We start from the raw sequence: 224526 nt of genomic DNA, 5'->3' as shown, positions 1-224526 counted from the left end.
CGAACAGGGCGGCGTGGAACAGGTCGCCGTAGAACGCGTCGGCGGCCTCGGTGTCCCGGGTGTACAGCTCGGCCCACGCGAAGCCGCCCGGCACCCGCCGCCCGCCGAACCCGGCCGCGCCGGGTTCCCGCAGCCCGAAGACGGCGCCCTGGGGGTCGGCGGCGAGGGCGGTCAGGGCGGGGTGCGCGCCGAGGTCCGTCGCGGGGTGCGGGGCGGTGACGAGCTGTCCGCCCCGCGCCTCGATCCGCGCGGCCAGCGCCCCCGCGTCGGCGGTGGCGAAGTACACCGTCCACACCGTCGGCATCCGGCCGTCCGTCTTGGGGACCAGCGCGGCCACCGGCTCCCCGCCGAGGCGGGCCAGGACCGCGCCCGAGGGGCCCGCCGGGGCGTCGAAGGCCCACCCGAAGAGACCGCCGTAGAAGCGCCGGCCCGCCGCCACGTCGGGGAGTTGCGCGTCCACCCAGCAGGGGACGCCCTCTGCATCCGCGGATGCCCTGTTTTCGGCCATGTCGTCAACGTAACCGGCTCCCGCGCACCGCGCAGACCAGGCGCATCGGCCCTTTCCCACCCCCGCGACCCATTTGCAGTCGGCCGAATAGCGCTCCTCACCCCCCTCGGTAAGCTGACGGCATGACAGGACAAGTGCGTACCGTCGACGGCCGCGTGGCCGGCCGGCGAGGGCAGGCGACCCGGCAGAAACTGCTCGACTGCCTCAGCGAGATGCTCAGCTCCTCCCCGTACCGCGACGTCAAGGTCATCGATGTCGCCCGCCGGGCGGGCACCTCGCCCGCGACCTTCTACCAGTACTTCCCGGACGTCGAGGGCGCCGTCCTGGAGATCGCCGACCGCATGGCCGCCGACGGCAGCGCGCTGACCGCGCTGGTCGAGGGCCGCTCCTGGGCGGGCAAGGCCGGCTGGCAGACCGCGCAGGAACTGGTCGACGGATTCCTGGAGTTCTGGAAGAAGAACGACGCGATCCTGCGGGTGATCGACCTCGGCGCCGCCGAGGGCGACAAGCGCTTCGCCCGCATCCGCGCGAAGATCCTCAACTCGGTGAACAGCTCCCTGGCGGACTCCGTCGCCGAACTCCAGTCCAAAGGGCGGGTCGACAAGGACCTCAGCCCGGCCGCGATCGCCGGTTCCCTGGTCGCGATGCTCGCGGCGGTGGCCTCGCACCAGAAGGGCGCCTCGGCCTGGGGCGTCAAGCAGGCCGAACTGCGGCCCAGCCTCGCCGTGCTGGTGCACCTCGGCATCACCGGCAGAAAGCCCACGCGGTAGCCCCGCGGGGCCGCGCGGCCCCGTCACCCTCCGCGCCAAGTCCTGTCTGGCAGGCGGCGGTTCACCCGGGTGGACCGCCGCCTGTCGCGTTCCGGCGGGAACACCTCGGCGGTCGTTCCCGTTGCGCCGTATGACGTGCCGCCCGTACCGCAGGAGGAGACCACGATGGCCCTGACCCGCGAAGAGCGCGAACAGTTCCTGGCCGAGCCGCACATCGCCGCCCTCGCGGTGGACGCGGGCGCCGGCCGCGCCCCGCTGACCGTGCCGATCTGGTACCAGTACGCGGCCGGCGACGACACCCTGTGGATCATGACCGGGTCCGCCTCGCGCAAGTACGAGCTGATCAAGGCGGCGGGCCGGTTCTCGCTGCTGGTCGACCGGCTGGAACCGAGCATCCGGTACGTGTCCGTGGAGGGCCCGGTGGTGGAGACCGCCCCCGCCACCCGGGAGCTGCTCCGGGAGGTCTCCGCCCGGTACCTGCCGGCCGAGAAGGTCGACGGCTATGTCGACTTCGCCTGGGAGCACCACGGCGACCAGGTGATCGTCCGGATGCGGCCCGAGCGGTGGGTCTCCTCCGACCTCGGCTCGGTGTGAGCGGGCGCGGTAACCGACAATCGGGGCATGGAACCCGATCTCGACGCCCTGCTGAGGTCGCTGCGGGTCTGGGACCCGGCAACGACCGAGCTGCCGCCGTTCGACCCGGCCGCCGCGCCCGCCGAGCCGCTGGCGCTGTTCACGCGCTGGTTCGGCGAGGTGGTGGCGGCCGGGCAGCGCGAGCCGCACACCGTGACGCTGGCGACGGCGGACGCCGAAGGGCTGCCGGACGCCCGGATCGTGATGCTGCACGGCGCGGACGCGGACGGCTGGTCCTTCGCCGGGCACGCGGGCAGCCGCAAGGGCCGCCAGCTCGCCGCCCGGCCGTACGCGGCCCTCGTCTTCCACTGGCCGGTCCTCGGCCGCCAGGTGCGGGTGCGGGGGCCGGTCGCCGTCGCCCCGCCCGAGGCGGCGCGGGCCGATCTGCGGGCGCGCTCGACGGGGGCGCTGGCCGCCGCGCTCACCGGTCGGCAGAGCGAGCCCCTCGGCTCCCCGGCGGAACTGGCCCGCGCCTCGGCGGCGGCCTGGGACCGCGCCGCCGCCGACCCGGACACCCCGGTACCGACCTGGACGCTGTACCGACTGCGCCCGGACGAGGTGGAGTTCTTCCAGGGCGACCCCCGGCGCCGGCACGTCCGGCTGGTCTACCGACGGTCCGGGGAGGGCGAGTGGGACACGGGGCTGCTGTGGCCGTGAGCGGTCAGAGGGCCGATTCCTCGGCGGTCACCGGGGGCGCGTGACCGGGACGGTCAGGGCGTCGGCTCCGGGTCCGTCGCCAGGCGGGCGTGGAGGTGGACGTCGCGGAACCGGTCCTGGCGGCCCGCCTCGAACATCGCGCCGCGCAGGGTGCCTTCGTAGCCGAAACCGCAGCGCTCGGCGACCCGGCAGGAGGCGTCGTGGCCGAGGGCGTGGCCCAGCTCCACGCGGTGCAGGCGCAGGTCGTCGAAGGCCCAGCGCGTGGCGAGCAGCAGGGCGCGGCGGGCGACGCCCCGGCCGCGGGCCTCGGGCAGCACCCAGTAGCCGACGCGGGCCAGCTTCAGCGGCCGGTTGATCTCGTGGAACCCGATGTGCCCCAAGGTCGTCCCGGTCTCCTCTTCGGTGATCCGGAACGACACGGTCCGGCCCTCCGCCTGCTCCTGGGCCCGGGACCGCAGCGCCTCGCGGACGCCGGCCAGGTCGGTGACCGGCCTCAGCGGCGTGTTCCAGCGCCGGAAGTCCGGGTCGAGCAGCCCGCGCAGCCAGGTTTCGGCGTGGGCGTCGGACTCGGCGTCCCAGGAACACAGGCGCAGCCCGTGGCCGCGCGGTCCGGGACGGTCGGTGGGGAGGGGCTCACTGGTGTGGGACATGACCCTTATTGAAACGCCTGTACGACTCAACGAACCACCAGGTGCCGTACGGACGCCCCCGCCCCGCACACCGGCGCCCGGCGTGACCGATCCGCAATCGATTCCCGTCGTGACCGAGACCCACCGGCGCCGGGCGTGATTACGCTCGCCGCATGGCCGACTCCCCCACGCCCGCCGGCGCGCCCGGCGCCCTGCCCGTGTACGTCGTCGGCGGCGGTCCGGGCGGGCTCTCCGTCGCCTACGCGCTGCGCGCCAAGGGCATCCGCGCCGTCGTCCTGGAACGCTCCGACCGGGTGGGCGCGTCCTGGCGGCGGCACTACGACCGGCTGCGGCTGCACACCACCCGGGGGCTGTCCGCGCTGCCCGGTCTGCCGATGCCGCGCCGCTTCGGCCGCTGGCCGGCCCGGGACGACGTGGTGCGGTACCTGGAGAAGTACGCCGAGCACCACCGCCTGGAGGTGGTCACCGGCGTCGAGGTCTCCCGGATCGAGCGCGCCCCGGACGGCGTCAACTGGCTGCTGCGGGCCTCCGGCGGGCGGGAGCTGACCGGCGCCGCGGTGGTGGTCGCCACCGGCCACAACCACACCCCGCGCATCCCGGACTGGCCCGGCCGGTCCACGTACACCGGCGAGTTCCTGCACGCCTCGGCCTACCGGAACGCCGGGCCGTTCGCCGGCCGGGACGTGCTGGTGGTCGGCGTCGGCAACACCGGCGCGGAGATCGCCGTGGACCTGGTGGAGGGCGGGGCCGCCCGGGTCCGGCTGTCGGTCCGGACGCCCCCGCACATCGTGCGCCGCTCGACGGCCGGGTGGGCCGCCCAGTACACCGGTGTCCTGGTCCGGCGACTGCCGGTCCGGCTGGTCGACAAGCTGGCCCGGCCGGTGGCCCGGCTCAGCGTGCCCGACCTGTCCGCGCACGGGCTGCCCCGGCCCGCCACCGGCCTCTACAGCCGGGTCGGCGAGGGCGCCATACCCGTGCAGGACGCCGGACTGATCGACGCGGTGCGCCGCGGCCGGGTGGAGGTGGTCGCCGCGGTGACCGGGTTCGAGGACGGCAAGGTGCTGCTCGCCGACGGCGGCCGGATCGCCCCGGACGCGGTGATCGCGGCCACCGGGTACCTCCGCGGGCTGGAGGGCCTCGTCGGCCACCTCGGCGTCCTGGACGCACGGGGCCGGCCGGTGGTGCACGGGCCCCGGACCGCGCCGGGCGCGCCCGGCCTGTACTTCACCGGCTTCACCAACCCGATCAGCGGCATGCTCCGCGAACTCGCCCGGGACGCGCCCCGGATCGCCGGGGCCGTCGCCCGCTGGGGCCGGGACCGGCTCTCCCGTCCGGTCGCCTGAACCGGGCCCGGCGGCCGGGTCAGGCGAGGGCCGCCGGCACGGGGGCCGGGCGCCGGCGGATCACCAGGGCCATCAGGGCCGCCGCCGCGCACAGTGCGCCGGAGGCGTACCAGACCACGTCGTAGCTGCCGAAGGTGTCACGGGCCAGGCCGCCGAGGAAGGCGATCAGCGCGGCGCCGACCTGGTGGGAGGCGAGCACCCAGCCGAAGACGATCGCGCTGTCCTCGCCGTAGTGCTCCCGGCACAGGGCGAGGGTGGGCGGGACGGTGGCGACCCAGTCCAGGCCGTAGAAGACGATGAAGAAGATCATCGGCGGGTGCACGGTGGGCGCCAGGAGCAGGGGCAGGAAGAGCAGCGAGACACCGCGCAGGGCGTAGTAGACGGCGAGCAGGCGGCGGGCCTCGAAGCGGTCGGTGAACCAGCCGGAGGCGACCGTGCCGACCACGTCGAACACGCCGATGACGGCGAGCAGCGAGGCGGCGGCCGTGATCGGCATGCCGTGGTCGTGGGCGGCGGGCACGAAGTGGGTCTGGATCAGGCCGTTGGTGGAGGCGCCGCAGATCGCGAAGGTGCCGGCCAGCAGCCAGAACGGACCGGTGCGCGCGGCGGAGAACAGCACGCCCAGGGTGCGCCGGGCGGCCCCGCGCACGGGCGCCGGCTTGGGCACGAACTCCGCGGCGCCGTACGGCTTCAGGCCGAGGTCGGCCGGGTGGTCGTGGAGCAGCAGCCAGACGAACGGGACGACCGCGAGGGCGGCGAGGGCGACGGTGACGGCGGCCGGGCGCCAGTCGTGGTGCGCCACGATCCAGGAGAGCACCGGCAGGAAGATCAGTTGCCCGGAGGCGGAAGCGGCGGTGAGGATGCCGCTGACCAGGCCGCGCCGGGTGGTGAACCAGCGGTTGGTGACGGTGGCGGCGAAGGCCAGGGCCATCGAGCCGGAGCCGAGGCCGACCAGCAGGCCCCAGCAGAGCAGCAGTTGCCAGGCGGCGGTCATCCACACCGTCAGGCCCGAGCCGAGCGCGATCACGGTGAGGGCGGCGGCGACCACGCGCCGGATGCCGAAGCGGTCCATCAGGGCCGCGGCGAACGGCGCGGTGAGCCCGTACAGCGCGAGGTTGACGGAGACCGCGGCGCCGATGGTGCCGCGCGACCAGCCGAACTCCTGGTGCAGCGGGTCGATGAGGAGGCCGGGCACGGAACGGAAGGCGGCGGCGCCGATGATCGTCACGAAGGTGACGGCGGCGACGAACCAGGCGCGGTGCACCGCGCGTCGGCGGGACCGGCCGGGCGCGGGCTGCTGTACGGCGGCTGCGGCGTCGGTTGTCTGGGTCACGTCATGAATCCTCGGCGACCGGGTTCCCGGCGAACGAGTGGCCCGGAGGACATGGTTCGCTAGGATCGGGCCATGACGCCCGACCGGAGACACCGTGTCGTCGTGCTCGCCCTCGACGGCCTGCTCCCCTTCGAACTGGGCATCCCCCAGCGCATCTTCGGCCTCGCCCGCACCCCCGAGCGCCGCCGCCTGTACGAGGTGGTGACCTGCTCGGTCCGGCCGCCCGGCCCGGTTCGCGCGGACGCCGACTTCGACATCCTGGTGCCGCACGGCCCCGAGGCCCTCGCCACCGCCGACACCGTCGTCATCCCCGCCTCCTACGAACTCGGCCCGGTCTACGAACAGGGTGTGCTGACCGAGGAGTTGAAGGCCGCCTTCGCGATGGTCCGGCCCGGCACCCGGCTGGTCGCCATCTGCACCGGCGCCTACGTGCTCGCCGCCGCCGGCCGCCTCGACGGCCGCCCGGCGACCACGCACTGGGCGCACGCCGAGCACTTCCAGCGGCTGTTCCCCCAGGTCGCGCTGGATCCGGACGTGCTCTTCGTGGACGACGGGGACGTGCTGACCTCGGCCGGGGTGGCGGCCGGGATCGACCTGTGCGTGCACCTGGTGCGCCGGGACCACGGCACGGCGGTGGCCAACGACGTGGCCCGGCTGACCGTGGTGCCGCCGCACCGGGACGGCGGGCAGGCGCAGTACATCGCGCGCCCGGTGCCCGATCCGCAGCAGGCGTCGACCAGCCGGGCCCGCGCCTGGGCGCTGGACCGGCTGCACGAGCCGATCCAACTGCGGGACCTGGCCGAGCGGGAGGCGATGTCGGTGCGCACCTTCACCCGGCGGTTCCGCGAGGAGGTCGGCGTCAGCCCCGGGCAGTGGCTGACCCGGCAGCGGGTGGAGCGGGCCCGGCATCTGCTGGAATCCACCGATCTGGGCATCGACCAGGTGGCCCGGGACGCGGGCTTCGGCACCGCCCAGTCGATGCGGCAGCACCTCCAGGCGGCGCTCGGGGTGACACCCACGGCGTACCGGCGGACGTTCCGCGACGGCGGGGCGGGGGCGGGGGCCGGGCGACGCCTCAGCCGTTTCCCGGATCTCTGTCCACAGCCTGTGGACAGAGATTCGACCGGCTGAGGACATCGCCGCCGTGACGCGACCCACGCTCGCCGAGGGCCGCCGGACCGGTCCCTCGCCGTCCCCTCACGGCGAATCGCTGAACCCCAGCGTGAGCGGCCGAACACGGTGCGTCAACAGTCTTTGAGGAGATTGTCCCGGTACATCCGCTTGGTCCGGGACGCGCACGGAGGCACGGACCGGCGCATGCGCCCCTTTCCCGCCGGACGGCCGACCTTCGCCCCCTTCCGCGCCGCCGCCTACACCACCTCGTAGGCGACCCCGCCGAGGACCGTCGTCCGCTCGCGCTCCGGCGGCGGGTCACCGTCCGGGCCGGGGCGGTCCAGTTCGCACCAGACGCGCTTGCCGGCGCCCTCCGGGTGCCAGCCCCAGCGGTCGGCGAGCCCGTCCACCAGGGCGAGGCCGCGCCCGCCCGTCGCGTCGCCGTCCGCGCACCGGGGCACCGGGGCCCGGCCGCTGCTGTCGGTCACCTCCAGCCGGACGGTGGCCGCGCCGGGCAGCGACAGACGCACCACGGCGCAACAGCGGGTGTGCACGACGGCGTTGGTGACCAGTTCGGAGACGAGCAGGACCAGCGTCTCGGCGAGCGACTCGTCGGCCGCTATCCCGGAACCGGCCAGCCGCGCACGGACCCACCTGCGGGCCCGCCCCACCTCGGCGGGGTCCGGCCGGACCTCCAACTGCGCCTGATGCACCTGCACCGCTCACACCATCCGAACCGGCGGACACCTGGGCTCGCGCCGCACGAGGGCCACGATCGTGGACATGGGCTGCTCCTTCGTGGGACAGCATGGTTGACGTACAGTCACGCCAACAAGCGCTTCGGGCATATTCCAGCGCGAAGGACCCCTCGTACGGCATACTGTGCGGCCCCCTCCGGGAAGGGCCGAACAGGCGGACGACGTGCGCCCCTGCGGCCGGGACACGCGCCGCCCCGGGCCCGGCCCGGCACCGGTTCCGCGCGGTGCCGGGGGCCACGCTCCGTGACCTGGGCGGGCGGTCGGCCGCCAAGGTGCCGTCCGGGCGCGGTGGTTACTCCGGCACCGTGAAGTAGGCGGCGAACGCCGGGACGACGTCGGCCTCGCCGACCGTGCCGTCGCCGTCCGCGTCGAGCCGCGCGGCGACCTGCCCGGCGGTCTCCGGCGGCACGCCGAGGGCGGTGAGCGCCCGCTCGGTGTCCTCGACCGTCACGGCACCGTCGTCGTCGGTGTCGGCGACGGCCAGGGCGGCGTGCAGGAAGGGCCGGGCGATCTCGGCGAACCGGTCCGGGTTGTCCCGCAGGCGCTTGAGCGCGCCGGTGACGAACTCCGCACGCGTGATCCGCTGGTCGCCGTCGCGGTCCGCGATGCCGGCCATGCCCTGCCAGAACGCCTCGGCACCGCCGTACAGCGCCTGTCCCCTGTCGGACCGCGCCGCGACGCCGAACTCCGCGAGCAGCGCCTTGGCCGCCCCGCTGAAGTCCAGCTTGTCGATGTATCCGTTGCCGTCCTGGTCGAAGGTGGCGAACCGGGCCGCGATCCTGCGCTCGTACTCGCTGCTGACCATGTCTTTCAGGCCGCCTTACGTCGGGTGGGGTACGTCTCGGACGGAGCGTACGTCGGCGGGGGCGGCCCTGAGGCCGGAAAGCCGCGCCCGTGCCGGTCCCAGGGGCGTTCCGGGACGGCGGTGTGACCCGGCCCGCTCACGCGGACAGCGGGCGGGGCCCGTCCCCGGTCGCCGAGGCCAGGTCGGGATGGCAGTCGAACAGCCGGCGCACCCCCAGCGCGCCGAGCACCCGGTTGACGTGCGAGCCGTCGACCGCGCCCCGGGCCGGCAGGATCAGCCGCAGTCGCCCCTGGCAGGACCGGACCAGGCGGCGCGAGCCGACCAGCACCCCGACGCCGCTGGAGTCGCAGAACAGCACGTCGGACAGGTCGAGGACGATGCTGTGCCGGCCCTCCGCGATCGCGTCGTGCACCCGCTGGCGCAGTACCGGCGACGTGACCAGGTCCAGCTCGCCCGTCACCTGGAGCACGGCCCACGCGCCCCGCTGGTCTCCGGCCACGTTGAACGTCACCACCATGCCCCTCACTCGCCGGGCCGCCCGCGAGAAACGGACGGCATCCCTACGGTTTCCTGGGCGCGCGCCTGCCCACCGGCCATGCCCGCAAACTCCCCGCCGGAAACGGATCGCGGACGCACTTCCCGGGCCGCTCCCTACCATCCGGGGGCCCACGGGGGCGCGCAATGCCACAAAGGGGCGCACGCCGTCATAGGTGCCGACTACATTCGAGGAGACGAGGAGCACGGGCCGGGCAGGGGGTGGGGCCGCATGGCGACGAAGGACACACCGCTGCGCCGGGACCGCAGGACGCAGCAGCGACTGGCCCGGGGCGAGGCCGCCGCCCTCGGCGAGGTGTACGACCGGTACGCCTCGCTGGTGCACGGCCTGGCGTACCGGGTCCTCGGCGACGAGCGGGCCGCGGACACCGTCACCCGCGAGGTCTTCGTCCACGTCTGGGAGCATCCCGACCGGTACGACCCGAACCAGGGCCCGCTGCGCACCTGGATCGCCGCGCTGACCCACCGGCTGGCCGTGCGCGAGCTGCGCGACACCGGCACGGCCGCCCTCGAACGCGGCGGCCCCGGCACCGCGGCCGACCTGGAGCAGCGGGTGCGCCGCGCCTCGGTCGCCGCCCGCGCCGACTACATCGTGCAGTCCATGCCCGCCCCGCTGCGGCTCGCCCTGGAGCGGGCCTACTTCCAGCGCCGCGACTACCGCCGCACCGCCGCCGACCTCGGCATCACCGAGGAGGAGGCGCGCCGCCGCCTGCGCCTGGGCCTCCAGCTCCTGGCCACCGCCCAGGACGCGGCCGACCCCGGCGCACCGCCGGGACAGGGGGGCGCGGCATGAGCGACATGAGCGCCGCGGAGACGCCCGCGCGGGACATACCGCCCCTCGTGCTGGAGCACCGGGTGCTGAGGTCGCTGCTCGGGGCGTGGGCGCTGGCCGCCTGCTCGCCCGAGGAGGCGGCGGCGGTCGACGCGCACCTCGGGGAGTGCGCGGCCTGCGCCGAGGAGGCGCCCCGGCTGCGGGCGGCGGTCGAGCTGCTCCAGCGCCCGGACAGCCTGGACCTGAAACCGTCGCTGCGCACCCGGGTGCTGGCGGACTGCCTCCAGCGGCGCCCGCCGCGCATCCCGGTGCCGGAGTGGGCCGCCCCGTACGACGCGGAGACCGCCCGGCTGGACGCCCTGCTCCAGGACATCGGGGACGCCGAGTGGCACGCGCCGGTGAGGCTGCGGTGGTTCGCGGCCGGGGAGACGGCGAGCCGCCGGACCACCGTCGCCGGGGCCGTCGCCCACCTGCTGGTGGTCGACGGGCTGGTCGCGGTCGCCCTCGGCCTGCCCGACCCGCTCGGTGAGATCCCCGCGGCCGCGCCGGGCCCGGCGAGCCGCACCGAGGCGTACTGGCGGGCCTCGCACCTGCCGCCCACCCGCGCGGTGCGGGCGCCCTGGCGGGCGCAGAGCCACGACCTCGTCCGTACGGCGTCCTTCACGGGCGGCAGCGCGGGCGGACTGCCGGTCTCGTACGGCGACTGGGCGCTGCCGCTGCACGACGCGCTGCTGGACCGGGCGTTCGAGTGCTGGGTGCACGCGGAGGACATCGCCGAGGCGGTGAGCTACCCGTACGATCCGCCGGCGCCGGGCCATCTGCACCGCATGATCGACCTGGCGGCGCGGCTGCTGCCGGAGGTGCTGGCGGCGCGGCGCCGGTCGGCACCGGCGGGGCCGCCGCCCGGTGGGCGCCGGCACCTGGTGGCGGCCGGGGCGCCGGGGCGGAGCCTGAAGCTGGAGATCGAGGGGGCGGGCGGCGGGGAGTGGCTGATCCCGCTGGACTCCCCGGCGGCGGTGGGGTCCGCGGAGCACGAGGTGGCGCACGTGGTGCTGGACGGGGTGGAGTTCTGCCGGCTGGCCGCGGGGCGGGTGCGGCCGGAGGAGGCGGCGGCCGGGCAGACGGGGGACCGGGCCGCGATCAGGGATGTGCTGTGCGCGGCGGCGGGGCTGAGCCGGCTGTGATGTCCGGATGGTCGGGTGCGGGTGGTCCGTGGCTGGTCGCGCAGTTCCCCGCGCCCCTCGAGGTGCGCGCGGTGGACGTCTCTCCAGAGGCGCGACCAGCCCGCGCCCGGGGGCGGACCGCTAGGCGAACACCACCGTCCGCCGCCCGTTGAGCAGAATCCTCCGCTCCGCGTGCCACTTCACCGCCCGCGCCAGCGCCTGGCACTCCACGTCCCGGCCGATCGCCACGAGCTGGTCCGGCGTCACGTCGTGGCCGACGCGCTCGACCTCCTGCTCGATGATCGGCCCCTCGTCCAGGTCGGCCGTCACATAGTGCGCCGTCGCACCGATCAGCTTCACGCCCCGCGCGTGCGCCTGGTGGTACGGCTTCGCGCCCTTGAAGCTCGGCAGGAACGAGTGGTGGATGTTGATGATCCGGCCGCTGAGCCGCTTGCACAGGTCGTCGGAGAGGACCTGCATGTACCGGGCGAGCACCACCAGTTCGACCTCCGCCTCGCGGACGATCTCCAGCAGTTCCGCCTCGGCCTCCGCCTTCGTGTCCTTCGTCACCGGAATGTGGTGGAAGGGGATGTCGTAGGACCCCACCAGCTCGGCGAAGTCGGTGTGATTGGACACCACCGCGGCGATCTCCACCGGCAGCGCCCCGATCCGGGCCCGGAACAGCAGGTCGTTCAGGCAGTGCCCGAACTTGCTGACCATCAGCACGACCCGCATCTTCTCGTCGGCCCGGTGGATCTGCCAGTCCATGTGGAAGGAGTCACCGATCGCGGCGAAGCTGGCCCGCAGCTTGTCCACGGTCACCGGCGCCTCGGCCGAGAAGTGGACCCGCATGAAGAACAGTCCGGTGTCCTGGTCGCCGAACTGCTGGCTGTCCACGATGTTGCAGCCGGTCATGAACAGGTAGCTGGACACGGCGTGCACGATGCCCTGCTTGTCCGGGCAGGACAGGGTCAGGACGTACTGGTCGGCCGGGGCGGCGGCGGGGCTGGACTGCTCGTTCATGCAGCACAGGGTCCCATATCCGGGCCCCCGCGCGGCGGCCCGTCCCGTTACGCGGACCGCGTGAGGATGCTCAGCACCTCCAGGCTGCGCGGCGCGGTGTCCGGGTCCTCGCCGTCGCTGGTGGCCAGCCGGACGTGCGCGTCCCGGGCCGCCCGTACCGCCTCCGGCCAGGCCGCGTGCTCCATGTACGCGGTGACCGGCGCGTCCGGGCCCACCTGGTGCATGATCCGCAGGACGCGCAGCACGGCGGTGTCGACGAGCGCCGCCTCCTGGGAGTCCCGGAAGATGGTGCCGACGTACTTCTCGGCCGACCAGTGGTCCAGCCAGGTGTCCTCGACCAGCCGGTACACCGCGTCGGTGACGTCGCCGTAGCCGTCCACGCCGGCCAGCCAGACGTCCCGCTGGAACGCGGGATCGGAGAGCATGTGCAGCGCCGATCGCACGTTGGTGCGCCAGCGCCACCACGGCATGTCGTTCAGTGGCATGCCGCCCATGGTGGAGGAGCGGCGGCCGCGACGGGAAGAGTTCTCCGAACCTTGCACGGTCACCGATCGTACGTTCCGCCGCGGGCCCGCCCCACCGGCCCCCGTATTTCACCGCCGCGTCACCCGGTGTTGTCCGGGGGTCACTCTCAGGTTGGTCCTGTGACGGAATCGTGCGGACCCATGACCGGCAGGCGACGCACCAGCAGCACCCTCCTCCCCGGCTTCGCGCGGACCGCCGGAAAACGCGCCCTGACCGCGGCGGCGCTGACCGCGTGCGCCTCGCTCGCCGCGGGCTGCGGGGTCGTCCCCGGGGTCACGGGGGGCTCCGGGGACGACACGATCACCGTGATGACCTGGGCACCCGAGGACACCAGCGCCACCAACAAGCCCGGCATGCCCGCCTTCGCGCTGGCCTACGCCCGCTGGATCAATGAGCGCGGCGGCCTCGGCGGACACCGGCTCAAGGTCCTGACCTGCAACGACCACAACGACGGGATCGCCGCCGCGCGCTGCGCCCGCCGTGCCGTGAAGGAGAACGCGGTCGCGGTGGTCGGCTCCTACAGCCAGCACGCCGACTCCTTCTTCCCCGTGCTGGAGGGCGCCGGCATCCCGTACATCGGCGGGTACGGCATCACCACCAAGGAGTTCACCAGCCCGCTGTCCTACCCGGTCAACGGCGGGCAGCCCGCGCTGCTGGCCGGGCTGGGCAGCGCCCTGGCCGAGCACTGCGGGCCGGTCACCCTGGTCCGGCCCGACACCATCGCGGGCGACCAGTTGCCCACGCTGCTGGACGCCGGGCTGAAGGAGGGCGGCCACGCCCCGTCCGGGGACCAGCGGGCCCCGGAGGACGCCACCGAGTACGGCGGGCACGCCGACCGGGCGCTGGACGCGGCGACCGCGGACCCGGCGCGGGCGGGCTGTGTGGTGCCCGTCCTCGGCGACCGCACCGGCACCTTCATGGACTCCTTCCGGCGCGCCCGCGAGGGCCACCCGGCGGTGCGGACCGCGACCGTCCTCGGCAGCGTCGACCAGACCACGGTCAACGCCACCGGCGGGGCGTCCAGCCCGTACGAGGGCTCCTACGTCACCAGTTGGTACCCGGTGGCGACCGACCGGCTGTGGGAGCCGATGAAGAAGGTCGTGCAGGAGAAGGCGTTCGGCGACAACCGCATCGACACCGCCGACGCCGGGGTGCAGACCACCTGGATCGCGTACACCGTCCTCAAGGAGATCGTCGAGTCGCTCGACGACGGGGAGGTGAGCGCCGACGCCGTCACCCGGGCCCTGGACGACGGTCTGAAGGTCTCCACCGGCGGGCTCACCCCGCCCCTGCGCTGGTCCTTCCAGGACAAGCTGGCCTCGGTCGGCCTGCCCCGCCTGGTCAACACCGACGTGACCCTCCAGGTGATCCGGGACGGCAAGCTGGTGTCGGCCAGGAAGGGGTTCCTGGACACCGCCGGGACGCTGCGGGGCGTCCCGGTGTCCTAGGGTCTGCCGGGCCGGCTCAGAGCTGGACGGGCTGGCGCTCGGTCAGGCCGTACTTCTTCGCGATCGGGTTCCACAGCGACGCCGCCTTGGCCTTCTCGCTGCTGGCGGTGCCGCTCGCCCGGGTGGCGGCCTGCACCTCGCCGGTGGTGCGGGCCTGCCCCTTGTGGCAGCCCTTCTTGCCGGCCACCTGGTCGGCCCAGGCCGCGTAGTGGTTGTCGGCCGACGCCGACGCCTGCCACGCCTTGGTCAGGGCCGTGGTCAGCTCGGCGTGGTTCGGAAGCTGGTCCACGGACAACTGCGAGAGCCGGGTGACCAGTTGGGTGCGCTGCCCGGCGGCGTCGCGCAGGTCCTCGGCCGCCTGCGCGAGGTTGTCGCAGGACTTCACGTCGGCCACCGCGTTGATCACCGCGGCACGGCTGCTGCCGCTGTCGGCCAGCAGCTTGTCCAGTTCGACGGCCTGCTGCCGGGCCGGGTCCGCGGTCGGCGACGCGGAGGCCGACGCGTCGGTCGCGGGGGCGGTGGCGGACACCGTCCGGTTGCCGCCGTCCTCCTCCTCGCCCCCGCCGGCCATCAGCGCGCCCGCGCCGACGCCGACCACGACGATGCCGATGCCGACCGCGGCCAGCAGCGGGATACGGGAGCCGGTCCGGCCGCCGCCCCGGCCGCCGCCGTCGTGCCCGGCGCGCCGCCGGCCACCACCGCCGCCGCCCGGTCCCTGCGGCGCGTAGCCGGGCCGGGGGGCGGGCGGTTCCGCCACCACGGGCATCTGCTGGGTGGAGCCCCCCTCGGCGGCCGGGGCGCCGCGGAAGAGGTTGTCGAACTCGGCCGGCGGCTGCCGGTCGGCCTCCCCGGCGGCCGGCGGGACCGGCGGGATGTACTGCGTGGCCTGGGCGTCGGGACCGGTGGCGGGCGGCGGCATCGGCCCGGGCCGCGCCGGACCGGCGGACCGGGCCCGGCCCAGGTACCGCGTGTCCTCGGAGCCCTGCTCGGGCGGCAGCGCCCCGGGGGCCACGGGCGGTATGTACTGCGTCGCCCCTTCGTCGGGGGCGGGGACGGGCGGGATGTACTGGGTGGCGCCCTCGTCGGCCGGGGCGGCGGGCACCGGCGGCAGGTACTGCGTGGCGCCCTCGTACGCGGCCGGGGGCTGCTGGTAGGGGGCCGAGCCCTCCGCGACGGGCGGCAGGAACTGGGTCGCGCCCTCGTCGGCCGGGGGCTGGGGGTACGCGGGCTGCCCGTACGTCTGCGGCGGGGTGCCGTACCCCTGCGGGCCGCCGTGCGTCCCGGCGCCCTCGGGGGGCAGCGGGCCGGGGCCGCGCGCGGGCCAGGCGTCCGGCGCGGGGGCGTCCCAGCCGGAGGCGCCCCGCTGGTCCTCGGGGCCCCACGGCCGGTCCCACGCCTGGCCGCCGGCCGGGGTGGCGGGCGGCACCGGCCGGTGCGGCGGCGGGACGGGCTCACCCACCGAGCCCGGCAGCAGCGGCTCGCCACCGTCCGAGGGCAGCACGATGCCTTCGCGCGCGGGGCGCCGCGAGGGCTCCTCGCCCTGTCCACTCTGCGTCACCGGGACTCCTACGAATGGGGGACCTTCGTCAATCGTCGGCTCACGCTACCGGGTTCCCCGAGCCCGCTGCCACGCCGCACGGGACGCGACCTTCCTCCCTGTGACCGCGGTAACAAGACCGGGCGGCCCAGCGCCCGTTCAGGCGGCGGCCCGCAGTTCGAGCCGCGCCCCGAACTCCCGCACTACCGGCTCCTCCCGGAACGGCTCCAGACGCTGCTGGAAGTCCTCCAGGTACTCGGCGCCCCGGTTGGAGCGCAGGGTGTCCAGGAGTTCCACGGCCTTCAGCCCGGTACTGCACGCCTCCTCGATCTCGCGCCGCTGCACCTGCGCGGTGGCCAGCAGCACATAGCCGATGGCCCGCCGCCGCGTCCGGCTCTCGGGGTGCCCGGCCAGGGACTCCTCCGCGTACCGCGCCGCCGCGTCCGCCTGCCCCAGGTCGCGGTGGCAGTGCGCCAGTTCGTCGGCGAGGTACGCCTCGTCGAAGTGCCCGATCCACACCGGGTCGTCCCCGGAAGAGGCGTCGGCCGACTCCATCGCGGCCACGGCCCGCCCGGCCGCCGCCTGGGCCGTCCGCGCGTCCCCGAGCAGCGCGTGGCCGCGCGCCTCGGCGGCATGGAACATCGCCTCCGCGCGCGGGGTGACGCGCCCGCGTGCGCCCTCCTGCGCCGCCCGCGCCAACTGCGCGATCTCCCGGGGGTTGCCCAACTGGGCGGCCAGGTGGCTCATGGACGCGGCCAGCACGTACCCGCCGTACCCGCGGTCCCCGGCCGCCTGGGCGAGCCGCAGCGCCTGGATGTAGTACCGCTGCGCCAGCCCCGGCTGGCCGGTGTCCACGGCCATGTACCCGGCCAGCTCGGTCAACCGGGCGACGGCGGCGAACAGTTCGCGGCCCACCGCCTCCCGGTAGGAGCCGGCCAGCAGCCCGGAGACGACGCTGTTGAGGTAGTGCACGACGACCGGGCGCACATGCCCGCTGCCGTACTGGTGGTCGAGGTCGACCAGGGCCTGCGTCATCGCCTTGACGGCCGCCACGTCGGACGGGCCCACCCGGGGTCCGGCCGAGCGGGAGACCTGCGCGTCCGGCGCGGAGATCAGCCAGTCCCGGCTGGGCTCGACCAGCGCGGAGGCGGCCACGGTCGAACCGGACAGGAAGTCCCGCCGGCCCACGTCGCTGCGCCACAGCTCGCAGACCTGCTCGATGGCGCCGAGCACCGTCGGGGAGAACTGCAGGCCGACGCCCGAGGCGAGGTTCTTGCCGTTGGCCATGCCGATCTCGTCGATCGTGACCGTACGGCCGAGTTTGCGGCCCAGCGCCTCGGCGATGATCGCCGGGGCCCGGCCCCGCGGCTGCTGTCCGCGCAGCCAGCGGGCCACGGACGTCTTGTCGTACCGCAGGTCGAGACCGTGCTCGGCGCCGCACATGTTGACCCGGCGGGCGAGGCCCGCGTTGGAGCAGCCCGCTTCCTGGATGAGCGCCTGCAACCGTTCGTTCGGCTGCCGCGCGACGAGGGGCCTTGCGGCCATGGCGTACCCCCTGCTTCCTGGCTCGGGTGCCTGCCCGTGCACCGAGTGGACATGTCTTCCGCGGCCGGGAACCCCCCGGCGGTCCGACCGGGCGGCCCGCCGGTCGTTTCCGGCTGTGAAGATCGATGCCCCGACGAGGTGCCGACAATGCGAGACTTGCGAGGATTGCCGGGTACGGCGGTTGCCGTGCCCCACCCGTGGTTACCCAGCCCCGGCCGTGGATCCTCCCGCGCGCCCCCTGACTTGCAACCATGCGCCCCGCCTGGGGATTCGGTGCTCCTCCCGCGCGTCCGAGGGGGCCGTAACCCGGGCCGGGCACGGGAGTTGAGCCCCACGTGGAAGAGACCATCCCGGCAACCGAAGCCGCACACATTCCCCGGCAGCGCGGCGCATCGCTGCTGGAGGCCGCCGTCCGCTGCGCCGAGGAACGCCACTGGGACGTGTTACCCGGCACCTGGCTGGAAGCCGTCGGCGGGGCGCAGCGCTGTTCCTGCGGCGACCCGGCGTGCGCCGCCCCCGGCGCGCACCCGGCGCACGCCGACTGGCCGGCCCGGGCGACCGGCAGCGCGACCGTCGCCCGGAGGCTGTGGCAGCAGCGGCCCGGGGCGTCGGTGCTGCTGCCGACGGGGCGTGCGTTCGACGCGATCGAGGTGCCGGAGACGGCCGGGTTCCTGGCGCTGGCCCGGCTGGAGCGCAGGGGGGCGACGCCGGGGCCGGTGACGCTGGCGCCGGACCGGCGGATGCGGTTCTTCGTCCTGACGGGGGCGGGCGCGAAGGTGCCCGAGCTGCTGCGCGGGCTGGGGTGGCCGCCGCCGGCGCTGGACCTGACCGTCCTCGGGGAGGGGGCGTACGTGGTGGCGCCGCCGACCCGGTTCGGGTCGTGGGGGGCGGTGCAGTGGGTCCGCCGGCCCACGGCGGCGAACCGGTGGCTGCCGGACGCGGCGGAGCTGATCCCGGCGCTCGCCTACGCGTGCGGGCGGGACCGGTAGCGCCGCGCACCGGCGCGCGCCCGCGATGGTCGCCGCGTCCCTGCGGGCGCCGGGTACGGGGCGGGGCCGGCCGGTGCGGCCCGCTCAGGTGTCGCGGAGGCTGTCCAGGAACGGCTCGACGGCCGCCCGCCACGCCTCCGGCTGGTCGTAGTGGACGAGGTGGCCGGCGTCGGCGACCTCCGCATACTGGCCGCGGGGCAGCACCCGGACCATCTCCTGGGCCTCCGCGCGGCCCAGTTGCCCGTCCAGACCGCGGACGACCAGCGTGGGGCACTGGACCTGGGCCAGTTCCTCCCAGTGGGCGTCGTACACCCAGGTCTCGCGGGAGCTGAGCATCTGCTCGGGGTCGAAGACGGGCCGCCAGCCGTCCGGGGACTCGGCCATCACCTCGGCGTAGAACTCGCCGCGGGCCGGGTTGGGGCGCTCCACCCAGGGGTCGTCCTCGCCGAACCACTTGCGCACGTCGGCGAGGGTGGCGAACGGCACCGGCCAGGCCCGGAACCACTCCGTCCACTCGCGCTGCGAGGCGGCGCCCAGCGCGGAGGCCCGCATGTCGCAGATGACCAGGCCGCGCACCAGGTCGGGGCGTTTGGCGGCGAGCTGCCAGGCGGTCAGCGCGCCCATCGCGTGGCCGATCAGCACGGCCGGGGCGAGGCCGAGCTGGTCCAGGGCGGCCTCGGCGTCCTCGACGTAGGACTCGCGGGTGAAGGACGCCTTCGGGGGCTTCTCGCTGCGGCCGTGGCCGCGCTGGTCCAAGGCGATCGCCCGGTGCCGCTCGGAGAGCCAGCGGGCGGTGGCCGCCCAGTGGGAGGCGCGGCCCATCAGGCCGTGCAGTAAGAGCACCCCCGGGGCGGAGGCGTCCCCGGCGGCCGTCCCGGAGGCCGGATCGGTCTTGGGAGGGTCGCCGAACTCCCAGGCCGCGAGGCGTACGCCGCCCGCGCCGGTCACGTCGATGCGCCGCGTCATAGGTTGTGGCACCCCCCAAGCTCCGCTCGGACCGCCCGTTCCCGCTGGTGCCGGCCGGTCCCCGTGTGAACACCTGCTCTGCCTGCCGTGCCTGCCGTGTGTGCTGTCCGGTGTGGAGTCAGTGTCCGCGGCCGTCCGACCGCCGCAGACTATCGAAAGCACATTCGAATTCGTCGGTCTGTCGGACAACAACCCTCATTCGAGTGACAGCCGGCGGGGATTGACCGGCGCCGCCGAGGGGAGATCTCCAGCGGGGGGCGGACCGCTCGGGGAAAGCCGGTCCGAGGGAATGACCCTGAGAGCTCGGGGCTCCGGGTCAGCACAGGGGAGGACAGGCCCCGGCGCCGCATGGTGCCGGGGCACTCTCCGTCTTGGCGGCACATCCTCCCCCCCTCTCCCGCGGGGCGGCCTCGCCGTGGGGCGACCGGCGCCGCGCGTCATATGCCTCGTGCGCCAGCCTGGCACGGGAAACCGGCGGGCGCTGCGATTCGACCGACAGATTTTCGGATTCGGCGGATCATCGGGCGGTCGGTGGCCGGAGTCCGACGATCGGCGTCCGGTGGCCGGTGGGGCGGGGTCCGGTGGCCGGTGAACCGGTGCGGCGGCGCCTCTGCCGCTCGCGTATCGCGTGTCGCGTTCCGTGGCCCGGGGACGCGGCCGGGGTGCGCCGCCGGGCCGGGGTCAGCGCTTGGCGACGAAGACGTGCGAGGCGACGTCCGACTCCAGCTCGGCCGCCTCGCCGCCGCTGCCCACCAGCACCCCGCCCGGGGACTCGGTCACGCTCACCACCGAGCCGGGCTGCACACCCGCCCGGCGCAGCGTGTACATGAGCTGGGCGTCGGTCTGGATGGGCTCGCCGATCCGGCGCACCACGACGGTCTTGCCCTCCAGGCCCGGGTCGAGGTCGGCGAGGGAGACCATGCCCTCGTCCAGGAACGGATCGGCGCCGTCCTTCTCGCCCAGCTCCTCCAGGCCCGGGATCGGGTTGCCGTACGGCGACTCGGTGGGGTGGCGCAGCAGCTCCAGGACGCGGCGCTCCACGGCCTCGCTCATCACGTGCTCCCAGCGGCACGCCTCGGCGTGCACCTGCTCCCACTCCAGGCCGATCACGTCGACCAGGAGACACTCGGCGAGCCGGTGCTTGCGCATCACGCGCGTGGCCAGCTTCCGGCCGTCCTCGGTCAGCTCCAGATGCCGGTCGCTGGCGACGGACACCAGGCCGTCACGCTCCATCCGCGCCACCGTCTGGCTGACCGTCGGGCCGCTCTGGTCGAGCCGCTCGGCGATCCGGGCGCGCATCGGGACCACACCTTCCTCCTCCAGCTCCAGGATGGTGCGGAGGTACATCTCCGTGGTGTCGATCAGTCCGGACATCCGTGCCCCTTGTGAGTCTGCCGGAGCCTCTCCGGCGCGTGCGCTGGCCCTGTCACCAATTCTGACGCATAGCGCTGACAACCGTGCCGTGCCGGGAGAACCACGCCCCCGGGCGGGCCCCGCGGCCCCTCGCGGGAGGCCCGTACGCCGTGTTGACACCGCGCTGGTCCAGACCGCACCGTGAGGCGCGACACCGCCACATCCGAAGGGGCACCGCATGAGCGACCGCAAGCCGGCCGGCCAGTTCCTCGACGCGGCGATCGACCTGCTGCACCGGGTCCGCGAGGAGGAGGCCGGCAGTGTCGAGGCGGCCGGGACGCTGCTCGCCGACACCGTGGAGGAGGGCGGCCGGCTGTTCGCCTTCGGGGCCGGTCACTCCTCGCTGGCCGCCCAGGACGTGGTCTACCGGGCGGGCGGGCTGGCCCTGATGAACCTGCTGGTGGTGCCCGGTGTGGTCGGCGTCGACGTCATGCCGGCCACGCTGGGCTCGGCCCTGGAGCGGGTCGACGGGCTCGCGGGCGCCGTGCTGGACTCCTCACCGCTGCGCGCGGGCGACGCCCTGGTGATCGTCTCCCTGTCCGGGCGCAACGCGCTGCCGGTGGAGATGGCGCTCAACGCCCGCGCCCTCGGCGTGAAGGTCATCGGCGTGACCTCGGTGGCGTACGCGGAGGAGACCCGGTCGCGGCACACCTCGGGGACGTTCCTGAAGGACCACTGCGATGTCGTCCTGGACTCCAAGATCGCGGTCGGGGACGCGGAACTCACCCTGGACACCGTGCCCGCGCCGTTCGCCCCCGCGTCCACGGTGGTCACCACCGCCCTGCTCCAGGCGGTGATGGCCACCACCGCCGCCGCCCTCGCCGACCGCGGCATCGAGCCGCCGCTGCTGCGCTCCGGCAACGTGGACGGCGGCCACGAGTGGAACGGCCGGGTCCTGGAGCGGTACCGGGACCGGATCTTCTACCGGCACTAGGGCCTGTCGTGCCGGGCCCCGCGTCCGCGGCATGATCCGGACGACGGCTAGGACCCCTCGGCCGCTGCCCCGGCCGCCAGCGTCCCCGCCAGGTCCAGGGCGGTCGCGATCCGGACCGCCACGTCCTCCGCGTACATCGCGTCGGCCCGTTCGAAGGAGCTGCGGCCGGACCCGCGCAGGAAGGTCACGACGCCGAGCGTGCGGCCCCGGCTGCGCAGCACCGCGCACAGCGCGTGCACGGTGTCCTCGGGCCACAGCCGCGCCGCCGCCCAGGCCCGGGCCCGCTCGGGCGCCATCGCCCCGGCGCTGGCCCGCACCGACCCGGCGCGCTCGGCGCACTGCACCGCGGGGTGCCCCTCGCCGTACCGGACCGGCAGCCCGGCCGTGCCCGGCGGCAGGCTGGGCCCCGGCGCCCCGGACGGCGTGGCCGCGACCCGGACCAGCCGGACCGGCTCCGTGCCCTCGCCGTCGGCGAGCGGGCCGCCCGCCACCCGGTCGATCAGCGCGTGGTCGGCGAACCCGGCCAGCGCGAAATCCAGGTGGACGGTGGCCGCCTCCGCCGGGTCCTCGCACTCGGCGGCGGCCCGGGCCGCGCGGTGCAACTGGTTGCTGCGGAAGCGCAGCAGCGACGCCTCCTGCTCGGTCTGCTTGGCCTCGGTGACGTCCTGGAACAGCCAGCCGACACCGAGCGGCACCGGCTCCTCCGCCAGCGGGGAGGCCAGCCGCAGGAATCCGCTGCTCCAGCAGCGGCGCCGCTCGCCGTCCTCGGTGCGCACGGTCACCCAGATCTCGGCGGGCGCGGGCGGGGCGCCCTCCGCGAGGACGTGGGTGAGGGCGCTCTCCAGCTCCTCCACGCCCTGCGAGAGCAGTTCCCCGAGCGGCCGGCCCAGTACGGACGTACGGCCGGTGCCCAGCGCCCGCGCGGCGTGCGTGTTGACGACGGCCGGGCGCAGGTCGGCGTCGACCAGGACCACGCCCCAGCCCGCGTCCTCGAACAGGGCCTCGCTCAGCGCGATCGACCGCTCCAGGTCGATCTGCGCGTGCACCTCGCTGAACGCGCAGTACAGGCCCGCCGGTTCGCCGTCGGGGCCGCGGACGGCCGCGGACTGGGTGCGCACCAGCACCCGGCCGCCGTCCTTGGTCAGCAGCGCGAACTCGTGCACCTGCCGGCCGGCCGCCCGCATCGCGGCCATCAGCCGGCCCTCGATCTCCTCGGCGTCGGCCTCGCGCACGGCCCACCCGGCGAAGCCCTGCCGGCCCACGGCCTCGGCCGCCGTCCAGCCGAGGATGCGCTCCGCCTCGCGGTTCCAGTGCGTGACCACGCCGTCCGCGTCGAAGGCGCACAGCGCCGCGTCCATCCCGTCGAGCAGCGCGGCCAGCAGGTCCGCGTCCTCCCGCTCGGGGTGGCCCGGCTCGTCCGGTCCCAGTTCGTCGGTGGCCCCACTACGCCGGGAAGCACTCATCTGAACCCCCCTGCACACCGCGTCCGCCGTTACGGCAACGTCCGTTCCCACACCTGCCTTCATTCAACTCGAACGTGACCCAGCACACATGGGGTTCCCGGAAGTTCGCGGAAATCGTTGTACGCCGGAAATCCGGTTGATCGGGCGCGCGGAGCTTCCTAAGGTTGCGGGTACTTCGGGAAGGAGGTGGTTCGGCAGATGTATGGATACCGGACGGAAGAGGTGGCTGCGGGCTAGCGGCCCGTCACCACATCGAGTGCGGTGCCGGACCAGCGTGTGCGCGATGCACGCAGCCGGCCAATCCCACGCAGTCACCCGACCCGCGAGTCGCCGGTACGTCCGGCCGGCTTCTCCCCTCCGGGGGAGGGACCTGACTCGCGGGTCGTCTGCGTGTACGGGACCGGTCAGCCGCCGATGGAGCCGTAGCCGGGGATCTCGCGCGGGTCGCGGGCGGACGGGCCGGTGTAGCGGGCCGAGGGCCGCACCAGGCGGCCGGTGCGCTTCTGCTCCAGGATGTGCGCGGACCAGCCCGCGGTACGGGCGCAGGTGAACATGGACGTGAACATGTGGGCCGGGACCTCGGCGAAGTCCAGGACGATGGCCGCCCAGAACTCCACGTTGGTGGCCAGCACCCGGTCGGGCCGGCGGGCGTGCAGCTCCGCCAGGGCCGCCTTCTCCAGGGCCTCGGCGATCTCGAAGCGGGGGGCGCCCAGTTCGCGGGCGGTGCGGCGCAGCACGCGGGCGCGGGGGTCCTCCGCGCGGTAGACGCGGTGCCCGAAGCCCATCAGCCGCTCGCCCCGGTCCAGGGCCTTCTTGACGTACGCCTCGGCGTCGCCGGTGCGCTCGATCTCCTCGATCATGCCGAGGACGCGGGAGGGGGCGCCGCCGTGCAGCGGGCCGGACATGGCGCCGACCGCCCCGGAGAGCGCGGCGGCCACGTCGGCGCCGGTGGAGGCGATGACCCGGGCGGTGAACGTGGAGGCGTTCATGCCGTGCTCGGCGGCGGAGGTCCAGTAGGCGTCGACGGCCTTGACGTGCTTGGGGTCGGGCTCACCGCGCCAGCGGATCATGAAGCGTTCGACGACCGACCCGGCCTTGTCGATCTCGCGCTGCGGGACCATGGGCAGTCCCTGGCCGCGGGCGGACTGGGCGACGTAGGACAGGGCCATCACGGCGGCGCGGGCGAGGTCGTCGCGGGCCTGCTCGGCGTCGATGTCCAGCAGCGGCTTGAGGCCCCAGACCGGCGCCAGCATGGCGAGCGCGGACTGCACATCGACCCGGATGTCCCCGGAGTGCACCGGGATCGGGAACGGCTCGGCGGGCGGCAGGCCCGGGTTGAAGGCGCCGTCGACCAGCAGCCCCCAGACGTTGCCGAAGGAGACGTGCCCGACCAGGTCCTCGATGTCGACGCCGCGGTAGCGCAGCGCGCCGCCCTCCTTGTCGGGTTCGGCGATCTCCGTCTCGAACGCGACGACTCCTTCGAGCCCGGGTACGAAGTCGGACATCAGGCGGCTCCTCGTGGTCGTGGTCATGGGCGTCGCCCCTCGCGGCCCTTCGGGGCTGCCCCGTAGGCGGCACGATATCCCCGAGTGCCACCGCCGGGGAGGGGTCGCGGCACTGGGTGCCATCACGTGACGCGGGACACCGTACGCGCGTGCCCGATACGGCAAGATGACCGCGTGACCGACGCAGACGCCGTCCCCTTCGATCTCGCCTCGATGCGCAAGCAGTACCGGGCGGAGGGGCTTTCCGAGTCCGACCTGGCCGCCACCCCCGTGGAGCAGTTCGCCCGCTGGTTCAAGCAGGCGGCGACGGACGGCGGCCTCTTCGAGCCGAACGCCATGGTCGTCTCGACCGCCGACGCCGAGGGCCGGCCCAGCTCCCGTACGGTGCTGCTGAAGCACTTCGACGAGCGGGGCTTCGTCTTCTACACCAACTACGGCTCCCGCAAGGCCCGCGACCTCGCCGCCAACGCGCACGTGTCGCTGCTGTTCCCCTGGCACCCGATGGCCCGCCAGGTGATCGTCACGGGCACGGCGGCCCGCACCGGGCGGGACGAGACGGCGGCGTACTTCCGTACCCGGCCGCACGGCTCGCAGCTCGGGGCGTGGGCCAGCACCCAGTCGTCGGTGGTGGGCTCCCGCGCCGACCTCGACGCCGCCTACGCCGGGCTGGCGGCCCGCTATCCGGAGGGCGAGCAGGTGCCGGTGCCGCCGCACTGGGGCGGGTTCCGGGTGACCCCGCGCACGGTGGAGTTCTGGCAGGGCCGGGAGAACCGGCTGCACGACCGGCTGCGGTACGTCGCCGAGGCCGACGGCGCCTGGCGGGTGGAGCGGCTCAGCCCCTGACCGGCTCGGTCCCTGACCGGCTCAGTCCCTGTCCCCCGGTCCGGCGTCCAGGACCGCGGCCAGCAGCTCCGCCCACTGGGCGACCACCCGCTCGCGGCGCGGGGCGTCGTCGGTGAGGAGGTTGGCCAGGCCCAGGCCGCGGGCCATGTCGAGCAGGCCCTGCACGCTCTCGCGGACGCCGGGCCGGGACTCGTCGGCGCCGAGCAGCTCCACGGCGATGCGGTGGGTCTCCCGGCCGACGCGGGCCTCCAGCTCGGTGACCCGGCCGCGGAGCTGCTCCTCGTTGGAGGCGGCCACCCACAGGTGCAGGGCGGCGCGGAAGAGGGGCCCGGTGTAGAGGTCGACGAGGGCGGCGACCACCGCGCGGCGGTCGGCGGCGCCCTCGGGGAAGAGGGCGCGCAGGGCGCGGGAGCGCTCCTCGGCGACGTACTCGACGGCGGCGGTGAACAGGTCCTCGCGGGTCGGGAAGTGGTGCTGGGCGGCGCCCCGGGAGACCCCGGCGCGCATCGCGACGACGGCGACCGTGGAGCCCGCCCAGCCGTGCTCGGCCAGGCAGGCCACGGCGGCGGCCAGCAGCTTCTGCCGGGTGGCGCGGCTGCGGTCCTGCTTGGGGACGCGCTCGGCGCGCTCGGGTTCGGCGCGCTCGTGTTCGGCGCGGTCGGTCGTGCTCACACCGCCCATTCCGGGTCCCGTCGTTCGAGGAAGGCCGTCATCCCCTCGCGGGCCTGCGGGGAGGCGAACAGCTCGGCCGTGAGCGCGGTCAGGGCGGCCGCGTCCCGGTCGAAGGCCGACAGCACCTTAGCCGTGAGCAGCCGCTTGGTCTCCGCCAGGGCCCGGGGCGCGGCCCGGCGCAGCCCCGCCAGGACGGGCGCGAGGACGGCGTCCACGTCCTCGCCCGCCGCGGTGAGCAGCCCGATACGGGCGGCCTCGGCGGCGTCGAAGCGCTCCCCGGTGAGGCAGTACCGGGCCAGGGCGCGCGGGTCGGCGCGGGGCAGCAGCGGCAGGGAGATCACGGCGGGGGCCACGCCGATGCGGACCTCGGTGAAGGCGTAGCTGGAGGTGGTGGCCCCGGCGGCGATGTCGCAGGCGGCGAGGAGGCCGAGGCCGCCCGCGCGGACATGGCCGGTGACCCGGGCGACGACCGGTTTGGGCAGGGCGACGAGCTGCCGCAGCAGGGCGACCAGCGCGTCCGGGTCCGGCGGGTCGCGCAGGTCGGCGCCGGCACTGAAGACGGTGCCGGTGTGGGTGAGGACGACCGCGCGGACGCCGTCGTCCGCCCCGGCTGCCGCGAGGGCACCGGCCAGTTCGGCCACCAGGGCGGCGGAGAGGGCGTTGCGGTTGCCCGGGGAGTCCAGGGTGAGGGTGGCGACGGCACGCGCGCGCGTGCGGGCGACGAGCGGGCTCACGCGCCCTCCCGGAGCCGGCGGCGCAGGATCTTGCCGGACGCGGCCCTGGGCACCTCGCCGACGAACGCCACCCGCCGGACGCGTTTGTACGGGGCGACGCGCTCGGCGACGTACATCATGACCTCGCCCTCGGAGAGGTCCGGGGCGGTGGGCCGGCGGACGACGTACGCCTTGGGGACCTCGGTGCCGTCCTCGTCGTAGACGCCGATCACGGCGGCGTCGGCGATGCCGGGGTGGGTGAGCAGCAGGGCCTCCAGTTCGGCGGGGGCCACCTGGAAGCCCTTGTACTTGATGAGTTCCTTCACCCGGTCGACGATGAACAGCCAGCCGTCCGCGTCGACATGGCCGACGTCCCCGGTGTGCAGCCAGCCGTCGGCGTCGATCATCGCGGCGGTGGCGTCGGGGCGGTTCAGATAGCCCTTCATCACCTGCGGGCCCCGGATCAGGATCTCGCCGGACTCGCCGGTGCCCAGGTCCCGGCCGGGGTCGTCCAGGGCGACGATCCGCATCTCGGTGCCGGCGATCAGCTTGCCGACGGTACCGGGCGGCGCGGTGGCCATCGCGTCCCGGGGGACGACGTGGGTGCCCGGCGAGAGTTCGGTCATGCCGTACGCCTGGCCGACCGGCGGCAGCCCCAGCTTCCGGGAGCAGGCGGCGGCGAGCCGCGCGTCCAGCGGCGCGGCGGCGCTGACGATCCGCCGCACCGAGGACAGGTCGTACTCGGCGACCAGCGGGTGCTTGGCCAGGGCGAGGACGATCGGCGGGGCGACGTACAGGTCGGTGATGCGGTGCCGCTGGATCGCGGCGAGGAACCGCTCCAGGTCGAACCGGGGCAGCACCACCACGGTGGCGCCCTGCCGCAGCGGGGCGTTCATGAGCGCGGTGAGCCCATAGATGTGGAAAAACGGTAAAACCGCCAGGACTCGGTCACCGGGGTGGGCCGGCATGGCCGGGTGGAGCTGGGCCAGGTTGGTGGCGATCTGCCGGTGGGTGAGCATCACGCCCTTGGGCGTCCCGGTGGTCCCGGAGGAGTACGGCAGGGCGGCCACGTCCGTGGCGGGGTCGATGGCGACGGACGGCTCGGGCGCGGTGGAGGCCAGCATGTCGATCAGGGAGCGGTGGCCGGGCGCGCTGTCGCAGACGAAGATCTCCCGTACGCCGCCCGCGCGGTCGGCGGCCCGCCGCGCGGTCTCCAGCAGCGGCGACACGGTCACGATCCAGCGGGCCGCCGAGTCCGCGAGCTGCCCCGCCAACTCCTGTGCCGTGGCCGCCGGATGCGCCGTGGTCACCGAGGCGCCCGCGCGGGTGGCGGCGTAGAAGGCCAGCGGGAAGGCGACCGTGTTGGGGCTGTGCAGGGCGAGGACATCGCCCTTGCGCACCCCGGCCGCCGCGAGGGCGGCGGCGACGCGCCGGTGGAACCGGTCCACCTGCTCGTACGTGAGGGTGGTGCCGTCGGTGCCGTCGATCAGCGCGGGCGCGTCCCCGAACTCGGCGGCGCGGCCGAGGACGGCCTCGTGGATGGGGAGGTCGACGGGTGGGACGTCCGCGTACTCGCTGTGGAACATGGTTCCTCCGGTACGGCCGCGGCAGGAAGGGCGGCCGGGCTAGTACGACTTGGGCAGGCCCAGGGTCTGGTGGGAGACGTAGTTGAGGATCATCTCCCGGCTCACCGGGGCGATCCGGGACACCCGCGCGGCGGTGATCAGCGAGGCCAGCCCGAACTCGCGGGTCAGGCCGTTGCCGCCGAGGGTGTGCACGGCCTGGTCGACGGCCTTCACACACGCCTCCCCGGCCGCGTACTTGGCCATGTTGGCGGCCTCCCCCGCGCCCGCGTCGTCCCCCGCGTCGTACAGGTGGGCCGCCTTGCGCATCATCAGGCGGGCCAGTTCCAGGTCGATGTGCGCCTGGGCGAGCGGGTGGGCGATGGCCTGGTGGGCGCCGATGGGCGTCTGCCACACGGTGCGTTCACGGGCGTAGCCGACCGCCCTGGCCAGGGCGTAGCGGCCCATGCCGATCGCGAAGGCGGCGGTCATGATCCGCTCGGGGTTGAGGCCGGCGAAGAGCTGGAGCAGACCCGCGTCCTCGTCACCCACCAGCGCGTCGGCCGGGAGCCGGACGTCGTCCAGGGTCAGCTCGAACTGCTTCTCCGCGGCCCGCAGTTCCATGTCGATGCGGCGGCGCTGGAAGCCGGGGGTGTCCCGGGGGACGATGAACAGGCAGGGCTTGAGCCGGCCGGTGCGGGCGTCCTCGGTGCGGCCGACGATCAGGGTGGCGTCGGCCAGGTCGACGCCGCTGATGAACACCTTGCGGCCGGTGAGGATCCAGCCGCCGGTGTCCGGGTCGCGGCGGGCGGTGGTGGTGATGCGGTGGCTGTTGGAACCGGCGTCGGGCTCGGTGATCCCGAACGCCATCAGCCGGGTGCCGTCGGCGAGGCCGGGGAGCCAGCGCTGCTTCTGGGCGTCGGTGCCGAAGCGGGCGATCACCGTGCCGCAGATCGCCGGGGAGACGATGAGCATCAGCAGGGGGCAGCCGGCCGCGCCCAGCTCTTCGAGGACGATGGAGAGTTCGGTGATGCCGCCGCCGCCTCCTCCGTAGGCTTCGGGGAGGTTGACGCCGAGGTAGCCGAGTTTGCCGGCCTCGGACCACAGGGCGGTGGTGTCGGGGTGGCGGCCGTGGCGGGTGCCTAGGGCGGCGACGGCGTCGCGGAGGGTTTGGTGTTCTTCGGGGTCGAGGGCGAGGGGCATGGGGTGGCTCCTTCGGGTGCGGGTTGTGTGTGGTTGCTCGCGCAGTTCCCCGCGCCCCTTTAGGTGGGTTGCACTACCGCCAATAGGGCAGAGACCGTGACCTGTTGGCCCGGCTCCACGTGCAGGGACGTCAGGACTCCCGTCGTCGGGGCCGTGATGCGGTGTTCCATCTTCATGGCCTCCAGCCAGATCAGGGGCTGGCCCGCCTCCACCGGGGTCCCCTCGGTCAGGTTCTCCGCCACGCGGACGACCGTGCCGGGCATGGGGGCGAGGAGGGAGCCGGGGGGCGACTGGGTCGTCGGGTCGGGGAAGCGGGGGAGGGCGGTGAGTCGGGTGGTGCCGACGTGGATCTCGTCGCCGTAGCGGGCGACCTCGTAGCGGCGCCGTACGCCGTCCGTTTCGAGGACGACCAGGTGCGGGTCGGTGCGCAGGACGCGGACGCCGTCCGCCTCCGGGCCCGAGCGGCCCTGCCGGTAGCGGACCTCGTGTTCCTCGCCCGCCATGACGTACCGCTTGACCTGCGGCTGCGACGGTACGTTGCGCCAGGCGCCGAAGCGGGAGCGGCCGGCGGCGTCGGCCAGGGCGGCGGCCAGCGGGGCGAGGGGGTCGGGCGCGGGGGCGGTGAGGGCGGCGAGGTGGCGGTCGTAGAAGGCGGTGTCCATGCGGGCGGACGTGAACTCGGGGTGGCGCAGGGAGCGGACGAGCAGGTCGCGGTTGGTGACCGGGCCGTGGATCGCGGCCCGCTCCAGCGCCCCGGCGAGGGCGCGCAGGGCCTCCGCGCGGGTGGGCGCGTGGGCGACCGCCTTGGCGATCAGCGGGTCGTAGTGGACGCCGATGTCGTCGCCGTCCGTGTACCCGGTGTCCAGGCGGATGCCGTCGGGCACGGCGAGGCGGTGCAGGCGGCCGGTGCGCGGGGCCCAGTCGTGCGCCGGGTCCTCGGCGTAGAGGCGGGCCTCGACGGCGTGGCCACGCGCGCGTGGCGGTCGTCCGTCCAGGGCGTGGCCCTCGGCGACCCGGATCTGGAGGGCGACCAGGTCGATGCCGAACACGGCCTCGGTGACCGGGTGTTCGACCTGAAGGCGGGTGTTCATCTCCAGGAAGTGCGCCCGGCCGCCGGCGACCAGGAACTCGACGGTCCCGGCGCCCACGTAGTCGACGGCGCGGGCGGCGCGGACCGCCTGGGCGCGCAGGTCCTCCTCCAGTTCGGGGCCGAGGCCGGGGGCGGGGGCCTCCTCGATCACCTTCTGGTGGCGGCGCTGGAGGGAGCAGTCGCGGGTGCCGAGCGTCCACACCGTGCCGTGCGCGTCCGCGAGGACCTGCACCTCCACGTGCCGCCCGTGCTCGGCGTACGGCTCGACGAACACCTCGCCGTCCCCGAAGGCGCTCGCCGCCTCCGCGCGGGCGGCCGTCAGCGCCGCGTCGAGGCCAGCGAGGTCCCGGACGATGCGCATACCGCGTCCGCCGCCGCCCGCCGCCGCCTTCACCAGCACCGGCAGATCGGCCTCGGTGACGGTACGCAGGGGCGCGACGCCCATCAGTTCCTTGGCCCGGGTCTTGGACGCCATCGCCTCGATGGCCTCCGGCGGCGGCCCGATCCAGGTCAGCCCGGCGTCGAGGACGGCCCGCGCGAAGCCGGCGTTCTCCGACAGGAAGCCGTACCCGGGGTGCACCGCGTCGGCGCCGGCGGCGACGGCGGCCTTCACGATCAGGTCGCCGCGCAGATACGTGTCGGCGGACGCCGTCCCCGGCAGCCGTACCGCCGCGTCGGCCACGCGCGTGTGCAGGGCGTTCTCGTCGGCGTCCGAGTAGACCGCGACCGTCCGGATCCCGGACGCGCGGCAGGTGCGGAAGACCCGGCAGGCGATCTCGCCCCGGTTCGCCACCAGCACGGAAGTGATCACAGGACTCCTCACATCCGGAAGACGCCGAAGCCACCCCGCGCGCCCTGGTAGGGGGCGGTGTGGATCGCGGACAGGCACAGGCCGAGGACGGTCCGGGTGTCGCGCGGGTCGACGACCCCGTCGTCGTACAGCCGCCCGGACAGGAACATCGGCAGGGACTCGGACTCGATCTGCTGCTCCACCATGGCGCGCAGCGCGGCGTCCGCCTCGTCGTCGTACGGCTGTCCCTTGGCCGCCGCCGACTGGCGGGCGACGATGGACAGCACCCCGGCGAGCTGCTGCGGGCCCATGACGGCGGACTTGGCGCTGGGCCAGGCGAAGAGGAAGCGGGGGTCGTAGGCGCGTCCGCACATGCCGTAGTGGCCGGCGCCGTAGGAGGCGCCGAGGAGGACGGAGAGGTGCGGGACGCGGGAGTTGGCGACCGCGTTGATCATCATGGCGCCGTGTTTGATGATGCCGCCCTGCTCGTACTCCTGGCCGACCATGTAGCCGGTGGTGTTGTGCAGGAACAGCAGCGGGATGTCGCGCTGGTCGGCGAGCTGGATGAACTGGGCGGCCTTCTGCGACTCGGCGGAGAACAGCACGCCCTGGGCGTTGGCGAGGATGCCCAGCGGATAGCCGTGCAGGCGTGCCCAGCCGGTGGTCAGGCTGGTCCCGTACAGCGGCTTGAACTCGTCGAAGTCGGATCCGTCGACGATCCGGGCGATCACCTCGCGCGGGTCGAAGGGCGTCCGCAGGTCCTCGGGGACGATGCCGAGCAGGTCCTCCGGGTCGTACTTCGGCGGCTCGGCCGGGCCCGGATCGGGGTACGCCTTGCGGTGGTCGAGGCGGGCGACGACCCGGCGGGCCTGGCGCAGCGCGTCCGGTTCGTCCACCGCGAAGTGGTCGGCGAGGCCGGAGGTGCGGGCGTGCATCTCGGCGCCGCCGAGGGACTCGTCGTCGCTCTCCTCGCCGGTGGCCATCTTCACCAGCGGCGGGCCGCCGAGGAACACCTTCGCCCGCTCCTTGACCATGATGACGTGGTCGGACATGCCGGGGACGTACGCGCCCCCGGCCGTGGAGTTGCCGAAGACCACGGCGACGGTGGGGATGCCGGCCGCCGACAGCCGGGTGAGGTCGCGGAAGATCGCCCCGCCGGGGATGAAGATCTCCTTCTGGGAGGGCAGGTCGGCGCCGCCCGACTCGACCAGGCTGATACAGGGCAGGCGGTTGGCGAGGGCGATGTCGTTGGCGCGCAGGGCCTTCTTCAGCGACCAGGGATTGCTGGCGCCGCCGCGCACGGTCGGGTCGTTGGCGGTGATCAGGCACTCCACGCCCTCGACCACGCCGATCCCGGTGACCAGGGAGGCGCCGACGGTGTACTCGCTCCCCCAGGCGGCCAGCGGCGACAGTTCCAGGAACGGCGTGTCCGGGTCGAGGAGCAGTTCGACGCGCTCCCGGGCGAGCAGCTTGCCGCGCTCGCGGTGCCGCCGTACGTACTTCTCGCCGCCGCCCGCGAGGGCCTTGGCGTGTTCGGCGTCCAAGTCGGCGAGCCGGGCCAGCATCGCCGCGCGGTTCGCCCGGTGGTCGGGGGCGGCCGGGTCCAGGGCGGAGGACAGGACCGTCACAGGAGTACCTCCGGTATGTCCAGGTGGCGGGCGCGCAGCCATTCGCCGAGCGCCTTGGCCTGCGGGTCGAAACGGGCCTGCGCGGCGACGCCCTCGCCGAGGAGTGAGCCGACGACGAAGTTCAGGGCGCGCAGGCGGGGCAGTACGTGCCGGGTGACGGGCAGGTCGCGGGTCTCGGGCAGCAGCTCCCGGAACCGTTCGACGGTCAGCTCGTGCGCGAGCCACCGCCAGGCGTCCCCGGTACGGGCCCACACCCCGACGTTGGCGTCACCGCCCTTGTCCCCGCTGCGCGCCCCGGCGACCAGCCCGAGGGGCGCCCGGCGCCGGGGACCGGACGGCAGCGGCGACGGGAGCGGGGGTTCGGGTACGTCGGTGAGGGCGGCGGTGTGTGGGGGTGGCGGTACGCCGATCCGGGTGCCGTCGTGGAGGACGGCCACATGGTCGACGGCGCCATGGGGGACATACACAGCCTCGAACACCCCATAGGGGGCGCCCTGTCCGGGTGGTGCGAGCACATGGAAGCCGGGATAGCTGGCGAGGGCGAGTTCGACGGCCGCCCCGCTCAGCGCCCGTCCGACGAGCCGCTGGTCGGGGTCGCGCACCACCAGGCGGAGCAGGGCGCTGGCCGTCTCCTCGGTCGGGGCGTCCGGCCGGTCGGTGCGGACCAGTTCCCAGCGGGCGTCGGCGACCTTGCCGGCCACGGGGGCGAGTTGCTCGCGCACCAGCGCGGCCTTGGCCTCGATGTCCAGCCCGGTGAGCACGAAGACGACCTCGTTGCGGAAGCCGCCGAGCCGGTTCAGGCCGACCTTGAGGGTGGGCGGCGGGGCCTCGCCGCGCACGCCCGCGACACGGACCCGGTCGGGGCCGTCCGGGGTGAGCGTCACCGTGTCCAGCCGGGCGGTGACGTCCGGCCCCGGGTAGCGGGCGCCGCCGGTCTCGTACAGCAGTTGGGCCGTCACCGTCCCGGTGTCCACGAAGCCGCCGGTCCCCTCGTGCTTGGTGATCACGCAGGTGCCGTCGGCATGCAGTTCGGCGAGCGGGAAGCCGGGCCGCCGTACGTCGCCGTCCCGGAAGAAGGCGTAGTTCCCGCCGGTGGCCTGCGCCCCGCACTCCAGGACGTGCCCGGCGACCACCGCGCCCGCGAGCCGGTCGTACTCCGTCGGCGCCCAGCCGAAGTGCGCGGCGGCCGGCCCGGTGACCAGCGCGGCGTCGGTGACCCGCCCGGTGACCACGATGTCCGCGCCGGCCCGCAGGCACGCGGCGATCCCGAAGCCGCCGAGGTAGGCGTGGGCGGCGAGCGTCCCGGGGTGCGCGGCGCCGAGGTCGTCGCCCTCGACGTGCGCGACCCGGACCGGGACGCCGAGCCGCTCGGCCAGGGCGCGCACGGCGTCGGCGAGCCCGGCGGGGTTGAGCCCCCCGGCGTTGGTGACGATCCTGACGCCCCGGTCGTGGGCGAGGCCGAGGCACTCCTCCAGTTGCCGCAGGAAGGTGCGGGCGTACCCGGCGCCGGGGTCCTTCAGCCGGTCGCGGCCGAGGATGAGCATGGTCAGCTCGGCGAGGTAGTCACCGGTGAGCACGTCCAGCGGACCGCCGGTGAGCATCTCACGCAGCGCGTCGAAGCGGTCGCCGTAGAAGCCGGAGGCGTTGCCGATGCGCAGGGGGGTCACCGGGCGTCGCCGCCGGGGGCGCGTCCCGCGCGGTCGCTTCCGGACGCGGTGCCAGCGGCCGGGTCGGTGCCGGGGCCCGCGCCGCCGGTCACGTCAGCGTCGGTGCCAGGGCCCGCGCCGCCGGTCACGTCACCGCCGCTGCCGGGACCCGCGCCGCCGGGCGGGCGGCCCGGTCCCGGTGGTCCCGCGAACGCCTGGGCGATGTCCAGCCAGCGGTCCGCGTCGGCGCCCTCGGCGCGCAGCGCCAGGTCGGCGCGGTGGGCGCGCTGGGTGGTGAGCAGGCAGAAGTCGAGCGCGGGCCCGGTCACCCGCTGGGCCGCGTCCTCGGGGCCGTACGCCCAGGTCGCCCCGCTCGGCGAGACGAGTTCGACGCGGAACTCCTCGGCGGGCGGGGTGATCCCCCGGTTCAGGAAGGCGTAGTCCCGGGTGCGTACCCCGAGCCGGGCCACATGCCGGAGCCGGTCGGTGGCCGACCGGGACACACCGAGCGCGCCGGCCACGTCCAGGCCGTGCGCCCAGGTCTCCATCAGGCGGGCGGTGGCCATGGAGGCGGCGCCCATGGGCGGCCCGTACCAGGGGAAGCGGGCGCCGGGCGGGGCCTGGCGCAGGGCCGAGTCCAGCGCGGCACGGCCCCGCCGCCAGTCGGCCAGCAGATCGGCGGGCGGCAGCGCGGCGCCCGCCTCGGCGCCCTCGTCGACGAAGGTGCCGGGCGCGGCGAGGGCCTTCTCCACCAGGGCGCGGAAGCCGTCCTCGTCGGTCACGGCCAGCAGGGCCGAGCGGTCGGTCCAGGCCAGGTGCGCGATCTGGTGGGCGACGGTCCACCCGGGGGCGGGGGTGGCGAGCGCCCACTGCTCGGGGCTCAGCCGGGCGACCAGCGCGTCGAGTTCCTCGCTCTCCTCACGCAGATCGTCGATCACGGGCGTCGGATCGGACACGGGGCGCTCCCCTCGGGCACGGCGGCGTGCGGGGTGGTGCGGTGCGAGGAGCATGGCAGCGACCGGAGAAACAATCAAGCGTGCTTGCATGAATTGGCCCGGTGAAAAAACCGGCCCGCCCCGGGACCCCGGGCGCGGACCGGCGACCTCCGCCTCCCCTGCCGCCGTTACTCCTTCCGCCCCCGCCCCACCTGCGTACGCACCGCCCCCATGCTGGCCGCGACGACCAGGGCGATGGCGGCGGCCTGGGAGGCGGCCAGGGCCTGGTCGAGGACGAGGAAGCCGGCCAGCGCGGCGATGGCGGGTTCGAGGCTCATCAGGACCGCGAAGGTGGCCGAGGGCAGGCGGCGCAGGGCGAGCAGTTCGAGGGTGTACGGCAGGACGGAGGAGAGCAGCGCGACGGCCGCGCCGAGGCCGAGCGTCACCGGGTCCAGCAGCTTGGTGCCGGACTCGGCGATGCCCAGCGGCAGGAACAGCAGCGCGCCGACCGCCATGGCGAGGGCGAGACCGTCGGCCTGCGGGAAGCGGCGGCCGGTGCGGGCGCTGAAGACGATGTACGCGGCCCACATCCCGCCCGCCGCCAGCGCGAAGGCGGCACCGGCGGGGTCGAGGCCGTCGAACCCGCCGCCGCCCAGGAGGAAGACGCCCGTGAGGGCGAGGGCGGCCCAGACCAGGTTGACGGCGCGGCGGGAGGTGACGACGGAGAGCGTGAGCGGGCCGAGGACCTCCAGGGTGACCGCCGGGCCCATGGCGATGCGGTCGACGGCCTGGTAGAAGAGGCCGTTCATACCGGCCATGGTGACGCCGAAGACGATCACCGTGCCCCAGTCGGCGCGGGAGTGCCCGCGCAGTCGGGGCCGGCAGACCAGCAGCAGCACCGCGGCGGCCACCACCAGGCGCAGGGTGACGATGCCGAGCGCCCCGGCGCGGGGCATCAGGGTCACCGCGAGGGCGCCGCCGAACTGCACGGACAGCCCCCCGGCGAGCACCAGGCCGACCGGCCCCAGGGAGCCCCGGCGGCCGGGGGCGACGCCCGGCACGGAGGCGGGGGCCGCCGCGGGGGCGGCCGGGATCGGGGTGCCGGGGTCGGCGCTGGGGGTGGTCACGGGGGCTCCGGGGACGCTGGACGACCGTACGAGGTTCACTTCACTGTACTGCCAGGTGCACGGTGATGGACTGTGTCAGCCGTACGACCCTGCCATGCAACTGTCCAGGGCGGGGTACGTGGCTGTCAACGCGCGGCCCCGGGGTACCGTCCGCAGCGAGTGACTCCCCCGTTTCCGGAGGTTCGGTGAGACGACTGCTCGTCCGGCTGTGGCGTGCGCTGCGGCCCGTGCAGAGCCGCCTGATGTGGTGCCTGAACGCCAAGTTCGTCGTCGGCGTCACGGGCGTGGTGCGTGACGGTGAGGGACGGGTGCTGCTGCTGAGGCACCGGATGTGGCCGCCCGGCCGCCAGTGGGGGCTGCCGAGCGGCTTCGCGCACAAGGGCGAGGACTTCCGGCGGACCGTGGTCCGCGAGGTCAAGGAGGAGACCGGCCTCGACGTGGCGGTGGGCGACCTGGTCATGCTGAACAGCGGCTTCCGCACCCGCCTGGAGGTGGCCTACGAGGCCCGTCTGACCGGCGGCGAGCTGCGCCTGGACCCGAGGGAGATCCTGGAGGCCCGCTGGTGCCGCCCGGAGGAGCTGCCGGAGGACGTCCAGCCGGTGTGCCGCCCGCTGGTACGGGGCGAGACGGTCCCTTGACAGGGCGGCCGGGACGGAGCGGCGCCAGGCGTCACTCCAGCCCCTCGCCCAGCCCTTCCCCCAACCCCTCCCCCAGCCCCTCCGCCAGCACCTCCGCCACATGCCGCCCCCGCACCCCCGCGAGCTGTTCCATCTGCGTCCGGCAGGAGTAGCCGTCCGCCAGGACCACCGCCCCGGCCGGTGCCTCCCGCAGCGCCGGCAGCAACTGGTCCTCCGCGCAGGCGACCGACACCTCGTAGTGCCCGGCCTCGAAACCGAAGTTGCCGGCCAGCCCGCAGCAGCCGCCGCTCAGCTCCCCGGTGAGGCCCGCGGCGGCGCGCAGTCGCCGGTCGGCCGCGTCGCCGAGGACCGCGTGCTGGTGGCAGTGGGTCTGCCCGGCGACCGGCCGGTCCAGCGCGGGCGGCGTCCAGCCGGGGGCGTAGCGTTCCAGGGTCTCGGCGAAGGTGAGGACGCGGGCGGCGAGGGCGGCGGCGCGGGGGTCGTCGGGGAGCAGTTCGGGCAGGTCGGCGCGGAGCGCGGCGGCGCAGCTCGGCTCCAGCACGACGACCGGGGCATCGGTGTCCAGGACCGGGGCCATCAGGCCAAGGGTGCGCAGCAGGACGGCCCGGGCGTGGTCGAGCTGGCCCGTCGAGACGTACGTCAGCCCGCAGCACACCCGGCCGCGCCGGGCACCGAGCAGCGCGGCGGGCGTGCGGGTACGGCCGTCCCCGAGCGCCCCGCGCGGCAGTTGCAGCGTCGGCGGCAGCACCACCCGCAGCCCGGCCGCCTCCAGGACCCGTACGGCCGCGCGGCCCACGGACGGCGAGAGGTGCTCGGTGAAGGTGTCGGGCCACAGCACGACCATGTCCCCGGAACCCGCGGGCCGGCGCCGCCGCCGCTGCCACCACCGGGTGAACGTCTCCCCCGCCAGCGCGGGCAGCGCCCGCTCGGGGGCGATCCCGGCCGCCCGTTTCGCCAGGGCGGCCAGCGGGCGTACGGAGGCCAGCGCGTTGATCACCGGTACCGCCCGGGTCCGCGAGGCCCAGCGCAGCCAGCGCGGCAGTTGACCCAGGGCGTAGTGCGCGGCGGGGCGGCGGCGCCCGGCGTAGTGGTGGTGGAGGAACTCCGCCTTGTACGTGGCCATGTCGACGCCGACCGGGCAGTCCGAGCGGCAGCCCTTGCAGGACAGGCAGAGGTCGAGGGCGTCGCGGACCTCCGGGGAGCGCCAGCCGTCGGTGATCAGTTCCCCGGCGAGCATCTCGTGCAGCAGCCGGGCCCGGCCGCGCGTGGAGTGCTCCTCCTCGCCGGTGGCCCGGAAGGAGGGGCACATCACGGCCGGGCCCGCCGCCGTGGCCGTACGGCACTTGGCGACGCCGACGCAGCGGCGTACCGCGGCGGAGAAGTCGCCGCCGTCGGCCGGGTAGCCGAAGGCGACGTCGACCGGGCGGCGGGGCAGGACGGCGAAGCGGAGGTTGGTGTCGAGGGGGGCCGGGCGGACCAGCGTCCCCGGGTTGAGCAGGTCGTCCGGGTCCCAGAGGGCCTTGGCGCGTTCGAACAGGGCGACGGTCCCGGCGCCGTACACGCGGGGCAGCAGTTCGGCGCGGGCCTGGCCGTCGCCGTGTTCGCCGGAGAGCGAGCCGCCGTGCGCCGCGACGAGGTCGGCCAGCTCCTCGGAGAAGCGGCGGAACCGGGTGACCCCGGCGCGGGTCAGCAGGTCGAAGTCGATGCGGACGTGGATGCAGCCGTCCCCGAAGTGCCCGTACGGCGTGCCGCGCAGCCCGTGCGCGGCCAGCAGCGCCCGGAAGTCGCGCAGGTACGCGCCGAGCCGGGCCGGCGGCACCGCGCAGTCCTCCCAGCCGGGCCACGCCTCGGAGCCGTCCGGCATCCGCGTGGCCGTACCGGCGGCGTCCTCGCGCACCCGCCACAGGGCCCGCTGCCCGGCCGGGTCGGTCACCACGCACGCGTCCAGCACATCGGCGGCGCGGACCACCGCCTCGGCCCGCGCCCGCGCCTCGGCCGCCGTCCGCCCGCCGGTCTCCACGAACAGCCAGGCCCCGCCGCGCGGCAGCCCGGCCGGTTCCGGCACCAGGTCGGCGGCCATGCCCTCCACGGTCAGCGGCCGGTGCGCCAGCAGTCCGGCCGCCGCCTCGGCCGCGGCGCCCTCGTCGCCGTAGCCGAGCACGGCGAGCGCCCGCGCGGGCGGTGCCTCGACCAGGCGGACGACGGCCTCGGTCAGCACGCCGAGGGTGCCCTCGGAGCCGCAGAAGGACCGGGCGACGTCCGCGCCCTTCTCGGGCAGCAGCGCGTCCAGGGCGTACCCGGAGATCCGGCGCGGCAGGTCGGGGAAGCCGGTGCGCAGGTGCGCGAGGTCCCCGTCCACCAGCTCCCGCAGCCCGCGCGGCGCCCCGGCCCACCCCCGGCCGAGCCGCAGCTTCTCGCCGCGCGCGGTGAGCACCTCCAGCTCCCGGGCGCTGTCGGCGGTCGTCCCCCAGGCCACCGAGTGCGAGCCGCACGCGTTGTTGCCGATCATGCCGCCGAGCGTGCAGCGGCTGTGGGTGGAGGGATCGGGGCCGAAGCGCAGGCCGTGCGGGGCGGCGGCCTCCTGGAGCCGGTCCAGCACCAGCCCCGGCTGCACGACGGCGGTCCGGGCCGCCGGGTCCAGGGCGAGCAGCCGGTTCATGTGCCGGGTGAAGTCCAGCACCACGCCCGTGCCGGTGGCCTGCCCCGCGATCGAGGTGCCGCCGCCGCGCGGCACGACCGGCACGCCGTGCGCCCGGCACACCTCCAGTACGGCGGCCACGTCGTCGGCGTCCCGGGGAGCGACCACCCCGAGCGGGACCCGGCGGTAGTTGGAGGCGTCCATGGTGGTGAGCGCCCGGGAGGTCACGTCGAAGCCGACCTCGCCCCGGACGGCCTTCCGCAGCGCTGCCTCAAGATCGGTCATGCCTCCAGCATGCTCCGGGCGATCCCTCACCGTGTCTCATCGAACGGACACGTTTCCGTCCGGTTTCTCCGAGGGGATACGCTCGCGCTCGTGGCTGAGATCCAGATTCCCGCTGACATCAAGCCCGCCGACGGACGTTTCGGCGCGGGCCCCTCCAAGGTGCGGACGGAAGCGCTGGACGCGCTGGCCGCGACCGGTACGTCCCTGATGGGCACCTCCCACCGCCAGGCCCCGGTGAAGAACCTGGTCGGCAAGGTGCGCGAGGGCCTGCGCGAGCTGTTCCAGCTCCCCGACGGCTACGAGGTGGTCCTCGGCAACGGCGGCTCCACCGCGTTCTGGGACATCGCGACCCACGGCCTGATCGAGAACAGGTCGCAGCACCTCAGCTTCGGCGAGTTCAGCTCGAAGTTCGCCAAGGCCGCCAAGCTCGCCCCCTGGCTGGCCGACCCGGACGTCATCTCCGCCGACCCGGGCACCCACCCGGAGCCGGTCGCCGAGGCGGGCGTGGACGTGTACGCCCTCACCCACAACGAGACCTCGACCGGTGTCGCCATGCCCATCAAGCGGGTGGCCGGCGCCGACGAGGGCGCCCTGGTCCTGGTCGACGCCACCTCCGGCGCGGGCGGCCTCCCGGTCGACGTCGCCGAGACGGACGTCTACTACTTCGCCCCGCAGAAGTCCTTCGCCGCCGACGGCGGCCTGTGGATCGGCCTGTTCTCCCCGGCCGCCATCGAGCGCGCCGAGCGGATCCACGCCTCCGGCCGGCACGTCCCGGAGTTCTTCTCGCTGCCGACCGCGATCGACAACTCCCGCAAGAACCAGACGTACAACACCCCCGCGCTGGCCACGCTGTTCCTGCTCGGCGAGCAGGTGGACTGGCTCAACGGCCAGGGCGGCCTGGACTGGGCGGTCCGCCGCACGGCGACCTCCGCGCGGACGCTGTACGGCTGGGCCGAGGACGTGAAGTTCGCCTCCCCGTTCGTCGCCGACCCGGCCAAGCGCTCAGCGGTCATCGGCACGATCGACTTCACCGACGAGGTGGACGCCGCCGCCGTCGCCAAGGTGCTCCGCGCCAACGGCATCGTCGACACCGAGCCGTACCGCAAGCTGGGCCGCAACCAGCTCCGCGTCGCGATGTTCCCGGCGATCGACCCGTCGGACGTCGAGGCCCTGACGAAGTGCGTCGACTACGTCATCGAGCGCCTGTAGCGGCTCCGCGCCGAGACGACGAAGGGCGCCCGGTTCCCCACCGGGCGCCCTTCGCTCACCCGAGCATCCGCAGAAACGCGGCCCAGCTCTCGCGGGAGACGGTGAGGAGGGGGCCGTCGCCGGGTGCCTTGCTGTCGCGGACGGCTCGGCCGTGGTCAGTGGTGGCGGCTACTTCGACGCATTCGCCTTCCTGAGTGGAGTACGAGGACTTCCGGAAGGGGCCTGTTATTTCAGGCATGGGGGTCTTCCTCCATCGTTCGCAGCTTGCTCTGGATGAGTTCCGCGCTCTCCGCCGGTGACAGCGCTGCCGATTGCAGGAGGTCGAACGTCCGGGCATGGTGCGCGAGGTCGTCCGGGTTCTCCAGGATCGTCGTGCTCATCAGATCGTCCATCGTGACGACTTCGACCACGGCATCGGAGTCGAAACTGAAGGCGGCGAAGGCCGAGGTGCCGGCCGCGAGTGTGCCGGAACTGAACGGCAGGATCTGAAGGGTGACGTTCTTCCGCCGGGCCGCTCGGAGGAGGGCCGTCAATTGCTCGCGGTGGACGGCGGACGACAGCAGGGGGTACGTGATGACCGCCTGCCAGAGAACGACGGTGTATCTGACTCCGCCTTCGGCGATCCTCTCCTGTCGGCGGCTCCGGACCTTCACCAGCTCCGCGATCTGTTCGGAAGACAGTTCGCGGGGTCCCTCGGTGATGATCGTCTCCGCGTAGGCAGGCGTCTGCAGAAGTCCCGGGACCAGAACGGGCTGCCACTGCCTGATGTGACTCGCGTCGTCCTCGAGAGCGATGTGGTCCAGGTAGTCCGGCCGCAGGCGACCCGCGTACTCCAGCCACCATCCGGGCTTCTTCGAGTGCTTGGCCAGGTCCTCCAGCCGGTCCCGCACCTGCGCGTCGGTGACTCCGTAGGCGTCGAGCAGCAGCCGTACCTCGATGACGCGCGGGGTGGCGTGTCCGCTTTCCACGCGGCTGATCCTCGCCTGACTCGAAGCGATCACTTCGGCGGCCTGCGGCTGGTCGAGCTTGGCGGCCTGCCGGTACTGCCTGAGTGCCGTGCCGAGCCGCCTGCTGCGGACCGTCGGCCGTCCCCCTGCGGGCATGTGGACCTCCCCTCTCCGCACGCCACCCTGTCACGCGCTCTGCCCATCTCTGCCCCGCATCACACGATCGAGTGAGACCTCCGCATACATTCCGCAGTCAGTGTTTTGCAGATGTCGAATACGCCCATGCCCGCCTCAGAAATCTTCCGCATCCCCAAGCGCAAGCGGCACGTCGCTGTCGCCCGGCAGCAGGTCCGTCAGGTCCTCACCGGCTGGGGGATCACCGGTGACCACGCCGAGGTCGTCACGCTGCTCGCCAACGAGCTGGTCACCAACGCCGTGACCCACTGCCGCGTCTCCCACGCGCAGGTCCGCGTGATACTGGCCGTCGACGGCACGGAGGTGCTCCTGGAGGTCTCCGACCCCGACCGCGACCGGCTCCCCCGGGTCCACGACTCGGGCCCCGGCGAGGAGGGCGGACGCGGACTCGCCCTCGTGGCGGCGCTGGCCGACTCCTGGGGGTGCCGTCAGGAGGCGTACGCGAAGTGCGTGTGGGCCAGGTGGAAGACCGGCGCGGACTCAGCCCCGGCGGAACAGTTTGCGCAGGCCGAACAGGGCGACCACGGCGACCAGTAGGGCCGCCCCGCCGATCTTCAGCGTGCCGCTGTCCGTGCCGCCGCCCGTGCCGTCGCCAGAGGCCGACGGGCTCCCGCTTCCGGTGGACGGCGTCGCGCCGGGCGCGTCCTCGGCCTTCACCGCGCTGCCCGTGCCCTCCATGCCGAGCAGCAGCTTCCTGCCGTCGACGGTGTAGGTGACGGACTCGCCCTGCCCCAGCGGCACGCTGATCCGGCCCTTGCGCGCGATCTTGCCGTCGTTCCAGTCGTAGTACAGGCCCCCGAGGTAACCGCGTACGGTGAGCTGCCGGCCGTCCGGCGAGAACGCCGCGTCGGTGGCCCACAGGTCGACCGCGGCGGTCGGCTCGAAGACGTTGGTGCCGGAGGCGGAGAGCTGGGCCGGGCCCTCGTAGAGGTGACCGCCCTCCTCGTTCTTGTCGATGATGTAGACGCGGCCGGTCTTCGGGTGGACGACCAGGGACTCGGCGTCGCGCGGCCCGTCCGCGTACTTCACGACGTACTGGGTGGCCTTGACCGTCTGATCCTTCAGTTCGGTCGGCTCGGGCAGCTCGTAGATCCATACGTTCGGCCACTTGCCGCCGAAGTTGTCGCCGATGTCGCCGACGTAGATCCGGTTGTCCGGGCCGATGGAGATCGCCTCCATGTCCCGGGGCGTGCCGACCCCGGAGAGGGTGACGCGGGCGACCGTCTCGCCGGTCTTGCCGTCCACCGCGTACAGGCTGGTGTCCTGGTCGTTGTGGGTCCAGTAGATGCCGGGGTGCAGACGGGAGGCGGCCAGGCCGCTGGACTCGGTGATCCTCGGGTCCCGGATGGTGAACCCCTTGTCCCCGTCGACGGCGTGGGCGGGCGTGGCGACGGCACCCGCGAGGAGGGCCGCGGCGAGAAGGGCGAAGGGTCGGCGCATGGGCCCAAGCCTGCCATCACGTACGGGCGTTCACGGCGGTGGCCGGGTTCACATCGCACCGGGCGCCCGGATCGTCCATGATGAGCGGATGCTCAGGTTCATGCCCGTCGGTGACTCCCAGACGATCGGGAGCGCGGGCGAACACACGTGGCGCTACCGGCTGTGGCGGCACCTGTGCGCGGAGTACGGCGGTCCGTTCACCTTCGTCGGCCCCCGCGAGACGCTCTACGACAAGGCCGCGGACGCGCCCGTCTCCCTCGCCTACGCCGACCCCGACCCCGGCTTCCCCCGCGCCCACCTGGCCGGCTGGGGCGAGGGCTGGCTGCACATGGCCCCGCTGATCGGGGAGGCGGTCCGGGAGCACGACGCGGACGTGCTGCTGGTCGCCCTCGGCCTGATCGACCTCGGCTTCTACACCAACGCCGAGCAGACCGCCGAGAACGTCCACCGCTTCGTCGCCGGGGCCCGCGCGGCCCGCCCCCGCGTCCGCATGGTGCTGCTGCCGGTGATCCCGAACATCAGGGCCCATCAGGACCCGGCCTTCGCCGCCCAGGTCGCCCTCTTCAACGACCTGCTCGCCAAGGCCGTCGCCGACCTGGCCGAACCCCGCTCCCCGCTGCTGCTGGCCTCCGCGCCGCCCACGTACGACCTCCGCGCGGACACCTACGACGGCACCCACCCCGGCGCCTCGGGCGAACACAAGATCGCCGCGGCCTTCGCGGACGCGATGCACCAGGGGTGGGGGCTGGGCGGCCCGTACGGGGGTCACTAGTCCGTCCGTGTCCTGGGCGCCGTGCGTATCGTTGTACCGCGCGGTGGTTTCCGTACGGGGAGCCGCCGGGGAGGAGTGCCACGATGACCGTCGTAGACGACAGGATCGCCATGGCCGACGTCAGCACCGAGAGCCTCGACGCGTGGTTCGAGCGGCTTGAGAAGATGCCCGTCCCCGAAGGATTCAGGGTCGAGATCGTCGGGGGCAGCGTCCACATGACACCGCAGCGGAGCACGCACTGGCACATCATCCGCTGGATCGTCCGGGCCGTCGAAGACAGGTTCGGGATGAACACCGAGGTCGTCTCCGACGTCCGCATCGACTTCCCCGGCCACCAGAACGGCTTCTGCCCGGACGTCGCCAAGCTCCGCGACGGCGCCGAGCCGGACGAGACCGGTCACTGGCGCTACGAGGACGTGGAGTTCGTCGCCGAGGTCATCTCGCAGGGCACCGCCGCCAACGACTACGGCCCGAAGAAGACCGCGTACGCCGTCGCCGAGGTGCCCGTCTACCTGATCGCCGACCCCTACCAGGGCAAGTGCCACGTCTACACCCAGCCGAAGGACGGCGAGTACATCACCGAGACCACCGTCGGCTTCGGCCACGACCTGGACCTCACCGGCACGCCCCTCGGTCTCACCCTGCGCACCGCCGGCTTCCCCCGCGACTGATCACCCCCGCTTGCCTGGAGCGCACTCAAGGTCGTTGTCTTGGGGACCATGGAGTACACGCAGCTCGGACGCACGGGACTCAAGGTCAGCCGGCTCGTCCTCGGGACGATGAACTTCGGTCCGCAGACCGACGAGCCCGACAGTCACGCGATCATGGACGCGGCCCTGGACGCGGGCATCAACTTCTTCGACACCGCCAACGTCTACGGCTGGGGCGAGAACAAGGGCCGCACCGAGGAGATCATCGGCAACTGGTTCGCGCAGGGCGGCGGCCGGCGCGACAAGGTCGTCCTCGCCACCAAGGTGTACGGCAACATGGGCGCCGACGGCGCGGCCTGGCCCAACCACGACAAGCTCTCCGCCGTGAACATCCGGCGGGCGGTCGACGCCAGCCTCAAGCGGCTGCGCACCGACCACATCGACCTCTACCAGTTCCACCACATCGACCGGGACACCTCGTTCGACGAGATCTGGCAGGCGATCGACGTCCTGGTCCAGCAGGGCAAGATCGTGTACGCGGGGTCCTCGAACTTCCCCGGCTACAAGATCGCGCAGGCCAACGAGACCGCCGCCCGGCGCGGCGGCACCATCGGCCTGGTCAGCGAGCAGTGCCTCTACAACCTCGCGGAGCGCCGCGCCGAGATGGAGGTCATCCCGGCCGCCCAGGAGTACGGGCTCGGCGTGATCCCCTGGTCGCCGCTGAACGGCGGGCTGCTCGGCGGGGTCATCAAGAAGGAGGTCAAGGGCGGCCGCCGGGCGACCGGCCGGACCGCCGAGACGCTCGCCGACCCCGCGGGCCGCGCCCGCGTCCAGGCGTACGAGGACCTGCTCGACAAGCACGGGCTGGAGCCCGGCGAGGCCGCGCTGGCCTGGCTGCTCACCCGGCCCGGCGTGACCGGCCCGATCGTCGGCCCGCGCACCGCCGAGCAGCTCACGTCGGCGCTGCGGGCCGTGGAGCTGGAACTCTCCCAGGAGGTGCTGGACGGCCTGGACGAGATCTTCCCCGGCCCGGGGCCGTCCCCGGAGGCGTTCGCCTGGTAGCGGGCGGCGGCAGTCCGGAGAGCGGCGGCGGGCGCGCGGGCTAGCCGACCGCCGCCGCCACCGCCACCACCACGAGCATCAGCACAAGCACACCGGCCATGATCCGGTTCCGGGTTTTCGGGTCCACGGCACCGAGCCTAACCGGCCCGGCCGAGCGGCTCGCGGGCGACCGCCTCGTACCGGGGGCGTTCGCCCGGCACCCCGGAGGCGGGCAGGTTGCTGCGGACCAGGACCAGCTCGTCCACGGTCCAGGTGCGGCTGGTGAACCCGTCGAGCGCCGCCAGGTACGCCCGTACGTCGCACGCCTCCCGGCTCCGGGCGACGGTCAGGTGCGGGACGTACCGGCGGTGCTCCTGCGTCGTCACACCCGCCTTGCGGCCCGCCGCCTCGGCCCGCGCGGCCAGCAGTGCGAGGGGCCGCAGCTCCCCGGCCGCGCCGGTCCACAGCGCCCGCCCGTGCCCGAACTGCCCGCCCCCGCGCAGCGCCAGCCCGAACGGCGGGGTCCGCCGCGCCGCCCGGCCCAGCCGCTCCGCCAGCTCCGGTACGCGGGCGTCGTCGACCTCCCCGTAGAAGGCGAGGGTGAAGTGCCACCCCGCCCGCCCGGTCCATCGCAGCCCCTCCGCCCCCGGCAGCCCCTTCAGCCGCCCCACCTCGGCGGCCAGCGCGTCGACGACGTCCTCGGGCGGCAGCACGGCGGCGAAGAGTCTCATGGGCCCAGTGTGCCCGGGGGGTGTCCTGGTCACCGTGCATATCGTTGTACCGCTCGGCCGTCCGCAGCGAGCGGCGGCCGGGGAGGAACGCCACGATGACCGATCTCGCAGACAGGATCGAGATGGCCGAGGAGAGCGCCGGGCTGACCCTGGACGTCATGTTCGACTGGCCCCAGGGACTGAGCTACGCCGCCCGGGCCAGTTCCTCCTGCTGGTCGCGGGGGACGAAGTGGAGGCGGGGGTGGCCGTGGTGCCAGCCGATGGTGAGGCGGAGGTTGCCGACGCGGGCCAGGATCAGGCCGATGACCGCCGCGGCGAGGGCGGCGACGGTGCCGCCGGCCGCGAAGCCGACCCGGGGGCCGTAGGTGTCGGTGACCCAGCCGACGATCGGGGCGCCGACCGGCGAGCCGCCGAGGAAGACCATCATGTAGAGGGCCATGACCCGGCCCCGCATGGCCGGGTCGGTGGACATCTGGATGCTGGTGTTGGCGGTGACGTTCACCGTCATGCTGAACACCCCGATCGGCACCATGAGCAGCGCGAACAGCCACAGCGTGGGGGCGACGGCGGCGGCGATCTCCAGCGCACCGAAGCCGAGCGCCGCCGCGATCAGCACCCGCAGCCGGGCCGTGCCGCGCCGCGCGGCCAGCAGCGCGCCGGCCAGTGAGCCGACCGCCATCAACGTGTTGAACAGGCTGTACTCGCCCGCGCCCGCGTCGAAGACGTCGTCGGCGAAGGCGGAGAGGAAGACCGGGAAGTTGAAGCCGAAGGTGCCGATGAAGCCGACCAGCACGATCGTCCAGATCAGCTCGGGCCGCCCGGCGACGTACCGCAGGCCCTCCCGCAACTGGCCCTTGCCGCGCGGCGCGCGCCGGACGACGTGGAGGTCCCGGGCGCGCATCAGCAGCAGCCCGGTCAGCGGCGCCACGAAGGACAGGCCGTTGGCGAGGAACGCCCAGCCGGTGCCCACGCCGGTGATCATCACGCCGGCGACGGCGGGGCCGACCAGCCGGGCGGACTGGAAGTTGGCCGAGTTCAGGCTGACCGCGTTCTGCAACTGGTCGGGGCCGACCAGCTCGGAGACGAAGGACTGCCGGGCCGGGTTGTCCATCACGGTGGCCAGGCCCATGGCGAACGCGGCGAGGTAGACGTGCCAGACCTCGACGTGCCCGGTCAGGGTGAGGACGGCGAGGAAGATCGCGGTCAGCGCCATCGCCGACTGGGTGACCAGCAGCGTGGGGCGCTTGCGCAGCCGGTCGACGAGGACGCCGCCGTAGAGGCCGAAGAGCAGCATCGGCAGGAACTGCAGCGCGGTCGTGATGCCGACCGCCGCGGAGGACCCGGTGAGGGAGAGCACCAGCCAGTCCTGGGCGATGCGCTGCATCCAGGTGCCGATGTTGGAGACGACCTGGCCCATGAAGAACAGGCGGTAGTTCCTGACCTTCAGGGAGGCGAACATGGACGTTCCGCGCCGGGGCCCGGAAAGCGTGTCGTGGTGGTCAGGTGCGGGGGCGGAAGCTGCTCCGGGTCCCGTACTCAAAAAGGTCGCCTCCTCGGTGCGCTGCTTACAGGTGTGCGAGTTTCTCCAGTACGGGGGCGGCGGCGCGGATCTTCGCCCACTCGTCCTCGTCGAGCCCCTCCACCAGCGTGGCCAGGAACGCGTTCCGCTTGCGGCGGCTCTCCTCGAGCATGACCACGGCCTGCTCGGTCTGCGTCACGACCTTCTGGCGCCGGTCCTCGGGGTGCGGCTCCAGCCGGACCAGTCCCTTGGCCTCCAGCAGGGCCACGATGCGGGTCATCGACGGCGGCTGCACGTGCTCCTTGCGGGCCAGTTCGCCCGGGGTGGCGCTGCCGCAGTTGGAGAGGGTGCCCAGCACCGACATCTCGGTCGGGCTGAGCGACTCGTCGACCCGCTGGTGCTTGAGCCGACGGGACAACCGCATCACGGCGGATCGGAGGGAGTTCACGGCGGCGGCGTCGTCGCCATGGCTGAGGTCCGGCATGTCTTTAGCCTAACTCATTAGTCTTACGAAGGACCACTGCTGGGGTGTCCGGTTCCCGTGACTCCCGCCACTGCACCCTCGTATCACCCGGACGAGGGGCGCGCACGCGGCACGCGGCACGCCGTCGGGCGGCGGAAACGGACGAGCGTCCGGACGGTGGGTACCGTCCGGACGCTCGCTCGCTCGGCGTGACCGCCTCCTACGGGGTCACGTGAGGCCGAGGGCCGGCATCAGGTAGTAGAAGGCGAACACCGCGGAGACGACGTACATCGCCACCGGCACCTCGCGCCCGCGCCCGGCCGCCAGGCGCAGCAGCGAGAAGGTGATGAAGCCCATGCCGATGCCGTTGGTGATCGAGTACGTGAACGGCATCATCAGCATGGTCACGAAGGCCGGGATGGCGATCGTGAAGTCCGCCCAGTCGATCTTGGTGATCGAGCCGGAGAGGATCAGGAAGCCCACCGCGATCAGCGCCGGGGTGGCCGCCTGGGACGGCACCATGGTGGCGATCGGCGTGAGGAACAGCGCGACGGCGAACAGCGCGCCGGTGACCACGCTGGCGAAGCCGGTACGGGCGCCCTCGCCGACGCCGGCCGTGGACTCTACGAACGCCGTGGTGGCCGAGGAGGAGCTGGCACCGCCGGCGGCGACGGCGACACCGTCGACGAACAGGACCTTGTTGATGCCGGGCATCTGGCCCTCGGCGTCGGTCAGCTTGGCCTCGTCGCTGACGCCCATGATCGTGCCCATCGCGTCGAAGAAGCACGAGAGCAGCACGGTGAAGACGAACAGCACGCCGGTGAGCACACCGACCTTCTCGAACCCGCCGAACAGGCTGACCTGGCCGACCAGCGAGAAGTCGGGGCTGGAGACGGGGTTGCCGGGCCACTTCGGGGTGGTCAGGCCCCAGGACGGTATGTCGGCGACCGCGTTGACGATCACCGCGAGGACCGTCATCACCACGATGGAGATCAGGATCGCGCCGGCCACCTTGCGCACGATCAGCGCCAGGGTGAGCAGCACACCGAGGACGAAGATCAGCACCGGCCAGCCGAGCAGGTGGCCGCCGTTGCCCAACTGGACCGGGACGGTGGTTCCGGCCGCGTCCGGCATCCGGGTGACGAACCCGGAGTCGACCAGGCCGACCAGCATCACGAACAGGCCGATGCCGATGGAGATGGCCTTGCGCAGCCCGAACGGCACGGCGTTCATCACGCGCTCGCGCAGCCCGGTGGCGACCAGGAGCATCACCACGAAACCGGCCAGCACGACCATGCCCATGGCGTCCGGCCAGGACATCCGGGGGGCGAGCTGGAGCGCGACGACCGAGTTCACGCCGAGACCGGCGGCGAGCGCGATCGGCACATTGCCGATGACGCCCATCAGGAGCGTGGTGAACGCGGCGGTCACGGCGGTGGCGGTGACCAGTTGGCCGTTGTCGAGCTGGTGCCCGTACATGTCCTTGGCGCTGCCGAGGATGATCGGGTTCAGCACGATGATGTAGGCCATCGCGAAGAAGGTGGCGAAGCCGCCACGGACCTCACGGGCGAGGGTGCTGCCGCGCTCGGAGATCTTGAAGTAGCGGTCGAGCGCGTTCTGCTGGGGACGGCCCTCGGTGGACATGAAAGACCTCATCACCAGCAGGCTCCCCCACGGCCTTTTGGTGTTTTCTACGAATGAAAGTGGTCAAGGACAAACGCGTTCAGTATGAACATATGAAGGAGATAACGCCATCTCCGCGCGTAGACCCGCGTGGCGCGGGGCGTGTCGGAGGGGCCTCGTAAGCTGTGCGCATGGCGAAGTGGACACCGAAGCACGAGGCGCCGGAGCCCCTGGAGGGCCCCGTGGTCGCCACCATCACCGGCGGCACCGTCATCTGGTTCGTCCTCTTCCTGGCCCAGCTCCCGTTCTACGGCTGGTACGACGACCACGGGCACACCTGGTGGCTGTGGACCTGCCTGGCCGGCGGCGGCCTCGGCCTGATCGGCGTCTGGTACGTCCGCCGGCGCGACGCCGCGATCAAGCGCTCCCGGGCCGGGGACGCGTCGTCGTCGTACGCCGGGGACGCCTCGTAGTACCCCGGGGACGCCTCTGGTACCCCCGGGACGCCGCCTCGTAGTACCAGGGCAGCACATCCCGGCCGGGCCCGTCCTCCGCTGGTCGGATCTTGCCCGTCCTCGCCGGGTGAAGCCGTACGTCCGCCCGTACCGTCGAAGGCATGACGCACATCGACGCGGGCGCCGAGCTCGATCCCGTGCACCCCGTGCCGCTGCCCCCGTCGGCGGCGCGCGGGCTCAGTACCGCCGAGGTCGCCGAACGGGTGGCCCGGGGGCAGGTCAACGACGTGCCGGTGCGCAGCAGCCGGTCGCTGGTCGACATCGTGCGGGCCAATGTCTTCACCCGGTTCAACGCGATCATCGGTGTGCTCTGGGTGATCATGCTGATCGTGGCGCCGATCCAGGACAGCCTGTTCGGGTTCGTGATCCTCGCCAACACCGGGATCGGCATCTTCCAGGAGTGGCGGGCCAAGCAGACCCTGGACTCGCTCGCCCTGATCGGCGAGGTGCGGCCCCGGGTGCGGCGGGACGGGACCGCCACCGAGGTCGGCACCTCCGAGATCGTGCTGGACGACGTGATCGAGTTCGGGCCCGGGGACAAGGCCGTCGTGGACGGGGTGTGCGTCGAGGCGGACGGGCTGGAGATCGACGAGTCGCTGCTCACCGGCGAGGCCGACCCGGTGGTCAAGCGCCCCGGCGACCAGGTGATGTCCGGCAGTTTCGTGGTCGCGGGCGGCGGGGCGTACCGGGCGGTCAAGGTGGGGCGGGAGGCGTACGCCGCGCAGTTGGCCGAGGAGGCGTCCCGGTTCACCCTGGTCCACTCCGAGCTGCGCTCCGGGATCTCCACCATCCTGAAGTACGTCACCTGGATGATGGTGCCGACCGCGATCGGCCTGATCATCAGCCAGTTGGTCGGCGAGGACAACGACCTCAAGGACTCCGTCGCCCGCACCGTCGGCGGCATCGTGCCCATGGTCCCGGAGGGCCTGGTGCTGCTCACCTCGGTCGCCTTCGCGATCGGCGTGATCCGGCTGGGCCGCAAGCAGTGCCTGGTGCAGGAGCTGCCCGCGATCGAGGGCCTGGCCCGCGTCGACACGGTCTGCCTGGACAAGACGGGCACGCTCACCGAGGGCGGCATGGACGTCACCGGGCTGCGCCCGCTGAACGGCGCCGAGGAGGGGTACGTACGGCGGGTGCTCGGCGCGCTGGGCGCGGCCGACCCGCGGCCGAACGCATCCCTGCAGGCGATCATCGACGCGTACCCGGACGACACCGCCGGCACCTGGCGGCGCACGGGCGCGCTGCCCTTCTCCTCCGCCCGCAAGTACAGCGGCGCCTCCTTCGACCAGGGCGACGGCACCTCCGCCACCTGGCTGCTGGGCGCCCCCGACGTGCTGCTGGACGACGAGGACCCCGCCCTGGCCGAAACCGAGCGGCTCAACGAACAGGGCCTGCGGGTACTGCTGCTGGCCCGTGCCGGGCGCGGCCTGGACGACGCGCGGGTGGCCGAGGGCGCCGAACCGGCCGCCCTGGTCGTCCTGGAGCAGAAGCTGCGGCCCGACGCCGCCGAGACGCTGCGCTACTTCGCCCAGCAGGACGTCCGCGCCAAGGTGGTCTCCGGGGACAACGCGGTGTCGGTCGGCGCGGTCGCCGCCAAGCTGGGGCTGAGCGGCGCGACGGTCGACGCGCGGCAACTGCCCGACGAGCGGGAGCCGCTGGGCGAGGCGCTCGACGAGGGCACGGTGTTCGGGCGGGTCACCCCGCAGCAGAAGCGGGAGATGGTCGGCGCCCTGCAGTCGCGCGGGCACACGGTCGCGATGACCGGCGACGGCGTCAACGACGTCCTGGCGCTGAAGGACGCCGACATCGGGGTGGCGATGGGCTCCGGGTCGGAGGCGACCCGGGCGGTGGCGCAGATCGTGCTGCTGAACAACAGCTTCGCCACGCTGCCGTCAGTGGTCGCCGAGGGCCGCCGGGTGATCGGCAACATCACCCGGGTGGCGACCCTGTTCCTGGTCAAGACGGTGTACTCGGTGCTGCTGGCGATCCTGGTGGTGGGCTGGCAGGTGGAGTACCCGTTCCTGCCCCGCCACCTCACCCTGCTGTCCACCCTGACGATCGGCGTCCCGGCCTTCTTCCTCGCCCTCGCCCCCAACACGGAACGGGCGCGGCCGCACTTCGTCCGGCGGGTGATGCGGTACGCGATCCCGGGCGGGGCGGTGGCCGGTGTGGCGACCTTCGTGACGTACCTGGTGGCGCGGCACCACTACAGCGGGCCGGGGGCGCTGGACGCGGAGACCAGCGCGGCGACGCTGACCCTGTTCCTGATCTCGCTGTGGGTCCTGGCGATCATCGCCCGGCCCTACACCTGGTGGCGGATCGGCCTGGTCCTGGCGATGGGCGCCGGGTTCCTGCTGGTCCTCGCGGTGCCCTGGCTGCAGGACTTCTTCGCCCTGAAGCTGGTCGGTACGACGATGCCGTGGGCGGCGGTCGGCATCGCCGCGGTGGCGGCGGCCGCCCTGGAACTCCTGTGGAGGTGGGTCGGCCGCCGCGTACCGGCGTAGGGGGTTACTTCACGTCGACGAAGTCACCGGCGGCGTTGACCGCGCCGGTGGTCGAGTTCCCCGCGAAGGAGAAGCGGTAGTAGCCGTCGGCCGACGCCTTGACGGTGGTCTTCAGCTTGCCCTTGGAGTCCGCCTTGACCGTCTTGACGGTGGTGTAGCTGTCCGCGGACTTCTTGCGGTACTGGAGCTTCACGGACTGGCTGCCGTAGGCCCCGTACTTCAGCGACTCCCAGTTGGCCCGGGTGAGGCTGCCGGTCACCGTGAGGGTCTTGCCCTTCTTGACCGGCTCGGGAGCGGCGTCGGTGGTCAGCTTGGCGGCACGCTGGAACTTGAAGGAGCCGGCCTTCTCCTCCCACACGTAGTCGTCGTCCTTGGCGGTGACCCACGCGTCGACGTACCAGGTGCCCGCGTTGGCGTTCAGCAGGTAGTCGGTCTTCGGGTCGATCTTCACCGAGGCGGAGCAGGTGGAGGTGGTGCTGTTGACCTTGGTGCAGGTCGGCTTGCCGGTCAGCTCGAAGCCGGCGCCCGGGCCCACGAGCGAGAACTCCTCGGCGCTCTTGATGCCCGAGTCGTCCGTGGCGGTGACGCTGACCTTGACGGTCTTCGCACCGGAGGTGCCGAACGCCACCTTGTTGTCGCCGTCCACGACGACCTTGGTGATCTTCGTGTCGCCCTCGCTGACGTCCTTCGGCCGGAAGGTGTCGGCCTGCGCGACCGGCATGGCGAGCGCGGACAGAGCGAGGGCGCCGATGGCGGCGGTCCCGATGAGGCGTGTACGCATGATGATGTCTCCCCCTGAGGTGTGGTTACTTGACGTCGACGAAGTCGCCCGAGGCGTTGACCGCCGAGGTCGTCGTGGTGCCCGCGAAAGCGAAGCGGTAGTAGCCGTCGGCCGACGCCTTGACGGTGGTCTTCAGGTTGCCCTTGGAGTCCGTCTTGATCGTCTTGACGGTGGTGTAGCTGTCCGCGGACTTCTTGCGGTACTGGAGCTTCACGGACTGGCCGCTGTAGCCGTGGTAGGCGAGGTCGTCCCAGTTGGCGCGCGAGAGCTTGCCCGTGACGGTGAGGGTCTTGCCCTTCTTGACCGGCTCGGGAGAGGCGTTGACCGTCAGCTTCGAGGCGCGCTGGACCTTGGCGGTCTTGTACGCCTCCTTGATGACGTAGTCGCCGTCGTTGCCCATCGCGCCGGCCCACACCTTCCAGGTACCGGCCAGGATGTTGGCGTAGACGTTCGTCTTGGGGTCGGCGACGACCGTCACCTTGCAGGTCCCGGTGGTGGCGCCGGTGGCCTTGCAGGTGCCCATCTCGGCCTCGGGCACGATCGCGCCGTCGAGCTTCTCGAAGCTCTTCCCGTGCCACAGGATGGCGTAACCGTCGTAGATGCCGCTCGGGTCGGAGGCCGACACCGTGATGGTGAAGGTCTTCTTCGCGGAGGTGCCGACCACGATGTTCTTGCCGCCGTTGACGGTGACACCCTTGATCTTGGTGTCGCCGACCACCTCGTCGGCGGGCGACGAGACGGCGAACGGCGTGATCTTCCCCCCGGCAGGCTTGCCCTCGGACACCGACGGCGCCAGTGAGGCCAGGCTGGGCCGCGCGTCGGCCTGCGCGGCCGGCACGGCGAGAGCGGACAGGGCGAGGGCGCCGATGGCGGCGGCCCCGATGGCGCGTGTACGCATGCGTTCCCCACGTCAAAGGTGGACCCCGGGCGGTCGTCGCCCCCCAACGGCTCGTGTCACGCCCGGGGTCCAAGTGATCTAGGAGCCTGTTGGCTCGGATGATCAGATCATCGACGCATGCGAATGGTTGTACGGAAATGAAGAAAATGTAGACGCGTCAGTCGAACCACCGGTCGCGGGCCAGTTCCTCCGTGCGGGTGGGGTCCTCCAGGAGGGCGGCGACCTCGAAGCGGCGCGGCCACTGGGCGGCGGACCAGGCCAGGCCCGCGGCGACGCCTTCAAGGGTGGCGGCGTGCAGGACGCCGTCGTCGGTGAGGCGCCAGTCCAGTTCCGTACCGTCGACCACGAGTTCCTCGTGTTCGAGGTACGTCGCGGGGGTGCGCTCGCCCAGCAGGACCCGTACCGCTTCCGGGACGGCGTGTTCCGTGCCCTCGGAGTCGACGCGGCCGGTGACGGACTCGCTCAGCCGCCGGACCTGGAAGAGTTCCGCCAGTTCGGCGGCGCGGGCGGGGCGGACCGGGAGGAGGGGCACACCGGTGGTGAAGGGGAGCAGGTCGGGCGAGTCCACGACCACCGCGTCCGCCGCGTCCACCACCCGCACCTCGCCGTCGACCACCGCGCGCAGCTCGTCCGGCAGGGTCACCCCCTCGGGGTCGAGGCCGGCCAGCGCCCCGTACAGGGCGTGCAGTTGCGCGGCGGTGACGGGGCGGGCGGGGTCGGCGAGGCGGTCCAGGAGTTCGGCGGCGCCGCCCGGTTCGTCCAGCAGCGCGGCGACGGAGGTGCGGACGCCGAGCGCCCGCAGGACCTGTTCGTCGTCGAAGCCGGCGGCGTCGGCGTCGTCGTACAGGCCGCGCAGCAGCGGGTCGCCGCCGGCCGCGCGCAGTCCGGCCGGGCGGCGCCCGCCGAGCACGGGGTGGCCGCGCAGCCACCACGCGGTGTACGGCCGTACGGTCTCGTGGGTGCCGTCGGGCAGCAGCATCCGCACCGGCTCCACCAGCGCGTCGCGCAGCGGCGGCCGGGAGAGCAGGGCGAGCGCCTCGGGCCACTTGTCGTCGTCCACCAGGTCCAGGTCGCGGACGGCGACGAGTTCGGTGGCGACCGGCGGGACGGGGGTGTCGGGGAAGCGGTCGAGGATGTCCTCGCACCACACGTCCACCGCGTCCAGCAGTCCGGCGTCGTCCGGTTCGGCGAAGTCGCCCTCGCGGGGCTCCAGTTCGTCCGGATCGAGCACCACGTCGGTGGCGCGGACCAGGGCGAAGGTGACGAGGACCCCGCAGGCGGCGAGCGGGTCCGGGCCCCACTTGGCGGCCAGTTCGCCGTCCACGGCGGCGAGTTCGCCCTCCCGCATCACCCGGGCGAACGGGCCGCCGGGGAAGACGAGTTCGCCCGCCGGGGAGAGTTCGCCGTCCTCGTCGGGCAGGGCGAGCGCGCCGAGCCAGGGCTCCTCGCCGGGCTCCAGGCCAGCGTCGCGGACCAGGCCGAGGACGGTGTCGGCGAGTTCCTCGGCGTCGAGGCCGTCGTCCTCCCAGTTCGCCGCGCCCCCGTCGTCCAGGGAGGCGGCGACCGCGGCCCTGACCTGCGGGGTGGTCAGCACGGCCCGGGCCGTCGCCGGGAGGGCGCCGAGCTTCTCCAGCAGCGGATGGGCGGCGTCCGGATGGGCGACCTTCAGCCCGAGGCGGGACAGCACCTCCGGGTCGAGGACGGGCGCCTCGGCGGTGGGCAGCAGCACCTGCCGGGGCCCGATCGTCGTCCTGCCGTCGGCCAGCGGCACCGGCAGCCCCGAGAGCCGGTCCGGGTCGACCCCGGCCAGGCTGTCGTACAGCCGCCACCACCAGTCCGGGTCCTTCTCCAGCCCGGCCAGCCGGTCGACCGCCTCGGTCAGCGGCACCCGCGCCACGCCCAGGGTACGCAGCTCCACCCGGCGTTCCAGCCCGGCGGGCAGCACCGTCGGCAGCACCTCCGCCAGCACCCGTACGGTGTCGGCGCCCGCGCCCTCGACCACCTCGGCGTCCCGGGGGCGCAGCGCGGCGGGCAGGTCGGGGTCGTCGTCGCGGGGCTCGGCGGCGGGCGGCAGGAACGCGGTGCGCGGCAGGCGTTCCAGGACGGCCCGGCGCAGGGTGCCGTCCAGTTCGCCCTGGCCCAGCGGGCCGGGCACCAGGCCGATGATCCGGTCGGTGACCGGCCGCCAGTCGGCGAGCAGCCCGGCGTAGGCGTCGGCGGCGCGCTCCACCAGGAAGTCGGTGAGCGGGCCGGGGGCGGCGTGCCGGCGGGTGGAGTCCAGCGGGAACGACGCGATCAGCAGCGCGGGCACGCCGAGCGGTTCGTCGCTGGGCGTGGGCGCGTGCACGACGGGGCTGGTCCGGGGCGGGACGGGGGCGCCCTCGTCGTCCACGGGCACCGCCCAGGTGACCGACCAGTGCGGACGCAGCTTCTCCTCGACCGGCCGGTCGGCGAGGAGCTCGGGGGTGAGCGGGCCGTGCGCGGCGGTGGTGCGCCAGCGGGTCAGGCCCTCGCGGGAGTCCTCTACGACGGTCAGCTCGCCGTCGGTGCGGCGGCGCAGGGTCCGTACGGTGTCGTCGCCGGTCTCGATCACCACCTCCGCCAGGCCGGGCAGGGCGAGCAGCAGGGCGTCGTCCACGGCGTGCAGCAGCCGTTCGGCGAGGTCGGCGGCGGCGGTGTCGCGCAGCGGCAGGATGACGGCCGTGTCGTACGGGTCGGGGGCCCGGCCCTCGGCCGGGAACGGCAGCCGCAGCAGCGGTACGTGGCCGTCCCGGCGGCGGATCTCGTCGCCGAGGCCGGGGCTGTGCCGGGCGGTGTCGGCGGCCAGGTCGCGGGCCTCGGCCAGGGACCAGCGGACGCCGCCGTGCCGGGCGACGACGGCGGGTTCGTCGCTGACGGCGAGGACGGCGGCGAACCCGACGCCGAACCGGCCCACGGCGGGGGTGTCCCGTTTGGCGGAGGCCCGCAGCGTGGACAGCGACTCGACGCCGGCCGCGTCCAGCGGGGCGCCGGTGTTGGCGGCGACGAGCACGCCGTCGCGCAGGGTGAGGCGGAACCGGCCGGGCACGCCGGCCCGGGCGGCGGCGTCAGCGGCGTTCTGCGCGAGCTCCACGACGAGGCGGTCCCGGTAGCCGCCGAGGACGAGGTCCTCCTCGGCGTTGGCGTCCTCCCGGAACCGGGCCGGGCTGGTGGCCCAGGCGTCCAGCACCCCGCGCCGCAGCCTCGCCGTACCGAACGGGTCCGCGCCCTCGGCGGCGGGCCGCACGAACTTGCTCACGTTCATCTCTCCTCATCGGCCCTGAAGCGACGTGGGGTCGAAGGTACCGCGCGGATCACCCACCCATGCGAGCCGACGAGGCCACGGCCCGCCCGACACCGGCCGCCCGGCCCGACGCCCGGCACGGCACCCCGTTGACACCGACCGCCCCACCAGCCCGTCCGGCACCCGATCGCCGCCGGTCACCCGCCTTACCAGCCCGTCCGGCGCTTGAGGACGAGGCCGCAAGGCCGACCCACCAGCCCACCCGGCACCCGGTCAACACCGGCCACCCGCCCCACCAGCCCGCCCGGCACCCGATCGACGCCGGTCACCCGCCTTACCAGCCCGTCCGGCGTTTGAGGACGAGGCCGCAAGGCCGATGACCACCGGACCGCCGGCCGGCACACGCGTCGCTACGAATGCCCGAGTTCCGCCGAGGACGCGTCCTCGGCGACCGGTACCGAACCCGAGTCCGGCGCCGGCCGCAGCGGGAACGGATCCACCCGCGTCTCGTCGATCACCGGCGGAGCCGGCTGCGGCGGCTTCGGCATGACCGCCGCCTCGGAGTGCCCGCCGCACCCGTAGGCGAGGGAGACCACCCGCCCGTCCGCCGGGGAGAACTCGTTGGCGCACACCCCGAACGCCTGCCCGAGCGAGCCGCCGATCCGGACCAGGAACCCGCAGGACACGCACGCGGCGGGCGCCGCCTGGGCCATCGGGGTCTTGGGGCCGAACGCCTCCTCCCAGCGGTCGGCGGCGGTGTGCAGCCCGTACCGGGACAGCACCCGGGCGCGGCGCAGGCCCAGTTCGTCGGCGACGGCCGCGATCGTGCCGCGCGGCGGGGTGACCGGCAGCTCGGCCGGGCGGGCGCCGGTGACCTCGGCGTCCTCGGCCTCGGCGAGCGCGGCCATGTCCTCGGAGACGGCGGAGTTCGGCGGCGGCTCGTCCTCGCCGGACCAGCCCGGCTCCAGCCGCAGGTCGTCCGCGTCGGTGGGCAGCAGGTCGCCGGGGCCCATGTCGCCGGGGCGCAGCCGCTCGCTCCACGGCACCCACTCGGGGGCGAGGACCGCGTCGGGGCCGGGCAGCAGCACCGCCTCGTCGACCGTGACGACCTTGGCGCGGGAGGCGCGGGCGACGGTGACGGCCCAGCGCCAGCCGCGGTAGCCCAGCTCCCTGCACTCGAAGAAGTGCGTGACGACGCGGTCACCCTCGGAGATCAGCCCCACGTGTTCGCCGACCACACCGGGCGCGGCGGCCTCCTCCGCCGCGGCCCGGGCGAGGTCGACGGCCTCGGCGCACAGGCGGTCGGGGGTGCGGCTTCGCGTTGTCGCTGCGCTCACAGGTATCGCTTCTCTCCATACGCCGTCTCACGGGTGCGCCACTTCCGGCGGGAGGGCGGACGGAGCGGAACCGGGGACCGCGTCGACGTCCGCGCCCGACCGCGCTCGGGCGCACCTACGTCATCCATTCTGCGGGATGGCCGTACGGCGCGCGGCCGAGAACGTTCGCCACGGCGCGCTACGCACGCTACCTGTTCAAGTGCGCTGGGCCTACACCGACGGGAGTTTCCCGACCGCCCCGCCCGGGCGCCTCACCCGACCCGATCAGCTCCATCCACGCCACAACGGAGCTATACACGCGGCTCTCGGGGCACTATGACGGGGTGGCAGCCGCACGGACCGAACGGACGGAGTTGAAGGGCGGGGGCCGGGGACGCGGTCCCGGGCGATTCCGCACGGTGGGCCGTGCCCTGCGGCTGCCGGTGACCGGACCGGCCCGGGGCATCCGCCGGGCCACCCACGCGCACGGGGCCGGCGAGTCGGGCCTCGGCAAGCTGATCGAGCTGCACGCGGTGAACGGCGCCGGCGACGTGATGATCACCGTGGCGCTCGCCTCCACCGTGTTCTTCTCGGTGCCGACCGACGAGGCCCGGGGCCGGGTGGCGCTGTACCTGGCCATCACCATGGCGCCGTTCACCCTGCTGGCCCCGGTGATCGGCCCGATCCTGGACCGGGTCCCGCACGGCCGCCGGGCGGCGATGGCGACCGCGATGGCGGCGCGGGCGCTGCTCGCCCTGGTGCTGTCCGGCGCGGTGATCACCGGCAGCATCGAGATGTACCCGGCCGCGCTGGGCGTGCTGGTGGCGTCCAAGGCGTACGGGGTGGTCAGAAGCGCGGTGGTGCCGCGGCTGCTGCCGCCCGCCTTCTCCCTGGTCAAGGCGAACTCCCGGGTCACCCTCGGCGGGCTGCTGGCCACCGGCGCGGCGGCCCCGGTCGGCGCGGGGCTCCAGCAGCTCGGGCCGCGCTGGCCGCTGTACGGCGCCTTCGTGCTTTTCGTGGCCGGAACGTTCCTGTCGTTCACCCTGCCCCACAAGGTCGACTCGGCCAAGGGCGAGGACACCGCGCTGCTCGCCGCCGACGAGGCCCATCTGCACGGCCCGCACCGCAAGCCGGTCAAGCGGCCGGGGCTGCGCACGGTCGGCACGGCGGTCACCCACGCCCTGGCCGCCAACGCCGCCGTCCGCTGCCTGACCGGCTTCCTGATCTTCTTCCTGGCGTTCCTGCTGCGCGAGCATCCGATGACCGGGCAGAGCGCGGCGGTGTCGCTGGGGATAGTGGGCGTGGCGGCCGGGGCGGGCAACGCGCTGGGCACGGCGGTCGGGGCGTGGCTGCGCTCCCGCGCCCCGGAGATCATCATCGTGACGGTGCTGGCGGGGGTGCTGGCCGCGGCGGTCACGGCGGCGGTGTTCTTCGGCGCGGTGCTGGTGGCCGGCCTGGCGGCGGTCGCCGGGTTCGCGCAGGCGCTGGCCAAGCTCTCCCTGGACGCGCTGATCCAGCGGGACGTGCCCGAGCTGGTGCGGACCTCGGCGTTCGCCCGGTCGGAGACGCTGCTCCAGGTCGCCTGGGTGCTCGGCGGCGCGGTCGGCATCGCCATGCCGCTCAACGGCACCCTGGGTCTCGCGGTCGGCGCCGCGATCGTCGCCGCCGGCTGGCTGACGACCGTACGGGGTCTGATCGCCTCGGCCCGGCACGGCGGGGCCCGGGCCCGGGTGGCGTGACGTACGGCACGCCGTACCCAGGTGGGGGGCGGGCCCGGGGGGCCCGATAGCCTACGTGCCATGACCACGTTGCCCCGCGGCGCAGCCGCTGTTGGACACCGCGTCGTGCGACGCCGCCGCGCCGTCGCCGCCGCCGGTGCCGTGTCCGCCGGACTGCTCGTCCTGTCGGCGTGTGACAAGCCGACGCCCATGTCGACGCTGACCGTCGGCAGCGACTCGATCAGCTCCGAGGCCACCTGCGGCGGCGGCGAGGACGAGACGCTGAAGACCGCCGACCTCACCAAGTGCCTCCAGGACAAGGACATCGAGTCCATCACGGTCGACCCGGACGAGACCGTCCGCTTCGGCGTCGACCCGAAGATCGCCGACAAGCGCTGGACGATCCTGATGAACGGTCAGCCGCTCACCGACGACAGCAAGAAGACGTACCGCACGGTCCCCGGCAGCGTGTTCTTCAACGCCCAGTACGGCGCGCAGGGCAACTCCACCCGGGTCGCGGTCGTCGCCGGCAACGGCAAGAAGGGCGGCCAGACCTTCACCGGTGTCTGGGCCTTCGAGCTGAAGAAGGGCGACTGACCACGCCCGCCGTACGGATTCTGGTGGCCACCGCGGTCCCCGTCGAACGGGACGCGGTGGCCCGCGGCCTTCCCGGACCGCTCCGGGAGGTCGCCCTGCCCGGCACGACCCTGCACCGCGCCGGTGACTGGGACCTGGTCGCCGCCGGGGTGGGCCCCGCGCTCGCCGCCGCCGGCGCCGCGACCGCGCTGACCGCCGCCGCCCTCGACGGCCGCCCCTACGGCCTGGTCGTCTCGGCCGGCATCGGCGGCGGCTTCGCCCCCGGCGCGCCCGTCGGCTCGCTCGTCGTCGCCGACGAGATCACCGCCGCCGACCTGGGCGCCGAGACCGCCGACGGCTTCCTGCCCGTCACCGAGCTGGGCTTCGGCACGGTCACCCACCGCCCGCCCGCCGGTCTGGTCCGCCGGGTCGCCGACGCCACCGGGGCCCGCCCCGGGACCGTGCTGACCGGCTCCACCGTCACCGGCACCGCCGGGCGCGCCGAGACGCTGCGCGCCCGCCACCCCCGCGCCCTCGCCGAGGCCATGGAGGGCTTCGGCGTGGCGGAGGCCGCCGCCGCGCACGGGCTGCCCGTGCTGGAGCTGCGCGCGGTCTCCAATCCCGTCGGCCCCCGCGACCGGGCCGCCTGGCGCATCGGCGACGCCCTCGCCGCGCTCACCGACGGCTTCGGGAAGCTCGCGCCCGTCCTCACGAGGTGGAACCCCCATGACCCCGATGACCCCCGAGACCCCCGAGACCCCCATGACCGCTGACACGCCCCTGCGGATCGCCTACTCCCCCTGCCCGAACGACACCTTCGTCTTCGAGGCCCTCGCCCACGGCCGCCTCCCCGGCGCCCCGGCCGTCGACGTGACCTTCGCCGACATCGACCTCACCAACGGCATGGCCGAGCGCGGCGAGCTGGACGTGCTGAAGGTGTCGTACGCGGTGCTGCCGTACGTCCTCGACGAGTACGCCCTGCTGCCCTGCGGGGGCGCGCTCGGCCGGGGCTGCGGGCCGCTGGTGCTGACCCGGGAGGCCGGGGTGGACCTGCGGGGGAAGACGGTCGCGGTGCCGAGCGAGCGGTCGACGGCGTACCTGCTGTTCCGGCTCTGGGCGGCGGACACCGTGCCGGGCGGGGTCGGCGAGATCGTGGTCATGCCGTTCCACGAGATCATGCCGGCCGTGCGGGACGGGAAGGTCGACGCGGGACTCGTCATCCACGAGGCCCGGTTCACGTACCAGAACTACGGGCTGCACAAGCTCGCCGACATGGGCGAGCACTGGGAGGCCACCACCGGGCTGCCGATCCCGCTGGGCGCGATCATCGCCAAGCGGTCGCTGGGCGCCGGGACGCTGACCGGGCTGGCCGATGCGGTCCGCGCCTCGGTCCGCGCCGCCTGGGACGACCCCGAGGTCTCCCGCCCGTACGTGATGGAACACGCCCAGGAGATGGACCCGGCCGTCGCCGACCAGCACATCGGGCTGTACGTCAACGAGTTCACCGCCGACCTCGGCGAGGACGGCTACGCGGCCGTCCGCGGGCTGCTGACCCGCGCGGCGGCCGAGGGACTGCTGCCGCCCCTCGGCCCCGGGGCGCTGGAATTCCCGTAAAAACCCGCGGAACCCGCGAGAAGGGGTCAGACGTCCAACTGGTCGGCGACCGCGCGCAGCAGACCCGCGATTTTCTTGCCGGAGGTCTTCTCGGGGTAACGGCCCTTCTCCAGCATCGGCGTGATGTTTTCCAGGAGGGTCGTCAGGTCCTGGACGATGGAGGCGAGTTCGTCCGGCTTCTTGCGCTGGGCCGCGGCGACCGAGGGGGCCGGGTCGAGCAGCGTCAGGGAGAGCGCCTGGTCACCGCGCTGGCCGGCGACCACGCCGAACTCCACGCGCTGACCGGGCTTCAGTGTCTCGACTCCGGCGGGGAGGACCGAGGAATGGACGAAGACGTCGCCGCCGTCGTCCCGGGAGAGAAAGCCGAAGCCCTTCTCGCTGTTGAACCACTTGACCTTGCCGGTAGGCACGTCTGTCCTCGTCCTCGTACTCGTCGGAAAACTGCTCTTGATAGCACTCGGGCGGGTCGTCGGACCCGCCGGTACCCAGGCTAATGGTCTACGGGCCGGTGACAAGACGTCGCCCGGCTGTTCTCTCGGGCTGGGAACTACCCTGGTGGGGTGCGTGACAAAACCCGAACGAATTCCGCCGCGCCCGGCGAACGGCTGATCCGCGCCGGTGCGATCGTCTTCTTCCTCGGCGCCCTGGCCACCCTGGTCACCGTGGCCCCGCTGCTGCTGGGCACGACACCCTTCCCGACCTTCATGTTCCTGCTGAGCATGCTGATGGGCGTCGGCTTCCTGATCGCCGGCGCGGGGGTGCTGCGGTCGATCGCGGCGGGCCGCCGTCAGGCCCGCGAGGCGCTGTCCTCCCGGTAGTCCGCCAGCCACGCCGGGAACTCCGTCAGATCGGTGAGCACCGTGTCCGCGCCCGCCGCGCGCAGTTCGTCCACGGTGTACGGGCCGGTGGCCACCGCCACCGAGTGGGCGCCGGCGGCGCGGGCGCCGCGGATGTCGCCGAGGTGGTCGCCGACGTAGACCTCCGCGCCGTGCTCGCGCAGCGCGACGGCCTTCTGCTCCGCCCACAGGTCGCCGATCACCGCGTCCGGTTCTATGCCGAGGTGGTCCAGGTGGAGCTTGGCGTTGGGCTCGTACTTGGCGGTCACCACGATCGCCCGGCCGCCGCGGCGGCGTACCGCCTCGATCGCCTCGCGGGCGCCGGTGAGGGCGGGGGTGGCGGCGATGGCGTACTCCGGGTAGAGGGAGCGGTACAGGTCGGCCGTGGCCGACAGGCGCTCCGCCGGGAACCAGTGCGCGAGTTCCTGCTCCAGGGGTGGGCCCAGGCGGGTGACCGCGAGGTCGGCGTCGACGTAGGTGCCGGTGCGCTCCGACAGGGCCAGGTAGCAGGCGCGGATGCCGGGGCGGGAGTCGATCAGGGTCATGTCCAGGTCGAAGCCGACGGTGGGGGCGGCGGGGGTGGTGGTCATGGGGGTCATTGTGCCGGGGGGCGCCTTAGGGGGTGGGGAGTGCAGTGGGTTCGGCGGGTGCGGGTGCGGTGTGGCTGGTCGCGCAGTTCCCCGCGCCCCTAAAAGCAAGGCGTGTCGCTCAGCCCTGTTGGCGGCGGGAGCGCCAGAGCAGGTACAGGGCTGAGGCCAGTGCCGCTGCTTTCAGGACCCAGGGCCAAGTCTCCGTCAGGGCCTCGTTCATGTGGCCCTCGGGGATGGGGGTGCCCCAGCGGGAGTCGGTGCGGCCCCAGAGCCAGATCAGGCCGGCCGTGACGGCGAGGCCGGGGAGGACCAGGACGGCCCACTTGGACTGGGCGGGGGTCAGGCGGCGGGTGAAGTAGGCCAGCAGCCAGCCGAGGGCGAGCGGGAGCAGGTTGCCGAGGACCGCGCCGACCAGGAGGAGGGCGGCGGCGAGGAGCAGGAGCGGGTCGGAGCGGGTGCCGGTCGGCCAGAGGCGCGGCAGGCGGCGGGCGGCGGCCGGTTCGGGGGCGGTCGCTTGCTCGGTGGGCTTCTCGGCGGCCGGGGTCTCCTCCCTCGGCGGCGGGGGCTTGAGGAGTTCCGGGATCTCCACGCCGCCGACGAAGCCGGGGACGGTGTCGCCGCCGGTCCCGCCGCCGAACGGGCCGGGCTCGACACGCCACCAGTCGGGCCGGGGGGCGGCGGCGCCCACATCCGGTGCCGGGGCGAGGTGCGGCTGCGCCGGGGCGGGGGCGGGCTGTTCCGCGGGGCGGGGGGCGGCGCGGAACAGGCCCTTGCGGCGCTCGCGCTCCGGGCGGGCGGTCTTACCGGGCGCGCCGTTCCCCGGCGGGGACGTGCCGTCTTCGCCGTCCGGGCGGGCCGCCCTGTCGCGTTCGCGGTCCGGGCGCGGGGTCCGGCGGCGCGGGGCCGCGGTGGCGCGCTGGACGGGGGGCTTCGCCGTCCCCGGCGCGGCGGCCGGGTCACCGGCGGCCTCGACGACCTCCTCGGGACTGCCGAGCCGGTCCACGATGCGGCGGACGGCGGCGGGCGAGTCGACGACCGTCCTCGACCGGCGCCGGTCGATCTCGTCCCGCAACTCCGCGACCAGCCGCATCCGCGCGGACGACGGCAACTGGCGTTGCTGGGCCACGTCGCCGACGCGGCTCAGATACTCGTAGACGACCTGGTCGCTCTCGATCCCCACGGACCCCTCCGGCGCGGGCGTGTCGGTGATACCCCGTCGGACGACGGTACCGCCTCCGGCCCGCGCGCAGGGGCCCCGGCCGGCGGGGACGACCCGCTACCGTGGGGCGGATGAGCACCGAGGAGAAGTCCGCGGCCCCCCGGTCCCTCGCGGAGGCCCTCCGTGCCAGGGACGACGCCTCCCTGGCCGCCCTCCTGCGCAGCCGCCCCGACCTCATCACGCCGGTCCCCACCGACCTCACCCAGTTGGCCACCCGGGCCGGTACCCGGGCGTCGGTGCTGCGGGCGCTGGAGCACCTGGACCGGTTCGCGCTCCAGACCGCGGAGGCGCTGGCCGTGGCGGCCGATCCGGCGACGTACGGCGAACTGCTCGGGCTGCTCGCCGGCGACGACCCCGACCCGGTGGTCGCCGGGGCGCTGCCGCGCGCCCTGGGGGTGCTGCGGACGCGGGCCCTGGTGTGGGGCGGCGACGACCGGCTGCGGCTGGTGCGCACGGCCCGGGAGCTGCTCGCGCCCTCGCCGCAGCATCCGTCGCCGACCGGGCTCGGGCCGACCGTGCGGGAGGCGACGGCCGGGATGTCGCCGGGGCGGCTCCAGGAGATCCTGGCCGCCGCCGGGCTGCCCTCGACCCATGACCCGGTGTCGGCGGTGGCCGCGCTGACCGGGCTGTTCACCGACCGTACGCGGATGGCGGCGCTGCTCGCCGACGCGCCCGCGGACGCCCGCGAGGTGCTGTCCCGGCTGGTGTGGGGGCCGCCGTACGGGCAGGTCACCCACGACCCGGCGGCCCATCTGCGCTGGCTGCTGGACCGGGGGCTGCTGCTGCCGACCGCGCCCGGCACGGTGGTGCTGCCCCGCGAGGTCGCCCTGCACCTGCGCGCCGGGCGCGCGCACCGCACGCCCGAGCCGGTGGCGCCGCCGGTGACCGCGGCGGCAGCGCACCGCCCCCAGGTGGTGGACGCCACCGCGGCCGGGCAGGCGCTGGCCGCGCTCGCCATGGTCGAGGAGTTGCTGAAGGAGTGGGACGAGGGCGGCCCGGCCGTGTTGCGGGCCGGCGGGCTGAGCGTGCGCGACCTGAAGCGGACGGCGGTCGCCCTGGACGTCTCCGAGCCGGTCGCCGCGTTCTGGGTGGAACTGGCCTACGCCGCCGGGCTGGTGGCCTCCGACGGCGAGGCGGACGAGCGGTACGCGGCGACCCCGGCGTACGACGAGTGGCGGGAGCTGCCCGCCGAGCAGCGGTGGGCGCGGCTCGCCGAGGCGTGGCTGCTGGGGACCCGGACGCCGGGGCTGGTCGGCGGGCGGGACGCCAAGGACCGGACGCTGTCCGCGCTCGGTCCGGGCCTGGACCGCTCGGCGGCCCCGGAGGTACGGCACCGGGTGCTGGCCCTGCTCGCGCGACTGCCCGAAGGCGCGGCCCCCGACACCGAGTCCCTGCTGGCCCGGCTGCGCTGGGAGCGCCCGCTGCGCGGCCCGCGCCGCGACGAGACCGACGACCTACGCACCCGGCTGGCCCACTGGACCCTTCAGGAGGCGGAACTCCTCGGCGTCACCGGCCGGGGCGCCCTGTCCGCGCCGGGGCGGGCGCTGATCGGGGCGGGGCCGGCGGCACCGGAGGAGCCCGCCCCGGAGGACGCCGCCGGGCCCGGCGACAAGCTGCCGGTGCACCGGCACGCGCCGGTCACGCTGCCGGTGCTGTCGCCCGCCGAGCAGGCCGTGGCGACGGCGGCCGCCGCGCGGGTGCTGGGGCCGCTGCTGCCGGAGCCGCTCGATCACGTGCTGCTGCAGGCCGACCTGACGGCGGTGGCGCCGGGGCCGCTGGAGCGGCCGCTGGCGGAGGTGCTGGGCGTGCTCGCGGACGTGGAGTCCAAGGGCGGGGCGACCGTGTACCGGTTCACGCCGGGCTCGGTGCGCCGGGCCCTGGACGCCGGGCGGACCGCCGCCGACCTGCACGCCTTCCTCGCCGCGCACTCCCGGACGCCGGTGCCGCAGCCGTTGACGTACCTGATCGACGACGTGGCGCGGCGGCACGGGCGACTGCGGGTCGGCGCGGCCTCCGCGTACGTGCGCTGCGACGACGACGCGACGCTGGGCGAGATCCTCGCCGACCGGCGGGCCGCCGGACTGGGCCTGCGCCGCCTGGCGCCGACCGTGCTGGCCGCGGGGACCGACCCGGGGACGCTGCTGGACGGGCTGCGCGCGATGGGCTTCGCGCCGGCCGCCGAGTCCGCCCACGGCGATGTGCTGGTCACCCGCGCCGACGCCCGCCGCACCCCGCCGCGCACCGCCCCCGAGCCCGTCCCCGACGGGCCGCCCGCGCCGGACGACGCGCTGCTGGCGGCCGCGATCCGGGCCATCCGGGCCGGTGACCTGGCCGCCACCGCCCCGCGCAAGCCGGGCCCCGGCACCGCCCCGCCGGCCGGGGGCGAGCCGCCGCGCACCGGGGCCGCCGAGACCCTCGCCACCGTGCAGGCCGCCGTGCTGACCGGCGCGTCGCTGTGGATCGGGTACGTGAACGCCGAGGGCGCCGCCACCCAGCGGGTGATCGCCCCGGTCCGGGTCGAGGGCGGCTTCGTCACGGCGTACGACCACACCGCGGACGAGGTGCGCACGTATCCGCTGCACCGGATCACGGGCGTCGCGGAGCTGGCCGACGACGCGGGGTGACGCCCCGGGCGACCGCGGCGGCGGCTCGCGCGTCGTCCCGGGACGGACGCGGCGGAGTACGGGCTGACCGCCGTCGCGGGACCCGGGTGAACAACCTCACTCCGCCCGCACCCCCGTGGCTCACCGCCTCGATCAGGCAGACTGGACGTTTGGCCGAGCCCTCCGGCCGTACGCGAAAGGGTGCCGTCCGTGAATGGTCCGCTGATCGTCCAGTCCGACAAGACACTGCTCCTGGAAGTCGACCACGAGATGGCCGACGCCTGCCGCCGGGCCATCGCGCCCTTCGCCGAGCTGGAGCGGGCGCCGGAGCACATCCACACCTACCGGGTCACCCCGCTCGGCCTGTGGAACGCGCGGGCGGCCGGGCACGACGCCGAGCAGGTGGTGGACGCGCTGGTGGAGTACAGCCGCTACCCGGTGCCGCACGCCCTGCTGGTCGACATCGCCGAGACCATGGACCGCTACGGCCGGCTCACCCTCTCCAAGCACCCGGCGCACGGCCTGGTGCTGACCACCACCGACCGCCCGGTGCTGGAGGAGGTGCTGAAGTCCAAGCGGATCACCCCGCTGGTCGGCGCCCGCATCGACCCCGACACCGTGGCCGTGCACCCCTCCGAGCGCGGCCAGATCAAGCAGACGCTGCTCAAGCTGGGCTGGCCCGCCGAGGACCTCGCCGGGTACGTCGACGGCGAGGCGCACCCGATCGACCTGGCCGAGGACGGGTGGGCGCTGCGCCCGTACCAGAAGCAGGCGGTGGAGAACTTCTGGCACGGCGGGTCCGGGGTGGTCGTGCTGCCCTGCGGCGCGGGCAAGACGCTGGTCGGCGCGGGCGCGATGGCGCAGGCCAGGTCGACCACGCTGATCCTGGTCACCAACACCGTCTCCGCCCGCCAGTGGAAGCACGAGCTGGTCAAGCGGACGAGTCTGACCGAGGACGAGATCGGCGAGTACAGCGGCACCCGCAAGGAGATCCGGCCGGTCACCATCGCCACGTACCAGGTGCTGACCACCCGCCGGAAGGGCGTCTACCCGCACCTGGAGCTGTTCGACTCCCGGGACTGGGGGCTGATCGTCTACGACGAGGTGCACCTGCTGCCCGCGCCGGTCTTCAAGTTCACCGCCGACCTCCAGGCCCGGCGCCGGCTCGGCCTGACCGCGACCCTGGTGCGGGAGGACGGCCGCGAGTCGGACGTGTTCTCCCTGATCGGGCCGAAGCGGTTCGACGCGCCGTGGAAGGAGATCGAGGCGCAGGGCTACATCGCGCCCGCCGACTGCGTGGAGGTACGGGTCAACCTCACCGAGTCGGAGCGGCTGGCGTACGCCACCGCCGAGGCGGAGGAGAAGTACCGCTTCTGCGCCACCACCGCGACCAAGCGGAAGGTGACCGAGGCGATCGTGCGGCGCTTCGCCGGACAGCAGATCCTCGTCATCGGCCAGTACATCGACCAGCTCGACGAACTGGGCGAGCACCTCGGCGCGCCGGTGATCAAGGGCGATACGTCCAACGCGCAGCGGGAGAAGCTGTTCGAGGCGTTCCGGCAGGGCGAGATCAGCGTGCTCGTTGTCTCCAAGGTGGCGAACTTCTCCATCGACCTGCCGGAGGCGACGGTCGCCGTGCAGGTGTCGGGGACGTTCGGCTCCCGGCAGGAGGAGGCGCAGCGGCTCGGCCGGGTGCTGCGGCCCAAGGCGGACGGGCACCAGGCGCACTTCTACTCGGTGGTCGCCCGGGACACCCTCGACCAGGACTTCGCCGCGCACCGGCAGCGGTTCCTGGCGGAGCAGGGGTACGCGTACCGGATCATGGACGCGGACGAGCTGCTGGCGGAGAGCTGACGCGGGGACGGACGACCTGCTGGCGGAGAGCTGACGCGGGGCCGGACGACCTGCCGGCGGAGGGCCGGTCCGGGAATATTCGCTGGCCGGTCCGGCCGCCCCTCCCCTACACTCTCCGCTCTTGCCCGCCTCCCTCGCACGGAGTGCCGCCGACCGGACGGAAACCGGCCGGCCCCCGCAACCGCTGTTCCAGGTCCGCCGGAGGCACCCCCTTGTCCACGCCCGTCCACGACGACCCGCCTGCCGACCCGCTCGCCCGGGAGCGCGCCCACCTCGCCGCGTCCCGTGCCGCGCTGCGCGCGATGCGGGAGGACGTCGAGTCCCTCGACATCTCCGACGTCACCGCGAACTGGGTGAACGCCCAGATCCTGGAGCGGCAGATCGCCGAGCGCGTCAAGGCGCTGGCCGACCTCAGCGACACCCCGCTGTTCTTCGGCCGGCTCGACTACCTGCACGCGCCGGGCGCGGACCGGGCGGAGGGCGCCGAGGGGGAGCGCTTCTACGTCGGGCGGCGGCATGTGCACGACGCGGACGGCGACCCGATGGTCGTCGACTGGCGGGCGCCGGTCTCGCAGCCGTTCTACCGGGCGTCCAAGCAGGACCCGATGGACCTCGCGCTGCGCCGCCGCTTCGGGTACACCGGCGGCGACCTCACCGCGTACGAGGACGAGCACCTCTCCGACCCGGCCGAGGCGGCCACCACCAGCAGGCTGCTCCAGCAGGAGATCGAACGGCCCCGCGTCGGTCCGATGCGCGACATCGTGGCGACCATCCAGCCCGAGCAGGACGAGATCGTCCGCGCCGGGCTGGCCGGTTCGGTGTGCGTGCAGGGCGGCCCCGGCACCGGCAAGACCGCCGTGGGCCTGCACCGGGTCGCCTACCTGCTGTACGCGCACCGCGAGCGGCTGGCCCGGGCCGGCACGCTGGTGATCGGCCCGAACCGGTCCTTCCTGCACTACATCGAGCAGGTCCTGCCGGCCCTGGGCGAGCTGACCGTGCGGCAGGCCACCGTCGACGACCTGGTCGCCCACGTCGAGGTCCGGGGCACGGACGACGCGGTGGCGGCGACCGTCAAGGGCGACGCGCGGATGGCCCGGGTGCTGCGCCGGGCGCTGTACTCGCACGTGACCATGCCCACCGAACCGGTCGTGGTGGTGCGCGGCTCCCGCCGCTGGCGGGTCCCGGCGTACGAGCTGGAGGAGGTCGTACGGGAGCTGCTGGACCGGGGCATCCGGTACGGCGCCGCCCGGGAGGCGCTGCCGCAGCGGATCGCGCACGCCGTGCTGGTGCAGATGGAACGGGCCGGTGAGGCCCCCGACGACCGGGTGCAGAACGCGGTGGCCCGCAACGCGGCGGTCAAGGCGGCCGTCAAGGCGGTCTGGCCGGCCGTCGACCCGGCCAAGCTGGTGCTGAGGCTGCTGACCGACGCCGACTTCCTCGCCGAGCACGCGGCCGGACTGCTCGACGAGGAGGAGCAGAAAGCGATCCTGTGGGCGAAGCCGGTCCGGTCGGTGAAGTCCGCGCGCTGGTCGGCGGCGGACGCGGTGCTGATCGACGAGGCCACCGACCTGATCGAGCGCACCCACTCGCTCGGGCACGTCGTCCTCGACGAGGCGCAGGACCTCTCCCCCATGCAGTACCGGGCGGTGGGCCGGCGCTGCACCACCGGCTCGGTGACCGTCCTCGGCGACCTCGCGCAGGGCACCACGCCCTGGGCGACCCGGAGCTGGGCGGAGGCGCTGGCCCACCTCGGCAAGGAGGACGCGGTGGTCGAGGAGCTGACGGCCGGTTTCCGGGTGCCGACCGACGTCATCGCGTACGCGTCCCGGCTGCTGCCGTCCATCGCGCCGGGGCTGACGCCGGTGGCGTCGATCCGCGAGAACCCGGGGTTCTTCGAGATCCGGGACGCCGCCGGCACCGGGGACGTGGTGGCCGCGTGCCGGGAGCTGCTGGCCCGGGAGGGCTCCCTCGGCCTGATCGCGGCGGACGCGCGGCTTCCGGAGCTGTCCCGGGCGCTGACGGAGGCGGGACTGACGCACCTCTCGCCGGGCGAGGAGACGACCCGGGAGACCCGGCTGACCCTGGTGCCGGCGTCCCTGGCGAAGGGCCTGGAGTACGACTACGTGGTGCTCGACGAGCCCCGCGCGATCGTCGACGGCGAGCCGGACGAACGCACGGGGCTGCGGCGGCTGTACGTCTGCCTGACCCGAGCGGTGTCGGGCCTGATCGTGGCGCATACGGCCCCGCTGCCGGAGCAGTTGGCGTAAGGGCGGGGCGTTGCCCGGCGGCCGGGGTCAGGCGTCCAGCACCCGGCGCCACCGCGCCACCGCGTCCGCCGACACCGGCCCGTCCCACCCCCGGGGGCGGGCCGCGCCGCCGATGTGGAAGGCGTCGATGCCCGCCGCGAGCAGGTCGGGCACGTGGTCCAGGGTGAGCCCGCCGCCGACCAGGAGCTGCTGGCCGTACCCCGGCTCACCGCGCCGCCCCGCCTCCGCGCACAGCACCGGCAGCCCCTCGGTCACGCCGCCGGCCGCCCCGGCCGTGAGGTAGGTGTCCAGGCCGGGCAGGTCGGCGAGCTGCTTGCGCAGGGCGTCGCGGTCGGCGGCCCGGTCGATGGCCCGGTGGAAGGTGAAGCGGCAGCCCTCCAGCACCCCGGCCAGCTTCTCCACGGCGGCCAGGTCGACCTGCCCGTCCGCGTCGAGGAACCCGAGCACGAACTGGTCGACGCCCGCCTCCCGCAGTTCCTCCGCGACCCGCACGAGCCGCTCCACGTCCCCGGCGGCGAACCCGTCCGCCAGCCGCAGCATCACCCGTACGTCGATGTCGACGGCGGCGCGGACGGCGGCGACGGTCGCGACCGGCGGGGTGAGCCCGTCGGCGGCCATGTCGGTGACCAGTTCGAGGCGGTCCGCGCCTCCGGCCCGGGCGGCGACCGCGTCCTCGACGTCGAGGGCGATCACCTCCAGGACTGCACGCTTGCTCATGGGGCCCCATTCGTCGGCGGCTCTACAGGTCTAGTCCAATCCAACCCTACGCCCCGGGCCCGGCGCGAGACCGCTCATGCTCGGCCGAAGATGTTCAGCTCTTGTTCGGCCACTCCGGCCAGCTCGTACGCCGCCCCGTCGACCGGCCGCCCGGCGTAGAGCCGCAGCAGCGTCGGCGCGTCGCCGATGAACCGTCCCGGGGGCCGCTCCCCGGTCGCCCCGCCCAGTTTCAGCGGCTCGTCCACGTCGTCGAGGTCGGCGTGGAGCGGCACGTGCCCGCGGTTCCGGGTGACCTCGGCCAGCAGCGCCAGTGCCTGGGGCAGCCCGGGCCCCGCGTACGCCCCCGGCTCACCGAGGGCGGCGCGCACGTCCCCGGCGTGCACCCACTCGCCGAGCGCGAGCTGATCCAGGGCGCCGTCCGCCCGCGCGATCACCGGTCCGGCCTCGGTCATGCCGCGCTCCAGCTCGTCCAGGACCCGGGCGATCGGCCAGTCGGCGCGCTCGGCGATGTCGCGCTCGTTGGACTCGGGCGAGAAGACGCCCGGTTCCAAGCGGTTCTCCACCACGCGGGTCAACGCGGCCGAGCAGTGCGCCAGCACGTCCCGCACGCTCCACCCCGGACACACCCGCACCGCCCGCGCGAACTCCCCGTCCCCCCGGGCCCGCAGCCACGGCACCAGCGCGTCCCGCTCCACGACCAGCAACCGCCCGGGCAGCTCGGGATCACGTACGTCATGCACATCAGCAGGAGTCGTCATGCGTCCCACGCTAGGGGGCGCGGCGCCCGGCGCGGGAGAATGGCGGCATGGCCGATCTCGAAGCGCTGCGTGTTCGTTTTGTCCGTGCTCTGGAGGGGGTGCGGGCGGGCGGGCCCGATGCGGGGGCGTATGCCGACCATCTGCTGGCGCGGTGGGGGGAGCCGCAGCGGCGGTATCACACCGTCGCGCATCTCGCGGCGGTGCTGGAGCACGTGGACACGCTGGCGGAGTACGCCGCCGATCCGGACGTCGTACGGCTGGCGGCCTGGTTCCACGACGCCGTGTATCTGCCCGAGCGGTCGGAGAACGAGGAGCGGTCGGCGCGGCTGGCCGAGCGGGCGCTCGGGGAGGCCGGGGTGGCGGCGGAGAAGGTCGCCGAGGTGGCGCGGCTGGTGCGGCTCACCGTCTCGCACGACCCGGCCGACGACGACCCGGACGGCCAGGTGCTGTGCGACGCCGACCTGGCGGTGCTGGCGTCGCCGCCGGCCGGGTACGCCGCCTACGCCACCGCCGTCCGGCAGGAGTACCACTTCGTGCCGGACGACGCCTTCCGCGCGGGCCGCGCGGCCGTGCTGCGGCAACTGCTCGGCCTGCCGCGGCTGTTCCGGACGCCGTACGGGCGGCGGGAGTGGGAGGCGACCGCCCGGTACAACCTCCGCGCGGAGCTGGAAATGCTGTCGCCGGACCCCGCCCCGGGGCCGTAACCTGCCCGCCATGCGGAACATGGGCGGGGAACGGGTGGAAGAGGCCGTGGCGTGCGCCGTCGCGGCACTGCGGCAGGTCACGGACCGGGACTGGGCGGAGGTACGGGCGGCCGGCCTGGAGTGGAGCTGCCGGGAGACGGCCGTCCACATCACCGGCGCCTACCTCAGATACGCCGGCCAGCTCGCCGGACGGGCCGACGGGTACCGCCTCCCCATCGCGCTGAGGCTGGACGAGGGCAGCTCCGACGAGGACGTCGTGCGGGTCATCGAGGCGATGGGCGCCCTGCTCGCCGCCACCGTGCGCAGCACGCCCCGCGAGGTCCGCGCCTACCATGTGTTCCCCTTCCACAGCGCCGACCGCGACGGCTTCGCCGCGATGGCCGTCACCGAGGTGCTGCTGCACACGTACGACATCACCCGGGCGCTGGGGGTCCGGTTCGAGCCGTCCGCCGAGCTGTGCACGTACGCGCTGACGCGGATCTTCCCCGCCGTCCGGCCCGCCGCCGACCCCTGGGCGACCCTGCTCTGGGCGACCGGACGCGGCGAGCTGCCCGGCCGGGCCCCGGTGACCGAGTGGACCTGGACCAACAACCCGGTGATCCGGGCCGAGCGGCTCACCCTGGAGGGCGTCACGCCCGCCGCCGCGGCCGACCTGTCCGTGGGCGGCGACGGCGGCTTCGTCTGGGCCGGGGGCGAGCCGTGCGAGGGCACCCGGGAGGCCGCCGGGATGCTGCTCAAGGCGTACGAGGGGGGCGTGCACCGGGCGGAGTGGGGCGTGTTCGCGCTGGTGCGCCGGGAGGACGGGCACGCGGTCGGCGCCATGGGCTTCCACGGCGCGCCGGACGAGCAGGGCAGCGTCGAGGTCGGCTACGACCTGGTCGAGGCGGCCCGCGGCCAGGGGTACGCCACGGAGGCGCTGCGCGCCCTGTCGGCGTGGGCGCTGGACCGCGCGGAGGTCACCCGGGTCTTCGCCGCCGTCGACCCGGACAACACGGCCTCGCAGGCGGTCCTCGAACGGGCCGGTTTCCGCCGGGTCCCGGACGAGGACGGGGAGCGCCTCGGCTACGAACTGCGCGGCTGACGTGCGGGGCCGGTGGTCCGACCGACGGCCCGGGCGGCGGTCCCGCTGATGATGCCCCGGCCGACCGCCCGGCCGGCGGGCCCCCGCCGCCGACCCGTCAACCGACCGGCCCGCTCCCCGGACCCCCGGCCCACCGCTTGGGCCGGCGCAGCCCCGCCGCGTGCAGCAGGCGTACCACCTCGCGGCTGCTGACCTCCCGCGCCCCGGCGCGGACCGCGTCGGCGTACCGGTGTGCGGGGATGTCGTAGTGGTCGCGTTCGAAGGCGCGGCGGGGCACGCCGAGCCGGTCGGCGAAGGCGTGCAGTTCGGCGAAGGAGGCGTCGCTGACCAGGTGGGACCACATGCGGCCGTGGCCGGGCCAGGCCGGCGGGTCGATGTAGACGGTCACGAGGGGCCCCCGCCGGTGGCCGCGCCCAGCGAGCCGACCGGCGCGACCTTCACTCCGGCCGCGGAGCAGACCCAGTGCGGGTCGGGACCCAGTTCCGGTTCGACGTCCAGGGCGTGCGGGTCGCCCGAGCCGCAGACCGGGCAGAGCGGCCAGCGGCCGTACCGCTCCAGCAGCGCGTCCTGCACGTCCTGCGCGACCAGGCCCGCCACGAACGGGGCCCCGTCGGGCCACTGCTCGACCCACCAGCGCCGCCGCACCACGGCGTCCTCGACGAGCGAGACGACGTCCGCCTCGGCGACCTGACCGGCGACCAGGTCGGCGAGGACCAGGGCGCGGGCGGCGTGCAGCGCCTGCTCCAGGGGGCTGATGGGGTCCATGCACCCATTGTGCGCACTCTTGACCCGAGCACCGAACCGAAAATATCTTTCACCAGTGACCGAGGACGTGAAGGAAACTTTCGCCCCGTCGGCGCCGAGCCCCGCGCCCGGCCCCGCGCCCGCCGCGCTCGCCGCCAAGGTGCGCACGCTGGGGCCGTCGATGACGCGGTCCATGCAGCGGGTCGCCGAGGCCGTGGCCGGCGACCCGGCCGGCTGCGCGGCCCTCACGGTCACCGGCCTCGCCGAACTCACCGGCACCAGCGAGGCCACCGTCGTCCGCACCGCCCGGCTGCTCGGCTACCCCGGCTACCGCGACCTGCGGCTGGCCCTGGCCGGGCTCGCCGCCCAGCAGCAGTCCGGCCGGGCGCCCGCCATCACCACCGACATCGCGGTGGACGACCCGCTCGCCGACGTGGTCGCCAAGCTCGCCTACGACGAGCAGCAGACCCTCGCCGACACCGCCGCCGGCCTCGACACCGCCCAGCTCGGCGCGGCGGTCACCGCGCTCGCCGGAGCGCGGCGCATCGACGTGTACGGCATCGGGGCGTCGGGGCTGGTCGCCCAGGACCTCACGCAGAAGCTGCTGCGCATCGGGCTGATCGCGCACGCGCACAGCGACCCGCACCTCGCCGTCACCAACGCGGTGCAACTGCGGGCCGGGGACGTGGCCATCGCCATCACCCACTCCGGGTCGACGGGGGACGTCATCGAACCGCTGCGGGTCGCCTTCGACCGCGGCGCGACGACGGTCGCGGTGACCGGGCGGCCGGACGGGGCGGTGACGCAGTACGCCGACCACGTGCTGACCACGGCCACGTCCCGGGAGAGCGAGCTGCGGCCGGCCGCGATGTCGTCGCGGACCAGCCAATTGCTGGTGGTGGACTGCCTGTTCGTGGGGGTGGCGCAGCGGACGTACGAATCGGCCGCGCCCGCGCTCTCGGCCTCGTACGAGGCGCTGGCCCATCGGCACGGGGCACGGCCGTAGGGGTCGCTCGCGCAGTTCCCCGCGCCCCTCGGGGCGCACCACAGGCACCGAAGCGAAAAGGTTCCCAGCATGGTTTCCACCCCCCGCCCCGGCGATCTCCGTACGCAGCTCGACGGTCTGGCCACCGAAGCCTTCCGGCCCGAACTCGCCGAGATCGACCAACTGGACACGCTCGACATCGCGCGGCTGATGAACCGGGAGGACGCCACGGTGGCCGCCGCCGTGGCGGCGCGGCTGCCGGAGATCGCGCGGGCCGTGGACGCCATCGCGGTACGGATGGGGCACGGGGGACGGCTGATCTACGCCGGGGCCGGGACCGCCGGGCGGCTGGGGGTGCTGGACGCCTCCGAGTGCCCGCCGACGTTCAACACCGCGCCGGGGCAGGTCGTCGGGCTGATCGCGGGCGGACCGGGGGCCGTGGTGACCTCGGTGGAGGGCGCCGAGGACTCCGCCGAGCTGGCCCGCGCCGACCTGGACGCCCTCGGCGTCACCGCCGACGACACGGTGGTCGGCGTCTCCGCCTCCGGCCGCACCCCGTACGCGGTCGGCGCCGTCGAGCACGCGCGGGCGCTGGGCGCGCTGACCGTCGGCCTGGCGGGCAACGCGGGCAGCGCCCTGGCCGCCGCCGCCGACCACGGCATCGAGGTGGTCACCGGGCCCGAACTGCTCACCGGCTCGACCCGGCTGAAGGCGGGCACCGCGCAGAAGCTGGTGCTCAACATGGTCTCGACGATCACGATGATCCGGCTCGGCAAGACGTACGGGAACCTGATGGTCGACGTCCGGGCCTCCAACGAGAAGCTGCGCGCCCGGTCCCGGCGGATCGTCGCCCTGGCCACCGGCGCCGACGACAAGGCGATCGAACGCGCCCTGGACGCCACCGGCGGCGAGGTCAAGCACGCCATCCTGGTGCTCCTCGCCGACGTGGACGGCCCGACGGCCGCCCGCCTTCTGGAGGACTCCGGCGGCAAGCTGCGTGCCGCGCTGGCCGCGGCGGCGGGCTGAGCCGCAGGCTCGGGGGGTGCACCAGGACCCCCGCGCCACCGCCACCGCGATCCTCCCGCTGGTCGGCGGGCCCGCCAACGTCGTCTCCGCCGCCCACTGCGTGACCCGGCTCCGCCTCGGCCTCGCCGACCGCTCCCGGGTGAGGGAGGCCGCGCTGCGGGCGCTGCCCGGGGTGCTCGGGATCGTCGAGGACGGCACGTCGTACCAGATCGTGCTGGGGCCGGGGGTGGTCGGGCGGGTCGCCGAGGAGTTCGACACGCTGCTCGCCCCCGCGGGCGGCGCGGCCGAGCTGGCGGCGCGCGGCGCGGAGCTGCGGGCGGCGAACCGGCGGCGCAACGCCACCCCCCTGAAGACCGGCCTGCGCCGCGTCGCCGACGTGTTCGTGCCGCTGATCCCGGCGCTGATCGGCTGCGGCATCCTCGCGGGCGTCGGCGGACTGCTCGCCAACCTCGGGTGGCTGCCCGGGTTCACGCCCGCGCTGACCGTGCTGTCCTCGGCGTTCATGGCGCTGATCGCGGTGTTCGTCGGGCACAACACCGCCAAGGAGTTCGGCGGCACCCCGGTACTGGGCGGCGCGGTCGCGGCCGTCGTGGTCTACCCCGGGGTGGCGAAGGTGAGCGCGTTCGGGGCGGCGCTCGCGCCGGGCCAGGGCGGGGTGCTCGGCGCGCTGGCGGCGGCGCTGCTGGGCACGTACGTCGAGAAGTGGTGCCGCGCCCGGCTGCCCGGCACCCTCGACGTGCTGCTCACCCCCACGCTGACGGTCCTGGTCCCCGGCCTGGTCACGCTGTACGTGCTGATGTACGCGGCCGGTGCCGCCGCCACCGCGCTCGGCACCGCGGCGAGCTGGCTGCTGGCGACCACCGGCGCGGTGGCCGGGCTGCTGCTCGGCGGCCTGTTCCTGCCGCTGGTGATGCTCGGTCTGCACCAGGCGCTGATCCCGCTGCACGCCACGCTGATCGAGCAGCGGGGCCACACCGTCCTGCTGCCGCTGCTGGCGATGGCGGGCGCGGGCCAGGTGGGCGCGGCGGCGGCGGTGTACGTGCGGCTGCGGCACGACACCTCGCTGCGCACCACGATCCGCTCGGCGCTCCCGGCCGGTCTGCTGGGCATCGGCGAACCCCTCATCTACGGGGTCTCCCTGCCGCTGGGCCGGCCCTTCCTCACCGCCTGCGTGGGCGGCGCGGCGGGCGGCGCGTTCGTCGGGCTGTTCGCGATGCTCGGCACCGAGGTCGGCGCCACCGCGATCGGCCCGTCCGGCTGGGCCCTGTTCCCCCTGCTGGCCGGCGGCTCGGGCCCGGCGGCGACGGCCGCGGTCTACGCGGGCGGCCTGCTCACGGGGTACGTGGCCGGCTTCGCGGCGACCTACTGGTTCGGCCGCCTGGAGCCGGACCGCCCGGCGGCACCGCCGCCGCCGTGAGCCCTAAGTGGCCGCCGGTGCCGTGTGCGACGCTGGAGGGCATGAACCACGCCCAGTCGACCGCCCTCGGCCGCGCCCTGCGTCTCCTCGGCGAGCACGGCGAGGCGCTGACCGCCGACAGCCCGGACGCCAAGCTGCACGAGGTCAGGGCCGACCTGCGCCGCGCCCTGGACCTGCTGGAGGAGAGCGTGACCACGGCGGCGCCCAGCACCCGCTGCCCGGAGCACCCGACCGGCCCGGTGGACAGCTCCGCACCCGACCTGTGCCTGCTGTGCGAGACCCGGCGCCGGGCCGCCCGCCGGGCCGCGTACGACGGGGGCCCCCTGCCGCGCTCCGGGCCCGCCGAGCCGGTGCAGACCCGCTACGGGCTGCGCGGGGACCGTCCGCAGCCCCAGCAGCGCTGGCTGCCCGAGGCGTGGAACGGTCAGGCGTGGCAGTTGTGCGGCACCCCCCGCCGGGACCGGCGGGAGGCGGAGCTGTACCTGGCGGCCCAGCGCCGGGGCCCGCGCCCCGCGCCGGCCTACCGGCTGGTGCACGAGTTCACGGACTACGAGGTGCTACGGGTGTGGGGCACCCCGGCCCGCGCCGACGCCGAGCCGCTGCCGTAGGTCGGGTCCGGGCTCAGGCCGCCGGGGCGAGCAGGGGCAGGGCGGTGTACTCGTACCCCTCCCACAGGCGCCGCGCGGCCTGCTCCGGGTACGGCACCACCGCCGGGTCGGCGTCCAGGACCTGGACGAGCCGCTGCTCGGTGTCGTACGCGGGCCAGCCGGGGTCGCCGGTGCGGGCGAACGCCGTCCAGGACGCCCGGAACCGGGCGGACAGCGCCCGTGCCTCGGGGGACGGTTCCGCGGCGTCGAAGAGCAGCAGGCCGAGGTCGGCGCCGAAGGTGCCGAACAGCAGCGGCAGGTCCAGCGCGTGGCAGGCGCCGAGCGCGCCGCCGGCGCCCGGCGCGGACCAGGTCAGCTCGTAGGCGTGGGCCCGGCCGCCGCCCGCCAGGTGCGCCTCGGCCAGCCGCATCGTCGGCTCGGCGAACAGCCAGTCGGTCTGCACCCGTTCGTACAGCTCGGCGGCGGACGCGCCGGGGTAGGCGGCGCGGTAGGCGGCCGCCCCGTCCGGGCCGGGGCCGAAGATCCGCAGGGCGGAGGCCGCCCGCTCCTCGTCGATCTTCCCCAACTGCCCGGCCAGGGCGAGGAAGAGCCGGAACTCGTGCCGGTTGTGGCCGGCCACCAGGTCCACCCCGGCGGACGCCCCCTCCGCGAGCGCCTGCCAGGGCAGGGCGGGCAGCACCTCGCCGTCGACGACGGGCGAGTACGGGGTGACCGTGGGCGCGACCCGCCCCCACCGGTCGGTGTAGCCGCGCATCTTGGCGGTCAGCGCCTGCCCGGCGGCCACCAGACGGCCGGGCGGCACGGCCGCGAGGTCCTCGGCGGTGGGCTTGCGGCCCGCCTCGGCGGCCAGCGCCCCGGCGATGTCCCGGGCGAGCGCGTCGGAGAAGAAGGTCCCGGGCACGCTCTGCGCGACGGCCCGCCGGAACAGCCCGGCCGCCCTCGGCATCGCCAGCAGCGCCGCGATCGAACCGGCGCCCGCGGACTCGCCGAACACGGTGACCTGCTCCGGGTCGCCGCCGAACCCGGTGATGTTGTCCCGGACCCACTTCAGGGCGGCGACCTGGTCGAGCAGGGCCCGGTTGGCGGGGGTGCCCTCGATCCGGGCGAACCCCTCCATGCCGACGCGGTAGTTGAGGGAGACGACGACCAGGTCGCCGTCGGCGGCTATCCGCCGGGCGTCGTAGCCGGGGTTGCCGCTGTGGCCCATCTTGTAGGCGCCGCCGTATATCCACACCATCACCGGGCGGCGCGCGGCCGGGTCCGGCTCCGGGGTCCAGACGTTGACGGTCAGCCAGTCGTCGGCGCCGGGCCCCTCGGCCGTCGGGGACGGCACGCCCGGGCCCAGGTCCTGCGGGGGCGGCGGCCCGAAGGCGTACGCCTCCCGGGTGCCGTCCCAGCGCCGGGGCGGGCGGGGGGCGGCGAAGCGGGCCGCGCCGACGGGCGGTTCGGCGAAGGGGATGCCGCGGAAGACGGCCAGACCGTCCTCCCGGCGTCCCCGTACCGCACCGGCGGCGGTGCGCACCACGGGCTCCGGGGCCTCGGACCGGGTCATCGATCACTCCTCACTGGTTGCCGCTGGACGTACGCCAGTTGGTGATCTGTCGGACCCTACGCCGTGGTGCGCGAGCGGCTCAGCTCAGGGTCTTCAGCGCCGCCGGGTCGAACGCCGCCAGCTCGTCGAAGCGGCCGGCCAGCACCTTCTTCGCCCACTCGGGGTCCTGGAGCAGGGCGCGGCCCACGGCGACCAGGTCGAACTCCTCGCGCTCCAGCCTGTCCAGCAGGTCGCCGAGGTCGGCGACGGCCGAGCCCTGGCCCTGGAACGCCTTGCCGAACTCGCCGTCCAGGCCCACCGAGCCGACGGTGATGACGGGCTTGCCGGTGAGCTTCTTCGTCCAGCCCGCGAGGTTGAGGTCGGAGCCGTCGAACTCGGGGCGCCAGTAGCGGCGGGTGGAGGCGTGGAAGGCGTCCACCCCGGCCGCGGCGAGCGGGGCGAGGAGGGCGTCCAGCTCCTCCGGGGTCTCGGCGAGGCGGGCGTCGTAGGCGTCCATCTTCCACTGCGAGAAGCGGAAGATCACCGGGAAGGCGGCGGAGACCCGCTCCCGGACGGCCGCGACGATCTCCGCGGCGAACCGGGTACGGGCGACGAGGTCGCCGCCGTAGGCGTCGGTCCGGCGGTTGGTGCCGGCCCACAGGAACTGGTCGACGAGGTAGCCGTGGGCGCCGTGGATCTCCACGCCGTCGAAGCCGATGCGCTCGGCGTCGGCGGCGGCCTGCGCGAACGCGGCGACCACGGCGTCGATGTCCTGCTGGGTCATCGCCTTGCCGGTGGGCTCCGCGGCGCCGATCCGCAGGCCGGAGGGGCCGACGGCCGGGGCCTCGGGGAAGGGCGGCTCGCCCTGGCTGCGGACCATGCCGATGTGCCAGAGCTGCGGCACGATGGTGCCGCCGCCCGCGTGCACGGCCTCGGCGACCTTCGCCCAGCCCGCGAGCTGCTCCTCGCCGTGGAACCGGGGCACGCTGTCGCTCTGCCCGGCGGACGGGTGGCCGACGTAGGTGCCCTCGGTGACGATCAGGCCGACACCGGCGGCGGCGCGGCGCCCGTAGTACGCCACCACGTCCTCGCCGGGCACGCCGCCCGGGGAGAACATGCGGGTCATCGGCGCCATCGCGATGCGGTTGGGGACGGTCAGCCCGTTGATCGCGGTGGGGCGGGAGAGGATCTCGGCCGCGCGGGCGGCGGTGTCGGGGGAGGTGGCGGTCACGTGGGGGACTCCTCGCAGAAGGTGGGGGTACCGGTCGGTATGTGCATACGCATAGACCTTTACGGGGAGTACAACCGGCCTGCCCGCCCCGGTAATCCCGGTCGGCGCCGTGATCCCGGGCGGCGCCGGGAAAACGCCCGAGGGCGGCACCCCCCGGGTTCGCGGGGAGTGCCGCCCTCGGTCGAGGACGTGCGATCGACTCGGAGCCGATCAGAAGTCCATGTCACCGCCCGGCATGCCGCCGCCGGCGGGCGCGGCGGCCTTCTCCGGCTTGTCGGCGATGACGGCCTCGGTGGTGAGGAACAGCGCGGCGATGGAGGCGGCGTTCTGCAGCGCGGAACGGGTCACCTTCGCCGGGTCGATGATGCCCTCGGCGATCATGTCGACGTACTCACCGGTGGCGGCGTTCAGGCCGTGGCCGACCTGGAGGTTGCGGACCTTCTCCACGACGACGCCGCCCTCGAGACCACCGTTGACGGCGATCTGCTTCAGCGGGGCCTCCAGGGCGAGCTTCACGGCGTTGGCGCCGGTCGCCTCGTCACCCTCCAGCTCCAGCTTCTCGAAGACCTGGCTGGCCTGGAGCAGGGCCACGCCACCACCGGCGACGATGCCCTCCTCGACGGCCGCCTTGGCGTTGCGCACGGCGTCCTCGATGCGGTGCTTGCGCTCCTTGAGCTCCACCTCGGTGGCGGCACCGGCCTTGATCACCGCGACGCCGCCCGCGAGCTTGGCCAGGCGCTCCTGGAGCTTCTCGCGGTCGTAGTCCGAGTCGCTGTTCTCGATCTCGGCGCGGATCTGGTTGACGCGGCCGTTGACCTGGTCGGTCGAGCCCGCGCCGTCGACGATGGTGGTCTCGTCCTTGGTGATGACGACCTTGCGGGCGCGGCCCAGGAGGTCCAGGGTCGCGTTCTCCAGCTTGAGGCCGACCTCCTCGGAGATGACCTCGCCGCCGGTGAGGATGGCGATGTCGCCGAGCATGGCCTTGCGGCGGTCGCCGAAGCCCGGGGCCTTAACGGCGACGGACTTGAAGGTGCCGCGGATCTTGTTGACGACCAGGGTCGACAGGGCCTCGCCCTCGACGTCCTCGGCGATGATCAGCAGCGGCTTGCCCGACTGCATGACCTTCTCCAGGAGCGGGAGCAGGTCCTTGACGTTGGAGATCTTGGAGTTGGCGATCAGGATGTACGGGTCGTCGAGGACGGCCTCCATCCGCTCCATGTCGGTGGCGAAGTACGCCGAGATGTAGCCCTTGTCGAAGCGCATACCCTCGGTGAGCTCCAGCTCCAGACCGAAGGTCTGGGACTCCTCGACGGTGATGACGCCTTCCTTGCCGACCTTGTCCATGGCCTCGGCGATCAGCTCGCCGATCTGGGTGTCGGCGGCGGAGATGGAGGCCGTGGAGGCGATCTGCTCCTTGGTCTCGACGTCCTTCGCCTGCTCGAGCAGGGCGGCGGAGACGGCCTCGACGGCCTTCTCGATACCGCGCTTCAGGGCCATCGGGTTGGCGCCGGCGGCGACGTTGCGCAGGCCCTCCTTGACCAGGGCCTGGGCGAGCACGGTCGCCGTGGTCGTACCGTCACCGGCGACGTCGTCCGTCTTCTTGGCGACTTCCTTGACCAGCTCGGCGCCGATCTTCTCGTACGGGTCCTCGAGCTCGATCTCCTTGGCGATGGAGACACCGTCGTTGGTGATCGTGGGCGCGCCCCACTTCTTCTCGAGGACGACGTTGCGGCCCTTGGGGCCGAGCGTCACCTTCACGGCGTCCGCGAGCTGGTTCATGCCGCGCTCGAGGCCGCGCCGCGCCTCCTCGTCGAACGCGATGATCTTGGCCATGTGAAGTGGTCCCTCCAGGACTGGGGGTGATTCCTTCGGACCGCGCCCGCGCCCGCGACGGACGGCTCGCACACCTGTGGTTCCTTGCCCCACCCGGCCTGCGGGCCTCACCGACCCGGTCCTTCGTTGTCACTCTCACCTTCAGAGTGCTAACGCCAATGATTAGCACTCGCCCCTGCCGAGTGCAAGCGGCTACCGCGTTTCGAGCCGGAGCGGACGGGGCCGGGCGAGGGGGCCGGGCATGCCGGAGGGCCCGCACCCCGGCGGGTGCGGGCCCTCGGACAGAAGACCTGCGGTGCGGTCGGTCGCGTGTGTCAGGCAGTGACGCGCACCATGTCGGCCTGCGGGCCCTTCTGGCCCTGCGAGATCTCGAACTCGACCCGCTGGCCTTCTTCAAGGGTGCGGTAACCGTCCATCTGGATCGCGCTGTAGTGGACGAAAACATCCGCACCACCGTCGACCGCGATGAAGCCGTACCCCTTCTCCGCGTTGAACCACTTGACGGTGCCCTGAGCCATGCCTAACTCCCCTATTACTGGCCCTTGCGCAGATCCACACTTCGCGGATCCGGGTCAGATCTCGTCCCCCAACGGTCGGGGACGTGCGCCGGAACGCGTCGACCGCGGCTGAATGTATCTGTCCAACTGCCGTCTGCAACAGGTCAATCGGACGAGAAATCTGGACGCCCGGGGTCCGGAATGTGGCGAGAATTCGCCGTAATTCAGGGCAAGTCGGGCCATGCATAAGGAGCAAAAGCCGCGAAAGGGGCCCGCACTTTGGCTGCATCTAGTCGGGGCGCACGGCAGGAATTCAGGGTTCCCGGCCGACGATCAGCACCGTGTTCCCCAACTCTACCGCGCTCAACCACATTGAATTGCCCCCTCCGCTTCTTCTCGCGGAGGGGGCAATGCGCGGGAACGGCCCGTGACGGTCAGCCGCCGGCGACCGCGGGGATGATGGAAACGCCCGCGCCCTCGGGCGTGGCGGTCTCCAGGCCCTGCTCGAAGCGGACGTCGTCGTCGTTGACGTAGACGTTGACGAACCGGCGCAGCTTGCCCTGGTCGTCCAGGACCCGGGCGGCGATGCCGGTGTGGTTCTTCTCCAGGTCGGCGATGACCTCCCCGAGGGTCGTGCCCTCGGCGCTGACCTCGGCCTTGCCGCCGGTGTAGGTACGCAGGATGGTGGGGATGCGGACAGTGACGCTCACGATGATGAAACCTCCGGAAGGATGTACGTACCTGGGGGCGCGACTACGCCAGGCCGGCCGAACGGAACGACTCCAGGCTCGGCCGGATCGTCGCCGTGAGCCCCGTCCCCGCCACCGCGTCCAGCGTCTTCAGCCCGTCGCCCGTGTTCAGGACGACGGTCGTGAGCGCCGGGTCCAGCACCCCCGCCTCGATGAGCTTGCGGGTGACCCCGACGGTCACCCCGCCGGCCGTCTCCGCGAAGATCCCCTCGGTCCGGGCCAGCAGCTTGATCGCGTCGACGATCTGCCCGTCGGTCACGTCCTCCACCGCCCCGCCGGTGCGGCGCGCGATGTCCAGGACGTAGGGCCCGTCGGCCGGGTTGCCGATCGCGAGGGACTTGGCGATGGTGTCCGGCTTCTGCGGCCGGACCACGTCGTGCCCGGCCTTGTACGCGGTCGACACCGGCGAGCAGCCCTCGGCCTGGGCGCCGAAGATCTTGTACGGCTTGTCCTCGACCAGGCCCAGCTCGATCAGCTCCCGCAGCCCCTTGTCGATCTTCGTGAGCTGGGAGCCGGACGCGATCGGCACCACGAGCTGGTCCGGGAGCCGCCAGCCGAGCTGCTCGCAGATCTCGTACGCGAGGGTCTTGGACCCCTCCGCGTAGTACGGCCGGAGGTTGACGTTGACGAAGCCCCAGCCCTCGCCGGCCGGGTCGCCGATCAGCTCGGAGCAGAAGCGGTTGACGTCGTCGTAGTTGCCCTCGATGCCGACCAGTTCGCCGCCGTAGACCGCGGCCATGACGACCTTGCCCTGCTCCAGGTCGTGCGGGATGAACACGCAGGAGCGCAGTCCGGCCCGGGCGGCGGCGGCGCCGACCGCGCCGGCCAGGTTGCCGGTGGAGGAGCAGGACAGGGTGGTGAAGCCGAAGGCGCGGGCGGCCTCCAGGGCCTGGGCGACGACCCGGTCCTTGAAGGAGTGGGTGGGGTTGCCGGAGTCGTCCTTGACGTACAGACCGCCGGTGACGCCCAGCTCGCGGGCGAGGTTGTCGGCCTTGACCAGCTTGGTCCAGCCCGGGTTCAGGTTGGGCTTTTCGGCGACGTCGGCCGGGACCGGCAGCAGGGGGGCGTAGCGCCAGATGTTCGCGGGGCCCGCTTCGATGCGCCGGCGCAGTTCCTCGGTGTCGTAGGAGGAGTAGTCGTAGGCGATCTCCAGCGGGCCGAAACACTCCTCGCAGGCGAAGACCGGGCCGAGGGGGATACGGTGTCCGCATTCGCGGCAGGAGAGCGCCGCGGCGGGACCGAGGTCCACGGGGGAAGCGGCGGTGTCGGCGGTGGTCGCGACAGTCTGCACAGCCATGTGAGGCGAGGCCCTTTCTCCTCATCTTCCTCACGACGCGTTTCGTCGTGAGACGGATTTGGCACCTTCCCGAGCCGGGAGCCTCGCTGCTTCACGAGTGCCGACTGGAGGGTTGCCGGGGCTTCATCGGGCCGTGTCCCTCTGCCCCTCTGGATGAGCGCTATGTGGTTGTGGAACGCCGGAGACCCCCGACATGCGATGGTCACCCGCGTTGTTCAAGACTGTAACCGAAGGCCAGGACAGTTGAGATAGACGTCCGATGCGCGAGATGGATCACACGTGACCCACGGTGGTCCACCACAGGGAGGAGCCGGGGACCGTGCTGGAAGAAGTCGAGCGCTGGCTGAGCGCCCGCTCCTGGTCCGTGACCGACCGTCCGCTGCACCAGATCATGGCCGCGAAACGGGCCACCGGCCAGTCGGTCAGCGTGGTGCTGCCCGCCCTCAACGAGGAGGAGACCGTCGGCGACATCGTCGCCGTCCTCCGCCACGACCTGATGCGTCAGGTGCCGCTGGTCGACGAGATCGTGGTCGTCGACTCGGGCTCCACCGACCGCACGTCCGAGGTGGCCGCCGCGGCGGGCGCCCGGGTGGTGCACCGCGACCGCATTCTGCCCCGCATCCCGGCCGTGCCCGGCAAGGGCGAGGTGCTGTGGCGCTCGCTGCTGGCCACCGACGGGGACATCGTCTGCTTCGTCGACGCGGACCTGCGGGAGTTCTCCTCCGACTTCGTCTCGGGGATCGTCGGCCCGCTGCTGACCGACCCGGGCGTGGACCTGGTCAAGGCCATGTACGACCGTCCGCTGGGCGCGGCGGCCGGGCAGGGCGGCCGGGTCACCGAGCTGATGGCCCGCCCGCTGCTCAACATGCACTGGCCGCAACTGGCCGGGTTCGTGCAGCCGCTGGGCGGCGAGTACGCGGCCCGCCGCTCGCTGCTGGAGCGGCTGCCGTTCCCGGTCGGCTACGGCGTGGAGCTGGGGATGCTGGTCGACGCCCTGCACCTGGTCGGCCTGGACGCGCTGGCCCAGGTCGACGTGGGGGTGCGCAAGCACCGGCACCAGGACGGGCAGGCGCTCGGCCGGATGGCCGCCGCGATCTACCGCACCGCGCAGTTGCGGCTGGCCCGCGGGCATCTGATCCGCCCCGCGCTGACCCAGTTCGAGCGCGGCGAGAACGGCTTCGAGCCGCGCACCTTCTCGGTCGACACCGAGGAGCGGCCGCCGATGCTGGAGATCGCCGAGTACGCCCGGCGGAAGGTGGCGTGAACGGGTGACGGCGGGCGGGGAACCCACGTTTGAGTTCCGACCGGCCGGGCTAGGTTGAGGCGTATGGCTTCAAGCTTCGGTGCTGCTCAGGTGCTGGTCGCCTCCAATCGGGGACCGGTTTCGTACGAGGTTCGGGAGGACGGTTCGCTGCACGCCAGACGCGGCGGGGGCGGGCTGGTCTCGGGGCTGTCGGCGATCGGGCCGGACGCGGGGGCGCTGTGGGTGTGCTCGGCGCTCGGCGACGGCGACCGGGAGGCGGTGCGGCGCGGGGTCGGCGAGGACGGCGTGCGGATGCTGGACGTCCCGGCGGACGTGCACGCCGACGCGTACAACGGCATCGCCAACTCGGTGCTGTGGTTCGTCCACCACATGCTGTACCAGACCCCGCTGGAGCCGGTCTTCGACGCGGAGTTCCGCCGGCAGTGGGCCTCCTACGAGGCGTTCAACCGGGCCTTCGCCGAGGCGCTGGCCCAGGAGGCCGCCGAGGGCGCGGCCGTGCTGGTGCAGGACTACCACCTGACGCTGGTGCCGGGGATGCTCCGGGAGCTCCGCCCCGACCTGCGGATCGCGCACTTCTCGCACACGCCGTGGGCGCCGGTGGAGTACTTCCGGATGCTGCCGGACGACATCGCCGAGCAGGTGCTGCGCGGGATGCTGGGCGCGGACCGGCTCGGGTTCCTCACCCGGCGGTGGGCCGACGCGTTCACCGCCTGCTGCGACGCCCTGGTCGGCGGGCTCGGGCAGACCCGGGTGGGGGTGCACGGGCTGGGCGCGGACGCCGACTTCCTGCGCCAGCGGTCGCACGAGGCGGACGTGGACGAGCGGATGGCGGCGCTGCGCGAAGAGGTCGGCGAGGGGCGCCGGACCATCGTCCGGGTGGACCGCACCGAGCTGTCCAAGAACATCGTGCGCGGGCTGCTGGCCTACCGGCAGTTGCTGGCCGACCGGCCGGAGTGGCGCGAGCGGGTGGTGCACGTGGCGTTCGCCTACCCCTCGCGGCAGGACCTCGCGGTGTACCGGGAGTACACGGCGCAGGTGCAGCGGGTCGCCGAGGAGATCAACGCCGAGTACGGGACGCCGGGCTGGACGCCGGTCGTGCTGCACGTCAAGGACGACTTCGCGCGGTCGCTGGCCGCGTACCGGATGGCGGACGTGGCGCTGGTCAACCCGGTGCGGGACGGGATGAACCTGGTCGCCAAGGAGGTGCCGGTCGTCTCCGACGAGGGGTGCGCGCTGGTGCTGTCCCGGGAGGCCGGGGCGTTCGAGGAGCTGGGCGAGTACGCGGTCGTCGTCAATCCGTACGACGTGGTGGGCACCGCCGAGGCGCTGCACCGGGCGCTGTCGATGCCGGCGGGCGAGCGCGCCGACCGGACGAAGAAGCTGGCCGCCGCCGCGACCGCGCTGCCGCCGGCCCGGTGGTTCCTGGAGCAGTTGGACGCACTGCGCGGCTGACGCGGTCGCCTGCGGCGGGCGCCTGCCCCGGGCGCCGGACGTGAGGCGCCTGACGCGGGAGGCGGGGCCGGGCTCGGGGTCGGGCTCCGACGGCAGGACCAGGCTCCGGGCTCGGGCTCCGGGCTCGGGCTCCGGGCTCCGGGCTCCGGGCTCCGGGCTCCGGGCTCCGACGACGGGACCGGACCGGGCGGCGGGACCGCGCTCCGACGACGGGACCGGACCGGACGGCAGGACCGCGCTCCGACGACGGGACCGGACCGGACGGCGGGACCGCGCTCCGACGGCAGAACCAGGCTCCGGCGGCGGCGCCCCGCCCGGTCCGCACCGGGTGGGGCGCCGCCGCCTTGTGGGCCGTTCTCTCAGGCCAGTCGCCGGGCCAGGGCGCGCAGCAGGGCGACCACGCCCGCCGGGCCGGCCACCTCGACGTCCGCGCGCTCGCGCAGCTCCGTCACCTCGTCGCTGCCGCTGCACACCAGCAGGCCGGGGACGCCCTCGGCGCGCAGGGCGTCGACGGCGGCGTAGGCGGGCAGGTCGCCGAGGTCGTCGCCGGCGTAGAGGACCGGGCCGGCTCCGGTGGCCCGCACGTGCTCGCGCAGGGCGACGCCCTTGTCCATGCCGGGCGGACGGAGTTCGAGGACCAGCCGGCCCGGCTCCACGATCAGGCCGTGCCGGGCCGCGAGGTCGGTGAGCGGGCCGCGCAGGGCCTCGAAGGCGGCCCCCGGGTCGGCGGCCCGCCGGGTGTGCACGGCGACCGAGCGGCCCTTGTCCTCGACGGCCGTGCCGGGACCGGGCGCGACCCGGTCGAGGAGGGCGGGGAGTTCGGCGCGGACGGCGGCGACGCCGGGGTGCGCGGCGGGGGCGGTGACGGTGCCGGTGACGGCGTCCCAGCGTTCGGCGCCGTAGTGGCCGAGGACGACCAGGTGCTCCAGGCCGGGCACGTCCGCGAAGCCGCCGTGGCGGACGGCGACCTCGGCCGGGCGGCCGGTGATCACCGCGACGGAGGCGACCTTCGGGGCGAGCGCGGCCAGCGCGGCTACGGCGTCCGGGTGGGCGCGGGCCTGGTCGGGGTCGGGCACGATGTCGGCGAGGGTGCCGTCGAAGTCGAGCGCGACGACCGCCCGGCGGGGGTCGGCGAGGAGCGCGTCCAGCCCCTCGCGCCCGGCCCGCGTGGCGGGCGACGGCAGGTGGTCCGGCTGGTCGGGGGTTACGTCGGTGTGGCTGCCCATGCCGCGAACCTATCCCGCGAACCGGATCACACGCCTGACAGCACGCGCCCGCCGACGCCGCCCCGGCCCGCCCCGCGCCCTTTTCACCGCTCCGCCCGCCGTGCCTCGCGGACGCGGCGCAGGCGGTTGACCGTCACCGGGTCGGCGGCCAGGGCGCGGGGGTCGTCGAGGAGGGCGTCGAGGAGCTGGTAGTAGCGGACGGGGGCCAGGCCCAGTTCCTCGCGGATGGCGCGTTCCTTGGCGCCGGGGCCGGGGAAGCCGCGGCGCTCCAGCGCGAGGATGTCCCGCTCCCGCGCGCCGAGTCCCTGGTCGTGTCGCTCTGGGTCCATGCCCGGCACCGTAGCGCCCGGCACCGACAGCCGGTGCCGGGCGGTGGCTCTCACGCGGCGCTGTCCGCCCGTACCGCCGTGGCCTGCAGCTCCTCCAGGACCGTCCGCGGGTCGCCGCCGGTGGCGACCGCCTCGCCGATCCGCTTCTTGATCTCCGCGCTGACCGTGGCCCAGGAGGTCTCGCCGACCGGGTACAGCTCGGAGAGGAGCAACTGGTCCAGGAACGGCTTGAGCTTCTTGTCCTCCTCGGCGGTGCTCATCGCCTCGGACGCGGAGGTGGTCACCGGCAGCAGGTCGTAGCGGCGGGAGAAGTCCAGGACCTGGTCGTCGGCGTAGACGAAGTCGAGGAAGTCGCCGATCTGCTCCTGGTGGCCGTTCTGCTTGAAGGCCGCCATCCAGTCGGCGACGCCGAGCGTGTTGGGGCTGGCGCCGTCCGCACCGGGGGTGGGGACCATGCCGTACTTGACGCCCTTCTTCTCGGCCATCGCCATCAGCGACGGGTGGCCGTTGAGCATGCCGACGTCACCGGCGGCGAACGCGGCGAAGGCGGCCGCGCGGTTGAGCTTGCCGGGGGCGACCGGGCCGGTGAGGTCCTTGCCGACCAGTTCGTCCTTGAGCCAGGTGAAGGTGTCGACGTTCTGCGCCGAGTCGATGGTGTAGGTGCCGGAGACGTCGGTGTAGCCGCCCCCGCCGCTCAGCAGCCACTGCATCGTCTCGGCCTGCGCCTCCTCGGGGCCCAGCGGCAGGGCGTACGGGTACTTCACGCCCTCCGCCTTCAGCGCCTCGGCCGCGGCGGCCAGGTCGTCCCAGCTCTTGGGCGGGGTGAGGCCGGCCTGGGCGAAGAGGGTCTTGTTGTAGAACAGCACGCGCGTGGAGGCCGCGAACGGCATCCCGTACTGCACCCCCTTGACCTGCCCGGCGGCGGCCAACTGGGGCACGAAGTCGGCCTGAACGGGGATGGAGAGCAGGTCGTCGGCCCGGTAGAGCAGGTCCTTGGCCGCGTAGTCGGAGTAGGCGCCGATCTGCGCCAGGTCGGGCGCCTCGCCGGCGTCGACCAGCTCGCGGACCTTGCGGTCGACGTCGTTCCACGAGTACACGGTCACGTCCACGCGCACATCGGGGTGCTTCGCCTCGTAGGCGTCGACCACGTCGTCCCAGTAGTGCCGGGAGCTGTTGGCCTCGGTGTCGCCGTAGTCGGCGGCGACCAGCTTCAGGGTCACCTCGCCGGAGCCGCCGGTGATCCCGCAGCCGCCGAGGACCGCCGTCATGACCAGTGCGGACGCCACCGCGATCGTTCCTGTCCTGCCCCGTCGCACTTGTTCCTGCCCCGCCCTGCTGAAGATGTCGTTCCGGTTGTTCGGTTAACGGATCAAGGTCTACACCACGCGAGTGGACTAGACCTCTTGCGGGTCGACGGGCCACACTGTCCCCGTGAGACACGTCATCGCCCTCGATGTGGGCGGCACCGGGATGAAGGCCGCCCTGGCCGGGCCGGGGGGCGAGCTGCTGCACCACGCCCGCCGGGCCACCGGCCGGGACCGCGGACCCGAGGCCGTCGTCGACGGCATCCTGGAGTTCGCCGCCGAACTGGCCGCGCTGGGCGCCGACCGGTTCGGCGAGCCCCCCGCCGCGGCCGGCCTCGCCGTCCCCGGCATCGTCGACGAGGCCCGCGGCACCGCCGTGTACTCCGCCAACCTGGGCTGGCGGGACGTCCCGCTGCGCGCCCTGCTGAGCGAGCGGCTCGGCGGCGTGCCCGTCGCCCTCGGTCACGACGTGCGCACCGGCGGGCTCGCCGAGGGCCGGGTCGGCGCCGGGCGGGGCACCGACCGGTTCCTGTTCGTGCCGCTGGGCACCGGCATCGCGGGCGCCATCGGCATCGGCGGCCGGGTGGAGGGCGGCGCCCACGGCTTCGCGGGCGAGATCGGCCACATCGTGGTCCGCCCCGGCGGCACGCCCTGTCCGTGCGGGCAGCGCGGCTGCCTGGAGCGGTACGCCTCCGCCGGCGCGGTCGGCGCGGCCTGGGCGGCGGCCTGCGGGGACCCGGAGGCGGACGCCGCGGACTGCGCCAAGGCCGTGGACTCCGGGGACGTACGGGCCGTCCGGGTGTGGCAGGACGCGGTGGACGCCCTCGCGGACGGCCTGGTCACCGCGCTCACCCTGCTGGACCCCCGGACGCTGATCATCGGTGGCGGCCTCGCCGAAGCGGGGGAAACCTTGTTCACACCGCTGCGGGACGCCGTCCGGCGGCGGGTCACCTTCCAGAGCCTGCCGCCCGTCGTCCCCGCGGCCCTGGGCGACACCGCCGGCTGCCGCGGCGCCGGACTGCTGGCCTGGGATCTCCTCGACACCACGGACCGTACGGAGGAACCGACGTGACGGCTACGCCGCCAGGGGCACAGGACAGCGCCGACCGGGACGGGACCGGGCTGGTCCTCGCCGGTGCCACCGTGGTCCTGCCCACCGGGACCGTCGAGAACGGCCGGGTGGCCGTCGACGGCACCCGGATCGCCGCGACGGCCCCCGAGCACGCCCGGGTCCTCGACGTGAACGGCCACTGGGTGGTCCCCGGCTTCGTGGACCTGCACAACCACGGCGGCGGCGGCGCCTCCTTCGCCGGCGGCACCGCCGAGCAGGTCCTCCAGGGCGTGCACACCCACCGGCTGCACGGCACCACCACGGTCGTCGCCTCCGCGGTCACCGGCGACCTGGACTTCCTCGCCCGGCACGCCGGGATGCTGGCGGAACTGGCCCAGCAGGGCGAGATCGCCGGCATCCACTTCGAGGGGCCGTTCATCTCCCCGTGCCGCAAGGGCGCGCACGACGAGCAACTGCTGCGCGACCCCGACCCGGCCGAGGTCCGCAAGCTGATCGACGCCGCGCACGGCCACGCGCGGATGATGACCCTCGCTACCGAGCTGCCGGGCGGCCTGGACTCCGTACGGCTGCTGGTGGAGCACGGCGTCATCGCGGCGATCGGGCACACCGACGCGACGTACGAGCAGACCGTCGAGGCGATCGACGCGGGCGCCACCGTCGCCACCCACCTGTTCAACGCGATGCCGCCGCTGGGCCACCGCTCCCCCGGCCCGATCACCGCGCTGCTGGAGGACGAGCGGATCACCGTCGAGCTGATCAACGACGGCGTCCATCTGCACCCGGCGGCGCTGCAGTTGGCGTTCCACCACGCGGGGCCGGCCCGGGTGGCGTTCATCACCGACGCGATGGACGCGGCCGGCTTCGGCGACGGCCGCTATCTGCTGGGCCCGCTGGAGGTCGACGTCGAGGACGGGGTGGCGCGGCTGGTGGAGGGCGGCTCGATCGCCGGGTCGACGCTCACCCTGGACCGGGCGCTGAAGCGGGCGGTCACGGTGGACGGGCTGGCCGTCGAGGACGCGGTGGCGGCGCTGTCGGCCAACCCGGCCCGGCTGCTCGGCCTGGCCGACCGGGTCGGCTCGCTGGAGCCGGGCAAGGACGCCGACCTGGTGGTGCTGGACGCCGGTTTCGACGTGGTGGGCGTGATGCGCCGGGGCGCCTGGGTGGTCGAACCCCGACTGGGCTGACCGGTTCCCGGGTCGCGGCCGGGCGTGGCCGACGCGGGACTGGGCCGACCGGCCCGCCGTTTGGCATGATCGTGCCTTCTGGACCCTTGGCACACGCAAGCAGACGGGGGAGGCCGGCCCGGTGATCCTCACGGTGACGCTGAACACCGCTCTCGACATCACCTATCGCGTCCGGAGCCTGACCCCGCACCGCTCGCACCGGGTCACCGAGGTGACCGAGCGGCCGGGCGGCAAGGGCCTCAACGCGGCCCGGGTGCTCGCCGCCCTCGGCCACCGGGTGACGGTCACCGGCTTCACGGGCGGCGCCACCGGGCGCGCGGTGCGGCAGGCGCTCACCGCGGCGCCCGGGGTGGTCGACGCGCTGGTGCCGGTCGGCGGCGCCACCCGGCGCACCGTCGCCGTCGTCGACGACACCACCGGCGACACCACCCAGTTCAACGAGCCGGGCCCGCTGGTCACGCCCGCCGAGTGGGGCGCCTTCCAGGAGGCGTACGAGGAGCTGCTCACCGGTGTCTCGGCGGTGGCCCTGTGCGGCAGCCTGCCGCCGGGCGTGCCGGTGGGCGCCTACGCCGGGCTGGTGCGCGCGGCGCGCGCCGCCGGGGTGCCGGTGCTGCTGGACACCGGCGGGGAGCCGCTGCGCCGGGGGGTGGCCGCCCGGCCGGACCTGATCAAGCCGAACGCGGCGGAGCTGGCCGAGCTGACCGGCGCCCACGAGCCGCTGCGGGCCACCCGGGACGCCCGCCGGCGCGGCGCCCGCTCGGTGGTGGCCTCGCTGGGCGGCGAGGGGCTGCTGGCGGTGACCGAGGAGGGTCGCTGGCGGGCGGTGCCGCCGGCCAAGCTGCGCGGCAACCCGGCGGGCGCCGGTGACTCGGTGGTGGCGGCCCTGCTGTCGGGTCTGGCCGAGCGCCTGCCCTGGCCGGACCGGCTGGCCCGCGCGGTCGCCCTGTCGGCGGCGACGGTCCTGGCCCCCGCGGCCGGCGAGTTCGACCGCGCGGCCTATGCGGACCTGCTGGGCCGGGTGACGGTGACCGCGGAGGCGACGGCGGCGTAAGAGCGGGCCGGGCCTAGCGGGTGACCTGGCCTTCCTTGAGGCTGAGCTGGTCCAGCAGGACGTTGCACTTGTCGCCGTCCTGGCAGGAGATGGTGAGGGTGTTGGTGCCCTTGTTGAGGGTCGGGTAGGCGTAGGTCTCGGTCCAGCCCTTGGCGAAGTCGCCGTCCTCGGCCTTGGTGAAGTTGCCCAGGTTGAGCTTGCTGCCGAAGACCTTGCCGTTGACCGTCAGGGTCATCGACTGGTCCTCGCCGGTGGCGCTGTAGCGGGCGAAGAGGGTGTAGGCGCCGGCCTTGGGGATGCCGTCGACCGTCCAGGTGACCGAGGCGCCCGTCTTGTTCAGGCCGGCGATGTAGGTGCCGCCCTCGGACTGGGCGCCCGCCACGTCGCTGGCCTGCGCGGCGCCGCCGGCGGCCTGGAGGCTCCCGGCGTCGGCGGTGGGCAGGTCGGCCCGCTGCTCGTCGTCGTCGTCGCCGGCGGACGGGCTGGGCTCGCCGCTCTGGCTCTGGGTCGGGGTGGTGCCGGCGCCGGCCTGGTCGCCGCCCTTGTCGTCCTCGTCGCCGCTGCCGGTCATGGCCACGGCGATGCCGATGACGACCGCGGCGACCACCGCGATGGCGCCGATCAGCAGGCCCCTGGTGTTGGGGCCGCGCCGCCCGCCGCCGCGTCCGCCGCCGTGCGCGGGCTGCTGCGGGGCGGTGGGGGCACCGCCGCCGGGCAGCGTCTCCGGGGCCGCGTAGTGCGGGTTGGGCCGGCCGTAGGCGCCCTGGGGCGGGGCGGCGGGCGGCGCGCCGGCCGCCTGCTGGCCGTACTGACGGGTCCCGACCGGACGCACCCGGTTGACCGAGCCCGGGTAGCCGTAGCCGCCTGACGGCGGCTGGGCCCCGTTGGCCTGCCCGTCGGCGTACAGGTAGCCGAAGGGGTCGTCGTCCTCGGGCGTGCTCGCGCCGTTGTTGCCGGGCGTCATCCCTAGGTCTCCTAACCAGGTGCGGTGCGGGTGCGGTGTACGTGGTGAGAGGCCGAGCCTACCCGCTCCCACTGGGCCGAACGGGTGACCCGGCTCGCGTCACCGCGCTGACCTGGGGCTCATCCGGCCCGTCGGTGCTGTTTGGGACGAGATCGTTTCTCGACGTACATCCGCTCGTCGGCGGACTTGAGCACCTCGTCGGCGGTCATGCCGCAGTGCGCCCAGCCGATGCCGAAGCTGGCGCCCACCCGGACGGCCCGGCCCTCGGCCCGGATGGGCTGGATGATCTCGTTGCGCAGCCGTACGGCGAGGTCGGCGGCGTCGGCCCGGCCGAGGCCGTCGGCGAGGATGACGAACTCGTCGCCGCCGAGCCGGGCCACGGTGTCGCCGTCGCGGACGCCGCCGGAGAGCCGCCGGGCGACCTCGATGAGCACGGCGTCGCCCGCGTTGTGCCCGAACCGGTCGTTGATCGACTTGAAGCCGTCGAGGTCGCAGAAGAGCACCGCGAGCCCCTTGGTGCCGTCGTCGCGGCCCTCCTCGGGGGCGACGGTGTGCACATGGTGGTCGTAGGCGTCGTACGGCTCGGGGTTCGGCGGGAAGTCGAAGGAGTGGCCGCCGGAGTCGAGGACCGGGTCGCCGTAGGCGGCGTCCATCGCGTCGACCGCGGTCGGCAGGACCGACTGGGGGCGCTGGCAGAGCCGGGCGGAGAGGCGGGAGCGCAGTTCGGCGGAGTTCGGCAGGCCGGTGAGGGAGTCGTGCGAGGCGCGGTGGGCCAGTTGCAGTTCGCGGCGCTTGCGCTCCTCTATGTCCTCGACGTGGGTGAGGAGGAAGCGGGGGCCGTCGGCGGCGTCGGCGACGACGCTGTTGCGCAGGGAGACCCAGACGTAGGTGCCGTCGCGGCGGCCCAGGCGGAGTTCGGCGCGGCCGCCCTCGGGGGAGGTGCGCAGCAGGGTGCCTATGTCCTCGGGGTGGACGAGGTCGGAGAAGGAGTAGCGGCGCATCGCGGCGGCGGGCCGGCCCAGCAGGCGGCACAGCGCGTCGTTGCTGCGCAGTATGCGGCCGTGCTGGTCGCCGCCCATCTCGGCGATGGCCATGCCGGAGGGGGCGTACTCGAACGCCTGCCGGAAGCTCTCCTCGCTGGCGCGCAGGGCCTGCTGCTCGCGCTCCAGGCGGACCAGGGCGCGCTGCATGTTGGAGCGCAGCCGGGCGTTGCTGATCGCGATGGCGGCCTGGAAGGCGTACATCTGGAGGGCCTCGCGGCCCCAGGCGCCGGGCCGGCGGCCGTTGCGCGGGCGGTCCACGGACAGGACGCCGATCAGCTCGCCGCTGGTGCCGCCGCCCTGCGGGCCGGGCGCGTACATGGGGGCGAAGAGGCGGTCGGAGGGGTGCCACTCGTCCTCGAAGCGGGGGGCGGGCCCGTCGGTGTACCACTGGGGTACGTCGTCGTCGTCGAGGATCCAGCCCTCGGTGTGCGGTATGAACACCAGGTCGCCCCACTGCTCGCCCATCCGCAGCCGGCGCTCCCAGGAGTCGCGGGAGCCGACCCGGCCGGTGATGAGGGCCTCGGCGGCCTGGTTCCCGGCGAAGGCGGCGACCACCAGATCGCCGTCGGGGCGGACCAGGTTGACGCAGGCCAGCTCGTACCCCAGGGCGTGCACGACGCCGTCGGCCACGGTCTGCAGGGTGTCGGCCAGGCTGCGGGCCGTGTTCATGTCGGCCATGGCCTGGTGCAGTTGCCGCAGGGACGCAAGACGGACGTAGGGTTCCGACTCGGCCTCCATGCTCGCCCTCCCCCCGAGACCTCGCAGCGAATCAAGGGTTCTCGTGCAGCTTCCCCGCCACTGAATCACAGCGCGCTGCCCACTCGGTACACAGGGTCAACAATTCCTACTCCTTGTGACTCAAGTCACAGCGAAACATGAACAATCGGGCGATGTTTCCGCACTTTCCCGTGCGTTTCCTGAACACTCCGGGCTGCTCGTCCTGGGGTCCTAGGTCCGGCCTGCGACCGGGGTCCGATGCGGGCCGCGCGGGGCGGCGATTAGCGTGGCGGGGTGCCGAACACTTCCCCTGCCGCTCCCGCCCCTTCCACGTCGCGGTCCCCCGCCGCCGGGCATGCTGAGGGGGTGAGCAACGAGGAGTTCCGCGCCGCCATGTCCCGGCTGGCCTCGGGCGTGGTCCTGGTGACCGCCGGGGAGCCGCCGCTGGACGCCGACGACCCGTCCGCGCCGGGCGGCGAGGACGTGGGCATGACGGCGACCGCCTTCATGTCGGTCTCCCTCGACCCGCCGCTGGTGCTGGTGAGCCTGCGGGAGGGCTCCCGGATGGACGACCTGCTGGACGAGCAGCCGCTGTGGGCGGTCTCGGTGCTGTCGGAGAGCCAGCGGCACATCGCCGGCCGGTTCGCGATGAAGGGCCGGATCAGCGACCGGCTGCTGTTCGAGGACATCCCCTACACGCGCGGGGAGGTCACCGGCGCCCCGCTGGTGGGCGGCGCGCTGGCGACCCTGGAGTGCCGGACCGAGCGGCGGGTGCCGGCCGGGGACCACACCCTGGTGATCGGGCGGGTGCTGAGCGCGCGGGTGCCGAGCGCGGACGGCGGGCCGCTGACGTACTTCCGGGGGCGGTACCGGCAGTTGGGCTGAGCGCTTCCGGGGGCGGTACCGGCACCGGGCGGCCGGGTCAGTCCCAGCCCTTGCCGGTGCGGCCCCGCTTGGTCTGGGCGCGCTGCTTCTTCTCCCGCAGCCGGCGCTCGTTGATGCCGCGCGGGACGCGGGTCGGGCGGCGGGGCCTCGGCGGCGGCGCGGTGGCCTCGGCGAGCAGCGCGGCCAGGCGTACGGCGGCGGCCTCGCGGTTGCGCCACTGGGAGCGGTGCTCGGAGGCCCGGACGGTGACGACCCCGTCGGTGAGCCGCCCGGCCAGGCGCTGGAGCGCCCGCTCCTTCCACGCCTGGGGCAGCGCCTCGGTGCGGGCCAGGTCGAAACGGAGCTCGACCTGGCTGTCGGTGGTGTTGACGTGCTGTCCGCCGGGCCCGGACGACCGCGAGAAACGCCACATCAGCTCCGCCTCGGGCAGCAGGACGGAACCGCGGATGACATGGGGACCGGACATGCCGTCCATGTTCCCGCCCGTGACCGGTCCACGTCACCCGAATATGCGGGGTAACCCGGGTGTCCCGGGTAAAGAAAGTAAAGCGACCCGGAACCTTGCGGACCTCCCCCGACGTTCATAGGGGTAGCTGTAGCTTTTTTGCCGTACGTACACGAGGGAAGGGACTCCCAACAATGGCTGTAAGCCTGTCCAAGGGTGGCAACGTCTCGCTCACCAAGGAGGCTCCGGGCCTGACCGCCGTCACCGTGGGCCTCGGCTGGGACGTCCGCACCACCACCGGCACCGACTTCGACCTCGACGCCTCCGCGATCGCGGTCAACACCCAGGGCAAGGTCTACTCGGACGCCCACTTCGTCTTCTTCAACAACAAGCAGACGCCGGACCAGTCCATCGTCCACACCGGTGACAACCGCACCGGCGAGGGCGCCGGCGACGACGAGGCGATCAACGTCAACCTGGCCGCCCTCCCGGCCGACATCGACAAGATCGTCTTCCCGGTCTCGATCTACGACGCGGAGAGCCGCTCGCAGAACTTCGGCCAGGTCCGCAACGCCTACATCCGCATCGTCAACCAGGCCGGCGGCGCGGAGATCGCCCGCTACGACCTGTCCGAGGACGCGGCCACGGAGACCGCGATGGTCTTCGGCGAGCTGTACCGCAACGGCGCGGAGTGGAAGTTCCGCGCCGTCGGCCAGGGCTACGCCTCGGGCCTGGCCGGCATCGCCCAGGACTTCGGCGTCAACGTCTGACGTTCCCGGGACATCGCGGGGCCCCTCGGCTGTGTGCCGGGGGGCTTTTCCGTGCGGTCCCTGGCGCCCGGTCGGTAGGGCCACGGCGGCGACCGGCGCTCCCTGGCGCCCGAACGGTACGGCCACGGCGGCGACCGGCGTCTCCGGTGGGCCGGACCGTGCGGTCACGGCAGCAGTCGTTGCTCCTTCGCGAGCGCGACCGCGCCGGCCCGGGTGTCGACGCCGAGCTTGTCGTAGACACGGCGCAGATGGGTCTTCACGGTGGCCTCGCTGATGAACAGGGCGCGGGCGATCTCCCGGTTGCCCAGGCCGCGGGCCAACTGGGCGAGGATGTCCCGTTCGCGGTCGGTGAGGGCCGGGCGGGGGCTGCGCAGGCCGGCCATGACCCGGCCGGCGACGGGCGCGGAGAGCGCGGTCTGCCCCCGGGCGGCGGCGCGGAGGGCGGCGAAGAGTTCCTCGGGGCGCTCGGCCTTGAGCAGATAGCCGGTGGCGCCGGCCGCGATGGCGCGGGTGATGTCGGCGTCCGTGTCGTACGTGGTGAGGACCAGGACGTGCGGGCGGGGGGCGGGGCCGGTGGTGAGCCGGCGGGTGGTCTCGACGCCGTCGATGCCCTCGCCGAGCTGGAGGTCCATCAGCACCACGTCCGGCGCCAGTTTCGCGGCCAGCGCGAGCGCCTCCTCGCCGGTGCCCGCCTCGCCGACCACCTCGATGCCGGGGGCGCTGTCGAGCAGCGCGAGCAGTCCGGCGCGTACGACGGCGTGGTCGTCGCAGACGAGGACGCGGACGGGCGTGGGGGCGGGACCGGGGGCGGGGGTGGTCATCGGGGTGGCTCCAGGGGAACGGCGGCGGAGACGACGGTGCCCTCGCCCGGGGCGGACTCCACGGTCAGCGTGCCGCCGAGCTGGCGCAGCCGGGCACGCATCGCGGGCAGACCGTGCCCCCGGTCGCCCCCCGGGGCGGCGGCCGGCCCGGCGGGGTCGAAGCCGTGACCGTCGTCGGCCACGTCGAGCAGGGCGGTGTCGTCCAGGACGGTGAGGGTGAGCGCGGCGGTCCGCGCACCGGCGTGTTCGCGGACGTTGGCCAGGGCGCCCTGGGCGATGCGCAGCAGGGCCGACCGGACCCGGTCCGGCAGCAGCGGGTCCCGTCCGCCGTCGTCGACGTGGACGCGGACGGTGAGGTGGTCGCCGGACTCCCGCGCGGCCAGCGCCCGCAGCGCCGCCGGAAGCCCGCCGCCGGCGGCGAGGTCGGCGGGGGCCAGGTCGTGGACGAAGCGGCGGGCCTCGGCGAGGTTGTGCTCGGCGACGGACGCGGCCGACCGGACGTGCGTACGGGCCTTGTCGGCGTCGGTGTCCCAGACCCGCTCGGCGGCCTGGAGCAGCATCCGCTGGCTGGACAGGCCCTGCGCGAGGGTGTCGTGGATCTCCATGGACAGCCGTTGCCGTTCGGCGAGGGTGCCCTCGCGGCGTTCGGCGGCGGCGAGGTCACGGCGGGTGCGCAGCAGGTCGTCGATGAGGGCGCGCTGCCGTGCCGTCTGCCGTTCGGCGCGCAGGAACACGGCGGTGGCGAGGGCGGCGACGGCGGGCGGCGCGAGCAGCAGGTTCGGGTCGAAGCGGCCGGCCAAGCGGAGCTGGGCGGCGACCACGAACACCGTGAGCACCCCGACCAGGACGAGCGCGGCCCGCGCCGGGAGGGTGCGCAGGCCGGTGTAGAGGAGGGGGACCGCGCACCAGGAGAAGCTGGGCGCGAGCAGGACGAGCACCGTCCACACCCCGACGACGGCGGCGAGCCGGCCCAGCCGGAGGCGCCCGGGACGGGAGGCGGGGGTCTCCAGCGCCGGTCCCAGCAGGTGCAGGGCCGCCAGGGTGATCGACAGGGCGATGATCCACGGGGTGCGGGGTTCGCCCGGGTGGCGGAGGAGGAAGCGGGCCAGGGCACCGCCGAGCAGGAGGAGGAACGCCGCGTGCAGCACGGCACCGAGCCATCGGGCGTCCGGGTCGTACGGCTTCGGCGTCAGCTCCGGCTCCGGGGGCGGCGTCGGCTTCGGCGTCGGCTCCCGCTCCGGCGTCGCCTTCGGCGTCGGCGTCGGCGTCGGCTCTGGCTCCGGCTTCGGCGTCGGCTCCGGCTTCGGCGTCGGCTCCGGCTTCGGCGTCGGCTTCGGCGTCGGCTTCGGCACGGTGCGGCCCTCCTTCCGGGACACCCTCATTGTCGCCGCCCGGCGCGCGGCCGGGGTCGACCGATCGGACGACCCCGCCGTCATCCATTCCGTCCGCCGTGAGCAGCCGGAACGCCGACCGTGGGGGCCGGGTGCGGGGCGGAGGCTGGTGGAGACCAAGGCAGCCGGACCGCACAGCCCCCGCTGCCCGGCCCCAGCCCACGAGGAGCGAACCCATGCGCAAGACGTTCTCCCGCCGTGCCCGCGTCGCCACCGGCGCCACCGTGCTCACCGCCGTCGCCGCCACCGCCACCGCCTTCGGCACGGTCTCCGCCAGCGCCGGCCCCGCCGCCGCCACCCCGGCCGCCGCCTCAGCCGCTTCCGTCACCTCCCGGGCGACCACCACCTCCACCCACCTGACCGTCGACGCCGCCGTCAAGGCCGCCCAGGCCGCGCTGGACGCCGCCGAGAAGGAGAACCAGCGGGTCACCGTGGCCGTCGTCGACCGCAACGGCAACACGCTCGTCACCCTGCGCGGCGACGGCGCCGGCCCGCAGTCCTACGAGTCCGCCGAGCGCAAGGCGTACACCGCCGTCTCCTGGAACGCGCCCACCTCCGAGCTGGCCGGCCGCCTCACCGGGGCCCCGAACCTGAAGGACATCCCCGGCACCCTGTTCCTGGCCGGCGCGGTCCCGGTCACCGCGAAGAACGCCCCGGTCGCCGGCATCGGCGTGGCGGGGGCCCCGTCCGGCGACCTGGACGAGAAGTTCGCGCGGGCGGGCGCGGCGGCGCTGACCCGCTGAGCCCTCCTCGGCTCACTGGCCGACGCCGAGGGGCCGTACCAGCCGTGCGTAGGGGCCGTATCACCGCATACGGCCCATAGGATCACGGGGTGCGCCCGTCCCGTCCGCTCGCCCTGAGCACCGCCCTGGTCGCCCTCGCCGCGCTCGGCGGGTGCGGCGGCGTCCAGGGCACCCCCGGCGGCTCCGGCGTGCGCGACCCGTACTTCCCGAAGGCGGGCAACGCGGGCTACGACGTCGGCCACTACGCCCTCGACCTCGCCTACGACCCCGGCCCGCACCGCCTCACCGGCACCGCGACGCTCACCGCGCGGGCCACCCAGGACCTCTCCGCGTTCGACCTGGACCTCAAGGGGCTGACCGTCACCCGGGTCACCGTCGGGGGCCGGGCGGCCCGCTTCCACCGCGCCGGGCAGGAGCTGACCGTCCGGCCGCCGGAGGAGCTGGCCGAGGGCACGGCGTTCCGGGTGGCGGTGCGGTACTCCGGTGCCCCGGAGACGATCACCGACCCGGACGGCTCCGAGGAGGGCTGGCTGCCCACCGCCGACGGGGCGCTCGCGCTGGGCGAGCCCACCGGGTCGATGGCCTGGTTCCCCGGCAACCACCACCCCTCCGACAAGGCGTCCTACGACCTGTCGATCACCGTCCCGGAGGGCCTGGCCGCCGTCTCCAACGGCGAACCGGCCGGCCGGACGACGGCGAAGGGCCGCACGACGTACCGGTGGCGGACCGCCGAGCCGATGGCGAGCTACCTCGCCACGGTCGCGATCGGCAAGTGGCAGCTCCGCAGTACCACCACCGAGGACGGACTGCCGGTGCACACCGCCGTCGACCCCGATCAGGCGGCGGCGAGTGCGGCCGTGCTGCGGCGGATTCCCGAGGTGCTCGACTGGGCCCGGGACCTGTTCGGCCCGTACCCGTTCTCCTCGGCCGGCGCGATCGTGGACCGGCCGGAGGACGCCGGCTACGCGCTGGAGACCCAGAACCGGCCGGTCTTCCCCGGCGCCCCCGACCTCCTGGTCCTCGTCCACGAACTCGCCCACCAGTGGTACGGCGACTCCGTCACGCCGAAGACCTGGCGGGACATGTGGCTCAACGAGGGCTTCGCCACCTACGCGGAGTGGCTCTGGCAGGAGCAGCACGGCGGGGACAGCGCGCAGGAGACCTTCGACGCGCTGTACGAGGGCCGCTACTTCGCCGGTACGGCGGAGAACGAGGCCGTCTGGGCGTTCCCGCCCGCCGATCCGCCCGACGCGGCGCACCTCTCCGACACCCCCGTCTACCAGCGCGGCGCGATGGTCCTGCACAAGCTCCGGCAGCGGATCGGCGACACCGCCTTCCGCTCCCTGCTGCGCGACTGGGCCGCCGACCACCGGCACGGCAACGCGAGCACGGCCGACTTCACCGCGTACGCCGAGCGGCGCGCCCCCGGCGAGGACCTCTCCTCGCTCTGGGCGGACTGGCTGTACGGGGACGGCCGGCCGGACCGTCCCTGACGTGCGCGGCGGCGTGACACCATCGTCCCGTGCTCGACATCGGCTACGCCCTCTCCCCCCGTTTCCCCGACCCGCCGCAGACCGACTACCGGCGGGCGGACGTGCACGCCCTGCGGCACGACCTGTTCGCCGGGGACGTGTACCTCGCTGACACCGAGACGGACCGGGAGCTGTCCACAGCCTGGGGATGGGTGCCGGTGCTGGACTTCGCGTGGGCGCTGTGCGACATCGTGGAGCGCGTCGACCGGGACCCGGCGGGATCCCGGGCCGCCCGGCCGCAGCGGGCCGAGCTGGACTTCACCGAGTCCACCGACCGGCTGCTGTTCGAGCGGCGGTTCGGCTGGGTGGACATCGAGGCGGAGTGGCGGCCCGCGTCCGAGCCGCCGCTGACCTTCTCCCACGCCGAACTGCGGCGCGAGGCCCGCGACTTCCTGCACGACCTGATCGCCGACCTCACCGACATGCACGAGGACCTGGCCGACAACCCGGCGATCTGGACCCTCCAGGCCCGCTTCCCCCGCGTCCCCTGACCCCCACCGCCCCCTCTCCTCTCTCCTCTCTCCTCTCTCCTCTCAGGCCACCACCCGCACCCCCAGCTCCGCCGCCAGCACCGGAGCCAGGCCCAGGAGCTGGGCCGGACTGATCACCGCACCGGCCAGCCGGTCCACGCCCCGGGCGATCTCCAGCGGCGCGGCCCCGCGCAGATCGACGTCGACCAGGACGGAGGCGGAGAAGTCGGCCCCCCGCAGGGCGCAGCCGGCGAACTCCACCCGCTCCAGACGGGCACCGGCGAAGTCGGGCTCGACCAGCACGCACCCCTCGAAGACCACGTCCTTGAGCCGGGCCCGCCGCAGATTCAGGAAGTCGATCTTCCCGCCGCGGATCAGCACCCGCTCCAGCACCGCCCCGTGCATCTGCGTCCCGCCGAGCCGGGCGTCGACCAGCTCGACGTCCCGCAGGGTGGCCTCGGCGAGATCGGTGCCGACACCGCGGACGCCGGTGAGGACCGAGTCGAGCAGCCGGGCGCGGCGCAGCGAGGTCTCGTCCAGCGCGCACCCCGTCAGCGCGCAGTCCATGAAGCGGGCGCCCGCGCCGTCCTGCCCGGCGAAGTCCGCCTCCCGCATGTCCAGCCCGTCGTAGTCCCCGTCCGGCTCCAGCCCCCCGCCCCCGTGTCGCTCCAGGGCCGGCAGCCGCACCTCCGGCCGCCGGGCCGCCCGCACCGTCTCCCCCGCCGCTCTCCTCGCCATGCCCCCATCCTGCCCCCCACCACTGACAACGCCACGGACAACCGCGTTGACCTGCGGGGACGTTGACACACGGGAGCCGATGTCACATTCCGGGCGGCGGGACCGTCGTAGCAGCAGGAGAAGCAGCAGCAGAGCAGCAGAACCCGAGCCAAGGGAGTGTGCCCCCCATGCACCGCATCACCGTCATCGGTGGTGGCTTCGCCGGACTCACCGCGGCCGTCACCGCCGCCGAGGCGGGCGCCAAGGTCACCCTGTACGAGGCCCATCACACCCTCGGCGGCCGGGCGCGGACCGCCGAGGGACCGTACCGGACCAACGAGGGCCCGCACGCCCTCTACAACGGCGGCCCGCACTGGGCCTGGCTCCGCCGGCGCGACCTCATCGGCCCGCTGGCGCTGCTGCCCCCGCTGGAGGGGACCCGGCTGCGGTTCCGGTACCGGGACGCGCTGCGCCGCGTCCCGCCGCCCGCGATGCTGAAGCTGCTGCGCCGCCGGGTCGGCCCCGCGCCCGTCGGCACCGACTTCCTGACCTGGGCCACCGGGGTGGCCGGCGAGGAGGCCGCCCGCGTCGCCGCCCACTACTGCGCCGTCGCCCTCTTCCACCACGACCCCGGCGCGCTGTCCGCCGCCTTCGTGCAGGAGCGGCTGCGCCGGGCCGCGAAGCTGCCGCCCGAGGCGCACTATCCGCGCGGCGGCTGGTCGGCGCTGATCGACCGGATGGCCGCCCGCGCCTGGAACCTCGGGGTCCGGGTGGAGACGCGCTCCCGGGTCGACGCCCTGCCCACCGGCGCCCCGGTGGTCGTCGCCACCTCCCTGGACGCCGCCCGCCAACTGCTCGGCGACGCCACGCTGACCTGGCCCAGCGGCCGTACCGTCCTGCTCGACCTGGCCGTACGGACCCGGCGCGGGGACGCGTTCGCGGTCTCCGACCTGGACGCGCCGGGCTGGATCGAGCGGTTCACCGCGCAGGACCGCACCCTGGCACCGGCGGGCGAGCAGCTCCTCCAGGGGCAGATCCCGATCGGGCCGGACGAGCCCAGGGCGCTCGGCACGGCCCGTGCCGAGCGCCTGCTCGACCTGGGGTTCCCGGGCTGGCGGGAACGGGTCACCTGGCGGCGGGAGGCGGTGGCGCAGGGCCGTACCGGCGCCGTCGACCCGCCCGGCACCACCTGGCGGGACCGGCCGGCCGTGGACCGGGGCGACGGGGTGTACCTGGCCGGGGACCAGGTCGCGGCGCCGGGGCTGCTGTCGGAGGTGTCGTTCAACAGCGCGCTGACCGCGGTCTCCCTGGCACTGGGCCGGCACGAGCTTGACCTCAAGCATGCTTGAGGTCGTTGGCTGGGGCGTACGACGTCACCCCAGGGAGCCTTGATGCACGCCATCCGTCTGCACGCCTTCGGCCCGGCCGAGAACCTGGTCTACGAACCGGTCGAGGACCCCGAGCCCGGCCCCGGCCAGGTCCGGATCGCCGTCCGCGCGGCGGGCGTCCACCTGCTGGACACCGCCCTGCGCGAGGGCCACCAGGGCCCGGCCCCCGCGCCGCCGGTCCTGCCCACCGTCCCCGGCCGCGAGGTCGCGGGCGTGGTCGACGCCCTCGGCGCGGGCACCCCGGGCGACTGGCTCGGCAAGCGCGTCGTCGCCCACCTCGGCTTCGCCCCCGGCGGCTACGCCGAACTCGCCGTCACCGACGCCGCCCGCCTGCACGAGATCCCCGGCGGCCTGGACTTCGCGGCGGCCGTCGCCATGATCGGCACGGGCCGTACGGCGATGGGAATCCTCCAGTTCGCCGAGCTGGGCCCGGACTCGGTGGCCGTCGTCCCGGCCGCCGCGGGCGGTATCGGCACGCTGCTCGTGCAGTACGCCAAGCACGCCGGCGCCACCGTGATCGGACTCGCGGGCGGCCCGGAGAAGACGGCCCGGGTCGCGGCGAACGGCGCCGACCTGGCCGTCGACTACACGGCCCCGGGCTGGCCGGAGAAGGTCCGCGCCCACCTCGGCGGGCGGGCCGCCACCGTCGTCTTCGACGGCGTCGGCGGCGACGCGGCCCGCGCGTGCGTCGCCCTGCTCGGACCCGGCGGCAAGCACCTCGTCTTCGGCTGGTCCGCGGCGGGCCTGCACGACGGCGAGCCCTACCTCGTCGACGGCGTCTCCGAACAGGTCCTCGGCCCCGTGATGCTGGGCCGGGCCGGCGGCCCCGACCCCCTGCGCACCCTCGAACTGCGCGCCCTCGCCGAGGCCGCCGCGGGCCGGCTGGTCCCCGCCGTACAGCGCTTCCCGCTCTCCGAGGCCGCCGCCGCGCACCGCGCGCTGGAGGGCCGCCGCACCACCGGAAAGGTGATTCTCGAACCATGACCGACGCGGAACGAAGCCCCCTCGGCGCGGATGCGGCCGGCCCCGGACCGTGGTCTGCTGGCCAGGTGGCTGCCCCCCGGACCGGTGAGCCGGTCACGCCCCCGGACACCGATCCGCGCCGCTGGTGGGGACTGGTGGTGATCGCGCTGGCCCAGCTCATGGTCGTGCTCGACGCGACCATCGTGAACATCGCGCTGCCCTCCGCCCAGCGCGACCTGGGCATGAGCGACGGCAACCGGCAGTGGGTGATCACCGCCTACACGCTCGCCTTCGGCGGACTGCTGCTGCTCGGCGGGCGGATCGCCGACCTGGCGGGCCGCAAACGCGCCTTCGTGACCGGCCTGATCGGGTTCGCCGCGGCCTCGGCGCTCGGCGGCGCGGCCAACGGCTCCGCGATGCTGTTCGGCGCCCGCGCCCTCCAGGGGGTGTTCGCCGCAGTCCTCGCGCCGGCCGCGCTGTCCCTGCTGACGACGACGTTCACCGACCCCAAGGAGCGCGGCAAGGCGTTCGGCATCTACGGCGCGCTGGCGGGCAGCGGCAGCGCGATCGGCTTCATCGTCGGCGGTGTCCTCACCGAGTACCTCGACTGGCGCTGGTGCCTGTACGTCAACGTCCCCATCGCCGCCGTCGCCGTGATCGGCGCGCTGGTCCTGCTGCACGACCGGCCGGTGCGCGGCGGCGCCCGGCTCGACGTCCCCGGGGTCCTGCTGGGCTGCGGCGGCCTGGTCGCGCTGGTCTACGGCTTCAGCGAGGCGGAGTCCCGCGGCTGGTCGGACCCGCTGGTCCTCGGGCTGTTCGCGGCCGCGGCGGTGCTGCTCGCCGGGTTCGTGTGGTGGCAGGGCCGGGCACCGATGCCGCTGCTGCCGCTGCACGTGCTGCGGGACCGGAACCGGGCCGGGTGCTTCCTCACCATGATGCTCGCGGTGATCGGCATGTTCGGGCTGTTCCTGTTCATGACGTACTACCTCCAGGTCGTCCTCGGCTACTCGCCGGTCCGCACCGGGCTGGCGTTCCTGCCGCTGACCGTGGCGATCGTCATCGGCTCGACGCAGATATCGGCCCGGCTGCTGCACCACGTACCGCCGCGGCTGCTGATGGTGCCGGGCATGGTCCTGGCCTCCGGCGGCATGGTGATCCTCACCCGGATGACCGTGCACTCGGCGTACACGACGGAGATCCTGCCCGCGCTGCTCCTGATGGGCCTCGGCATGGGCCTCACCTTCATGCCGGTCTTCGCCACGGCGACGGCGGGCGTCGCGCCCCAGGACGCCGGAGTGACCTCGGCGACCGTCAACACCTCCCAGCAGGTGGGCGGCTCCATCGGCACGGCCCTGCTGAACACCATCGCCACGACGAGCAGCGCGACCTACGTCACCGCCCACCTCACCGACCCGTCCCACCGGAAGGCGGTCGTCCGCGAGGCCGTCGTCCACGGCTACACGGTCGCGATCTGGGTGGCGGCGGGCATCATGCTGCTCGCGGCGGTGGTCGCGGGCACGCTGGTCACGGCCCGAGCCCCGCGCCACGGGCCGCCTGCGGGGGCGGTGGGGTAGCTGCGGGCGGGTGGGGGCTGGTCGCGCAGTTCCCCGCGCCCCTGAGGGCGTGCACTCCCCGGCGCGGGGGAGCGAACCCGCCTAGGGGCGCGGGGAACTGCGCGGCCGGCCCACCACCCGCCCGCGGACGACCACGCCCGTTTATTCGGGTGACCCGGCCACCCCGCGCCGGTAGCGTCGCCGGGTGTGATCGACGTACCGGAAGCTCTCGCGGTGAGTCAGGCCAAGTACAACGGGGCGGCGGGACGGGCCTTCGTCGCCGCGCTGCCGGGGCTGGCCGCCCGGTACCTCGACCAGTGGGAGCTGGTGCTCGATGGACCCGCCATGCACGGCTGGGCCGCGCTGGTGCTGCCCGTCGTCCGCGCGGACGGCCTGCCGGCCGTGCTGAAGCTCCAGATCCTGGACGACGAGACCGAGGGCGAACCGGTCGCCCTCGCCCGCTGGGACGGCGACGGGGCGGTCCGGCTGCTCGACCACGACCCGGCCACCGGCACGATGCTGCTCGAACGCCTGGACTCCGCCCGGCCGCTCGGCCGCGTCCAGGACTCCCGCGAGGCCGTGCTGATTCTCGCCCGGCTGCTGGCCCGCCTCACCGCCGTCCCCGCCCCGCCGGGTCTGCGCGACCTCGGGGACATCGCGCGGGGCATGCTGGAGCGCACGCCGTGGGCGCTCGCCCGGATTCCCGACCCTCAGGCGCGGCGGCTGGTCGGGGACTGCGCCGCCGCCCTCCGCGAGGTCGCGGACGAACCCGGGGACCGGCTGCTCCACTGGGACCTGCACTACGACAACGTCCTCGCCGCCGACCGCGCGCCCTGGCTCGCCATCGACCCCAAGCCGCTCTCCGGCGACCCCGGGTTCGACCTGATGCCCGCCCTGGACAACCGCTACGACCCCGCCGAGACCCGCTGGCGCTTCGACGCGCTGACCGACGTCCTCGGCCTGGACCGGGAGCGGGCCCGCGCCTGGACCCTGGGGCGGGCCCTCCAGAACATCCTGTGGAACCTGGAGGACGGCGATCCGGTGGAGCGGGAGCAACTGGAGATCGCCCGGGAGCTGTTGACCGGGCGCGTCACCACCCCCCGTACCGGCTGACCACCGGGAACGGCCGGATGTCGGCCTTCCCGGTCGGTGCCTTCCCGGTCGGTGCCTTCCCGGGCGGGCCTTCCCGGTCGGTGCCTTCCCGGGCGGGCCTTCTCGGGCGGGCCTTCCCGGGCGGGCCTTCCCAGTCGTGCCTTCTCGGGCGGGCACTCCCGGGCGGGCACTCCCGGTCGTGCCTTCCCGGTCGTGCCTTCCCGGGCGTGCCTTCTCGGGCGGGCACTCCCGGGCGGGCCTACCCGGTCGTGCCTACCCGGGCGGACCTTCCCGATCGTGCCTTCCCGGTCACCCCGCCGGTCACCCCGGTACGGCCGTCCCCTCCCGCCCCAGCGCGTCCCGCAGCTCCGCCCGGCGCCGTATCCGCAGCTTGCGGTAGGCGCTGGTCAGGTGGGTCTCCACGGTCCGCCGGGCGAGGTGCAGCAGGTCGGCAATCTCCGCGTTGGTCCGGCCGTCCGCCGCCAGCCGGGCGATCCGGCGTTCGCTCACCGTCAGGGCGTCCGAGCCGGTGCCGGGCACGGCGGTCCGGCGGGCCCCGCTCTCCCGCAGCGCCGCACCGGCCAGCGCGGCCCACCGCACGGCACCCGTCCGCTCGGCCCGCTCGGCGGCCTCCCGCAGCGCGTCCCGGGCGTGGGAGAGCTCCCGCACCGCGAGGAACTGCCTGCCCTGTGCGATCAGGGCGGGGATCAGCTCCAGGTCGGTGCCGGGGGCCGCCCGCAGCATGCGCACCGCCTCGGCGGCCAGGTCCAGGCCGCGCCGCCCGCCGGTCGCGGCGCCCAGCACCCGCAGGGCGCGGCCCACCGTGCGCGGGGTGTCCCACACCCGGGCCAGGCGCAGTTCCTCCTCGGCGAGGGCCACCGCCTCCCGGGTCAGGCCCGCCGCCAGTTGCAGCTCGGCGGCCGCGGTGCGCCAGGGGGTGACGACGGGGCTGACCACGTCCCGGGCGGCCTGCCGGCGCCCGCACTCCAGGAAGTCGTGCAGCGCCCCCGTCGGATCGCCCTCGGCGGCCCGCAGCACGCCCCGCGCGTAGAGGAAACGGTTCAGCTCCCAGTGGTCCGGCGCCCGGCTCAGGTCGAAGCCGTCCGCGGCCCGCCGCGCCTCCGCGAGCCGCCCGGTGTGCACGAGGGCCAGCACCCGGTGGGCGTCGGTGTTCGACGGCCCGGGCGCCGCGCGGAGGTCCGTGCCGTCCGCGAGGACCTCCAGCAGCCGGTGCAGGTCGCCGCGCGCGGCGGCGATGTCGGCCCGGGTGCTGACCAGCGCGTGGTGCATGGGGTGCAGCAAGGACCGGCGGTGCAGGGCCAGTCCGCGTTCCACCAGCCGTTCCGCCTCGCCGAGTTCGTCGGCCCACTGGGCGACGGCGGCGGCCGTGCCCAGCAGGAAGGGCTCGGCGAGCGGGTCGGCGGGCTCGGCCAGCAGGGCGCGTATCCGCTCCATCGCGTCCCGGGCCGGGATCAGCCCGGCCGTGGCCGCGTACCGCACCAGCAGGGCCTGTCCGGCGGGGCCGACCTGGTCGGGCGAGTGTTCGGCGGCCTCGCGCAGCCACCGGTACGTCTCCTGCCGCTGCCCCTGGTCGTGGTCGGAGAGCAGCGCGGACGCGGTCCGCACGGTGCGGGCCGGTTCGGGGTGCCCGGCCAGGCCGCCCTCGGCGCGGCGCAGCACCCGCAGCGCCGTGCGCACCTCCCCGTGGCCCGCCAGCGCGGTGCCCAGGGCGACGGCGGTACGGACCCGGTCGCGCGGCTCGGCGGGCAGGTGCAGGGCCTCGGCCAGCCGCGCGATGGCGGAGGCGGCGCCGGCCGATACGTACTCCAGGGAGCCCAGTTCGGTCAGCAGCCGTTGCCGCAGGCCGGCCGGCAGCGGCTCGTCCAGGGCCCGGCGGAGATAGCCGACGGCGGCCTCGGGGCGGCCCTCGTCGACGGCGAGGGTCGCCGCGTCGCGCAGCACGCGCAGTGCCCAGGGGCGGCCGACCGGACCGGCGCGCAGCACCTGCCGGGCGACGGTCTCGACGCGTGCGCCCCGGCGGAGCATCGCGTGCGCGGCCTGCCGGTGCGCGGCCCGCCGACGGGCGGCCGGCCAGCCCGTGAGGACGGCGTCCCGCAGCAGCGGGTGGGCGTAGCGGGGGCGCCCGGCGGCGTCCGGGCGCAGCAGGCCGAGCCGGGTCATCGCGGTGAGCCAGCCGGTCACCCGGTCCGGGTCGGCGCCGGCCGTCTCGGCGAGCAGCTCCGCCGGGTCGAGGTCGCCGCCGGGGGTCCGGGTCTGTTCCAGCGCGGCGAGCGTCCGGGCCACCTCGGCGGTGGCCGGCCCGGCGTTCTCCAGCCACCAGGCGACGGCCGCCGGGTAGGCGCCGGGGTACAGCGCGGCGCAGGTGTCGGGCACGGGCTGCCCCGGGGTGCCGTGCAGGTCCTCCAGCAGGGCGTGCAGCAGCAGCGGGCTGCCCGCGGCGGCCCGTACGCAGTCCGCGGTCCGTACGCGGTCCGCGGTCCGGTCGGGGCCGGCCGGCGGGCGGACGGCGCGGACCAGAGCGGCGGCCGCCTCATCGCCGAGCGGGGCGATGGTGCGGGTGCGCACCAGGGACGGCGGCAGGGTGTGGGTCAGCCCGGCGGGCGGGGGGTCGATGTCGTACTGGCTGCGCTCGGTGACGACCAGCAGCAGCGCCGACCGGTCGACCCGGCGGGCCGCCTCCACCAGCCAGCGGCGCGAGGCGTGGTCGGCGAGGTGGATGTCGTCCACGGCGAGCAGCACGGGGCCCTCGGCGGCGTACCCGCACAGCGTCTGCCAGAGCCTGCCGCCCTCGCCGGGCTTGGGGCAGGCGAACCCCAGGGCGGGCGCGAGGAGCTGGCCGACCGTGGACAGCGGCACGCCGGTCTCCTGCGGGGAGCAGCGGGCGCGCAGCACCCGGATGCCGCGGTCCTCGGCGTACGCGGCGGCGGCCTCCAGTACGGCGGTGCGGCCGGTGCCGGTGGCACCGCGCAGCAGGACCAGCCGCCCCGAGCCGCCGCGGACCCGCTCGGCCTCGGCGGCCAGCAGCGCGAGGACGTCCGCGCGTTCGCGCAGCGGTTGGGCCATGACTGCCTCCATCCCTTTCCCCTCCTGTCCTGTCCTCGGGGCTCCGCCGGGGTGGCCGCGCTGTTCTCGTGGTGTGTCTCGTGGTTCTCAACGATTGCCCGCGCCGCCGGGTTCAGCGGAGTGTGGGACACATCCGTCCGTCTACCGGCCGCGCCGGACGGCGGGCCCGTGAACAGGGGGGAAACGCTTGTCCAGCACCATGCGGACCGGAACGGACACCGGCGCCGCCGCCACCGGGCGCCGGGTGCCCGTGACGGTGCTCGCCCGGGACCCGATCAGCTTCGAGGGCGCCGCCGGACAGTTGCGCCGGCACCCGGAGATCGACCTGCGCGAGGAGTCCGGTCCCGGCACGGTCGCGCTGCTGGTCGAGGACGCCTTCGACGAGGCCGCGCTGATCCGGCTGCGCCGGCTGGCGCGCGGCGAGGAGGCGCGGACCGTCCTGGTGGTGAGCACGCTCCGCGAGAACGAGCTGCTCGACGTCGTCGAGTGCGGGGTCGGCGCCATCGTCTGGCGCCAGGAGGCGACCGCCGACCGGCTGGCGCGGGCGGTGCTGGCCGCGGCCCGGGGCGACGGCGATCTGCCCGCCGACCTGGTGGGCCGGCTGATGAGCCAGGTCGGCTCGCTGCACCGGGGCACGTCCGGCCGGCCGGGCACGCCCGGCACGGTCCTCACCCCCCGCGAGGTGGACGTCCTGCGCCTGGTCTCCGAGGGCCTGGACACCGGGGAGATCGCCCGCAAGCTGTCCTACTCCGAACGCACCGTCAAGAACGTCATGCACGGCCTGACCAAGCGCCTCCACCTGCGCAACCGCGCCCACGCCGTGGCCTACGCCCTCCGGGAGGGCTACCTCTGACCGCGGGTCTCCGGCGCCCCGCGGCGGTACGACGCGACGGCCCCCGCCTGCGACAGGCGGGGGCCGTTTCCCGTACCGGAGCCCCCTGTCGGATTCGAACCGACGACCTACGCATTACAAGTGCGTTGCTCTGGCCAACTGAGCTAAGGAGGCGTCGCGCGCCGGTCGGCGCGGAGGCTGCTCCACTGTACACAGAGCCCGTTTCCCCGGGCCACGAAGTCGCGGGGTCCCGAAGTTCACATGCCCGCGGGTACTGACAGACCAGGTGAACGCGGGGTACGGTCCTGAGCCAGTTCACCTGTGTGGCCTACACCAGGCGCGAACCTCCACAACTGAACATCCACGGACACCACCACGGGGCGACCCGTCGTGGCACCGCCTTCCTACAACGGATCGTCCGGCACGTTCCTGCCGGTAGAAGGGGGCCCATCACCATGGCCACTGTCACGTTCGACAAGGCGACCCGGATCTACCCGGGTTCCACCAAGCCCGCCGTCGACCAGCTCGACATCGCGATCGAGGACGGCGAGTTCCTCGTCCTCGTCGGACCCTCCGGCTGCGGCAAGTCCACCTCCCTGCGCATGCTCGCGGGCCTGGAGGACGTCAACGGCGGCGCCATCCGCATCGGCGACCGCGACGTCACCCACCTGCCGCCGAAGGACCGGGACATCGCCATGGTGTTCCAGAACTACGCCCTGTACCCGCACATGACGGTCGCGGACAACATGGGCTTCGCGCTGAAGATCGCCGGCGTCAACAAGACGGAGATCCGGCAGAAGGTCGAGGAGGCCGCGAAGATCCTCGACCTCACCCAGTACCTGGACCGCAAGCCGAAGGCGCTCTCCGGCGGTCAGCGCCAGCGCGTGGCCATGGGCCGCGCGATCGTGCGTGAGCCGCAGGTGTTCCTCATGGACGAGCCGCTGTCCAACCTGGACGCCAAGCTGCGCGTGTCGACCCGTACGCAGATCGCCTCCCTCCAGCGCCGCCTGGGCATCACCACCGTCTACGTCACCCACGACCAGGTCGAGGCCATGACGATGGGCGACCGGGTGGCCGTGCTGAAGGACGGTCTGCTCCAGCAGGTCGACACCCCGCGCAACATGTACGACAAGCCCGCGAACCTGTTCGTGGCCGGCTTCATCGGCTCCCCCGCGATGAACCTGGTCGAGGTGCCGATCACCGACGGCGGCGTGAAGTTCGGCAACAGCGTCGTCCCGGTCAACCGCGACGCGCTCAAGGCCGCCGCCGACAAGGGCGACCGCACGGTGACCGTCGGCGTCCGCCCGGAGCACTTCGACGTGGTCGAGCACAACGGCGGCGCCGCCTCCGTCCTGTCGAAGGACAGCGAGGACGCCCCGGCGGGCCTCGCGGTCTCCGTCAACGTGGTGGAGGAGACCGGCGCCGACGGTTACGTCTACGGCACGGTCGAGGTCGGCGGCGACACCCGCGACCTGGTGGTCCGGGTCAACAGCCGGTCGGTGCCGGAGAAGGGCACCACGCTGCACGTCGTGCCGCGGCCGGGCGAGACCCACGTCTTCTCGACCTCCACGGGTGAGCGTCTCTCCGACTGACACCCGCCGGGGCGGGATTTCACCCGTGCTGACGAAAGGGGCCTCGCGGCGCTGCCGCGGGGCCCTTCCCGTTGTCGATAAATACCCCGGCACATCGGACATTTCGAGCCGTGTTCGTCAACGCGTTACCCACCACGAGTCGCTTTCTCATCCCCCGAACCGGTGACTAAATGTCGCCAAATCATTACCGGGCGCTACTCTCGCTCGCGTGAAGCACTCCGTGAAGCACTCCACCACCCCTCAGACGCGACGCGGCCGGGGCCCCGCCCACCGGATCGGCCGTTCGCTCGCGCTCGTCCTGCCCGTCGTCCTGGTGCTCTCCGGGACCCTCGCCGTCACCCGGGTCAACTGGTCGGGGGACCCGTCGCACTCGGTGCTCACCGCGTCGGACGCCGCCGCCCCCGAGGCGTCCTCGCCCGCGGCGGCCCGCGCCCCGCACGAGGTGCTGCGCGACCGGCTCCTGACCGAGCTCCAGGAGGAGGACCCGGGCGTCGCCCTGACCCACCTCCAGGAGGCCGTGCACGACCGCCCGTCCCTCGCCAAGCACTGCGCCTCCCTGGCCCGCGCCCTGGGCCGCGCCGCGGTCCGGGTGTACGGCCCCACCCGCGCCCAGTCCTACGCCCGCCCCGTCTGCGACACCGCGTTCGCCTCCGGCGTCCTCGCCGCCCACGGCTGATCCCGTGCGGGGGCGGCCACGTACAGTTCGGGCATGACCGATCCGAGCGTTGCGTCCCGCCGCCCCGTCCAGGCCGTCGTCCTGGCCGGCGGACAGGGTTCCCGGCTGCGTCCGTACACCGACGACCGGCCCAAGCCGATGGTCGAGATCCCCGGTACGGGGACGCCGATCATCGGCCATCAGCTCGCCTGGCTGGCCGACGAGGGCGTGACCGACGTGGTGGTCTCCTGCGGCCATCTCGCCGAGGTGCTGCAGAAGTGGCTGGAGACCGCCGACCTGCCCCTCTCCGTCACCACGGTCGTGGAGACCGAGCCCCTCGGCCGCGGCGGCGGCCTGCGGTACGCCGCCGCGCACCTGCCGCACCCGGACCGGCCCTGGTACGCCACCAACGGGGACATCTGGACCCGTTTCTCGCTGCGCGACATGGCCGACTTCCACACCGAGCGGGACGCCGTCGCGACCCTCGCCCTGGCCCGGCCCCGGCTGCCCTGGGGCGCGGTGCAGACGGACGGCTTCGGGCACATCAGCGACTTCATCGAGGCGCCCCCGTCGACCTTCGAGATCAACGCGGGCGTGTACGTCTTCTCGCCCGCGTTCGCCGCGCTGCTGCCGGAGCGCGGTGACCACGAGCGGTCGACGTTCCCGCGGCTGGCCCGGGAGCGCAGGCTCGCCGGTTTCCCGATCCCGCAGGGCTCCTACTGGCGGGCGATCGACACCGCGAAGGACCTGACGGAGGCCGCGAAGGAACTGGCCGCCCTCGCCCGCTGAACCACCCCTGGCATCTGAAACACCCCTGGCATACGGAGAGAAGGGGGCCCGCACCGGTCGGTGCGGGCCCCCTTCGCGTCGGGCGCGGGGGCGCCGACCCGCCGGGCACGGGGGCGCCGACCCGCCGGGCGCGGGGCGCTGACCCGCCGGGCGCAGGGGCGCTAGCCCAGCAGGCCCCCCACCAGGCCGGGCCGGCCGGGGTCGGTCGCCCCGCCGCCGTCGCCGCTGCCCGTGCCGGTCCCGGAGCCGCTGCCGCCGCCGCTGGTGCCGCTGCCACCGCCGCCGGTGGTGCCGCCCCCGGTGCTGCCGCCGGTGCCGGTGGGCCCGGCGCTGCTGCTCGGGGCCTGCTGGGCCGGCGCGGTCTGCCGGGGCGGGGTCTGGCCGCCGCCCGTGCTGCCCTGGGTCTCGCTGGGCGTACCGGCGGTGGCGGTGCCGCCGGTCTCGCGGGTGCTGCCGGGGGCGGTCGCCGTGGCGCCGTCGGGGCCGGTGGTGCCGGCGGTCGCGCCCTGGCTGGGCGAGGCGGTCGCCGCCGGGCTGCTGGACCGGCGCTCGCCGGGCTCCTGGGGCAGCGGGGAACCCGGCAGTTCGTTGCGCGGGGACTCGCCGGGCCCGGGGACGACGATCCGGTCGGCGTCCCGCACCGCGCCGCCGAGCAGCGAGCCCACCAGGAGGGTGACGCCGGTGACCAGGAAGGTGACGAGGGCGCCCCGGCGCAGCACGTACCGGCGCAGGTCCCACAGGTCGGCACGGGGACCGAGCCGCCGCCAGGCGCCCCCGGCGAGCCGGCCGTCGACGGAGTACACCGGGGCCCCGGCGATGATCAGCGGGGACCAGGCGGCCAGGTAGATGATGTCGGGCGCGTCGTAGGCGGGGACGCTCTTCCAGCTCACGGTGAGCAGCAGCGCGGCCGAGAGGCCGGCGCCGATGACGGCGGCGACCCGCTGCCAGCAGCCCAGCACGGTCAGCACCCCGACGATGACCTGGAGGAAGGCGATGACCAGGCCGGAGCCGACGGGGTGGGCGAGCGCGAACTGCCGCAGGGGTTCGGCCACTTCCCAGGGGTGCAGGGTGTTGAGCCACTTGACCATGGAGCCGCGCTCGCCGCCGTCGAAGTAGACGGGGTCGCAGAGCTTGCCCATGCCGGCGTAGGTGGAGATGCAGCCGAGGAAGACGCGCAGCGGCAGCAGGACCACGCCGAGGTTCATGCGGCGGCCGGGGTAGTAGGCGTGCCGGGCGGGGTCGTCGGCGGTGCGGCCGCCGCCGTCGGGGTCGGTGTCGTCGTCGAGGTCGTCGTAGTCGTCGAGGTCGGGGTCGGCCGCGTAGTGCTCGCCGGGGTAGGCGGGCTCGTCGTAGGCGCCGGTGACGGTGCGCATGGCGGGCAGCAGCCGGGTGCCGTCGGGGCTGCCGTGGGTGCGCTGGGCGCCGACGACGGGGGTTTCGAGGGTCTGGGTGGTGAGCGGGTCGTCGTGGCCGCCGTAGCCGCCGGGGGGCCCGACGCGGGGGATGACCTGGGTGGCGCCGGGGTCGGCGGCCGGGTCCGTGGCCGGGTCCTCGGCGGGCCGGCCCGCTCCGGCCCGCACGGCCTGCAGCAGCCGGTGGGCACCGGTGTCGTCGGGGGCGGACCGGCCGCTCCAGACGACGGCCCGGCGGCGGGCGGGCGCGGGGGCGGCGGGGACGCGGGCGGGGTCCTGGGTGGCGCTCAGGTGCCGGGCGATCCGCGGGGACCGGGTCCGGCCCGTCGAGGCCCCCAACTGCACGCGGAAACTCGCGTGGTTGACGATGACCTGGGCCGGATCGCTCGGCACCTTCACCATGCTCAGCGCGGGAGCGTCGTCGATTCCCGACGAGCGGTCCCCCGTGGGAGTGCGGGGTGTTCTGGTGTCCACACTCATCTAACCGAGTGACGTGACGTTAGGACACTGCCTTGACCGCCCCGATCTGTCCGGACCGCGTCAAGATCAGGGTTGTTCCGCTCCCGCGCCGGATGCCGGGTCAGGACCGCCGGCGGGCCGCCTCGTAGAGCACGACGCCCGCCGCGACCCCGGCGTTGAGCGACTCGGCGCCGCCCGGCATCGGGATGCGGACCCGGAAGTCGCAGGTCTCGCCGACCAGCCGGGACAGGCCCTTGCCCTCGCTGCCGACGACGATGACGACCGGCCCGTCCAGGGCCTCCAGGTCGCCCAGCTCGACCTCTCCGTCGGCGGCCAGGCCGACCACCACGAGGCCGGCCTTCTGGTACTGCTCCAGGGCGCGGGTCAGGTTGGTGGCGCGGGCGACGGGCGTACGGGCGGCGGTGCCGGCCGAGGTCTTCCAGGCGCCGGCGGTCATCCCGGCGGCGCGCCGCTCGGGCACGACGACACCGTGGCCGCCGAAGGCGGTGACGGAGCGGACGACGGCACCGAGGTTGCGCGGGTCGGTCACCCCGTCCAGGGCGACGATCAGCGGGTCCTGGCCCTCGTCGGCGGCGGCGTCGAGGAGGTCCTCGGGGTGGGCGTACTCGTACGGCGGGACCTGGAGGACCAGGCCCTGGTGGTTGAGGCCGTTGGTCATCCGGTCCAGCTCGGGGCGGGGCGCCTCCATGAGGTTGATCCCGCCGCGCTCGGCGGCCAACTGGAGCGCCTCGCGGACCCGCTCGTCGTTGTCGATGAACTGCTGGACGTACAGCGTGCTGGCGGGCACGCCCTCGCGGAGCGCCTCGACGACCGGGTTGCGGCCGACGACCAGCTCGGAGGTGCTGCGGCCGCCGCCGCGCCGGGCCTGCGCGCGTCCGGTGGTGCGGCGGACCTTGGCGTTGGCGGCGCGCTGCTTGGCGTGTCCCTTGCGCATCTCGGCGGGGGGCGTGGGCCCCTTGCCCTCCAGGCCCCGGCGTCGCTTGCCGCCGCTGCCGACCTGCGCGCCCTTCTTGCCGGACATGCGGCGGTTGTTCGCGGCCATGAGTTACGTGTCTCGCTCTCGTGTGGGGTCCCTCGCGGGGTGTTACGTCTTATGCAGTGTGCCGCCCGGCGGCCCGGACGGCACAGTCGATCAAGCGGGGGTCAGCGGGTGCCGAGGCTCCACCGGGGGCCCTGCGGGCTGTCCTCGATGACCAGCCCGGCCTGGCCCAACCGGTCGCGGATGGCGTCGGCGGTGGCCCAGTCCTTGCGGCCGCGCGCCGCTTCCCGCTGGTCCAGGACGAGGCGTACGAGGCTGTCGACGACGTCGTGCAGGTCCTCGCCGGTCTCTGGGTCGCCGGCCCAGCGCGGGTCGAGCGGGTCGAGCCCGAGGACGCCGAGCATGGCGCGCACCTCGGCGAGCCGGGCGACGGCGGCTTCCTTGTCGTCGGCGGCCAGCGCGCTGTTGCCCTGGCGGACGGTGGTGTGGACGACGGCGAGCGCCTGGGGGACGCCGAGGTCGTCGTCCATGGCCTCGGCGAAGGCGGGCGGCACCTCGGCGGCGGGCTCGACGGGTCCGGCGAGTTCGGTGACGCGCTGGACGAAACCCTCGATGCGGGCGAAGGCGGCGTCGGCCTCGCGCAGCGACTCCTCGCTGTACTCGATGGTGGAGCGGTAGTGCGGGGTGCCGAGGTAGTAGCGCAGGACGATGGGCCGCCACTGCTTGACCATCTCGCTGACGAGCACCGAGTTGCCCAGCGACTTGGACATCTTCTCGCCGCTCATGGTGACCCAGGCGTTGTGCACCCAGTACCGGGCGAAGGCGTCGCCGAAGCCGTGCGCCTGGGCGATCTCGTTCTCGTGGTGCGGGAAGATCAGGTCGATCCCGCCGCCGTGGATGTCGAACTCCTCGCCCAGGTACTTGTGGGCCATGGCGGAGCACTCCAGGTGCCAGCCGGGCCGGCCGCGCCCCCAGGGCGTCTCCCAGCTCGGCTCGCCGGGCCGGGCCGCCTTCCACAGCGCGAAGTCGCGCGGGTCCCGCTTGCCGGTCTCGCCCTCGCCCGAGGGCTGGCGCAGGTCGTCCAGGTCCTGGTTGGACAGCGACAGGTAGCCCGGCAGGGAGCGGACGTCGAAGTAGACGTTGCCCTCGGCCTCGTAGGCGTGGCCGCGGTCGATCAGGCCGCGCATCATCTCGACCATCTCGGTGATGTGGCCGGTGGCGCGGGGCTCGTAGGTGGGCGGCAGGCAGCCGAGGGCGGTGTAGGCGTCGTCGAACGCCCGCTCGTTCTCGTAGCCGATGGACCACCAGGGGCGGTCCTGTTCCGCCGACTTCTTGATGATCTTGTCGTCGATGTCGGTGACGTTGCGGATGAACGTGACCTCGTAGCCGCGGTGGGCGAACCAGCGGCGCATGATGTCGAAGTTCAGCCCCGACCGGATGTGCCCGATGTGCGGGGCGGCCTGCACGGTGGCACCACACAGGTAGATCGAGACACAGCCCGGGACGAGCGGGGTGAAGTCACGGATCTGCCGGGCGCTGGTGTCGTACAGCCGAATAGTCACGCCTCCAGGGTAGTGGTCCACCGCCTGTGCCCCGCCCCCGCGTCCGGAAGGGCCACGGTTTCGTGACATAGCCGTCCGGGGCGGGGGCGGGGCGGGCGTACTACTCGCCGGGCGGGGGCGGGACGTATTACTCGCCGGGCGGGGCCGTCTGGACGACCAGGGCCGTGGCGACGGCCATCAGGCCCTCGCCGCGCCCGGGGAAGCCGAGCCCGTCCGTGGTCGCGCCCGACACGGTCACCGGTGCTCCCGCGGCCTCGGACAGCACCGCCTCCGCCTCGGCCCGCCGCTTGCCGATCTTGGGCCGGGGGCCGACGACCTGCACGGCCACGTTGCCGATCTCGAAGCCGGCCGCGCGCACGATCCGCGCCGCCTCGGTCAGCAGGGTCACGCCCGACGCGCCCGACCACTGCGGGCGCCCGGTCCCGAAGTGCTGCCCGAGGTCACCGAGCCCGGCGGCGGAGAACAGCGCGTTGCAGGCGGCGTGCGCGACCACGTCCGCGTCGGAGTGGCCGGCCAGCCCGGTCCCCTCCCCCTCCCACTTCAGCCCGGCGCACCACAGCTCGCGCCCGTCCTCGAAGGCGTGGATGTCGGTGCCGATCCCGACCCGGGGCAGCGGCGTCCCGGTGAGGGCGTCAGAAGCCATCGTTGAGCCTCCTGCGCGCCAGGACCGCCTCGGCCAGCACCAGGTCCAGCGGCCGGGTGACCTTGAACGCCTCCTCGTGCCCCGGCACGGCCACCACCGTCAGCCCGAGCTGCTCGACCATGCTCGCGTCGTCGGTGACGTTCTCGGTCACCGTCGCGTGCGCCCGGACCAGCACCGCGCGGTCGAACCCCTGGGGGGTCTGCACCGCCCGCAGCCTGGCCCGCTCCGGGGTGCCCAGCACGGGCTCCGGCTCGCCGGGCGTACCGGCCGGCTCGACCTCCTTGACCGTGTCGGCGAGCGGCAGCGCCGGCACCACCGCGGGCGCGCCCGCGCGGACCGCCTCGATCACGGAGTCCACGGTGTCGACGGGCACCAGCGGCCGGGCCGCGTCGTGCACCAGGACGACGTCGTACTCCGGCGGCAGCGCGTCCAGCCCGAGGCGTACGGACTCCTGGCGGGAGGCGCCGCCGGGGACGACGGTGACGTCGGTGCGCTCGGGCAGGGAGTGGGCGGCGAGCAGGCTCTTGACCTCGGTGGCCCCGTCGGGCGGTGCCACCACGACGACCAGGGAGACCGCGCGGGAGGCGGCCATCGCCCGGACGGCGTGGACGAGCATCGGCGTACCGCCGAGCGTGCGCAGCGCTTTGGGGGCGCCCGGCCCGAGGCGTACGCCCCGGCCGGCCGCGGGGATCACGACGGCGGTACGGGCCCCCGGGGCGGCGTGCGCGGGGGCATCCGCGGGCGAGGGACGGGAAACGTCAGACATCGGTTCCTGTCAGGTTTGTGTGCTGGTCCGGCGTGGGTATGGCCCTGGGAGTGCCGGGCGCGACGCCCTGACCGGACCCTTTCCGTGACCCTGGTCGAGCCTGTCGCCCGGCCCGGCACCGCAGGACCCGGGGGCTTCCCCGGGAGGAGCGTACGGACCACGTCCGGGTATGGACATGCCGCAGCGCCCGGCGACGGCAAAGACGTCATCGGGCACCGCGGCATTTCACGTGCTGTACCGGTTCCGGTGGCGCACCAGCTTCTGATGGTGGACCGGAGCGGGTGGCACGCCTCGCGTCAGGAGGCGAGCACCTCGTCGAGCAGGGCCTCCGCCTTGTCCTCATTGGTGTTCTCCGCCAGGGCCAGCTCGCTCACCAGGATCTGCCGGGCCTTGGCGAGCATGCGCTTCTCACCTGCGGAGAGTCCGCGCTCGCGCTCACGGCGCCACAGGTCACGTACGACTTCCGCGACCTTGATGACGTCGCCGGAGGCGAGCTTCTCCAGGTTTGCCTTGTAGCGGCGCGACCAGTTCGTGGGCTCCTCGGCGTACGGCGCGCGCAGCACCTCGAAGACCCGGTCCAGCCCGTCCTGACCGACCACATCACGCACGCCGACGAACTCCGCATTGTCCGCTGGCACACGTACCGTCAGGTCACCCTGGGCGACCTTCAGCACCAAGTAGGTCTTGTCCACGCCTTTGATCTGGCGAGTTTCGATGGCCTCGATCAGCGCGGCCCCGTGATGGGGATAGACCACGGTGTCGCCAACCTTGAACGTCATGTGACAGGTACCCCTTCCGTGGCTATCCAGGGTAACACGGATACGGCGTCTTCTGAATGGCGTTTTCGCAGGTCAGGGCATATCTCGGGGCTTGACAACAGCGACCGGAACGTGCTTCGCGCGCCGTCCGGAAGAAGGTAATCGCAGGTCGGAGCGGCTGTCCGGGGCGGCAGAAACGCGTACGTTACACACGTCCGGAGACCCAGCCGAGCGGTCGAACATCCCCATATGTCCGGTTCCATACGTGCGACTTCCGCTACTCCGTTCGGCGCCCGGAGCGGGCTTCCGGCCGATTCCTGAATTGATCACGACACGCTGGGACCGGCCATCGGTGATCAATTATTGGCCACGCGCGCATTCCTTCACGGAAAATATGTGTGTGCACGGTCACGCGTATGCCGGGTGTTGTTATGGGAATGACGGGCGGGCGGCGCTCCCGCCCGGCGCGTCCCGCCGGCCGCCGCCGCCGGGTCCGGGCGACCGTGCGGACACCCCGTCACCCCGCGCCTACCGCCTGCCGGGCTAAGCCGGGCCCTCAGGGGGAGGGTCGGGTGCGGCGGCGCGGGAACGGGTCGATAACCTAAGGCCGCTGACCATCACTTAGGGCGGCTTTATCCGTGCCGCCGCCTCGCACGAGTCAAGGAGTTGCCGCCGCCGTGAGCAGCAGCCTTCGACGCGGCGCCCTCGCCGCCGCCGCCATCGCGTTCTCTCTTCTCCCGCTCACCGCCTGCGGGGCCGGCAACAACGCCCAGACCCTGGAGATCAAGCCGGACAACGCGGCGACGACCGTCGGTGACATCAAGGTCCAGAACGCGATCGTCATCACCCAGCCCGACCTGGAGTCGACCGGCCCGGCCGCCATCTCCGCCACCGTCTTCAACGGCGGCCGCAGCGCCCAGACGCTGGAGTCCATCCGGGTCGACGGCACCGGCAAGACCGCCGAGCTGAAGCCCGCCAAGGGCAAGGACCTGACCATCCCGGCCGGCGGCTCCCTGATCCTCGGCGGCAAGGACAACGCCTCCGCCACGCTGCCCAGCAGCCGGGAAGCGGTCCGGGACGGCAACGCCCAGAAGATCACCTTCACCTTCAGCAAGACCGGTGACGTGTCGCTGAAGGCGTTCGTCGTCCCGGCCGAGCACTACTTCACCGAGTGGGGCCCGAGCGAGGCGCCGACCACGCCGGAAGCCTCCAAGGACCCCTCGACCTCCAGCGCCTCCCCGGACGAGGAGACCTCCGAGCGGCAGGGCGACGGCGAGTCCGGCGCCTCCGGCGACAAGTCCTCCGCCTCGGCCACCCCGACCGACGCAGCCTCCGCGAGCGCCTCGGCCGACGAGGCCGACGAGGAGGACTCCGGCCACTGAGGGGCCTCCGGCCGCTGAGCCGCCGTATCCACCGCACGCCGAAGGGCGGGGCCTGCACACAGGCCCCGCCCTTCGGCGCGGATCGGACGGCGGACGGCGGCGGTGCGCGGCGCTCGCCGGTCCGAGGGACCTCGCCGTCTTCGCCGCCGGCCGGCCTACGGCTCGAACTTGTAGCCGAGACCGCGGACCGTGACCAGGTAGCGCGGGGCGCCCGGGTCCGGCTCGATCTTGGCGCGCAGCCGCTTGACGTGCACGTCGAGGGTCTTGGTGTCACCGACGTAGTCCGCGCCCCAGACCCGGTCGATGAGCTGCATCCGGGTCAGCACCCGCCCGGCGTTGCGCAGCAGCATCTCCAGCAGGTCGAACTCCTTCAGCGGCAGGTCGACCTTGGAGCCGGAGACGGTGACCACGTGCCGGTCGACGTCCATCCGGACCGGGCCGGCCTCCAGCGCGGCGGGGGTGACCTCCTCGGGCTCGCCGCGGCGGCGCAGTACGGCGCGGATACGGGCGACCAGTTCACGGGAGGAGAACGGCTTGGTGACGTAGTCGTCGGCCCCTATCTCCAGGCCGACCACCTTGTCGATCTCGCTGTCCTTGGCGGTCACCATGATCACGGGGACGTTGGAGCGGCCGCGCAGTTGCCGGCACACCTCGGTGCCCGGCAGGCCGGGCAGCATCAGGTCGAGGAGGACGAGGTCGGCGCCGTTGCGCTCGAACTCGTCGAGTCCGTCGGGCCCGGTGGTCGCCACGGCGACCTCGAAGCCCTCCTTGCGGAGCATGTACGACAGGGCGTCGGAGAAGGACTCCTCGTCCTCGACGACGAGCACACGGGTCACGGAAGGACCTCCGGGGCGGGAAGCGTTTCGTACGGGGAAGTGTGGGGGGAGGACCGCCGGTCGCCGGGGTCGGCGAGTGGGGAGCGGTCGGATCGGTGCCGCGCGCGGTCACGGGACGAGCCCGCCTCGGGCAGTTTCAGGGTGAAGGTGGAGCCCTGGTTCTCGGCGCTCCACACCGTGATCTCCCCGCCGTGCGAGGCGACCACGTGCTTGACGATCGCCAGACCGAGGCCGGTGCCCCCGGTCGCGCGGGACCGGGCGGGGTCGACGCGGTAGAAGCGTTCGAAGATGCGCTCCTTGTCCTTGTCGGATATCCCGATGCCCTGGTCGGTCACGGCGATCTCGATCAGGTCGCCGCCCGGGGCGCTGACCCGGCGGGCCGCGATGCCGACGCGGGTACGGGCGGGCGAGTAGTTGACGGCGTTCTCGACCAGGTTGCCCAGCGCGGCGGCGAGCTGCCCCCGGTTGCCGTGCACGAACAGGTCGGCAGTACCGCCGGCCGCCATGGTGATCTGCTTGGTGCCCGCCGCGTGCCGGCACCGGTCGATGGCCTCGGCGACCAGTTCGTCGACCCGGACCGGTTCGGCGTCCTCCAGCGGGTCGTCGTTCTGCACCCGGGAGAGGTCGATCAGCTCCTGGACCAGGTTGGTCAGCCGGGTGGCCTCGATCTGCATCCGCCCGGCGAACCGCTGGACCGCCTCGGGGTCGTCGGAGGCGTCCATCACCGCCTCGGAGAGCAGCGAGAGCGCGCCGACCGGCGTCTTCAGCTCATGGCTCACATTGGCGACGAAGTCCCGCCGGACCGCCTCGATCCGGCGGGCCTCGGTGAGGTCCTCCACCAGCAGCAGCACCAGCCGGGAGCCCAGCGGCGCGACCCGCGCGGAGACCGCCAGGGCCTCCCCGCGCCCGGTGCCGCGGCGCGGCAGGTCCAGCTCCACCTGCCGTATCTCGCCGTCGCGCCGGGTGTCCCGGGCCATCTGGAGCATCGGCTCCACGGCCAGCTTGCCGCCGCGGACCAGTCCGAGGGCGTACGCCGCCGAGCTGGCCTTGACCACGGCGTCCGCCTCGTCGAGCACGACGGCGGAGGACCTGAGCACCGACAGGACGGTGTCCACGCCCGGCGGAAGCACCGGGTCCGTGTGCAGCGAGGTGCGGGTGGGGCGCCGCTGCTCGCGCTCGCTCCAGCGGAACGCCAGCATGGCGATGACACCGGTGAGCACTCCGGCGATCGCTGCCGCTGCGGCGACCGCCGCGTTCACGTCCATGCGACCAGGTTAGGCATGGCGTACTGCCGCGCCGAAGCCATCCGGGTGCGACCTCGAACACTCGTCGCCCAGAGTTCACCTTGGAGCCAGTACCGGTTCATTTGAGAGGCCGGAAACGGACGCGTACGGGCGGGAACGTGGAACGGTGGGGGTGAACCGAGGGGTAGGACCCCCCTTCGATTCCCCCGAACGACGTACGAGAGGGAACCCTGATGCGGGACGCGTACCACGAGGAACTGGATTCGATCGGCGACGGTCTGGTGGAGATGGCCCGGCTGGTCGGGTCGGCGATCGGGCGCGCCACGACCGCCATCCTCGACTCCGACCTGAAGCTCGCCGAGAGCGTGATCGAGGCGGACCAGAAGGTCGACGAGCTCCAGCACGACCTGGAGGCCCGGGCCATAGCCCTGCTGGCCCGGCAGCAGCCGGTGGCGACCGACCTGCGGATCGTCGTCACCTCCCTGCGGATGTCCGCCGACCTGGAGCGCTCGGGCGACCTCGCCCAGCACGTGGCGAAGCTGGCCCGGCTGCGCTACCCCGAGCGCGCGGTCCCGCAGGACCTGCACGCCACCATCCTGGAGATGGGGCAGTTGGCGCAGCGCCTGATGGCCAAGGCGGCCGAGGTCATCATCACCAAGGACGTCGACCTGGCGCTCCAGCTCGAACAGGACGACGACGCGATGGACCTGCTCCACCGCACGCTCTTCCAGCACCTGATCGACGACCGCTGGAAGCACGGCATCGAGACGGCCGTCGACGTGACCCTGCTGGGCCGGTACTACGAGCGGTACGCCGACCACGCGGTGGCCGTCGCCAAGCGGGTGGTCTACCTGGTCACCGGCGAGCACGCGGACGAACTCCAGGTCGACATCACGCCGGTGGCGGGCGTCGAGGGCGCCTGAGTCTCGGGCCCCCGCCCGCCCCTCCCGGATCCCTTCTGCGGCACCCGGCGTGAGGGGGTCCGGGGCGGGCGTGCACCGGCGCCCCAGTGCGCCGTTGATGCGACCGCCGGCCGGGGCATCCAATGGGCACAGGCACCAGCCTTGAGGAGGGACCCATGGCCGAATCCCCCAGCACCACGCCCGATCCCGCGCAGGAACGCCGGACCGAGCAGCCCACGGAGATCCGCAGCCTGCCGCTGATCGCCGCGTGCGGCTGCGGCTCGGGCTGCGGCTGCGGCTGCCAGTCGGGCAATCCGTGCCAGTGCGGTTGACGCGGCGTACGGAGTGAGGGGCCCCGGCGGACCAACCGCCGGGGCCCCTTCCCCGTACGCAGGACATTTCTGAGTACCGCTACTCAGGACGCGGACCGGCGCCCGGCCGGAGCATGGGGAGTGTCACGGGGCCGACCGCGCCCCGGACGACCACCGCTCACGCTCACGTTCACGGGGAGACTCCGATGAAGCCCAGCCCGCTCCGCACCCTGGCCCGCCTCACCTTCGCCAATCCGGTGTCGGCGGTGTACCTCGGCCTGGTCGGCGTGGCCCTGGCGGTCGCCACGTTCGACACCCTCACCGCGGCGGACGCCACCTTCGTCTGGGTCTGGCCGATGTTCCTCACCTTCCCCACCTTCGGCTTCGTCGTCTGGCTGGACTCGCTCGGCGGCGCGGACGCGCCGGCGGTGTTCTTCATCGGCGGGATCGTGCTCTCGGCCCTGGTCCAGTCGCTGGCGCTGGGCGCGGTGGTGGAGGCGGTGCGCGGACGGCGGGGCCGGCGGGGGCTGGGCGGGGCGGCCGTCAGGCACTGAGCGGGCGGGCAGGCGGTCGGCGAGCGGGGACGCCACGCGCCGGGGACCGGCAGGACCGGCAGACCCGCAGAACCCGCAGGACCGGCCTCCGCCGAAGGCAAGTAAGGCGAGCCAGGCAAGTAAGCCGAACCAGGCAAGTTATGCGACAACGCGCATAGTCGCCTCCTCCGCATAGACGCCCCTCGCCCGGCTCTCGTACGGTCGGGTGTACGGCTCGAGCGGGGCTGCCGACCAGGGGGGTCGCAATGGCACGCGAGCAACTGACCCGGCTGACGGGCAACGGTGACGGCGACGGCGAGTGCGGCGAGGACGACTGTCCGAACGTGTACCGCACGGGGCGGGGAACGTTCGTCGTCCAGGGCGACCGGTCCGAAGCCTTCGCACCGCCGCCCGGCGAGGGCCTCGTGGAGATCCCGGAGAGCGTGCTTCGGGAGGCGTTCCGTGCTCTTGGATGGTGACGAGTGGCAGGCGACACTGCGCGGCTTCCGGCAAGAGGCATGGCGACTGGAGACGCTCCCGCGGTACCGCGTACCGCAGGAGACGGAAGAATTCGACGCCTTCCGGGCCGGCCGGCGGGTCGACTCACGCGCCTATTCCTCCCCGTACACGGAAGACCTCGACCGACTGCGCCGGGAGGGGAAACGCAAGGGAAGAGTGCACGTGGTGACACGTCCGCTGTCCGAATACCTGCGTTTCGAGTTCTCCCGCTACTACACACCCCATGTCCGGGCGGGAGAGGATATCCGCATCCTTGACGTGACCGACCGGACCAACCCTCTGCCGGGAGTCCCGGATTTCTGGATGTTCGACCGCTCCAAGGTCGTACTCATGCATTACGAGGAAGACGGCAGACAGGCCGGCCGGGAGTTGTACGAGGGTGATCCCGCGCCCTTCCTTGAATACCAGCGAATCGCGCTTACCGAGTCGATGCCGTTCTTGGAGTACGTGAGCGAGTGACGTTCGAGCCCGAGCAGCTCGGCCAGTCCAGCCAGGAACTGGCCTCCATGCTCCGTGACCTGCGCCAGCGAGCCGGGCTTTCAGGGGTGCGGCTCGCCGCGCGCTGCAACATGTCCCAGTCCAAGGTGAGCCGCATCGAGAACGGCAAGGTGCGGCCGTCCCTGGTCGACGTCGAGCAGATCCTCCGCGCGCTCAAGGTGTCATCGAGTGTCGTCGGGGAGGTCTCCGCGCTGGCCAGGAGGGCCAACACCGAGTGGCGGAACCTGCGGGAACTGCGCCGCAAGGGCCTCGGGACGCGTCAGGCCGAGCTGAAGTCGCTCGAAGCCTCCTCCGCGCACATGCGTTACTTCCTGCTCTCGATGGTCACCGGTTTACTGGCCACACCGGAATACGTCCGGGCCAGCCTCGCCCACTCACCCGTGGACACCAGCAAGGCGATAGCCGGAAAGCTGGAGCGGCAGGCCGTCCTCTACGACACCTCGAAGCGCTTCACGTTCATCCTCACCGAACAGGCGATCCGCTGGCCGGTCGTCTACCCCTTGGCCCTGGCCGAACAGATCGACCGCCTCTCCTCACTCTCCCACTTACCCAACGTGGACATCGCCGTGATCCCTTTAGGTACGCCGACCCCGCGAAACCCCTTGAACACCTTCACGATCTACGACACATCCCTGGTCACCATCGAGACCTCCGCCGGAAGCCTCGTCCTGCGCGACGGCCGGGACATCCGAGGATATCTGAACGAATTCTCCGGCTACGAGGACTCCTCCCTCCACGGCGAGGCGGCGAGAGCCAAGCTGGCCGAATGGTCGGCGACGTGCCGCTCATGATCTTTACCCCAGGACACGCATACTCGGCGGAAATCCCGGCGAAACACGAGACGATGACCACCCTGGCCACTCCATGGACAGTCGGCGGAAAGGTCGCGGAACATGGCTGACACCCAGACGACGATGACGGGACCGGTGAACCTGCCCCTCCCCCTCCCCCCGCCGGACCCCGTCCCGGGCTGCGACGTGTGCGCCGCCCTCGTCCGGCAACGCCAGGCGGCCCGGCAGAGAGGCGACCTGTCGGCGGCCACGGACGCGGACGTCGAGATCCGCAGCCACCCGCACCGGAGGCCGAGGCACGGCCGTACACACATGCCGAGCCACCCGAAGCCGTGAGGATCGCCTGACCGCCTGTCAGGTCGCGGACGGACGCGGCTTCCACTCCCGCGCGAGCAGCCCCAACAACACCTCGTCCATGAACTCACCCAGCACCCAGGCCGAGGACCGCAGGACGCCCTCCCGGACGAAGCCGTTGCGCTCGGCGGCGCGCAGCATCGCGTGATTGTCGGCGAGCGTCTCGATCTGCAACCGCTGCAATCCACGTACGGCGAATCCGTAATGGCACAGCACGGCGACCACGTCGCTCCCGTACCCCTTGCCACGGGCGGACGGCAGCAGACCGAGGCCGACGTGCGCGCAGCGGTTGTGGGTGTCGATGCCCCACAGCGTCGCGGTGCCGATCAGCGTGTCCCCGGCCAGTTCCACGACGGAGAACGGGACGACCGCGTGGTTGCTGTCGTCCACCACGAGCCGCGGGTCCTGCGCCCCGGGCTTGACCGGCCGCCAGGGCCCGCCTTCGGCCCGGGAGGCGTTGACCACGTCGTTGTAGAGCTCGGCCCGCAGAACCGGTATGTCCTCCTCGTGCCGGGCCCGCAGCCCGACCCTGTCACCCTTGAGCATGCGGGCTGTCTATCCGACGGGGCGGGGACGCGGCAAACGATTAGCCGACCTCCCGGCTCGCTCAGTGGACGCAGAGGCAGAACGGATGGCCGGCCGGATCGGCGTAGACCCGCCAGTTGGCCCCCGGCCGGATCTCGTCCGTCCGCTCCAGCAGGGTCGCGCCGAGCGCGAGCGCCCGCTTCTCCTCCCCGTCGAGGTCGTCGACATCGAAGTCCAGGTGAACCTGCTGCGGCCGCTCCTGTCCCGGCCACTCGGGCGGCCGGTACCCCTCCACCCGCTGACAGGCCAGCGGAATCCCCTCGAACCCCCGCACCTCGATCCAGTTCGGATCATCGAAGTCGGCGACCACCTCCCCACCGAGCAACTCCGCGTAGAACGCGGCGAGCCGCTCCGGATCGGCACAGTCCAACGCCACGGCCTGCAACTTACGAATCACACCGATCACCTCTCCAGGCGCGTACGTAACTCCCTTGTACGGCAAGGGTCGTACCCATGGTCACGTGGGCCATGCGGGCCAGCGACCTGCCGACGCCGCCCCCAGCGACAACCGTTATCTGGGGAACCAGACGAGTTGCAACGGTCCACGCAGTCACTCTTCCCCTTGTCTACAAGCGCAGCAAAATCAGCGAGTGCCCTACCGATTCGCCCTTGTCGGCCAGAGTGCCCATGCGTGTTGCCGCTCTAGCGACCTTTGAGTCACTAGAGACACCGGCCACGCCGTAACGATCTTAGCGAGGGTGACAAAGTGTAATAAATACACATAATACGACTACCGCCAGCTCGTGACGATAGCCGCAAGTAAACCTCCTCACTCGAAGATGGGCGCTACGGTAGGCAGCGACGACCTGAGGGTTGGAGGGCTCACCACCCGGGTAAATACAATCACCCAACCCCACCCACAGGCATTACGCGCACGACACCAAGCACGGGAAAATACATAAGGGGACACATTGACTTACAGTGGTGCGGCACTCTATGGCAACGGCTGCAAAATTCGCCCTGGCATCTATCGTCACTATAAGGGAGAATTATATCGGGTTTTGCATGTAGCCCAGCACAGCGAAACATCAGAACAGCTTGTCGTGTACCAAGGTCTCTACGGTAAGCATGACATCTGGGCTCGCCCTCTCTCAATGTTCCAGGAAGCCGTCGAGACTCAGTCAGGACCCAAACAGCGATTCTCCTTCGTTCGGGACGAATAAGGAGTGCACATAAGATGCAGAAGCCGCCCCAAGCCAGCGAGAACACCACGAACCCCGGACAATCGGCAGCCATCCTTTACACTAACTACCGGGGCGAAAAAGGGTGGCGGCGAATTCAACCGCTTAGAATTTGGTTCGGCTCCACAGAGTGGCACCCCAGAGAACAGTGGCTCATGGATGCGATTGACCTGGACAAGCAAGTCGAACGAAGTTTTGCGCTGAAAGACATCCAGGCATGGGAAGAATCGGAGTCCTAGTTGTACGCGGCGGACCGGACCATCAGGCAGATTCTCCCAAATTTAGCGATCGAGACCCGCTTACCGGCTCATGGTTTTGACCCCGACACGCAAGTGCAGCCATGCTCCATAGATCTGCGGCTTGACACACACTTTTGGGTGGCTCGCAGGGTTCCGCGCCCGCCTGGTTGGCGCTTTTGGCGCCGTCCTGTGCTCGACCTCCGTAACAAGCAGCTCCAAGAGCTAGCTCCACGACGCCGATGGAAGAAAATCGAGCTTCGCCCCGGGGAAACCATCGATCTCAAGCCGAACGAAGTACTGCTGGGGCGTACCTATGAAAAGTTCAGCATCCCTCCAGCCTTCGCAGCGAAGATAGAGGGACGTAGTTCCTACGCCAGACTCGGCCTGATGATTCACTGCACCGGTGATTTCATCAACCCTGGCTGGCGCGGCCACATGCCGGTGGAGTTGGTAAGCTTTGCGCGTTCCAATGTTCGGCTCTCGCCACTAATGCCCATAGCGCAACTCATCCTCGTCAAACTGACCGAGGACCCCGAGCGACACTATGGACACCAGAGCTTGGAAAGCAAATATCTCGAGGACGATGGCGGGCCTTCCTATTGGTGGAAAGACAAACTGTTTTCGCGGATAGCGCAACAGATTGGCGGCCATAACCTCCATTCGGACATCAGTGAGAGTATCGCCGAGCAGTTGGCCCCAGATATCAGCGTCGGTGCACTGGAGCGACTGCATCGCTATATACAGCGGAAACCAGTCGGAGAGATCGACAGCGGCGCCGAACTCATGGACGGTTTCGCCAAGTCCGAGGACCGCAGAAGAAAGACTGGCAAGATGTTGCGTGCACTGTCGGTGACAGTTGCCTCTCTGCTCACTGGCACGAGCGTCAGTAGGCTGTTTGTACCTCCCATCGGATGGGGACATTTTTCTCTGTGGATCGCGGCGATCATTGCACTTGTTGTCAGCGGTTTCGCTTTCTGGTACAAGGCAGACGATCATTACGGAGAGAAGGAACTCAACGCTCGCCGGGAGACACTGACTCACAACGGTTAGGACTTGTCCGGCCAATCAAGTTCGCAGCCAGATGATGCGGGGCTGCTGCTGTGGCGGTGCCGAGGAAGACGTACCCGCGTTTGTCGCTGTACGAACGACCTGGACGCCCGGCGCCGTGTGCGCTTGGCTCTGCCGGGATCGACGGCAGACGGGATAAGGGCCTCCGACCGGCTGGCACCCACGTACGCCCCTCCCTCCCTCTCGGAGCTTGAGCGCCCCCGCCGCAAGCATCGTCTCTAGCCGCACTCGCGTACCGTTTTCCCGCATCGCGGGTTCGTTATCCATCAACCCGTGCCGTAGGCGGCAGCCGGCGGTCGGGCTGGAGCGGGGCGGAGACAGGGCGCAGGCCCGAGCAACGGCCGCACGCGCCACGCTGTGAGCGGCGGTTGTCTTCAACCCGTAGCGAAAGTTGTAGCTCACTCAGCCGAGGGGGGTTTGAACTCGTAAGCGCAGCCGGGGAGTTCGCCGCCTTGGCGGTGCGCGAGTGGCAGGAACAGTACGGGTCGGATCGTCCAGGTGATGCGGGTGTCGGCGTGGGTCAGGGACACCGTGCAGGACTCGGCGCGCAGCAGGGCTCGTCGGGTGTCGATACGCCCGTCGTACATCCACTCCCACGCTTGGGTGGATGCGTCCGAGTCCAGCGCAGGGGAAATCGTGCGGAGGGCGACCGATACCCATCGGTCCGCCTGCGGAGCGGAGTAGGCGTCGAACGATGCCACCAGTGCCGGCGGGCCCTGCTCGGTCAGGTTTTCCGTCCAGCACTCGCACCAGAAACCCCACTGCGGGGGTGTCCTCAGCGCCGAGGTACTTGCGTCCGAGTGCGGCTGCGCGGTGACGACGGTGAGGGCCTGGGCGAGATGGTCTGGTGCCGTGTGCGCCGGGCCGTCGGCCGGGTCGGTCAGCCAGTGCAGCAGATCGCCGGTCCAGCCCGGCGGGGCCAGCACCACCCATGATCCGGATCCGAGCGCGTGTGTGTGCTCCCGTTGCCATGCGCGTGCGGTGCCGGGCGGAGTGAGGAAGTACAGGTGATCATTGCCCCGGTCGTGCAGGACTGGCCCCACAGGGACGCCGCAGAGTTCCAGGTGCCGCATTGCTCGTGTGCCTACGGCGGCCCTGATCCGGATGGCATCCCAGTCCTGACCGGCGGGGAGGAGCGTCGGCTCGTTCAGGTACCGGGTCCAGCGGGCCTGGGGGTCGGGGGCGCCGGGGCGAGTGATATGTGGTCATGGTTGTCTCCGTCCACCTGGGGAAACCGCCGGACCGAGCGAGCGAACGATCGCCACGAGGTCCGGGGATGCACCAAGCGTTTCGAGACAACGACAAGTGCGGTATGACCGGCAGGGGTTACCGAGGCGGGAATACACTCGTTCCCCGCTTCGTAAGAGGTTTGATCGCGCCTACGATCCCACCGGAAGTCGGTTCCATGGACGCCATCACCCCCGGCTCGCCCGAAGTCGAACTCCTCGAACGCGAGGATGTCCGGCGGGCCCTGTCCGAGCACGACTTCGCTGCCGTGTTCAGCCTGTTCAAGAAGTACGGCGGGCTGTCACAGAACCGGATCGCTTCCGCGTGCCGGCTCACCCCGGGCAAGGTCTCGGCAGTCATCGGCGGCCGGCAGCAGGTCACCAGCTTCGAGGTCGTCTGCCGGATCGCGGACGGGCTCCGAATCCCCGGCCACCTCCTCGGGCTCGCCCCGCGGCCGTGGGAGAGCCCATCAGCCCAGGAGCAGGTACCGACACAGATTAGAGCGGAGCAGAAACCGGAGGCCGACGGGATTCCGTGGCGGGGGGATACCGCTGTGGACCTGGCCGCAGACCTGACGAGGAGCGATCTCGTGATGGACCGACGTGCCGCAACCCGTGCCTTGGCGGGTGCGGCCATCACCGGCGCCGCGCTGCTCGACCCCTTGGAAGGCTGGCTCCAGCCTGTTGCCGACGGCGTCCGGTCACACCGCAGGGGTCGTATCGGCATAAGGGAGATCGAGGAACTGGAATCCACGGCTCGTGCGTTCCGCGCGTGGGATCACCGGTACGGCGGTGGTCTGCGGCGCAAAGCTGTCCTGGGCCAGCTCAGCGAGGTCGCCGCCTGTCTCAAGGAACACCAGGCTTCCCGAGTGGAACAGCGGCTGTACCAGGTCATGGCCCAACTCGCCGGGACAGCGGCCACCATGGCCTGGGACACGGGACTTCAGCGACGGGCGCAGGACTACTACCTCCTCGCCCTGCGCGCCTCGCACGCCGGCGGTGACATGCTCTTCGGGGCCAACGTGCTCGCGGGTATGGCCCGTCAGATGCTCTACCGCGACCAGCCTCAAGACGCCCTGGAACTCGTCCGTCTCGCACAAGATGGCGCTCGTCATGTCGCCGGTCCTAAAGCGCGTGCCATGCTCCATACCCGAGAGGCGTGGGCGTACGCGGCGATGGGCCGTATCGCCGCCTTCCAGCGCGCCACCGCCCAGGCCACCGAGGCCCTCCACGACATCCAGGACGACGAAGAGCCGTACTGGATCGGCTACTTCGATGAGGCCGAGCTGGCCGGAACCACCGGCGGACGGCTGCTGGAACTCGCCCGTCAGGAGCCCAAGCGGTACGCGGAGACGGCGGCCCACGAGATCCGCCACGCGCTCTCATTCCGAGGCCCCGAGGCCGGCCGCAGCCACGCCCTCGACCGAATCGGTCTCGCTCAGTGCCACTTCCTGCTCGGAGACCTGACCGGTGCGGTGGCGGAGACCCATCTCGCGGTGGACGCGGCTCGGGCGACTCGATCCAGTCGGGTCCGGGCCCAGCTCGGGGAGTTGTACCCGTACACCGTGGGCCATGGAGCCGCCCGGCCCGTGCGCGAGGCCCGCGATAGGATCCGCGACCTGCTGTCGGCCTGAGCGAGGGGAGCGACGACCGTGACGACCATCGCGGTGACCGGCCACATGGACCTGACCGAGGACACCGTCCCCTTGGTTCGTGCCGCGCTGGACGACCTGCTCAAGCCGTACGCCGACGGCGGTGACCTCGTCGGGGTCTCCTGCATCGCCAAGGGCGCCGACTCCCTGTTCTCCGAGGCCGTCCTCGCCGCCGGCGGACGGCTCACGGTCGTCGTCCCCTCACGTGACTACCGGCGTACGAAGGTCAAACCCGACCACGCGGCCCTTTTCGACCGGCTCGCCGAAGCGGCCGACGAGGTCCTCGTCCTCCCCAACGACACCGCCGACCGCCATGCCTACGAGGCCGCCAACGCCGTACTCCTCCAGCGTGCCGACCGGCTCGTGGCCGTATGGGACGGCAAGCCGCCCAGCGGAAAGGGCGGCGGCACTGCGGACACCGTGCTCGAAGCACAGGCCGCGGGCTTTCCCGTGGACGTCGTCTGGCCCACCGGGGCAGCCCGTCGAAGCGCCGAGTGACGCCTCCGTAGGCCCCCGGTACGCACAAGCCCTCTCCCCGCAGAGACACCGCAGGCAGGGGGCTTGAACAGTGGGACTTACTTCTTCTTGCCCTGGGTCTTGCCGGGGATCTTGGTGAGCCGGGTTTTCGCTAGTCAGGGTTGTGGGATCGTGCGCCTGGTGGTCGTCATTGGCTGCTGTTGAGCGACCTCGGACGGCCAAGAGACGGCCCAGCCTCGCTGCACTCGACTGAGGCCGGCACCCTCAATGCGCCCCGTCTGACCCCAGCCGACGACAGTCAGCCACGACGGCGGGCGCGGCCCGAGTCGCGGGGCACGGGGACGAGCCCGGCCGCGGAAGCGAGATGGCCGGCATCGGCGTAGGCCGCCAGGTCCCTGGCCGCCACGAATGCGGCGCCGAGTATCGGGCCCAGACCGGGCATTGACTCGATGATCTCCGCTTGTGGGTGGCGGCGGAAGGTGTCGCGGATCTGCCGGTCGATTCGCTTGAGCCGTTCGTCCAGAGCAAGGATCTGGGTTGCCAGGTCGGCGACGATCTGGGCAGCGATCTCCTCGCCGGGGAGAGCGGTCTGCTGGGCCTGAGCGGCTTCCAGCGCGGTAGTCGCCACCGCGTCGGCGCCCCGCACGCTGCGAGCCGCCAGCCAAGCTGTCAGCCGGGCCCGGCCGCGGCGGCGGATCGAGGCCGGTGTCTGATAGCCGCTCAGCAGCACCAGCGCCCCCTTTGTGATCCGAGTAGTCGAAGGAGCGCTCCAGGGCAGGGAAGACGCCGGTCAGCACGTCACGGAGCCGATTGGTCATACGCACCCGGTCGGCGACCAGGTCTGGCCGGTGAGCCGTCAGCAGCGCAAGTCCTCGCCCACTGGGCCTTCGCCGGCACCGGCCTGACCGACACCGAAGCCTGGCTTGCCGCATCCCTCGAACCCGCCCCCGGAACGGAAGGAGAACCCACCCGTGGCTAACCGACGCAACACACTGGCGGAAGCCCCACCGCGCCCCCTGCCCACGCGGTCCTGACTCCTGACGACCTGGTGGAGATGTTCGAGCTGCCTAGCGTCGAGACGGTCTACCAGTGGCGCCGCAAGGGCACCGGTCCGCGTGGTTTCCGGATCGGCCAGCACCTGCGCTTCGACCCGGACGACGTACGCGCCTGGGTCGAGTCCCAGATCACGGGGGCCGCTGCCTGATGGCCGGACACATCCAAGACCGCTGGTACAAGGAAGAGAAGGGGCCGGACGGCAAGCCCCGCAAGGTCAGGACCGAGCGCTACGGCACGGGCATGCGCTACCGCGCCCGCTACGTGGGTCCGGACGGCACCGAGAAGTCCAAGGGCTTCCCCGACCGGCAGAAGCGGCTTGCCGAACAGTGGCTCTCGCAGACCGAGGCGGACATGGCGCGGGGGCAGTACATCGACCCGCGCGCGGCCCGGATCACCTTCCAGCAGTACGCCGAGAAGTGGGTGGCCCACGCTCCGGACCCGAACACGCAGGCTTCGTTGGAGTCGCAGCTCGGTTGCACGCCTACCCCTACCTGGGGTCGCGTCCGCTCGGCTCCTTCCAGCCCGCTCACATCCGCGATTGGGTGCAGCAGCTCCAGGAGAACGGCGTCCGTGGCTCGTATGCCCGGACCATCTACTCCAACGTGCGTGCCGCCCTGAGCGCGGCCGTGGACGACGGGCGCCTTCCCCGGAATCCGTGCGCCGCTCGCTCGGTCCGTCCACCAACTGTGGACAACAAGCGCGTCGTGCCCTGGACGCCGGAACGGGTCTTCGCCGTCCGGGCCGGCATGCCCGAGCCATGGTCGACCTGGGTGGCGGCTGCGGCCTTCGGCAAGGGGAGATCCTGGGCGTGGCCATCGACGCGATCGACTCCGAGTCGGACACCCTGCACCTGGTCCAGCAGCTCAAGCTGAGCCGCAGTAAGCCGGTCTTCGCCCCGCCGAAGGGAGGCAAGCTCCGGGACGTACCGCTCCCCGGCCCGGTCGCTGACGCCCTCCGCGCCCACATGAAGCGGTTCCCGCCGGTCGAGATCACCTTGCCGTGGAAGGTGGCTGACGGGCCTCCGGTGACCAAGCCACTGATCTTCACCGGGCCGCGCGGCGGGCACGTCTGGCGTACGTCGCTCAACGAGAAAGTCTGGAAGCGGGCCCTCGCCTCGGCTGGCGTGATCCCCGAGCGGAAGCCGGGCGGGTCGTACGTCGAGTCCCGCGAGAACGGCATTCACGCCCTCCGCCACTTCTACGCCTCGGTGCTCCTGGACGCCGGGGAGAACATCAAGGCCCTCGCCGAGTACCTCGGCCACGCGAATCCCGGCCTGACCTTGCGTGTGTACGCGCACCTCATGCCGTCCAGCCAGGAACGGACCCGTAACGCTGTGGCCTCTGCCTTCGCCCTTAGCTCGCCGATCTCCCACGAAACCGCGAACGTCCAGAGGTGAAAACACCATCCGTAAAAGCTCCCCGAAAACCAAAAACTTCCACGAAACCGCGGCCGCCCAAAAGTGAAAACACCATCCGTGAAAGCTCACCCGAAGCCAAAACATACAGCAACCCCAGATCGGCAATCTGGTGAGCGGCCCGCTCGACCGGTGAAGCTGCCCCTGCGGTTCGACGGTCTCGCGGTTGTACGGTTCCACGGTTTCGCGGTTCTACGGTTTCGCGGTTCTACGGTTCTACGGTTTCGCGGTTCTACGGTTCTACGGTTTCGCGGTTCTACGGTTCTACGGTTTCGCGGTTCTACGGTTCTTGCACGCGTAGCACAAGGTAGCGCTTGCCAGGGTCGTCAACCGTTAGCGGGGCCACCCGGAGAAGCTGGTATGCGAGTTAGCGCCAAGGCACCCGCTTTTAGCTGCGGATTTGTTATTCCCTCGCATGGGCAAGTAGGGTCCTGCCACCGATATGCCGGAGAGGCCGCCCGTACCGGGGCGGCCTCTCCTTTCCATGGGATCGGTTATTGCCTAGAGATGGAGCAACGCATGACCCACATGGAGAAGGCCATGGTGCCACGCCGAGGCATCCGCATCGACCTCACCCTCCGCCCCCTGCCGTCCCCGCTCATTGGTCTCGGAGGCGCTTGGCTGGGTGTCCGGTCCGGCGCTGACGTACCCGTTGTCACCTTTGCGGCGTTCCTCGTCGCGGTCCGCGTGAGCATCCGCCGCATCTGAGCCCGACGGCCCAGAAACGGCCCCAACACACAGAAGAGCCCCCTCCTGACAGCAAAAACCGCAGGTAGGGGGCTTTCTTCGTTCCGGCCTACTTCTTCTTGCCCTGGTTCTTGACCGCCTCGATCGCTGCCGCTGCCGCGTCCGGGTCGAGGTAGGTGCCGCCGGGGGTCACCGGCTTGAAGTCGGCGTCCAGCTCGTAGGAGAGGGGGATGCCCGTGGGGATGTTGAGGCCCGCGATGTCGGCGTCGGAGATGCCGTCGAGGTGCTTGACCAGGGCGCGCAGGGAGTTGCCGTGGGCGGCGATGAGGACCGTGCGGCCGGTGAGGAGGTCGGGGACGATGGCGTCGAACCAGTACGGGAGCATGCGCGCGACGACGTCCTTCAGGCACTCCGTCTGGGGGCGCAGCTCCGGCGGGAGGGTCGCGTAGCGCGGGTCGGAGAACTGGGAGTACTCGGCGTCGCGGTCCAGCGCCGGCGGCGGGGTGTCGTAGGAGCGGCGCCACAGCATGAACTGCTCCTCGCCGAACTCCGCGAGGGTCTGCGCCTTGTCCTTGCCCTGGAGGGCACCGTAGTGGCGCTCGTTCAGGCGCCAGGAGCGGTGGACCGGGATCCACAGGCGGTCGGCGGACTCCAGCGCGAGCTGCGCGGTGCGGATCGCGCGCTTCTGGAGGGAGGTGTGGACCACGTCGGGGAGCAGGCCGGCGTCCTTGAGCAGCTCGCCGCCGCGGGTCGCCTCCTTCTCGCCCTTCGCGGTGAGGTTGACGTCCACCCAGCCGGTGAACAGGTTCTTCTCGTTCCACTCGCTCTCGCCGTGGCGGAGGAGGATCAGCTTGTACGGTGCGTCGGCCATGGGTCCGAGCGTAATCGAACCGGCCCGGGGGCCGCGCCCCTCGCCCGGCCCTCGGACGGTTGACGGGAAGTGTTAATCCAGTGGTTTCGGCGGAGGGGGCGTGCGTAAGGTGCGCTTGATGGTTTAGGCGCTTACGTGTGCGGGGGAGTCCATGTCGGTCGGTGGGGTGCGGCGTGCTGTGCGGGAGTCCGTTTCCGGGCTGCCCCGGGAGTTCTGGTGGCTGTGGACGAGCACGCTCGTCAACCGGCTCGGGGCGTTCGTCGCCACCTTCATGGCGCTGTACCTGACCCTCGACCGGGGCTACTCCGCCTCGTACGCCGGTCTGGTCGCCGCGCTGCACGGGCTCGGCGGGGTGGTCTCCTCGCTCGGCGCGGGGGTGATGACGGACCGGCTGGGGCGGCGGCCCACCCTGCTGGTGGCGCAGACCTCGACCGCCTTGTCGGTGGCGCTGCTCGGGTTCATGACGGACCCGGTCGCCATCGCCGCGGTCGCCTTCCTGGTGGGCATGGCCTCCAACGCCTCCCGGCCGGCCGTGCAGGCGATGATGGCCGACATCGTGCGGCCGGAGGACCGTATCCGCGCGTTCTCGCTGAACTACTGGGCGATCAACCTCGGGTTCGCCGTGTCGTCCATGGGGGCCGGGTTCATCGCCGAGTTCAGCTATCTCGCCGGGTTCCTGATCGAGGCCGCGATGACGCTGGTCTGCGCGGTCGTGGTGTTCGTGAAGCTGCCCGAGTCGCGGCCGGGCGAGGTGGGCAAGGGCGCGGTGGACGAGGTGCCGGTGTCGCTGGGGACCGTGCTGCGGGACGGGCGGTTCATGAGCGTGGTGGGGCTGTCCTTCCTGGTGGCGTTCGTGTTCCAGCAGGGGTCGGTGGGGCTGCCGGTGGCGATGGGCGAGGCGGGGTTCAGCGCGGCGGACTACGGCATGGCGATCGCCGTGAACGGGGTGTTGATCGTCGTCCTGCAGATACCGGTGACGCGGTTCATCGAGCACCGGGATCCCCGGCGGCTGCTGGTCGTGTCGTCCCTGCTGGCCGGGTACGGGTTCGGGCTGACCGCGTTCGCCGGGTCGGTCGGGGTGTTCGCCCTCACGGTGTGCGTGTGGACGCTCGCGGAGATCGTCAACGCCCCGACCCAGACCGGGCTGGTCGTCCGTCTCTCCCCCACCCACGGGCGCGGCCGGTACCAAGGCATGTACACGATGTCCTGGTCGGTCGCCTCGCTCACCGCCCCGCTGGTGTCCGGGCTGGTCATCGACCGGTTCGGCGCCGCCTGGCTGTGGGGGATGTGCGCGGTGGTCGGCACGGTGGCCGGGGTCGGGTACGGGGCGCTGATGCGGCGGCTGCCCGCGGAGGAGCCCGCCGTCGCGGACCCGGCGGTACGCGCGGAGCCCGAGGTCAGCGCCGCCTGAGGGTGCCCAGGGGTGGGTCAGGGCGACCTTGGGGATCTGGTCCACCGCGGCATCGGCGTGAGGGTGGCGTCGGCTTCGGTCGTCCTGCCGTGGGCCGAGGACACCTCGACGCCACCCTTGCGGACGGAGCGCGCCGAATCGCCGACGCGCTCGCCACCGCCCCCGGTAGCGTCGGCAGCCGCACAGGCCCCGTACCGCGCCCTCGCGCCTCGTGCTCACCCGGCCCCGAGAGAGCCCCGAGAGAACACGGAGCACCATCCATGCAGGACACCTGGGACACCGTCGCCCGGCTCGTCGCGTGGCTCGACGACAAGAGCGCCGCGCCCGCCGGCACCGCCCCGCTGCTACGCGTCCTGAAGATCGTGGAAGAAGCCGGTGAGGTCGCCGAGGCCGTACACGGCGTCTACGGGGCCAACCCCCGCAAGGGCAACAGCCACACATGGGACGACGTGCGGGCCGAGATCTGTGACGTCATCCTCACCGGCATGGTCGCTCTGCGGACCCTTACGCCGCACGCCGACAAGACGTTCGCCGAACACGTCGGCCGGGTCGCCGGGCGCTCGCTCGCCTGAGCGCACCGCCGGCAGCGCGCGCCCGGGACGCCCGTCGGGGACCGCTCACGGCACGGCCCGACGGTACGCACACAAAACCTCAGGTCAGCGCCGCCTGAGAGTGCCTAAGGGTGCATCCGTGCGCCCTTGAGGACCTTGTCGACCGCGTTCTTCGGGCCGTAGACCGACAGGCCCACCAGGTCCAGTTCCGCGGTCGGCACGGCGCGTACCGCCGCGCGGTTGTCGCGGTCGTTGCCCGTGGTGAAGAGGTCGGAGGTGAACAGGGCCCGGGGCAGGGAGCGGGACAGCACGCGCGCGTGGGCGGCGGTCAGGGTTTCCTTGGTGCCCTGGAAGACCAGCACCGGCTGGCGGAACATCGGCAGGTAGCCGACGCCGTCGGCGTCCTCGTACGGCTCCCCGATCACCTCGGGGACCTGGCTGCCCAGGCCGCTGACCAGGAAGGCGGTGACGTTCAGGCGCTGCCAGGGCTCCAGGTCCTCGCGCAGCAGGACGGCGATCTTGGTGTCGAAGCGGACCGGCTCGGCCCCGTTCGTCAGGTCGTTCATGCCCCTCAGACTGCCGGTCGCCGCCGGGGCCGGTCTTGTACGTTCTTTGCATGGCCTCTCAGCGCGACGGCGTCCGGCGGAACGTCACCGCCTGGCGTCCCCCGATACCGGGCGTCCTGGAGGTGTTCCACGCCCGGTTCACCGAGTACGCCTACCCGATGCACGTGCACGAGGCGTGGACGCTGCTGATCGTGGACGCCGGGGCCGTACGGTACGACCTGGCCCGGCACGAGCACGGCACCCCGCACGACACGGTGTCGCTGCTGCCGCCGCACGTGGCGCACAACGGCTCGCCCGCCACCCCGGACGGCTTCCGCAAGCGGGTGCTGTACCTGGACTTCTCGCAGTTGGGCGAGGATCTGATCGGGCCCGCCGTGGACGGGCCCGACCTGCGCGACCCGGTGCTGCGGCGGCGGGTCGCCCAGTTGCACACCGCGCTGGCCCGGCCCGGCGACGAGCTGGAGGCGGCGAGCCGGCTGGCGTTCGTCGGCGAGCGGCTGCGCGCCCATCTGCGCCCCCGCGCGGCGCGCCCGGCCCGCCGGGACCCCGTACTCGCCCGGCAACTGCGCGAACTGCTCGACGAGCGCGTCGTCCAGGGCCTCACCCTGGCGGAGGCCACCGGCCTGCTGCCGGCCCACCCGGCGCATCTGGTACGCGCGTTCAGCAGCGCGTACGGCATCGCCCCGCACCAGTACCTGATGTCCCGCCGGGTGGAACGGGCCCGGCAACTGCTGCTCGCCGGGCGCGCCCCGGCCGACGTGGCGACCGCCACCGGCTTCTACGACCAGGCCCATCTGACCCGGCACTTCAAACGGCTGGTCGGGGTGACCCCGGGCCGCTACCGGACGTCGACGTAGTCCCCGGCGGCCGTCGCGCCGCCCGTGGTGGACGACTCGCCGAAGGTCCAGCGCCAGTAGCCGTCGGTGGCCGCCTTGACGGTGGTCTTCAGGTCACCGGCGGAGTTCGCGCGGACGGTCTTGACGGTCGTGTACGCGCTGGTGCCGGCCTTGCGGAACTGGAGCTTGGCGAGCTTGTCGGCGTACCCGGTGTACTTGTGCCTGACCCAGTCGGCGCGGGTGGCCTTGCCGGTGACGGTGAGGGTCTTGCCCTTGGTGACCGGCTCCGGGGAGGCGTTGACGGTGAGCTTGGCGGCGCGCTTGACCGGGACGCTGCCGAGGCCGGTGAGGTACTCGTCGGCCTTCAGCTTGCCGTCCTTGGTCCACAGCATGGCGTGGAAGGCGAGCTTCCAGGTGGTGGCGTCGTTGTTCGAGTCCAGCCGGTAGGGCGGGTCGATGTAGAGGGTGCCCTCGCAGTCGGCCGCGCGGGAGCCGTCCTCGTAGCAGGTGTAGCCGCCCGCGTAGATGCCGCCGGACTCGGCGCCCTTGGCGGCGGTGGTGCCGTGGTACAGGAACGGGTCGAAGTCCACCCTCGGCATGGAGTACCCCGACGGCCAGGTGGCGTGGAAGCTGATCGTGGGCTCCACTTCGGCGGTGGTGCCGACCACGATCGGCTTGCCCTTGTTCAGGACCACGTTCGACACCTTGATGCCGGTGTCGGCGGCGTGCGCGGCCGGCGCGGTGAACGCCGCGAGGGCGAGCGCGCCCGTGAGCGCGGCCACGAAGCCGGTTCTGCCTGTGCTCATGCACGGCCTCTCACTGGTAGGAGTGATGAAACCGCCGCAGATTAACAGCAGATCGGCCGGTCAGTCGGTGGTGGTGGCGGTGTCGGAGGGCCGCTGGATGAGCGGCATGAACGCCTCCAGGTTGCGGGTGGACTCCCCGCGCGAGACGCGCCACTCGTACTCCTTGCGGATCGAGGTGGCGAAGCCCAGCTCCAGCAGGGTGTTGAAGGCGCCGTCCGCGGCCTCCAGGACCTGGCCGAGCAGGCGGTCGATCTCCTCGGGAGTGACGGCCGCCAGGGGGAGCTTGGCGGTGACGTAGACGTCGCCCAGGTGGTCGACCGCGTAACCGACGCCGTACAGCTTGAGGTTGCGCTCCAGGAGCCAGCGGTGGACGCCCGCCTCGTTCTCGTCGGGGTGGCGGATCACGAAGGCGTTCAGGGACAGGGAGTGGCGGCCGAGCAGCAGGGAGACGGTGGTGGAGAGCTTGCGGGTGCCGGGGAGCGTCACCACGTACGAGCCGGGTTCGGGGCTCTCCCACTCCACCTCGGCGTCCCGCAGGGCTTGTTCCAGAACCTGTGCCTCAGCCATGGGGCGAGCGTACGCGACGGCGGTGGGCCTGCGCGGCGGCGGTGTAGACGTCGGCGGTGGCGGCGGCGGCCGTGTCCCAGCCGAACCGGCGGGCGTGCCGGGCGGCGGCGGCACCCATGCGGTCGGTCAGCTCGGCGTGGTCGGCGAAGTCGCGCAGCACGCGCGCGTAGGCGGCGGGTTCGTGGCCGTCCACCAGGAAGCCGGTGTCGCCGTCGCGGACCGCGACGGGCAGGCCGCCGACCGCGGCGGCGAGCACCGGGGTGCCGGTGGCCTGCGCCTCGATGGCGACCAGCCCGAAGGACTCGCTGTAGGACGGCATCACCAGCACCGACGCGGCCCGGAACCAGTCGGCGAGCTGCTCCTGCCCGACGGGCGGGCGGAACCGTACGACATCGGCGATGCCGAGCCGCGCGGCGAGCTTCTGCAGCCCCTCCGGTTTGGCGAGGCCGCTGCCGCTGGGGCCGCCGACGACGGGGACGACGATCCGGGAGCGCAGCTCGGGGCGCTCGTCGAGCAGGACGGCGACCGCGCGGAGCAGGATGTCGGGGGCCTTCAGGGGCTGTATGCGGCCCGCGAAAAGGGGGATCAGGGCGTCCTGGGGCAGGCCCAGGCGGGCGCGGGCGGCGGCGCGGCCGTCGGCGGGGCGGAACCGGTCGAGGTTGACGCCGGGGTGGACCACGGCGACCTTGGCGGGGTCGGCGGCGTAGTGCCGGACGAGTTCCTCGGCCTCCTCGGCGGTGTTGGCGATCAGCCGGTCGGCGGCGGCCACGACCTGGGTCTCGCCGATGACGCGGGCGGCGGGCTCAGGGGTGTCGCCCTCGGCCAGGTTGGCGTTCTTGACCTTGGCCATGGTGTGCATGGCGTGCACCAGGGGGGCGCCCCAGCGCTGGGCGGCGAGCCAGCCGACGTGGCCGGAGAGCCAATAGTGCGAGTGGACGAGGTCGTAGTGGCCGGGGCGGTGGCCGGCCCACGCCTGCATCACGCCGTGGGTGAAGGCGCAGAGCTGGGCGGGGAGGTCCTCCTTGGCGAGGCCCTCGTAGGGGCCGGCGTCGACGTGCCGGACGAGCACGCCGGGGGCCAGTTCGACGGTGGGCGGCAGGGCGGCGGTGGTCGCCCGGGTGAAGATCTCGACCTCGATGTTGATCGCGGCCAGCCGCTGGGCCAGCTCCACGATGTAGACGTTCATGCCGCCGGCGTCGCCGGTGCCGGGCTGGTGCAGGGGCGAGGTGTGCACGGAGAGCATGGCGACGCGGCGGGGCCTGCGGTGCAGCCGCAGCCGGGGGGCGGCGGCCGGTGAGCGACGCCCGAGCCTGCTGACGTACTGGCTCACGTGGCGTTCCTCCTCGCTGCGGGCAGGCCGTGCGGAAGGCGCTCGCCGCCCTCCAAGTGCCTGCAACGCCGGAGGGGGTCGCTCCATTTCCGCTTTCCGGGGTTTTGCCGAATCATTACCGGCTATCGCTCAACCGTTCGACCTGCGGTGCGGTCCGGGCCGGTTCCGGGTACCGCATACCCTCGTACGTATGACAGCTCGCGCCGCCTCCCGCCCCGTCGGGTCGGTCACGCGCGGGACGACCCATCCCAACCGGCTGCGCCGGATGGACCGCTGGATCGCGGCCACCCACGGCGCCGAGCTGCGCCGCGCCGCCGACCCGGTCGCCGTCGACCTCGGCTACGGGGCGGCGCCCTGGACCGCCGTCGAACTGCTGCACAGGCTGCGCCGGGTGGCGCCCCGCACGCGCGTGGTGGGCGTCGAGATCGACCCCGCGCGCGTGGCGGCGGCCGAGCCGTACGCGCGCGAGGGCCTCGCCTTCCGGCGCGGCGGCTTCGAGATCCCGCTCCCCCAGCGCCCGCTGCTGGTCCGCGCGGCCAATGTGCTGCGCCAGTACGACGAGGGCGAGGTCGCCGCCGTCTGGGAGCGGCTGTGCGCGCGGCTCGCCCCGGCGGCCGGGACCTCGCGCGGGGGGCTGCTGGTGGAGGGCACCTGCGACGAGATCGGACGCCGGCACGTGTGGGTGGCGCTCGGGCCCGAGGGGCCGCGCACGGTCACCTTCGCGACCCGGCTGGGCTCCCTGGACCGCCCCTCCGACCTGGCCGAACGGCTGCCGAAGGCGCTGATCCACCGCAATGTCCCCGGGGAGCCGGTGCACGCCTTCCTGCGCGACTTCGACCGCGCCTGGGCCGCCGCCGCGCCCTACGCCTCCTACGGCGCCCGGCAGCGCTGGCTGCGCGCGGTACGGGACCTCACGGCGGACTGGCCGGTCACGGACGGGCCGGGCCGCTGGCGGCAGGGCGAAGTGACGGTCGGGTGGCAGGCGTTGGCGCCGCGGGGCTGAGGCGGCGCGGGGCTGAGGCGGCGCGGGGCTGAGGCGGCGCGGGGCTGAGGCGGCGCGGGGCTGAAGCGGCGCGGGAACGATGCGGGTGAGGTGTTCGTCACACCGAGGGGGACCGGCGCGCCGGTGGTCGCAAGCGGAGGCGGTGCGCCTCTGTCGTTTTCCGCGTCGCCGTGGCACGATCCCCCGGGTGACCACACGTTACTGACGGTAAATCAGGTGGGGGGCGCGAGGTATGCGGACGGGCAAGCGAGGGCTCGTGGCCCTCGGTGTGAGCGTGGTCTGCGCGGTCACGGTGCTGGCGGTGCCGGGCACGGCGTTCGCGGACCCGGGCCCCTCCCCCACCCGGGCGGCCAGCCCCTCGCCGTCCGCCGCCCCCACCGCCCCGGCCGCCACCGACGGCGAGCTGGAAGCCGTACGCGCCCGGCTCGACCGGCTCTATCGCCAGGCCGCCGTCGCCGCCGACGAGTACAACGCCGCCGAGGAGAAGGCGGAGAAGCAGTCCGCCGAGCTGTCCGCGCTGACCGAGAAGATCGCGGACGGGCAGCGGGAGCTGGCCGAGCTGCGGCAGCGGGCCGGGGCCGCCGCCCGCGCCCAGTACCGCGCCGGCGGGCTGCCCGACGAGGCCCGGCTCATGCTCAGCGAGAACCCCGGACAGTTCCTCGACGGCACCGGCCGGGTGCTCCAGGGCCAGCGCGCCGCCAAGGGGCTGCTCGCCCGGCTGGCCCGCACCCAGCAGGACCTGAAGACCTACGCCGCCGACGCCTCCGCCCAGTGGACGAGGCTGGAGGCCAACCGCAAGGCGAAGGCCGCCGCGCGGAAGCGGACCGAGCAGCGGATCGCGGCGGCCGAGAAGCTGGAGTCGGCGCTGGAGAAGGAGGAGAAGGAGCGCCTCGCCGCGCTGGAGCGGCAGGCCGCCGAGGAGGCGCAGAGCGCCTGGCTGGACACCGGCGTCCTGGACAAGGCCGCCGGCCGGGCCACCGAGCGGGGCGCGAAGGCCGTGGCGTACGCCACCGCGCAGATCGGCAAGCCGTACGTGTGGGGCGCCGAGGGCCCGAAGTCCTTCGACTGCTCCGGGCTCACCTCCCAGGCGTGGGCGGCGGCCGGCCGGGGCATCCCGCGCACCTCGCAGGAGCAGTGGCGGCAACTGCCGCACATCGGCACCGGGGAGCTGCGGCCCGGCGACCTGATCATCTACTTCGAGGACGCCAGCCACGTCGGGATGTACGTCGGCGACGGCCGGATCGTGCACGCCCCCCGGCCCGGCCGCACGGTGACGCTCGCCGGGGCCGGCACCATGCCGATCCTCGGGGTGGTCCGCCCGGACGCGTGACCGGACGCCCGAGCGGAGACGCGGGCGCGGGAGCGGGGGCGCGGGAACGCAGGCGCGGGTGACGAGCGCCACGTGACCCACCCCACGGCGGCCATCGCGCCGACGTGACGTTCGTCATCCCCCGGGGGCCGCCGGGCTGTCCAACTCACCCGGAGATCGCGGCATATGACGGTGGCCGACGGCCGTACGGCGTGCCGTACGTCATTCCCCCGCGCGCCCGTCACCCGCTATGGTCCCCGTCGGTGGGTCGAGGTCCCTCGCCCCGCCGTGCCCTCGGGGGGAGGGAAGGAACCAGGACCATGCCCGTACCCGTACCGCGGCAGAGAGCGATCCCGGCCGCGGAGAGTGGTCAGGCGCAGGCCGCGTCCGCCGCCGGACAGGCCCCACGGAAGGACACCCCGCGGCCGGACGCCGCCGCACCGCACGGCGGGGAGAACACCGCGGCGGAGCACACCAACCTGACCGTGCTGCTCATCGAGGACGACCCGGGCGGCTCGGTGATCGTGCCCGACCTGCTCGACCAGGCCGGCCGGCCGATCCGGGTCCGTACCGCCCGCAACCTCACCGAGGCCGAGCGGCTGCTCACCGACGACGTCCACTGCATCCTGCTCGACCTCGCGCTGTCCGCGCCCGGCCGGGCGGGCGACGAGGACGACGACGAACTGGCCGTCCTCAAGCGGGTACTGGACCTGGCGCCCCGGCACGCGGTGCTGGCGCTCACCGCGTCCACCGACGCCGAGCGCGGCGCGGAGGCCGTGGCGGTCGGCGCGCAGGACTACCTCTTCCGGGACGAGCTGGACGGCCGGCTGCTGAGCCGGGCCATCCGCTACGCCGTGGAGCGCAAGCGCTCCGACTCCGCCGAGCGGCGGCTGGCCGAGGGCAGGCTGCGGGCGCAGGAGAACCGTCGCCTGGAGCGCGGGCTGCTGCCCACGCCGCTGCTGGAGGGCTCCCCGCTGCGATTCGCCGCCCGCTACCGCCCCGGCCGCTCCCGCGCGCTGCTCGGCGGTGACTTCTACGACGTGGTCCGCACCCCCGACGGCACCGTGCACGCCATGATCGGCGACGTGTGCGGGCACGGCCCGGACGAGGCGGCCCTCGGCGTGGAGCTGCGGATCGCCTGGCGGGCGCTGACCCTGGCGGGGCTGTGCGGCGACCAACTGCTGGGCACGCTCCAGGAGGTACTGGAGCACGAGCGGGCGCACGAGGAGATCTTCGCGACCCTGTGCACGGTCGACATCGCGCCCGACGGACGCCGGGCCGGTCTCTGCCTGGCCGGTCACCCGGCGCCGCTGGTCGCCGCGCCCGGCCTGCCGCCGCGGCTGCTGCCGTACGACAACAACGGTCCGGCGCTCGGGGTGCTGCCGGGGGCCCGCTGGCCCCGGACGCAGGTGGAGCTGGGCGCGGAGTGGAGCCTGATGCTCTACACCGACGGCCTGATCGAGGGGCACGTCGGCGCGGGGCGGGAGCGGCTGGGCGAGGACGGCATGCTGGCGCTGGTGCGGGCCAAGCGGGACGAGGGGCTGCGCGGGGAGGCGCTGCTGCGGGCCACGGTCGACGAGGTGCGGCGGCTCAACGGGGGTGAGCTGGCGGACGACGTGGCGGTGATATCGCTGGACCGGGGGCGGTGAGCAGCGCCGGGTCGCGGTCCTCGGCCGCGGGCCGCGTCCTGGCCGGTCGCGCGGTTCGCCGCGGCCCTGGGTTCAGCGACCGCCGTTGTACGGTCCGTACGGCCCGTCGCTGCTGGAGCCCCGGCGGGTGTTGCGGCCGCCGCCGGGCAGGCCGCGCAGGGCGGGGCGTACGTCGACCATGTAGACGATCGTCGCGATGAGGCCGATGATCGGCAGGAACGACAGGATGTTGAAGATCAGGTTCACCACGAAGGCGAGCCCGAGGATGATCAGCCAGAACGGCTTGGTCTTCTTGTCGGCCGCCCGGTAGGCGTCCTCCCGGCGCGTGGCCGCGTCGATCAGCGCGAAGCCGCTGAACACGATCAGGGCGATGCTCAGCAGCCACATGAACCCCGCGAAGCCCTGCATCAGCACTACGTCCACCACCAGACTCTGTCGTCCCTACGCGGTCACCGTACCCGGAGAACGGGCCGGGCACCCCCAGGGTGCCCGGCCCGGCACATTCCGCGGAACCTACTTCGCGGGCGGCGTCTTCTTCGCCGGGGCCTTGCGGGCCGGCGGGGTCTTCTTCGCCGCGGGCGCGGCCCCGGCGGCGGGCGTCTCCTCCTCGACCTTCACCGGCTCGGCCTTCACCGGCTCGGCCTTGGGCTCGACGGCCACGGCCAGTTCCTCGACGCCCTCGGCGACGTCCTCGATGCCCTCGGCGGCCTGGCCGCGCCAGGTGCGGACGGCCTGCTCGCCGTGTTCGGCGACCTTCTCGTAGGTCTCGCGGGCCTTGACGGCGTACTCGGCGGCGACGCCGACGCCGCGCAGGGCGAGGTCCTGGGCGGTCTCGCCGAGCTTCTTCAGGTCGGTGTCCAGGGAGCCGATCAGTTCGTTGACCTTGGCCTGGAGGGTGCCCTGGGTCTCCTTGACGCGGGCGGTCGCCTTCTCCTGGACGGCCTTGGGGTCGGTGTTGCGGACGGCCTCGATGCGGCTCGGGGCCTCGGTGCGGAGCTGCTCCACCAGGACGGGCACCTTCTTGGCCTGCTGCCAGGCGAGGTCCGCGGTGCCCGCGGCGAAGTAGAGGGGGGTGGGGTCGCTGAAGGTCTTGCGCAGGTCGTCGGTGATGGCCATGGTGACGGTCCTCCCGGATCGCTTGAGCTTGAGGGTTGGGTGTCTCGTGCCGCCCGCGCCCGGCCGGTCGCCGCCGCTAACCGGCGGGCTGCCGGGGGCCGGCGTCGCCGCCGCCCGCCGTACGGGCGCGGGGCGCGGCGGCCGGGCGGACGGCGTCCTCGCCGTCGGCCGGGCGCGGGCCGCGTATGGAGGTGTCGCCGTCGGGGGCGCCGTCGTCCCCGGTGCCGTCCTGAGCGTCGTCCGGGCCGGTCCCGAAGCCGTTCTCCTTGCGGAACGATTCGTAGATCTGGAGCAGCACCTGCTTCTGCCGCTCGGTCAGCGTGGGGTCCGCGAGGAGGACGGCACGCGTCTCCACCTCGTCGCGGTCCCGGTCGGCGTCGAGGATGCCGGCCCGCACGTACAGCGTCTCGGCGGAGATCCGCAGCGCCTTGGCGACCTGCTGGAGCACCTCCGCGCTCGGCTTGCGCAGCCCGCGCTCGATCTGGCTCAGATACGGATTGGACACCCCCGCGGCGTCGGCGAGCTGCCGCAGCGAGAGCTGCGCGGTGCGCCGCTGCTCGCGCAGGTACTCCCCGAGATTGCCGACGTTGAGCGATGCCATGCCTCCACGATGCCGCACTCTGCTAACTATTGCAAGCACCCGCTTGCAGAAGTGTCACCCGGCGCGCCGTGGCGTCACGCCGGGCGGGGAGGGAGGATCGCCGGCATGGGATCGGGTGAGTGGCTGGTCGTCGAGGACGTGGAGCGGTTTCTCGAGCGGGGCCCTCGCCGCCCGGCTGGCCGGCCTCGGGCACGTGCTCCCGGCGGTCAGCGCGGACCACGACACGGCCACCGCGTTCGCCGGGGCCTGGCGGCGGCGGACCGGCGCGGTGCCGACCCCGCGCGGCACGCGACTGCGGCTGTACCGGCTCGGCACGCTCACCCCGCCCGAGCCGCTGCCGCCGGGACGGGCCCGGGTGCTGGGCGCGGCCGACCTGGACGAGATCATGCACTGGTGCCGGGAGTTCGCCCGGGCCGTCGGCGAGGACGTCACCGTCGACGCCCGCACCTGGCCGGGCACGCGGTACGCCGACAAGCGGTACACCCTGTGGGAGACCCCCGACGGCACCCCGGTCTCCGTGGCCGGGATGAACCCGCTGATCGGCGGGCAGATCCAGGTCGACATCGTCTACACCCCGCCCCGCCTCCGCGGCCACGGGTACGCGGGGGCCGTGGTGGCGGAGGTGAGCCGGGCCGCGCTGGCGGCGGGCGCCGAGGAGGTCGTCCTCTTCGCGGACCGGGCCAACCCCGCCAGCAACGCCCTCTACCGGCGCCTCGGCTACCGCCCGCTCGCCGACTGGACGGCGTACGACTTCTCCTGAACGTCACTGGTGAGCACCACCAGTTGGCGGGTGGCCCGGGTCATTGCCACGTAGTGGTCGACCGCGCCCTCGACGCCGTCGCCGAACCGGTCGGGGTCGACCAGGACGACGAGGTCGAACTCCAGGCCCTTGGACAGCTCCGGGGTCAGCGAGCGGACGCGCGGGCGGTCCCGGAAGGCGGGGTCGCCGATGACGCAGGCCGTGCCCTCGGCATGGGCGGCGAGCCAGTCGTCCAGGATGCGGTCGCGGTCGGCGGTGGCGGCGTGGAGCACGGGGAGGCCGCCGCCGCGCACGGAGACCGGCACGTTGGCGTCCGGGAGCGCGGCGCGGATCACCGGCTCGGCCTCCGCCATGATCTCGGCCGGTGTGCGGTAGTTGAGGGTGAGGGAGGCGACCGTGACCCGGTCCAGGCCGACCCGCGCGAGGCGTTCGGTCCAGGTCTCGGTGAAGCCGTGCCGGGCCTGGGCGCGGTCCCCGACGACCGTGAAGCTCCGGGACGGGCAGCGCAGCAGCAGCATCTGCCACTCGGCGTCGGTCAGTTCCTGCGCCTCGTCCACGACGACGTGCGCGAACGGGCCGGCCAGCAGATCGGGGTCGGCGACCGTCAGTTCGGCCTCGTCGACCAGGCTGACCTCGGCGTCCGCGCCGCGCAGCATCCGTACCAGGCCCTCGCCCTCGTCGCCGTCGGCGCCGGAGTCGGCCACCGCGTCGATCAGGGTGTCCACCACCCGGGTCATCCGCTCCCGCTGGGCGGCGAGCACGGCCCGCTGCCGGCGTCGGCGGCGGGCCGCCTCCGGGTCGCCGAGCCGGTGCCGGGCCGCGTCCAGCAGCGGCAGGTCGGAGACGGTCCAGGCCGCCGGGTCGGGGCGCTGGAGGCGGCGTACCTGCTCGGGGGTGAGCCAGGGCGCGCACATCCGCAGATAGGCCGGGACCGTCCACAGGTCGCCGACCAGGTCGGCGGCCTCCAGCAGCGGCCAGGCCCGGTCGAAGGCGGTGCGCAGCTCCCGGTTCCGGTTGAGCGACCGGCGCAGCAGCTCGGGCGGGGCGTCGCCGTCGTGCTTGTCCTGGAGGAGGGTGAGCAGTTCCTCCCAGACCTGGTCGCGGGCCTCGTTGTGCGGGACGCCGGGTTCGGCGGCGTCGAAGGCGGCGGCCCAGTCCTCGGCGGTCAGCTCGATGCCGGACCAGGGGGTGGTCACCGTCATGCCGGTGGCGGGGGGTTCCTCGTAGAAGCGGACGGCCGGTTCGATCGCCCGGACCAGGTCCGCGGACGCCTTCAGCCGGGCGGCCTCGGGGTCGGTCTCGGCGGTCGCGGCGGCGCCCTCGGCGACCAGGTCGCGCAGGACGCAGGTCTGCACGCCGTCCTCGCCGAGGCTGGGCAGCACATCGGCGACGTAGGCCAGGTAGGGCCGGTGCGGGCCGACGAAGAGGACGCCGCCGCGGCGGTGCTTGAGGCGCGGGTCGGAGTAGAGGAGGTAGGCGGAGCGGTGCAGGGCGACGACGGTCTTGCCGGTGCCGGGGCCGCCGTCCACGACGAGGGTGCCCCGGGAGCCCGCGCGGATCACGGCGTCCTGGTCGGCCTGGATGGTGCCGAGCACGTCCCGCATCCGCTCCGAGCGGCCCGCGCCCAGGCTGGCGAGGAAGGCGGACTGGTCGTCGAGGGCGGCGTGTCCGTCGAGTCCGTCGGCGGTGAACACCTCGTCCCAGTAGTCGCTGATCCGGCCGCCGGTCCAGCGGTAGCGGCGGCGGCTGGCCAGCCCCATCGGGTGGGCGTGGGTGGCGCCGAAGAACGGCTCGGCGGCCGGGGAGCGCCAGTCCAGCAGCAGCCGGCGGCCCTCGCTGTCGGTCAGGCCGAGCCGTCCGACGTAGACCGGCTCGGGGTCGTCGGCGCCGACCATCCGGCCGAGGCAGAGGTCCAGGCCGAAGCGGCGCAGGGTGCGCAGCCGGGCGGTGAGGCGGTGGATCTCGGCGTCGCGGTCCATGGCGTGCCGGCCGAGCCCGCCGGGGGCGCGGCGCTCGGCGTCCAGGCGGGCGGTCAGTTCGGCGATCGACTCCTCAAGGCACCGGGCGATGGCCGCGAAGTGCCGGTCGTCAGCGGCGATCAGCGCCGGGTCGGCCTTGGCGGAGAGCCGTTCGGGCAGGGCGAACGCGCTCGTGGACAGGGGGGTCATGAACATCAGCTCCGGTGATTCAGAGGGGCGCGCGCCACGGGCACGTCGACCGGGAACGGCCTCGGCGGGCGATTCTGCGCCACCCCGGGGGCCTTGCCGCAAGCCCCACCATGCGCTATAGGTTGAGAGTGGCGAGGAGCACAGGACGCTCCGGCGCCTTTTTCTTTGCCCTCGGTTGCCTAAAGGCATTAGGAAAATGCATACTTCTTTAGGCAAACGAGAGGATGGTCATGGCACGGGCAGGACTGACCGCGGACCGGCTGATCCGGGCGGGCGCCGAGCTGGCCGACGAGGTCGGCTTCGAGCAGGTGACCCTCTCGGCGCTGGCCCGCCGGTTCGACGTGAAGGTCGCGAGCCTCTATTCGCACCTGAAGAACTCCCGGGACCTGAAGACCGGCATCGCCCTGCTCGCCCTCGCCGAACTCGCCGACCGGGCCGCCGACGCCCTCGCCGGCCGGGCCGGCCGGGACGCGCTGACCGCCCTCGCCGACGTGTACCGGGACTACGCCCGCGAGCACCCCGGCCGGTACGCCGCCGCGCAGTTCCGGCTGGACGCGCGGACCGCCGCCGCCAGCGCCGGGGTCCGCCAGGCCCAGATGACCCGGGCCCTGCTGCGCGGCTACGACCTCACCGAGCCCGACCAGACCCATGCCGTCCGCCTGCTCGGCAGCGTCTTCCACGGGTACGTCAGCCTGGAGCTGGCCGGGGGCTTCAGCCACAGCGCACCCGACAGCCAGGAGAGCTGGGAGCGGATCCTGGACGCGCTGGACGCGCTGCTGCGGAACTGGCCGGCGGCGAAGGCGCCCTGACGGGGCGCGTCCCCGGACACCGGGCCGCGCACGCCCCCGGACACCGGGCCGCGCACGCCCCCGGACGCCGGGCCGCGCACGCCCCTCAGGACGCCGGGGGATCCGTACGCCCCCCAGGACGCCGGGAAACCCGTACGCCCCGGATGCCGGGGGATCCGTACACCCCCGGACGCCGCCGAAACCCGTACACCCCAGGACGCCGGACGCCGGAAAACCCGTACACCCCCGGACACCGGGGAACCCGTACACCCCGACCGCCCCGCCACCCCGTCCCGCCGCACGCCCCACGCCCCACGCCCACGCCCCACCCCGTACGACAGTTGGGACCCACCCCCGTGCACACCGACTCCGCCCTGATCAGCACCCCCCTCACCGCCGAGCTGCTGCGTGGTGCGCTCGACCTGGAGCGCACCGAGCACGGGCTGCTGCCGCACCGGCTGCCCGCGTGGGCCCGCGCGCAGAGCGCCGACCCCCAGCTCGGTCTGGCCGAGGCGCAGCCCTCGGGGGTGCGGCTGGTGTTCCGTACCCGGGCCACCGCCGTGGAGCTGGACACCCTGCCGACGCGGCGCGGCTACACCGGCGCCCCGCCCCGCCCGGACGGCGTCTACGACCTGCTCGTCGACGGCGAGCCGCACGCCCGGGCCACCGCGTCCGGCGGCAACGTCCTCACCACCGACCTGTCCACGGGCGCCGTCGAGCACCACCCCGGCGCCCCCGGCACCCTGCGCTTCACCGGGCTGCCGGAGCGGGAGAAGGACGTCGAGATCTGGCTGCCGCACAACGAGATGACCGAGCTGGTCGCCCTGCGCACCGACGCGCCGGTGGCGCCCGTGCCGGACCGGGGCCGCAGGGTGTGGCTGCACCACGGCAGTTCGATCAGCCACGGCTCCGACGCGGCGAGTCCCACCGCCACCTGGCCGGCCCGTGCCGCCCTGCGCGGCGGCGTGGAGCTGGTCAACCTCGGGCTGGCCGGCAGCGCGCTGCTCGACCCGTTCACCGCCCGGGTGATGCGGGACACCCCGGCCGATCTGATCAGCGTCAAGATCGGCATCAATGTGGTCAACCTCGATCTGATGCGGCGCCGCGCGTTCGGCCCGGCGGTGCACGGCTTCCTGGACACGATCCGCGAGGGCCACCCCACCGCGCCCCTCCTGGTCGTCTCCCCGCTGTACTGCCCGTTGCACGAGGACACCCCGGGCCCCGGCGCCTTCGACCTGGCCGCGCTCGCCGAGGGCCGGCTCGGCTTCCGGGCCACCGGCGACCCCGCCGAGGTCGCCGACGGCAAGCTGACGCTGACCGTGGTCCGCGAGGAGCTGTCCCGGATCGTGCGCGAGCGGTCGGCCGGGGACCCGCACCTGCGCTACCTCGACGGCCTGGAGCTGTACGGGGAGGCCGACCACGCCGAACTCCCGCTCCCGGACGGCCTGCACCCGGACGCCGCCACCCACCTGCGCATCGGCGACCGCTTCGCCGGCCTGGCCCTCTCCCCCGGCGGGCTGCTCTCCTAGGGGCGGTTCAGAACGGCAGGGGCCGGGCGTGGATCACGTCCAGCCGGGACACCGCGCGGGTCAGCACCACGTAGAGCCGGTGCGGGCCCCGGGTCTCCGCCTCGGCGATCGCCGCCGGTTCGACGGCGACGACGTGGTCGTACTCCAGGCCCTTGACGACGCCCGCCGGGACGGCGCAGACCCGGGCGGCCGGTTCCTCGGGGCCGGCCGCCGCGATCCCGGCGGCGGCGAGGGTCTCGCGCACCCGGGGCAGGTCGGCGTCGGCGGCGATCACCCCGATGGAGCCCTCCCGCGCGAGCGCGTCCCGGACGGCGGCCACGACGGCGGCCGGCACCTCGCCGGACCCGACCTGACGGATGGTCAGTTCGCCGTCGCCGCGCAGCGAGCGGGCCGGCGGCACGTCCACGTCGAGCCGGTCCAGCAGCCGGTTGGCGAGGGCGAGGACCGCCTCGGGGACCCGGAAACCGGTGGTCAGCGGGGTGACCTCGGCGTCCGGGCGGCCCAGGTGCCCGAGGACCGCGCGCCAGGAGCGCGCCGCCCACGGGGTGGTGCCCTGGGCCAGGTCGCCGAGGACGGTGAGCGACCCGAAGGCGGCCCGCCGCGCGATCGCCCGGCACTCCATCGGGGACAGGTCCTGGGCCTCGTCGACGACCACATGCCCGTACCCCTGCGGATGGGCGAGGAGTCCGGCGGTCTCGTCGAGGAGGACCAGGTCGGCGGCGGACCAGCGGGCCGACTTCCATGAGCGCGGCGGTCTGCGCCACAGCAGCGCCTTCTGTTCGTCGGCGTCGAGCAGTCCGTCGGCGGCCGCGGCCAGTGCGGCCGGGTCGGTGAGCAGCGCGGCGACCACCTCCTCGGGCCGCACCCGCGGCCAGACCGCGTCGAGGCGGCCGGTGACCGCCCGGGACCGTTCGATCCGCCGGGTCCAGGCCGGGGTGCGGGGCCCGGCGCGGCGCTCGGCCCGGTCCCGGACGTACCGCACGATCCGGGCCCGGACCCGTTCACGCCCGGTGTCGTAGGGCGGCCGTTCCGCCAAGACCCCCTCGACGATCCGCGTCAGCTCCCCGGCCGGGACCCGCCAGCGGTACGACCCGTCCGGTACGGCCAGGTCGCCGGTGCCGTCGGCACTCACCCGCGCGTACAGCGCCCGGCGCAGCACCTCGGCCATGCGGGCGTCGTGCTTGACGGCGGCGGTCCGCTCGCCGTCGGTGCCGGTGACGGGCTGGCGGGCGATCTCCTCGGTGAGCGTCGACTGCCGTACGCCGGTCTCGCCGAGGGCGGGCAGCACCTCGGCGATGTAGCGCAGGAAGGCCCGGTTGGGCCCGAGGACGAGCAGTCCGCCGCGCCGGATGCGCTGGGGGTGGGTGTAGAGCAGGTACGCGGCCCGGTGCAGGCCGACGGCGGTCTTGCCGGTGCCGGGGGCGCCCTGCACGCAGACGGTGGTGGTCAGGCCGGCGCGGACCAGGTCGTCCTGCTCGGGCTGGATGGTGGCCGCGATGTCCCGCATGGGGCCGACCCGGGGCCGCTCGATCTCGCGGGCGACCAGGGCACTGGCCCGGGACTCGCCCCGGCCGAGGTGCTCGTCCTCCAAGCCGGTGAGGTCGGCGGAGTCGCCCGGGCTGCCGGGGGCCCAGCCGAACCGGCGGCGGACGGTGACGCCCAGCGGGTCGCGGGCGGTGGCCTGGTAGAAGGCGCGGGAGACGGGTGCCCGCCAGTCGACCACCAGGGGCGGGGCGGCCGGGTGCTCGGTGACGCGGAGCCGCCCGATGTGCAGCGACCGCTCCTCGGCGGCGTCGGCGAGGTCCAGCCGGCCGAAGAACAGCGGGCCCGGGGGCAGTTCGCGCAGTTCCTTGGCGTGGCTGCGCAGCCGGTACCCGAGGACCTCCGCGTCGGCGCCGGAGGCGGAGACGTCCTCGCCGGTGACGACCTGGTCCTGGGCGCCGTCGACCATGGCGGCGAGGGCGGCGCGGCAGCGCTCGTGATGGGCGCGCTCCTCGGCGAGGGCGCGCTGCGGGGCGGGGTCGGGTGACGTCATTCCCCCGAGCCTACCGGAATGACGTAACCGAGTTACATTTTTTACTGTCTCTCAGGCGAGGTGCGGCAGCCCCCGCGCCAGCCGGTCGAAGGCCCGTTCCGCCGCCGTCACCGCGTCCGGGTGCACCCGGGCCAGGGGCTCCCCGGCCGCGATGCGCCGCCAGTTCTCCAGGGCCAGCACCCGCTGGACGGCGATGATCTGGGCGGCGGCCAGCCGGGCGTCCAGGTCGCCGCCGAGGACCTCGGCGAGCGCGGCCTCGGACCGCTCCTGGAAGCCGTGCAGCCGGGCAGCCAGGGCGGGGGTGCCGTACAGCAGGGTGTGGAAGGCGAGCACTTCGGGGTGGTCGTTCAGGCCGGTCACGGGGTCGTGGCGGTCCAGTCCGGCCAGGAAGTGCCGCCGCAGCGCCGCGAGCGGCGCCGGGTCCTGGCCGGCCACCCGGGCGGCCTCGTCCTCGTGGTCGGCGATCCGGTGCAGGACCAGGTCCTCCTTGGCGGGGAAGTACCGGAACAGCGTCGGCTTGGAGACCTCGGCGGCGGCGGCCACCTCGGCGACGGAGACCGCGTCGAAGCCCTTCTCCAGGAAGAGCCGGACGGCGGTGTCCGACAGCACCTGGTACGTCCGCCGCTTCTTCCGCTCCCGCAGCCCGGTCTCGCTCATGGGGCGAGCCTACGCACTCCCGTCCTCCGCGAGCCGCGGCCACGGCACCCGCGGGCGGGTGTCCCGGCCGGGGCTCCGGCTGACCCGGACCCGCCCGCCGCCGGTGCCGGCCCACTCCTCCAGCACCTCGGCGACCCGGTCCTCGTCCGGCACCCGGGGCAGCCACAGCGGCTCGGCCGCCACCCGCAGGGCGCGGGTCACGTCCGCCGCCGCCCGGTCCAGCTCCGCCTGCCCGAACGGCGCGTTCAGCCTCCGTACGGTGCGCAGCACGTCCGGGAAGAGGGACTGGGCGCGCTCGAACTCCAGGTAGTACCAGAGGTCGTTGGTCACCCCGGCGACGGCCGCGCGGCGCATCCGCAGCATCTCGGCGATCCACGCCCCGACCACCTCCTCCCACTGCCCGGCGGGGTAGCGCATCCGCACCAGGTGGATCGCGAGGTCGTGCAGCGGGTCGCCGTAGGTGGCCAGTTCCCAGTCGATGGCGACCAGCGGCGGCTGCCCGTCGGGCGTGACGATCACGTTGTCGCGGTGCAGGTCGCCGTGGAGCAGGCTGAACGGGCGCGGGGTCAGCTCCGGGAGCCGCTCGCCCCACTCCGCCAGCGCCTGCGGGGGGACGCCGAGCGCCTCGAAGAGGCCGCCGTAGACGCCCCAGTTGGCGCAGACGATCCGCCGGTGGTGGGTGGTGACCAGGGCGCGCAGGAAGCCCCGGCTGTCGGTGCGGTCGCGCGGGTGCTCCAGCGGCAGCGGCGGCAGCGCGGTGCGCTCCACCAGGCAGGTGCGGGCCAGCAGCTTGGCCAGCTCGCGGACGAGGGCGGAGTCCACGGGCGTGCCGTCCGGGTACTGCTCGCCCAGCGGTGTGCCCGGCACGTACACCAGGACCGTGCGGTCGGCGCGCGCCTCCAGGACCCGGGGCACGTACGGCCGCAGCACTCCGGCCGCTTCCAGGATCCGCCACTCCGACCAGGTGCGGACCACGACGGGCAGGGCGTCGGCGCGGCGCCGGCGCAGCAGCACCGTCGCACCGGGCGGCAGGCCGTGGCGCTCGGCCAGGGCGCGGGCCGGCGGCAGTTCGGTGTTCTCGTTGTGGTGGCCGCCCACGGGTATGTGCGCGGTCTCGGACGGGTCGGCGAGGGCCCGACGGTCGCCCGGGGAGGTGGAGTGACGGCGGAAAGGACGGTGCGAGGCGGAATCGCCCATGGGGGGTCCTTGTGCGGCGTGCGGGATGGGGCAGTTCTCGGCAGGGGCGGGCGCGGTGAGCGCCGGAAGTGTCGGAAGGTGCGCCGATATGCGCCTGCGAGAGATGAACTTTCAGCGAGACTTTAGCGCTTCATGTTCGCCTGTGCGTCGCCTGTGCAGGAAGGTGACGCAGCCAACGGGCCAGCGCCGCCATGATCTTTACAGTGCCGGGGACTTCGTCCAGTCCGAGCGGTCCGGCGCCGCGCAGGATGATCCGCTGGAGCCTCGCGGCCGCCCCGGGAAGGGCCGCCCAGCGGGGTCCGGAGGCGCTCCGTAGGGAAAGCGACACGCGGACGACATCCGTGAACACGCTCTGCGCGCATTTGAAATCGGTGATCAGCCGGAGATCGCGCCGCCATTGCCGGGTACCGCCGGGCCGGACCGATTCGACCGCCTCGCACCAGGCGCGCACCAGCCGGTCGCGCTGGCCGGCCCGGTAGTCCATCAGGTAGAGGTGTGTGGCGAGGTCGTACAACGGGTCGCCGATCATGGCCAGTTCCCAGTCGATGGCCCACAGCCGGCCGTCCGGGTCGAGGACGAGGTTCTCGCGGTGCAGGTCGGCGTGGAGCAGGCAGAACGGGCGGTCCGCCAGTCCGGAAACGTTTTTCTCCAGGCGGGCGAGTGTCTCGTCGACGACGCCCAGCTCCCGGAAGAGCCCGGCGAACTCGGCCCGGTGACGCTCGTACACCTGGTCCTGGATGAAGACGATGAGCCGGCGCAGGAAGCCGTCGCTGTCGCCGTCCTGGGGGGCGTCCTCGGGCGAGCAGCGCCGCGGGGCGGTGACCTGGGCGGGGCCGATCGCGGCCAGGTCCCGGAAGAGGGCGGCGAGCTGCTCCAGCACCGGCTCGGGCACCCGCCGGCCGGGGCGGCGGGCGCCGAGGGTGCGGCCCTCGATGAACCGCTGCACCCCCACGCCGCCGATGTCGAGGACCTCCGGGACCTGGGGGAGGCAGGGCCGCACGGACCGCAGCAGTTCCTCCTCCGACCGGAAGCAGCGCCGGTCGAACCAGAGGGCCTCGGCCCGCGGCGCCCTGACCTTGACCCGGCCGCTGCCGTCCGGCAGCCACAGCACGTACGTCTCGTGGTGGTACCCCTTCAGCGGGCCCTCGACCAGGCTCATGTCGCCGCTCGTCGCCTCGGCCCACTGCCGGGCGGCCGACGCCATCGGGGGTGCCATGGTGCGCGTTCTGCCCATTCCGGTGAGGCCGATGGGGTAAGAGGGATGCACGTTACTCCACCGCGCCCGGGCGTGGGTCGCGGACCCGCCCTCCGGGCCTCTTGCGTCCCCTCAGGAGACCCATGCGAGACACCGACGGCACCCGGACGGTCCTCGACGAGCTGCTCGGCCGGGTCGGGGCCGTGCTGTTCGACTTCGACGGGCCGGTGTGCGACCTGTTCGCCGGCCGCTCCACGGCGGGCGTCGCGGCCCGCATCAAACGGGTCGCCGCCCGCCACTGGGGCGCCCTCGACCCGGAGGTCGCCGCCTGCGACGACTCGCACGGCGTGCTGCGCCCGCTGCGGGAGATGTACGAACGCCGGTCACCGGGGCCAGGCGGCGACCGGCCGCTGCGCAGGGCGGAGGCGATCGTGGCGCGGCAGGAGCGCAAGGCCGTACGGAGTGCCGTCGCCGCCCCGGGCAGCACCGAACTGGTCCGCGCCCTGCACCGCGGGGGCATGGCGCTGGCCGTCGCCAGCAACAACGCCGCGCAGCCGGTCCGGGCCTATCTGGAACGGCGCGGCATCCTCGGCGAGTTCGCGGCGGTGTGCGGCCGGGACCCGGCGGACGCCCGCCGGATGAAACCGCATCCCGACTGCGTCCGGCGGGCCCTCGCCGCGCTGGGCCGCTGCCCCGGCTGCTGCCTCCTGGTGGGCGACCAGCTCACCGACCTGAGCGCCGCCCGGGCGGCCGGGACGCGCTTCCTCGGCTACACCGCGGACGCGGCCCGGGCGGAGGAGATGCTGCGCGCGGGGGCGGACGCGGTGATCGGCTCGCACGCGGTCTTCCTGGCCGCCGCCGAGGCGCTGGCCGCCCGCCGCGGTCAGCCGGTCGCCGACTCCCAGAGCGAGTCGAACCAGGCCCGGGTCCGCGCCACGAAGACCGTGCCCTGCGCGTGCGGGTCCTCGCTGGTGACGTAGTGGGTCAGCCCGGCGCCCATGCCGATCACGTCCCTGGTCCGCACCTCCCGCCCGTCCTCCAGCTCGATGACCCGGTCGTACATCTGGTAGTAGCCGTGCAGCACGGCCGTGCCGTTGAGCACATAGACCTTGGCGGTGGGCGACACCGGCACGTACCGGATCTCCAGTGCCGCCGCGGGCAGGTCGCGCAGTGTGGCGCGCAGGGAGGCGGTGTGCCGCTCGGTGATGTCCAGCAGCCGCCGCTTGAGCGCCCGGTCCACGTCGGGGTCCTGGTGGCGCCAGTAGAGCAGCGGATGGTCCGGGGCCGGCAGCAGCATCCGCAGCCGGATGGAGCGGGGGGCGATCTCACCGGCCCGGATGCGGTCCGCCTGGTCGCGGATGTGCGCGTCCAGGGACTCCGAGGTCAGGGTGAAGACGTCCAGGGTGATCTCGGGCCGCTCGAACGCCCGGTTGATGAGGGGGGCCAGGGTGACCGGCCGCCCGCCGGCCGTCGGCGAGTGGATCTGCTGGGTGCGCACCACCCGGGTGCCGCTGCCCTGCCGGGTCTCGATCCAGCCCTCGCGCTTCAGCTCCTTGAGCACCTTCTGCACGGTGTCGCGGGAGACCCCGAACTCCTCGGCCAGTCGCCGCTGGGCCGGCAGCAGGAAGCCGACCGGGTAGACCCCGTCGACCATCCGTGACCGCAGCGCGTCCGCGACGCGCTCGAACTCCCTGCCCCCGGTGTCGCCACCGCCCCTCGCGCCCACACGGTGACCGTACCACTTCCAGTCATTCGGACGGGCCAACTGGCCCTGTAGTTAAGGGATCTCGCGGTACGGGCACCCTGGGGGCAGGGCGGCGACCAGTCCAATTGGACTGCACCTCGACCGCTCCGGTGGTGCCGTTGGGGGAGCCATGATCTTCACACAACTGCTGTCCGTCGTCCTCGCGGCGCTGGTCGACCAGGCGCTGCGCACCGGCCTCGGCGCGCTGTTCCTGGTGTGCCTGGTGCTCATCGGCATCGGCGTCAGGCTGCGCGACGCGGCCTGGGTGACGGCCGGCACGGTCCTCTTCCTGCTGCTGATGACGCAGACCTGACCGGTCAGCGGCGCACCAGCCCGAGCAGCGGTTCCAGGGAGCCGACCACCGTGTCGGCGCCCGCGTCCCGCAGCAGTGCCCGCTTGCGCGCGTCGCGGGCGTACCCGAGGAAGGGCACGCCCGCCCGCCGCGCGGCCTCGTGGTCGGAGGGCGAGTCGCCGATGAAGAGGGCGGCGGCGGGGTCGGCGCCCAGCGCGCCGAGGGCGCGGTGCAGGCTGTGCGGGTCGGGCTTGAGGCGGCTCAGCTCCCGGGTCCGGCCGTAGACGTGCGGCGCGAAGCAGCCGAGCAGGCCCCGGCCGTCGAGGTAGGCGGTGACCACCCGCGGGGAGTTGTTGGTGGCCACGGCCAGCCGGGCGCCGACCGCGCTCCAGGTGCGGATGAGGGGGTCGGCGTACGCGGTCGGCATCGCGCTGCGGGCGGCCCGCAGCTCCTGCTGGGTGAGGCGCTCCTCCAGCTCGGCGACGAGGTCGCTGCCGGGGTGCCGGCGGTCGACGGCGCGCAGCACGGCGTGCGGGTCGGGGGAGTGCCGTTCCGCCTCCGCCAGCAGGCCGGGCAGTCCGCGTCCGGCGAGCCAGTCCACCAGGTCGGCGGCCACCCCCGCCGCGGAGTGGCCGGCGAACAGCCGGCAGATCGGTCCGTCGAAGTCCCACAGGACGTAGCGGACACCGGCGGTGCGCCGCCGCAGGCGCTCGGTGTCCGGGGCGGGTTCGGTCCGGGTCGGGTCAGAGGTCACTAGGAGAGTGTCAGGTCCGTGGTGATGGTTTCCCAGAGGGCGTCGAACCACTTCTGGGATTCCGTCACGAACGCCGCGTCCCGGTGGCCCGCCCGGTTGAGGAAGGAGAACAGCAGCGACTGGGAGCCGAGGGCGTCGTACATCTGGAGGGTCTGGCTCTCCCACTCCTCCTCGCGCCGGGTCAGCATGTAGTAGCCGATCAGCGCCTCCTCGCCGTTGAGCAGGTACAGCTTCATCGGCGGGGTGAACGGCAGCGCGCGGAAGGACGTGCGCACGTCGATGCGGTGGGTGGCCCGCACGGCCTGGAGGTTGTGCTGGAGGACCCGCGCCTGGGCGTTGCGCATCTGCAGCCAGCGCTGGTGCACGGGGTCGTCGTCGGCGGGGTCGGCGGGGTGGCCCTCGACCGAGACGGGGAAGGCGAGGTTGATGTCCCGGGAGGGCATCAGGACGCGTACGGAGACGGACTCCGGGCGTATCCGGCCCTCGTGGATCAGCCGCAGCGGCTCGCTGAGCGCCAGCATCAGCGTCTCGGAGGTGTGGCAGACCACGTCGACCCGGACCTGGGGCACGGAGAACGCCTCCGTCAGCCGCGGCGCCAGCGCCACCATCGTCGGCTGCGGCTCACCGTGCGCCGGGGCGGGCACGGCGATCCGCGGCGGACTGCCCTTGCTGACGTTGCTGAGCAGCCCGTCCTCCTGGAGCGCCCGCAGGGCCTGGCGGACGGCGCCGCGCTCCACGCCGAACTCCTCGGCCAGTTCGGCCTGGGTGGGCAGGCGGTCGCCCGCCTTGAGGTCCCCGACACGGATGCGCTCCCGCAGGATGTCGGCGATCTCCTGGGGGGAGCGCCTTCTGCCGCCGTCCACTGCCACGTTCTCCTGGGTCACATGACCAAACGCTACAACTGTGATCCATCTAAAGGGAGTTGTTTGAAACTTGTTTATAGATAGCAGCCAAGTGGGGACAACCATGGTGAGGTTGGCTGCCAACTTCGCCGAGTTGGCAGCTCGACCCCGGAAGGGGGAACGACATGCCTGTCCTCGCTCTCGTCTCCGCCGTCTTCGCCGTCGGCTTCGAGCAGATCGTCCAGTGGAAGTACGGCGCCGCCGGCATCGTCGGGCTGCTCCTGCTCACGATAGGCGTCAAGGCCAAGAGCCCGGCCGTCAGCTCGGCCGGCGCGGTGGTGCTGGCCCTGCTCGTCGCCGGCCCCGCCCTGTGACGGGGCCGGTCCCGGCCGCGCCGGACCACGGGAGGCGTCACACCGCGAACGTCAGCTCGGTGCTGATCGTCTCCCACAGCGCGTCGAACCACCGCCGGGACTGCTCCACGAACGCCGTGTCCCGCGGCCCGGGACCCCGCTCGAAGCCGAACAGCACGGACTGCAGCCCCTCGGCGTCGTACATCTCCAGGTTCTCGTGCCCCACCTCCTGCTCGCTGCGGGCCAGCGTGTAGTACGCGAACAGCGCCTCCTCGCCGTTGAGCAGGTACAGCTTGACCGGCGGGGTGAAGGGCAGCGCGCGGAAGGAGACCCGCACGTCGATGCCGTGGGTGCCGCGCAGCCCCTGGAGGTTGTGCTGGAGGACCTGCCCCTGGGCGTTGCGCATGGCGAGCCAGCGCCGGTGCACGGGGTCGTCCGGGCCGTCGCCGCCGCGCCCCTGGACCGGCACCGGGAAGGCGAGCGCGATGTCCCGGCTGGGCAGCAGCACCCGTACGTCGATCTTGGCCGGTTTCAGCCGCCCCGCGTAGATCTCGCGCAGCGGCTCCCCGATGGCGAGGGTGAGGGAGACCGAGGTCAGGCACAGGGCGTCGATCCGTACGTGCTCGGCGGCGAAGGCGGCGGCGATCCGGGGCGCGAGGCCGGCCGTGGTGGGCACCGGCTCGGCCGACGGACCGGTGGCCCGGCCCAGGTCGGGAGCGACCGTCGCCGGGCTGCCCTTGGAGACGTTGGTGAGCAGCCGCTCGGACTGCAGGATGCGCAGGGCCTGGCGGACCGCGCCCCGCTCCACGCCGAACTCGTCGGCCAACTGCGCCTGGGTGGGCATCCGCTGGCCGGGCCGCAGCGCCCCGGACCTGATCCGGGCGCGCAGTTCGTCGGCCACCTCGCGGTGCGTCCGCTGTGACCGCTGCACCCTCTTCCGCCCGTTGACGGTGGCAGGTTCCGGCTCCACGACCGAACCCTACAACTTCCCGCCATCTTGCGGCAGTTCACCGGATGGTGGTTATGAGACGCTTCCAAGCGGAGATAAGTACAGTGAAGTTGGCTGCCAACTTGGGCAACATGGTCAGACCTTCCGGGGGTTGGCCAGCACGGTGACAGTTGGGAACCACGTCCCGTCAGGGGACGTCCCGAAGGGGGACCGCCATGCCGCTCATCGCCATCGTCGTCGCCGCACTCGCCATCGGGTTCGAGCAGCTCGTGCAGTGGAAGTACGGGCCGCTCGGCATCATCGCGTTCGTCGCGCTGTCCATCGGCGTCAAGGCGAAGAACACCATGATCGGCGGCATCGGCGCGGTCCTGCTCGTCATGCTGCTCGCCCAGTCCGGCTGACCGACCTCGAACCGCCGTCCGGGTTCTCCTCCGGAGGGGAGCCGGGAGCCCGGACACGCGGGGCACCACCACAACCACAACTGAACAGCACGCTACGGATCAGCACCGCGCCCACCCGCCCCCGGCAGGAAGGAGTCCCGCCTCAGAACATGTCCGGGCACCAAGGCCGCCTGGACGTACGCAGCAGGGCGTCGGCCATCCGGGCGGCGCCCGCTCGTTCTTCCCGGACCCGCCCCAGCGCCGCGAGCCGCACCGCCGACTCGTCGCCCAGCCACAGGGTGGCCAGCTCCCCCGCGCCGAGCACCAGGTCGGCGCCCTCGGCGGTCGCCGTGCAGGACGCCCCCTCGGCGGACGCCTCCAGCCGCCACCGCCCGCCGGCCGGCCCGCCCGGGTCGACGACCTCCAGCACCAGCGTCCCCGGGGCCCCGTAGGTCCGCGCCTCCAGGGCCCGTACGACGTCCAGGATCCGCACCCACAGCCAGTCCGCCTGGGTGACGATGGTGGCCGCCCGCGGGTCGGGCAGGAGGTGCGGGAGCAGGTCGTCGGGGGCCCGCCAGCCGCTGCGCACCCGGGTGATCCAGTCGATCGAGCACAGGTAGAGCCACAGGGCGCGCTCGGCGGCCGGGGTGGTGCCGATCAGCCACTGCACGGTCGCCGTGTTCAGCGGCTGCTTGGCGTCCCCCCAGTGGTCGTCGGCCCGGTAGGCGGCCATGCCCTCCACCTCGCCGGCCGCCGAGCGGTACACGGCGAAGAACGGCTCGGTCCACTCCTTCTCGAACCGCAGCGCACCCGTGCGGACCCGCCACCACACCTCGTTCCGGCTGACCGCGCCCGGCTGCCCGCGGCGCAGCCTGTCGTGCAGCTCGGGGCCGAGCTTGCGCACGTCCTCACCGTCCACCAGGTCGATCCGGCCGCCGTCCGCCGGGCCCGCCCGGCGCGGGTCGAGCCCGGCCCGGGGCACGTCCACGGACCACTCGGTCATCGTGGTGGCCGGGCCGAACCCGTACCGCCCGTAGATCGGGTACTCGGCGGCGATCAGCGTGGCGACCACGTCCCCGCGCTCCCGTGCCGCGGCCAGGTCCCGCGCCATCATGCGGCCGAGCAGTCCCCGGCGCCGGTGGGTCGGGCTGACCGTCACGTTGGAGATCGCGTCGGCCGGGACCGGGGCGCCGCCGACGGCCGTGACCTCCTGGGCGAAGGAACGGAACGTGGCGACGCACCGGCCGGCGTCGAAGGCGCCGAGCAGCCGGCCCGGCACGAACTGGTGCCGCCGGGCCCGCAGTTGCTCCTCGGCGACGACGGGCTCCTGGAGGAACCCGGTGTTCAGGGCGCGGTTCCAGTCGGGGAACTCGGCCTCGGTGATGGGACGGACGTCGATCTCGGCGCGGCTGGTCATGGCCACACCGTAGGTCGCCGGCGGCTCCGGCGTCGCGCCGATTTGTCCGCCGGGGCCGTCCCCGGGCTCACCCCAGCAGGTCCTCGACCTGGGCCTCCCCCTCGCGGTAGCGGCGGGCGATCTCGGCGCTGCAGTCGTCCGCCGTGCGCTGCAGCCGCTGCCGGCGGCCGGAGACCTGGTGCTCGTAGCGCACCAGCCGCCCCATCGCCGCGGTCAGCTCCGGCTCGGTACGGGCCCGCAGGTCCGACAGCTCGACCTCGCCGAGCATCTCGGCGGCCAGTCTGCGGTACTCCTCGCTGTGCGGGGTGCCCAGGGTGACGTGGCGGGCGGACGAACGGTGCCGGGACGGCCCGTCCGTCAGGATCTCCGACAGCCGCTCGACCACGGACGCGCCCCCGGCCGGGGGCGCCGCCGCCGGCCCGCGGCGCGCCAGCTCGGCCCGCAGGATGTCGATGCGGCCCTGCAGGAGCCGCCGTACATAGCTCAGATCGGTCTCCTCGCGCTGCGCGTCCCGGCGCAGCAACCGCAGCTCCGGCAGGCTCAGCGCGGTCAGTTCGTGTCCCCGTGGTGGTGCGGGCAGCTCGGGGCTGTCCGTGCGCTGTACGGGCGGCCTGAGCGACTCCCCGTACGTCAACGGAACAGTGCCCGGCGGCTGCTCGGTACTCGGTGTGCTCATGTGCCTCTACCGTCCCCTCGACCGGCGTCTGGGCACATCGTGCCACCACAGGTGGCCGCTATGTGACCGAGTGCCCACGATCGGCCCCAGATGGGGGGTTCGGGACCGAAAAGAAACCCGTACGGGGCCGCCCGCCGGCGCCCGGGGGGCGCACGGCATCATGGCCCCTATGCGTGCGGTGGTACAGAGGGTCGACGGCGCGAGCGTCGTCGTGGACGGCGAGACGGTCGGCGCGATCGAGGGCGAGGGACTGTGCGTCCTGGTCGGCGTCACCCACGACGACACCGAGGAGAAGGCGGAGCGGCTCGCCCGCAAGCTGTGGACCCTGCGGGTGCTGCACGAGGAGCGCTCGTGCAGCGACACCGGCGCCCCGCTTCTGGTGATCAGCCAGTTCACCTTGTACGGCGACGCCCGCAAGGGCCGCCGCCCCACCTGGAACGCCGCCGCCCCCGGGGAGGTCGCCGAGCCGCTGGTCGAGGAGGTGGTGGCGCGACTGCGCGCGCTGGGCGCGACCGTGGCGACGGGCCGGTTCGGCGCCCAGATGCGGGTGGGGCTGACCAACGACGGCCCGTTCACCGTCCTGCTGGAGGTCTGATCCCTGGCTAGGGCGCGACGACGGTCTCCTGGGCGGCGGCCGTGTCGCCGGCCATCAGCCGGGCGTCCACCGGGACGTTCCGCTTGACCAGGGCCAGCGCGACCGGGCCCAGTTCGTGGTGGCGGGCGGAGGTGGTGACGAAGCCGACCTTGCGCCCGTCGGGGCCGTCGTCGGCGAGCCGGATCTCCGTCCCGGCCGCCGGCAGGTGGACCTCGCTGCCGTCCAGGTGCAGGAAGACCAGCCGGCGCGGCGGCTTGCCCAGGTTCTGCACCCGGGCGACGGTCTCCTGGCCCCGGTAGCAGCCCTTCTGGAGGTGGACGGCGCTGCCGATCCAGCCCAGCTCGTGCGGGATGGTGCGGTGGTCGGTCTCGAAGCCGAGGCGCGGGCGGTGCTGCTCGACCCGGAGCGCCTCGTACGCCAGGATGCCGGCCGGCGGCCCGGCCTCGGCGGCGAACGCCTCCAGGCCGACGCGGGGCAGGAAGAGGTCGCGCCCGTACGGGGTCTCCCGGACGACCGCGCCCTCGGGGGCCCCGGCGATGGAGCCGGCGGGGAGGTGGACCACCGCGGTGTCGGCGGTGCGGTCGGCGACCTCGACCTTGTAGAAGAACTTCATCGACTCCAGGTAGGCGAGCAGCGCCTCCCGGGTGCCGGGCTCGACGTGCGCCCAGACGGTCGTGCCGTCGTCGACCAGGTACAGGGCGTGCTCGATGTGCCCGTTGGCGGACAGGATCAGCGCCTCGGTGGCCTGTCCGGGCGGCAGTTCGCTGACGTGCTGGGTGAGCAGCAGGTGCAGCCAGCTCAGCCGGTCCTCGCCGGTGACGGTGACGACCCCCCGGTGGGAGAGGTCGACGAAACCGGTGCCGTCGGCGAGGGCGCGCTGCTCGCGGAACAGATCGCCGTAGTGCGCGGCGACGCCTTCGTCCGCGCCCTCGGCGGGGACGGCGCCGGGCAGGGACAGCAGGGGGCTTTTCATGGATCCCAGCCTACGACTCGGCAGTTGACGCCTTCGCGGCGCAGTCGCGGCACCGGCCGAAGATCGCGAAGTGCTTCAGGTCGGTGTCGAAGCCGAACTGCTCGCGCAGCTTGGCGGTGAACTCGGCGGCCACCGACAGGTCGGCCTCGATCACATTGGTGCAGTCGCGGCAGACCAGGTGGATGTGGTGGTGCCGGTCGGCGAGGTGGTACGTCGGGGCGCCGTGCCCGAGGTGGGCGTGGCTGACCAGGCCCAGCTCCTCCAGCAGCTCCAGCGTGCGGTACACCGTGGAGATGTTGACCCCCGACGCCGTCTTGCGCACTTCGCCGAGGATGTCGTCGGGGGTCGCGTGCTCCAGGGTGTCCACGGCTTCCAGCACGAGCTGCCGCTGCGGGGTCAGCCGGTAGCCGCGCTGCCTGAGGTCGCTCTTCCAGTCGGTGCTCACCACACGCCAAGTCTAGGGCGCCGGGGCAAGCCGCCTACTTGAAGAAGGCGATCCCGTCGTCCGGGAGGTCGTCGGGCAGGGCCTTGGCCCAGCGCTCCACGTCCTCGGGGGTGACGACCTTCTTCAGGTGGGCCGACATGTAGGGGCGCAGTCCGACCTCGGGGGTCTGCTTCTCGCCGACCCACATCAGATCGCTCTTGACGTAGCCGTACAGCCGCTTGCCGCCGGTGTAGGGCCGGGCGGCGGGGGTGCGCGCGACGGCGTCGGTGACCAGGTCGATCTGCGGCTTCTTGGGGGCCATCTCGCCGTACCAGATCTCGATGACGCCGTCGTCGCGGGTCATGGTGATCTCGACCTTGCGGTCGGCGTCGATGCGCCAGAAGCCGTGCTCGGTCTCCAGCGGACGGACCTTGTTGCCGTCGTTGTCCAGCACCCAGGTGCGGGAGTGGTACTCCAGGAAGTCCCGGCCGTCGTGGGTGAAGCTGACCTCCTGCCCGAAGTTGCACTTCTCGGAGCCGGGGAAGTCGTGCACGCCCGCGCCCGCCCAGTCGCCGAGCAGGAAGGCCAGCGGGACGAGGTCCTTGTGGAGGTCGGACGGGATCTCGATCATGAGCAGCTCAGCAGTCTCGTACGTCGGTGGGGGCGAAGGGTCAGCGCTGGCCCTGGAACAGCTTCTTCACGGTCAGCCCCGCGAAGGCGAGGACGCCGACGCAGACCAGGACCAGCAGGGCTTCGAAGAACATCTCCACGGGGTGCTCCTTGGGCGGGGGTGCGGTGGTGTGCACAGGGCCGTGCCCCAGCTTACGCGGCCCGGGGACGGCTCTCTCCGCGAGGTGCGCCGGGGCCCGCCCCGTACGATGCGGCCATGGCGAAGAAGCTCGTGATCAAGGTGACCGCCGGGGCCGACGCCCCCGAGCGCTGCTCGCAGGCGTTCACGGTGGCGGCGGTGGCCGTGGCCAGCGGGGTGGAGGTGTCGGTCTGGCTGACCGGCGAGTCGGCGTGGTTCGCGCTGCCGGGGCGGGCCGCCGAGTTCGAGCTGCCGCACTCGGCGCCGCTGCCGGACCTGATCGACTCGCTGCTGGCGGGCGGCCGGCTGACGCTGTGCACGCAGTGCGCGGCCCGCCGGGAGATCACCGAGAAGGACGTCATCGAGGGCGTGCGGATCGCCGGGGCGCAGGTCTTCGTGCAGGAGGCGCTGGCCGAGGAGACGCAGGCGCTCGTCTACTGACGCCCGTAGGCGCTGGCCGAGGAGACGCAGGCGCTGGTCTACTGACGACCGTCGGGGCGGCGCCGCTTGCCGTCCAGCTCGTCCCACCACTCGTCGGACCGCGGGTCCCCGGAGGGGTCGTCCCACCAGCGGTCCTCGGGGCCGCGCCGGTTGGCGACGATCGCCGCGAACGGCGGGATGACCATGGCGACCACGCACATGCCGACGGCCACCGGCACCGACCAGATCCGCACGACGGCCCAGGCCAGGACGAACAGCGTGACGCAACTGCCCATCATGGCGAAGTACACGTGACGTCGTCGTGCGTACATGCGTCCAGGGTAGGCCCGGACGCGCCGGAGGGACCGCTCCCCGGGTGTCCGACCCCGGGGAGCGGTCCCTCCGCCGTGTGTGCCGTCAGACGGCGATGGCGACCTCCGCCAGGCCGCCCTTCTGGGCGACGACGGTGCGGTCGGCGGTGCCGCCCGGGACGAGCGCGCGCACGGTCCAGGTGCCCTCGGCCGCGTAGAAGCGGAACTGGCCCGTCGCGGAGGTCGGCACCTCCGCCGTGAACTCGCCGGTGGCGTCCAGCAGCCGGACGTAGCCCGTCACCGGCTCGCCGTCGCGGGTCACCTGGCCCTGGATGGTGGTCTCACCGGGCTTGATCGTCGAGGCGTCCGGGCCGCCGGCCTTCGCTCCACACATGTCAGTCGTCCTTAGGGTCGCAGCGGATTACTTGCCGGCGCCGAGCTCGATCGGCACGCCGACCAGGGAGCCGTACTCGGTCCAGGAGCCGTCGTAGTTCTTGACGTTCTCCACGCCCAGCAGCTCGTGCAGGACGAACCAGGTCAGGGCGGAGCGCTCGCCGATGCGGCAGTAGGCGATGGTGTCCTTGGACAGGTCGACGTTCTCCTCCTCGTAGAGCTTCTTCAGCTCCTCGTCGGACTTGAACGTGCCGTCGTCGTTGGCGTTCTTCGACCACGGGATGTTGCGGGCGCTGGGCACGTGGCCCGGGCGCTGGGACTGCTCCTGCGGCAGGTGGGCCGGGGCGAGCAGCTTGCCGGAGAACTCGTCGGGCGAGCGGACGTCGACCAGGTTCTGGCTGCCGATGGCCTTCACGACGTCGTCGCGGAAGGCGCGGATCGCGGTGTTCTGCGGCTTGGCCTTGTACTGGGTCGTGGGGCGCTCGGGCACCTCCTCGACCAGCTCGCGGGCGTCCAGCTCCCACTTCTTGCGGCCGCCGTCGAGGAGCTTGACGTTCTCGTGGCCGTAGAGCTTGAAGTACCAGTAGGCGTAGGACGCGAACCAGTTGTTGTTGCCGCCGTAGAGGATCACCAGCGTGTCGTTGGCGATGCCCTTGGCCGACAGGAGCTTCTCGAAGCCCTCCTGGTCGATGAAGTCGCGGCGGACCGGGTCCTGCAGGTCCTGCGTCCAGTCGATCTTGATGGCGTTGCGGATGTGGTTCTTGTCGTACGCGGACGTGTCCTCGTCCACCTCGACGATCGCGATGGCGGGGTCGTCCAGGTGCTCCTGGACCCAGTCGGCGTCGACCAGGACGTCGCTGCGGCTCATCTCTTCTCCTCCGGGGCAGTTACGGCGGGGCGTGCGAGTGCGGGGGGCGCGCGGGCGCTCGTACGGGCGCGGCGCGGCGCGGGGCCCTGGGCAGGGCGGTGGGGAACGCGGGGGCCGGGGCCCGTCCGCTCAGAAGGGGCGACAGAGCATGGCGGCAACGCGGCACAGGTCCACTGCCCGCCGCTTCGTGAGATCCGCCTGTCGCCTCATGCCGTCGATCGTAGGGAGGGACCGGTGGGCGTGTCACCGGCATGTCGGATACTGAGACGCGATCGTCCGTAATGTGGGACGATCGAGGTGGCGGGGTCGCCGTCCCGGGGTCCGCGGGCCCGGGTGTCCCGGTCCGGCCCCGCGGTACGGACGGCGGTGTCTCGCCCCTCGGACTCCCCCGCGTCCGCGGCACGGTCCGCGCGACCGGCGCTATCCGGCGAGGACGATGTTGGTGCCGCGGACGGTGATGTCGACGCCGTCCTTCGCCGCCTCGACCTTGTCCAGCTTGATGCCGCCGGGCAGCTCGTCGATGGTCTGCTGGAAGTCGGTGATCTCCCGGATCCGGGACTCCGCCAGGGTCACCCCGCCCAGCTCCGGCAGGTTGTCGGCCTTCACGCCGAGCCGGTTGTTCTTCACGGTGACCGAGCTGAGCACATGCGCCGGCTCGGAGACCTTCTTGCCGGCCAGCGTCACCTCCACGGCCACGTCGATCTTGCCGTTGCCGCCGTCGGAGAGTCCCACGATGCGGGCGGTGACGCCGGGGGCGACCTGGGACGGCTCCGGGTCCGCGGCCTTCAGCAGCTCGTCGTAGGCGATGGTCGCCGTCCCCCTCGCGGTGGCCGCGGTGGCGGAGCTGAAGTCGCCGGAGAAGTCGACGCCCTTCATGTGCGCCCGCAGATCGTCGACCCGGACCCGCTCGCTGCCGTCGGCGGTGGCCGCCTCGTAGCCGTCGATGCCGACCTCCACGTCGTCCAGCTCACCGCCGGCCACCTGGGTCAGGAACGGGAAGCCGTTGATGGAGACGTCCGGGGTGGTGGACAGGTTCTCGCGGGACTTCAGCCGGTCGGCCACCTCGCCCTCCGCGAAGTGGACCGCGAGCCGGTCGGCGGCGACGAAGAGCCCACCCAGGATCACCACGGTGATCAGCAGTATTCGCAGTGCGCGCATTGTTCCCCACCTCGGTCTTACGGACGGGCTCACGGTAGCGCCCGGGGAAAGCCCGCCCGGCATATTGTCGACCACCTGTGACAGTGACCGCCGGGCGGCCCGTCACACCAGCGCCCGTCCCAGCACCCACACCACCGGCGCCGCCGCGCTCAGCGGCAGGGCGACGCCCGCCGTGAAGTGCACGAAACGGGACGGGTAGTCGTAGCTCGCCGCCCGGTGCCCGACCAGCGCGCACACCGCCGCGCCGGCCCCGAGCAGCGCCCCGGAGGTCCCCACCCCGGTCATCGCACCGGCCGCGACGCCCGCGCCGGCCGCCGCGAGCAGCGCGACGACCACCGAGGCGGGCGTCGGCAGCGGCAGCGCGCGGGCCAGCACGGCGACCGCCACGGCGGCCCCGCCGACGGTGACCGCGTCCGCCTCGGCGGCCAGGTAGCCGCCCGCCACGATCGCCAGCGCCGCCGCGGCGACGGACGCCATCAGGCCGTACATCCGCTCGTCGGGCTCGGCGTGCGAGCGCAGGTTGAGCACCAGGCAGAGCAGCACCCAGACGCCGAGGGTGCCCAGGATCGCCGCCGGGGAGCCGTCGGCGACCAGCAGCGCGGCGTCGGCGACCAGCGCGCCGAGGAAGCCCAGCGCGATGCCCTGCCGGGCCGGCCACATGCCGTTCAGCCGGAACCAGCCCGCCGCGGTGACCGCCTGGAGCGCGACCAGCGGCACCAGCACGGCGTACGTGCCGACCGCCGCCGCCCCGGCCAGCAGCAGGCCCAGCAGCGCGGTGAGCAGGGCCGGCTGCATCCCCGGCTCGATGATCGGCGACCGGCCCTCGGCGCGGGCCCGCTGCGCGTCGGTGATGCGCGGGTTCCCGGCGAGGGTGGCGGGGCCGTAGCCGTCGTCGGGGGCGGCGGGGGCGGGTGCGGGCGGCGGGGTGTGGGGCTGGGGTTGCGGCTGCGGCTGGGATTGCGGCTGGGGCTGGGGCTCGTACGGCTGTTGGTACTGGGGCTGCTGGTACTGCGGCTGCTCGTACCCGGGCTGCCGGTACGGCTGCTGCGGGTACGGCTGCGGCTGCCCCTGGTACTGCTGCTGCGGGTACGGGGCCTGCTGGTACTGCTGCGGCGGCAGGTACGCCGTCTCCTCCGGGGAGGCCGCCGGGACCGGCGGCTGCACGGACGTCTCCCAGGTCTGCCCCTGCCACTGCTGGGTGTGCTGCTGGTCGGCGTACGGATCGTCGTACCCCTGGCCGGGCCAGGCGGCCGGCGGTGGCGTCGGCTGCTGCCGCTGCCGGTACGGGTCGGGGGTCCCGTGGTCGGGGGTCCCGTACCCCGCGTATCCGTCGTACCCCTCGTACGGCTGGTTCGTCATCGGTCACCCTCCTGCGAACGGCGGGAGCACCTCGACCGTGCCGCCGTCGGCCAGCCGTACCGTCTCATGCGCGCGGGTGCCCACCGGACCGCCGTCGACGAGGAACGAGCAGCGCAGCAGGACGCGGGCGAGTTCCCCGGGGTGTCGGCCGCGTACGGCGTCGAGCGCCTCGGCGAGGGTCTCCGCCTCGTACGGCTCCTCGGCCACCCCGGCCGCGGCCTTCGCGGCGGCCCAGTAGCGCACCGTGACCTTTGCCATCTGGTTCCTCTGTCGGACGTCTGTGGACAGGGGCCAGGCTAGCCCGCCTTGTCGACCGCCCAGTCGGCGATCCGGCGCAGCAGGTCCTCGCCGGTGGCGTGCTCGGCGTGGCCCATGCCGGGCTCCAGCCAGATTTCGCCGTGGTCACCGGCGGCCTCGGCCAGCATCCGGGGGTGGTCGACGGGGAAGTAGCCGTCGCTGTCGCCGTGCACGACCAGCAGCGGGGCGGGGGCGATCCGGGGCACCGCCTCGACCGGCGAGAGCGGCACCGGGTCCCAGTCGCGGTGGTGGATGCGGGTGCGCAGGCCGTACCGGCCGACGAGCCGGCCCGCGGGCCGCAGCACCAGCCAGTGCAGGCGCCGCATGGGGGCGGTGCCCCGGTAGTACCAGCGGGCCGGGGAGCTGACCGAGACCACCGCGTCGACGCCCCGGTGCAGTGCCGCGTGCCGCAGCACCACCGAGCCGCCCATGGAGAAGCCGACGGTCACCACGCGGGTGTGCCCGAGGCTCCGGGCCCAGTCGACGGCCGCCGCCAGGTCGAGGACCTCGCGGTCGCCGACCGTGGAGCGCCCGCCGGAGGCGCCGTGGCCGCGGAAGGAGAACGTGACGACGGCGCCCCGCCGGGCGAGGCCCGCCGCGATCCGCCGGACGTGCGGGCGGTCGGCGTCCCCGGTGAATCCGTGCGCGATCACGAACACCAGGTCGCGGGCGGGTGAACCCCCGTTTTCGTATACAGCGCGACCGGGGTCGTATACGGAATCGATCCGCACCCCGTCGGACGTGTGCAGATACCTCCGCAAAGGCCCCCGTGCGGCCGTCTCGTCATGCGGACGAAGGGTGGATCGGGCCACATGACCTGCCGAACCGTCGTTCATGTCGGCTATTCTGCTCGGCAGAGGACTCGGGCAGAGAAGCCCCCGGGTCCTTTCGTGCTTTCGGAAGCGTTGTATACGAGGCGGGAAACCGCAGGTGTACGGCTATCGGTCGCAGTAAGAAGCAGTTCCGCATACGTCCTCGCAGGGACCGAGGAGGAACCAAGACGTTATGAGTTCACTGCTGCTCCTGACCAATGCCCTTCAGCCGTCGACGGAGGTGCTTCCCGCCCTCGGCCTGCTGCTGCACAACGTGCGTGTGGCCCCGGCGGAGGGGCCCGCGCTGGTGGACACCCCCGGCGCCGACGTGATCCTGATCGACGGCCGGCGGGACCTGCCGCAGGTGCGCAGCCTGTGTCAGTTGCTGCGCTCCACGGGTCCCGGCTGTCCGCTCGTCCTGGTCGTCACCGAGGGCGGCCTCGCCGCCGTCACCGCCGACTGGGGCATCGACGACGTACTGCTGGACACCGCCGGTCCGGCCGAGGTCGAGGCCCGGCTGCGGCTGGCCATGGGCCGCCAGCAGATCGTCAACGACGACTCGCCGATGGAGATCCGCAACGGCGACCTGTCGGTGGACGAGGCGACCTACAGCGCCAAGCTCAAGGGCCGGGTCCTGGACCTGACGTTCAAGGAGTTCGAGCTGCTCAAGTACCTCGCGCAGCACCCGGGCCGGGTCTTCACCCGCGCCCAGTTGCTCCAGGAGGTCTGGGGCTACGACTACTTCGGCGGCACCCGGACCGTCGACGTGCACGTACGGCGGCTGCGGGCCAAGCTCGGGCCCGAGCACGAGTCGCTGATCGGCACGGTCCGCAACGTCGGCTACCGCTTCGTGACGCCCGAGAAGCCCGAGAAGGGGGAGCGCGCGGCGGAGGAGGCCAAGGGATCGGCGGAACGCCCCGCGGCGGACGACCCGGACCCGGCACGGACGGCCGGGGCGGCGGAGGCGCGGGCGTAGGTCCGAGGGCCGGGGTGCGGAGGCGCGGGCGTGGGTCCGAGGCTCGGCGCGCGGAGAGGCACGGACGTGGGTCCGAGGCTCGGGGCGCGGTCCGGGCGCGGGCGCCCAACCTGTGATACTGCCCTGCCCGGGGCGGGTCCATCCGCGTAGACTCCGCGCGTGGCCAAGGTGACTCGGGACGATGTGGCGCGGCTGGCGGGGACTTCCACCGCCGTCGTCAGCTATGTCATCAACAACGGACCCCGGCCGGTCGCCCCGGCCACGCGCGAGCGTGTCCTCGCCGCCATCAAGGAGCTGGGCTACCGGCCCGACCGGGTCGCCCAGGCGATGGCCTCGCGCCGCACCGACCTCATAGGGCTGATCATCCCCGACGCCCGCCAGCCCTTCTTCGGGGAGATGGCGCACGCGGTGGAGTGGGCCGCCGCCGAGCGCGGCAAGATGGTCCTGGTCGGCAACACCGACTACGTCGCCGAGCGCGAGGTGCACTACCTGCGCGCGTTCCTCGGGATGCGGGTCTCCGGCCTGATCCTGGTCAGCCACGCGCTGAACGACCAGGCGGCGGCCGAGATCGACGCCTGGGACGCCCGGGTGGTGCTGCTGCACGAGCGCCCCGAGGCCATCGACGACGTCGCCGTGGTCACCGACGACCTGGGCGGCGCCCAGTTGGCCGTGCGGCACCTGCTGGAGCACGGCTACGAGTACGTGGCCTGCATGGGCGGCACCGCCGACACCCCGGCCGTCGGCGACCCCGTCTCCGACCACGTCGAGGGCTGGCGGCGGGCGATGCGGGAGGCGGGACTGCCCACCGAGGGCCGGCTGTTCGAGGCGCCGTACAACCGCTACGACGCGTACCGGATCGCGCTGGAGATCCTCGCCGGGCCCCGGCGTCCGCCGGCGATCTTCTGCTCCACCGACGACCAGGCGATCGGCGTGCTGCGCGCCGCCCGCGAACTGCGCATCGACGTGCCGGGCGAGCTGGCGGTGGCCGGGTTCGACGACATCAAGGAGGCCGGGCTGGCCGACCCGGGCCTGACCACGGTCGCCTCCGACCGGTCGGCGATGGCACGGTCCGCCGTGGACCTGGTGCTGGACGACGCGCTGCGGGTCGCGGGGTCGCGGCGGGAGCGGCTGAAGGTGTTCCCGTCCCGGCTGGTGCTGCGCCGGTCCTGCGGCTGCGGCTGAGCACCCAGGGCGCCCTTATATCGGGCATACGAGCTTCTGCCGGGCTTCTCAGGCCGCACTCAGGAGGCTCTCATCGTCGGCGGACATGCTCGTGGACATGACCGAGAGCATCCGCCGCAGCGGCGAGTACGAGCCCCCGTACGACAACCCGTACGCGACCTCCCCCGAGGGCGCCCAGCAGCACGCCTCCGCTCATCCCTCCTCCGCGCAGCCCGAGCCGGCCCCCTACTGGGGGTCCCCGGTGAACCCGGAGTGGCCGCCCCCGCCGGCCCAGCCGCCCGCCGGTCCTGCCGATCCCGCCGGTTCCGCCGGTCCCGCCGCCGGGGACGGGGCGCCGAAGAAGCGCGTCCGGCGTCCGTTCGCCCTGCTCGCCGCGGTGGCGATCGTCGCGGCGGCGGTCGGCGGCGGCACCGCCTACGGCATCCAGGAGCTGACCGGCTCCGACACCGTGGCCGCGTCCACCAGCACCAACGTGGTGCCGTCCAGCCAGAAGGGCACCGTCTCCGGGGTCGCCGCCGCGGTCAGCCCCAGCATCGTCGAGATCAACGCCGCCTCCAGCGCCGGCTCGTCCACCGGCTCCGGCGTGATCATCACCAGTGACGGCGAGATCATCACCAACAACCACGTGGTCTCCGGTGCCTCCTCGGTCAAGGTCACGACCAGCGACGGCAAGGAGTACACCGCCGAGGTCGTCGGCACCGACAGCTCCAAGGACCTGGCGCTGATCAAGCTCCAGAACGCCTCCGGCCTGCAAGCCGCCTCCCTCGGGAACTCCGACGCCGTCAAGGTCGGCGACCAGGTGGTGGCGATCGGCTCGCCCGAGGGCCTGACCGGCACCGTCACCAGCGGCATCGTCTCCGCCCTGAACCGGGACGTGACCGTCTCCACCGGCGAGGGCCAGCAACAGCAGGGCGGCGGTCAGTGGCCGTTCGAGTTCGGCGGCCAGGAGTTCAACGGCGACACCGGGTCGTCCACGACGACGTACAAGGCGCTCCAGACCGACGCCTCCCTCAACCCGGGCAACTCCGGCGGCGCGCTGATCGACATGAACGGCGACATCATCGGCATCAACTCCGCGATGTACTCGGCCGCCGGCTCCTCCTCCGCCGACGCGGGCAGCGTGGGCCTGGGCTTCGCGATCCCGATCAACACCGTCAAGGCCGACCTCGACACGCTGCGGTCGGGCGGCACGGACTGAGGAGCCACCCCGTGATCCAGCAGGTCGCGCGCCCCCTGACCGGCACCTGCCCGGCCCGGGCATGACCCCCGCCCCCGCCATCCCTTCCCGTACCCGCCCGCCGGCGTGCGAGGCTGAGGAGCGTCAGCCCTACGACGCCCACCGCATCCGAGGAACCGAGCCCATGAGCCCCGCAGACGGCGACCGTGACACCCAGCGCATCCTGATCGTCGACGACGAGCCCGCGGTCCGCGAAGCCCTCCAGCGCAGCCTCGCCTTCGAGGGGTACGGCACCGAGGTCGCCGTCGACGGCGCGCAGGCGCTGGAGAAGGCCGCCGCGTACCGGCCGGACCTGCTGGTCCTGGACATCCAGATGCCCCGCATGGACGGCCTGACCGCCGCCCGGCGGATCCGCGCGGCCGGCGACACCACCCCGATCCTGATGCTGACCGCCCGCGACACCGTCGGCGACCGGGTCACCGGCCTGGACGCGGGCGCCGACGACTACCTGGTCAAGCCGTTCGAGCTGGACGAGCTGTTCGCCCGCATCCGCGCGCTGCTGCGGCGCAGCTCCTACGCGGCGGCGGTGGCGGCCTCGGCCGAGTCCAACGACGTCCTCACCTTCGGCGACCTGAGCATGAACCTGTCGACGCGGGAGGTGCGGCGGGGCAGCCGGCCGGTCGAGCTGACCCGCACCGAGTTCACCCTGCTGGAAATGTTCATGGCGCACCCGCGCCAGGTCCTCACCCGGGAGCAGATCCTCAAGGCCGTCTGGGGCTTCGACTTCGAGCCGTCGTCCAACTCCCTCGACGTGTACGTGATGTACCTGCGCCGCAAGACCGAGGCGGGCGGCGAGCCGCGCCTGGTGCACACCGTGCGGGGCGTGGGGTACGTCCTGCGGCAGGGGGGCGCCGAGTGAGCGCGGTGACCCGCCGGGTCCGTGCGCTGCCCATCCGGGCGCGGCTGTCGCTGCTGGTGGCGGCGGCGGTGGCGTTCGCGGTGGCGGCGGTGTCGGTGACGTGCTGGTTCATCGTGCAGGACAAGCTGTACCAGCAGCTCGACGACGAGCTGGAGAAGGCCGCGCGCCTGACCTCGCCGCAGCAGGTCGACCAGATCAGGATGGCGCTGGCCAACTGCACGCAGGACACGGGCCAGGGCGGTTTCCGCAACACCTACTCCCAGGTGGTCACGGCGGACGGCACCACCTGCCTGTTCGCGAACTCGGTGGGCGAGATCAAGGTCACCGCGGCCGACAAGAAGGTCATCGAGAACGCCGGGAACACCGAACCCCTCACCCGCAACGGCACCGACGAGGACGGCAACGCGCTGCGGGTGCGGACCGTGCCGATGACCCTCGGCAACCCGCTCACCCAGGAGAGTTCGCGCGCCGCGCTGGTCGCCGCCGTGCCGCTGAAGGGCACCGAGTCCACGCTGAACGACCTGGCCCTGATCCTGCTGCTCTGCTCCGGCCTCGGCGTGCTCGGCGCGGGCGCGGCGGGGCTCGCGGTGGCCCGCGCGGGGCTGCGTCCGGTCGACCGGCTCACCGAGGCGGTCGAGCACGTGGCCCGGACGGAAGACCTGAGCGTCGCCATCCCGGTGGACGCGGACGCGGAGGACGAGATCGCCCGGCTCTCCCGGTCGTTCAACTCCATGACCGCGTCCCTGGCCAGCTCCAGGGAGCTCCAGCAGCAGCTCATCGCCGACGCCGGCCACGAGCTGCGCACACCGCTCACGTCCCTGCGGACCAACATCGAACTCCTCACCCGCAGCGAGGAGACCGGCCGCCCGCTGCCCGACGCCGACCGCAAGGCGCTGCTCGCCTCGGTGAAGGCGCAGATGACCGAGCTGGCCGCGCTCATCGGCGACCTCCAGGAACTCTCCCGCCCCGACACCGGCCAGCACACCGGCCGCACCCGCATCCTGGCCTGGCAGGACATCGTGGAGTCGGCCCTGCGCCGCGCCCGCCTGCGCGGCCCGGAGCTGACCATCACGGCGGACGTCGAACCCTGGTACGTACGGGCCGAGCCGGCCGCGCTGGAACGGGCGGTGGTCAACATCCTCGACAACGCGGTGAAGTTCTCCCCCGAGGGCGGTGTCATCGACGTCCGCCTCACCGAGGGCACGCTCACCGTGCGCGACCACGGCCCCGGCATCTCACCGGCCGAACTCCCGCACGTCTTCGACCGCTTCTGGCGCTCGGAATCCGCCCGCTCCCTGCCCGGCTCCGGCCTCGGCCTGTCCATCGTGGCCCGCACGGTCCAGCAGTCGGGCGGCGAGGTCACCCTCGCCCCGGCGGAGGGCGGCGGCACGGTGGCGACGATCCGACTCCCAGGAGCGCCGGTCCCGCCCCCGGAAACCCCCGCCCCGGAAGACCCCCCTCAGCCCTGACCCCGAACCCCTTCGAGAAACGCCCCCCAGGCCCCGGCCCCGAACACGACGACGACCTCGCCCCCGACCTTGCTGTCCCGCACCGGCACGAGGTCGGGGCAGCCTACGGCTACCTCGACGCAGTTGTTGTCACCGCCGTCGCTGTAGCTGGACTTCCGCCAGGTGACGAGGGTGTTGGTCATGAGGTGTGCTCCTCCAGTACGTCCCTGATGAACGTCAGTGATTCCGGCGGCGGCAGCGCCAGGTCGCGGAGCCGATCGTAGGACAAGCGGTGCTGCCTGACATCGTGGGGATCGTCCAGCAGCAAGCCCCCGCTGTCACCTTCCGTGTAGGCGACGGCGCTTTCGTCCTCCTGCCAGAGCAGAGTCAGCGAGCCCTTGCCCATCAGCGGGTGCAACCCCGCGGAGAACGGCAGCACCTGGACGACCACGTTGGGCCATCCGGCGACCGACTCGACGTGCCGCAACTGACCTGCCCAGGTCTCGGTACTCGCGGAGGGCCGACGGAACGCCAGCTCATCGATGATGAAGCGGACACTGGGCGCCGGACTGCGCCGCAGCAGAAGCTGGCGGCCGAGGCGGGCGGCCACCTGCTCCTCGACGACGTCCATGTCCTGGTCCGTTGCCCGGGGATCGGACAACAGCTCCCGCGCCAGTTCCTCCGTCTGGAGCAGACCGGGGATGTTCGGCGCGTATTTGTGCATGATCCGCGCCGTCGACTCCAACCGCATGAACTCCTTGTACTTGTCCTTGAACGCGTCGAGCCGGGCGAGTCTCCAGAGGCTGGCCAGGAGGTCGCCGGAGCCGTAATAGCTGTCCAGGTCCTCCATGACCGTGACCTTGGACAACCGCTCCCCGGACTCCAGTCGGCTCAGGTAGCTCTTGTCGTAGCCGGATTCCTCGGCGAGTTGGCCGAGCGACTTCCCCGCCTTCTCGCGCAGGTGCCTGAGGGTGCGGCCCAGCACCGACCGTCCCGATACCCGCTCCGCGTCGATCACTTCCGTCACGTCGGCCCTCCCAGATGCCCCGCGCCGCAGGCAACGCCCGCCCTCTTCCGCAGCGTACTCACTCACAGTGACAGTAGAGGTGCGATACGTCAGCACTCGCCCGACCGAAGGACCCCCCGTGAACGACGGCCTGCGTCTGTTGCCCTGGACCACCTCCGACGGTGAGCCCTGTTATCTCCGTGCCGACGGGCCGCGCAGTCGGCTGTCGCGGCTGGCGGACGACATCGAGGAGGCGCAGCTCGCGTCGGCGGCGCAGGTGCTGGTGGGGTGCAAGGGCGTGCTGAAGGACGCGAAGGCCGGGGAGCGGGCCGTGCGGTTCGCGCTGGTGCGGGCCGTGGAGTCGCTGGAGGACGTGGTGCGGGTGGCGGTCAGCCGGGGCGGGCGGTGACCGAGGGGGGCGGCAACCTCCCGCCCCCCGGCTGCGACCCACGGGTGTCATGTACGCACCCGCATGAACGGAAGCAGCAGCCGATGAGACACCCCCACAGGAACGCGCTCGGCGCCCTCCTCCCGCTCGCGCTCGCCGCCGGTCTCGTCCACGCGGCGGGCGCCGGGCCGCGCGACGCCATCGGGACGACCGCCTCCACCGCCACCACCCTCACCGTCGCCAAGGACGGCACCGGCCAGTACACGACCGTGCAGGCCGCCGTGAACGCCGTCCCCGCCAACAACCCCTCCCGCGTGGTCATCGCCGTCAAGCCGGGCACGTACCGCGAGACGGTGAAGGTACCGTCGAACAAGCCGCACGTGACCCTCCAGGGCACCGGCGGCAGCCGCACGGACACCGTGATCGTCTACAACAACGCGTCCGGCACCCCGAAACCGGACGGCTCGGGGACGTACGGGACCAGCGGCAGCGCCACCGTCGCCGTCGAGGCCGACGACTTCCAGGCCCGCAACCTGTCGATCACCAACGACTTCGACGAGAAGGCCAACCAGTCGCTCTCCGGGCACCAGGCCGTCGCCCTACGCACCGCCGCCGACAAGGTGTTCCTCGACGGCGTGATCGTCACCGGCGACCAGGACACCCTGCTCCTCGACACCGCCGCCAAGGACCGGCTCGGGCGGGTCTACATGAGCAACTCGTACGTGCTCGGCAACGTCGACTTCATCTTCGGGCGGGCCACCGCCGTGATCGACCGGTCCGTGATCACGCTGCGCAAGCGCTGGGACGGTTCCTCCGCCGGGTACGTCACCGCGCCCAGCACCGCCGCCGGACGCAAGGGCATCCTGATCGCCAACTCCACGGTCAACGGGGACGTGTCCAACGGGTCGTTCTACCTCGGCCGGCCCTGGCACGCGGGCGGTGACGCGTCCCTCGACCCGCAGGCCACCGTCCGGAACACCACCCTCAGCGCCGCGATCAAGGCGGCGCCCTGGACGGACATGAGCGGGTTCTCCTGGCGGGACGACCGGTTCGCGGAGTACCGGAACACCGGCCCCGGTGCGGGCACCGCGAGCGCCGACCGCCCGCAACTCACCGACGCCCAGGCCGCCGACCAGGAGGTCACGGACTGGCTCGGAGACTGGACCCCGGCCGCCTCGTGACGCGCGACGGCCGCTGAAGGAGGCCGGTGCGGGGACGACGCGCGCACGTCTTTCCGCACCGGCCACCGCACTGCTAGCGCACGATCGTGATCCGGTTCGCGGCCGGTGGTGCGATCGGGGACGCCGCCGAGGAGTTGGCCGTCAGGTACCGCTCCAGCGCGGTCAGGTCGTCGGCGCCCACCAGGTCGTCGGTGCCCTGGCCCAGCGTGGTGAAGCCGTCGCCGCCGCCCGCGAGGAAGCTGTTGCTGGCGACCCGGTAGGTGGCCGACGGGTCGATCGGGGCGCCGTTCAACCGGATGGAGTCGGTGACGACCCGGTCCGCGCCCGACTTGGTGAGGTCCAGCGTGTACGTCAGTCCGGCGGAGACCTGGAGGATCTTCGGCGCGGCCTGGTTGACGCCGCTGACCTGCTCCTTGAGTACCTGGATCACCTGGGCGCCGGTGAGGTTCTGGAGGTTGACCGTGTTGGCGAACGGCTGGACGGTGAAGCCCTCCGCGTACGTCACCACGCCGTCGCCCTCGCTCCCGCTCGCCGCGTAGGTGAGGGAGGCGCGGATGCCGCCGGGGTTCATCAGGGCGAGGTCGGTCTCCGGGTCCAGCTCCCTGCCGTGGGCGAGCTGCGCGTCGGCGATGAGGTCGCCGAGCGGGGACTCGGTGCCGCTGTTGCCGATGTCACCGGAGATGTAGCCGATGGGCCGGTTGCCGATGGGCGCGGCCAGCGTGTTCCACTTGCCGATCAGCGCGGTCATGTCGGGCGCCTTGGCGACATCGCGGGTGACGACGTGGTTCGCGGACTTCACCGCCGTACGGGCGATGTCGCCGGTCCTGCGGTCGTAGGTGAGCGTCGTGTCGGTGTAGAGGCGGCCGAAGGACGCGGCGGAGGTGACCATGCGCGGGTTGCCCGCGGGGTCGGGGATCGTGCAGACGTACGCGTTGTGGGTGTGCCCGGTGACCAGCGCGTCGACTTGGGGCGTGACGTTTCTGGCGATGTCGACGATCGGCCCGGAGATGCCGTCGCCGGCGCCCGGGGCGTCGCAGTCGTAGTTGTAGGAGGACGAGGCCGGGTAGCCGCCCTCGTGGACGAGCGCCACGATCGACTTCACGCCCTGCTTCTGGAGCACCTTGGCGTACTTGTTTATCGTCTCGACCTCGTCCTTGAAGGTGAGGCCCTTGACGCCGTCGGCAGAGACGATGCCGGGGGTGCCCTCCAGGGTGACGCCGATGAAGCCGACCTTGACGCCGTTCTTCTTCCACACCCAGTAGGGCTTGAGGATCGGCTTGCCGGTCTTCTCGTCGAGGACGTTGGCGGCCAGATAGGGGAAGTCGGCGCCCTCGAACCGCTTGTCGGTGTAGCAGCCCTCGGTGGGGTGGCAGCCGCCGTTCTGCAGGCGGGCCAGCTCGGCGGCGCCCTCGTCGAACTCGTGGTTGCCGACGCTGGTCACGTCCAGGTCGAGCTTGTTCAGCGCCTCGATGGTGGGCTCGTCGTGGAAGAGGCCGGAGAGCAGCGGGGAGGCGCCGACCATGTCGCCGCCGGCCGCGGTGATGGAGTACCGGTTGCCCTTGCGGGCCTCGCGCAGATGGGTGGCGAGGTACTCCACGCCGCCCGCGTCGACCGTCTTGGTGGTGCCGTCGGGCTGGGTCTCGGTGACCCGGCCGGAGGAGCCGGACGGCGGTTCCAGGTTGCCGTGCAGGTCGTTGAAGGACAGGAGCTGGACGTCCTGGTAGCGCCCGGAGGCGTGGCCCGGGGTGTGGCCCTTGCCGTGGCCCGCGCTCGCCGAGGCCGGCAGCGCGGCGGCGGCGAGCGCCCCGGCGCTGACGACGGTGGCGGCGGCCACGAGGAGCCGCCTGGTACGGCGCCTGCGGCGCGGATCGTGCGGCGGCTGAGCGGTGGCTGGCATGCGCTCCCCTGTGGGTCTGCGTGGATGCGGCCGCCGGCATGACGGCCCGCGGCGCAGCCTAAAGTCAACGCGCGTAGCACAACAGGGGGTCAAGGGTTACATCCTGGTTTACTCCCTGCCGCCGTAACCCCCGGTCCGCCCCTTACTCTCGTACGCATGACCAGCGACGACACCGCGCGGCTCGGCCGCCCCCGCTCGATCGAGACGTACGCCGCCCTCACCGACGAGCAGACCGAGGCGGTCCTGGCGCTGCTCGCCGAGGCCGCCCGCCGGGACGGTCAGCAGGCCGTGTCCGAACAGGGCCGGCTGCATCTGCGCGGCGGCGCCCGGGACGGCATCGCGCACCTGCTGCTGACCGTGGACGGCGAACTCACCGGGTACGCGCAGTTGGAGGACACCGACCCGGTGGAACCGCCCGCCGCCGAGCTGGTCGTCCACCCCGGGCGGCGCGGGCAGGGCCACGGACGGGCGCTGGGCGCGGCCCTGCTGGCCGCCTCCGGCAAGCGGCTGCGGGTGTGGGCGCACGGCGGGCACTCCGCCGCCCGGCACCTCGCGCAGGTCCTGGGGCTGACCCTGTTCCGCGAACTGCGGCAGATGCGCCGCCCGTTGACCGGCCTGGACCTGCCGGACCCGGTGCTCCCGGAGGGCGTGAGCGTCCGTCCGTTCGTGCCGGGGCGGGACGAGCCGGCGTGGCTCGCGGTGAACGCCGCCGCCTTCGCCCACCACCCCGAGCAGGGCTCCCTCACCCTCCGCGACCTCGAAGACCGGGAGGCCGAGCCCTGGTTCGACCCCGAGGGCTTCTTCCTCGCCTTCCGCGGGGAGGAGCTGATCGGCTTCCACTGGACCAAGGTCCACCAGGCCGAACAACTGGGCGAGGTGTACGTCGTCGGCGTCGCCCCCGGCGCCCAGGGCGGCGGCCTCGGCAAGGCCCTCACCACGATCGGCCTGCGCCACCTCGCCGGACGGGGCCTGCCCACCGCGATGCTGTACGTCGACGCCGACAACAAGGCGGCGGTCTCGGTCTACGAGCGCCTGGGCTTCACCACCCACGAGACGGACCTGATGTACCGCACGGAGACGTGAGCGGGCGGGTCCGTACGGAGACGTGAGCGGGCAGGTCCGTACGGGGGAATGAGGGGGCGGGTCCGTACGGGGAAGTGCGGGCCGGGCCGGCCGGTGTCTCAGCGGCGGCGGCCGAGCCGCTCCCGGCCGTACAGGCCCCACGCCGCCACCGCCGCCGCCAGGAGCAGCGCCCAGCGGTCGTGGGCCGCCGCCCAGCGGTCGTCGTCGGCCGGGACGAACAGGGCCCAGCGCTCCGGCAGCAGCAGCGGGGCGAGGACGGCCGCGGCCAGCAGGCCCGCCGCGACGCCCGGACCCGGCCGGGGGCGGTCGGTGAGCCGGACCCCGGCCGCCGCGCCCGCGAGGGCGAGCAGGCCGACGGCCGCCGCCTCCAGGGTGACGTCACCGACCGGGGGCCGTATCTCCGCGGGGACCAGGAGCACCGCCGCCGCCCACCACAGGGCGACCGGCGGGGCCACCAGGGCGGCGCGCAGGGCCTGCCGGGCGAGCCGCCGGACCGGTACCGCGGCCGTGGTGTGCCGGGCCGGGTCGTCCAGGAGGAAGGCCAGGCCCAGACCGCCGGTCAGGGCGACGCAGCGCAGCAGGTCGAGTGCCGGTCCGGCCGCCGCTGTCCCGTCCGCCAGCCGGGGCACGGCGGCGAGCAGCAGCCCGACGCCTCCGGCGGCCGTGAGGGTCGGCCACGGCAGGGTGCGCAGCACGGGGAGCAGCGACGCCCAGGTCACGCGCACGAGTCCGCCTTTCCGGGCCCGGCGACGCCCAGCAGCTCGGCCACCCGCGCGGTCGTCACCTTCGGCGAGGTCAGCTCGGCCCAGTGGGCGCGCACCTTGGCCGCGACCCCGGCCAGGGGCCGTTGCAGCAGCCGCCGTACGACGTCGGTCTGGCCCTCCGTCATGGTCAGCGGGTCGGTCGGGGAGAGGACGATCGCGGCGCCGCTGACACTGTCGTCGAGGCGGACCCGGCGCAGGGCGTCCACCGGGTCGTCCTGCCAGCTCAGCGAGAGCCACATGACGGTCACCATCCGGCCGTCGCACATCGTGTCGCTCGCCGCCTCGCTGCCCGCGACCAGCACGGCGGCGACGGCGGTGGAGAACTCCGGCACCCGGTTGCCGCCCCAGGCGGTGCCGACGGTCACCTGGTCCCGGCGGGTGGCCGGGGGGATCGCGGAGTCGGCCGCCGGGCCGTAACGGGCGTCGATCCGCTGGCGTACCAGAAGCTGCCGGTCGTGCGCGGCGGGGCCGGTGAGGGAGCGGACGCGGTCCACCACCGTCGCCCACTGGGCGGTGCGCGGCACCCACTCGGGGAACGCGCAGTACCTCGACCCGGCGCGCTCGACGCAGGTCTGCTCCTTCTCAGGGGTCACGGTCGCCCGCTCCCGGGCGGCGGTGAGGGCCGGGGAGTCCCCGCCGGCCTGGGCGACGGCCCCGGTCACCGCCAGGGCGAGGGTCAGGGCGACGCCCGCCTTCACGGTCAGGCCCCGGGCGCCCGACACCAGCACCGCGAGGAAGGCGACGCACAGGGCGGCACCCGCGAGGTACAGGGCGTGCCAGGCGGCGGGGCGGCCGATCAGGTCGGAGGGGAGCGGGGTGGTGCTCGCCTCGGAGACCACCGGCGCCAGCCACCGGGTGCCCTCGCCCTGGAAGGAGAACGCGCCGAGCACGAACACGAACAGGAAGCAGACGGAGAGCAGCGGGGCCGCCGACGGCACGGGCAGCAGCCGGGCCAGCAGCACGCCGACCGCCCCGAACAGCAGCACCGTCAGCGGTCCCGCCAGCAGCTCGGCCGGCGAACCGTGCCCGATCGCGCCCGGCTTGAGCGCCTCCCACGTGAACTGCCCGGTGACGCACCCGGCGGTGAGCAGCACCACCGGCAGCAGTGCCAGCACATGGGCGGCGGTGCGCCGGCCGCGCGGGACGACCAGCACCGCGAACTGGTCCTCGGTGCCGTGCCGTCGGGAGCGCAGGACGGCGAGGTTGGCGCTCAGCAGCACCGCCATGCCGACGAGCAGGGGCCCGGCCTGGGTCGACCGGTCGGCGTCCTGCAGCGCCGGGTAGCCGGCGAAGGACTGCCGGGTGCGCCAGCCGATCCAGCCGATGTACACCACGAAGGCGAGGACCACCGGGGCGCTCGACAGCAGCTTGCGCGCCTCGAACCGGGCCAGGGCGAGCACCGCCCGCGCCCCGCCGGCCGCCGCCGCGCGGTCCGCCGCCGGGGGCGCCGGGGAGAGCACCGCGCTCATGCCGCCACCCCCGCGCCCATGCCGTCCAGGACGAGCAGGTAGCCGTCCTCCAGGGTGGCTTCGGCCAGGTCGGCGCCGGCGGGCGGGTCCCCCACGTTGCGGAAGGTGCCGGTGCCGGTGCGCCAGCCCGCCTTCGCGCCCGGATCGCGCTCGGTACTGCTCCACACCCGCCCGGCGGCCCGCGCGGTCAGCTCGGCGGGCGTGCCGTCGAAGCGGACGGTCCCCCCGGCCATGACCAGCACCCGCCGGCAGAGCATCGCGACGTCCTCGGTCTGGTGGGTGGACAGCAGCACGGTCCGCCCCTCGCCCGCGCGGGCGATCAGCTCCCGGAACCGCATCCGCTGCTCGGGGTCGAGCCCGACGGTCGGCTCGTCCAGCACCAGGAAGCCGGGGTCGCCGACGAGCGCGGCGGCCAGCGCCACCCGCTGCCGCATCCCGCCGGACAGCTTCCGTATCCGCCGCCCGCGCACCTCCCCGAGCCCGACCTCCTCCAGCACCCGCCGCACCTCGCGGTGCCGGGCCCGGCGGTCGGTCAGCTCCTTCAGGATCGCCACGTAGTCCACGAACTCGAAGGCGGTGAAACCCGGGTGGAAGCCGGGCGTCTGCGGCAGGTAGCCCAGGTGCCGCCGGACCTCCTGGCGGCCGCGGGCGGTCCGCGGGTCGTGTCCGAGGACGGTGAAGGAGCCCCGGTCGGCGGGCACGGCGGTGGCCAGCACCCGCAGCAGCGTGGTCTTCCCGGCGCCGTTCGGCCCGAGCAGCCCGGTGACGCCCGGGGTCAGCCGCAGCTCCACCTCGTCGAGGGCGCGGGTGCGGCCGTAGTGCAGGCTCAGCCCGGAGGCGGAGACGGTCGGATTCATCTAGAGACTCCCCTGGGGACGACGGAGGGACGCGCTGTCGAAACGGTCCCTCAGCAGGAACAGCAGCCCGGTGGCGAACACGGCGACGGCCGCGCTCACGCCCTGTCCGGCCGCGGTGAACGGCGCCAGCGGGCCCCCGGCCGGCTCGCGCGCGGCGTCGGCGGCGAGCAGCAGCGCCACCCAGCCCACGCCGACCGCCGAGGGCGCGGCGACCGGGCCCAGTCTGGGGGTGAGCGCCAGCCCGGCCGCGGTGAGCGCCAGCGCGGGCAGCAGCCAGGCCAGTGCGCGCAGCCCGTAGCCGGGCAGGGCGAGCGTCGCCAGGCCGTTCAGCCCGATGCCCGTGCCGAGCACGGCGACCGTGCGGATCATCAGCAGTTTGAACCCGTGCGTCGGCGCCACCACGGCCATCTCGTACGTGGGGTCCAGCGCGGGTCCGTACGACAGGGCCACGCCGGCCAGCGGCAGCAGCGGGGCGAGGGCGAGGAAGACGGTCGGCGAGGCGGCGTGGTCGCCGAGCGCCCCGGCGAGGACGGACATCGTCAGCACCAGCACGACCGCGCCCAGCCAGGAGCCCCGCAGCACCGGCGTCGCGGTGAGCAGCCGCGCGATGTGGTCCGGCACCCCGGCCCGCACCAGCAGCCCCTCGCACCACCCCCTCCGGGGCGCGTCCAGCTCCGCATCGAGCCGCTCCCACCCGGCGTCCAGCGCGACCGGGTCGGTCACCTCGGCGAGCACGCCCCGGCACACGGCGCAGCCCGTCAGGTGGGCGTCGGCCGACCACAGCCCCGGGGGCGCCAGCTCCCCCCGCGCATAGGCCCGCAGGTCCTCTTCCGTCACGTGCCAGCTCATGCCAGGGCCTCCCGCAACTGCTTGCGGGCACGCATCGCCCGCGTCTTGACCGTGCCCGGCGGAACACCGAGCAGGACGGCGGCCTCACGGGTGGTCAGCCCGTCCACGACCGTCGCCTGGATCACCGCGCGCAGCTCCGGGGAGAGCCGGACCAGCGCCCCGGCGAGGTCCCCGTGCTCGACCCCCGAGAGCACGCGTTCCTCCGCCGAGACCTCCTCGCGGTGCCGCAGTCTGGCCAGGGCCTGCCGCAGTCTGCCCCGGGCCCCGTCCCCTCGCAGGGCGTCAATCAGCCGCCGCGACCCGATCCGCCACAGCCACCCCGCCACGTCACCGTCCTGCCGGTAGCGCGCGCTGCCGCGCCACACGGCGAGGAAGGTCTCCTGCACGACGTCGTCGACGACCCCGGAGTCGGCGCAGCGGCCCCGCAGCCGGGCGGCCAGCCAGGGGGCATAGCGGCGGTACAGCTCCTCGAAGGCCCGCCGGTCCCCGTCGTCGGCGACGGCCCGGAGCAGCTCCCCGTCGCTTCGCGTTTCGCTCACATCTCCTCATCGGACGAGCCCGCCGGATCGGTTCTCACGATCGCAGCCCGTTTCCCGCCCGCCCGCGCTCCTCTCCCCTCCGGGCCCGCGTCCGCCCGCGCGACTCCCCCTCCGGGCCCCCGTCCGCCCGCGCGACTCCCCCTCCGGGCCGCCCCCCGGTGTCCGGCACGTCATGTCGCCGTAACCGGTGATTCAGACGGGCTTGCCACGCTCAGCGAATGCAGCCCGCCGTGCCCGCGTCCTCACCGCCCCCGGAGAGGCCAGTGGACCTACCCGAGACGTCCGACGCGCCTGACCTGCCGCAGGCGCGGAAGAATGGGTTCATGAGCCAGCCGAACGCCCAGGCAGAGGTCCAGCACACGCAGCCCTCCGTGGGTTCCATCGCCGCCCACCGCCCGCACACGGTCGCCGCCACGGTGTCGGACCTGGAGCCCGACATCGACGCCGACCTCGACGCGTACGAGGAGTCGGAGGAGTCCCAGGCGGGCGGCGCCCAGCTCCCGCAGGGCCGCTTCCTGGACCGGGAACGGAGCTGGCTGGCGTTCAACGAGCGGGTCCTGGAACTCGCCGAGGACCCGGACACGCCCCTGCTGGAGCGCGCCAACTTCCTCGCGATCTTCGCCAGCAACCTGGACGAGTTCTTCATGGTCCGCGTGGCCGGACTGAAGCGCCGGATCGCCACCGGCGTCGCCACCCGGTCCGCCTCCGGCCTCCAGCCCCGCGAGGTACTGGAGATGATCTGGGCGCGCTCCCGGGAGCTGATGGCCCGGCACGCCGCCTGCTTCCACGAGGACGTGCTCCCGGCGCTGGCCGACGAGGGCATCCACCTGGTCCGCTGGAAGGAGCTGACCGAGAAGGAGCAGGCCCGCCTGTTCACCCTGTTCCGGCACCAGATCTTCCCGGTCCTCACCCCGCTCGCCGTCGACCCCGCGCACCCCTTCCCGTACATCTCGGGCCTCTCGCTGAACCTCGCGGTCGTCGTCCGCAACCCGGTCACCGGCCACCGGCACTTCGCCCGGGTCAAGGTGCCCCCGCTGCTCTCCCGCTTCCTGGAGGCGTCCCCGGGCCGGTACGTCCCCCTCGAGGACGTCATCGCCGCCCACCTGGAGGAGCTGTTCCCGGGCATGGAGGTGCTGGAGAGCCACGCCTTCCGCCTCACCCGCAACGAGGACCTGGAGGTGGAGGAGGACGACACCGAGAACCTGCTCCAGGCCCTGGAGAAGGAGCTGATGCGGCGCCGCTTCGGCCCGCCGGTCCGCCTGGAGGTGGAGGAGTCCATCGACCGCGAGGTCCTGGACCTGCTGGTGCGCGAGCTGAAGATCGGCGAGGCCGAGGTCTACCCGCTGCCCGGCCCGCTGGACCTCACCGGCCTGTTCCGCATCCACGGCCTGGACCGGCCGGAGCTGAAGTACCCGAAGTTCGTCGCCGGCACCCACCGCGACCTCGCCGAGGTCGAGTCCGCCTCCGCGCCCGACATCTTCGCCGCGCTGCGCAGCCGGGACGTCCTGCTGCACCACCCGTACGACTCCTTCTCCACCTCCGTCCAGGCGTTCCTGGAGCAGGCCGCCACCGACCCGGACGTGCTGGCGATCAAGCAGACGCTGTACCGGACCTCGGGCGACTCCCCCATAGTCGACGCGCTCATCGAGGCCGCCGAGGCCGGCAAGCAGGTCCTCGTCCTGGTCGAGATCAAGGCCCGCTTCGACGAGCACGCCAACATCAAGTGGGCCCGCAAGCTGGAGGAGGCCGGCTGCCACGTCGTCTACGGCCTGGTCGGCCTGAAGACGCACTGCAAGCTGTCGCTCATCGTCCGCCAGGAGGGCGAGACGCTGCGCCGCTACAGCCACGTCGGCACCGGCAACTACCACCCGAAGACGGCCCGCCTGTACGAGGACCTCGGCCTGCTCACCGCCGACCCGCAGGTCGGCGCGGACCTCTCCGACCTGTTCAACCGGCTCTCCGGCTACTCCCGCCGGGAGACCTACCGCCGGCTGCTGGTCGCCCCCAAGTCCCTGCGCGACGGCCTGGTCTCCCGCATCCACAAGGAGATCCAGCACCACCGCTCCGGCCGGCCCGCGTACGTCCGCATCAAGGTCAACTCGATGGTGGACGAGGCGATCATCGACGCCTGCTACCGGGCCTCGCAGGCGGGCGTCCCCGTCGACGTGTGGGTGCGCGGCATCTGCGCGCTGCGCCCCGGCGTGCCGGGCATGTCGGAGAACGTCCGGGTCCGCTCGATCCTCGGCCGGTTCCTGGAGCACTCCCGGGTCTTCGCCTTCGGCAACGGCGGCGAGCCGGAGGTCTGGTTCGGCAGCGCCGACATGATGCACCGCAACCTCGACCGCCGGATAGAGGCCCTGGTCCGGGTGACCGACCCGGCCCACCGGGCGGCCCTGTGCCGCCTGCTGGAGACCGGCATGGCCGACACCACCGCGTCCTGGCACCTCGGCCCGGACGGCGAGTGGACCCGGCACGCGACCGATCCGGACGGCCAGCCCCTGCGCAACATCCAGGAGATGCTCATAGACGCCCGGAGGCGCCGGCGTGGCACAGCAACACCTTGAACCGACGCACCCCACGGCCGCCGCCGGTTCGGTACCGGCCGACGCCCTCGCGGGGTATCTGCGGGCGCAGGCCACGGAGTTCCTCCGGGCGCTGCGCCTGCACCGGGAGACCGGCGCGAACGGCACGGAGGGCTCCGGCGACGCGGCCCGCGCGCTGCGCCGCGCCGCCCGCCGGATCAGCGGCAGCCTGCACACCTTCCAGCCGCTGCTGGACAGCGACTGGGCGGAGTCGATGCGCCCGGAACTGGCCTGGCTGTCGGGCACGCTGGCGCTGGAGCACGCGTACGCCTCCCGGCTGGAGCGGCTGCTCCAGGCGCTGCACCGGCTGTCCGGCCCGGCGGCGTTCCCCGCCCAGTCCCGGGGCGCCCGGGTGACCGACCCGCCGGGGCCGGCGGCGGCCGACCGCGGCCACCTCACCGTCGGCGCGGCCAAGGCGGGCGCCCTGCTGGACCGGCAGCTCACGCTGGCCCGGACCCGGGCGCACTCGACCGCGCTGCAGGCCCTGGGCAGCAGCCGGTTCCACGCGGTCGCCGACAAGGTCGCCGTCCTCGCCAGCGACGTACCGCTGGCCGCGGGCGCGGACGCGGCCGACTGCCGTCCGCTCGCCGCGGCGGCCGAGGACCGCCTCACCGACGCGGTGGCGGCGCTGCCGCTGGTCACCGCGGGCAGCCCGTACAACGCGGAGGCGCTGGTGCACGGCCTCTCCCCGGACCCGGCCCCGCATCCGCAGGACGCCCCCTGGCACCAGGTCCGGCTGCTGCTGCGGCTGCACCGCTACGCCCGTGAGGTCGTGGCCGGCGGCGAGCCGCCCGTCGACGTGCGGACGCTCGCGGCCGGCGAGGCCCTGGACCGGCACCGCGACGCCTCGGAGGCCGCCGCGGCGGCGGCGCAGGCGGCCCGCACCCCCCGGATCGCCCCGGCGACGGCGTACGCCCTGGGGGTGCTGCACGCCGATCAGCGGCATGAGGTGGAGGCGGCGCGGTACGCGTTCCAGCACTGCTGGCGCAAGGAAGCGGTCGGTACGCCGTAGGCAGGCGGTATCCGGCCGGCGAGCGGTCTGGGAGCGAGGCAACGGTGGGCATTTCAGGCGTATCCGGTGACTCCGACGGCCTTCACGGCCCGGTCGTCCACGCGGCCGGCTGTGTCCTGTGGCGCCGCTCCCCCGTGACCGGTGCCCTGGAGATCTGCCTGGTCCACCGGCCGAAGTACGACGACTGGTCGCACCCCAAGGGCAAGCTGGAGCCCGGCGAGGAGCCCCTCGCGGGTGCGCTGCGCGAGGTCGCCGAGGAGACCGGGCAGCGGGCCGTGCCGGGCCCGGAGCTGCCCACCGCGCGGTACGCCGTGGACGGCCGGCCCAAGCAGGTGCGCTACTGGGCGGCCGAGGCCGTCGCGGGCACGTTCGTACCGAGCCGCGAGGTGGACCGCGTGCTCTGGCTGGCCCCCGACGCCGCCCGCGCCCGGCTCACCCAGCCCCGGGACCGCGACCTGATCGACGCCCTGCTGGCCGCGACCGGCCGTTCCTGAACTGACTCGGACCGTCCCCGGAACGCCGGTCGGAACCCCTCCGTGTCCTCGACGTAAGCGTTCCGTGACCTCACCGCACCGACGGCAGGGGTTCACCCCTCGTTCATTTACGGCCATCGGCGCCTTCACCTGATCTGCCTAATTTCAGCCTTACCCGATACGGGGCGCATCCCGAATACGTGTCCGTATCGCCCAGACCTACCTCGCACGCCGCCGAACAGGACGGCGGCTCCTGGAAGGAATTCCCTCAGTGAAGCTTCAGCGCAAGAACCGGCGGGCCCTCGCTCTCGGTGCTCTCGCCGTCTCCGGCGCCCTGGCCCTCACGGCGTGCGGCTCGGACGACACCGGCAGCGAGACCAGCGGCGGCGGCGCCTCGGCGACCACCCAGGCCGGCGACATCAAGTGCGACGACGCCTCGGGTCAGCTCCAGGCATCCGGTTCCTCCGCCCAGAAGAACGCGATCGACGCCTGGGTCAAGCAGTTCGCCGCCGCCTGCAAGGGCGTGCAGATCAACTACAACCCGACCGGCTCGGGCGCGGGCGTCACCGCGTTCACCCAGGGCCAGACGGCCTTCGCCGGTTCGGACTCCGCGCTGAAGCCCGAGGAGATCACCGCCTCCAAGAAGGTCTGCTCCGGCGGCCAGGGCATCGACCTGCCGATGGTCGGCGGCCCGATCGCGGTCGGTTTCAACGTCCCCGGCGTCGACTCGCTGGTCCTGGACGCCCCGACGCTCGCCAAGATCTTCGACAGCAAGATCACCAAGTGGAACGACGCGGCGATCAAGAAGCTCAACCCCGACGCCAAGCTCCCCGACCTCAAGATCCAGGCGTTCCACCGCTCGGACGAGTCCGGCACCACGGACAACTTCACCAAGTACCTCAAGGCCGCCGCGCCGAGCGACTGGAAGTACGAGCCGGGCAAGTCCTGGGAGGCCAAGGGCGGCCAGTCCGCGCAGGGCTCCTCCGGCCTGGCCCAGCAGGTGACCCAGACCTCCGGCGCCATCTCCTACTTCGAGCTGTCCTACGCCAAGGACGGCATCAAGACGGTCGACATCAAGACCGAGGCCGCCGAGCCGGTCAAGGCCACCGTCGAGAACGCGACCGCCGCCATCGGCGCCGCCAAGGTCATCGGCACCGGCAAGGACCTCGCGCTGGAGCTCGACTACACCCCCTCCGCCGCCGGCGCGTACCCGATCACCCTGGTGACGTACGAGATCGTCTGCGACAAGGGCAACAAGGCGGAGACCCTGCCCGCCACCAAGTCCTTCCTCAACTACATCGCCTCCGAGAGCGGTCAGGGCCTGCTGGCGGACGCCGGCTACGCCCCGATGCCCGACGAGATCATCACCAAGGTCCGCGACACCATCTCGGCCCTGAGCTGACCCGAGTGCGGTCCGGTCCCCGCCCGGGACCGGACCGCACCGTCCGGTGCACCGCCGCCAGGAGCCCCCGACACGCGGGCGGCTCCGTCCGAGCCGCCCCGCACGGCGGCTCCGCAGACCGGAGAACCCGATGGACACCACCACAGAGAACCCCGCAGCCCCTCCAGCCCTCCAGCCGGCCGAGACGGACAAGGGCGCCGCCCGCGGCGCCAGCCGCCCCGGAGACCGCGTCTTCATCGGTCTCTCGCGCGGCTCCGGCATCTTCGTCCTGGTCCTGATGGCCGCCATCGCGGCCTTCCTGACGTACCGCGCCGTGCTCGCGCTCAGCAAGAACGAGGCGAACTTCTTCACCACCATGGAGTGGAACCCCAGCGGGGTACCGCCCCAGTTCGGCATCGCGGTGCTGGCCTTCGGCACCATCGTGTCGTCGGTCATCGCCATGGCCATCGCGGTCCCGATCGCGGTGGGCATCGCCCTGTTCATCACCCACTACGCCCCGCGCAAGCTGGGCGGCACCATCGCCTACGTCATCGACCTGCTCGCCGCCGTGCCGTCCATCGTCTACGGCCTGTGGGGCGCCCTGGTCCTCGTACCGCACCTGAACGGCCTGTACGGCTGGCTCGACGACTACTTCGGCTGGACCGGCCTCTTCGCGTGGGACGGCGGCCCGGCCCGCTCGCTGTTCACCGTCGGCATCCTGCTGGCGATCATGATCCTGCCGATCATCACCAACGTCAGCCGCGAGGTCTTCCGGCAGGTCCCGCGGATGCACGAGGAGGCGGCCCTCGCCCTCGGCGCCACGCGCTGGGAGGTCATCCGGATGTCGGTGCTGCCCTTCGGCCGCTCCGGCATCATCTCCGCCTCGATGCTCGGCCTCGGCCGCGCCCTCGGCGAGACGATGGCCGTGGCCATGGTCCTCTCCCCGACCTTCACCATCCAGGCCAGCCTGCTCGACGCGGGCGGCGGCACCTTCGCCCAGAACATCGCCAGCAAGTTCAACGAGGCCACCGAGATGGGCCGGGACGCGCTGATCGCCTCCGGTCTCGTCCTCTTCGTCATCACCCTGCTGGTCAACGGCGCGGCCCGGCTGATCATCGCCCGCCGCAAGGAGTACTCGGGGGCCAACGCATGAGCAACGCCAGCCTCACCGACAAGCGCCCGCCCAGCTCGCTGCGCGGCGCCACCCTGCCCAAGTGGTTCGCCTGGGCGGTCGCCGCCGGCGCGGTCCTGCTCGGCCTCGGCATCAGCTTCGCCGCCGGCCTGGACAGCTCCATCCAGTGGGCGCTGATCGCCGCCGTCCTGTTCGTGGCCGGCTCCTACGGCATATCCGCCAAGGTCGAGGGCCCGCGCCAGGCCAAGGACCGGGTCGCGACCAGCCTGGTCTGGGTCGCGTTCCTGATGGCCATCGTCCCGCTGGCCTCGCTGGCCTGGACCACCGTCAAGCGCGGCATCAAGGTCTTCGACGGCTACTTCCTCACCCACTCGATGGGCGTCGTCGCCGACACCGAGCCCGGCGGCGGCATCTACCACGCCATTCTCGGCACCGCCGAGCAGGTCGGCCTGGCCACCCTGATCTCCGTACCGATCGGCGTGCTGACCGCCATCTACCTGGTGGAGTACGGCCGCGGCCGGCTCGCCCAGGCCGTCACCTTCTTCGTCGACGTCATGACGGGCATCCCGTCGATCGTCGCCGGTCTGTTCATCCTCAGCCTGTGGATCCTGATCCTGGACATGGGCTACTCCGGCTTCGCCGGCTCGATGGCCCTGACCATCCTGATGATCCCGGTCGTCGTCCGCTCCACCGAGGAGATGCTCAAGCTCGTCCCCAACGAGCTGCGCGAGGCGTCCCTGGCGCTCGGCGTCCCCAAGTGGCGCACGATCCTGAAGGTGGTCCTGCCGACCTCCATCGGCGGCATCACCACCGGCATCATGCTGGCCGTGGCCCGCATCGCCGGTGAGACGGCCCCCGTGCTGCTGCTGGTCTGGGGCGCGAACTTCATCAACGCCAACCCCTTCAAGGACCCGCAGGCGTCGCTGCCGATGTACATCTATCTGCAGTTCACCAACAGCGGCGGCCAGGGCGCGGCGTACGACCGCGCCTGGGCGGCGGCCCTGACGCTCATCGCGTTCATCATGATCCTCAACCTGGTGGCCCGCGGCATCGCCCGCTGGAAGGCCCCCAAGACCGGTCGCTAAGGCCCTCGGACCCGACGAAAGAAGCAGTGATTCACATGGCCAAGCGCATCGACGTCAGCGGCCTCAACGCCTACTACGGCTCCTTCCTCGCCATCGAGGACATCTCGATGACCGTCGAGCCCCGCTCCGTGACGGCCTTCATCGGTCCCTCCGGCTGCGGCAAGTCCACCTTCCTGCGCACCCTGAACCGCATGCACGAGGTCACCCCCGGCGGCCGGGTCGACGGCAAGGTCATGCTGGACGACGAGAACCTGTACGGCCCCGGCATCGACCCCGTCGCCGTGCGGCGCGAGGTCGGCATGGTCTTCCAGCGCCCCAACCCCTTCCCCACCATGTCGGTCTACGACAACGTCGCGGCGGGCCTCCGGCTCAACGGCCGGTACAAGAAGTCGCAGCTCGACGACATCGTGGAGAAGTCCCTGAAGGGCGCCAACCTCTGGAACGAGGTCAAGGACCGCCTGAACAAGCCGGGCTCGGGCCTCTCCGGCGGCCAGCAGCAGCGGCTGTGCATCGCCCGCGCCATCGCGGTCGAGCCGAACGTCCTGCTCATGGACGAGCCCTGCTCCGCCCTGGACCCGATCTCCACCCTCGCCATCGAAGACCTGATCTGCGAGCTGAAGGAACGCTTCACGATCGTCATCGTGACGCACAACATGCAGCAGGCGGCGCGCGTCTCGGACCGCACCGCGTTCTTCAACCTCTCGGCGGTCGGGCAGCCCGGCAAGCTGATCGAGATCGACGAGACGGAGCGGATCTTCTCCAACCCGTCGGTGCAGGCCACGGAGGACTACATCTCCGGCCGCTTCGGCTGATCCCCGGTCTCCTCGCGGTGCTGCATGGCGGTGCCACCGCGAGGCCGAACGGGCCCGCCCCCGATCCGGGGGCGGGCCCGTCTTCTCGTCCTACGGCACCGGCGGCACCGGCGGCCCCTGGGCCGCGCGGCAGCCCCCGCTACAGCACCGCCAGCTTCACGACCCAGAAGGACAGCGCCGCCACCACCGCCGCCGCCGGCATGGTGATGAACCAGCCCAGGATGATGTTCTTGGCGACGCCCCAGCGCACGGCGTTCACCCGCTTCGTCGCCCCCACGCCCATGATCGCCGAGGTGATCACATGCGTGGTCGAGATCGGCGCGTGGAACAGGAACGCCGTGGTGAACATGATCGACGCGCCCGTCGTCTCCGCCGCGAACCCCTGCGGCGGGTCCAGCTCGATGATCTTGCGTCCCAGCGTGCGCATGATCCGCCAGCCACCGGCGTACGTGCCCAGCGACAGCATCAGCGCGCAGACGATCTTCACCCAGACCGGGATCGGGTCCCCGTAGTCCTCGACATCGGCGATGACCAGCGCCATCACCACGATGCCCATCGTCTTCTGCGCGTCCTGCAGACCGTGCCCGAGCGCCATCCCGGCCGCCGACACCGTCTGCGCGATCCGGAACCCCCGCTTGGCCTTGTGCGGGTTGGACCGCCGGAACAGCCACATGATCGCCGTCATCACCAGATAGCCGGCGACCAGCCCGACCACCGGCGACACGAACATCGGTACGACGATCTTGTCGACGACCCCGTGCCAGTACACGGTCGTCCCGCCGGCCAGCGCCGCGCCCACCATGCCGCCGAACAGCGCGTGCGAGGAGGACGAGGGCAGCCCGAAGTACCAGGTGACGAGGTTCCAGACGATCGCCCCGATCAGCGCGGCGAAGAGGATCCCCATCCCCGTCGAGCCCTCGGGCGTCTCGATCAGACCCTCGCTGACGGTCTTGGCGACCCCGGAGCCGAGGAACGCGCCGGCGAGGTTCATCACGGCGGCCATCGCGAGCGCCGCCCGCGGGGTGAGCGCCCGCGTCGAGACGGAGGTCGCGATGGCGTTGGCCGAGTCGTGGAAACCGTTGGTGTACGTGAAGAAGAGCGCGACCGCGATGGTCACGACGAGCGCGAAGGTGTCCATGGCGTGGGCTCAGGACTCCTTGACGGCGATGGTCTCCACCGTGTTCGCCACGTGCTCGAACGCGTCGGCCGCTTCCTCCAGCACGTCCACGATCTGCTTCAGCTTCAGCACCTCGATGGCGTCGTACTTGCCGTTGAAGAGGTGGGCGAGCAGCTTGCGGTGGATCTGGTCCGCCTGGTTCTCCAGCCGGTTGACCTCGATCCAGTACTCGGTGAGGTTGTCCATGGTGCGGAGGTTCGGCATGGCCTCCGCGGTCAGCTCGGCGGCCCGGGCCAGTACCTCGATCTGCTGCTCGACGCCCTTGGGCAGTTCCTCGACGTTGTAGAGGACGACGAGGTCGACGGCCTCTTCCATGAAGTCCATGATGTCGTCGAGGGAGGACGCGAGGCTGTAGATGTCCTCGCGGTCGAACGGCGTGATGAACGAGGAGTTCAACTGGTGGAAGATCGCGTGCGTGGCGTCGTCACCGGCGTGTTCGGCGGCCCGCATACGCTCTGCGATCTCGGCCCGGGCGGATGCGTCCGCCCCGAGCAGTTCCATCAGGAGTTTCGAGCCCGTGACGATGTTGTCCGCGGATGCGGCGAACATGTCGTAGAAGCTCGTCTCCCTGGGGGTCAGACGAAAGCGCACGTGGGGTCCTCGGGGTGCATCGGTTTCGGTCAGGCTGATGCTAGGCGCATCATCCGGCCACGGCTAACGGGCCGTCCCCCAGTGTCGCCCATCAGGCACAGTGATGAGCAGGGGGGCGACCCGGGGCCCGGCTCCGGACGCGGCGCACAGCATTGGCCAAGGGGCCTCTACCCAAGAAAGTTCAGTACCATATACCCAGTAGGGGTATATCGGGGCGATCTGTCTCACAGGAGGACGCGATGACGACCAGCGAGGCCGGCGCGAGTGCGCCCTCCGCCGCCGTGGAGGCGGACGGGACGGACGTGGTGACCGACCACGACCGCGGGGTGCACGGCTACCACAAACAGAAGGACGAGCACCTCAAGCGGCTGCGCCGGATCGAGGGCCAGATCCGCGGCCTGCAGCGGATGGTCGACGAGGACGTCTACTGCATCGACATACTCACCCAGGTCTCCGCCTCCACCAAGGCCCTGCAGTCCTTCGCCCTGCAGTTGCTGGAGGAGCACCTGCGGCACTGCGTCGCCGACGCGGCGGTCAAGGGCGGCGCCGAGATCGACGCCAAGGTCGAGGAGGCCACCAAGGCGATCGGCCGGCTGCTGCGGACCTGAGATCCCGGCGGTCTCAGCCGGCGGCGCGCGTGGCGCGTTCTCGCTCCTCCGCCACGCGCAGTACCTCGTCGATGCTCTCCAGGCTGAGCCGCTCCCGCGCGGCGGAGGCCGCGATGATCAGCTCCCCGCACAGTTCGATCTCGGCGAGGGCCACGTGGTCCTGAACTGCCGTACCGCCGACCGGAGCCACGTGCGTCACCTCTTCTCTGCCGTCACCGACTTCCTAGGGTAGGCAGCGGTCTACGCACCGCGCATGGCACGGACGGGCTAGTCCTCACCGCCCGGCTCGTCGGCGATCTTCCCGGCGTAGATGTCGTCCTCGGCCGGAAGCCGTACGGTGACGGGGACGCCGAAGTCGTACAGCAGCGTGGTGGAGGTGACCGCGACGGTGTCGCCGCGCTGGCCGTTGACGAAGCTGAAGCGGTGCCGGAGCTTGCGGATCCGGCCGTCGTCGTCCAGGTAGACGTCGAACGGCACCTCGGCGGTGGCGAACCCTTTCGCCGCCGCCCGCAGCGACCGGCCGGCCGCGCCCCCGGCCGCCCGCGCCGCCCGGCCCAGGTCGGCGGTGCCCCGGTAGTGCCGCACCGGCGTCCCCGCGACCTCGGTCCGCCCCACGTACGCCGCCGTCCGCGTGCCGCGCAGCACCTGGGCGGCGACATAGGGGTCGGTGGCCCCGCCGGTCACCAGGTTCCCGTCGGACAGCGCCCCCGTCTCGACCCTGACCCACTTGTCGGCGGGCACCCCGGCGCCCCGGTTCTTCATGTAGAGCGCGCCGGGCGCCAGCAGCTCGGTGATCGGCTTGCGGTCACGGGTGCCGGCCGGGTCCTGCGGCAGCAGCACCTTGAGCCGGCCGACACCCTCCCCGAAGTCGTAGACCCCCTCGCCCCGGATGGTCACCCGGGTCCCGCCGCTGGCCATCTCCATCGCGGTCCGCGCCTCGGCGCTCCCGGCCGCCACCAGCTTCCCGGCCGCGCCGCGCACCTCCCCGGCGGCCTGCGCCCCCGGCGCCTCCTGCGCTCCCTGCGCGGACGCCCCGCTCCCCGAGCAGCCGCACACGGCCCATCCCCCACAGGCCATGACGAAGCCCACCGCCGCGCCCGCCTTCCGGAGCTGCCGCTGTCGCCTTGCCATCGCCTGCCTACCCCCAGCCGTCGCCTCCGCCCGGTTAACGACGTGCGGGTGACGCCGGTAACGTGGTGGCGTGTCGCAGCAGGACGGTCTTGAAACCCCCCGGGAAGCCCCGGACCACCGCACGACCACGGTCGAACGAGGCCCCTTCTGCCTGGCCCGCTGCACCTGCGGCTGGCAGGGCCCGGCCCGCCGAGCCAGAAGCCAGGCCAGAACGGACGCGGCCACCCACACGAACCCATAACGCCCCGCCGGACTCCGCCCCGCCCACGCCGGGCCGCGCCCACCTGCCGCCGACCCGCGCCCACGCCGCGCCACGCGCACCTGTCGCCGACCCGCGCCACACCGCGGGCAATCGTGCCGCCAAGGGCGGCACGGGTGGGCGCGGCGGCACCCCGCCCACGCCGGGCCGCGCCCCCGACCCCGCCCGCCAACCCCGCGCACCGCACCGCGCCACACCGCGGGCAATCGTGCCGCCAAGGGCGGCACGGGTGGGCGCGGCGGCACCCCGCCCGCGCCGGGCCGCGCCCCCGACCCCGCCCGCCAACCCCGCGCACCGCACCGCGCCACACCGCGGGCAATCGTGCCGCCAAGGGCGGCACGGGTGGGCGCGGCGGCACCCCGCCCACGCCGGGCCGCGCCCCCAACCCCCCACCCACGCCCCGCACTCCACCAGCACCGGCCGATGGAACCCCCACCCCCCAACCCCCCGTCTCGTCTCACGAACCCCCACCGGGAGGCGAGGCACCCATGAACCGACGCACCTTCATCCGCACCACCACAGCCGCCACCCTCACCACCACAGCAACAGCCGCCTGCACCACGGACAGCAACAGCGCCGACAACAAACCCTCCCCCACCAACCCCAGCCGCCCCCGTAGAACCACCCGCACCTCCAACCCCCCACCCTGGCCCTCCCTCGCCGGGGACCTCGACGGCCGGCTCCTCCTCCCCGACGCCCCCGCCTGGCCCACCGCCCACCGCCTCTACAACACCCGCTTCGACACCCTCCGCCCCACCGCCATCGCCTACGTCGCCCACGCCGACGACATCCGCACCACCCTCGCCTACGCCCGCGCCCACCACCTCCGCACCGCGATCCGCAACGGCGGCCACTCCTACGCCGGCTGGTCCTCCGGCAACGACCGCCTGATCATCGACGTATCGGCGCTGTCCCGCGTCCGGGCCACCGCCTCCGAGGCCGTCATCGGCGCCGGCGCCAAACTCATCGACGTCTACCGCGCCCTGGCGAAGAAGGGCGTCACCCTCCCCGCCGGCTCCTGCCCCACCGTCGGCATCTCCGGCCTCACCCTCGGCGGCGGCCACGGCGTCGTCTCCCGCGCCTACGGCCTGACCTGCGACAGCCTCACCCAGGCCACCCTGATCACCGCCGACGGCAAGCAGCTCACCGCCAACGCCGAGGACCACCCCGACCTGTTCTGGGCCCTGCGCGGCGCCGGCAACGGCAACTTCGGCGTCGTCACCGAGCTGCGCTTCCGCACCCACCCCGCCCCCCAGGCCGTCACGGGCTACCTGACCTGGCCCTGGTCCAGGGCGTCCGCCGTGCTCCGCGCCTGGCAGGAGTGGGGCCCGGCCCAGCCCGACGAGATCTGGTCCGCGCTGCACCTGGAGTCGGCCGGCGCCACCCCCACCGTCTCCGTCAGCGTCTTCTCCCTCGGCACCTACGGCGAACTCCAGAACGCCGTCGACCGCCTCGCCGACCGGATCGGCGCCTCCGCCGCCTCCGTATCGCTGCGGCGCCGTACGTACGAGGAGTCGATGGAGATGTACGCCGGCTGCGCGTCCTTCTCCTCCGACGCCCAGTGCCACCTGCCCGGCACCACCCCGGGCCGCTCACCCAAGGGCGCGCTGCGCCGCGAGACCTACGCCGCCCGCTCGGACTTCTACGACCGCTCCCTGTCCGCCGCCGGCGTCCGCGCCCTGCTGGCCCAGCTCCGCTCGGTGCGCGGCGGCACCGGCAGCGTCGCGCTCACCGCGCTGGGCGGCGCGGTCAACCGGGTCGCCCCCACGGCCACCGCCTTCGTCCACCGCCGTTCCCGTTTCCTCGCCCAGTACCTGGTCTCCTGGCGGCCCGGCACCAGCGGCGCCACCGCCCGGTCCTGGCTGGCCGACGCCCACCGCGCGATGCGCCCGTACGCCTCGGGCGCCGCCTACCAGAACTACACCGACCCGGACCTGACGGACTGGCGGACGGCGTACTACGGCGACGCGGCGCCGGAACTGACGAAGGTGAAGAAACGGTACGACCCGAACCGTTTCTTCACCTTCCCGCAAGCCCTCTGACCGGCCGGCCCAGGGACCGGCGGCCGGCCGCTACGCCGCCAGGTCCCGCTCCTCCGGGTCCGCGGCCCGCTGCTCGTGCCGCGCCCCGGGGAGCACGGCGTCCCGGTTCCCGTACGGGGACCGGCCCCGCGCGCTGACCAGCCACCCCGCCCGCGGCGACCGCTCGACCGCCCGGACCACCGGCGTCAGCAGGGCCATGGCGACCGGCGACAGCAGCAGCGCGACCGCCGTGCCGAGCGCGAACCCGCCGACCACGTCGGTGGGGTAGTGCACGCCCATGTAGACCCGGCAGAACCCGCCGAGCAGCGCGAGCACGATCCCGGCGATGCCGAACTTCCGGTTGGCGACGAACAGTCCGACGGCCATCGCCATGACGAGCGTGGCGTGGTCGCTGACGAACGAGTAGTCGTTCTTGCCGTCGACCAGGACCTCCAGGCCCTGGTGGGTCTTGAACGGCCGGGGCCGCTCCACGAAACCCCGTATCGGCACGTTGATCAGGACCGCGACGCCGGCCGCGAGCGGCGCCCACAGGAGCGCGGCCACCGATGTCGCCGCATCCTCGCCGCCCCGCCGCCGCACGGTCCACCAGCAGGCGAGCACCAGCAGCACGATGGCGAACAGCAGCCCGTACTCACCGGTGAACTCCATCACCCGGTCGAACCAGTGCGGCGCGTCCTTGGCCAGGCCATTGATGTCGTAGAGCAGGTCGACGTCGGGGTTCGACCCGGATTCGGCGAGTCCAGCCATGGTGCTGCGGCCCCTTCGTCATGTCGTCCGGCACGCCCTTTGCGCGTGCCGCTCGGCCACCCCCGTGGTGTGTAGATCCGCTCGGCCCCTGTTCGGCTCGCACACCTACGCCAACAGGAACGCACGGTCCCCGTTGATACGTTCCACCCTCCACCGAATGATCACGCAGACGTTATCGAAGAGAAACACGTTGTCGCAGCTCAGGGGGTGGGTTAACGCTCTGTTCAGACAGCGCTGGGGAGCGCTTTCGCGCCATCTTCGGTCACGCGCGTGGCCCCGAAATAATCGGGGGTGTCGATCGGGTCGAACCGGATCACCGCACCCGTGTACGGCGCATTGATCATGTATCCGCCGCCCACATAGATACCCACATGCCGGATGGCCCGCGAATTGGTCAGATCGTCCGAGAAGAATACGAGATCGCCGGGGAGCAGTTCGTCCCGCCCGGGGTGCGGTCCCGCGTTGTACTGGTCGTTGGCGACCCGCGGCAGCTTGATCCCCACGCTCTCGTACGCGGCCTTGGTCAGCCCCGAACAGTCGAAGCGTCCGCCCTGGTCAGCGGTGCCGTTGCCGCCCCAGAGGTAGGGCGTGCCGAGCTTGTCCTGGGCGTACGCGATGGCCCCGGCGGCCTGCTTGGAGGGGTCCACCCGCGTGGTGGGCGCCGCGAAGCTCTCCGCGAGCGTCGTGATCCGCTTGACGTAGTTCCGGGTCTCCTCGTACGGCGGCACGCCCCCGTACTTGATCACCGCGTACGCCCCCGCGTTGTAGGAGGCGAGCATGTTTTCGGTCGGATTCCCGGGGACGTCCTTCACGTACTTGGCGAGCGAGCAGTCGTAGGAGGCCGCCGAGGGGATCGCGTCGTTCGGGTCCCACACGTCCCGGTCCCCGTCCCCGTCCCCGTCGATGCCGTGCGTGGCCCAGGTGCCGGGGATGAACTGCGCTATCCCCTGCGCCGCCGCCGCGCTCTGCGCCCTGGGGTTGAAGCCGCTCTCCTGGTAGAGCTGGGCGGCGAGCAGCGCGGGGTTGATGGCCGGGCAGAGGTTGCCCCACTTCAGCACGAGCGGCTGGTACGCGGCCGGAACCGCGCCCTTGGCCAGCGTCTTGGACCCGCCGCCGGTGCCGCCGCCCGAGAGGTTCCCGGCGACCAGGTAGACGCCGACGACGAGCAGCATCACGAACGCCAGACCCGAGCCCACGGCGGCGCCCGCCACGATCCACGCCTTACGCACCGTCAACCGCCCCTCACCGCCCGGGAGTCGTAGCCGGACTCAGTGTAGAGGCGTCCCCCCGATCATGGGGTGATCACACGTCACGTCCCGGGCCCGCGCGGAGTAGCCTGCACGGGGGACCCGACCGACCCGACCGCGCACGAAGACATGAGAAGACGTAACGACGGAACCACGCCACAGGTTTCGCACCGGCCTCGTTGCCCGGCGTGACCTGCCGTGATACACAGAGTGACCATACGATCCCACGCATACCGGGGCCACGCCTGGCAGAGCGGCCCGGCGCGAACCGGTGGCAAGGTATTCGTACGAAACCCGCCAATCAATGACGCCAAGTCGACATCCGACAGCGTCATTGTCAGCGACAATGAGGCTCGACCTCTGCATGCCCGCAGAGGATGCGGAACTACCCACCAGGGGCGGTGACTTACATGCTCTTTGCGGCCGACAAGGGAGACATCAACACCATCATCGGCGGTATCGCTCCGGACTGGGGCCCCTTCGGGGCGCTGGGCACCGAGGCGAAGACGATGGTCCAGGTCGTCATGGCGGTCGCCATCCTGCTCTGCCTCGGCATCGCCATCTGGGGCGCCGCCAAGCAGCGCATCGGCGCCACCGCACTGCGCGACACCTTCAGCGCCGAACAGGGCAAGGGCCTGATCATCGCCGGTCTGACGGGTGTCTTCATCATCGGTTCACTGGGGACGCTGTTCACCATCGTCTACGGCATGGCCGTCTGACCGGGCCGGGCACGCCCGGTCGCTCCGCTCCCCTCCCTCCCACCCGCCCGTCGTGCCCACCGGCTGAGGTTGCGTTTCCCTGATGTCCAGTCACCACACCGCGCCCGCGCGGGAACCAGCACGGCTACCGTCGTACTGCAACGGTCCGGGGTGTCAGGTCCCGCACGACGTCGAGGGGCGGTACGCGCAATGAGTCTCGGAGACGAGCACACGGGCCAGACCCGCACGCGCTACCCCGACGGCGACGGCACCCCCCGCCGCCCCTCCCGCTCCCCCTCCCGGAGCCTGATCACGGTCGTCGGCGTCGTCGTCCTCCTCATCGCCGCGATCGCCTTCGCGAACCGCGGCGACGACGACTCCCCCACCACGACCGGAACCACCGACAAACCAGAAACATCGGCCACGGCTCCGACCGGGGAACGACCCTCGGGGTCGGGTTTCGCGCACGACGAGCAGGGGGCGCAGAGCGCGGCGGCCAATTACGCCGTGACGCTGGTGTCCGCCGACATCGTCAAGCCGGACCGCCGGGCCGAGATCGTCCGGCAGGTCTTCGTGCCCGAGAAGCAGGCCGCCCTGAAGGACCGCTTCGACAAGGCGTACAGCAAGGCATTCCTGAGCAGCATCGGCCTGGACGAGAAGGGTGACGCGACGGGCGGCAACACCTATGTCTCCCGCACGACCCCGATCGGCACCAAGGTCACGGACTCCTCCGGGACCACCACGACCGTCGAGGTCTGGTGCACCGGGGTGTTCGGCACGGCGGGCGAGAAGTCGACCAACCCGGTCAGCAGCGACTGGTTCACCATGACGCTCGGGATGCGCTGGACGGACGGCGACTGGAAGGTCGAGAGCTTCTCCCAGAAGGAGGGCCCCGCGCCCGTCCCCGGGGACAACAAGGCATCGAGCGCCGACGAGATGTCCAAGGCAGTCCAGGAGTACGGAGGGTTCTCTTATGCCCGGTAGCCCGCGCCGCGTACTCTCGGTCGCCGCCGCCGTCACCGCCGCGCAGACCGCGCTCGTCCTGCTGGCCACCCGCGCCACGGCCGCGCCCACGCCGTCGCCGACCCCGTCGGACGACGACTGCGACCTCATCCTCGGTCCCGCCAAGGACTACTGCGAACGCGGAGACGGCGGCGGCACCAGCGGCGGCGGCGGCTCCCTCACCCCCACCTCCGCCCTCGACCCCCTCTCCTCCCTCGCCAAGGGCTGTGCCGACGCCGCCTCCTGGACCGTCGACAAGCTGAGCGAGGCCGTGAAGGAGACCGCCAACGTCGACTTCACCAACCCGGCCTTCCGCCAGCAGTACGCCATCGTCTTCGCCGCGTCGACGATCCTCACCCTCCTGCTGTGGCTGCTGGCCGTCGCCAAGCGGGCCATCCGCGGCGTCCCGTTCACCACCGCCTTCTCCGAGGCCGTCGGCTTCCTGTGGCTGACCGTCCTCGCCTCGGCCTTCACCCCCCTGGTCCTCTACACCGTCGTCTCCGCCACCGACGGCGTCAGCGAGGTCCTCGCCAAGGCGACCGGCGACCAGACCGACACCTTCTTCGGCAACTTCTCCGAGGCCCTGGAGAAGGGCAACGACATCGGCGGCGGCCCGATCATGCTGATCCTGGTGTCGTTCGTGTCGATCGTCGCCGCCGGCGTGCTCTACCTGGAGCTCTACCTCCGCGCCGTCCTGCTCTACGTCGGCGCCCTGCTCGGCGTCGTCGTCTACGCCGGCCTGGTCGACAAGAACCTGTGGGGCCACGTCCGCCGCTGGGCGGGCATCATGATCGCAGTGATCATGGTCAAGCCCGTCATCGTCATCGTGCTCGGCCTCGCCGGCGCCCTGGCCAACGAGGACGGCCCGGACGCCCTCGCCGCCGTCGTCTCCGGCCTGGCCATCATCCTGCTGGCCATCTTCGCCTCCGCGATGATCTACCGCTTCGTCCCCGGCTTCGGCGACGAGATCGCCGGCTACCGCAACAACCGCCTCATGCAGGGCACCGAGAACAAGGCCGCCGCCGTCCTCAGCTCCCCGGCCAACCTCGTCGCCCAGGGCATCCGCACCCACAGCACCCGGCAGAACGGCGGCGGCGACGCCGGTGGCCGGCCCGCCTCCTCCTCCGCCACCCCCCGCCCCGCCAACCCGGCCTCCGGCGGCGTCGCCGCGCACAGCGCCCGCACCTCCAACGGCAGCGGAGCCGTCCCCTCCGCCGCACCCGCGCCGCGCTCCGCCAGCCCGGCGAACACGCCCCACGCCGGGAACAACCGCAACAGCAACAGCAGTACCAACCGCACGGGAGGTGAAGGGCGTTGACGACCGAGTCCCACGTGTCCCATCCGGTCACGCCCCGCCGTACATATCTGATCGGCCGCGCCCGGCCGAACGCGATCGTCGGCCGCAACCGCGAGACCGGCGAGATCGCGCTCATCGTCATCGGCGCGTTCCTCGGCATGATGTCCGGCCTTCTCGTCCCCGTCCTGGCCCTGCGCATCGTGCTGCTGGCCGGCTTCCCGATGCTCGCGCTGGCCGCGGTCTACGTGCCGTACAAGCACCGCACCTTCTACAAGTGGTTCGAGATCAACCGCAGCTACAAGCGCACCCTGCGCCGGGGCACCACCTACCGCTCCACCGCCGCCGAGGCCGGCACCCGGCTCGACGGACGCGAGGTCGAGATCGGCCCGCCGCCCGGCATCGGCCGCATCACCTGGCTCTCCGCCCCGTTCGGCCCCGACGAGATCGCCGTCCTGCTGCACGCCGACCGCAAGACGGTCACCGCCGCCATCGAGATCGAGGGCCCCGGCGTCGGCCTGCGCGACTCCGAGGACCAGGAGGCCCTGGTCGACCGCTTCGGCACCCTGCTCAAGCACGTGGCCAACGGCGACGGCTTCGTCACCCGCCTGCAGATGCTCGCCCGCACCCTGCCCGCCGACCCCGACGCGCACGCCAAGGACGTCGCCGTCCGCGGCGACGAGAAGTCCCCGCCGTGGCTGCGGCAGTCGTACGACCAGTTGCTGTCGATGGTGTCCACCAGCAGCGAGCAGCACCGCGCCTACCTGGTCGCCTGCATGCACTACACCCGCGAGCTGGCCGCCGAGGCGCACGCCATGGCCCGCGCCAGCCGCACCCAGGGCGGCCGCAGGCTGGACCGCGACGGCGGCCTCGCCGTCGTCATGGCGCGCGAGCTGACCGACATCTGCTCCCGCCTCCAGGAGGCCGACATCCGCGTCCGCCAGCCGCTCGGCCAGAGCCGGCTCGCCTCCCTCATCCACTCCATGTACGACCCGGACCACCCGATCGACCACATCCAGGCGATGACCCAGCGCAACGCCTGGCCGGCCGAGCTGGACGCCATGGAGCCCACCTACCTCCAGGCCAAGACCCGCGAGTCCGCCACCCGCGCCCCCTGGTGCCACGCCACCGCCTGGGTGAAGGAGTGGCCGATGACCCCGGTCGGCGTCAACTTCCTCGCCCCGCTCCTCGTCCACACCCCGGACGTCATCCGCACCGTCGCCGTCACGATGGACCTGGAACCCACCGAGGTCGCCATCGAGCGGATGCTCACCGAGAAGACCAACGACGTGGCCGAGGCGTCCCGCGCCGCCAAGATGAACCGCACCGTCGACCCCCGTGACCTGGCCGCCCACAACCGGCTCGACCAGCGCGGCGAGGACCTCGCCAGCGGCGCGGCCGGCGTCAACCTGGTCGGCTACATCACCGTCTCCTCCCGCTCCCCCGAGGCGCTCGCCCGCGACAAGCGGACCATCCGGGCCTCGGCCGGAAAGTCGTACCTGAAACTGGAGTGGTGCGACCGCGAGCACCACCGCGCCTTCGTGAACACGCTTCCGTTCGCCACCGGCATCCGAAGGTAGGGGCTGAGCCTGATGCGGGACCCGCTGTCCGTCCTCACCGACGCCTTCACCTCCTTCCTCTTCGGGAAGGTCGAGACGACCCGCCTGCCCGTGCGCACCTCCACCGGCCAGGCCCAGGCGGTCTACCTGCCGACCGCCGCCCCCGGCCTCGGCGACTCCGGCGTGATCATCGGCCGCGAGGTGTACTCCGGCAAGGGCTACATCTACGACCCCTTCCAGCTCTACGGCCAGCAGCTCCCGGCCCCCCACTGGCTGGTCCTCGGGGAGTCCGGCAACGGCAAGTCCGCGCTGGAGAAGACGTACGTCCTGCGCCAGTTGCGGTTCAAGGACCGCCAGGTCGTCGTCCTGGACGCACAGGGCGAGGACGGCGTCGGCGAGTGGAACCTGATCGCCCAGGAACTGGGCATAACGCCCATCCGCCTCGACCCGATGGCCGCCCTGGACCACGGCATCCGCCTCAATCCCCTCGACCCGTCGATCACCACCACGGGCCAGTTGGCGCTGCTCCGCACCATCATCGAGGTCGCGATGGGCCACGGCCTGGACGAGCGCTCCGGCTTCGCCCTCAAGGTCGCCCACGCCTACGTCAACGAGACCGTCGTGGAACGCCAGCCGGTACTGACCGACATCGTCGAGCAGTTGCGGCACCCCGAGCCGGAGTCGGCGGAGGCGATGAACGTCGACATAGACGACGTACGCGCCTGGGGCCTGGACGTCGCCCTGGTCCTGGACCGGCTGGTCGACGGTGACCTGCGGGGCATGTTCGACGGCCCCACCACGGTCGGCATCGACCTGGACGCGCCCCTCATCGTCTTCGACCTGTCCCACATCGACCGCAACTCCATCGCCATGCCCATCCTCATGGCGATCGTCGGTGTGTGGCTGGAGCACACCTGGATCCGCCCCGACCGGAAGAAGCGCATCTTCCTGGTCGAGGAGGCGTGGCACATCATCAACAGCCCGTTCGTGGCCCAGCTCTTCCAGCGGCTGCTGAAGTTCGGCCGGCGGCTCGGCCTGTCCTTCGTCGCCGTCGTCCACCACCTGTCCGACGTGGTCGACGGGGCGGCCGCCAAGGAGGCCGCGGCGATCCTGAAGATGGCGTCCACCAGGACGATCTACGCCCAGAAGGCCGACGAGGCCCGAGCGACCGGCCGGGTCCTGGGCCTGCCGCGCTGGGCCGTGGAGATCATCCCGACCCTCACCCCGGGCATCGCCGTCTGGGACGTCAACGGCAATGTGCAGGTCGTCAAGCACCTGATCACCGAGACCGAACGCCCCCTGGTCTTCACCGACCGGGCGATGACCGAGTCCTCCGCCGACTTCGCCGACGACGCCCTGCGCGCCGCCGAACGGGAGGCGGAGGAGCGGGCGGCGGCCTTCGTGGAGCAGCACCTGGGCGACTCGTCGGAATCGACGGTGGCGTAGCGGGACGGGGAGGACGTACGGATGAGACCGGACGACCGGCAGCGGGCCGGCCAGGGCGGCGGCATCCCCGACGGTCTGCTCGTCGGGGTCCTCGGCTTCCTGCTCGGCGTGACCGTCCTGGTGTGGACGGCGACCGGCCTGGCCGCGCTGTTCGCCCACGGCGCCTGGCCCGACGCCGTGACCTTCACCCGCACGCCCCAGGCCATGCGCCACCTCGTCGCCCACCCCCACGACATCCCCGGCGCCTGGCCCGACGCCGACCCGGCCCGGCTCTCCGGCTACGGCCTCTTCTGGGGCCTGCTCATCGGCCAGCTCATGATCCTGGGCGTGCTGGCCGTCTTCGTGATGAGCACCCTGGCCCGGTGGCGGGCGGTACGCAGACGGGGGCGGGAGGCGTCGGCGCGGCCCATGGAGACCTTGGCGCAGGCGCCCCAGTCCCCGCAGTCCCCGGCCCAGGTGCCACAGTCCCCGCAGGCGCCGGCCCAGGTCCCGGAGGCGTCGGCTCAGCTCCCGCAGGCGCCGGCCGGAACCCCCCAGTCACCGGTCAACACGCCCCAGGCCCCCGCAGTCCCTCTCCAGGAGACCGTCCCACCCCCGAGGGCCACCGACCCGCAACCGACCCCGGCCGCCCCGGTGGAGGCTCTCCCCACCACCCCGCCCGTCGCCGCACCCCCGCTCGGATGGCAGACACCAGGCCCCCGCCCCGAAGGCACCATCCGCTACGGCCCCCGCGCAACCCACCAGCACACCGCCACCCAGGCCGTACAGGACGCCGAGGGCCCCGCCCTGGTCATCACCTCGGCCCCCGCCCTCTGGCAGGAGACGAAGGACGCCCGGGCCAAGCTGGGCCCCACCCACCTCTACGACCCCACCCACCTCTGCGACACCCCGAACCGCCTCCACTGGTCCCCCACCACCGGCTGCGCGGACAAGGAGACGGCCGCCGCCAGGGCCACCGCCCTGCTCACCCCCGTACGCCCCACGGCCAGGCTCGACCAGGCGGTCACCCACACCGCGGAGACCCTCCTGCGCAGCTATCTCCACGCCGCCGCGCTGGACGCCCGTACGATCCGGCACGTCCACCGCTGGTCCCAGGGCACCCAGGTGCAGGACGCCGTACGCATCCTCCGTACGCACCCCAAGGCCGCCCCCGGCGCCGCCGGTGAGCTGGAGGCCGCCCTCACCGCGCATCCGGAGCGCCGGGACATGGCCCACCAGTTGACCAACCGGGCCCTGGCCGCCCTCTCCACGGTCAACATCCGCGAGTCCTGCACCCCGCACCGAAATGACGCCCTCGCCCTGGATTCCTTCATCCAGGAAGGGGGAACGCTGTACGTGGTAGGTGAACCCATCGAGGACCCCAGGACCGCCCCGGGGGCGATGCCCCTCCTGACGGCCCTCGTCTCCAGCGTGGTCGAGCACGGCCGGCGCATGGCCGCACGGTCATCCTCCGGTCGGCTCGACCCACCACTGACGCTCGTCCTGGACGACGTCGCCGCCGTGGCCCCGCTGCCCCAACTGCCGGAGCTGCTCGCCTCGGGAGCCGGCCAGGGCCTGCCGACCCTGGCCCTGCTCCGCTCCCGCGAGCAGGCCCGCGCCCGCTGGCCGCACGCGGAACTACCCGTCTAGCGGCGCCCGTTCCAGCACGTACTCCAGCTCGATCTTCCCGGGCGTCGACGCCAGCGGCACCGTCACCCCGCTGGGCACGAACCCGACCTTGCGGTACAGCCCCTGCGCCCGCGCGTTGTCCTCGTGCACGAACAGCCGGGCGCGCTCCACGCCCCGCTCCCACGCCCAGTCCAGCCCGGCGGCGAACAGCGCCTTGATCAGCCCGCTGCCCCGCCACTCGGGCCGGACGAACACGCCGACGAGGTGCCCCTGCCGGCGCGTCACGGGCAGCCCGGCCCAGTCCGTGCTCCCGGGCTCCTCGATCAGCACGGACACCGTGCCGAGCCAGGCCCCGCCCGGTCCCTCGGCGATGATCTGCCGCACCCGCTCCGAGCCCTCGGCGGCGTTGGCCGCCCGCTCCTGCCAGAAGGAGTCCGGCCGGGCCTCGGCCTGCTCGTAGGTGTCCAGGAAGGCGATGGGCGCGGCGGGGTCCCGCAGCATGCGCAGCGCCAGCTCCCGCACCGCGGTCCACTCCTCGGCGCGGACCGGACGTATCACGTAGTCACCAGGGGGCGAGGCACTCGCACGGCCACTCATGCCGCTCACCGTAATACCCCGGTACTACGCTCCTCACCTCATATACGGCTCCCCGCCGACGCCCGCCGCCCCCGCCCGGCCCGATCATGGTCAGGTGGACCAGGAACGGGCGGCCGAGCCCCTCACCGAGTACGTCCAGCGCGTCAACCGCGGCATCCGCGCGTTCGACCGCCGCCGTCCCTTCGTCTGGGACCTGCACTTCACCGGCTTCTGGGTGGCGGCCGCCCTCATCGACTACAGCGGCGGCGGCTGGCGCACCATCGCCCACGACCCCCATCTGCCCGGCCCGCTCGTCCTCGCCCTGAGCCTGGGCCTGTCCGTCCCGCTGTTCTGGCGCCGGCGCCACCCCCGCGCCGCCCTCCTCGCCACCGCGCCGGTCGCCCTGCTGAACGCCTGGTCCGGCGCCTCGCTCCAGGCGGCCCTACTCCAACTGGTCCTCGTCCACCACATCGCGCTGCGCCTGCCGCTGCGCAACCTGTGGTGGGCGACGGCGGTCATGACGGCCCCGGTCTGCGTCACGATCGTCCGGTACGGGGACGACGCGGGGCCCTGGAACCAGCAGCTCGGGTCCATGGTGCTCTCCATCGGCGTCGCCGCGCTGATCGGCGTCACGGTCCGCACCCGGCGCGACTACACCGCGGCCCTGGAGGACCGCGCCCGCCGCCTGGAGGTCGAACGCGACCAGCAGGCCCGGCTCGCCGCCGCCGCCGAACGCGCCCGCATCGCCCGCGAGATGCACGACATCATCGGCCACAACCTCTCCGTCATCACCGGACTCGCCGACGGCGGCAAGTACGCGGCGGCCAAGTCCCCGGACCGCGCCGCCCAGGCCCTGGACGCCATCGGCAGCACCAGCCGCCAGGCCCTCGGCGAACTCCGCCGCCTGCTCGACGTCCTCCGCGAGGACCGGCCCGAGGAGGCCCGCCGCACCCCGCAGCCCGCCCTCGCCGACCTCGACCGCCTGCTCGACGGCGTCCGCGCGGCCGGCCTGCCGGTCCGTACGACGGTCAAGGGGCGCCCCGCCCTCGCCCCCGGCCGCCAGTTGGCCGTCTACCGCGTCATCCAGGAAGCCCTCACCAACACCCTGAAACACGCCGGCCCCGCCGCCACCGCCCACATAGACCTCGTCTACGGTGACGGCGGCGCCGTCACCCTCACCGTGACCGACACCGGCCGCGGCGGGCCCCTCGACGCCCCGACCGACGGCCGCGGCCTCCCCGGAATGCGGGAGCGGACGGCCCTGTACGGCGGCACACTTGAGGCCGGTCCCCGTCCCCGGCCCGAACAGGGCTGGCGCGTCCGTCTTCACCTCCCGGAGGAACCCCCGCAGTGACCACCGTGCTCATCGCCGACGATCAGCCCCTGCAGCGTCTCGGTTTCCGGATGCTCCTGGAGAGCCAGGACGACATGACGGTCCTCGGCGAGGCGGCCGACGGCAGCGAGGCCGTCCGCATGACGGCGGAACTCCGCCCCGACGTGGTCCTCATGGACGTCCGCATGCCGGGCCTGGACGGCATCGAGGCGACCCGCCGCATCACCGCCGCCGGCGACCGCACCCGCGTGCTCATCCTCACGACGTTCGACCTCGATGAGTACGCCTACGCGGGCCTGCGCGCGGGCGCCTCCGGTTTCCTGGTCAAGGATGCCCAGCCGCAGGAGCTGCTCTCCGGCATCCAAGCGGTCGCGACCGGCGACGCGGTGGTCGCCCCGGCCCTGACCCGCCGTCTGCTGGATGCCTACGTCCACCACTTGCCGGCCCCCGGCCCCGAGAACACCTACCTGCCGCCGGACCCCCGTCTCGCCTCCCTCACGGACCGCGAACGCGAGATCCTCACCGTCATCGGCAAGGGCTGGACCAACACGGAGATAGCGGCCCGCCTCCACCTGGCCGAGTCCACGGTGAAAACCCACGTGGGCCGCATCCTCGCCAAGACCGGCTCCAGGGACCGCGTCCAGGCGGTCATCCTGGCCTATGACACGGGTCTGGTGAATCCGTCCTGAAACGGCCCTGGAACGCAGAAAAACCCCGCACCGGAAGGTGCGGGGTTTTCCCTTGAATAATTGTTCGGCGGCGTCCTACTCTCCCACAGGGTCCCCCCTGCAGTACCATCGGCGCTGTAAGGCTTAGCTTCCGGGTTCGGAATGTAACCGGGCGT

216 protein-coding genes, 1 tRNA gene, 1 rRNA gene, 5 pseudogenes and 1 riboswitch (1 of these 224 only partly in view) are annotated in these 224526 nt (G+C 73.2%); of the genes and pseudogenes, 106 read left to right on the top strand and 117 right to left on the bottom strand.

Annotated features, from left to right (window positions below):
- A protein-coding gene (gene kbpA, locus IE316_RS15235; protein WP_190204853.1) for an AfsK-binding protein KbpA crosses the window boundary here: on the bottom strand, window positions 1-508 show its 5' portion. The gene continues 230 nt to the left of window position 1, outside the view; the window shows 508 of its 738 coding nt (coding positions 1-508); the start codon lies at window positions 506-508; its stop codon lies beyond the left edge, outside the window.
- Between the two features lie 134 nt (window positions 509-642).
- Here kbpA and IE316_RS15230 point away from each other — a divergent pair, with 134 nt between their 5' ends.
- From IE316_RS15230 to IE316_RS15220, 3 genes are all read left to right on the top strand, one after another.
- Window positions 643-1278 (top strand): TetR family transcriptional regulator, encoded by a 636-nt coding sequence (locus tag IE316_RS15230; RefSeq protein ID WP_190205086.1) that lies wholly within the window; start codon window positions 643-645, stop codon window positions 1276-1278.
- A gap of 165 nt (window positions 1279-1443) precedes the next feature.
- On the top strand, window positions 1444-1872 hold the full coding sequence (locus tag IE316_RS15225) for a pyridoxamine 5'-phosphate oxidase family protein (RefSeq protein WP_190204852.1): 429 nt from the start codon (window positions 1444-1446) through the stop codon (window positions 1870-1872).
- Window positions 1873-1899: 27 nt separating this feature from the next.
- Window positions 1900-2568, top strand: coding sequence for a pyridoxine/pyridoxamine 5'-phosphate oxidase (locus tag IE316_RS15220; RefSeq protein ID WP_190204851.1), 669 nt, complete (start codon window positions 1900-1902; stop codon window positions 2566-2568).
- Between the two features lie 53 nt (window positions 2569-2621).
- On the opposite strand, the gene IE316_RS15215 is transcribed toward IE316_RS15220, so the two are convergent.
- Window positions 2622-3218 carry a GNAT family N-acetyltransferase gene (locus tag IE316_RS15215; protein ID WP_190204850.1) on the bottom strand — a complete coding sequence of 199 codons (597 nt, stop codon included), beginning with the start codon at window positions 3216-3218 and terminating at the stop codon, window positions 2622-2624.
- 152 nt (window positions 3219-3370) lie between these two features.
- Here IE316_RS15215 and IE316_RS15210 point away from each other — a divergent pair, with 152 nt between their 5' ends.
- Complete coding sequence (locus IE316_RS15210) at window positions 3371-4561, top strand: flavin-containing monooxygenase (protein ID WP_190204849.1); 1191 nt, start codon at window positions 3371-3373, stop codon at window positions 4559-4561.
- 19 nt (window positions 4562-4580) lie between these two features.
- Here the strand turns inward: IE316_RS15210 and IE316_RS15205 are convergent, their stop codons facing one another.
- Window positions 4581-5894, bottom strand: coding sequence for an MFS transporter (locus tag IE316_RS15205; RefSeq protein ID WP_190204848.1), 1314 nt, complete (start codon window positions 5892-5894; stop codon window positions 4581-4583).
- A gap of 72 nt (window positions 5895-5966) precedes the next feature.
- On the opposite strand from IE316_RS15205, the gene IE316_RS15200 reads away from it, so the two are divergent.
- On the top strand, window positions 5967-7025 hold the full coding sequence (locus IE316_RS15200; protein WP_190204847.1) for a GlxA family transcriptional regulator: 1059 nt from the start codon (window positions 5967-5969) through the stop codon (window positions 7023-7025).
- 239 nt (window positions 7026-7264) lie between these two features.
- On the opposite strand, the gene IE316_RS15195 is transcribed toward IE316_RS15200, so the two are convergent.
- The 3 genes from IE316_RS15195 to IE316_RS15185 all read right to left on the bottom strand — a co-directional run bounded on the left by IE316_RS15195 (window position 7265) and on the right by IE316_RS15185 (window position 9087).
- On the bottom strand, window positions 7265-7726 hold the full coding sequence (locus IE316_RS15195; protein ID WP_190204846.1) for an ATP-binding protein: 462 nt from the start codon (window positions 7724-7726) through the stop codon (window positions 7265-7267).
- 331 nt (window positions 7727-8057) lie between these two features.
- Window positions 8058-8570 (bottom strand): EF-hand domain-containing protein, encoded by a 513-nt coding sequence (locus IE316_RS15190; RefSeq protein ID WP_190204845.1) that lies wholly within the window; start codon window positions 8568-8570, stop codon window positions 8058-8060.
- A gap of 136 nt (window positions 8571-8706) precedes the next feature.
- On the bottom strand, window positions 8707-9087 hold the full coding sequence (locus tag IE316_RS15185) for an STAS domain-containing protein (RefSeq protein ID WP_190204844.1): 381 nt from the start codon (window positions 9085-9087) through the stop codon (window positions 8707-8709).
- Between the two features lie 249 nt (window positions 9088-9336).
- Between IE316_RS15185 and IE316_RS15180 the strand changes: the two genes are divergently transcribed.
- Together IE316_RS15180 and IE316_RS15175 are read left to right on the top strand one after the other, a co-directional pair.
- On the top strand, window positions 9337-9918 hold the full coding sequence (locus IE316_RS15180) for a sigma-70 family RNA polymerase sigma factor (RefSeq protein ID WP_190204843.1): 582 nt from the start codon (window positions 9337-9339) through the stop codon (window positions 9916-9918).
- Window positions 9915-11081 (top strand): zf-HC2 domain-containing protein, encoded by a 1167-nt coding sequence (locus IE316_RS15175; protein ID WP_190204842.1) that lies wholly within the window; start codon window positions 9915-9917, stop codon window positions 11079-11081. The genes IE316_RS15180 and IE316_RS15175 overlap by 4 nt, the downstream gene beginning before the upstream one ends.
- Before the next feature lie 120 nt (window positions 11082-11201).
- Here IE316_RS15175 and purU read toward each other — a convergent pair whose 3' ends face one another.
- A complete protein-coding gene (gene purU, locus IE316_RS15170) occupies window positions 11202-12083 on the bottom strand; it encodes a formyltetrahydrofolate deformylase (RefSeq protein ID WP_190204841.1) in 882 nt (293 codons plus the stop codon).
- A gap of 47 nt (window positions 12084-12130) precedes the next feature.
- Window positions 12131-12577 carry an SCO4402 family protein gene (locus tag IE316_RS15165; protein ID WP_229910414.1) on the bottom strand — a complete coding sequence of 149 codons (447 nt, stop codon included), beginning with the start codon at window positions 12575-12577 and terminating at the stop codon, window positions 12131-12133.
- Between the two features lie 171 nt (window positions 12578-12748).
- On the opposite strand from IE316_RS15165, the gene IE316_RS15160 reads away from it, so the two are divergent.
- Window positions 12749-14056 (top strand): ABC transporter substrate-binding protein, encoded by a 1308-nt coding sequence (locus IE316_RS15160; RefSeq protein ID WP_190204839.1) that lies wholly within the window; start codon window positions 12749-12751, stop codon window positions 14054-14056.
- Window positions 14057-14072: 16 nt separating this feature from the next.
- On the opposite strand, the gene IE316_RS15155 is transcribed toward IE316_RS15160, so the two are convergent.
- Both IE316_RS15155 and IE316_RS15150 read right to left on the bottom strand, forming a co-directional pair.
- Complete coding sequence (locus IE316_RS15155; protein ID WP_190204838.1) at window positions 14073-15614, bottom strand: hypothetical protein; 1542 nt, start codon at window positions 15612-15614, stop codon at window positions 14073-14075.
- 138 nt (window positions 15615-15752) lie between these two features.
- Window positions 15753-17138 (bottom strand): NsdA family TPR-like regulatory protein, encoded by a 1386-nt coding sequence (locus IE316_RS15150; protein ID WP_190204837.1) that lies wholly within the window; start codon window positions 17136-17138, stop codon window positions 15753-15755.
- Between the two features lie 335 nt (window positions 17139-17473).
- Between IE316_RS15150 and IE316_RS15145 the strand changes: the two genes are divergently transcribed.
- Entirely contained in the window at window positions 17474-18127 is a 654-nt protein-coding gene (locus IE316_RS15145) for a bifunctional DNA primase/polymerase (RefSeq protein ID WP_190204836.1), read from the top strand.
- Window positions 18128-18211: 84 nt separating this feature from the next.
- Here IE316_RS15145 and IE316_RS15140 read toward each other — a convergent pair whose 3' ends face one another.
- Together IE316_RS15140 and IE316_RS15135 are read right to left on the bottom strand one after the other, a co-directional pair.
- Complete coding sequence (locus tag IE316_RS15140) at window positions 18212-19093, bottom strand: alpha/beta fold hydrolase (protein WP_190204835.1); 882 nt, start codon at window positions 19091-19093, stop codon at window positions 18212-18214.
- A 681-nt stretch (window positions 19094-19774) separates the two neighbouring features.
- Window positions 19775-20467 (bottom strand): iron-dependent transcriptional repressor DtxR, encoded by a 693-nt coding sequence (locus IE316_RS15135; RefSeq protein ID WP_190204834.1) that lies wholly within the window; start codon window positions 20465-20467, stop codon window positions 19775-19777.
- Between the two features lie 217 nt (window positions 20468-20684).
- Here IE316_RS15135 and IE316_RS15130 point away from each other — a divergent pair, with 217 nt between their 5' ends.
- Entirely contained in the window at window positions 20685-21440 is a 756-nt protein-coding gene (locus tag IE316_RS15130) for an SIS domain-containing protein (RefSeq protein ID WP_190204833.1), read from the top strand.
- Window positions 21441-21487: 47 nt separating this feature from the next.
- Here the strand turns inward: IE316_RS15130 and IE316_RS15125 are convergent, their stop codons facing one another.
- Window positions 21488-22903 (bottom strand): PAS domain-containing protein, encoded by a 1416-nt coding sequence (locus tag IE316_RS15125; RefSeq protein ID WP_190204832.1) that lies wholly within the window; start codon window positions 22901-22903, stop codon window positions 21488-21490.
- A gap of 404 nt (window positions 22904-23307) precedes the next feature.
- A complete protein-coding gene (locus IE316_RS15120; protein WP_190205085.1) occupies window positions 23308-24408 on the bottom strand; it encodes a citrate synthase 2 in 1101 nt (366 codons plus the stop codon).
- Between the two features lie 174 nt (window positions 24409-24582).
- Between IE316_RS15120 and pdxH the strand changes: the two genes are divergently transcribed.
- Window positions 24583-25251, top strand: coding sequence for a pyridoxamine 5'-phosphate oxidase (pdxH, locus tag IE316_RS15115; RefSeq protein ID WP_229910402.1), 669 nt, complete (start codon window positions 24583-24585; stop codon window positions 25249-25251).
- 21 nt (window positions 25252-25272) lie between these two features.
- Here the strand turns inward: pdxH and IE316_RS15110 are convergent, their stop codons facing one another.
- The 9 genes from IE316_RS15110 to IE316_RS15070 form a co-directional block, all read right to left on the bottom strand.
- A complete protein-coding gene (locus IE316_RS15110; RefSeq protein WP_190204831.1) occupies window positions 25273-25932 on the bottom strand; it encodes a TetR/AcrR family transcriptional regulator in 660 nt (219 codons plus the stop codon).
- A complete protein-coding gene (locus IE316_RS15105) occupies window positions 25920-26657 on the bottom strand; it encodes an enoyl-CoA hydratase family protein (RefSeq protein ID WP_190204830.1) in 738 nt (245 codons plus the stop codon). Before IE316_RS15105 ends, IE316_RS15110 begins: the two co-directional genes overlap by 13 nt.
- Window positions 26654-28222, bottom strand: coding sequence for a 4-coumarate--CoA ligase family protein (locus IE316_RS15100; RefSeq protein ID WP_190204829.1), 1569 nt, complete (start codon window positions 28220-28222; stop codon window positions 26654-26656). The genes IE316_RS15105 and IE316_RS15100 overlap by 4 nt, the downstream gene beginning before the upstream one ends.
- A 39-nt stretch (window positions 28223-28261) precedes the next feature.
- Window positions 28262-29401: an acyl-CoA dehydrogenase family protein gene (locus IE316_RS15095; protein WP_190204828.1), complete on the bottom strand. Its 1140-nt coding sequence runs from the start codon at window positions 29399-29401 to the stop codon at window positions 28262-28264.
- A gap of 59 nt (window positions 29402-29460) precedes the next feature.
- Complete coding sequence (locus tag IE316_RS15090; RefSeq protein WP_190204827.1) at window positions 29461-31302, bottom strand: acetyl/propionyl/methylcrotonyl-CoA carboxylase subunit alpha; 1842 nt, start codon at window positions 31300-31302, stop codon at window positions 29461-29463.
- 8 nt (window positions 31303-31310) lie between these two features.
- Window positions 31311-32909 carry an acyl-CoA carboxylase subunit beta gene (locus IE316_RS15085; protein ID WP_190204826.1) on the bottom strand — a complete coding sequence of 533 codons (1599 nt, stop codon included), beginning with the start codon at window positions 32907-32909 and terminating at the stop codon, window positions 31311-31313.
- The gene (locus IE316_RS15080; protein WP_190204825.1) at window positions 32906-34576 is read right to left on the bottom strand and encodes an acyclic terpene utilization AtuA family protein; all 1671 of its coding nucleotides are present in this window, start codon (window positions 34574-34576) and stop codon (window positions 32906-32908) included. The genes IE316_RS15085 and IE316_RS15080 overlap by 4 nt, the downstream gene beginning before the upstream one ends.
- Window positions 34573-35511 carry a TIGR03084 family metal-binding protein gene (locus IE316_RS15075; RefSeq protein ID WP_229910401.1) on the bottom strand — a complete coding sequence of 313 codons (939 nt, stop codon included), beginning with the start codon at window positions 35509-35511 and terminating at the stop codon, window positions 34573-34575. Before IE316_RS15075 ends, IE316_RS15080 begins: the two co-directional genes overlap by 4 nt.
- 167 nt (window positions 35512-35678) lie before the next feature.
- Window positions 35679-36617: an EamA family transporter gene (locus IE316_RS15070; RefSeq protein WP_190204824.1), complete on the bottom strand. Its 939-nt coding sequence runs from the start codon at window positions 36615-36617 to the stop codon at window positions 35679-35681.
- Between the two features lie 185 nt (window positions 36618-36802).
- On the opposite strand from IE316_RS15070, the gene IE316_RS15065 reads away from it, so the two are divergent.
- On the top strand, window positions 36803-37255 hold the full coding sequence (locus tag IE316_RS15065; RefSeq protein ID WP_190204823.1) for an NUDIX hydrolase: 453 nt from the start codon (window positions 36803-36805) through the stop codon (window positions 37253-37255).
- A gap of 31 nt (window positions 37256-37286) precedes the next feature.
- Here IE316_RS15065 and IE316_RS15060 read toward each other — a convergent pair whose 3' ends face one another.
- Window positions 37287-40178: an FAD-binding and (Fe-S)-binding domain-containing protein gene (locus IE316_RS15060; protein WP_190204822.1), complete on the bottom strand. Its 2892-nt coding sequence runs from the start codon at window positions 40176-40178 to the stop codon at window positions 37287-37289.
- Between the two features lie 90 nt (window positions 40179-40268).
- On the opposite strand from IE316_RS15060, the gene serC reads away from it, so the two are divergent.
- Window positions 40269-41387, top strand: a complete 1119-nt coding sequence (serC, locus tag IE316_RS15055) for a phosphoserine transaminase (protein ID WP_190204821.1) — start codon at window positions 40269-40271, stop codon at window positions 41385-41387.
- 55 nt (window positions 41388-41442) lie between these two features.
- On the opposite strand, the gene IE316_RS15050 is transcribed toward serC, so the two are convergent.
- Both IE316_RS15050 and IE316_RS15045 read right to left on the bottom strand, forming a co-directional pair.
- The gene (locus IE316_RS15050) at window positions 41443-41625 is read right to left on the bottom strand and encodes a DUF397 domain-containing protein (protein WP_190204820.1); all 183 of its coding nucleotides are present in this window, start codon (window positions 41623-41625) and stop codon (window positions 41443-41445) included.
- Window positions 41618-42490 carry a helix-turn-helix domain-containing protein gene (locus IE316_RS15045; RefSeq protein ID WP_190204819.1) on the bottom strand — a complete coding sequence of 291 codons (873 nt, stop codon included), beginning with the start codon at window positions 42488-42490 and terminating at the stop codon, window positions 41618-41620. The genes IE316_RS15050 and IE316_RS15045 overlap by 8 nt, the downstream gene beginning before the upstream one ends.
- A gap of 126 nt (window positions 42491-42616) precedes the next feature.
- Here IE316_RS15045 and IE316_RS15040 point away from each other — a divergent pair, with 126 nt between their 5' ends.
- Window positions 42617-43066 (top strand): ATP-binding protein, encoded by a 450-nt coding sequence (locus tag IE316_RS15040; protein WP_190204818.1) that lies wholly within the window; start codon window positions 42617-42619, stop codon window positions 43064-43066.
- Here IE316_RS15040 and IE316_RS15035 read toward each other — a convergent pair.
- Window positions 43010-43969 (bottom strand): lactonase family protein, encoded by a 960-nt coding sequence (locus IE316_RS15035; protein ID WP_190204817.1) that lies wholly within the window; start codon window positions 43967-43969, stop codon window positions 43010-43012. The genes IE316_RS15040 and IE316_RS15035 overlap by 57 nt on opposite strands.
- A gap of 88 nt (window positions 43970-44057) precedes the next feature.
- On the opposite strand from IE316_RS15035, the gene IE316_RS15030 reads away from it, so the two are divergent.
- From IE316_RS15030 to IE316_RS15020, 3 genes are all read left to right on the top strand, one after another.
- Complete coding sequence (locus IE316_RS15030; protein WP_190204816.1) at window positions 44058-44741, top strand: GDSL-type esterase/lipase family protein; 684 nt, start codon at window positions 44058-44060, stop codon at window positions 44739-44741.
- Between the two features lie 83 nt (window positions 44742-44824).
- Window positions 44825-45412, top strand: coding sequence for a Uma2 family endonuclease (locus IE316_RS15025; RefSeq protein WP_190204815.1), 588 nt, complete (start codon window positions 44825-44827; stop codon window positions 45410-45412).
- A gap of 48 nt (window positions 45413-45460) precedes the next feature.
- A complete protein-coding gene (locus IE316_RS15020) occupies window positions 45461-46453 on the top strand; it encodes an aldo/keto reductase (RefSeq protein ID WP_190204814.1) in 993 nt (330 codons plus the stop codon).
- A 137-nt stretch (window positions 46454-46590) separates the two neighbouring features.
- Here IE316_RS15020 and thpR read toward each other — a convergent pair whose 3' ends face one another.
- The 4 genes from thpR to IE316_RS15000 all read right to left on the bottom strand — a co-directional run bounded on the left by thpR (window position 46591) and on the right by IE316_RS15000 (window position 50801).
- A complete protein-coding gene (thpR, locus tag IE316_RS15015) occupies window positions 46591-47163 on the bottom strand; it encodes an RNA 2',3'-cyclic phosphodiesterase (RefSeq protein ID WP_190204813.1) in 573 nt (190 codons plus the stop codon).
- Window positions 47164-47347: 184 nt separating this feature from the next.
- Window positions 47348-48703 carry an MFS transporter gene (locus IE316_RS15010; protein WP_190204812.1) on the bottom strand — a complete coding sequence of 452 codons (1356 nt, stop codon included), beginning with the start codon at window positions 48701-48703 and terminating at the stop codon, window positions 47348-47350.
- A gap of 25 nt (window positions 48704-48728) precedes the next feature.
- The gene (locus IE316_RS15005) at window positions 48729-49166 is read right to left on the bottom strand and encodes a MarR family winged helix-turn-helix transcriptional regulator (RefSeq protein WP_190204811.1); all 438 of its coding nucleotides are present in this window, start codon (window positions 49164-49166) and stop codon (window positions 48729-48731) included.
- A 207-nt stretch (window positions 49167-49373) separates the two neighbouring features.
- Window positions 49374-50801, bottom strand: a complete 1428-nt coding sequence (locus IE316_RS15000) for an NCS2 family permease (protein ID WP_190204810.1) — start codon at window positions 50799-50801, stop codon at window positions 49374-49376.
- A gap of 158 nt (window positions 50802-50959) precedes the next feature.
- Here IE316_RS15000 and IE316_RS14995 point away from each other — a divergent pair, with 158 nt between their 5' ends.
- Window positions 50960-51241 carry a DUF2530 domain-containing protein gene (locus IE316_RS14995; protein WP_190204809.1) on the top strand — a complete coding sequence of 94 codons (282 nt, stop codon included), beginning with the start codon at window positions 50960-50962 and terminating at the stop codon, window positions 51239-51241.
- 143 nt (window positions 51242-51384) lie between these two features.
- Window positions 51385-53787: an HAD-IC family P-type ATPase gene (locus tag IE316_RS14990; RefSeq protein ID WP_190204808.1), complete on the top strand. Its 2403-nt coding sequence runs from the start codon at window positions 51385-51387 to the stop codon at window positions 53785-53787.
- A 4-nt stretch (window positions 53788-53791) separates the two neighbouring features.
- On the opposite strand, the gene IE316_RS14985 is transcribed toward IE316_RS14990, so the two are convergent.
- From IE316_RS14985 to IE316_RS14970, 4 genes are all read right to left on the bottom strand, one after another.
- A complete protein-coding gene (locus IE316_RS14985; protein WP_190204807.1) occupies window positions 53792-54568 on the bottom strand; it encodes a calcium-binding protein in 777 nt (258 codons plus the stop codon).
- A gap of 25 nt (window positions 54569-54593) precedes the next feature.
- Window positions 54594-55466: a DUF5707 domain-containing protein gene (locus tag IE316_RS14980; RefSeq protein WP_190204806.1), complete on the bottom strand. Its 873-nt coding sequence runs from the start codon at window positions 55464-55466 to the stop codon at window positions 54594-54596.
- 157 nt (window positions 55467-55623) lie between these two features.
- Window positions 55624-58743 (bottom strand): sacsin N-terminal ATP-binding-like domain-containing protein, encoded by a 3120-nt coding sequence (locus IE316_RS14975; protein WP_190204805.1) that lies wholly within the window; start codon window positions 58741-58743, stop codon window positions 55624-55626.
- Window positions 58744-59138: 395 nt separating this feature from the next.
- On the bottom strand, window positions 59139-60065 hold the full coding sequence (locus tag IE316_RS14970; RefSeq protein WP_190204804.1) for a DUF3027 domain-containing protein: 927 nt from the start codon (window positions 60063-60065) through the stop codon (window positions 59139-59141).
- Window positions 60066-60388: 323 nt separating this feature from the next.
- Here IE316_RS14970 and IE316_RS14965 point away from each other — a divergent pair, with 323 nt between their 5' ends.
- From IE316_RS14965 to IE316_RS14950, 4 genes are read left to right on the top strand one after another with little or no spacing between them, the layout of a single operon-like run.
- Window positions 60389-61783 carry an MFS transporter gene (locus IE316_RS14965; protein WP_190204803.1) on the top strand — a complete coding sequence of 465 codons (1395 nt, stop codon included), beginning with the start codon at window positions 60389-60391 and terminating at the stop codon, window positions 61781-61783.
- 60 nt (window positions 61784-61843) lie between these two features.
- Window positions 61844-62359, top strand: a complete 516-nt coding sequence (locus IE316_RS14960) for a DUF2771 domain-containing protein (protein WP_190204802.1) — start codon at window positions 61844-61846, stop codon at window positions 62357-62359.
- A gap of 23 nt (window positions 62360-62382) precedes the next feature.
- Window positions 62383-63111 (top strand): futalosine hydrolase, encoded by a 729-nt coding sequence (locus tag IE316_RS14955; protein WP_190204801.1) that lies wholly within the window; start codon window positions 62383-62385, stop codon window positions 63109-63111.
- On the top strand, window positions 63101-63952 hold the full coding sequence (locus IE316_RS14950; RefSeq protein WP_190205083.1) for a 1,4-dihydroxy-6-naphtoate synthase: 852 nt from the start codon (window positions 63101-63103) through the stop codon (window positions 63950-63952). Before IE316_RS14955 ends, IE316_RS14950 begins: the two co-directional genes overlap by 11 nt.
- 26 nt (window positions 63953-63978) lie before the next feature.
- Here the strand turns inward: IE316_RS14950 and IE316_RS36090 are convergent, their stop codons facing one another.
- Window positions 63979-64362, bottom strand: coding sequence for a cold-shock protein (locus IE316_RS36090; RefSeq protein WP_190204800.1), 384 nt, complete (start codon window positions 64360-64362; stop codon window positions 63979-63981).
- A 150-nt stretch (window positions 64363-64512) separates the two neighbouring features.
- On the opposite strand from IE316_RS36090, the gene IE316_RS14940 reads away from it, so the two are divergent.
- On the top strand, window positions 64513-64770 hold the full coding sequence (locus tag IE316_RS14940; protein ID WP_190204799.1) for a hypothetical protein: 258 nt from the start codon (window positions 64513-64515) through the stop codon (window positions 64768-64770).
- Here the strand turns inward: IE316_RS14940 and IE316_RS14935 are convergent.
- The gene (locus tag IE316_RS14935) at window positions 64740-65378 is read right to left on the bottom strand and encodes an HAD family hydrolase (RefSeq protein WP_229910400.1); all 639 of its coding nucleotides are present in this window, start codon (window positions 65376-65378) and stop codon (window positions 64740-64742) included. The genes IE316_RS14940 and IE316_RS14935 overlap by 31 nt on opposite strands.
- Before the next feature lie 118 nt (window positions 65379-65496).
- Entirely contained in the window at window positions 65497-66558 is a 1062-nt protein-coding gene (locus IE316_RS14930; RefSeq protein WP_190204797.1) for a hypothetical protein, read from the bottom strand.
- Between the two features lie 110 nt (window positions 66559-66668).
- Here IE316_RS14930 and IE316_RS14925 point away from each other — a divergent pair, with 110 nt between their 5' ends.
- The 3 genes from IE316_RS14925 to IE316_RS14915 all read left to right on the top strand — a co-directional run bounded on the left by IE316_RS14925 (window position 66669) and on the right by IE316_RS14915 (window position 73321).
- Window positions 66669-69221, top strand: a complete 2553-nt coding sequence (locus tag IE316_RS14925) for a helicase-associated domain-containing protein (RefSeq protein ID WP_190204796.1) — start codon at window positions 66669-66671, stop codon at window positions 69219-69221.
- Window positions 69222-69410: 189 nt separating this feature from the next.
- A complete protein-coding gene (locus IE316_RS14920; protein WP_190204795.1) occupies window positions 69411-71054 on the top strand; it encodes a DNA repair helicase XPB in 1644 nt (547 codons plus the stop codon).
- A gap of 212 nt (window positions 71055-71266) precedes the next feature.
- A complete protein-coding gene (locus IE316_RS14915; protein WP_190204794.1) occupies window positions 71267-73321 on the top strand; it encodes a HelD family protein in 2055 nt (684 codons plus the stop codon).
- Window positions 73322-73348: 27 nt separating this feature from the next.
- Here the strand turns inward: IE316_RS14915 and IE316_RS14910 are convergent, their stop codons facing one another.
- Both IE316_RS14910 and IE316_RS14905 read right to left on the bottom strand, forming a co-directional pair.
- On the bottom strand, window positions 73349-74038 hold the full coding sequence (locus tag IE316_RS14910) for a copper homeostasis protein CutC (RefSeq protein ID WP_190204793.1): 690 nt from the start codon (window positions 74036-74038) through the stop codon (window positions 73349-73351).
- 74 nt (window positions 74039-74112) lie between these two features.
- On the bottom strand, window positions 74113-74796 hold the full coding sequence (locus IE316_RS14905; RefSeq protein ID WP_190204792.1) for a maleylpyruvate isomerase family mycothiol-dependent enzyme: 684 nt from the start codon (window positions 74794-74796) through the stop codon (window positions 74113-74115).
- A gap of 47 nt (window positions 74797-74843) precedes the next feature.
- Between IE316_RS14905 and IE316_RS14900 the strand changes: the two genes are divergently transcribed.
- Both IE316_RS14900 and IE316_RS14895 read left to right on the top strand, forming a co-directional pair.
- Window positions 74844-75500, top strand: a complete 657-nt coding sequence (locus IE316_RS14900; RefSeq protein ID WP_190204791.1) for an HD domain-containing protein — start codon at window positions 74844-74846, stop codon at window positions 75498-75500.
- A 10-nt stretch (window positions 75501-75510) separates the two neighbouring features.
- Window positions 75511-76581: a GNAT family N-acetyltransferase gene (locus IE316_RS14895; protein ID WP_190204790.1), complete on the top strand. Its 1071-nt coding sequence runs from the start codon at window positions 75511-75513 to the stop codon at window positions 76579-76581.
- Between the two features lie 97 nt (window positions 76582-76678).
- On the opposite strand, the gene IE316_RS14890 is transcribed toward IE316_RS14895, so the two are convergent.
- Window positions 76679-76969: a DUF4031 domain-containing protein gene (locus IE316_RS14890; protein ID WP_190204789.1), complete on the bottom strand. Its 291-nt coding sequence runs from the start codon at window positions 76967-76969 to the stop codon at window positions 76679-76681.
- The gene (locus IE316_RS14885) at window positions 76966-77346 is read right to left on the bottom strand and encodes a DUF8819 family protein (protein ID WP_190204788.1); all 381 of its coding nucleotides are present in this window, start codon (window positions 77344-77346) and stop codon (window positions 76966-76968) included. Before IE316_RS14885 ends, IE316_RS14890 begins: the two co-directional genes overlap by 4 nt.
- 55 nt (window positions 77347-77401) lie before the next feature.
- Between IE316_RS14885 and IE316_RS14880 the strand changes: the two genes are divergently transcribed.
- The 4 genes from IE316_RS14880 (at window position 77402) to IE316_RS14865 (ending at window position 81361) form a co-directional block, all read left to right on the top strand.
- Window positions 77402-78331: a MurR/RpiR family transcriptional regulator gene (locus tag IE316_RS14880; RefSeq protein WP_190204787.1), complete on the top strand. Its 930-nt coding sequence runs from the start codon at window positions 77402-77404 to the stop codon at window positions 78329-78331.
- Window positions 78332-78400: 69 nt separating this feature from the next.
- Entirely contained in the window at window positions 78401-79336 is a 936-nt protein-coding gene (murQ, locus tag IE316_RS14875; RefSeq protein WP_190204786.1) for an N-acetylmuramic acid 6-phosphate etherase, read from the top strand.
- 16 nt (window positions 79337-79352) lie between these two features.
- Window positions 79353-80753, top strand: coding sequence for a PTS transporter subunit EIIC (locus IE316_RS14870; RefSeq protein ID WP_190204785.1), 1401 nt, complete (start codon window positions 79353-79355; stop codon window positions 80751-80753).
- 41 nt (window positions 80754-80794) lie between these two features.
- Window positions 80795-81361: a hypothetical protein gene (locus IE316_RS14865; RefSeq protein ID WP_190204784.1), complete on the top strand. Its 567-nt coding sequence runs from the start codon at window positions 80795-80797 to the stop codon at window positions 81359-81361.
- Window positions 81362-81374: 13 nt separating this feature from the next.
- Here the strand turns inward: IE316_RS14865 and IE316_RS14860 are convergent, their stop codons facing one another.
- The 6 genes from IE316_RS14860 to thrC all read right to left on the bottom strand — a co-directional run bounded on the left by IE316_RS14860 (window position 81375) and on the right by thrC (window position 88499).
- Window positions 81375-82913 carry a carboxylesterase/lipase family protein gene (locus IE316_RS14860; RefSeq protein WP_190204783.1) on the bottom strand — a complete coding sequence of 513 codons (1539 nt, stop codon included), beginning with the start codon at window positions 82911-82913 and terminating at the stop codon, window positions 81375-81377.
- 79 nt (window positions 82914-82992) lie between these two features.
- The gene (locus tag IE316_RS14855; RefSeq protein WP_190204782.1) at window positions 82993-84123 is read right to left on the bottom strand and encodes an NADH:flavin oxidoreductase; all 1131 of its coding nucleotides are present in this window, start codon (window positions 84121-84123) and stop codon (window positions 82993-82995) included.
- Between the two features lie 210 nt (window positions 84124-84333).
- Window positions 84334-85956, bottom strand: a complete 1623-nt coding sequence (groL, locus tag IE316_RS14850; protein ID WP_190204781.1) for a chaperonin GroEL — start codon at window positions 85954-85956, stop codon at window positions 84334-84336.
- A 314-nt stretch (window positions 85957-86270) separates the two neighbouring features.
- A complete protein-coding gene (locus IE316_RS14845) occupies window positions 86271-86474 on the bottom strand; it encodes a cold-shock protein (protein ID WP_004986573.1) in 204 nt (67 codons plus the stop codon).
- Between the two features lie 413 nt (window positions 86475-86887).
- Window positions 86888-87163, bottom strand: coding sequence for a MoaD/ThiS family protein (locus IE316_RS14840; protein WP_190204780.1), 276 nt, complete (start codon window positions 87161-87163; stop codon window positions 86888-86890).
- 43 nt (window positions 87164-87206) lie between these two features.
- A complete protein-coding gene (gene thrC, locus IE316_RS14835) occupies window positions 87207-88499 on the bottom strand; it encodes a threonine synthase (protein WP_190204779.1) in 1293 nt (430 codons plus the stop codon).
- A gap of 18 nt (window positions 88500-88517) precedes the next feature.
- Window positions 88518-88659: riboswitch (SAM riboswitch) on the bottom strand.
- A 159-nt stretch (window positions 88660-88818) separates the two neighbouring features.
- Between thrC and IE316_RS14830 the strand changes: the two genes are divergently transcribed.
- Window positions 88819-89763 (top strand): glucosyl-3-phosphoglycerate synthase, encoded by a 945-nt coding sequence (locus tag IE316_RS14830; RefSeq protein WP_190204778.1) that lies wholly within the window; start codon window positions 88819-88821, stop codon window positions 89761-89763.
- Between the two features lie 63 nt (window positions 89764-89826).
- Window positions 89827-91215 (top strand): alpha,alpha-trehalose-phosphate synthase (UDP-forming), encoded by a 1389-nt coding sequence (locus tag IE316_RS14825; protein WP_190204777.1) that lies wholly within the window; start codon window positions 89827-89829, stop codon window positions 91213-91215.
- A gap of 359 nt (window positions 91216-91574) precedes the next feature.
- Here the strand turns inward: IE316_RS14825 and otsB are convergent, their stop codons facing one another.
- The 3 genes from otsB to IE316_RS14810 all read right to left on the bottom strand — a co-directional run bounded on the left by otsB (window position 91575) and on the right by IE316_RS14810 (window position 94086).
- Window positions 91575-92441 carry a trehalose-phosphatase gene (otsB, locus tag IE316_RS14820; protein ID WP_190204776.1) on the bottom strand — a complete coding sequence of 289 codons (867 nt, stop codon included), beginning with the start codon at window positions 92439-92441 and terminating at the stop codon, window positions 91575-91577.
- An 83-nt stretch (window positions 92442-92524) separates the two neighbouring features.
- On the bottom strand, window positions 92525-92770 hold the full coding sequence (locus IE316_RS14815) for a DUF3263 domain-containing protein (protein WP_190204775.1): 246 nt from the start codon (window positions 92768-92770) through the stop codon (window positions 92525-92527).
- A 50-nt stretch (window positions 92771-92820) separates the two neighbouring features.
- Window positions 92821-94086 (bottom strand): ABC transporter substrate-binding protein, encoded by a 1266-nt coding sequence (locus IE316_RS14810; RefSeq protein WP_444545388.1) that lies wholly within the window; start codon window positions 94084-94086, stop codon window positions 92821-92823.
- Between the two features lie 115 nt (window positions 94087-94201).
- On the opposite strand from IE316_RS14810, the gene IE316_RS14805 reads away from it, so the two are divergent.
- The 3 genes from IE316_RS14805 to IE316_RS14795 all read left to right on the top strand — a co-directional run bounded on the left by IE316_RS14805 (window position 94202) and on the right by IE316_RS14795 (window position 97381).
- Complete coding sequence (locus tag IE316_RS14805; RefSeq protein WP_190204774.1) at window positions 94202-95146, top strand: ROK family protein; 945 nt, start codon at window positions 94202-94204, stop codon at window positions 95144-95146.
- Window positions 95143-96330: an N-acetylglucosamine-6-phosphate deacetylase gene (gene nagA / locus IE316_RS14800; protein ID WP_229910399.1), complete on the top strand. Its 1188-nt coding sequence runs from the start codon at window positions 95143-95145 to the stop codon at window positions 96328-96330. Before IE316_RS14805 ends, nagA begins: the two co-directional genes overlap by 4 nt.
- Before the next feature lie 121 nt (window positions 96331-96451).
- The gene (locus IE316_RS14795) at window positions 96452-97381 is read left to right on the top strand and encodes a 1-phosphofructokinase family hexose kinase (RefSeq protein ID WP_190204773.1); all 930 of its coding nucleotides are present in this window, start codon (window positions 96452-96454) and stop codon (window positions 97379-97381) included.
- A gap of 13 nt (window positions 97382-97394) precedes the next feature.
- Here the strand turns inward: IE316_RS14795 and IE316_RS14790 are convergent, their stop codons facing one another.
- Together IE316_RS14790 and cdgB are read right to left on the bottom strand one after the other, a co-directional pair.
- Window positions 97395-98345, bottom strand: coding sequence for a carbohydrate-binding protein (locus tag IE316_RS14790; protein WP_190204772.1), 951 nt, complete (start codon window positions 98343-98345; stop codon window positions 97395-97397).
- A gap of 119 nt (window positions 98346-98464) precedes the next feature.
- A complete protein-coding gene (gene cdgB / locus IE316_RS14785) occupies window positions 98465-100126 on the bottom strand; it encodes a diguanylate cyclase CdgB (RefSeq protein ID WP_190204771.1) in 1662 nt (553 codons plus the stop codon).
- 273 nt (window positions 100127-100399) lie between these two features.
- On the opposite strand from cdgB, the gene IE316_RS14780 reads away from it, so the two are divergent.
- The gene (locus tag IE316_RS14780) at window positions 100400-100990 is read left to right on the top strand and encodes a flavin reductase family protein (protein WP_190204770.1); all 591 of its coding nucleotides are present in this window, start codon (window positions 100400-100402) and stop codon (window positions 100988-100990) included.
- A 37-nt stretch (window positions 100991-101027) separates the two neighbouring features.
- Here IE316_RS14780 and arfB read toward each other — a convergent pair whose 3' ends face one another.
- Window positions 101028-101465 (bottom strand): alternative ribosome rescue aminoacyl-tRNA hydrolase ArfB, encoded by a 438-nt coding sequence (gene arfB / locus IE316_RS14775; protein WP_190204769.1) that lies wholly within the window; start codon window positions 101463-101465, stop codon window positions 101028-101030.
- Between the two features lie 164 nt (window positions 101466-101629).
- On the opposite strand from arfB, the gene IE316_RS14770 reads away from it, so the two are divergent.
- Window positions 101630-102205 carry a TerD family protein gene (locus IE316_RS14770; protein WP_190204768.1) on the top strand — a complete coding sequence of 192 codons (576 nt, stop codon included), beginning with the start codon at window positions 101630-101632 and terminating at the stop codon, window positions 102203-102205.
- A gap of 164 nt (window positions 102206-102369) precedes the next feature.
- On the opposite strand, the gene IE316_RS14765 is transcribed toward IE316_RS14770, so the two are convergent.
- Window positions 102370-103026, bottom strand: a complete 657-nt coding sequence (locus IE316_RS14765; RefSeq protein ID WP_190204767.1) for a response regulator — start codon at window positions 103024-103026, stop codon at window positions 102370-102372.
- On the bottom strand, window positions 103023-104219 hold the full coding sequence (locus tag IE316_RS14760) for a sensor histidine kinase (RefSeq protein WP_190205080.1): 1197 nt from the start codon (window positions 104217-104219) through the stop codon (window positions 103023-103025). The genes IE316_RS14765 and IE316_RS14760 overlap by 4 nt, the downstream gene beginning before the upstream one ends.
- Before the next feature lie 374 nt (window positions 104220-104593).
- Here IE316_RS14760 and IE316_RS14755 point away from each other — a divergent pair, with 374 nt between their 5' ends.
- The 3 genes from IE316_RS14755 to IE316_RS14745 all read left to right on the top strand — a co-directional run bounded on the left by IE316_RS14755 (window position 104594) and on the right by IE316_RS14745 (window position 107183).
- A complete protein-coding gene (locus IE316_RS14755) occupies window positions 104594-105160 on the top strand; it encodes a GlcG/HbpS family heme-binding protein (protein WP_190204766.1) in 567 nt (188 codons plus the stop codon).
- A gap of 89 nt (window positions 105161-105249) precedes the next feature.
- Window positions 105250-106653 carry a M1 family metallopeptidase gene (locus tag IE316_RS14750; RefSeq protein ID WP_190204765.1) on the top strand — a complete coding sequence of 468 codons (1404 nt, stop codon included), beginning with the start codon at window positions 105250-105252 and terminating at the stop codon, window positions 106651-106653.
- 29 nt (window positions 106654-106682) lie between these two features.
- Window positions 106683-107183, top strand: a complete 501-nt coding sequence (locus IE316_RS14745; RefSeq protein WP_190204764.1) for a hypothetical protein — start codon at window positions 106683-106685, stop codon at window positions 107181-107183.
- A 42-nt stretch (window positions 107184-107225) separates the two neighbouring features.
- On the opposite strand, the gene IE316_RS14740 is transcribed toward IE316_RS14745, so the two are convergent.
- Window positions 107226-107900, bottom strand: coding sequence for a pentapeptide repeat-containing protein (locus IE316_RS14740; protein ID WP_190204763.1), 675 nt, complete (start codon window positions 107898-107900; stop codon window positions 107226-107228).
- Window positions 107901-108058: 158 nt separating this feature from the next.
- Between IE316_RS14740 and IE316_RS14735 the strand changes: the two genes are divergently transcribed.
- From IE316_RS14735 to IE316_RS14720, 4 genes are all read left to right on the top strand, one after another.
- Window positions 108059-109228 (top strand): FAD-dependent oxidoreductase, encoded by a 1170-nt coding sequence (locus IE316_RS14735; protein WP_373311191.1) that lies wholly within the window; start codon window positions 108059-108061, stop codon window positions 109226-109228.
- A 42-nt stretch (window positions 109229-109270) separates the two neighbouring features.
- Complete coding sequence (locus IE316_RS14730) at window positions 109271-110251, top strand: zinc-binding dehydrogenase (RefSeq protein WP_190204761.1); 981 nt, start codon at window positions 109271-109273, stop codon at window positions 110249-110251.
- A 65-nt stretch (window positions 110252-110316) separates the two neighbouring features.
- Window positions 110317-111804 (top strand): MFS transporter, encoded by a 1488-nt coding sequence (locus tag IE316_RS14725; protein ID WP_229910398.1) that lies wholly within the window; start codon window positions 110317-110319, stop codon window positions 111802-111804.
- A gap of 186 nt (window positions 111805-111990) precedes the next feature.
- The gene (locus tag IE316_RS14720; protein WP_190204759.1) at window positions 111991-112896 is read left to right on the top strand and encodes an aminoglycoside phosphotransferase family protein; all 906 of its coding nucleotides are present in this window, start codon (window positions 111991-111993) and stop codon (window positions 112894-112896) included.
- A 300-nt stretch (window positions 112897-113196) separates the two neighbouring features.
- Here the strand turns inward: IE316_RS14720 and IE316_RS14715 are convergent, their stop codons facing one another.
- Complete coding sequence (locus IE316_RS14715; protein WP_190204758.1) at window positions 113197-115959, bottom strand: AAA family ATPase; 2763 nt, start codon at window positions 115957-115959, stop codon at window positions 113197-113199.
- Window positions 115960-116158: 199 nt separating this feature from the next.
- Here IE316_RS14715 and IE316_RS14710 point away from each other — a divergent pair, with 199 nt between their 5' ends.
- On the top strand, window positions 116159-116812 hold the full coding sequence (locus IE316_RS14710; RefSeq protein ID WP_190205079.1) for a helix-turn-helix transcriptional regulator: 654 nt from the start codon (window positions 116159-116161) through the stop codon (window positions 116810-116812).
- Between the two features lie 79 nt (window positions 116813-116891).
- Here IE316_RS14710 and IE316_RS14705 read toward each other — a convergent pair.
- A tRNA-Thr gene (locus IE316_RS14705) sits at window positions 116892-116965 on the bottom strand.
- Between the two features lie 281 nt (window positions 116966-117246).
- Between IE316_RS14705 and IE316_RS14700 the strand changes: the two genes are divergently transcribed.
- The 3 genes from IE316_RS14700 (at window position 117247) to IE316_RS14690 (ending at window position 119827) form a co-directional block, all read left to right on the top strand.
- Window positions 117247-118383 carry an ABC transporter ATP-binding protein gene (locus tag IE316_RS14700; protein ID WP_190204757.1) on the top strand — a complete coding sequence of 379 codons (1137 nt, stop codon included), beginning with the start codon at window positions 117247-117249 and terminating at the stop codon, window positions 118381-118383.
- A gap of 220 nt (window positions 118384-118603) precedes the next feature.
- Window positions 118604-119059, top strand: a complete 456-nt coding sequence (locus IE316_RS14695) for a hypothetical protein (RefSeq protein ID WP_190205078.1) — start codon at window positions 118604-118606, stop codon at window positions 119057-119059.
- A gap of 33 nt (window positions 119060-119092) precedes the next feature.
- Window positions 119093-119827, top strand: a complete 735-nt coding sequence (locus IE316_RS14690) for a nucleotidyltransferase family protein (RefSeq protein WP_190204756.1) — start codon at window positions 119093-119095, stop codon at window positions 119825-119827.
- Between the two features lie 161 nt (window positions 119828-119988).
- On the opposite strand, the gene IE316_RS14685 is transcribed toward IE316_RS14690, so the two are convergent.
- The 6 genes from IE316_RS14685 to IE316_RS14660 all read right to left on the bottom strand — a co-directional run bounded on the left by IE316_RS14685 (window position 119989) and on the right by IE316_RS14660 (window position 126448).
- Window positions 119989-121719, bottom strand: a complete 1731-nt coding sequence (locus tag IE316_RS14685; protein ID WP_190204755.1) for a DoxX family protein — start codon at window positions 121717-121719, stop codon at window positions 119989-119991.
- A 100-nt stretch (window positions 121720-121819) separates the two neighbouring features.
- On the bottom strand, window positions 121820-122761 hold the full coding sequence (gene rlmB / locus IE316_RS14680; protein WP_190204754.1) for a 23S rRNA (guanosine(2251)-2'-O)-methyltransferase RlmB: 942 nt from the start codon (window positions 122759-122761) through the stop codon (window positions 121820-121822).
- A gap of 101 nt (window positions 122762-122862) precedes the next feature.
- Complete coding sequence (cysS, locus tag IE316_RS14675) at window positions 122863-124260, bottom strand: cysteine--tRNA ligase (protein ID WP_190204753.1); 1398 nt, start codon at window positions 124258-124260, stop codon at window positions 122863-122865.
- A 127-nt stretch (window positions 124261-124387) separates the two neighbouring features.
- Entirely contained in the window at window positions 124388-124903 is a 516-nt protein-coding gene (ispF, locus tag IE316_RS14670) for a 2-C-methyl-D-erythritol 2,4-cyclodiphosphate synthase (protein WP_190204752.1), read from the bottom strand.
- Window positions 124893-125669, bottom strand: coding sequence for a 2-C-methyl-D-erythritol 4-phosphate cytidylyltransferase (gene ispD, locus IE316_RS14665; protein ID WP_190204751.1), 777 nt, complete (start codon window positions 125667-125669; stop codon window positions 124893-124895). Before ispD ends, ispF begins: the two co-directional genes overlap by 11 nt.
- Window positions 125670-125965: 296 nt before the next feature.
- A complete protein-coding gene (locus IE316_RS14660; RefSeq protein WP_003953493.1) occupies window positions 125966-126448 on the bottom strand; it encodes a CarD family transcriptional regulator in 483 nt (160 codons plus the stop codon).
- A gap of 656 nt (window positions 126449-127104) precedes the next feature.
- Here IE316_RS14660 and IE316_RS14655 point away from each other — a divergent pair.
- On the top strand, window positions 127105-127809 hold the full coding sequence (locus IE316_RS14655; RefSeq protein WP_190204750.1) for a copper chaperone PCu(A)C domain-containing protein: 705 nt from the start codon (window positions 127105-127107) through the stop codon (window positions 127807-127809).
- Between the two features lie 155 nt (window positions 127810-127964).
- Here IE316_RS14655 and phoP read toward each other — a convergent pair whose 3' ends face one another.
- Both phoP and phoR read right to left on the bottom strand, forming a co-directional pair.
- Window positions 127965-128636: a two-component system response regulator PhoP gene (phoP, locus tag IE316_RS14650; RefSeq protein WP_004000192.1), complete on the bottom strand. Its 672-nt coding sequence runs from the start codon at window positions 128634-128636 to the stop codon at window positions 127965-127967.
- Between the two features lie 5 nt (window positions 128637-128641).
- A complete protein-coding gene (gene phoR, locus IE316_RS14645; protein WP_190204749.1) occupies window positions 128642-129910 on the bottom strand; it encodes a two-component system sensor histidine kinase PhoR in 1269 nt (422 codons plus the stop codon).
- Window positions 129911-130122: 212 nt separating this feature from the next.
- Here phoR and phoU point away from each other — a divergent pair, with 212 nt between their 5' ends.
- The 6 genes from phoU (at window position 130123) to IE316_RS14615 (ending at window position 133443) form a co-directional block, all read left to right on the top strand.
- Window positions 130123-130812 (top strand): phosphate signaling complex protein PhoU, encoded by a 690-nt coding sequence (phoU, locus tag IE316_RS14640; protein ID WP_190204748.1) that lies wholly within the window; start codon window positions 130123-130125, stop codon window positions 130810-130812.
- Window positions 130813-130967: 155 nt separating this feature from the next.
- Window positions 130968-131123 (top strand): hypothetical protein, encoded by a 156-nt coding sequence (locus IE316_RS14635; RefSeq protein WP_190204747.1) that lies wholly within the window; start codon window positions 130968-130970, stop codon window positions 131121-131123.
- A 185-nt stretch (window positions 131124-131308) separates the two neighbouring features.
- Complete coding sequence (locus IE316_RS14630; protein ID WP_190204746.1) at window positions 131309-131656, top strand: SCO4225 family membrane protein; 348 nt, start codon at window positions 131309-131311, stop codon at window positions 131654-131656.
- Window positions 131657-131901: 245 nt separating this feature from the next.
- Entirely contained in the window at window positions 131902-132114 is a 213-nt protein-coding gene (locus tag IE316_RS14625) for a hypothetical protein (protein WP_190204745.1), read from the top strand.
- The gene (locus IE316_RS14620; RefSeq protein WP_190204744.1) at window positions 132098-132613 is read left to right on the top strand and encodes a DUF6879 family protein; all 516 of its coding nucleotides are present in this window, start codon (window positions 132098-132100) and stop codon (window positions 132611-132613) included. The genes IE316_RS14625 and IE316_RS14620 overlap by 17 nt, the downstream gene beginning before the upstream one ends.
- Complete coding sequence (locus IE316_RS14615; protein ID WP_190204743.1) at window positions 132610-133443, top strand: helix-turn-helix domain-containing protein; 834 nt, start codon at window positions 132610-132612, stop codon at window positions 133441-133443. Before IE316_RS14620 ends, IE316_RS14615 begins: the two co-directional genes overlap by 4 nt.
- A 354-nt stretch (window positions 133444-133797) precedes the next feature.
- Here IE316_RS14615 and IE316_RS14610 read toward each other — a convergent pair whose 3' ends face one another.
- Together IE316_RS14610 and IE316_RS14605 are read right to left on the bottom strand one after the other, a co-directional pair.
- On the bottom strand, window positions 133798-134343 hold the full coding sequence (locus tag IE316_RS14610) for a GNAT family N-acetyltransferase (protein WP_190204742.1): 546 nt from the start codon (window positions 134341-134343) through the stop codon (window positions 133798-133800).
- Between the two features lie 61 nt (window positions 134344-134404).
- The gene (locus IE316_RS14605; RefSeq protein ID WP_190204741.1) at window positions 134405-134779 is read right to left on the bottom strand and encodes a VOC family protein; all 375 of its coding nucleotides are present in this window, start codon (window positions 134777-134779) and stop codon (window positions 134405-134407) included.
- 514 nt (window positions 134780-135293) lie between these two features.
- Between IE316_RS14605 and IE316_RS35950 the strand changes: the two genes are divergently transcribed.
- Genes IE316_RS35950 through dcd form a run of 3 tightly spaced genes read left to right on the top strand, consistent with a single transcriptional unit; the run spans window position 135294 to window position 136852 of the window.
- Window positions 135294-135545 (top strand): DUF1653 domain-containing protein, encoded by a 252-nt coding sequence (locus IE316_RS35950; RefSeq protein WP_268257641.1) that lies wholly within the window; start codon window positions 135294-135296, stop codon window positions 135543-135545.
- A 14-nt stretch (window positions 135546-135559) separates the two neighbouring features.
- Window positions 135560-135802, top strand: coding sequence for a hypothetical protein (locus tag IE316_RS14595; protein ID WP_229910397.1), 243 nt, complete (start codon window positions 135560-135562; stop codon window positions 135800-135802).
- A complete protein-coding gene (gene dcd / locus IE316_RS14590; RefSeq protein WP_190204740.1) occupies window positions 135803-136852 on the top strand; it encodes a dCTP deaminase in 1050 nt (349 codons plus the stop codon).
- Window positions 136853-137268: 416 nt separating this feature from the next.
- On the opposite strand, the gene IE316_RS14585 is transcribed toward dcd, so the two are convergent.
- On the bottom strand, window positions 137269-137649 hold the full coding sequence (locus tag IE316_RS14585) for a hypothetical protein (RefSeq protein WP_190205075.1): 381 nt from the start codon (window positions 137647-137649) through the stop codon (window positions 137269-137271).
- A gap of 626 nt (window positions 137650-138275) precedes the next feature.
- On the opposite strand from IE316_RS14585, the gene IE316_RS14580 reads away from it, so the two are divergent.
- Window positions 138276-139730, top strand: coding sequence for an NsdA family TPR-like regulatory protein (locus IE316_RS14580; RefSeq protein ID WP_190204739.1), 1455 nt, complete (start codon window positions 138276-138278; stop codon window positions 139728-139730).
- An 18-nt stretch (window positions 139731-139748) separates the two neighbouring features.
- Window positions 139749-140246, top strand: coding sequence for a hypothetical protein (locus tag IE316_RS14575; protein ID WP_190204738.1), 498 nt, complete (start codon window positions 139749-139751; stop codon window positions 140244-140246).
- Window positions 140247-140541: 295 nt separating this feature from the next.
- Here the strand turns inward: IE316_RS14575 and IE316_RS14570 are convergent.
- Window positions 140542-141094, bottom strand: a pseudogene (locus IE316_RS14570) (transposase); the annotation flags it as partial.
- Between the two features lie 123 nt (window positions 141095-141217).
- Between IE316_RS14570 and IE316_RS35530 the strand changes: the two are divergent.
- The 3 genes and pseudogenes from IE316_RS35530 (at window position 141218) to IE316_RS14555 (ending at window position 143403) form a co-directional block, all read left to right on the top strand.
- Window positions 141218-141429, top strand: a pseudogene (locus IE316_RS35530) (helix-turn-helix transcriptional regulator).
- Window positions 141429-142677: pseudogene (locus IE316_RS14560) on the top strand (tyrosine-type recombinase/integrase). The pseudogenes IE316_RS35530 and IE316_RS14560 overlap by 1 nt, the downstream one beginning before the upstream one ends.
- Before the next feature lie 537 nt (window positions 142678-143214).
- Window positions 143215-143403 carry a hypothetical protein gene (locus tag IE316_RS14555; protein ID WP_190204736.1) on the top strand — a complete coding sequence of 63 codons (189 nt, stop codon included), beginning with the start codon at window positions 143215-143217 and terminating at the stop codon, window positions 143401-143403.
- Between the two features lie 88 nt (window positions 143404-143491).
- Here the strand turns inward: IE316_RS14555 and IE316_RS14550 are convergent, their stop codons facing one another.
- Window positions 143492-144253 carry a phosphoglyceromutase gene (locus tag IE316_RS14550; RefSeq protein ID WP_190204735.1) on the bottom strand — a complete coding sequence of 254 codons (762 nt, stop codon included), beginning with the start codon at window positions 144251-144253 and terminating at the stop codon, window positions 143492-143494.
- Between the two features lie 151 nt (window positions 144254-144404).
- Here IE316_RS14550 and IE316_RS14545 point away from each other — a divergent pair, with 151 nt between their 5' ends.
- On the top strand, window positions 144405-145664 hold the full coding sequence (locus tag IE316_RS14545) for an MDR family MFS transporter (protein WP_190204734.1): 1260 nt from the start codon (window positions 144405-144407) through the stop codon (window positions 145662-145664).
- Window positions 145665-145924: 260 nt separating this feature from the next.
- Window positions 145925-146236, top strand: coding sequence for a MazG-like family protein (locus IE316_RS14540; protein WP_190204733.1), 312 nt, complete (start codon window positions 145925-145927; stop codon window positions 146234-146236).
- Between the two features lie 104 nt (window positions 146237-146340).
- Here the strand turns inward: IE316_RS14540 and IE316_RS14535 are convergent, their stop codons facing one another.
- A complete protein-coding gene (locus IE316_RS14535) occupies window positions 146341-146781 on the bottom strand; it encodes a DUF2000 domain-containing protein (RefSeq protein ID WP_190204732.1) in 441 nt (146 codons plus the stop codon).
- Between the two features lie 50 nt (window positions 146782-146831).
- Between IE316_RS14535 and IE316_RS14530 the strand changes: the two genes are divergently transcribed.
- Complete coding sequence (locus IE316_RS14530) at window positions 146832-147638, top strand: helix-turn-helix transcriptional regulator (protein WP_190204731.1); 807 nt, start codon at window positions 146832-146834, stop codon at window positions 147636-147638.
- Here the strand turns inward: IE316_RS14530 and IE316_RS14525 are convergent.
- The 3 genes from IE316_RS14525 to mshA are packed head-to-tail and all read right to left on the bottom strand — an operon-like array spanning window position 147620 to window position 150320.
- Window positions 147620-148423 (bottom strand): hypothetical protein, encoded by an 804-nt coding sequence (locus tag IE316_RS14525; protein WP_190204730.1) that lies wholly within the window; start codon window positions 148421-148423, stop codon window positions 147620-147622. The genes IE316_RS14530 and IE316_RS14525 overlap by 19 nt on opposite strands.
- Before the next feature lie 60 nt (window positions 148424-148483).
- The gene (locus tag IE316_RS14520) at window positions 148484-148990 is read right to left on the bottom strand and encodes a type III secretion system chaperone family protein (protein ID WP_190204729.1); all 507 of its coding nucleotides are present in this window, start codon (window positions 148988-148990) and stop codon (window positions 148484-148486) included.
- Window positions 148983-150320, bottom strand: a complete 1338-nt coding sequence (mshA, locus tag IE316_RS14515; protein ID WP_190204728.1) for a D-inositol-3-phosphate glycosyltransferase — start codon at window positions 150318-150320, stop codon at window positions 148983-148985. The genes IE316_RS14520 and mshA overlap by 8 nt, the downstream gene beginning before the upstream one ends.
- 190 nt (window positions 150321-150510) lie before the next feature.
- Here mshA and IE316_RS14510 point away from each other — a divergent pair, with 190 nt between their 5' ends.
- From IE316_RS14510 to IE316_RS14500, 3 genes are all read left to right on the top strand, one after another.
- Entirely contained in the window at window positions 150511-151323 is an 813-nt protein-coding gene (locus IE316_RS14510; protein WP_190204727.1) for a class I SAM-dependent methyltransferase, read from the top strand.
- A 232-nt stretch (window positions 151324-151555) separates the two neighbouring features.
- Window positions 151556-152653 carry a C40 family peptidase gene (locus tag IE316_RS14505; protein ID WP_190204726.1) on the top strand — a complete coding sequence of 366 codons (1098 nt, stop codon included), beginning with the start codon at window positions 151556-151558 and terminating at the stop codon, window positions 152651-152653.
- A gap of 299 nt (window positions 152654-152952) precedes the next feature.
- Window positions 152953-154281, top strand: a complete 1329-nt coding sequence (locus IE316_RS14500; protein ID WP_190204725.1) for a PP2C family protein-serine/threonine phosphatase — start codon at window positions 152953-152955, stop codon at window positions 154279-154281.
- A 72-nt stretch (window positions 154282-154353) separates the two neighbouring features.
- Here IE316_RS14500 and IE316_RS14495 read toward each other — a convergent pair whose 3' ends face one another.
- The 3 genes from IE316_RS14495 to IE316_RS14485 form a co-directional block, all read right to left on the bottom strand.
- Entirely contained in the window at window positions 154354-154689 is a 336-nt protein-coding gene (locus IE316_RS14495; protein ID WP_190205074.1) for a DUF2516 family protein, read from the bottom strand.
- A 105-nt stretch (window positions 154690-154794) separates the two neighbouring features.
- Window positions 154795-155397: a hypothetical protein gene (locus IE316_RS14490; RefSeq protein ID WP_190204724.1), complete on the bottom strand. Its 603-nt coding sequence runs from the start codon at window positions 155395-155397 to the stop codon at window positions 154795-154797.
- Between the two features lie 76 nt (window positions 155398-155473).
- On the bottom strand, window positions 155474-155998 hold the full coding sequence (locus tag IE316_RS14485; protein WP_190204723.1) for a helix-turn-helix domain-containing protein: 525 nt from the start codon (window positions 155996-155998) through the stop codon (window positions 155474-155476).
- Window positions 155999-156158: 160 nt separating this feature from the next.
- On the opposite strand from IE316_RS14485, the pseudogene IE316_RS14480 reads away from it, so the two are divergent.
- Window positions 156159-156758 (top strand): annotated as a pseudogene (locus IE316_RS14480) (GNAT family N-acetyltransferase); the annotation flags it as partial.
- Here the strand turns inward: IE316_RS14480 and helR are convergent.
- Window positions 156716-158926 (bottom strand): RNA polymerase recycling motor ATPase HelR, encoded by a 2211-nt coding sequence (gene helR / locus IE316_RS14475; protein ID WP_190204722.1) that lies wholly within the window; start codon window positions 158924-158926, stop codon window positions 156716-156718. The pseudogene IE316_RS14480 and the gene helR sit on opposite strands and share 43 nt — an antisense overlap.
- 230 nt (window positions 158927-159156) lie before the next feature.
- On the opposite strand from helR, the gene IE316_RS14470 reads away from it, so the two are divergent.
- Both IE316_RS14470 and IE316_RS14465 read left to right on the top strand, forming a co-directional pair.
- Window positions 159157-159735, top strand: a complete 579-nt coding sequence (locus tag IE316_RS14470) for a TetR/AcrR family transcriptional regulator (RefSeq protein WP_190204721.1) — start codon at window positions 159157-159159, stop codon at window positions 159733-159735.
- A gap of 320 nt (window positions 159736-160055) precedes the next feature.
- Complete coding sequence (locus IE316_RS14465) at window positions 160056-161243, top strand: GDSL-type esterase/lipase family protein (RefSeq protein WP_373311187.1); 1188 nt, start codon at window positions 160056-160058, stop codon at window positions 161241-161243.
- 7 nt (window positions 161244-161250) lie between these two features.
- Here IE316_RS14465 and IE316_RS14460 read toward each other — a convergent pair whose 3' ends face one another.
- The 4 genes from IE316_RS14460 to IE316_RS14445 all read right to left on the bottom strand — a co-directional run bounded on the left by IE316_RS14460 (window position 161251) and on the right by IE316_RS14445 (window position 166348).
- Complete coding sequence (locus IE316_RS14460) at window positions 161251-163278, bottom strand: HelD family protein (protein WP_190204720.1); 2028 nt, start codon at window positions 163276-163278, stop codon at window positions 161251-161253.
- 51 nt (window positions 163279-163329) lie between these two features.
- Entirely contained in the window at window positions 163330-163935 is a 606-nt protein-coding gene (locus tag IE316_RS14455; protein ID WP_190204719.1) for a TetR/AcrR family transcriptional regulator, read from the bottom strand.
- A gap of 9 nt (window positions 163936-163944) precedes the next feature.
- Window positions 163945-165132: a phosphotransferase family protein gene (locus IE316_RS14450; RefSeq protein WP_190204718.1), complete on the bottom strand. Its 1188-nt coding sequence runs from the start codon at window positions 165130-165132 to the stop codon at window positions 163945-163947.
- A gap of 130 nt (window positions 165133-165262) precedes the next feature.
- Window positions 165263-166348, bottom strand: a complete 1086-nt coding sequence (locus IE316_RS14445; RefSeq protein ID WP_190204717.1) for an aminoglycoside phosphotransferase family protein — start codon at window positions 166346-166348, stop codon at window positions 165263-165265.
- Between the two features lie 122 nt (window positions 166349-166470).
- Between IE316_RS14445 and IE316_RS14440 the strand changes: the two genes are divergently transcribed.
- A complete protein-coding gene (locus IE316_RS14440) occupies window positions 166471-167307 on the top strand; it encodes an HAD family hydrolase (protein WP_190204716.1) in 837 nt (278 codons plus the stop codon).
- Here IE316_RS14440 and IE316_RS14435 read toward each other — a convergent pair.
- Window positions 167211-168053 carry a GntR family transcriptional regulator gene (locus IE316_RS14435; RefSeq protein ID WP_190204715.1) on the bottom strand — a complete coding sequence of 281 codons (843 nt, stop codon included), beginning with the start codon at window positions 168051-168053 and terminating at the stop codon, window positions 167211-167213. The two genes, IE316_RS14440 and IE316_RS14435, sit on opposite strands and share 97 nt — an antisense overlap.
- Before the next feature lie 148 nt (window positions 168054-168201).
- On the opposite strand from IE316_RS14435, the gene IE316_RS14430 reads away from it, so the two are divergent.
- A complete protein-coding gene (locus IE316_RS14430) occupies window positions 168202-168384 on the top strand; it encodes a hypothetical protein (RefSeq protein WP_190204714.1) in 183 nt (60 codons plus the stop codon).
- Between the two features lie 4 nt (window positions 168385-168388).
- Here IE316_RS14430 and IE316_RS14425 read toward each other — a convergent pair whose 3' ends face one another.
- The gene (locus IE316_RS14425; protein WP_373311184.1) at window positions 168389-169117 is read right to left on the bottom strand and encodes an HAD family hydrolase; all 729 of its coding nucleotides are present in this window, start codon (window positions 169115-169117) and stop codon (window positions 168389-168391) included.
- Window positions 169117-170001 carry a winged helix-turn-helix domain-containing protein gene (locus IE316_RS14420; protein WP_229910396.1) on the bottom strand — a complete coding sequence of 295 codons (885 nt, stop codon included), beginning with the start codon at window positions 169999-170001 and terminating at the stop codon, window positions 169117-169119. Before IE316_RS14420 ends, IE316_RS14425 begins: the two co-directional genes overlap by 1 nt.
- A gap of 143 nt (window positions 170002-170144) precedes the next feature.
- On the opposite strand from IE316_RS14420, the gene IE316_RS14415 reads away from it, so the two are divergent.
- Window positions 170145-170333 carry a hypothetical protein gene (locus tag IE316_RS14415; protein ID WP_190204712.1) on the top strand — a complete coding sequence of 63 codons (189 nt, stop codon included), beginning with the start codon at window positions 170145-170147 and terminating at the stop codon, window positions 170331-170333.
- A 37-nt stretch (window positions 170334-170370) separates the two neighbouring features.
- Here IE316_RS14415 and IE316_RS14410 read toward each other — a convergent pair whose 3' ends face one another.
- On the bottom strand, window positions 170371-171282 hold the full coding sequence (locus IE316_RS14410; protein WP_190204711.1) for a GntR family transcriptional regulator: 912 nt from the start codon (window positions 171280-171282) through the stop codon (window positions 170371-170373).
- A 194-nt stretch (window positions 171283-171476) separates the two neighbouring features.
- Between IE316_RS14410 and IE316_RS14405 the strand changes: the two genes are divergently transcribed.
- Window positions 171477-171662 (top strand): hypothetical protein, encoded by a 186-nt coding sequence (locus IE316_RS14405; RefSeq protein WP_190204710.1) that lies wholly within the window; start codon window positions 171477-171479, stop codon window positions 171660-171662.
- Between the two features lie 142 nt (window positions 171663-171804).
- Here the strand turns inward: IE316_RS14405 and IE316_RS14400 are convergent, their stop codons facing one another.
- Both IE316_RS14400 and IE316_RS14395 read right to left on the bottom strand, forming a co-directional pair.
- Complete coding sequence (locus IE316_RS14400) at window positions 171805-173058, bottom strand: GNAT family N-acetyltransferase (protein ID WP_190204709.1); 1254 nt, start codon at window positions 173056-173058, stop codon at window positions 171805-171807.
- A gap of 67 nt (window positions 173059-173125) precedes the next feature.
- Window positions 173126-173734, bottom strand: coding sequence for an RsiG family protein (locus tag IE316_RS14395; protein ID WP_190204708.1), 609 nt, complete (start codon window positions 173732-173734; stop codon window positions 173126-173128).
- Between the two features lie 169 nt (window positions 173735-173903).
- On the opposite strand from IE316_RS14395, the gene dtd reads away from it, so the two are divergent.
- A complete protein-coding gene (gene dtd / locus IE316_RS14390) occupies window positions 173904-174329 on the top strand; it encodes a D-aminoacyl-tRNA deacylase (protein WP_190204707.1) in 426 nt (141 codons plus the stop codon).
- Window positions 174330-174336: 7 nt separating this feature from the next.
- Here dtd and ygfZ read toward each other — a convergent pair whose 3' ends face one another.
- Genes ygfZ through IE316_RS14375 form a run of 3 tightly spaced genes read right to left on the bottom strand, consistent with a single transcriptional unit; the run spans window position 174337 to window position 176357 of the window.
- The gene (gene ygfZ, locus IE316_RS14385) at window positions 174337-175302 is read right to left on the bottom strand and encodes a CAF17-like 4Fe-4S cluster assembly/insertion protein YgfZ (RefSeq protein WP_190204706.1); all 966 of its coding nucleotides are present in this window, start codon (window positions 175300-175302) and stop codon (window positions 174337-174339) included.
- A 10-nt stretch (window positions 175303-175312) separates the two neighbouring features.
- Window positions 175313-175750 (bottom strand): Fur family transcriptional regulator, encoded by a 438-nt coding sequence (locus IE316_RS14380; RefSeq protein ID WP_190204705.1) that lies wholly within the window; start codon window positions 175748-175750, stop codon window positions 175313-175315.
- Between the two features lie 31 nt (window positions 175751-175781).
- The gene (locus IE316_RS14375; protein WP_190204704.1) at window positions 175782-176357 is read right to left on the bottom strand and encodes a heme-binding beta-barrel domain-containing protein; all 576 of its coding nucleotides are present in this window, start codon (window positions 176355-176357) and stop codon (window positions 175782-175784) included.
- A 255-nt stretch (window positions 176358-176612) separates the two neighbouring features.
- On the opposite strand from IE316_RS14375, the gene IE316_RS14370 reads away from it, so the two are divergent.
- The gene (locus IE316_RS14370; protein WP_190204703.1) at window positions 176613-176975 is read left to right on the top strand and encodes a DsrE family protein; all 363 of its coding nucleotides are present in this window, start codon (window positions 176613-176615) and stop codon (window positions 176973-176975) included.
- Between the two features lie 38 nt (window positions 176976-177013).
- On the opposite strand, the gene IE316_RS14365 is transcribed toward IE316_RS14370, so the two are convergent.
- From IE316_RS14365 to IE316_RS14335, 8 genes are all read right to left on the bottom strand, one after another.
- On the bottom strand, window positions 177014-177286 hold the full coding sequence (locus IE316_RS14365; protein ID WP_190204702.1) for a DUF3099 domain-containing protein: 273 nt from the start codon (window positions 177284-177286) through the stop codon (window positions 177014-177016).
- Window positions 177287-177371: 85 nt separating this feature from the next.
- Complete coding sequence (locus IE316_RS14360; protein ID WP_190204701.1) at window positions 177372-177659, bottom strand: DUF1416 domain-containing protein; 288 nt, start codon at window positions 177657-177659, stop codon at window positions 177372-177374.
- A 27-nt stretch (window positions 177660-177686) separates the two neighbouring features.
- The gene (locus IE316_RS14355) at window positions 177687-178526 is read right to left on the bottom strand and encodes a sulfurtransferase (protein WP_190204700.1); all 840 of its coding nucleotides are present in this window, start codon (window positions 178524-178526) and stop codon (window positions 177687-177689) included.
- A gap of 129 nt (window positions 178527-178655) precedes the next feature.
- Window positions 178656-178736, bottom strand: coding sequence for an Ms5788A family Cys-rich leader peptide (locus IE316_RS36240; protein WP_351055874.1), 81 nt, complete (start codon window positions 178734-178736; stop codon window positions 178656-178658).
- Window positions 178737-178946: 210 nt separating this feature from the next.
- Window positions 178947-179684: an LmeA family phospholipid-binding protein gene (locus IE316_RS14350; protein ID WP_190204699.1), complete on the bottom strand. Its 738-nt coding sequence runs from the start codon at window positions 179682-179684 to the stop codon at window positions 178947-178949.
- Between the two features lie 102 nt (window positions 179685-179786).
- Window positions 179787-181043 carry a hypothetical protein gene (locus IE316_RS14345; RefSeq protein WP_190204698.1) on the bottom strand — a complete coding sequence of 419 codons (1257 nt, stop codon included), beginning with the start codon at window positions 181041-181043 and terminating at the stop codon, window positions 179787-179789.
- Between the two features lie 3 nt (window positions 181044-181046).
- Window positions 181047-181301, bottom strand: coding sequence for a MoaD/ThiS family protein (locus tag IE316_RS14340; RefSeq protein WP_190204697.1), 255 nt, complete (start codon window positions 181299-181301; stop codon window positions 181047-181049).
- Between the two features lie 38 nt (window positions 181302-181339).
- Entirely contained in the window at window positions 181340-182176 is an 837-nt protein-coding gene (locus tag IE316_RS14335) for an alpha/beta hydrolase (RefSeq protein ID WP_190204696.1), read from the bottom strand.
- A 169-nt stretch (window positions 182177-182345) separates the two neighbouring features.
- Between IE316_RS14335 and IE316_RS14330 the strand changes: the two genes are divergently transcribed.
- The 5 genes from IE316_RS14330 (at window position 182346) to IE316_RS14310 (ending at window position 187875) form a co-directional block, all read left to right on the top strand.
- Window positions 182346-183128 carry a winged helix-turn-helix transcriptional regulator gene (locus IE316_RS14330; protein ID WP_190204695.1) on the top strand — a complete coding sequence of 261 codons (783 nt, stop codon included), beginning with the start codon at window positions 182346-182348 and terminating at the stop codon, window positions 183126-183128.
- A gap of 159 nt (window positions 183129-183287) precedes the next feature.
- Entirely contained in the window at window positions 183288-184310 is a 1023-nt protein-coding gene (locus IE316_RS14325) for a LacI family DNA-binding transcriptional regulator (RefSeq protein WP_190204694.1), read from the top strand.
- Between the two features lie 97 nt (window positions 184311-184407).
- The gene (locus IE316_RS14320; RefSeq protein WP_190204693.1) at window positions 184408-185508 is read left to right on the top strand and encodes a S1C family serine protease; all 1101 of its coding nucleotides are present in this window, start codon (window positions 184408-184410) and stop codon (window positions 185506-185508) included.
- Window positions 185509-185671: 163 nt separating this feature from the next.
- Window positions 185672-186406 (top strand): response regulator transcription factor, encoded by a 735-nt coding sequence (locus IE316_RS14315; protein WP_190204692.1) that lies wholly within the window; start codon window positions 185672-185674, stop codon window positions 186404-186406.
- Window positions 186403-187875 carry a HAMP domain-containing sensor histidine kinase gene (locus IE316_RS14310; protein WP_190204691.1) on the top strand — a complete coding sequence of 491 codons (1473 nt, stop codon included), beginning with the start codon at window positions 186403-186405 and terminating at the stop codon, window positions 187873-187875. The genes IE316_RS14315 and IE316_RS14310 overlap by 4 nt, the downstream gene beginning before the upstream one ends.
- Here IE316_RS14310 and IE316_RS14305 read toward each other — a convergent pair.
- Window positions 187866-188057, bottom strand: a complete 192-nt coding sequence (locus tag IE316_RS14305; protein ID WP_190204690.1) for a DUF397 domain-containing protein — start codon at window positions 188055-188057, stop codon at window positions 187866-187868. The genes IE316_RS14310 and IE316_RS14305 overlap by 10 nt on opposite strands.
- The gene (locus IE316_RS14300; protein WP_190204689.1) at window positions 188054-188881 is read right to left on the bottom strand and encodes a helix-turn-helix domain-containing protein; all 828 of its coding nucleotides are present in this window, start codon (window positions 188879-188881) and stop codon (window positions 188054-188056) included. Before IE316_RS14300 ends, IE316_RS14305 begins: the two co-directional genes overlap by 4 nt.
- 118 nt (window positions 188882-188999) lie before the next feature.
- Here IE316_RS14300 and IE316_RS14295 point away from each other — a divergent pair, with 118 nt between their 5' ends.
- Complete coding sequence (locus IE316_RS14295; protein WP_190204688.1) at window positions 189000-189269, top strand: hypothetical protein; 270 nt, start codon at window positions 189000-189002, stop codon at window positions 189267-189269.
- A 155-nt stretch (window positions 189270-189424) separates the two neighbouring features.
- Window positions 189425-190429: pseudogene (locus tag IE316_RS14290) on the top strand (pectinesterase family protein); the annotation flags it as partial.
- A gap of 73 nt (window positions 190430-190502) precedes the next feature.
- On the opposite strand, the gene IE316_RS14285 reads toward IE316_RS14290, so the two are convergent.
- A complete protein-coding gene (locus IE316_RS14285) occupies window positions 190503-192326 on the bottom strand; it encodes a bifunctional metallophosphatase/5'-nucleotidase (RefSeq protein ID WP_190204686.1) in 1824 nt (607 codons plus the stop codon).
- Window positions 192327-192482: 156 nt separating this feature from the next.
- On the opposite strand from IE316_RS14285, the gene mshD reads away from it, so the two are divergent.
- Window positions 192483-193409: a mycothiol synthase gene (mshD, locus tag IE316_RS14280; protein ID WP_190204685.1), complete on the top strand. Its 927-nt coding sequence runs from the start codon at window positions 192483-192485 to the stop codon at window positions 193407-193409.
- 98 nt (window positions 193410-193507) lie between these two features.
- Here mshD and IE316_RS14275 read toward each other — a convergent pair whose 3' ends face one another.
- The 5 genes from IE316_RS14275 to IE316_RS14255 are packed head-to-tail and all read right to left on the bottom strand — an operon-like array spanning window position 193508 to window position 197887.
- Window positions 193508-194134, bottom strand: coding sequence for an ABC transporter (locus IE316_RS14275; protein WP_229910395.1), 627 nt, complete (start codon window positions 194132-194134; stop codon window positions 193508-193510).
- Window positions 194125-195642, bottom strand: a complete 1518-nt coding sequence (locus IE316_RS14270; RefSeq protein WP_190204684.1) for an ABC transporter permease — start codon at window positions 195640-195642, stop codon at window positions 194125-194127. Before IE316_RS14270 ends, IE316_RS14275 begins: the two co-directional genes overlap by 10 nt.
- Complete coding sequence (locus tag IE316_RS14265; RefSeq protein ID WP_190204683.1) at window positions 195639-196499, bottom strand: ABC transporter ATP-binding protein; 861 nt, start codon at window positions 196497-196499, stop codon at window positions 195639-195641. Before IE316_RS14265 ends, IE316_RS14270 begins: the two co-directional genes overlap by 4 nt.
- Window positions 196500-197348: a cupin domain-containing protein gene (locus IE316_RS14260; protein ID WP_190204682.1), complete on the bottom strand. Its 849-nt coding sequence runs from the start codon at window positions 197346-197348 to the stop codon at window positions 196500-196502.
- Window positions 197345-197887 carry an RNA polymerase sigma factor gene (locus IE316_RS14255; RefSeq protein ID WP_190204681.1) on the bottom strand — a complete coding sequence of 181 codons (543 nt, stop codon included), beginning with the start codon at window positions 197885-197887 and terminating at the stop codon, window positions 197345-197347. The genes IE316_RS14260 and IE316_RS14255 overlap by 4 nt, the downstream gene beginning before the upstream one ends.
- A 323-nt stretch (window positions 197888-198210) precedes the next feature.
- Between IE316_RS14255 and IE316_RS14250 the strand changes: the two genes are divergently transcribed.
- The 7 genes from IE316_RS14250 (at window position 198211) to pstB (ending at window position 206364) form a co-directional block, all read left to right on the top strand.
- Window positions 198211-200451: an RNA degradosome polyphosphate kinase gene (locus IE316_RS14250; RefSeq protein WP_190204680.1), complete on the top strand. Its 2241-nt coding sequence runs from the start codon at window positions 198211-198213 to the stop codon at window positions 200449-200451.
- A complete protein-coding gene (locus IE316_RS14245) occupies window positions 200432-201481 on the top strand; it encodes a CHAD domain-containing protein (protein ID WP_190204679.1) in 1050 nt (349 codons plus the stop codon). Before IE316_RS14250 ends, IE316_RS14245 begins: the two co-directional genes overlap by 20 nt.
- Before the next feature lie 50 nt (window positions 201482-201531).
- Entirely contained in the window at window positions 201532-201975 is a 444-nt protein-coding gene (locus IE316_RS14240) for an NUDIX hydrolase (RefSeq protein WP_190205069.1), read from the top strand.
- Window positions 201976-202225: 250 nt separating this feature from the next.
- On the top strand, window positions 202226-203356 hold the full coding sequence (gene pstS / locus IE316_RS14235; protein WP_190204678.1) for a phosphate ABC transporter substrate-binding protein PstS: 1131 nt from the start codon (window positions 202226-202228) through the stop codon (window positions 203354-203356).
- Between the two features lie 130 nt (window positions 203357-203486).
- A complete protein-coding gene (gene pstC, locus IE316_RS14230; protein WP_190204677.1) occupies window positions 203487-204488 on the top strand; it encodes a phosphate ABC transporter permease subunit PstC in 1002 nt (333 codons plus the stop codon).
- Window positions 204485-205552, top strand: coding sequence for a phosphate ABC transporter permease PstA (gene pstA / locus IE316_RS14225; RefSeq protein WP_190204676.1), 1068 nt, complete (start codon window positions 204485-204487; stop codon window positions 205550-205552). The genes pstC and pstA overlap by 4 nt, the downstream gene beginning before the upstream one ends.
- Before the next feature lie 35 nt (window positions 205553-205587).
- Entirely contained in the window at window positions 205588-206364 is a 777-nt protein-coding gene (gene pstB / locus IE316_RS14220) for a phosphate ABC transporter ATP-binding protein PstB (protein ID WP_190204675.1), read from the top strand.
- Window positions 206365-206503: 139 nt separating this feature from the next.
- On the opposite strand, the gene IE316_RS14215 is transcribed toward pstB, so the two are convergent.
- Window positions 206504-207502 carry an inorganic phosphate transporter gene (locus IE316_RS14215; RefSeq protein WP_190204674.1) on the bottom strand — a complete coding sequence of 333 codons (999 nt, stop codon included), beginning with the start codon at window positions 207500-207502 and terminating at the stop codon, window positions 206504-206506.
- A 9-nt stretch (window positions 207503-207511) separates the two neighbouring features.
- Complete coding sequence (locus IE316_RS14210) at window positions 207512-208132, bottom strand: DUF47 domain-containing protein (RefSeq protein ID WP_009326469.1); 621 nt, start codon at window positions 208130-208132, stop codon at window positions 207512-207514.
- A gap of 239 nt (window positions 208133-208371) precedes the next feature.
- Here IE316_RS14210 and IE316_RS14205 point away from each other — a divergent pair, with 239 nt between their 5' ends.
- Window positions 208372-208740: a metal-sensitive transcriptional regulator gene (locus IE316_RS14205; RefSeq protein ID WP_190204673.1), complete on the top strand. Its 369-nt coding sequence runs from the start codon at window positions 208372-208374 to the stop codon at window positions 208738-208740.
- A gap of 13 nt (window positions 208741-208753) precedes the next feature.
- Here IE316_RS14205 and IE316_RS14200 read toward each other — a convergent pair whose 3' ends face one another.
- Window positions 208754-208939, bottom strand: a complete 186-nt coding sequence (locus IE316_RS14200) for a hypothetical protein (protein ID WP_190204672.1) — start codon at window positions 208937-208939, stop codon at window positions 208754-208756.
- 68 nt (window positions 208940-209007) lie between these two features.
- Window positions 209008-209871: an SCO4651 family lipoprotein gene (locus tag IE316_RS14195; RefSeq protein ID WP_229910394.1), complete on the bottom strand. Its 864-nt coding sequence runs from the start codon at window positions 209869-209871 to the stop codon at window positions 209008-209010.
- Window positions 209872-210618: 747 nt separating this feature from the next.
- Here IE316_RS14195 and IE316_RS14190 point away from each other — a divergent pair.
- Window positions 210619-212172, top strand: a complete 1554-nt coding sequence (locus tag IE316_RS14190; RefSeq protein ID WP_190204671.1) for an FAD-binding oxidoreductase — start codon at window positions 210619-210621, stop codon at window positions 212170-212172.
- A 30-nt stretch (window positions 212173-212202) separates the two neighbouring features.
- Here the strand turns inward: IE316_RS14190 and IE316_RS14185 are convergent, their stop codons facing one another.
- Together IE316_RS14185 and IE316_RS14180 are read right to left on the bottom strand one after the other, a co-directional pair.
- Window positions 212203-212919, bottom strand: coding sequence for a phosphatase PAP2 family protein (locus tag IE316_RS14185; RefSeq protein WP_190204670.1), 717 nt, complete (start codon window positions 212917-212919; stop codon window positions 212203-212205).
- Window positions 212920-213143: 224 nt separating this feature from the next.
- The gene (locus IE316_RS14180) at window positions 213144-214091 is read right to left on the bottom strand and encodes a C40 family peptidase (protein WP_373311214.1); all 948 of its coding nucleotides are present in this window, start codon (window positions 214089-214091) and stop codon (window positions 213144-213146) included.
- A gap of 485 nt (window positions 214092-214576) precedes the next feature.
- Here IE316_RS14180 and IE316_RS14175 point away from each other — a divergent pair, with 485 nt between their 5' ends.
- The 6 genes from IE316_RS14175 (at window position 214577) to IE316_RS14150 (ending at window position 221794) form a co-directional block, all read left to right on the top strand.
- Window positions 214577-214885: a DUF8827 family protein gene (locus IE316_RS14175; RefSeq protein WP_190204669.1), complete on the top strand. Its 309-nt coding sequence runs from the start codon at window positions 214577-214579 to the stop codon at window positions 214883-214885.
- A gap of 189 nt (window positions 214886-215074) precedes the next feature.
- The gene (locus IE316_RS14170) at window positions 215075-215848 is read left to right on the top strand and encodes a DUF8175 domain-containg protein (RefSeq protein WP_190204668.1); all 774 of its coding nucleotides are present in this window, start codon (window positions 215075-215077) and stop codon (window positions 215846-215848) included.
- A complete protein-coding gene (locus IE316_RS14165; protein WP_190204667.1) occupies window positions 215838-217184 on the top strand; it encodes a hypothetical protein in 1347 nt (448 codons plus the stop codon). Before IE316_RS14170 ends, IE316_RS14165 begins: the two co-directional genes overlap by 11 nt.
- Window positions 217181-218740 (top strand): SCO6880 family protein, encoded by a 1560-nt coding sequence (locus tag IE316_RS14160; protein ID WP_190204666.1) that lies wholly within the window; start codon window positions 217181-217183, stop codon window positions 218738-218740. The genes IE316_RS14165 and IE316_RS14160 overlap by 4 nt, the downstream gene beginning before the upstream one ends.
- A gap of 12 nt (window positions 218741-218752) precedes the next feature.
- Window positions 218753-220165, top strand: a complete 1413-nt coding sequence (locus IE316_RS14155) for an ATP-binding protein (protein WP_190204665.1) — start codon at window positions 218753-218755, stop codon at window positions 220163-220165.
- Between the two features lie 21 nt (window positions 220166-220186).
- The gene (locus IE316_RS14150) at window positions 220187-221794 is read left to right on the top strand and encodes a type IV secretory system conjugative DNA transfer family protein (protein ID WP_190204664.1); all 1608 of its coding nucleotides are present in this window, start codon (window positions 220187-220189) and stop codon (window positions 221792-221794) included.
- Here IE316_RS14150 and IE316_RS14145 read toward each other — a convergent pair.
- Window positions 221783-222370: a GNAT family N-acetyltransferase gene (locus IE316_RS14145; protein WP_190204663.1), complete on the bottom strand. Its 588-nt coding sequence runs from the start codon at window positions 222368-222370 to the stop codon at window positions 221783-221785. The genes IE316_RS14150 and IE316_RS14145 overlap by 12 nt on opposite strands.
- Here IE316_RS14145 and IE316_RS14140 point away from each other — a divergent pair.
- Together IE316_RS14140 and IE316_RS14135 are read left to right on the top strand one after the other, a co-directional pair.
- Window positions 222369-223703, top strand: coding sequence for a sensor histidine kinase (locus IE316_RS14140; protein WP_190204662.1), 1335 nt, complete (start codon window positions 222369-222371; stop codon window positions 223701-223703). The two genes, IE316_RS14145 and IE316_RS14140, sit on opposite strands and share 2 nt — an antisense overlap.
- Entirely contained in the window at window positions 223700-224371 is a 672-nt protein-coding gene (locus tag IE316_RS14135; protein WP_190204661.1) for a response regulator, read from the top strand. Before IE316_RS14140 ends, IE316_RS14135 begins: the two co-directional genes overlap by 4 nt.
- A 62-nt stretch (window positions 224372-224433) precedes the next feature.
- Here the strand turns inward: IE316_RS14135 and rrf are convergent.
- Window positions 224434-224526, bottom strand: a 5S ribosomal RNA gene (gene rrf, locus IE316_RS14130); the annotation flags it as partial.

It is taken from the genome of Streptomyces fumanus, from assembly GCF_014655295.1.
GTDB lineage: Bacteria > Actinomycetota > Actinomycetes > Streptomycetales > Streptomycetaceae > Streptomyces > Streptomyces fumanus.
The sequence above is the reverse complement of the archived record's forward strand: the minus strand, read 5'-3'. Positions and strand labels throughout refer to the sequence as shown.

Coding starts and splice junctions, on each gene's coding strand:
- IE316_RS14905 (WP_190204792.1), bottom strand. CDS start 74,796: ATGACGACTCCTGCTGATGTGCATGACGTACGTGATCCCGAGCTGCCC.
- IE316_RS14550 (WP_190204735.1), bottom strand. CDS start 144,253: ATGGCCGACGCACCGTACAAGCTGATCCTCCTCCGCCACGGCGAGAGC.
- IE316_RS14145 (WP_190204663.1), bottom strand. CDS start 222,370: ATGAGTGGCCGTGCGAGTGCCTCGCCCCCTGGTGACTACGTGATACGT.
- pstB (WP_190204675.1), top strand. CDS start 205,588: ATGGCCAAGCGCATCGACGTCAGCGGCCTCAACGCCTACTACGGCTCC.
- IE316_RS14895 (WP_190204790.1), top strand. CDS start 75,511: ATGCGGAACATGGGCGGGGAACGGGTGGAAGAGGCCGTGGCGTGCGCC.
- IE316_RS14495 (WP_190205074.1), bottom strand. CDS start 154,689: ATGCAGGGCTTCGCGGGGTTCATGTGGCTGCTGAGCATCGCCCTGATC.
- IE316_RS15045 (WP_190204819.1), bottom strand. CDS start 42,490: ATGCCCGCAGGGGGACGGCCGACGGTCCGCAGCAGGCGGCTCGGCACG.
- IE316_RS15035 (WP_190204817.1), bottom strand. CDS start 43,969: ATGCGCCGACCCTTCGCCCTTCTCGCCGCGGCCCTCCTCGCGGGTGCC.
- IE316_RS14305 (WP_190204690.1), bottom strand. CDS start 188,057: ATGACCAACACCCTCGTCACCTGGCGGAAGTCCAGCTACAGCGACGGC.
- IE316_RS15220 (WP_190204851.1), top strand. CDS start 1,900: ATGGAACCCGATCTCGACGCCCTGCTGAGGTCGCTGCGGGTCTGGGAC.
- IE316_RS14910 (WP_190204793.1), bottom strand. CDS start 74,038: ATGAGCAAGCGTGCAGTCCTGGAGGTGATCGCCCTCGACGTCGAGGAC.
- IE316_RS14860 (WP_190204783.1), bottom strand. CDS start 82,913: ATGACCCGGTCCGAGGCCCCGGAGCCCGTGGTGCGCACCGCCGCCGGT.
- IE316_RS14530 (WP_190204731.1), top strand. CDS start 146,832: ATGGCCTCTCAGCGCGACGGCGTCCGGCGGAACGTCACCGCCTGGCGT.
- IE316_RS14440 (WP_190204716.1), top strand. CDS start 166,471: ATGCGAGACACCGACGGCACCCGGACGGTCCTCGACGAGCTGCTCGGC.
- IE316_RS14470 (WP_190204721.1), top strand. CDS start 159,157: ATGGCACGGGCAGGACTGACCGCGGACCGGCTGATCCGGGCGGGCGCC.
- IE316_RS15225 (WP_190204852.1), top strand. CDS start 1,444: ATGGCCCTGACCCGCGAAGAGCGCGAACAGTTCCTGGCCGAGCCGCAC.
- IE316_RS14150 (WP_190204664.1), top strand. CDS start 220,187: ATGAGACCGGACGACCGGCAGCGGGCCGGCCAGGGCGGCGGCATCCCC.
- IE316_RS15020 (WP_190204814.1), top strand. CDS start 45,461: ATGGAGTACACGCAGCTCGGACGCACGGGACTCAAGGTCAGCCGGCTC.
- IE316_RS36240 (WP_351055874.1), bottom strand. CDS start 178,736: ATGAGGCGACAGGCGGATCTCACGAAGCGGCGGGCAGTGGACCTGTGC.
- IE316_RS15030 (WP_190204816.1), top strand. CDS start 44,058: ATGCTCAGGTTCATGCCCGTCGGTGACTCCCAGACGATCGGGAGCGCG.
- IE316_RS14215 (WP_190204674.1), bottom strand. CDS start 207,502: ATGGACACCTTCGCGCTCGTCGTGACCATCGCGGTCGCGCTCTTCTTC.
- IE316_RS14375 (WP_190204704.1), bottom strand. CDS start 176,357: ATGATCGAGATCCCGTCCGACCTCCACAAGGACCTCGTCCCGCTGGCC.
- dtd (WP_190204707.1), top strand. CDS start 173,904: ATGCGTGCGGTGGTACAGAGGGTCGACGGCGCGAGCGTCGTCGTGGAC.
- IE316_RS14545 (WP_190204734.1), top strand. CDS start 144,405: ATGTCGGTCGGTGGGGTGCGGCGTGCTGTGCGGGAGTCCGTTTCCGGG.
- IE316_RS15135 (WP_190204834.1), bottom strand. CDS start 20,467: ATGTCCGGACTGATCGACACCACGGAGATGTACCTCCGCACCATCCTG.
- IE316_RS14285 (WP_190204686.1), bottom strand. CDS start 192,326: ATGCCAGCCACCGCTCAGCCGCCGCACGATCCGCGCCGCAGGCGCCGT.
- IE316_RS14485 (WP_190204723.1), bottom strand. CDS start 155,998: ATGGCATCGCTCAACGTCGGCAATCTCGGGGAGTACCTGCGCGAGCAG.
- arfB (WP_190204769.1), bottom strand. CDS start 101,465: ATGGACGGCATGTCCGGTCCCCATGTCATCCGCGGTTCCGTCCTGCTG.
- IE316_RS14825 (WP_190204777.1), top strand. CDS start 89,827: ATGGCTTCAAGCTTCGGTGCTGCTCAGGTGCTGGTCGCCTCCAATCGG.
- IE316_RS14790 (WP_190204772.1), bottom strand. CDS start 98,345: ATGACGCCCGGCAACAACGGCGCGAGCACGCCCGAGGACGACGACCCC.
- pstA (WP_190204676.1), top strand. CDS start 204,485: ATGAGCAACGCCAGCCTCACCGACAAGCGCCCGCCCAGCTCGCTGCGC.
- cdgB (WP_190204771.1), bottom strand. CDS start 100,126: ATGGAGGCCGAGTCGGAACCCTACGTCCGTCTTGCGTCCCTGCGGCAA.
- IE316_RS14520 (WP_190204729.1), bottom strand. CDS start 148,990: ATGGCTGAGGCACAGGTTCTGGAACAAGCCCTGCGGGACGCCGAGGTG.
- IE316_RS14755 (WP_190204766.1), top strand. CDS start 104,594: ATGCGCAAGACGTTCTCCCGCCGTGCCCGCGTCGCCACCGGCGCCACC.
- IE316_RS15165 (WP_229910414.1), bottom strand. CDS start 12,577: ATGGGCGGCATGCCACTGAACGACATGCCGTGGTGGCGCTGGCGCACC.
- IE316_RS14510 (WP_190204727.1), top strand. CDS start 150,511: ATGACAGCTCGCGCCGCCTCCCGCCCCGTCGGGTCGGTCACGCGCGGG.
- IE316_RS14190 (WP_190204671.1), top strand. CDS start 210,619: ATGAACCGACGCACCTTCATCCGCACCACCACAGCCGCCACCCTCACC.
- IE316_RS15150 (WP_190204837.1), bottom strand. CDS start 17,138: ATGGCCGCAAGGCCCCTCGTCGCGCGGCAGCCGAACGAACGGTTGCAG.
- thrC (WP_190204779.1), bottom strand. CDS start 88,499: ATGGCTGTGCAGACTGTCGCGACCACCGCCGACACCGCCGCTTCCCCC.
- IE316_RS14990 (WP_190204808.1), top strand. CDS start 51,385: ATGACGCACATCGACGCGGGCGCCGAGCTCGATCCCGTGCACCCCGTG.
- IE316_RS15200 (WP_190204847.1), top strand. CDS start 5,967: ATGACGCCCGACCGGAGACACCGTGTCGTCGTGCTCGCCCTCGACGGC.
- pstC (WP_190204677.1), top strand. CDS start 203,487: ATGGACACCACCACAGAGAACCCCGCAGCCCCTCCAGCCCTCCAGCCG.
- IE316_RS15120 (WP_190205085.1), bottom strand. CDS start 24,408: ATGTCCGACTTCGTACCCGGGCTCGAAGGAGTCGTCGCGTTCGAGACG.
- IE316_RS14350 (WP_190204699.1), bottom strand. CDS start 179,684: ATGCGCGCACTGCGAATACTGCTGATCACCGTGGTGATCCTGGGTGGG.
- IE316_RS15095 (WP_190204828.1), bottom strand. CDS start 29,401: ATGCCCCTCGCCCTCGACCCCGAAGAACACCAAACCCTCCGCGACGCC.
- IE316_RS14185 (WP_190204670.1), bottom strand. CDS start 212,919: ATGGCTGGACTCGCCGAATCCGGGTCGAACCCCGACGTCGACCTGCTC.
- IE316_RS15215 (WP_190204850.1), bottom strand. CDS start 3,218: ATGTCCCACACCAGTGAGCCCCTCCCCACCGACCGTCCCGGACCGCGC.
- IE316_RS15175 (WP_190204842.1), top strand. CDS start 9,915: ATGAGCGACATGAGCGCCGCGGAGACGCCCGCGCGGGACATACCGCCC.
- ispF (WP_190204752.1), bottom strand. CDS start 124,903: ATGGCTTCTGACGCCCTCACCGGGACGCCGCTGCCCCGGGTCGGGATC.
- IE316_RS14165 (WP_190204667.1), top strand. CDS start 215,838: ATGCCCGGTAGCCCGCGCCGCGTACTCTCGGTCGCCGCCGCCGTCACC.
- IE316_RS14580 (WP_190204739.1), top strand. CDS start 138,276: ATGGACGCCATCACCCCCGGCTCGCCCGAAGTCGAACTCCTCGAACGC.
- IE316_RS14330 (WP_190204695.1), top strand. CDS start 182,346: ATGAGTTCACTGCTGCTCCTGACCAATGCCCTTCAGCCGTCGACGGAG.
- IE316_RS14685 (WP_190204755.1), bottom strand. CDS start 121,719: ATGAGTGTGGACACCAGAACACCCCGCACTCCCACGGGGGACCGCTCG.
- IE316_RS15125 (WP_190204832.1), bottom strand. CDS start 22,903: ATGAGTGCTTCCCGGCGTAGTGGGGCCACCGACGAACTGGGACCGGAC.
- IE316_RS14405 (WP_190204710.1), top strand. CDS start 171,477: ATGCCGCTCATCGCCATCGTCGTCGCCGCACTCGCCATCGGGTTCGAG.
- IE316_RS14140 (WP_190204662.1), top strand. CDS start 222,369: ATGCCGCTCACCGTAATACCCCGGTACTACGCTCCTCACCTCATATAC.
- IE316_RS14205 (WP_190204673.1), top strand. CDS start 208,372: ATGACGACCAGCGAGGCCGGCGCGAGTGCGCCCTCCGCCGCCGTGGAG.
- IE316_RS14450 (WP_190204718.1), bottom strand. CDS start 165,132: ATGGGCGATTCCGCCTCGCACCGTCCTTTCCGCCGTCACTCCACCTCC.
- mshD (WP_190204685.1), top strand. CDS start 192,483: ATGACCAGCGACGACACCGCGCGGCTCGGCCGCCCCCGCTCGATCGAG.
- groL (WP_190204781.1), bottom strand. CDS start 85,956: ATGGCCAAGATCATCGCGTTCGACGAGGAGGCGCGGCGCGGCCTCGAG.
- IE316_RS14525 (WP_190204730.1), bottom strand. CDS start 148,423: ATGAGCACAGGCAGAACCGGCTTCGTGGCCGCGCTCACGGGCGCGCTC.
- IE316_RS15185 (WP_190204844.1), bottom strand. CDS start 9,087: ATGGTGGTGACGTTCAACGTGGCCGGAGACCAGCGGGGCGCGTGGGCC.
- IE316_RS14740 (WP_190204763.1), bottom strand. CDS start 107,900: ATGGCGAGGAGAGCGGCGGGGGAGACGGTGCGGGCGGCCCGGCGGCCG.
- otsB (WP_190204776.1), bottom strand. CDS start 92,441: ATGGGCAGCCACACCGACGTAACCCCCGACCAGCCGGACCACCTGCCG.
- IE316_RS14980 (WP_190204806.1), bottom strand. CDS start 55,466: ATGCGTACACGCGCCATCGGGGCCGCCGCCATCGGCGCCCTCGCCCTG.
- IE316_RS14365 (WP_190204702.1), bottom strand. CDS start 177,286: ATGTACGCACGACGACGTCACGTGTACTTCGCCATGATGGGCAGTTGC.
- IE316_RS14400 (WP_190204709.1), bottom strand. CDS start 173,058: ATGACCAGCCGCGCCGAGATCGACGTCCGTCCCATCACCGAGGCCGAG.
- IE316_RS14635 (WP_190204747.1), top strand. CDS start 130,968: ATGGCCGAATCCCCCAGCACCACGCCCGATCCCGCGCAGGAACGCCGG.
- IE316_RS14925 (WP_190204796.1), top strand. CDS start 66,669: ATGAGCACCGAGGAGAAGTCCGCGGCCCCCCGGTCCCTCGCGGAGGCC.
- IE316_RS14335 (WP_190204696.1), bottom strand. CDS start 182,176: ATGAACGACGGTTCGGCAGGTCATGTGGCCCGATCCACCCTTCGTCCG.
- IE316_RS14345 (WP_190204698.1), bottom strand. CDS start 181,043: ATGACGAACCAGCCGTACGAGGGGTACGACGGATACGCGGGGTACGGG.
- IE316_RS14885 (WP_190204788.1), bottom strand. CDS start 77,346: ATGGACCCCATCAGCCCCCTGGAGCAGGCGCTGCACGCCGCCCGCGCC.
- IE316_RS15160 (WP_190204839.1), top strand. CDS start 12,749: ATGACCGGCAGGCGACGCACCAGCAGCACCCTCCTCCCCGGCTTCGCG.
- IE316_RS14505 (WP_190204726.1), top strand. CDS start 151,556: ATGCGGACGGGCAAGCGAGGGCTCGTGGCCCTCGGTGTGAGCGTGGTC.
- IE316_RS14270 (WP_190204684.1), bottom strand. CDS start 195,642: ATGAGCGCGGTGCTCTCCCCGGCGCCCCCGGCGGCGGACCGCGCGGCG.
- IE316_RS14690 (WP_190204756.1), top strand. CDS start 119,093: ATGACCGATCCGAGCGTTGCGTCCCGCCGCCCCGTCCAGGCCGTCGTC.
- IE316_RS14445 (WP_190204717.1), bottom strand. CDS start 166,348: ATGGCACCCCCGATGGCGTCGGCCGCCCGGCAGTGGGCCGAGGCGACG.
- phoR (WP_190204749.1), bottom strand. CDS start 129,910: ATGGACGTGAACGCGGCGGTCGCCGCAGCGGCAGCGATCGCCGGAGTG.
- murQ (WP_190204786.1), top strand. CDS start 78,401: ATGGTTTCCACCCCCCGCCCCGGCGATCTCCGTACGCAGCTCGACGGT.
- IE316_RS15130 (WP_190204833.1), top strand. CDS start 20,685: ATGAGCGACCGCAAGCCGGCCGGCCAGTTCCTCGACGCGGCGATCGAC.
- IE316_RS14950 (WP_190205083.1), top strand. CDS start 63,101: ATGACCGCTGACACGCCCCTGCGGATCGCCTACTCCCCCTGCCCGAAC.
- IE316_RS14865 (WP_190204784.1), top strand. CDS start 80,795: ATGAACCACGCCCAGTCGACCGCCCTCGGCCGCGCCCTGCGTCTCCTC.
- IE316_RS14610 (WP_190204742.1), bottom strand. CDS start 134,343: ATGCTCAAGGGTGACAGGGTCGGGCTGCGGGCCCGGCACGAGGAGGAC.
- IE316_RS14995 (WP_190204809.1), top strand. CDS start 50,960: ATGGCGAAGTGGACACCGAAGCACGAGGCGCCGGAGCCCCTGGAGGGC.
- IE316_RS15110 (WP_190204831.1), bottom strand. CDS start 25,932: ATGGGCGGTGTGAGCACGACCGACCGCGCCGAACACGAGCGCGCCGAA.
- IE316_RS14535 (WP_190204732.1), bottom strand. CDS start 146,781: ATGAACGACCTGACGAACGGGGCCGAGCCGGTCCGCTTCGACACCAAG.
- IE316_RS14630 (WP_190204746.1), top strand. CDS start 131,309: ATGAAGCCCAGCCCGCTCCGCACCCTGGCCCGCCTCACCTTCGCCAAT.
- thpR (WP_190204813.1), bottom strand. CDS start 47,163: ATGAGACTCTTCGCCGCCGTGCTGCCGCCCGAGGACGTCGTCGACGCG.
- IE316_RS14715 (WP_190204758.1), bottom strand. CDS start 115,959: ATGGCCCAACCGCTGCGCGAACGCGCGGACGTCCTCGCGCTGCTGGCC.
- IE316_RS15180 (WP_190204843.1), top strand. CDS start 9,337: ATGGCGACGAAGGACACACCGCTGCGCCGGGACCGCAGGACGCAGCAG.
- IE316_RS14985 (WP_190204807.1), bottom strand. CDS start 54,568: ATGCGTACACGCCTCATCGGGACCGCCGCCATCGGCGCCCTCGCTCTG.
- IE316_RS14935 (WP_229910400.1), bottom strand. CDS start 65,378: ATGACCACCACCCCCGCCGCCCCCACCGTCGGCTTCGACCTGGACATG.
- IE316_RS14195 (WP_229910394.1), bottom strand. CDS start 209,871: ATGGCAAGGCGACAGCGGCAGCTCCGGAAGGCGGGCGCGGCGGTGGGC.
- rlmB (WP_190204754.1), bottom strand. CDS start 122,761: ATGGCCGCGAACAACCGCCGCATGTCCGGCAAGAAGGGCGCGCAGGTC.
- IE316_RS14415 (WP_190204712.1), top strand. CDS start 170,145: ATGCCTGTCCTCGCTCTCGTCTCCGCCGTCTTCGCCGTCGGCTTCGAG.
- IE316_RS14170 (WP_190204668.1), top strand. CDS start 215,075: ATGAGTCTCGGAGACGAGCACACGGGCCAGACCCGCACGCGCTACCCC.
- IE316_RS14155 (WP_190204665.1), top strand. CDS start 218,753: ATGCGGGACCCGCTGTCCGTCCTCACCGACGCCTTCACCTCCTTCCTC.
- IE316_RS14250 (WP_190204680.1), top strand. CDS start 198,211: ATGAGCCAGCCGAACGCCCAGGCAGAGGTCCAGCACACGCAGCCCTCC.
- IE316_RS15100 (WP_190204829.1), bottom strand. CDS start 28,222: ATGTTCCACAGCGAGTACGCGGACGTCCCACCCGTCGACCTCCCCATC.
- IE316_RS14315 (WP_190204692.1), top strand. CDS start 185,672: ATGAGCCCCGCAGACGGCGACCGTGACACCCAGCGCATCCTGATCGTC.
- IE316_RS14430 (WP_190204714.1), top strand. CDS start 168,202: ATGATCTTCACACAACTGCTGTCCGTCGTCCTCGCGGCGCTGGTCGAC.
- IE316_RS15190 (WP_190204845.1), bottom strand. CDS start 8,570: ATGGTCAGCAGCGAGTACGAGCGCAGGATCGCGGCCCGGTTCGCCACC.
- phoU (WP_190204748.1), top strand. CDS start 130,123: ATGCGGGACGCGTACCACGAGGAACTGGATTCGATCGGCGACGGTCTG.
- IE316_RS14460 (WP_190204720.1), bottom strand. CDS start 163,278: ATGACGTCACCCGACCCCGCCCCGCAGCGCGCCCTCGCCGAGGAGCGC.
- IE316_RS14815 (WP_190204775.1), bottom strand. CDS start 92,770: ATGGACCCAGAGCGACACGACCAGGGACTCGGCGCGCGGGAGCGGGAC.
- IE316_RS14900 (WP_190204791.1), top strand. CDS start 74,844: ATGGCCGATCTCGAAGCGCTGCGTGTTCGTTTTGTCCGTGCTCTGGAG.
- IE316_RS14175 (WP_190204669.1), top strand. CDS start 214,577: ATGCTCTTTGCGGCCGACAAGGGAGACATCAACACCATCATCGGCGGT.
- IE316_RS15000 (WP_190204810.1), bottom strand. CDS start 50,801: ATGAGGTCTTTCATGTCCACCGAGGGCCGTCCCCAGCAGAACGCGCTC.
- IE316_RS14360 (WP_190204701.1), bottom strand. CDS start 177,659: ATGTGTGGAGCGAAGGCCGGCGGCCCGGACGCCTCGACGATCAAGCCC.
- IE316_RS14845 (WP_004986573.1), bottom strand. CDS start 86,474: ATGGCTCAGGGCACCGTCAAGTGGTTCAACGCGGAGAAGGGGTACGGC.
- IE316_RS15005 (WP_190204811.1), bottom strand. CDS start 49,166: ATGCCGGACCTCAGCCATGGCGACGACGCCGCCGCCGTGAACTCCCTC.
- IE316_RS14765 (WP_190204767.1), bottom strand. CDS start 103,026: ATGACCACCCCCGCCCCCGGTCCCGCCCCCACGCCCGTCCGCGTCCTC.
- IE316_RS14260 (WP_190204682.1), bottom strand. CDS start 197,348: ATGAGCTGGCACGTGACGGAAGAGGACCTGCGGGCCTATGCGCGGGGG.
- IE316_RS14500 (WP_190204725.1), top strand. CDS start 152,953: ATGCCCGTACCCGTACCGCGGCAGAGAGCGATCCCGGCCGCGGAGAGT.
- IE316_RS14355 (WP_190204700.1), bottom strand. CDS start 178,526: ATGAGCCGCAGCGACGTCCTGGTCGACGCCGACTGGGTCCAGGAGCAC.
- IE316_RS14370 (WP_190204703.1), top strand. CDS start 176,613: ATGGCGAAGAAGCTCGTGATCAAGGTGACCGCCGGGGCCGACGCCCCC.
- IE316_RS15025 (WP_190204815.1), top strand. CDS start 44,825: ATGACCGTCGTAGACGACAGGATCGCCATGGCCGACGTCAGCACCGAG.
- IE316_RS14180 (WP_373311214.1), bottom strand. CDS start 214,091: ATGCTGCTCGTCGTCGGCGTCTACCTGGTCGCCGGGAACCTCTCGGGC.
- purU (WP_190204841.1), bottom strand. CDS start 12,083: ATGAACGAGCAGTCCAGCCCCGCCGCCGCCCCGGCCGACCAGTACGTC.
- IE316_RS14660 (WP_003953493.1), bottom strand. CDS start 126,448: ATGACGTTCAAGGTTGGCGACACCGTGGTCTATCCCCATCACGGGGCC.
- IE316_RS14540 (WP_190204733.1), top strand. CDS start 145,925: ATGCAGGACACCTGGGACACCGTCGCCCGGCTCGTCGCGTGGCTCGAC.
- IE316_RS14730 (WP_190204761.1), top strand. CDS start 109,271: ATGCACGCCATCCGTCTGCACGCCTTCGGCCCGGCCGAGAACCTGGTC.
- helR (WP_190204722.1), bottom strand. CDS start 158,926: ATGACCCCCCTGTCCACGAGCGCGTTCGCCCTGCCCGAACGGCTCTCC.
- IE316_RS15050 (WP_190204820.1), bottom strand. CDS start 41,625: ATGCCTGAAATAACAGGCCCCTTCCGGAAGTCCTCGTACTCCACTCAG.
- ispD (WP_190204751.1), bottom strand. CDS start 125,669: ATGTCTGACGTTTCCCGTCCCTCGCCCGCGGATGCCCCCGCGCACGCC.
- IE316_RS14710 (WP_190205079.1), top strand. CDS start 116,159: ATGCGGACCGGAACGGACACCGGCGCCGCCGCCACCGGGCGCCGGGTG.
- IE316_RS15140 (WP_190204835.1), bottom strand. CDS start 19,093: ATGACGCGGCGCATCGACGTGACCGGCGCGGGCGGCGTACGCCTCGCG.
- IE316_RS15040 (WP_190204818.1), top strand. CDS start 42,617: ATGCCCGCCTCAGAAATCTTCCGCATCCCCAAGCGCAAGCGGCACGTC.
- IE316_RS14595 (WP_229910397.1), top strand. CDS start 135,560: ATGCAGAAGCCGCCCCAAGCCAGCGAGAACACCACGAACCCCGGACAA.
- IE316_RS14700 (WP_190204757.1), top strand. CDS start 117,247: ATGGCCACTGTCACGTTCGACAAGGCGACCCGGATCTACCCGGGTTCC.
- IE316_RS14265 (WP_190204683.1), bottom strand. CDS start 196,499: ATGAATCCGACCGTCTCCGCCTCCGGGCTGAGCCTGCACTACGGCCGC.
- IE316_RS14395 (WP_190204708.1), bottom strand. CDS start 173,734: ATGAGCACACCGAGTACCGAGCAGCCGCCGGGCACTGTTCCGTTGACG.
- IE316_RS15210 (WP_190204849.1), top strand. CDS start 3,371: ATGGCCGACTCCCCCACGCCCGCCGGCGCGCCCGGCGCCCTGCCCGTG.
- IE316_RS14455 (WP_190204719.1), bottom strand. CDS start 163,935: ATGAGCGAGACCGGGCTGCGGGAGCGGAAGAAGCGGCGGACGTACCAG.
- IE316_RS15060 (WP_190204822.1), bottom strand. CDS start 40,178: ATGACCGATCTTGAGGCAGCGCTGCGGAAGGCCGTCCGGGGCGAGGTC.
- IE316_RS14625 (WP_190204745.1), top strand. CDS start 131,902: ATGGCACGCGAGCAACTGACCCGGCTGACGGGCAACGGTGACGGCGAC.
- IE316_RS14555 (WP_190204736.1), top strand. CDS start 143,215: ATGACCCACATGGAGAAGGCCATGGTGCCACGCCGAGGCATCCGCATC.
- IE316_RS14320 (WP_190204693.1), top strand. CDS start 184,408: ATGACCGAGAGCATCCGCCGCAGCGGCGAGTACGAGCCCCCGTACGAC.
- IE316_RS14340 (WP_190204697.1), bottom strand. CDS start 181,301: ATGGCAAAGGTCACGGTGCGCTACTGGGCCGCCGCGAAGGCCGCGGCC.
- IE316_RS14770 (WP_190204768.1), top strand. CDS start 101,630: ATGGCTGTAAGCCTGTCCAAGGGTGGCAACGTCTCGCTCACCAAGGAG.
- IE316_RS14960 (WP_190204802.1), top strand. CDS start 61,844: ATGACCACGTTGCCCCGCGGCGCAGCCGCTGTTGGACACCGCGTCGTG.
- IE316_RS14490 (WP_190204724.1), bottom strand. CDS start 155,397: ATGGCCATCACCGACGACCTGCGCAAGACCTTCAGCGACCCCACCCCC.
- ygfZ (WP_190204706.1), bottom strand. CDS start 175,302: ATGAAAAGCCCCCTGCTGTCCCTGCCCGGCGCCGTCCCCGCCGAGGGC.